The sequence below is a fragment of the Heliorestis acidaminivorans genome (assembly GCF_008933955.1).
GTDB classification, from domain to species: domain Bacteria; phylum Bacillota; class Desulfitobacteriia; order Heliobacteriales; family Heliobacteriaceae; genus Heliorestis; species Heliorestis acidaminivorans.
Map to the genome: position 1 here is coordinate 57,672 of NZ_WBXO01000003.1, position 230,686 is coordinate 288,357.

Annotated in this window: 189 protein-coding genes, 3 pseudogenes, 5 riboswitches and 1 other annotated feature (2 of these 198 only partly in view); of the genes and pseudogenes, 61 read left to right on the forward strand and 131 right to left on the reverse strand. The window is 40.8% G+C overall.

Features of this window, described 5'->3' with window-relative positions; all coding sequences use genetic code 11:
• The 9 genes and pseudogenes from hpt to F9B85_RS14305 all read right to left on the reverse strand — a co-directional run.
• On the reverse strand, positions 1–105 hold the start of the coding sequence (gene hpt, locus F9B85_RS05090; protein WP_151619200.1) for a hypoxanthine phosphoribosyltransferase. Its footprint begins 435 nt before the window's first position; only the first 105 of its 540 coding nucleotides appear in the window; its start codon is at positions 103–105; the stop codon falls past the left edge of the window.
• Between the two features lie 144 nt (positions 106–249).
• Entirely contained in the window at positions 250–978 is a 729-nt protein-coding gene (locus F9B85_RS05095) for a hypothetical protein (RefSeq protein WP_151619202.1), read from the reverse strand.
• A 75-nt stretch (positions 979–1,053) separates the two neighbouring features.
• Positions 1,054–1,548 (reverse strand): MogA/MoaB family molybdenum cofactor biosynthesis protein, encoded by a 495-nt coding sequence (locus F9B85_RS05100; protein WP_151619204.1) that lies wholly within the window; start codon positions 1,546–1,548, stop codon positions 1,054–1,056.
• Between the two features lie 2 nt (positions 1,549–1,550).
• On the reverse strand, positions 1,551–2,057 hold the full coding sequence (locus tag F9B85_RS14560) for an MOSC domain-containing protein (RefSeq protein WP_207707054.1): 507 nt from the start codon (positions 2,055–2,057) through the stop codon (positions 1,551–1,553).
• Positions 2,058–2,081: 24 nt separating this feature from the next.
• A pseudogene (gene moaC, locus F9B85_RS14565) lies at positions 2,082–2,558 on the reverse strand (cyclic pyranopterin monophosphate synthase MoaC); the annotation flags it as partial.
• A gap of 48 nt (positions 2,559–2,606) precedes the next feature.
• Positions 2,607–3,590, reverse strand: coding sequence for a GTP 3',8-cyclase MoaA (moaA, locus tag F9B85_RS05110; RefSeq protein ID WP_151619208.1), 984 nt, complete (start codon positions 3,588–3,590; stop codon positions 2,607–2,609).
• A gap of 25 nt (positions 3,591–3,615) precedes the next feature.
• Positions 3,616–4,839, reverse strand: coding sequence for a molybdopterin-binding protein (locus tag F9B85_RS05115; RefSeq protein ID WP_151619210.1), 1,224 nt, complete (start codon positions 4,837–4,839; stop codon positions 3,616–3,618).
• Positions 4,823–6,136, reverse strand: a complete 1,314-nt coding sequence (locus F9B85_RS05120) for a molybdopterin molybdotransferase MoeA (RefSeq protein ID WP_243138081.1) — start codon at positions 6,134–6,136, stop codon at positions 4,823–4,825. Before F9B85_RS05120 ends, F9B85_RS05115 begins: the two co-directional genes overlap by 17 nt.
• A gap of 15 nt (positions 6,137–6,151) precedes the next feature.
• Positions 6,152–6,328: a hypothetical protein gene (locus F9B85_RS14305; protein WP_170270191.1), complete on the reverse strand. Its 177-nt coding sequence runs from the start codon at positions 6,326–6,328 to the stop codon at positions 6,152–6,154.
• Positions 6,329–6,433: 105 nt separating this feature from the next.
• Positions 6,434–6,577: riboswitch (molybdenum cofactor riboswitch) on the reverse strand.
• Between the two features lie 134 nt (positions 6,578–6,711).
• Between F9B85_RS14305 and F9B85_RS05125 the strand changes: the two genes are divergently transcribed.
• Positions 6,712–7,734: a patatin-like phospholipase family protein gene (locus tag F9B85_RS05125; RefSeq protein ID WP_170270192.1), complete on the forward strand. Its 1,023-nt coding sequence runs from the start codon at positions 6,712–6,714 to the stop codon at positions 7,732–7,734.
• Positions 7,735–7,794: 60 nt separating this feature from the next.
• Here the strand turns inward: F9B85_RS05125 and F9B85_RS05130 are convergent, their stop codons facing one another.
• Positions 7,795–8,370: an ANTAR domain-containing response regulator gene (locus tag F9B85_RS05130; protein WP_151619214.1), complete on the reverse strand. Its 576-nt coding sequence runs from the start codon at positions 8,368–8,370 to the stop codon at positions 7,795–7,797.
• A 248-nt stretch (positions 8,371–8,618) separates the two neighbouring features.
• On the opposite strand from F9B85_RS05130, the gene F9B85_RS05135 reads away from it, so the two are divergent.
• Positions 8,619–9,419 (forward strand): sulfite exporter TauE/SafE family protein, encoded by an 801-nt coding sequence (locus F9B85_RS05135; RefSeq protein ID WP_151619216.1) that lies wholly within the window; start codon positions 8,619–8,621, stop codon positions 9,417–9,419.
• A gap of 41 nt (positions 9,420–9,460) precedes the next feature.
• Here F9B85_RS05135 and pyk read toward each other — a convergent pair whose 3' ends face one another.
• The 12 genes and pseudogenes from pyk to F9B85_RS05195 form a co-directional block, all read right to left on the reverse strand.
• Positions 9,461–11,212, reverse strand: coding sequence for a pyruvate kinase (pyk, locus tag F9B85_RS05140; RefSeq protein WP_151619218.1), 1,752 nt, complete (start codon positions 11,210–11,212; stop codon positions 9,461–9,463).
• A 186-nt stretch (positions 11,213–11,398) separates the two neighbouring features.
• On the reverse strand, positions 11,399–11,611 hold the full coding sequence (locus F9B85_RS05145; RefSeq protein ID WP_151619219.1) for a hypothetical protein: 213 nt from the start codon (positions 11,609–11,611) through the stop codon (positions 11,399–11,401).
• 141 nt (positions 11,612–11,752) lie between these two features.
• A complete protein-coding gene (gene pfkA, locus F9B85_RS05150; RefSeq protein WP_151619221.1) occupies positions 11,753–12,715 on the reverse strand; it encodes a 6-phosphofructokinase in 963 nt (320 codons plus the stop codon).
• 99 nt (positions 12,716–12,814) lie between these two features.
• The gene (gene accA, locus F9B85_RS05155; RefSeq protein WP_151619223.1) at positions 12,815–13,771 is read right to left on the reverse strand and encodes an acetyl-CoA carboxylase carboxyl transferase subunit alpha; all 957 of its coding nucleotides are present in this window, start codon (positions 13,769–13,771) and stop codon (positions 12,815–12,817) included.
• Positions 13,752–14,174: pseudogene (locus F9B85_RS05160) on the reverse strand (acetyl-CoA carboxylase carboxyltransferase subunit beta); the annotation flags it as partial. The gene accA and the pseudogene F9B85_RS05160, both read right to left, overlap by 20 nt.
• A gap of 88 nt (positions 14,175–14,262) precedes the next feature.
• Positions 14,263–14,463, reverse strand: coding sequence for a putative signal transducing protein (locus F9B85_RS05165; protein WP_151619225.1), 201 nt, complete (start codon positions 14,461–14,463; stop codon positions 14,263–14,265).
• A gap of 65 nt (positions 14,464–14,528) precedes the next feature.
• Positions 14,529–14,762, reverse strand: coding sequence for a trp RNA-binding attenuation protein MtrB (gene mtrB / locus F9B85_RS05170; RefSeq protein WP_151619227.1), 234 nt, complete (start codon positions 14,760–14,762; stop codon positions 14,529–14,531).
• A gap of 99 nt (positions 14,763–14,861) precedes the next feature.
• Positions 14,862–18,422 (reverse strand): DNA polymerase III subunit alpha, encoded by a 3,561-nt coding sequence (locus F9B85_RS05175; RefSeq protein ID WP_151619229.1) that lies wholly within the window; start codon positions 18,420–18,422, stop codon positions 14,862–14,864.
• Between the two features lie 28 nt (positions 18,423–18,450).
• A complete protein-coding gene (locus F9B85_RS05180) occupies positions 18,451–19,602 on the reverse strand; it encodes a S8 family peptidase (protein WP_151619231.1) in 1,152 nt (383 codons plus the stop codon).
• Positions 19,603–19,745: 143 nt separating this feature from the next.
• A complete protein-coding gene (locus F9B85_RS05185; protein ID WP_151619233.1) occupies positions 19,746–21,419 on the reverse strand; it encodes an AMP-binding protein in 1,674 nt (557 codons plus the stop codon).
• Between the two features lie 223 nt (positions 21,420–21,642).
• The gene (metX, locus tag F9B85_RS05190) at positions 21,643–22,818 is read right to left on the reverse strand and encodes a homoserine O-acetyltransferase MetX (RefSeq protein ID WP_151619235.1); all 1,176 of its coding nucleotides are present in this window, start codon (positions 22,816–22,818) and stop codon (positions 21,643–21,645) included.
• Between the two features lie 17 nt (positions 22,819–22,835).
• Positions 22,836–24,116: a homocysteine synthase gene (locus F9B85_RS05195; RefSeq protein ID WP_151619236.1), complete on the reverse strand. Its 1,281-nt coding sequence runs from the start codon at positions 24,114–24,116 to the stop codon at positions 22,836–22,838.
• Between the two features lie 83 nt (positions 24,117–24,199).
• Positions 24,200–24,308: riboswitch (SAM riboswitch) on the reverse strand.
• Between the two features lie 211 nt (positions 24,309–24,519).
• On the opposite strand from F9B85_RS05195, the gene F9B85_RS05200 reads away from it, so the two are divergent.
• Positions 24,520–26,880, forward strand: coding sequence for a response regulator (locus F9B85_RS05200; protein WP_151619238.1), 2,361 nt, complete (start codon positions 24,520–24,522; stop codon positions 26,878–26,880).
• A 54-nt stretch (positions 26,881–26,934) separates the two neighbouring features.
• Here the strand turns inward: F9B85_RS05200 and F9B85_RS05205 are convergent, their stop codons facing one another.
• From F9B85_RS05205 to trmL, 5 genes are all read right to left on the reverse strand, one after another.
• On the reverse strand, positions 26,935–28,596 hold the full coding sequence (locus F9B85_RS05205) for a methyl-accepting chemotaxis protein (RefSeq protein ID WP_151619240.1): 1,662 nt from the start codon (positions 28,594–28,596) through the stop codon (positions 26,935–26,937).
• A 246-nt stretch (positions 28,597–28,842) separates the two neighbouring features.
• Complete coding sequence (locus tag F9B85_RS05210; protein WP_151619242.1) at positions 28,843–29,055, reverse strand: 4Fe-4S dicluster-binding protein; 213 nt, start codon at positions 29,053–29,055, stop codon at positions 28,843–28,845.
• Positions 29,056–29,333: 278 nt separating this feature from the next.
• Positions 29,334–30,167, reverse strand: coding sequence for an MTAP family purine nucleoside phosphorylase (locus F9B85_RS05215; protein ID WP_151619244.1), 834 nt, complete (start codon positions 30,165–30,167; stop codon positions 29,334–29,336).
• A gap of 39 nt (positions 30,168–30,206) precedes the next feature.
• The gene (locus F9B85_RS05220) at positions 30,207–31,295 is read right to left on the reverse strand and encodes a 6-phosphofructokinase (RefSeq protein WP_151619246.1); all 1,089 of its coding nucleotides are present in this window, start codon (positions 31,293–31,295) and stop codon (positions 30,207–30,209) included.
• 22 nt (positions 31,296–31,317) lie between these two features.
• Complete coding sequence (gene trmL / locus F9B85_RS05225; RefSeq protein WP_151619248.1) at positions 31,318–31,779, reverse strand: tRNA (uridine(34)/cytosine(34)/5-carboxymethylaminomethyluridine(34)-2'-O)-methyltransferase TrmL; 462 nt, start codon at positions 31,777–31,779, stop codon at positions 31,318–31,320.
• Positions 31,780–31,987: 208 nt separating this feature from the next.
• On the opposite strand from trmL, the gene F9B85_RS05230 reads away from it, so the two are divergent.
• Positions 31,988–33,913: an aconitate hydratase gene (locus tag F9B85_RS05230; RefSeq protein WP_151619250.1), complete on the forward strand. Its 1,926-nt coding sequence runs from the start codon at positions 31,988–31,990 to the stop codon at positions 33,911–33,913.
• Between the two features lie 76 nt (positions 33,914–33,989).
• On the opposite strand, the gene F9B85_RS05235 is transcribed toward F9B85_RS05230, so the two are convergent.
• The 5 genes from F9B85_RS05235 to F9B85_RS05255 form a co-directional block, all read right to left on the reverse strand.
• Entirely contained in the window at positions 33,990–34,271 is a 282-nt protein-coding gene (locus tag F9B85_RS05235; protein ID WP_151619252.1) for a DUF503 domain-containing protein, read from the reverse strand.
• Between the two features lie 63 nt (positions 34,272–34,334).
• Complete coding sequence (locus tag F9B85_RS05240) at positions 34,335–35,372, reverse strand: PRC-barrel domain-containing protein (RefSeq protein WP_170270194.1); 1,038 nt, start codon at positions 35,370–35,372, stop codon at positions 34,335–34,337.
• Between the two features lie 64 nt (positions 35,373–35,436).
• Entirely contained in the window at positions 35,437–36,903 is a 1,467-nt protein-coding gene (locus F9B85_RS05245) for a glycogen synthase (RefSeq protein WP_151619256.1), read from the reverse strand.
• Between the two features lie 142 nt (positions 36,904–37,045).
• A complete protein-coding gene (locus F9B85_RS05250; protein ID WP_151619258.1) occupies positions 37,046–37,708 on the reverse strand; it encodes a potassium channel family protein in 663 nt (220 codons plus the stop codon).
• Between the two features lie 12 nt (positions 37,709–37,720).
• Entirely contained in the window at positions 37,721–38,998 is a 1,278-nt protein-coding gene (locus tag F9B85_RS05255) for a TrkH family potassium uptake protein (RefSeq protein WP_170270195.1), read from the reverse strand.
• Positions 38,999–39,158: 160 nt separating this feature from the next.
• Between F9B85_RS05255 and F9B85_RS05260 the strand changes: the two genes are divergently transcribed.
• Positions 39,159–39,761: a hypothetical protein gene (locus F9B85_RS05260; RefSeq protein WP_151619262.1), complete on the forward strand. Its 603-nt coding sequence runs from the start codon at positions 39,159–39,161 to the stop codon at positions 39,759–39,761.
• On the opposite strand, the gene F9B85_RS05265 is transcribed toward F9B85_RS05260, so the two are convergent.
• The 10 genes from F9B85_RS05265 to F9B85_RS05310 form a co-directional block, all read right to left on the reverse strand.
• Positions 39,751–40,221 (reverse strand): N-acetyltransferase, encoded by a 471-nt coding sequence (locus F9B85_RS05265; RefSeq protein ID WP_151619264.1) that lies wholly within the window; start codon positions 40,219–40,221, stop codon positions 39,751–39,753. The two genes, F9B85_RS05260 and F9B85_RS05265, sit on opposite strands and share 11 nt — an antisense overlap.
• A gap of 14 nt (positions 40,222–40,235) precedes the next feature.
• Complete coding sequence (locus F9B85_RS05270) at positions 40,236–41,066, reverse strand: deoxyribonuclease IV (RefSeq protein WP_151619266.1); 831 nt, start codon at positions 41,064–41,066, stop codon at positions 40,236–40,238.
• Positions 41,067–41,130: 64 nt separating this feature from the next.
• Complete coding sequence (gene thiE / locus F9B85_RS05275) at positions 41,131–41,766, reverse strand: thiamine phosphate synthase (RefSeq protein WP_170270197.1); 636 nt, start codon at positions 41,764–41,766, stop codon at positions 41,131–41,133.
• 29 nt (positions 41,767–41,795) lie between these two features.
• Entirely contained in the window at positions 41,796–42,446 is a 651-nt protein-coding gene (locus F9B85_RS05280; protein ID WP_170270199.1) for a thiamine phosphate synthase, read from the reverse strand.
• A 167-nt stretch (positions 42,447–42,613) separates the two neighbouring features.
• Entirely contained in the window at positions 42,614–44,419 is a 1,806-nt protein-coding gene (pepF, locus tag F9B85_RS05285) for an oligoendopeptidase F (RefSeq protein ID WP_151619272.1), read from the reverse strand.
• Positions 44,420–44,627: 208 nt separating this feature from the next.
• Positions 44,628–46,262 carry a putative manganese-dependent inorganic diphosphatase gene (locus tag F9B85_RS05290; protein ID WP_151619274.1) on the reverse strand — a complete coding sequence of 545 codons (1,635 nt, stop codon included), beginning with the start codon at positions 46,260–46,262 and terminating at the stop codon, positions 44,628–44,630.
• 637 nt (positions 46,263–46,899) lie between these two features.
• Positions 46,900–47,562, reverse strand: a complete 663-nt coding sequence (locus F9B85_RS05295) for an exopolysaccharide biosynthesis protein (RefSeq protein ID WP_151619276.1) — start codon at positions 47,560–47,562, stop codon at positions 46,900–46,902.
• Between the two features lie 80 nt (positions 47,563–47,642).
• Complete coding sequence (locus F9B85_RS05300) at positions 47,643–47,957, reverse strand: hypothetical protein (RefSeq protein ID WP_151619278.1); 315 nt, start codon at positions 47,955–47,957, stop codon at positions 47,643–47,645.
• A 214-nt stretch (positions 47,958–48,171) separates the two neighbouring features.
• Positions 48,172–49,083: a hypothetical protein gene (locus F9B85_RS05305; protein ID WP_151619279.1), complete on the reverse strand. Its 912-nt coding sequence runs from the start codon at positions 49,081–49,083 to the stop codon at positions 48,172–48,174.
• Positions 49,084–49,218: 135 nt separating this feature from the next.
• Positions 49,219–50,382, reverse strand: a complete 1,164-nt coding sequence (locus F9B85_RS05310) for an FprA family A-type flavoprotein (protein WP_207707043.1) — start codon at positions 50,380–50,382, stop codon at positions 49,219–49,221.
• Between the two features lie 375 nt (positions 50,383–50,757).
• Here F9B85_RS05310 and F9B85_RS05315 point away from each other — a divergent pair, with 375 nt between their 5' ends.
• Positions 50,758–52,164 carry a glycosyl hydrolase family 18 protein gene (locus F9B85_RS05315; RefSeq protein ID WP_151619282.1) on the forward strand — a complete coding sequence of 469 codons (1,407 nt, stop codon included), beginning with the start codon at positions 50,758–50,760 and terminating at the stop codon, positions 52,162–52,164.
• A 61-nt stretch (positions 52,165–52,225) separates the two neighbouring features.
• Here F9B85_RS05315 and F9B85_RS05320 read toward each other — a convergent pair whose 3' ends face one another.
• From F9B85_RS05320 to F9B85_RS05330, 3 genes are all read right to left on the reverse strand, one after another.
• Positions 52,226–53,035 (reverse strand): N-acetylmuramoyl-L-alanine amidase family protein, encoded by an 810-nt coding sequence (locus tag F9B85_RS05320; protein ID WP_151619284.1) that lies wholly within the window; start codon positions 53,033–53,035, stop codon positions 52,226–52,228.
• A gap of 152 nt (positions 53,036–53,187) precedes the next feature.
• Positions 53,188–55,737: a hybrid sensor histidine kinase/response regulator gene (locus F9B85_RS05325; RefSeq protein WP_151619286.1), complete on the reverse strand. Its 2,550-nt coding sequence runs from the start codon at positions 55,735–55,737 to the stop codon at positions 53,188–53,190.
• 68 nt (positions 55,738–55,805) lie between these two features.
• Positions 55,806–56,891, reverse strand: coding sequence for a cobalamin B12-binding domain-containing protein (locus F9B85_RS05330; protein ID WP_151619288.1), 1,086 nt, complete (start codon positions 56,889–56,891; stop codon positions 55,806–55,808).
• A gap of 203 nt (positions 56,892–57,094) precedes the next feature.
• Here F9B85_RS05330 and ppx point away from each other — a divergent pair, with 203 nt between their 5' ends.
• Positions 57,095–58,627 carry an exopolyphosphatase gene (ppx, locus tag F9B85_RS05335; protein ID WP_151619290.1) on the forward strand — a complete coding sequence of 511 codons (1,533 nt, stop codon included), beginning with the start codon at positions 57,095–57,097 and terminating at the stop codon, positions 58,625–58,627.
• A gap of 50 nt (positions 58,628–58,677) precedes the next feature.
• Here the strand turns inward: ppx and F9B85_RS05340 are convergent, their stop codons facing one another.
• Positions 58,678–60,801, reverse strand: a complete 2,124-nt coding sequence (locus tag F9B85_RS05340; protein ID WP_151619292.1) for an RNA degradosome polyphosphate kinase — start codon at positions 60,799–60,801, stop codon at positions 58,678–58,680.
• Positions 60,802–61,002: 201 nt separating this feature from the next.
• Between F9B85_RS05340 and F9B85_RS05345 the strand changes: the two genes are divergently transcribed.
• From F9B85_RS05345 to hydF, 4 genes are all read left to right on the forward strand, one after another.
• Positions 61,003–61,965 carry a ketopantoate reductase family protein gene (locus F9B85_RS05345; protein WP_151619294.1) on the forward strand — a complete coding sequence of 321 codons (963 nt, stop codon included), beginning with the start codon at positions 61,003–61,005 and terminating at the stop codon, positions 61,963–61,965.
• A 44-nt stretch (positions 61,966–62,009) separates the two neighbouring features.
• Positions 62,010–63,395, forward strand: a complete 1,386-nt coding sequence (gene hydG, locus F9B85_RS05350; RefSeq protein ID WP_151619296.1) for a [FeFe] hydrogenase H-cluster radical SAM maturase HydG — start codon at positions 62,010–62,012, stop codon at positions 63,393–63,395.
• An 82-nt stretch (positions 63,396–63,477) separates the two neighbouring features.
• Positions 63,478–64,806, forward strand: coding sequence for a [FeFe] hydrogenase H-cluster radical SAM maturase HydE (gene hydE / locus F9B85_RS05355; protein WP_151619298.1), 1,329 nt, complete (start codon positions 63,478–63,480; stop codon positions 64,804–64,806).
• A 62-nt stretch (positions 64,807–64,868) separates the two neighbouring features.
• The gene (gene hydF, locus F9B85_RS05360) at positions 64,869–66,101 is read left to right on the forward strand and encodes a [FeFe] hydrogenase H-cluster maturation GTPase HydF (RefSeq protein WP_151619300.1); all 1,233 of its coding nucleotides are present in this window, start codon (positions 64,869–64,871) and stop codon (positions 66,099–66,101) included.
• 55 nt (positions 66,102–66,156) lie between these two features.
• On the opposite strand, the gene F9B85_RS05365 is transcribed toward hydF, so the two are convergent.
• From F9B85_RS05365 to F9B85_RS05385, 5 genes are all read right to left on the reverse strand, one after another.
• On the reverse strand, positions 66,157–67,854 hold the full coding sequence (locus tag F9B85_RS05365; protein WP_151619302.1) for a methyl-accepting chemotaxis protein: 1,698 nt from the start codon (positions 67,852–67,854) through the stop codon (positions 66,157–66,159).
• Between the two features lie 250 nt (positions 67,855–68,104).
• Positions 68,105–68,746: an HD-GYP domain-containing protein gene (locus tag F9B85_RS05370; protein WP_151619304.1), complete on the reverse strand. Its 642-nt coding sequence runs from the start codon at positions 68,744–68,746 to the stop codon at positions 68,105–68,107.
• Positions 68,747–68,858: 112 nt separating this feature from the next.
• Positions 68,859–69,497 carry a DUF4230 domain-containing protein gene (locus F9B85_RS05375; RefSeq protein WP_151619306.1) on the reverse strand — a complete coding sequence of 213 codons (639 nt, stop codon included), beginning with the start codon at positions 69,495–69,497 and terminating at the stop codon, positions 68,859–68,861.
• 96 nt (positions 69,498–69,593) lie between these two features.
• Entirely contained in the window at positions 69,594–70,412 is an 819-nt protein-coding gene (speD, locus tag F9B85_RS05380; RefSeq protein WP_151619308.1) for an adenosylmethionine decarboxylase, read from the reverse strand.
• Positions 70,413–70,509: 97 nt separating this feature from the next.
• Positions 70,510–71,091: a nitroreductase family protein gene (locus F9B85_RS05385; RefSeq protein ID WP_151619310.1), complete on the reverse strand. Its 582-nt coding sequence runs from the start codon at positions 71,089–71,091 to the stop codon at positions 70,510–70,512.
• 113 nt (positions 71,092–71,204) lie between these two features.
• Between F9B85_RS05385 and F9B85_RS05390 the strand changes: the two genes are divergently transcribed.
• Positions 71,205–73,115, forward strand: coding sequence for an LTA synthase family protein (locus F9B85_RS05390; protein ID WP_151619312.1), 1,911 nt, complete (start codon positions 71,205–71,207; stop codon positions 73,113–73,115).
• A gap of 55 nt (positions 73,116–73,170) precedes the next feature.
• Here F9B85_RS05390 and F9B85_RS05395 read toward each other — a convergent pair whose 3' ends face one another.
• The 5 genes from F9B85_RS05395 to glgP all read right to left on the reverse strand — a co-directional run bounded on the left by F9B85_RS05395 (position 73,171) and on the right by glgP (position 78,483).
• A complete protein-coding gene (locus F9B85_RS05395; protein ID WP_151619314.1) occupies positions 73,171–73,434 on the reverse strand; it encodes a hypothetical protein in 264 nt (87 codons plus the stop codon).
• 124 nt (positions 73,435–73,558) lie between these two features.
• Positions 73,559–74,908 (reverse strand): magnesium transporter, encoded by a 1,350-nt coding sequence (gene mgtE / locus F9B85_RS05400; RefSeq protein WP_151619316.1) that lies wholly within the window; start codon positions 74,906–74,908, stop codon positions 73,559–73,561.
• A 36-nt stretch (positions 74,909–74,944) separates the two neighbouring features.
• Positions 74,945–75,625, reverse strand: coding sequence for a tRNA (guanosine(46)-N7)-methyltransferase TrmB (trmB, locus tag F9B85_RS05405; protein WP_151619318.1), 681 nt, complete (start codon positions 75,623–75,625; stop codon positions 74,945–74,947).
• A 70-nt stretch (positions 75,626–75,695) separates the two neighbouring features.
• On the reverse strand, positions 75,696–76,598 hold the full coding sequence (locus F9B85_RS05410) for an RluA family pseudouridine synthase (RefSeq protein ID WP_170270200.1): 903 nt from the start codon (positions 76,596–76,598) through the stop codon (positions 75,696–75,698).
• 214 nt (positions 76,599–76,812) lie between these two features.
• Positions 76,813–78,483 carry an alpha-glucan family phosphorylase gene (gene glgP, locus F9B85_RS05415; protein WP_279237725.1) on the reverse strand — a complete coding sequence of 557 codons (1,671 nt, stop codon included), beginning with the start codon at positions 78,481–78,483 and terminating at the stop codon, positions 76,813–76,815.
• Positions 78,484–78,772: 289 nt separating this feature from the next.
• Between glgP and F9B85_RS05420 the strand changes: the two genes are divergently transcribed.
• Positions 78,773–79,987, forward strand: coding sequence for an HD domain-containing phosphohydrolase (locus F9B85_RS05420; RefSeq protein WP_151619322.1), 1,215 nt, complete (start codon positions 78,773–78,775; stop codon positions 79,985–79,987).
• Positions 79,988–80,070: 83 nt separating this feature from the next.
• Here F9B85_RS05420 and speD (F9B85_RS05425) read toward each other — a convergent pair whose 3' ends face one another.
• The 8 genes from speD (F9B85_RS05425) to thiC all read right to left on the reverse strand — a co-directional run bounded on the left by speD (F9B85_RS05425) (position 80,071) and on the right by thiC (position 89,413).
• The gene (speD, locus tag F9B85_RS05425) at positions 80,071–80,442 is read right to left on the reverse strand and encodes an adenosylmethionine decarboxylase (protein WP_151619324.1); all 372 of its coding nucleotides are present in this window, start codon (positions 80,440–80,442) and stop codon (positions 80,071–80,073) included.
• Between the two features lie 220 nt (positions 80,443–80,662).
• On the reverse strand, positions 80,663–81,679 hold the full coding sequence (locus F9B85_RS05430; protein WP_243138083.1) for a methyl-accepting chemotaxis protein: 1,017 nt from the start codon (positions 81,677–81,679) through the stop codon (positions 80,663–80,665).
• Between the two features lie 202 nt (positions 81,680–81,881).
• A complete protein-coding gene (locus tag F9B85_RS05435; protein ID WP_151619328.1) occupies positions 81,882–83,633 on the reverse strand; it encodes an NADH-dependent [FeFe] hydrogenase, group A6 in 1,752 nt (583 codons plus the stop codon).
• 19 nt (positions 83,634–83,652) lie between these two features.
• The gene (locus F9B85_RS05440) at positions 83,653–85,479 is read right to left on the reverse strand and encodes an NADH-quinone oxidoreductase subunit NuoF (RefSeq protein WP_151619330.1); all 1,827 of its coding nucleotides are present in this window, start codon (positions 85,477–85,479) and stop codon (positions 83,653–83,655) included.
• On the reverse strand, positions 85,454–85,978 hold the full coding sequence (locus F9B85_RS05445; protein WP_151619332.1) for an NADH-quinone oxidoreductase subunit NuoE family protein: 525 nt from the start codon (positions 85,976–85,978) through the stop codon (positions 85,454–85,456). The genes F9B85_RS05440 and F9B85_RS05445 overlap by 26 nt, the downstream gene beginning before the upstream one ends.
• Before the next feature lie 143 nt (positions 85,979–86,121).
• Positions 86,122–86,946 (reverse strand): bifunctional hydroxymethylpyrimidine kinase/phosphomethylpyrimidine kinase, encoded by an 825-nt coding sequence (gene thiD, locus F9B85_RS05450; protein ID WP_151619334.1) that lies wholly within the window; start codon positions 86,944–86,946, stop codon positions 86,122–86,124.
• A gap of 41 nt (positions 86,947–86,987) precedes the next feature.
• Complete coding sequence (gene thiL, locus F9B85_RS05455) at positions 86,988–88,085, reverse strand: thiamine-phosphate kinase (protein WP_151619336.1); 1,098 nt, start codon at positions 88,083–88,085, stop codon at positions 86,988–86,990.
• Between the two features lie 20 nt (positions 88,086–88,105).
• A complete protein-coding gene (gene thiC, locus F9B85_RS05460) occupies positions 88,106–89,413 on the reverse strand; it encodes a phosphomethylpyrimidine synthase ThiC (RefSeq protein WP_170270202.1) in 1,308 nt (435 codons plus the stop codon).
• Positions 89,414–89,491: 78 nt separating this feature from the next.
• A riboswitch (TPP riboswitch) is annotated at positions 89,492–89,609 on the reverse strand.
• A 181-nt stretch (positions 89,610–89,790) separates the two neighbouring features.
• On the opposite strand from thiC, the gene F9B85_RS05465 reads away from it, so the two are divergent.
• The 5 genes from F9B85_RS05465 (at position 89,791) to F9B85_RS05485 (ending at position 95,583) form a co-directional block, all read left to right on the forward strand.
• Positions 89,791–90,912 carry an HD-GYP domain-containing protein gene (locus F9B85_RS05465; RefSeq protein ID WP_151619338.1) on the forward strand — a complete coding sequence of 374 codons (1,122 nt, stop codon included), beginning with the start codon at positions 89,791–89,793 and terminating at the stop codon, positions 90,910–90,912.
• Positions 90,913–91,005: 93 nt separating this feature from the next.
• A riboswitch (cyclic di-AMP (ydaO/yuaA leader) is annotated at positions 91,006–91,144 on the forward strand.
• 190 nt (positions 91,145–91,334) lie between these two features.
• Positions 91,335–92,618, forward strand: a complete 1,284-nt coding sequence (kamA, locus tag F9B85_RS05470) for a lysine 2,3-aminomutase (protein ID WP_151619340.1) — start codon at positions 91,335–91,337, stop codon at positions 92,616–92,618.
• Positions 92,615–93,475 (forward strand): putative beta-lysine N-acetyltransferase, encoded by an 861-nt coding sequence (ablB, locus tag F9B85_RS05475; protein ID WP_151619342.1) that lies wholly within the window; start codon positions 92,615–92,617, stop codon positions 93,473–93,475. The genes kamA and ablB overlap by 4 nt, the downstream gene beginning before the upstream one ends.
• Positions 93,476–93,563: 88 nt before the next feature.
• A complete protein-coding gene (locus F9B85_RS05480) occupies positions 93,564–94,085 on the forward strand; it encodes a DUF2179 domain-containing protein (protein ID WP_151619344.1) in 522 nt (173 codons plus the stop codon).
• Positions 94,086–94,194: 109 nt separating this feature from the next.
• Positions 94,195–95,583, forward strand: a complete 1,389-nt coding sequence (locus tag F9B85_RS05485) for a TIGR00341 family protein (RefSeq protein WP_170270204.1) — start codon at positions 94,195–94,197, stop codon at positions 95,581–95,583.
• A gap of 59 nt (positions 95,584–95,642) precedes the next feature.
• Here F9B85_RS05485 and F9B85_RS05490 read toward each other — a convergent pair whose 3' ends face one another.
• From F9B85_RS05490 to F9B85_RS05500, 3 genes are all read right to left on the reverse strand, one after another.
• Positions 95,643–97,451 carry a KamA family radical SAM protein gene (locus F9B85_RS05490; RefSeq protein WP_151619348.1) on the reverse strand — a complete coding sequence of 603 codons (1,809 nt, stop codon included), beginning with the start codon at positions 97,449–97,451 and terminating at the stop codon, positions 95,643–95,645.
• Positions 97,452–97,572: 121 nt separating this feature from the next.
• A riboswitch (cyclic di-AMP (ydaO/yuaA leader) is annotated at positions 97,573–97,715 on the reverse strand.
• Between the two features lie 79 nt (positions 97,716–97,794).
• Positions 97,795–98,598, reverse strand: a complete 804-nt coding sequence (locus F9B85_RS05495) for a slipin family protein (protein WP_151619350.1) — start codon at positions 98,596–98,598, stop codon at positions 97,795–97,797.
• A 171-nt stretch (positions 98,599–98,769) separates the two neighbouring features.
• Positions 98,770–99,810, reverse strand: a complete 1,041-nt coding sequence (locus F9B85_RS05500; protein WP_151619352.1) for a GGDEF domain-containing response regulator — start codon at positions 99,808–99,810, stop codon at positions 98,770–98,772.
• Positions 99,811–100,114: 304 nt separating this feature from the next.
• On the opposite strand from F9B85_RS05500, the gene F9B85_RS05505 reads away from it, so the two are divergent.
• Genes F9B85_RS05505 through F9B85_RS14310 form a run of 4 tightly spaced genes read left to right on the forward strand, consistent with a single transcriptional unit; the run spans position 100,115 to position 104,454 of the window.
• A complete protein-coding gene (locus F9B85_RS05505) occupies positions 100,115–101,830 on the forward strand; it encodes a spore germination protein (protein WP_170270205.1) in 1,716 nt (571 codons plus the stop codon).
• The gene (locus F9B85_RS05510) at positions 101,827–102,930 is read left to right on the forward strand and encodes a GerAB/ArcD/ProY family transporter (protein WP_151619356.1); all 1,104 of its coding nucleotides are present in this window, start codon (positions 101,827–101,829) and stop codon (positions 102,928–102,930) included. The genes F9B85_RS05505 and F9B85_RS05510 overlap by 4 nt, the downstream gene beginning before the upstream one ends.
• The gene (locus F9B85_RS05515) at positions 102,927–104,246 is read left to right on the forward strand and encodes a Ger(x)C family spore germination protein (RefSeq protein WP_151619358.1); all 1,320 of its coding nucleotides are present in this window, start codon (positions 102,927–102,929) and stop codon (positions 104,244–104,246) included. The genes F9B85_RS05510 and F9B85_RS05515 overlap by 4 nt, the downstream gene beginning before the upstream one ends.
• Positions 104,247–104,277: 31 nt before the next feature.
• Complete coding sequence (locus tag F9B85_RS14310; protein WP_170270207.1) at positions 104,278–104,454, forward strand: hypothetical protein; 177 nt, start codon at positions 104,278–104,280, stop codon at positions 104,452–104,454.
• 6 nt (positions 104,455–104,460) lie between these two features.
• Here the strand turns inward: F9B85_RS14310 and F9B85_RS05520 are convergent, their stop codons facing one another.
• Positions 104,461–104,760, reverse strand: a complete 300-nt coding sequence (locus F9B85_RS05520; RefSeq protein ID WP_151619360.1) for a PAS domain S-box protein — start codon at positions 104,758–104,760, stop codon at positions 104,461–104,463.
• A 390-nt stretch (positions 104,761–105,150) separates the two neighbouring features.
• Between F9B85_RS05520 and F9B85_RS05525 the strand changes: the two genes are divergently transcribed.
• On the forward strand, positions 105,151–106,335 hold the full coding sequence (locus F9B85_RS05525) for an S-layer homology domain-containing protein (RefSeq protein ID WP_170270209.1): 1,185 nt from the start codon (positions 105,151–105,153) through the stop codon (positions 106,333–106,335).
• Between the two features lie 183 nt (positions 106,336–106,518).
• On the forward strand, positions 106,519–107,427 hold the full coding sequence (locus F9B85_RS05530) for a diaminopimelate dehydrogenase (RefSeq protein WP_151619364.1): 909 nt from the start codon (positions 106,519–106,521) through the stop codon (positions 107,425–107,427).
• A 147-nt stretch (positions 107,428–107,574) separates the two neighbouring features.
• Here the strand turns inward: F9B85_RS05530 and F9B85_RS05535 are convergent, their stop codons facing one another.
• The 4 genes from F9B85_RS05535 to F9B85_RS05550 are packed head-to-tail and all read right to left on the reverse strand — an operon-like array spanning position 107,575 to position 111,347.
• The gene (locus F9B85_RS05535; RefSeq protein ID WP_279237727.1) at positions 107,575–108,639 is read right to left on the reverse strand and encodes a polyamine ABC transporter substrate-binding protein; all 1,065 of its coding nucleotides are present in this window, start codon (positions 108,637–108,639) and stop codon (positions 107,575–107,577) included.
• Positions 108,640–108,682: 43 nt separating this feature from the next.
• Complete coding sequence (locus F9B85_RS05540; RefSeq protein WP_151619366.1) at positions 108,683–109,501, reverse strand: ABC transporter permease; 819 nt, start codon at positions 109,499–109,501, stop codon at positions 108,683–108,685.
• Entirely contained in the window at positions 109,498–110,343 is an 846-nt protein-coding gene (locus F9B85_RS05545) for an ABC transporter permease (RefSeq protein WP_151619368.1), read from the reverse strand. Before F9B85_RS05545 ends, F9B85_RS05540 begins: the two co-directional genes overlap by 4 nt.
• Complete coding sequence (locus F9B85_RS05550; RefSeq protein WP_151619369.1) at positions 110,340–111,347, reverse strand: ABC transporter ATP-binding protein; 1,008 nt, start codon at positions 111,345–111,347, stop codon at positions 110,340–110,342. The genes F9B85_RS05545 and F9B85_RS05550 overlap by 4 nt, the downstream gene beginning before the upstream one ends.
• A 229-nt stretch (positions 111,348–111,576) precedes the next feature.
• Here F9B85_RS05550 and F9B85_RS05555 point away from each other — a divergent pair, with 229 nt between their 5' ends.
• The 7 genes and pseudogenes from F9B85_RS05555 (at position 111,577) to F9B85_RS05580 (ending at position 118,152) form a co-directional block, all read left to right on the forward strand.
• Positions 111,577–111,870 carry a hypothetical protein gene (locus F9B85_RS05555; RefSeq protein ID WP_151619371.1) on the forward strand — a complete coding sequence of 98 codons (294 nt, stop codon included), beginning with the start codon at positions 111,577–111,579 and terminating at the stop codon, positions 111,868–111,870.
• A 149-nt stretch (positions 111,871–112,019) separates the two neighbouring features.
• Positions 112,020–112,490: a TspO/MBR family protein gene (locus F9B85_RS05560; protein WP_151619373.1), complete on the forward strand. Its 471-nt coding sequence runs from the start codon at positions 112,020–112,022 to the stop codon at positions 112,488–112,490.
• 242 nt (positions 112,491–112,732) lie between these two features.
• Complete coding sequence (locus F9B85_RS15105; RefSeq protein WP_243138084.1) at positions 112,733–113,296, forward strand: twin-arginine translocation signal domain-containing protein; 564 nt, start codon at positions 112,733–112,735, stop codon at positions 113,294–113,296.
• A 12-nt stretch (positions 113,297–113,308) separates the two neighbouring features.
• A pseudogene (fdnG, locus tag F9B85_RS05565) lies at positions 113,309–115,714 on the forward strand (formate dehydrogenase-N subunit alpha); the annotation flags it as partial.
• 1 nt (position 115,715) lies between these two features.
• Positions 115,716–116,507 (forward strand): 4Fe-4S dicluster domain-containing protein, encoded by a 792-nt coding sequence (locus F9B85_RS05570; protein ID WP_151619377.1) that lies wholly within the window; start codon positions 115,716–115,718, stop codon positions 116,505–116,507.
• The gene (locus F9B85_RS05575) at positions 116,500–117,165 is read left to right on the forward strand and encodes a formate dehydrogenase subunit gamma (protein ID WP_151619378.1); all 666 of its coding nucleotides are present in this window, start codon (positions 116,500–116,502) and stop codon (positions 117,163–117,165) included. Before F9B85_RS05570 ends, F9B85_RS05575 begins: the two co-directional genes overlap by 8 nt.
• 156 nt (positions 117,166–117,321) lie before the next feature.
• A complete protein-coding gene (locus tag F9B85_RS05580) occupies positions 117,322–118,152 on the forward strand; it encodes a formate dehydrogenase accessory protein FdhE (RefSeq protein WP_151619380.1) in 831 nt (276 codons plus the stop codon).
• Positions 118,153–118,204: 52 nt separating this feature from the next.
• Here the strand turns inward: F9B85_RS05580 and F9B85_RS05585 are convergent, their stop codons facing one another.
• The 6 genes from F9B85_RS05585 to F9B85_RS05610 form a co-directional block, all read right to left on the reverse strand.
• On the reverse strand, positions 118,205–119,413 hold the full coding sequence (locus F9B85_RS05585) for a DL-endopeptidase inhibitor IseA family protein (protein WP_151619382.1): 1,209 nt from the start codon (positions 119,411–119,413) through the stop codon (positions 118,205–118,207).
• Positions 119,414–119,700: 287 nt separating this feature from the next.
• A complete protein-coding gene (locus F9B85_RS05590) occupies positions 119,701–120,813 on the reverse strand; it encodes a metal ABC transporter permease (protein WP_151619384.1) in 1,113 nt (370 codons plus the stop codon).
• Entirely contained in the window at positions 120,806–121,723 is a 918-nt protein-coding gene (locus F9B85_RS05595; protein ID WP_151619386.1) for a metal ABC transporter permease, read from the reverse strand. The genes F9B85_RS05590 and F9B85_RS05595 overlap by 8 nt, the downstream gene beginning before the upstream one ends.
• The gene (locus tag F9B85_RS05600) at positions 121,720–122,469 is read right to left on the reverse strand and encodes a metal ABC transporter ATP-binding protein (RefSeq protein WP_151619388.1); all 750 of its coding nucleotides are present in this window, start codon (positions 122,467–122,469) and stop codon (positions 121,720–121,722) included. Before F9B85_RS05600 ends, F9B85_RS05595 begins: the two co-directional genes overlap by 4 nt.
• A gap of 267 nt (positions 122,470–122,736) precedes the next feature.
• Positions 122,737–123,696, reverse strand: a complete 960-nt coding sequence (locus tag F9B85_RS05605; RefSeq protein WP_243138086.1) for a metal ABC transporter solute-binding protein, Zn/Mn family — start codon at positions 123,694–123,696, stop codon at positions 122,737–122,739.
• A gap of 192 nt (positions 123,697–123,888) precedes the next feature.
• Positions 123,889–125,925, reverse strand: coding sequence for a methyl-accepting chemotaxis protein (locus tag F9B85_RS05610; protein ID WP_151619390.1), 2,037 nt, complete (start codon positions 125,923–125,925; stop codon positions 123,889–123,891).
• 395 nt (positions 125,926–126,320) lie between these two features.
• Here F9B85_RS05610 and F9B85_RS05615 point away from each other — a divergent pair, with 395 nt between their 5' ends.
• Complete coding sequence (locus F9B85_RS05615) at positions 126,321–127,307, forward strand: hypothetical protein (protein ID WP_151619392.1); 987 nt, start codon at positions 126,321–126,323, stop codon at positions 127,305–127,307.
• A 101-nt stretch (positions 127,308–127,408) separates the two neighbouring features.
• On the opposite strand, the gene ftsH is transcribed toward F9B85_RS05615, so the two are convergent.
• Entirely contained in the window at positions 127,409–129,193 is a 1,785-nt protein-coding gene (gene ftsH, locus F9B85_RS05620; protein ID WP_170270211.1) for an ATP-dependent zinc metalloprotease FtsH, read from the reverse strand.
• 66 nt (positions 129,194–129,259) lie between these two features.
• On the opposite strand from ftsH, the gene F9B85_RS05625 reads away from it, so the two are divergent.
• On the forward strand, positions 129,260–130,087 hold the full coding sequence (locus F9B85_RS05625) for an SDR family NAD(P)-dependent oxidoreductase (RefSeq protein ID WP_243138087.1): 828 nt from the start codon (positions 129,260–129,262) through the stop codon (positions 130,085–130,087).
• A gap of 82 nt (positions 130,088–130,169) precedes the next feature.
• Entirely contained in the window at positions 130,170–131,384 is a 1,215-nt protein-coding gene (locus F9B85_RS05630; RefSeq protein ID WP_151619396.1) for an EAL domain-containing protein, read from the forward strand.
• Positions 131,385–131,431: 47 nt separating this feature from the next.
• On the opposite strand, the gene F9B85_RS05635 is transcribed toward F9B85_RS05630, so the two are convergent.
• The 4 genes from F9B85_RS05635 to F9B85_RS05650 all read right to left on the reverse strand — a co-directional run bounded on the left by F9B85_RS05635 (position 131,432) and on the right by F9B85_RS05650 (position 137,810).
• On the reverse strand, positions 131,432–131,848 hold the full coding sequence (locus F9B85_RS05635) for a bacteriohemerythrin (RefSeq protein ID WP_170270212.1): 417 nt from the start codon (positions 131,846–131,848) through the stop codon (positions 131,432–131,434).
• Between the two features lie 58 nt (positions 131,849–131,906).
• Entirely contained in the window at positions 131,907–134,204 is a 2,298-nt protein-coding gene (locus F9B85_RS05640) for a heavy metal translocating P-type ATPase (protein WP_151619400.1), read from the reverse strand.
• 216 nt (positions 134,205–134,420) lie between these two features.
• A complete protein-coding gene (locus F9B85_RS05645) occupies positions 134,421–136,241 on the reverse strand; it encodes a Na/Pi cotransporter family protein (protein ID WP_170270214.1) in 1,821 nt (606 codons plus the stop codon).
• A gap of 309 nt (positions 136,242–136,550) precedes the next feature.
• Positions 136,551–137,810, reverse strand: a complete 1,260-nt coding sequence (locus tag F9B85_RS05650) for a hypothetical protein (RefSeq protein WP_151619405.1) — start codon at positions 137,808–137,810, stop codon at positions 136,551–136,553.
• Positions 137,811–138,144: 334 nt separating this feature from the next.
• Here F9B85_RS05650 and F9B85_RS05655 point away from each other — a divergent pair, with 334 nt between their 5' ends.
• The 5 genes from F9B85_RS05655 to F9B85_RS05675 all read left to right on the forward strand — a co-directional run bounded on the left by F9B85_RS05655 (position 138,145) and on the right by F9B85_RS05675 (position 145,368).
• The gene (locus F9B85_RS05655) at positions 138,145–139,407 is read left to right on the forward strand and encodes a DUF418 domain-containing protein (RefSeq protein WP_151619407.1); all 1,263 of its coding nucleotides are present in this window, start codon (positions 138,145–138,147) and stop codon (positions 139,405–139,407) included.
• A 217-nt stretch (positions 139,408–139,624) separates the two neighbouring features.
• Positions 139,625–141,238 (forward strand): ABC-F family ATP-binding cassette domain-containing protein, encoded by a 1,614-nt coding sequence (locus F9B85_RS05660; RefSeq protein WP_151619409.1) that lies wholly within the window; start codon positions 139,625–139,627, stop codon positions 141,236–141,238.
• 230 nt (positions 141,239–141,468) lie between these two features.
• Positions 141,469–143,133: a glutamine--tRNA ligase/YqeY domain fusion protein gene (locus F9B85_RS05665; protein ID WP_207707045.1), complete on the forward strand. Its 1,665-nt coding sequence runs from the start codon at positions 141,469–141,471 to the stop codon at positions 143,131–143,133.
• A gap of 243 nt (positions 143,134–143,376) precedes the next feature.
• Positions 143,377–143,634, forward strand: coding sequence for a hypothetical protein (locus F9B85_RS05670; RefSeq protein WP_151619413.1), 258 nt, complete (start codon positions 143,377–143,379; stop codon positions 143,632–143,634).
• 192 nt (positions 143,635–143,826) lie between these two features.
• Entirely contained in the window at positions 143,827–145,368 is a 1,542-nt protein-coding gene (locus F9B85_RS05675; RefSeq protein WP_207707046.1) for a DUF92 domain-containing protein, read from the forward strand.
• A gap of 35 nt (positions 145,369–145,403) precedes the next feature.
• On the opposite strand, the gene F9B85_RS05680 is transcribed toward F9B85_RS05675, so the two are convergent.
• The 15 genes from F9B85_RS05680 to aroF all read right to left on the reverse strand — a co-directional run bounded on the left by F9B85_RS05680 (position 145,404) and on the right by aroF (position 160,552).
• Positions 145,404–146,054 (reverse strand): ABC transporter ATP-binding protein, encoded by a 651-nt coding sequence (locus F9B85_RS05680; RefSeq protein ID WP_207707047.1) that lies wholly within the window; start codon positions 146,052–146,054, stop codon positions 145,404–145,406.
• 70 nt (positions 146,055–146,124) lie between these two features.
• The gene (locus tag F9B85_RS05685) at positions 146,125–147,336 is read right to left on the reverse strand and encodes an ABC transporter permease (protein ID WP_151619416.1); all 1,212 of its coding nucleotides are present in this window, start codon (positions 147,334–147,336) and stop codon (positions 146,125–146,127) included.
• Positions 147,337–147,355: 19 nt separating this feature from the next.
• A complete protein-coding gene (locus F9B85_RS05690) occupies positions 147,356–148,630 on the reverse strand; it encodes a 4Fe-4S binding protein (RefSeq protein WP_151619418.1) in 1,275 nt (424 codons plus the stop codon).
• Entirely contained in the window at positions 148,614–148,769 is a 156-nt protein-coding gene (locus F9B85_RS14315; RefSeq protein WP_170270216.1) for a hypothetical protein, read from the reverse strand. The genes F9B85_RS05690 and F9B85_RS14315 overlap by 17 nt, the downstream gene beginning before the upstream one ends.
• Before the next feature lie 69 nt (positions 148,770–148,838).
• The gene (locus F9B85_RS05695) at positions 148,839–149,252 is read right to left on the reverse strand and encodes a c-type cytochrome (RefSeq protein WP_151619420.1); all 414 of its coding nucleotides are present in this window, start codon (positions 149,250–149,252) and stop codon (positions 148,839–148,841) included.
• A 23-nt stretch (positions 149,253–149,275) separates the two neighbouring features.
• On the reverse strand, positions 149,276–149,416 hold the full coding sequence (locus F9B85_RS05700; protein WP_170270218.1) for a cbb3-type cytochrome oxidase assembly protein: 141 nt from the start codon (positions 149,414–149,416) through the stop codon (positions 149,276–149,278).
• Between the two features lie 20 nt (positions 149,417–149,436).
• Positions 149,437–149,967 carry a cbb3-type cytochrome c oxidase subunit II gene (locus F9B85_RS05705; RefSeq protein ID WP_151619423.1) on the reverse strand — a complete coding sequence of 177 codons (531 nt, stop codon included), beginning with the start codon at positions 149,965–149,967 and terminating at the stop codon, positions 149,437–149,439.
• A 29-nt stretch (positions 149,968–149,996) separates the two neighbouring features.
• The gene (locus F9B85_RS05710) at positions 149,997–151,403 is read right to left on the reverse strand and encodes a cbb3-type cytochrome c oxidase subunit I (RefSeq protein ID WP_170270220.1); all 1,407 of its coding nucleotides are present in this window, start codon (positions 151,401–151,403) and stop codon (positions 149,997–149,999) included.
• A 178-nt stretch (positions 151,404–151,581) separates the two neighbouring features.
• A complete protein-coding gene (locus F9B85_RS05715; protein WP_151619425.1) occupies positions 151,582–154,092 on the reverse strand; it encodes a heavy metal translocating P-type ATPase in 2,511 nt (836 codons plus the stop codon).
• Between the two features lie 196 nt (positions 154,093–154,288).
• Entirely contained in the window at positions 154,289–155,452 is a 1,164-nt protein-coding gene (locus F9B85_RS05720) for a glycosyltransferase family 2 protein (protein ID WP_151619426.1), read from the reverse strand.
• Positions 155,440–156,183: a lysophospholipid acyltransferase family protein gene (locus F9B85_RS05725; RefSeq protein ID WP_151619427.1), complete on the reverse strand. Its 744-nt coding sequence runs from the start codon at positions 156,181–156,183 to the stop codon at positions 155,440–155,442. Before F9B85_RS05725 ends, F9B85_RS05720 begins: the two co-directional genes overlap by 13 nt.
• Positions 156,152–156,829: a carotenoid biosynthesis protein gene (locus F9B85_RS05730; RefSeq protein WP_170270222.1), complete on the reverse strand. Its 678-nt coding sequence runs from the start codon at positions 156,827–156,829 to the stop codon at positions 156,152–156,154. Before F9B85_RS05730 ends, F9B85_RS05725 begins: the two co-directional genes overlap by 32 nt.
• Positions 156,830–156,948: 119 nt before the next feature.
• Positions 156,949–158,784, reverse strand: a complete 1,836-nt coding sequence (locus F9B85_RS05735) for a MutS-related protein (RefSeq protein ID WP_151619429.1) — start codon at positions 158,782–158,784, stop codon at positions 156,949–156,951.
• 212 nt (positions 158,785–158,996) lie between these two features.
• Positions 158,997–159,332, reverse strand: coding sequence for a hypothetical protein (locus F9B85_RS05740; protein WP_151619430.1), 336 nt, complete (start codon positions 159,330–159,332; stop codon positions 158,997–158,999).
• 188 nt (positions 159,333–159,520) lie between these two features.
• Positions 159,521–160,552 carry a 3-deoxy-7-phosphoheptulonate synthase gene (gene aroF / locus F9B85_RS05745; protein ID WP_151619431.1) on the reverse strand — a complete coding sequence of 344 codons (1,032 nt, stop codon included), beginning with the start codon at positions 160,550–160,552 and terminating at the stop codon, positions 159,521–159,523.
• 244 nt (positions 160,553–160,796) lie between these two features.
• Positions 160,797–161,075, reverse strand: a binding site (T-box leader).
• 174 nt (positions 161,076–161,249) lie between these two features.
• Here aroF and F9B85_RS05750 point away from each other — a divergent pair.
• The 3 genes from F9B85_RS05750 (at position 161,250) to F9B85_RS05755 (ending at position 165,241) form a co-directional block, all read left to right on the forward strand.
• On the forward strand, positions 161,250–162,734 hold the full coding sequence (locus F9B85_RS05750; RefSeq protein ID WP_151619432.1) for a hypothetical protein: 1,485 nt from the start codon (positions 161,250–161,252) through the stop codon (positions 162,732–162,734).
• Positions 162,735–162,792: 58 nt separating this feature from the next.
• Positions 162,793–162,933: a hypothetical protein gene (locus tag F9B85_RS14320; RefSeq protein WP_170270223.1), complete on the forward strand. Its 141-nt coding sequence runs from the start codon at positions 162,793–162,795 to the stop codon at positions 162,931–162,933.
• 217 nt (positions 162,934–163,150) lie between these two features.
• On the forward strand, positions 163,151–165,241 hold the full coding sequence (locus F9B85_RS05755; protein ID WP_151619433.1) for a methyl-accepting chemotaxis protein: 2,091 nt from the start codon (positions 163,151–163,153) through the stop codon (positions 165,239–165,241).
• Between the two features lie 101 nt (positions 165,242–165,342).
• Here the strand turns inward: F9B85_RS05755 and F9B85_RS05760 are convergent, their stop codons facing one another.
• Positions 165,343–166,185 carry a sirohydrochlorin cobaltochelatase gene (locus tag F9B85_RS05760; RefSeq protein WP_151619434.1) on the reverse strand — a complete coding sequence of 281 codons (843 nt, stop codon included), beginning with the start codon at positions 166,183–166,185 and terminating at the stop codon, positions 165,343–165,345.
• A gap of 82 nt (positions 166,186–166,267) precedes the next feature.
• Complete coding sequence (gene cobI / locus F9B85_RS05765; RefSeq protein ID WP_151619435.1) at positions 166,268–166,969, reverse strand: precorrin-2 C(20)-methyltransferase; 702 nt, start codon at positions 166,967–166,969, stop codon at positions 166,268–166,270.
• Positions 166,970–167,192: 223 nt separating this feature from the next.
• Here cobI and F9B85_RS05770 point away from each other — a divergent pair, with 223 nt between their 5' ends.
• The 3 genes from F9B85_RS05770 (at position 167,193) to F9B85_RS05780 (ending at position 174,659) form a co-directional block, all read left to right on the forward strand.
• On the forward strand, positions 167,193–169,199 hold the full coding sequence (locus F9B85_RS05770; RefSeq protein ID WP_151619436.1) for a methyl-accepting chemotaxis protein: 2,007 nt from the start codon (positions 167,193–167,195) through the stop codon (positions 169,197–169,199).
• Positions 169,200–169,356: 157 nt separating this feature from the next.
• Positions 169,357–171,375 carry an ATP-binding protein gene (locus F9B85_RS05775; RefSeq protein ID WP_170270226.1) on the forward strand — a complete coding sequence of 673 codons (2,019 nt, stop codon included), beginning with the start codon at positions 169,357–169,359 and terminating at the stop codon, positions 171,373–171,375.
• Between the two features lie 32 nt (positions 171,376–171,407).
• Positions 171,408–174,659, forward strand: a complete 3,252-nt coding sequence (locus F9B85_RS05780; RefSeq protein ID WP_151619438.1) for a PAS domain S-box protein — start codon at positions 171,408–171,410, stop codon at positions 174,657–174,659.
• Positions 174,660–174,749: 90 nt separating this feature from the next.
• Here the strand turns inward: F9B85_RS05780 and F9B85_RS05785 are convergent, their stop codons facing one another.
• Positions 174,750–177,326 carry a PAS domain-containing protein gene (locus tag F9B85_RS05785; protein ID WP_151619439.1) on the reverse strand — a complete coding sequence of 859 codons (2,577 nt, stop codon included), beginning with the start codon at positions 177,324–177,326 and terminating at the stop codon, positions 174,750–174,752.
• Positions 177,327–177,693: 367 nt separating this feature from the next.
• Here F9B85_RS05785 and F9B85_RS05790 point away from each other — a divergent pair, with 367 nt between their 5' ends.
• Positions 177,694–178,884 (forward strand): D-alanyl-D-alanine carboxypeptidase family protein, encoded by a 1,191-nt coding sequence (locus F9B85_RS05790; protein WP_151619440.1) that lies wholly within the window; start codon positions 177,694–177,696, stop codon positions 178,882–178,884.
• A 92-nt stretch (positions 178,885–178,976) separates the two neighbouring features.
• Here the strand turns inward: F9B85_RS05790 and F9B85_RS05795 are convergent, their stop codons facing one another.
• The 6 genes from F9B85_RS05795 to F9B85_RS05820 all read right to left on the reverse strand — a co-directional run bounded on the left by F9B85_RS05795 (position 178,977) and on the right by F9B85_RS05820 (position 185,201).
• The gene (locus F9B85_RS05795; RefSeq protein ID WP_151619441.1) at positions 178,977–179,960 is read right to left on the reverse strand and encodes a M14 family metallopeptidase; all 984 of its coding nucleotides are present in this window, start codon (positions 179,958–179,960) and stop codon (positions 178,977–178,979) included.
• Positions 179,953–180,936 carry a M14 family metallopeptidase gene (locus F9B85_RS05800; RefSeq protein ID WP_151619442.1) on the reverse strand — a complete coding sequence of 328 codons (984 nt, stop codon included), beginning with the start codon at positions 180,934–180,936 and terminating at the stop codon, positions 179,953–179,955. Before F9B85_RS05800 ends, F9B85_RS05795 begins: the two co-directional genes overlap by 8 nt.
• A 36-nt stretch (positions 180,937–180,972) precedes the next feature.
• On the reverse strand, positions 180,973–181,845 hold the full coding sequence (locus tag F9B85_RS05805; RefSeq protein ID WP_151619443.1) for a transglutaminase family protein: 873 nt from the start codon (positions 181,843–181,845) through the stop codon (positions 180,973–180,975).
• Positions 181,842–182,756, reverse strand: coding sequence for an alpha-E domain-containing protein (locus tag F9B85_RS05810; RefSeq protein WP_170270228.1), 915 nt, complete (start codon positions 182,754–182,756; stop codon positions 181,842–181,844). Before F9B85_RS05810 ends, F9B85_RS05805 begins: the two co-directional genes overlap by 4 nt.
• Positions 182,729–184,204, reverse strand: a complete 1,476-nt coding sequence (locus F9B85_RS05815; protein WP_243138089.1) for a circularly permuted type 2 ATP-grasp protein — start codon at positions 184,202–184,204, stop codon at positions 182,729–182,731. Before F9B85_RS05815 ends, F9B85_RS05810 begins: the two co-directional genes overlap by 28 nt.
• A 214-nt stretch (positions 184,205–184,418) precedes the next feature.
• A complete protein-coding gene (locus tag F9B85_RS05820; protein WP_151619445.1) occupies positions 184,419–185,201 on the reverse strand; it encodes a copper amine oxidase N-terminal domain-containing protein in 783 nt (260 codons plus the stop codon).
• 178 nt (positions 185,202–185,379) lie between these two features.
• Between F9B85_RS05820 and F9B85_RS05825 the strand changes: the two genes are divergently transcribed.
• Complete coding sequence (locus F9B85_RS05825) at positions 185,380–186,282, forward strand: LysR family transcriptional regulator (protein WP_151619446.1); 903 nt, start codon at positions 185,380–185,382, stop codon at positions 186,280–186,282.
• Between the two features lie 343 nt (positions 186,283–186,625).
• On the forward strand, positions 186,626–187,882 hold the full coding sequence (locus F9B85_RS05830) for an NAD(P)/FAD-dependent oxidoreductase (protein WP_151619447.1): 1,257 nt from the start codon (positions 186,626–186,628) through the stop codon (positions 187,880–187,882).
• A 128-nt stretch (positions 187,883–188,010) separates the two neighbouring features.
• Here the strand turns inward: F9B85_RS05830 and F9B85_RS05835 are convergent, their stop codons facing one another.
• Together F9B85_RS05835 and F9B85_RS05840 are read right to left on the reverse strand one after the other, a co-directional pair.
• Complete coding sequence (locus F9B85_RS05835; RefSeq protein ID WP_151619448.1) at positions 188,011–188,952, reverse strand: AEC family transporter; 942 nt, start codon at positions 188,950–188,952, stop codon at positions 188,011–188,013.
• A 266-nt stretch (positions 188,953–189,218) separates the two neighbouring features.
• The gene (locus F9B85_RS05840; RefSeq protein WP_151619449.1) at positions 189,219–189,416 is read right to left on the reverse strand and encodes a YjfB family protein; all 198 of its coding nucleotides are present in this window, start codon (positions 189,414–189,416) and stop codon (positions 189,219–189,221) included.
• Positions 189,417–189,920: 504 nt separating this feature from the next.
• Here F9B85_RS05840 and F9B85_RS05845 point away from each other — a divergent pair.
• Positions 189,921–190,472 (forward strand): LemA family protein, encoded by a 552-nt coding sequence (locus F9B85_RS05845; RefSeq protein ID WP_151619450.1) that lies wholly within the window; start codon positions 189,921–189,923, stop codon positions 190,470–190,472.
• A 5-nt stretch (positions 190,473–190,477) separates the two neighbouring features.
• A complete protein-coding gene (locus tag F9B85_RS05850) occupies positions 190,478–191,497 on the forward strand; it encodes a DUF3137 domain-containing protein (RefSeq protein WP_207707048.1) in 1,020 nt (339 codons plus the stop codon).
• A gap of 216 nt (positions 191,498–191,713) precedes the next feature.
• On the opposite strand, the gene F9B85_RS14325 is transcribed toward F9B85_RS05850, so the two are convergent.
• Positions 191,714–191,875, reverse strand: coding sequence for a hypothetical protein (locus F9B85_RS14325; protein WP_170270230.1), 162 nt, complete (start codon positions 191,873–191,875; stop codon positions 191,714–191,716).
• A gap of 89 nt (positions 191,876–191,964) precedes the next feature.
• Positions 191,965–193,719, reverse strand: coding sequence for an aldehyde ferredoxin oxidoreductase family protein (locus tag F9B85_RS05855; protein WP_151619451.1), 1,755 nt, complete (start codon positions 193,717–193,719; stop codon positions 191,965–191,967).
• Positions 193,720–193,890: 171 nt separating this feature from the next.
• Between F9B85_RS05855 and F9B85_RS05860 the strand changes: the two genes are divergently transcribed.
• Positions 193,891–194,526 carry a flavodoxin family protein gene (locus F9B85_RS05860; protein WP_151619452.1) on the forward strand — a complete coding sequence of 212 codons (636 nt, stop codon included), beginning with the start codon at positions 193,891–193,893 and terminating at the stop codon, positions 194,524–194,526.
• 78 nt (positions 194,527–194,604) lie between these two features.
• Here the strand turns inward: F9B85_RS05860 and F9B85_RS05865 are convergent, their stop codons facing one another.
• The 8 genes from F9B85_RS05865 to F9B85_RS05900 all read right to left on the reverse strand — a co-directional run bounded on the left by F9B85_RS05865 (position 194,605) and on the right by F9B85_RS05900 (position 201,472).
• On the reverse strand, positions 194,605–194,796 hold the full coding sequence (locus F9B85_RS05865; RefSeq protein ID WP_151619453.1) for a CooT family nickel-binding protein: 192 nt from the start codon (positions 194,794–194,796) through the stop codon (positions 194,605–194,607).
• Positions 194,797–194,798: 2 nt separating this feature from the next.
• Entirely contained in the window at positions 194,799–195,212 is a 414-nt protein-coding gene (locus F9B85_RS05870; protein ID WP_151619454.1) for a DUF3842 family protein, read from the reverse strand.
• A gap of 50 nt (positions 195,213–195,262) precedes the next feature.
• The gene (locus tag F9B85_RS05875; protein WP_151619455.1) at positions 195,263–195,865 is read right to left on the reverse strand and encodes an ABC transporter ATP-binding protein; all 603 of its coding nucleotides are present in this window, start codon (positions 195,863–195,865) and stop codon (positions 195,263–195,265) included.
• Complete coding sequence (locus F9B85_RS05880; protein WP_151619521.1) at positions 195,862–196,902, reverse strand: ABC transporter ATP-binding protein; 1,041 nt, start codon at positions 196,900–196,902, stop codon at positions 195,862–195,864. Before F9B85_RS05880 ends, F9B85_RS05875 begins: the two co-directional genes overlap by 4 nt.
• A 153-nt stretch (positions 196,903–197,055) precedes the next feature.
• Positions 197,056–197,844 (reverse strand): ABC transporter permease, encoded by a 789-nt coding sequence (locus tag F9B85_RS05885; protein ID WP_423245049.1) that lies wholly within the window; start codon positions 197,842–197,844, stop codon positions 197,056–197,058.
• An 89-nt stretch (positions 197,845–197,933) separates the two neighbouring features.
• Complete coding sequence (locus F9B85_RS05890; RefSeq protein ID WP_279237733.1) at positions 197,934–198,917, reverse strand: ABC transporter permease; 984 nt, start codon at positions 198,915–198,917, stop codon at positions 197,934–197,936.
• A 122-nt stretch (positions 198,918–199,039) separates the two neighbouring features.
• Entirely contained in the window at positions 199,040–200,653 is a 1,614-nt protein-coding gene (locus F9B85_RS05895) for an ABC transporter substrate-binding protein (protein WP_207707049.1), read from the reverse strand.
• Between the two features lie 576 nt (positions 200,654–201,229).
• Complete coding sequence (locus F9B85_RS05900; protein WP_151619458.1) at positions 201,230–201,472, reverse strand: AEC family transporter; 243 nt, start codon at positions 201,470–201,472, stop codon at positions 201,230–201,232.
• A 199-nt stretch (positions 201,473–201,671) separates the two neighbouring features.
• On the opposite strand from F9B85_RS05900, the gene F9B85_RS05905 reads away from it, so the two are divergent.
• The gene (locus F9B85_RS05905; RefSeq protein WP_151619459.1) at positions 201,672–202,244 is read left to right on the forward strand and encodes a DUF4825 domain-containing protein; all 573 of its coding nucleotides are present in this window, start codon (positions 201,672–201,674) and stop codon (positions 202,242–202,244) included.
• Between the two features lie 57 nt (positions 202,245–202,301).
• On the opposite strand, the gene F9B85_RS05910 is transcribed toward F9B85_RS05905, so the two are convergent.
• The 4 genes from F9B85_RS05910 to F9B85_RS05925 form a co-directional block, all read right to left on the reverse strand.
• Entirely contained in the window at positions 202,302–204,338 is a 2,037-nt protein-coding gene (locus F9B85_RS05910; protein WP_151619460.1) for a DUF6449 domain-containing protein, read from the reverse strand.
• Positions 204,310–205,212 (reverse strand): ABC transporter ATP-binding protein, encoded by a 903-nt coding sequence (locus tag F9B85_RS05915; RefSeq protein ID WP_151619461.1) that lies wholly within the window; start codon positions 205,210–205,212, stop codon positions 204,310–204,312. Before F9B85_RS05915 ends, F9B85_RS05910 begins: the two co-directional genes overlap by 29 nt.
• Positions 205,205–205,594 carry a GntR family transcriptional regulator gene (locus F9B85_RS05920; RefSeq protein WP_151619462.1) on the reverse strand — a complete coding sequence of 130 codons (390 nt, stop codon included), beginning with the start codon at positions 205,592–205,594 and terminating at the stop codon, positions 205,205–205,207. Before F9B85_RS05920 ends, F9B85_RS05915 begins: the two co-directional genes overlap by 8 nt.
• 184 nt (positions 205,595–205,778) lie before the next feature.
• A complete protein-coding gene (locus F9B85_RS05925; RefSeq protein WP_151619463.1) occupies positions 205,779–206,255 on the reverse strand; it encodes a glutathione peroxidase in 477 nt (158 codons plus the stop codon).
• Positions 206,256–206,618: 363 nt separating this feature from the next.
• Here F9B85_RS05925 and F9B85_RS05930 point away from each other — a divergent pair, with 363 nt between their 5' ends.
• Positions 206,619–208,979, forward strand: coding sequence for an ABC transporter substrate-binding protein (locus tag F9B85_RS05930; RefSeq protein WP_243138095.1), 2,361 nt, complete (start codon positions 206,619–206,621; stop codon positions 208,977–208,979).
• 22 nt (positions 208,980–209,001) lie between these two features.
• On the opposite strand, the gene F9B85_RS14330 is transcribed toward F9B85_RS05930, so the two are convergent.
• Positions 209,002–209,157, reverse strand: a complete 156-nt coding sequence (locus F9B85_RS14330; RefSeq protein WP_170270232.1) for a hypothetical protein — start codon at positions 209,155–209,157, stop codon at positions 209,002–209,004.
• 353 nt (positions 209,158–209,510) lie between these two features.
• Between F9B85_RS14330 and F9B85_RS05935 the strand changes: the two genes are divergently transcribed.
• Together F9B85_RS05935 and F9B85_RS05940 are read left to right on the forward strand one after the other, a co-directional pair.
• Positions 209,511–210,026 (forward strand): NapC/NirT family cytochrome c, encoded by a 516-nt coding sequence (locus tag F9B85_RS05935; protein WP_151619465.1) that lies wholly within the window; start codon positions 209,511–209,513, stop codon positions 210,024–210,026.
• A gap of 6 nt (positions 210,027–210,032) precedes the next feature.
• Positions 210,033–211,364 carry an ammonia-forming cytochrome c nitrite reductase subunit c552 gene (locus F9B85_RS05940; RefSeq protein WP_151619466.1) on the forward strand — a complete coding sequence of 444 codons (1,332 nt, stop codon included), beginning with the start codon at positions 210,033–210,035 and terminating at the stop codon, positions 211,362–211,364.
• A 157-nt stretch (positions 211,365–211,521) separates the two neighbouring features.
• Here F9B85_RS05940 and F9B85_RS05945 read toward each other — a convergent pair whose 3' ends face one another.
• Together F9B85_RS05945 and F9B85_RS05950 are read right to left on the reverse strand one after the other, a co-directional pair.
• Complete coding sequence (locus tag F9B85_RS05945) at positions 211,522–213,630, reverse strand: methyl-accepting chemotaxis protein (protein WP_151619467.1); 2,109 nt, start codon at positions 213,628–213,630, stop codon at positions 211,522–211,524.
• A gap of 299 nt (positions 213,631–213,929) precedes the next feature.
• Positions 213,930–215,531, reverse strand: coding sequence for a methyl-accepting chemotaxis protein (locus tag F9B85_RS05950; RefSeq protein WP_151619468.1), 1,602 nt, complete (start codon positions 215,529–215,531; stop codon positions 213,930–213,932).
• Between the two features lie 242 nt (positions 215,532–215,773).
• Here F9B85_RS05950 and F9B85_RS05955 point away from each other — a divergent pair, with 242 nt between their 5' ends.
• The 4 genes from F9B85_RS05955 to F9B85_RS05970 all read left to right on the forward strand — a co-directional run bounded on the left by F9B85_RS05955 (position 215,774) and on the right by F9B85_RS05970 (position 219,446).
• Positions 215,774–216,592, forward strand: a complete 819-nt coding sequence (locus F9B85_RS05955; RefSeq protein ID WP_151619523.1) for an electron transfer flavoprotein subunit beta/FixA family protein — start codon at positions 215,774–215,776, stop codon at positions 216,590–216,592.
• Between the two features lie 15 nt (positions 216,593–216,607).
• Positions 216,608–217,633 carry an electron transfer flavoprotein subunit alpha/FixB family protein gene (locus F9B85_RS05960; protein ID WP_207707050.1) on the forward strand — a complete coding sequence of 342 codons (1,026 nt, stop codon included), beginning with the start codon at positions 216,608–216,610 and terminating at the stop codon, positions 217,631–217,633.
• Positions 217,630–219,042: an FAD-dependent oxidoreductase gene (locus F9B85_RS05965; RefSeq protein WP_279237730.1), complete on the forward strand. Its 1,413-nt coding sequence runs from the start codon at positions 217,630–217,632 to the stop codon at positions 219,040–219,042. The genes F9B85_RS05960 and F9B85_RS05965 overlap by 4 nt, the downstream gene beginning before the upstream one ends.
• A 122-nt stretch (positions 219,043–219,164) precedes the next feature.
• Positions 219,165–219,446, forward strand: a complete 282-nt coding sequence (locus F9B85_RS05970; protein WP_151619525.1) for a ferredoxin family protein — start codon at positions 219,165–219,167, stop codon at positions 219,444–219,446.
• Positions 219,447–220,068: 622 nt separating this feature from the next.
• Here F9B85_RS05970 and F9B85_RS05975 read toward each other — a convergent pair.
• Together F9B85_RS05975 and F9B85_RS05980 are read right to left on the reverse strand one after the other, a co-directional pair.
• A complete protein-coding gene (locus F9B85_RS05975) occupies positions 220,069–221,169 on the reverse strand; it encodes a response regulator (RefSeq protein ID WP_151619469.1) in 1,101 nt (366 codons plus the stop codon).
• Positions 221,166–225,431 carry a hybrid sensor histidine kinase/response regulator gene (locus F9B85_RS05980; protein WP_151619470.1) on the reverse strand — a complete coding sequence of 1,422 codons (4,266 nt, stop codon included), beginning with the start codon at positions 225,429–225,431 and terminating at the stop codon, positions 221,166–221,168. The genes F9B85_RS05975 and F9B85_RS05980 overlap by 4 nt, the downstream gene beginning before the upstream one ends.
• 378 nt (positions 225,432–225,809) lie before the next feature.
• Here F9B85_RS05980 and F9B85_RS05985 point away from each other — a divergent pair, with 378 nt between their 5' ends.
• Positions 225,810–226,679, forward strand: coding sequence for a phosphate ABC transporter substrate-binding protein (locus F9B85_RS05985; protein WP_151619471.1), 870 nt, complete (start codon positions 225,810–225,812; stop codon positions 226,677–226,679).
• Between the two features lie 18 nt (positions 226,680–226,697).
• On the forward strand, positions 226,698–228,344 hold the full coding sequence (locus F9B85_RS05990) for a methyl-accepting chemotaxis protein (protein ID WP_151619472.1): 1,647 nt from the start codon (positions 226,698–226,700) through the stop codon (positions 228,342–228,344).
• Between the two features lie 272 nt (positions 228,345–228,616).
• Here F9B85_RS05990 and F9B85_RS05995 read toward each other — a convergent pair whose 3' ends face one another.
• The 3 genes in view from F9B85_RS05995 to phnM are tightly spaced (at most 31 nt apart) and all read right to left on the reverse strand, a layout consistent with a single transcriptional unit that may run on beyond the window.
• Positions 228,617–229,426, reverse strand: a complete 810-nt coding sequence (locus F9B85_RS05995) for an inositol monophosphatase family protein (protein ID WP_151619473.1) — start codon at positions 229,424–229,426, stop codon at positions 228,617–228,619.
• Positions 229,420–229,638 carry a phosphonate C-P lyase system PhnL family protein gene (locus tag F9B85_RS06000; protein ID WP_151619474.1) on the reverse strand — a complete coding sequence of 73 codons (219 nt, stop codon included), beginning with the start codon at positions 229,636–229,638 and terminating at the stop codon, positions 229,420–229,422. Before F9B85_RS06000 ends, F9B85_RS05995 begins: the two co-directional genes overlap by 7 nt.
• A gap of 31 nt (positions 229,639–229,669) precedes the next feature.
• Positions 229,670–230,686, reverse strand: partial view of a phosphonate metabolism protein PhnM gene (gene phnM / locus F9B85_RS06005; protein ID WP_151619475.1) — the 3' portion only. The gene runs 174 nt beyond the window's last position; the window shows 1,017 of its 1,191 coding nt (coding positions 175–1,191); the start codon falls outside the window, past its right edge — the gene reads right to left on this strand; the stop codon is at positions 229,670–229,672.

Genomic DNA, 230,686 nt, shown 5'->3' on the forward strand with positions numbered 1-230,686 from the left:
CAGGTCTTTACCTTCATAATCTGCCGAGATCTGAGCACCTAATTCTTTAACTTTCGCTTGCAGTTCTTCTTCAGAAAGAAGGATACGATCAATGACTTGCTCCATGGTAACGCCGCCTTTCACCTTCGTTTCGACTTATCTTTAACATAAATAAGGCCGGCATCATCTACCGGCCGTTAGCAACAAGTCTGCATTCTATGTTAGATTCACCGAGTCTCAAAAAATTATACCAAGGAATGAAAAAAGATGTCAATCCTTCTCGGAATTTGTCGCTTCCTTTTCCTTCATTAGTGTTGGCAGGATTACTTCTATCTTCTGATCATAATCCCAAAACTCAACTGTAAAATGTAGCCGATCTTCCGGTGCATTCCGACTGGTAGCTTCTATGACAGCTTTGTGTACTACTTCTTTCCAGGGATCAACCCAGATGCGGTATTGAAAATCTTTCCACAACGTTGTCAATAATTTATTAGTTACTGTGGCGTTAAGTTCTAAGACAAGGCATTCTATGTCTCGACTTTTTTCTCTACTCACAACAACAGCATCTTGTATATCGCTTACTTCTAGGACAGAAAGGGGACTAATCTCTTTAAGCAGTAAATCTTGTGGTCCAAAGTCAGCTTTTTCAATACTGTACCAGCCTTTTTTCAAAGGATCCCAGAGATAAAACTGAGGGCCTACTAGAAATATCTCTGTCGGTGATTGCAATATGACGCCTTTTAGATGAAAGGTTTCTCCACCAGAGCGTTCTCCTGAAAAACGACTGACTAACTCATCACGACCATCAACACGAATAAAAAATCGACTTTCAAAACGAAAATCTGAGCTTTGTAGTGTTTCTACCATTGCTTTAGTGACTAGTGCTGTTGGATCTTCTGGATTCCAGCGTTGTTGATAGAACCAGTATGCAAGGGCTCCCCCAACAATCAAAGCCAATGTTACTATGGCAATGATTAATTTTACCCACCAGCGCCTCAAAGCATAGCTCCCCCTTCCCTACCTTTCCTTTACAGGAAAGATATTTGTCTGGAAAGGGAACTATGTTACTTTTCACTACTCTGGTCTAGCGCATTCGCTTGCTTTACCTTGTAAAATGGCAAGGCCATGTGGTAGGGCTGATAAAATTATATCGAGGCATTCAGCAACAGCCTTAGGACTGCCTGGTAAATTGACGATTAAAGCAGTACCACGAATTCCAGCGATTCCTCTAGTAAGCATGGCTCTAGGTGTAATCTTTAGCGATTCAGCTCGCATAACTTCAGCAATTCCAGGAACAAGCCGCTCTACTACATCCATTGTAGCTTCTGGCGTTACGTCACGAGGCGCAAAGCCTGTGCCTCCTGTGGTAAAGATGAGGTCAATGCTATCTTCATCAGCCATTTGCCGCATTGTCTCGGCAAGTAAATCTCTTTCATCGGCCACGATCTCGTAACGAACTACCTGACCCTTAATGGTTGCTATTTTCTCTGCGATTACTTGACCGGAGCGGTCTTCTCGCTCCCCTCTACTACCTTTATCAGAAGCTGTGATAATGCCGACTCTTATCATCCTTAGTCCACTCCATCTTCTTTTTCACCAGCGGTGAATAAGACTGTGATTGTATCGCCCACTTGAATAGGTCCACTTTCTATGATTTTGATGAAAATGCCTTCTTTGGGCATGACACAATCTCCAGCTTGATAGTAGATGGCACAACGATTGTGACATTCTTTGCCAATCTGCGTTACTTCACCGATAGCTTGTTCTCCAAGTTGAATGCGGCTACCGAGCGGTAAACTGAGCAAATCAAGACCTTCTGTCGTAATATTTTCAGCAAAATCACCGGGATGAACGTCTAAACCACAGTTACGCATTTTCTCAATACTTTCTATCGCTAGCAAGCTCACTTGACGATGCCAAGGTCCACCATGAGCATCTCCAGCTAAGCCAAAGTCAGCTTCTAATGTGCCTTGGCCGATATTTTTTTTACGTACACCTTTTTTTTCACTACTACAAACAGCTACAATTTTTCCTTGCTTGCTTGCTTTTTCTAGCTTTGTAGCTTTCTCTTTAGCTATGGTCTCTTGGGGCTTAACTATTGCTTCGCCTCGTCGATAATGACCACTCTTACCGCCTTTTTTCTCAAGCAAAGTAATATCACTAATAACCATAGCTTTATCTATGGCTTTGGCCATGTCATAGATAGTCAAAGCGGCTACAGAAACAGCTGTTAAGGCTTCCATCTCTACGCCTGTCTTACCTGTAGTTTTTACCGTTGCTTTAATTTCGATGGCTAAGTTCTCTTCGTCGAAGGTAAAGTCTACTGTTACACTTGTGATCATCAGCGGGTGGCACAGGGGGATTAAGTCGCTCGTTCTTTTGACTGCCATTATTCCAGCAAGACGTGCAACAGAAAGAACATCACCTTTTTCTATCGTACCCTTTTGAATTCTCTCATAAGTTTCCCTAGCCATGGTAATGCGACCTTGGGCAATAGCTTGGCGCTCTGTATCTGCTTTCGGGCTCACATCTACCATATGAGCCCGCCCTTGTTCATCAAAGTGTGTCAAATCTGACAAGATCAAAGCCTCCTCTATAAGTAAAAGCCTAGAGCAATGAAGCAAGAACTAGCCACCGATTTGGGACATGATACGGCCTTGTCCAGCCCAACCTTCATCGCTTAGACAGTGTTGTTCTGGTTTGGACTCAATGGCTTGCCGAAAAAGAAGTTGCAATTTCTTTTCTGTTGCTCCCATACGCAAAGGTGTCTTCAGATCCATTTCTTTCTGTGCATGTAGACAAGGTCGCAATTGCCCTTCTGCTGTTAGACGTAAGCGATTGCAAGTACCACAAAAGTGTTTGGAAATAGCACTGATAAAGCCTACCGTTCCTTGAGCTGATGGTAAAGTATAGTAAGTTGCCGGACCGCAACCTTTAATACCTTCATGGCTTTGAAGTTTTTGGCCACTCTCGATTAGTTTCTCTTTCATCTCATCGATAGAAACGAAGTGTCCCCTGTAGGATGCTTCTCCTTCTCCAATAGGCATGATTTCAATAAAGCGTACATGAATGGGCCAGCGTTTTGTTAAACAAGCAAAGTCGGCAATTTCATCGTCATTAATGCCTCCCATGACGACAACGTTGACTTTTACGGGGTGAAATTGAGCCTCTAAAGCCGCTTCGATGCCAGACCAGACTTCATCAATATGGCCATTGCGTGTAATTTCCTGAAACCGTTGTGGATGCATAGTGTCTAAACTAATGTTAACACGGTCAAGTCCCGCTTTTTTTAAGTCCTCTGCATATTGGGGAAGTAAAATTCCATTAGTCGTTAGGGCTACTTCTTCAATGCCTGGGATAGCTTTAACAGCGGCTACAAAAGATAGTAGATCTTTGCGCACCAAAGGTTCGCCACCGGTAAGGCGTACTCGCCGAATGCCTAGAGAGGCGGCAACTTGGATCAACTTTTCCATTTCTTCGAAAGTCAATATTTCTTCATGACTTAGTAAGGAGACACCTTCTTCTGGCATGCAATAGACACAGCGAAGGTTACAACGATCGGTGACTGATACACGAAGGTAGTGAATATCACGAGCAAAGCGATCAAGCATGAAGGCCACCTCTTTCTAGACTAGCTTATCGCAGTAGAAGTATTTCAACCTTTTCTCCGGCGACAACACCTTCAGAAGATCTAGGGATGCAGAGCAGTCCGTCAGCTCTAACGAGAGACATAATTACACCGGCCCCTCTTTTGATAGGGGAAGCAAGCCATTCCCCGGTTTGTTCATTTTTTTCTAACCTTACACGCACCCATTCTTCTACACCAAGTGTAGAAGGGATTTTGCGTGCCATCTTTGCTTCAAGCTTTTTATCTTCTACTTTTAGATTTCTTATTTTCTCAAGCAAAGGTTTTAAGAACAACCTAGCTGTTAGAGCTGTAGAAACAGGATAACCAGGTAATCCAATAATTGCTTTGTTGGCAATAGAGCCTAAAATAACTGGTTTGCCTGGTTTGATTGCTACACCATGAGTAAGTAATGTGCCCATCTTAGTTACAATTTTTGCTGTATAGTCTTCTCTTCCTGCCGAAGAACCAGCGTTGATGACTACAATATCAGCTTCTTCTATTGCTTTTTCTACTCTTTTCTGCAAGGCTTCTTCGTCATCAGCTGTAATGGGATAGACAATTGCTTCTGCGCCCCATTCTTCTACAAGGCCTTTTAAGATGGTGGAGTTAAATTCAATGAGCTGTCCTGGCTCTGGAACTGTACCGGCTTGCACCAGTTCTGTCCCAGTTGGCAAAATAGCAACTTTCGGTTGACACTCTACTTTGACTTGAGCGATAGCGCCTGCTAAAAGTGCACCTAGATCCCAGGGACGCAGTATCGTGCCTGCTGGAACGATCGGGTCGCCTTGGTTTATATCTTCTCCAATGGAACGGATATGCTGACCTGGAATGGCTGGCGCTCTTATTTCTACTTCTTCGGGAGAAATAACTTGCAGATGCTCAACCATGATCACAGCATCAAAGTCTTGGGGGACTTCATCACCCGTATCAACGATGCGCCCTTCTTTTTCTAGTACTATTTTTATTGGCTTACTGTCTGAAGCACCAAAAGTATTTTCAGATCGCACAGCAATACCATCCATTGCTGAAGCAGGAAAGTGTGGCGAAGCTATAGCCGCTGTCGCTGTTTCCACAAGACGGCGTCCTAAGGCTCTAGAAACAGGAATAATTTCTTCTCTTCTAAAGCTTTCTGCAGGAAAGGCGGCTAAGAATTCTTCCAAAGCTTCTTCCCAAGGACGATTATCGAGATAGATTTTTTCGGCAATGATTTTATGATTACAATCTAAAGACATCGATCCACTCCCCTGTTTGTACCCCTTCTTTTACTAGTGCAATTCTTGCTAATCCTTCTGCTTCTGCAAGAGGACGAATAAGACCAGACTTCCCAAATACAGGAATAGCCCACCATTCACCTTCCCGTTGTTCTAGGCGGACAGGAAAATACTCTTCTCGTCCTGATGTGGAGGCCATATTGCGATCAATTCTTGCCGTAAGCCACTGAAAGGGTTTGTTCGCTTGCAAAGATAATGTGGCGTTTAACAAAGGTGATAAAAGCAAACGAAAAACTACGGCCGCTGAAGTAGGTTGGCCTGGTACTCCAAAAAGTAAGACAGAACCAATGGTCACTGCCAATGTAGGCTTACCTGGTTTCATGTGAAGTCCATGAAACAAAACCTTGCTTTCAGGAAAAGAAGCTAACACTTCTTCTGTCAAATCTCTCGTCCCTACAGAGCTCCCTCCAGAAAGGCATATATAATCACAAATCTCCAAAGCTTCTGCTACCTTTTGGCGCAGTTTGTTAAAATCATCAGCTATGATGCCATAAAAGCGCACTTCAGCTCCCGCTTCTTGAGCCAAAGCGGCTATAGTATAAGAATTTATATCTCTCACGGAAGCACCGGACAGAGCTTTTTCTGGGCTTACTAGCTCATCACCCGTAGCAATTAGGCCCAGCACAGGCTTTTTGTATACGGGAACTTCATGTATACCAACGGCGGCAAGAACTCCAATCGATGTAGAGGTCAAACGATGGCCTTGAGGCAACAAAAGTTGATCGCCTTGAATATCTTCACCACGACGAAGCCTGTTCTCACTAGGAGCAACACCGCGAGTTATTTCAACATACTTTTGAAGGCCCTTAAGCTGTAGACCTTCTTGCACTACTTGATTATCGGGGAGGTTATCAAAAGCTAAATCTTTTTCTGTAAGCAGTTCTGTATATTCAACCATGACAACAGCATCAGCTTCTCGAGGCAACATAGCCCCCGTAGCCACAGCAACAGCCTGACCAGGAGCAAGAGTAAGATTAGTCTCTTCTCCCATCAGAACTTCGCCTACAAGAGGAAAATAAAGAGGCACTTCTTCTGATGCGGCAAAAGTATCAACAGCTCTAACAGCATAGCCATCAACAGTTGAACGATCAAAAGTAGGTACATCAAGAGGAGCTAATACAGGGTTAGCCAAAATACGCCCCACCGCTGAAAGCAGAGGAACTTTCTCCATCTCTCTCTGAGGCTTGGTCATCTCATGTTGAAGAAGCAACTCCCTTGCTTCTTCAACAGTCTTTACTCTAAAAAAACTTTTCATCATATTAACAAATTCCTATTAAAAACAGCCTAACTGGCAAGCACGTATTTTAATCCGCAATTCATCAGCCATGGTACCGACTTCATCATAGGGCACTTGCATTTCTTCAGCTAAAGCTCGAGCTTTTTCACAAGTAATGCTGTTGTTTTGAGCTTCTTCACTTAAACGTTTTTTCAGTTCATCTTTTTTAGTCATCTTAAAGTTGCCTCCTCTTTATAAGTATAGAAACCTTACTCTATTCATTAGTAAAACCACAGAGAAGCAAAAAGACCAGCTCCTAAGGAAGGAGTCGGTCTTTGATTAATGACATTGACTGCTCCTTTCCAAAAAGGGGGGGCTTGGTCGTTTCCCACCAAACCGTTTACCTATCTTTTTCAAGTAGGTCGGCCCTTATGTCCTAGATTGTAATCCGTAGACAAAAAGGGCTCGGAACATAGTTTATTTAGTTTTTTTGTACTTGTACAAACAGATTAATTTGTTATGGTTCTGAAGTCAAGCAGAAAGGACACTTCTTGTGCACTTTTTATCTTGTTTTGCATACTATGGCCTAGCATTGAGAAAAAAAGCAGGTGATCCTGGTGAAGTGGGCTCTAGTACTCAGCGGTGGGGGATCAAAAGGGGTCGCTCATATTGGTGTAATTCGAGCGCTAGAAGAAGCCAATTTACAGCCTTCCTTTGTCATTGGCGTTAGTGCTGGTAGTTTTATTGCTTCTTTGTACGGCACTGGTTATTCTTCTTCTGAAATGCTTTCTATTACTAGAAAGCATCGTAATCATCATTTATTTGATTTTGATTGGCGCTGGGCTTGGCATGCCTTTTTGGGTGTTTTTTACAAAGTATGTGGTAAGCCTTCATTTTTTCTTTGGCCTCGTATCCCTTCTGGAATTTTGCGAGGTCGTCAATTTGAACGCTTATTGGAAAGAATCTGGGAGAAAGAAACTTTAGACTCTACTACACCACCAGTAGTTATTACAGCTACTGACTTAATCTCTGGTTCAGCTCTTTGTTTTACTCCTAAGAATCTAAAGCCTCTTTATCCGCTACCTTACAGACGCTTTATAAACGATGTCCCTATTGCCAGAGCTGTTCGTGCCAGTTGTGGTGTTCCTGGCGTTTTTCAACCACTTTGTTTTGAAGGCATGGCTCTTGTTGATGGTGCAGTGCGCTCAAATCTTCCAGCTGATGTAGCTAGAGCCCTCGGTGCAGAGAAAGTTATCTGCGTCAGTTTACGTAATCCTGACACTCCCTCACATTCCGCTCAAAACTTGATTGAAACGATGCTACGTTCTCTTGATATTCTGGGCTTAGAAACAGATCTGCGTACTATGCAAGAGGGAGCAAACTTAATTCTTGAGCCTTCTGTACAGGAGATTCGAGTTTTTGATTTTAGTCAAATTGATGAAGCTGTACAGGCGGGCTATAAAACTACTATTTCCGCATTACCAGAAATCAGACGTATGCTAGCACCACAAGAGGAAAAGTTATCTTCTGATGCTTCTGAAGTACAAAAAGAGAAAGATCTAAAGAATGTTTATTCGAAAAATGTACAAGAAGAAAAAAAGATGCCATCTAAATTGATTGTAAAGATTAATGGAAAATGAAGATATAAAAACCCCCTGGCTTCTACTCTGTATTCAAAGCAGTTCAAGCCAGGGGGTTGGTTATGCGCCGTAGGCTAATATTATTGCCTGTGCTATTGATTTGATACTCGTTCTTTTGTTCATTGCTTGCTTCTGAATTCTCCGGAATGCTTCAGTCTCACTTAGACCTTGATGAGACATTAAGAGTCCTTTTGCTTTCTCTACTAATTTACGTGTCATTATCGTATCTTTAAGCTTGTTAATCTCTTCTTCAAGCTTGATAATCTCACGAAAGCGACTTACTGCAATGTTTACTATTGGTTCTAGTGTAGCCGCTAGTACAGGTTTGCGTAGATAAGGAATCATCGTTTCATTTTCAGAGCGACCGTATAGCCCCACATAACCAGGTTCAACTAAAAGAATCACGGCACAGAGTTTTTCTTCTTCGATAATTTCAGCTACATGTTCCCCGTCTCGCAGGGTAGAATTATGAGTAATAAAGGCTAGATCTGGTGTTAGTCTGCGCAGAATCTTCAAAGTCTCTAAACTATTACTTGCTTCTCCCACAACTACGTGACCCATGGCGTTTAACATTTTTTTTAACTCTTTCCGTTGTCCAGCGTCACTATCACCAATAATAATTTTTAAACTATGCATACGAATGCTTCGCCCCCATCGTTGTCACCATAGAGATGTCTACTAATTAAGACAGAAACTGATGGATACAACTTAATATCTGGGTATATATAACTGCTATGTAATAATTATGTTTAACTTTTTTTTCTGTCTACGTTTTTTATTGTAACTATCTCTTGCTTATACGTCAAAGGATTCTAAGGAAGTATACATAATTCTTATGATATACTTGCAGTATCAAAGTATTTTTACTATCGCAGGGGGAGAAAATGGATTACCTATTGCTTATTCTCATTGGTCTTTTTGCTGGCGGCCTTGGTTCTCTAGTTGGTGTAGGTGGTGGATTCGTTGTAATTCCTTTTTTACTGCTTTTTTTCGACTATCCTCCTGCATGGGCTGTTGCAACGTCTTTGGCTTTTATCTTTGTAAATTCTCTGTCTAGTTCTATAGTCTATAGTCAGCAAAAACGTATTGATTTCAAAACAGGCATACCTTTTGCTATTAGCACTATTCCAGGTGCTATTGCAGGTGCTTTTATTATTCCTTACTTTGCTGAAAGAACTTTTGATACTGCTTTTGGCCTCTTGCTCATTGCTGTTTCTATTTTTATGCTTATGCGCCCTGAAGGACCTGTTAAAGATCGTACACCCTCTTGGCTTGGTCCAAAAGTAACACGTCAATTTGTTGACGCTCACGGTGTTGAGTATAACTATAGCTTTAGTATTAAGTTTGGCATGTTGTTGAGCTTTGGGGTAGGCTTTATTTCAAGTCTCTTTGGGATTGGCGGGGGAATTATTCATGTGCCTGCTATGACACTTTTGCTAGGAATTCCTCCTCATATTGCTACTGCTACTTCTATGTTTATCTTGACTATTTCCACAGTAGTTGCTTCCTTTGCCCACTTTACGCAAGGGAATGTTCAACTTATGACGGCTCTTTTTCTTGCATTAGGCGCTATTGCAGGTGGACAAGTAGGAGCTCGTTTAGCTCCTAAAATTAAAGGCCCTTTGTTAATGCGTATCTTTGCTGGCCTCATGTTCATATTGGCGCTTCAGTTGTTAACAAAGTAAAAAAGAGCAGAACTGCTTAGTCTGCTCTTTTGTTATAGCATTTATAATACTTGTGCTGTACCTTGGTAAATCAGTCCTCGTTCAGTATCTAAAGTTACTTCCATGCCAGTTTCTAATGCTGTCATTGCTTCTCGCACACCAACGATAACAGGGATATTGTAATGTAGGCCTACTATAGCGGCATGTGAAGTTAGTCCTCCCTCTACAGTAATTATACCTTTACACCTTTCGATAGCTGGAATGTACTCTTTGTCAGTTCCAAAGGCTACGAGGATATCTCCTTTTTCCACTTTTTCCAAATCTTCAGCTGTTCGACAAATAGTTATTTTGCCAGTAGTCGTCATTTTACCAATACCCATACCACGTGCGGCGATTTTACCAGTTATATGAACTTTAACCATGTTAGTAGTACCAGAAACACCAACAGGCACACCTGCTGTAACTACAACGAGATCACCAGATATTATGCGATTTTCCAACTGTGCACATTCAATTGCTTCTGCTAGCATGGCGTCTGTTCCTTTTGTTTCCTTAACGCGCATAGGCTCAACACCCCAGACAATAGCAAGTTGCCTTGTTACAGCATCTTCAGGTGTAGAAGCTATTATATTACATTTAGGTCTATAGCGAGAAACCATGCGCGCTGTTGAACCTGATTTGGTAAGAGTGATGATTGCTTTAGCTGAGAGATCAGAAGCGATCACGCAAGTAGCATGACTGATCGAATCAGTAACATTATTGAAGCTGGCATGATTGCAACGTGATAGTTTTTTATCTTGTAAAAGCGCTTGTTCTGCTCGACTAGCTATACGAGCCATCATTTCAACAGCCTCTACTGGATATTTCCCTGCCGCTGTCTCACCGGAGAGCATGATGGCATCAGTGCCATCAAATATAGCATTAGCCACATCAGTCGCTTCAGCACGAGTAGGTCGGGGATTGCGAATCATAGAGTCAAGCATTTGCGTAGCAGTTATTACAGGTTTGCCGATGTTATTACACTTTTCTATGATCTCTTTTTGTACTACTGGCACTTCTTCAGTAGGTATCTCTACGCCTAGATCACCTCGAGCGATCATGATGCCATCAGCTACTTTCAGTATCTCATCAATGTTTTTTACACCTTCATGGTTTTCAATTTTTGCAATGAGCTGAATTGAAGCACCATGGCGTTCAATAATCCTGCGAATATCTAGTACGTCGTCACTATCGCGAGTAAAGGAAATAGCAATAAAATCAACTTTATTCCTAGCGGCAAATTCTAGGTCAGCTATCTCTTTAGCTGAGATAGCTGGGATGTTAAGCGCTAAGCCTGGTACACTGAGACCTTTACGACTTGATACGATTCCTCCGTCTAAGACAGTACACAAAACACGCTTTTCTTCTACGCGAATAACTTTTAACTCTACATTACCGTCATCAATAAGAATTTTTGTTCCTGTTATAACGTCGCTAGCCAAATCTGCGTAGGAAATCGGCAGAGCCTCTTCTGTACCCTCACTTCCGTCATCAGGGTATAAGCAGAGCATTTTATCTTTTTCTAAATTGATTTTATCTTGGGCAACTTGTCCGATGCGAACTTCAGGGCCTTTCGTATCTAAGAGAATACCTACAGGTACTTTGGTTTCCCAGGCCGCCGCTCTAACTGCTTTTATTGCTTTTTCATGGTCTTCATGGTTACCGTGAGAAAAGTTAAAGCGGGCAACTCTCATCCCAGCGCCTACCATTTTAAGGAGTGTTTCATGTTTCATACTGGCCGGTCCTATGGTACAAACAATTTTGGTGCGCAACAACGTTTTTCTGCCCCCTTTGCTTTTTCCAAGCTATCATTTATTGTTCCTCTTTATACTGTGGAATATTTTCTAAATAAATAATAAGCCCGTAGGCTCTATTGCATATGCATTCAATAGACCTACGGGCTTAGTCTTAGCTTTAATAGTATTTTTGGTTGTTTTTGTCACTTTAACTATTATACTACCTTATCCAACTTTGCTATTACGATAAGTAGGTTGATCTACGAAAATTCTATCCTGACATTGTGGGCAAGCAAATTCATCGTGCCATACAACTGGAATATCAGGATTGACCAACAAATCATGCAAAACCAGTGTTGAACCACAATCGGGACAATTTGCTTCTATGTATACTGGCTTGCCATCTGGTCTCTGTTCATAAGCTGCTAATTCTTTCATTATTGGCCATCACCTCCTTACCAAAGTTACCACTCATAGTGTTTAGTATAACACGGAAAAAGAGGCTTATCTATAAATATAATCTCTACAAATGTTAAAAAAATATTTAATAAAAAAATTATTCTTCATACTAGCAATGACTTAGATTGAGAGCACACCTGAAAGTTTATACAGAGCCATATCTAGTTCATTCGACTTTTTAAATGCTTCTTCTAGATTTTTTTCTGCAAGCTGTCCCTTATGAACAGAGAGCATTACATTTCCTTGTCCTCTTAATATAAGCTCTACAGCACGAGAGCCCATGCGAGAAGCCCAGAGACGGTCAATAGCTGTAGGACTACCTCCACGCTGTATATGTCCTAAGATGGTTACTCTCGTTTCTAAGCCAGTTTTTGCTTCGATAGATTCACCAATCTTAACAGCACTACCTACGCCTTCTGCAACCAATATAATTGAGTGTAATTTGCCTCTTTCGTGTCCTCTAAGCAGACGAGCACAAACATCATCAATGTTAAAAGGCACTTCTGGTACCAATATAGATTCTGCACCACCAGCTAAGCCTGCTTGTAAAGCAATATGACCGGAGCTACGACCCATTACTTCTATCACGTTTGTTCTATCATGAGATGTTGCTGTATCTCGAATCTTATTAATAGCGTCTAATACAGTATTTACTGCTGTATCAAAGCCTATGGTATATTCTGTCCCTGGAATATCATTGTCAATAGTACCAGGAATGCAGACTACCGGAATACCTCTTTCCATCAGTTTCATAGCACCACGAAAAGAACCATCTCCACCGATGACAATAAGGCCTTCTATACCTGCTTGACCGAGCATTTCTGCGCCTTTGTCTTGGTTTGATGATTCCATAAATTCAATGGAACGAGCTGTTCGCAAAATAGTTCCACCGCGATGAATGATGTCACCGACTGAACCAACATCCATAGCAAGGTACTCTCCTGATAACAAGCCTGCATAACCACGCATAATCCCTGTTACCTTGATATCATTATAAATAGAAGTACGTACGACTGCGCGTATACAAGCGTTCATCCCTGGTGCATCGCCACCTGAGGTCAAGATGCCAATTCTTGTAACCATTTTGCAATATCCTCCTGCTAGGTTGTTTCTTAATTATCATGCCCAGCACCAAGATATTTCACCACAGCTCATACATGACAGTAAAAATTCCACAAGTTCTTACAATTCCATCATATTGTGTCCCATATGTCGATATTTCTCATAGCGGTTTCTTAAAAGTTCCTCTTTAGAAAGACTGAGTAGTTTCGTTAATTCTTCTTCTAATGCTTTTTCGAGCTCTTCAGCGGCGCCAGCTGGATCACGATGGGCTCCGCCGGAAGGCTCTGGCACAATACGATCAATGACTTTTAGATCATACAAGCGCTCGGCAGTAATACCCATAGCACTAGCTGCTCTAGGTGCTTGTGTGGAATCTTTGAATAGAATAGACGCTGCTGACTCGGGAGAAGCAACAGAGTAGATAGCATGCTCCATCATCAATAGACGATCTCCCACTCCAAGGGCTAGTGCACCACCACTACCACCTTCTCCAATGACAACTGATATGATTGGAACAGGCAAGTTAGCCATCTCAAAAAGATTACGAGCAATAGCTTCGGCTTGTCCTCTTTCCTCTGCTCCAATACCACAATAAGCGCCAGGTGTATCTATAAAGCAAATGATGGGTCTATTAAATTTCGCAGCCTGCTCCATGAGACGCAGGGCTTTTCTATACCCTTCAGGATGAGGCATACCAAAATTACGATATAGGTTTTCTTTGGTGTCTCTCCCTTTAACATGACCAATCATCGTAACTGGTCGGTCATGAAAAAGTCCAATGCCTCCAAAGATGGCAGGATCATCACCATAGAGGCGATCACCTTTCATCTCAAAGAACTTATCTACAAGTAAACGTATATATTCAACACTATTAGGTCGCTGGGGATGGCGCGCCAACTGAGCTTGTTGCCATGGTGTAAGGTTTTGATAGATATTTTTTTTCAATTCTTTAGCCTTTTCTTCTAGTACAACGATCTCTCCCACTAGGTCAAGATTTTTGTCACGAGTAAAGGCTCTTAACTCTTCGATCTTGGCTTCTAGTTCATATAATGGTTTCTCAAAGTCCAGCGGTGCCATCTTCGCTCCCCCTCTCAATTCCTGCTCTGTGTAAAGCAAGCAGGGTTGCCAATTCTTTGCGCATTTCTGTTCGGTCTATAATTAAGTCGACCATACCATGCTTTTGTAAAAATTCGGCCCTTTGGAAACCTTCAGGTAGTTTCTGACGTATCGTTTGTTCAATGACGCGAGGACCGGTAAAGCCAATTAAGGCACCTGGTTCAGCTATATTAATATCTCCAAGCATAGCAAAGCTAGCAGTGACGCCACCTGTCGTTGGGTCTGTAAGGATCGAAAAGTAAGGTATCCCAGCTTCTGCCAGACTTTTTAAGGCTGAACTAGTCCGAGCCATCTGCATTAAGGACAAGACACCTTCTTGCATTCTGGCACCACCAGAAGCAGAAAAGAGAATCAAGGGACAGCGCTCTTGACACTGGTTACATTTAACCCATAAACCATCCATTTAAACCGCGCCCTTCATTGCTGGAGTAGGAGGCTGTGGTTAATACTATTTAACCACCTAAAGCACCACTGATAATCTCGTGCGCTTCTTCTGCTTCTGATTCTGGAACGAGAATCTCAACTGAACCAGAATCGCCCAAGTGGGGGACACCAACAGGCCGCAACATGACAAGCAGTCCTTCTGTCGTTAAGACATTTTTTAAGTTATCAGCTGTACTACGATTTGGCGCTATATATACTACAGTCCACACCAAGGGTTCACCTCACTTTTATTGACATTCAATTACCGCTTGTCGAAATAAAAATCTATCTTTCCTTAACTTCCCGCTTCGACTTGTCCGTGTTTAGTGTAAAGTATGGCCTTACCTCGAATTTTCATGGCTGATGTATGTTCTGTAAATTGTACAACCATAACTTCGCCTTTATCCAATTTTTCTGAATGATGAAAGCGAGTATCTTTCCCTCTTGTTAAACCTATAATGGTAACTCCATTCTCTAATGCTTTAACAACTAGATAGTCGCCTGTAATAATCTGTTCGTTCTCTTGCAAGGAGAACACACCTTCCCTTATAAATTACCAGATCTTTTTAAGAATAGCATAAGATTGCTTTTCAATGCAAACGAGCTGGAAAATTTCTCATTTCTTTTCCTATGCCCTTTTTTTTGTCCTTTTAATCGTCATCACCTTAGAGCCGACAAAGTTCTCCAGTTCTATTTGTAAATGTGGATTTTCTTGAACCCAATATACTGGGGACAGTTGAAAAGCTCGACTGTCATTAAGAAAAATCAATTGAACAGGTGTAGCACCTTGGTGTTTCTGTAGAATCTCTAAGAGGGCTTCTACTGTTTTTTTCTCTGATGAAGCGAAAGGAACTCGCAAAATCACCACCTTATCGCACTGCTCTGCTTCTACTGCTTTTTGGTAAGTTAAAGAAATTCTATCTTCTGGCTGGAGTAAGGTTAGACGTTCACTAAAGACTTTCTTATTTTCTTCTTCATAATGAATCTTTCCTTCTACGATCACAATTCCTTCATCAATTAATTGACTGCTATAGCTATTATAGGTGCGAGGAAAAACAAGTACTTCAATAGCTCCGGCCCAGTCTTCTAGAGTGAAGTAAGCCATAACTTCACCACGCTTCGTAGTAGTCCGTCGCAGTCCATGAATAATACCACCAAGGGTGACTCGCCTCTGATCCATTTCTCTTTGAATCTGCGCTAATGGCAAGGTTGTTCTATTTTCTATTAGAGGTCGCACTTCTTCTAAAGGGTGACCACTAAAATAAAAGCCTAAAAGCTCTTTCTCCATTGTTAGAAGATCTCGATGGGGAAATTCTGTCACCGACGGTATTGGTACATCGTCGTTATAACTTTTCTGCCCATCTTCACCAGCTTCTTCAGCGCCAAAGTCGAAAAGATTCATTTGACCTGTCGCTAAGTCCCTTTGCCGCATTTCTGCTACTTCCATGCATTTATCAAGAATCATCAACAAAGGTCTTCTGGGGCCGATAGAAGCCATCGCTCCTGCTTTGATTAAACTTTCTAAGACTCTTCTATTTACTTGTTTTCCATCAACACGAATGCAAAAGTCCACTAAACTGCGAAAATGCTTATCCTTCTCTCGAGATAATAATATTGCTTCTATTGCATTTTTGCCTACATTCTTAACAGCAGCTAATCCGAAGCGAATCTTATCTTTCTCACCCTTCTCGCTTACGACAGTAAAATCAACATCAGAGAAATTTACATCAGGAGGCAAGACTTGAATAGACATTTGTCGACAAGCTTCAATGTATTGAGCTACTTTCTCTGAACTATCAGCGGCGTTAGTTAATAAAGCGGCCATAAATTCTAGAGGATAGTTAGCCTTCAAATAAGCAGTCTGATAGGCTATCAAGGCATAAGCGGCTGAGTGGCTTTTGTTAAAGCCATAGCCCGCGAAAAATTCCATAAGGTCAAAGATATGCCCTGCTGTTTCTACAGCAATTCCTCTCTTTTCTGCTCCTTCTATAAACTGACGTCGCAATCCTGCAATTACTTCAGGTTTTTTCTTGCCCATTGCGCGGCGTAACATATCGGCTTCACCTAGTGTAAAGCCTGCTAGTTCACTAGCAATTCGCATTACCTGTTCTTGGTAGAGTATAACACCATAAGTATCTTTCAAGATAGGCTCTAAAGCAGGATGTAGATACTCCACAGCTTTGCGTTTATGCTTTCGGGCAATAAAATCATCGACCATGCCTGATTGTAATGGACCTGGTCGGTAAAGTGCCACAAGGGCTACAATATCTTCAAAATGAGAGGGCTTTAGCTCTTTGAGAATAGCTCGTAAGCCCGCACTTTCTAACTGAAAGACGCCAAAACTATCGGCACGACCAAGCAAGGCATAAGTCTTAGCATCATCTAGTGGAAGCTCTTTTAAGTCAACCTTTTTTCCCCTGCTTTTGGCAATCTTGCGAATAGCATCACCGACTAAAGTAAGGGTCTTTAGGCCGAGGATGTCCACTTTTAAGAGACCTATTTCCTCGACCTGATCTTTAGCGAATTGAGTCGTTACACCTTCGTCAGAACCTCGCTGTACCGGTAAATAATCTACTAGTTTCGTAGGAGCAATTACAACGCCAGCGGCATGCGTTGAAGCATGACGAGGCATGCCTTCTAGAGCTTGAGCTGTCTCAATAAGTTTCTCTACTTCCTCATTCTCTTTAAGCTTTTGTAATTCTGGGCTTACTTTCAAGGCTTTTTCTATAGTCATACCTAGTTCAGCAGGAATGGCTTTGGCAACTTTATCAACTTCTGATAATGGTACGTTTAAGACTCGACCTACATCGCGAATAGCCGCTCGAGCGGCCATAGTTCCGAAAGTGATGATCTGAGCAACTCGTTCACTACCGTACTTCTTAACGACATAGTCAATCACTTCACCACGGCGTTCAAAGTCAAAGTCTATGTCTATGTCAGGCATGGAGACGCGCTCTGGGTTAAGAAATCTCTCAAAAAGCAAGTCATAAGCTAAAGGATCAATATCAGTAATCGCCAGAACGTAAGAAACTAGACTACCTGCGGCAGAGCCTCTACCTGGACCAACAAGAATATCATTTTGACGGGAAAAGTTACAGAAGTCTTGTACGATTAAGAAGTATCCTGCAAAGCCCATACGACAAATAGTCTGTAGTTCAAAAGCAAGTCTCTCTTCATAAGCTTGTTGACCACTAATACCGCGCCTAGCCATTCCTTGTTGACAGAGATAGAGAAGATATTTTTCTGTCTCTTCCCAAGTTACATTAGGCCAGGGCGCTTGGTCTTGTTGTGCTTTCCAATATTCAAAATGCCCATCCTGAGGTATGGGGAAAGGTGGCAAATAATTGACACCAAAAGTAAAGTCTACATGACAAGCTTCAGCAATAGTTAAGGTGTTGTTTAATGCTGAAGGATAATCACCAAAAAGAGCTGCCATCTCTTGAGCACTTTTTAAGTAAAATTCTTCTCCTTGAAAACGCATCCGTTCACTATCCTGAAGTGTTTTGCCCATCTGGACACACATCAGCACGTCTTGAAGATAAGCATCTTTACGGTTTACATAGTGCACATCATTAGTTGCAACTAAACCTAATTCAAAAGCTTGGGCTAGCTTAATTAATTGTCGATTAACTTTTTTCTGTTCCGATAGGCCATGATCTTGTAATTCTATATAAAAATTTTCTTTGCCAAAAATTTGATGATATAATGCTACCCGCTCTTTGGCTTGTTCTTCCTGATCTCGTAAAAGGAGTGAGGGGATCTCACCAGCTAAGCAGGCACTTAAAGCGATGAGACCCTTGCTATACTGAGCTAGTAGTTCATGATCTACTCTTGGCTTATAATAAAACCCTTCTAAATGAGCTTTAGAGACAAGGGCCATCAAGTTACGATAACCTTCTAAGTCTTTCGCTAATAAAACTAGATGATGCTGTTCTCCGTCTTTTTGAACATCTCGATCTTTTCTGTTTCTTGCCGCAACGTAAACCTCACAGCCAATAATTGGTTTGATTCCTCGAGCTATTGCTTTTTTATAAAAATCAATGACACCATACATTACACCATGATCAGTAATGGCTAAGGCTGGCATCCCTAAGTCAATTGCTCTATCGATTAAGCGGGAAATACGGGCGGCACCGTCTAACAAGCTGTATTCTGTGTGTGTGTGTAAATGGACAAAAGGTTGACGCAGGAGAGTTCACCACCAATTCTAAACTCGGTTATATCTTTTTCTTCACTCCCCACGGCTCTTCCTTCTTCTTTTTCTGTCCCCTTCGAAAGCATTGTTCAAATTCTTTAGCCGCTTGAATTGCCTCTTTCTTATCATCAAAGTAGCCAAGCTCCACACTATAGCCTTTTTGAGCTAACCAGCCTATTCTTCTTTTGTGTTCTTTCACCATTACTTTGACTGCTTCGGGCATAATAAATTCTGGAGCTCCATCAAGACCTAGCTGTAAACCTACTTTTAGATCTAGAAGACCAGCACCAACTTGCCTTGGTGGTGCTTTCAAGCTTCGAGTGTTGCGCATAAGATGGGCAAAGATTTCTGATTCCGTCATTTTTCTACCTAATCTATGCTCTTCTAGGGCTGTTAATAAGGCGGCGGCACCTGTAACGTGAGGAGAGGCCATCGACGTTCCTCGCAAAGAAGCGTAACGTCGACCTAACCAACAGCTTAATATATCCACACCTGGTGCAACTAGATCTATAGCATCATTAGAATTCGAAAAAGGTGCAACTTTTTCGTTCATATCTACTGCACCGACACAAACAGCTTCAGGAAAAGCGGCGGGATAGGAGCGTTCTATTGTATTAGGATTGCCATCTCCTTCATTACCAGCGGCACAGACGACCAAAATATCTTTATTTACTACTTTACGCACAATTTCGTGGAACTCTTTGTTGTACTTCGAAGTACCTAGGCTAATGTTTACGATGCGCACTTTTTCACCATTAGGGCCTACCCAGTTTGCAATCCACTCTAAGCCTTTTATAACTGCTTGCACCGTACCTTCGCCTTTTTTGTCAAGTACTTTGCCTACTAGAAGTCTAACATCAGGGGCTACACCTACAAGTCCACTGCTTGATGTTGCCGCAGCTACTATGCCTGCTACATGAGTCCCGTGCCCGTTATCATCTTCATAATCATTAGGGTTGCCACCGGTAAAGTTTTTTCCTCCTATTATTCTCTGGCTTAGGTCAGGATGTTCTCTGGCAATGCCTGAGTCTAATAAAGCTACAACAATGCGATTGCCTTGTGTCCTTGGCCAAATTTCTGGTGCCCCAATAAGTTTAATATTTGGTGGAATACTTGTGGGGCTATTTATATTAACAGAAAGGGTCTTAAAGACAGGTAAACGTAAATTCTGCATGATTTACTCCTTTCTTTGTTAAATTATGACTTTACTATACTCTTCATTGTATTCCACCATTTTCCACTAGGTGTCTTGCTCATCTACTCCTTAAGCAAAAAAAGAAACCTCGTCGCTAGGACAGAGGTTTCTCTAGTAAGGGCTTATGCTGTTTCAATTTTGGCGGCTTCTTCTAAGCCTAATTTTTTGATGTACATTTCTTTAAGTTTGAACTTCTGAATTTTTCCTGATGCTGTCATGGGGTAGCTCTCGACAAAGCAAATGTAACGAGGAATTTTGTAGCGAGAAATCTTGCCACGACAGAATTGAACTATCTCTTCTTCCGTTGCTTCTTCACCATTTTTGAGAATTACGCAAGCCAGCACTTCTTCACCGTACTTAGGATCAGGCACACCTACAACTTGAACGTCTTTAACTTTCGGATTCGTATAAAGGAATTCCTCAATCTCTCGGGGATAAATGTTCTCACCACCCCGAATAATCATATCTTTAGCACGACCTGTAATCTTACAATAGCCATGTTCATCCATGACTGCCAGATCGCCTGTGTGAAGCCATTTTTCTTCATCAATGGCCTCTGCAGTTGCTGATTCATTCTTGTAATAGCCAATCATGGTGCCAAAGCCACGTGCACATAGTTCACCTTGAACACCCTTTGGAACTTCTTCTCCTGTAGCGGGATCAACAATCTTTACTTCAACAGCTGGTAAAGCTTTTCCAACTGTTGAAACTCTTCTCTCTAAACTATCGTAAGGAGTTGTTTGGGTAATAACAGGAGAAAACTCTGTCTGACCATAAGCAATTGTAATCTCTCGGACACCCATTTTTTCTACGACTTTCTTCATCACTTCGATAGGACAGGGTGAACCAGCCATAATACCTGTTCGCAAAGAAGAAAGATCAAATTGGTCAAATTCTGCGTGATCAAGCTCGGCAATAAACATAGTTGGCACACCGTAAAGTACAGTACAGCGCTCTTTTTCTACCGCTTTAAGTACTTCCCCAGGGTTAAAAGTTTCTAAAGGAACCATGGTTGCACCTTTTACGACGCAAGCGAGGGAGCTCATCACACAACCAAAGCAGTGAAAGAGGGGAACAGGAAAACAAAGTCTTTCGTTTTCTCCCCAATTCTGCGCTTCAGCAACTTTTTTGGCGTTATTAACAATATTAAAATGACTTAACATAACACCTTTGGGAAAGCCTGTTGTACCGGAGGTGTACTGCATATTAATAGCTTCATCATAGTGAAGAGACTTTTGCCGCTCTTCAAGAGCCGCGTCAGAAATGCTTTTACCTTTTTCAATTAAGTCATTCCAGCTAAACATGCCGGCTTGTTTGTCATCAGGATTCCTTCCAATGAAGACAATATTTTTGAGCAAAGGAAGACTTGATTTGGTCTTTCCCGCTTCTGTATTTTTAAGATCAGGACATAGCTCATTGATAATCTCTACATAATTATTATCTCTAAATCCTTCGATCATCAACAGTGTGGTGCTATCTGATTGGCGCAATAAGTATTCTAGTTCATAAGTACGATAATTAGTGTTAACTGTTACAAGGACAGCACCAATTTTGGCACTACCAAATTGTACATAGAGCCATTCTGGATAATTAGTAGCCCAAATAGCAATATGTTCTCCTTTTTGAACACCTAAGGCCATCAAACCTTTAGCAACTTCGTTGCACTTTTCTTGAAATTGACGATAGGTAAGTCTAAGATTTCTTTCATCGGTGTAAATAAGTGCTTCTTTTTCAGGGTTTTGAGCTGTTGTCTTGTCTAATAGATCACCAATGGTTATGTTCAATAAATCGGACACTATGAATTCACTCCTCGGCCTTGCTACGACAATGTTTACTTACTTTTATATCTGGCTGGATTTACTGGCGAATTTTGTCTATAAAAAATTTATTATTCTAGATAATAGTGAACAATTCCTTTCTAAGGGTAAAAAAGTTTCAAAAAAGATTATCATAAGTATGAAAAAAGCCTACACAGATATGTGCAGGCTTTTTTCTTGCTCATTATACACCTTGGGCTCTTTATAAACCTTTGGCTTCTGCTAGACTTTGGACAAAGTCTTTTATTATCGGACTCATCTGATCGAATTCAATCAAAAAAGCATCGTGACCATGATGACTTTTGAGTTCTTTATATTCTACTGCTTTTTGCTTTTTCTCCATTATTTTGGTCATTTCGACCATGTAGGAAGGAGGATAGAGCCAGTCAGAGTCAATACCGACAAAAAGCGTTTTAGCTTTTATTCGGCCAAGTGCTTTAGCCAAGCCACCTCGTCCTCGACCAATGTCGTATATATCCATGGCTTTACATAGATAGAGGTAGCTATTAGCATCGAAACGTTTAACTAGTTTTTCACCTTGATAGTGAAGATAGCTTTCTATCTCAAAACGATTGTCATAGCGATAGTAATCATCAGGTCGACTACGAGCCATCCGTCTCCCAAAGCGTAGTCCAAAAAGCTCGTCACTTCTATAAGTAATCATTCCAAGCATGCGAGCAATCGACAGCCCCTGCGCAGGACCAGCCCCTGGATAATAGTTACCCTGATTCCAAGCTGGATCAAGCATAATCGTTTGTCGCATTACTTCGTTGAAGGCAATTCCCATAGCTGTCATGCGACCTGATGTAGCAATAGGTAATACACCGTCAATCTGATCTGGATATGTTACAGCCCATTCAAGAACTTGCATGCCCCCCATAGATCCGCCTATGACACAGAGCAGTCGCTCTATTGCTAAGTAATCTAGCAAGGCTTTTTGTACACGAACCATGTCACGTACAGTAAATACGGGGAAGCTCATCCCATAAGGCTGACCTGTTAGAGGATTAATGCTAGCAGGCCCCGTCGTACCTCGACAACCGCCTAAAACATTAGAGCAAATTATAAAAAAATGATTAGTATCCAGTGGCTTACCAGGACCTATCATATCATCCCACCAGCCTGGATGTTTATCACTTTCATCATATTTGCCTGCCCCATGTTGATCGCCTGTCAAAGCATGGGCAATTAAGATTGCATTCGACCGATCCTTATTCAAGGCACCATAAGTTTCATAGGCTACGGTTATGGGGCCCAATCGGTGTCCTGATTCCAGCACCATTTCCTCAGGAGAGTTGGCAAAAGTAAAGTGTTGAGTTTTTGTGATCAGCTCCCTCGCTGAACGGGCTGTAGAAAACCGAGAGGCCCCTTGATTCATCTATAATCCTCCTGTTATCAAGCTTGCAAAGCCTGATCTAAATCTTCAATTAGATCTTGACCATCTTCTAAGCCAACGGACAATCTAACCAAGTCGGGTGTCACACCTGTATCGCGCTGAGCTTCTTCTGTAAGCTGGCTGTGTGTCGTCGATGCTGGATGAATTACCAGAGACTTAGCATCACCTACGTTAGCAAGGTGAGAGAAAACCTTGAGGCTATCAATAAAGCGCTTACCAGCTTCTAATCCACCTTTGATACCAAAAGTCAAAATAGCTCCAGCCCCTTTAGGCAAGTACTTTTGACAGACATCATAAGATGGATGTTCAGCCACTTCAGGGTAAGAAACCCAGCTTACTTGCTCATGATTCAACAAGAAATCAATGATCTTTCTTGTATTGCTCACATGGCGCTCCATGCGTAGAGACAGAGTTTCAATGCCTTGTAACAACAAGAAAGCATTGAAGGGGCTAATACACATGCCCATATCGCGTAACAATTGCACCCTTGCTTTGATTATATAAGCGGCAGAGCCAATATCTCTACTATAAACAAGACCATGATAACTTGGATCAGCTGTCGTAAAGCCAGGAAAACGATCGTTTTGCGCCCAATCAAATTTCCCTCCATCGACGATGATACCTCCGATAGAAGTACCGTGCCCACCTAAAAATTTTGTTGCTGAATAAACTACAATGTCTGCACCAAATTCTAAGGGGCGACAGAGATAGGGTGTAAGCAAAGTATTATCTACTATAAGAGGTATACCGGCTTCATGAGCCACAGAAGCCACTTTTTCAATATCAAAAATATCGCCTTTGGGATTGCCTATCGTTTCCGCAAAGATAGCTTTTGTGTTTTCATTAATAGCAGCACGGAAATTTTCAGGACAAGTAGGATCTACAAAACGAACAGTAATTCCATACTTAGGTAGGGTGTGAGCAAAAAGATTATAAGTTCCTCCGTAGAGGCTAGTAGATGCTACAATTTCGTCTCCTGTACCTGCAATATTCATAATGGCTGTTGTGATTGCGGCCTGACCTGAAGAAAGGGCTAAGGCACCTACACCACCATCTAGAGCAGTCAGTCGTTGTTCTAAAACATCAATAGTAGGGTTGGTGATTCTAGTATAGATATAACCTGGCTCTTTGAGAGCGAAAAGGTTGGCCGCATGCTCCGTGTCACGAAATAGATAAGATGTTGTTTGATAGATGGGAACGGCTCTCGATAAAGTTTCTGAATCAGCTTTTTGGCCTGCATGTAAAGCTAATGTGTCAAACCGGAATTGTTTTTCATTCATAATTCCTTGGTATCTCCTTCCGCTCTTGTAGATTTTTCATTGGATCAAAAAAGCCCTTCGCAGACGAAGAGCTTTTTTACTATCTCTCATCTGCCAGGACTCTATGTTCCTGAAGGAATTGGCACCATGATCGTAATAGAACTGGTTGCCGGGTTTCATCGGGCCCTTTCCCTCCACCTCTCTTGATGAGCTCCTATTATATTGTGCAAATTTAGTGTTTTTTCTCCACTTTGAAGAATACGAATCCAATTGTAACGCAAATATGATAAAGCGTCAACCCGTTCCAAGTGATAGAAATAGTGGGAGTAAGCTCTGCTTTTTTTCGCATTATAAAGGAAATAAATCATTAATGTAGAAATATGCCTCACAAAGAACTATTGATACGATTGGAGTGCGATGGTTCATGAAAACTACGGAAAATATTGAGGATTTCTCAGAACTATCTGAGTTAGATCGTTTTTTCTTAATCAATCTTGACTTACTATGTATCGCCGATACAGATGGTAATTTCTTGAAGGTTAACAGGGAATGGGAGTCTATCCTAGGATATTCCATAGAGGAATTAGAGAATAGAAAGTTTTTAGATTTCGTCCATCCTGATGATCTCGATGCTACTTTGGATACCTTGTCAAAGCTGGGGGCACAAGAACAAATATTGAATTTTGTCAATCGCTATCGCTGTAGAGATGGTACTTATCGTTATATCGAATGGCGCTCTCAGCCCTATGGAAAATTGATTTATGCTGCCGCAAGAGATATTACTGATCGGATTACGAATCAACAAAAACTTCAAGACTGGCATGATTTAATGCAGTATATCATCAAACATAACCCTAACGCCATTGCTGTGCATGATAAATACTTGCGTTATCTTTATGTAAGTGATCGTTATGTCGAAGATTATGGACTTAAGGGCCAAGATATTATCGGGAAAAACCACTACGATGTTTTCCCTGATATCCCTAATAAGTGGAAAGAGATTCACCGTCGTGCTTTAGCTGGTGAAGTGTTGAGCTCTGAAGAAGATACTTTTGTACGCTTTGATGGAAACATTGATTATACTAGTTGGGAATGTCGCCCCTGGTACGAATCGGAGAAAACAATCGGTGGTATTATTCTTTATACAGAAGTAATAACGAAGCGTAAAGAAGCAGAAAAAAATCTAATAAAGACCAAAGAGCAAGCAGAATCAGCTAATATTGCCAAAAGCCAGTTCCTTGCTAATATGTCTCATGAAATACGAACTCCCATGAATGCCATTCTTGGTTTTCTAGACTTGTTAAAGAATACAGATTTGACAGATGAGCAATTAGAGTACATGGCTTATATCAACACCGCTTCGGAAGGTTTGCTTCATGTCATAAATGATGTATTAAATATATCAAAAATAGAGCTTGGCGTTCTAGAACTCAATGAAGTCGAATTCAACTTACGTTCAACTATTGAGTGCGCTATATTGCCCTATAGTGCAAAAGCACAGGAAAAAGGTCTGGACCTTCACCTGCTTGTGAAGTCCGATATTCCCCAGACTGTTCTGGGAGATCCTTCTCGTCTTCGCCAAGTTTTGTCTAATCTTTTGAATAATGCTATTAAATTTACCGAACAGGGCGATATATACATTGAAGCTGGCTTAAAAAGCCGTGAGCATGATCAGGTAGAAGTATTTTTTACCATACATGATACGGGGATTGGCATGTCTGAAGATGTTTTAAAGCGCATCTTTAATCCTTTTGCTCAAGGAGATGCTTCTTCCACACGCAAGTATGGTGGTACAGGTTTAGGCCTCTCTATCTCCAAAAAAATCGTAGAAAAAATGCAGGGCCAAATTGATGTAGTAAGTAAAGTCAACGAAGGTAGTACTTTCACTTTTACTGTTCGCTTAGAAGAATTAGCTAATAAGAAACCATTAGAAACGCCCTGTTACTCTATCTTACAGGGTAAACGTATCTTCATTGTTGATGATAATAAAGCAAACCGTGATATCTTAAAATTTTATCTCGAAGAAGCCGGTTGCATGGTGCAAGAAGCTAGCAACGCCGCCGATGCTCTTCGTGAATTGATGCGTCGAGACAAAAAGGTCATTCATTTCCATGCTCTTTTGATAGATTATCAAATGCCTGAGATGGACGGTTATGATCTTTCTACAGCCTTGAAAGCTATGCCTTCAACTAGAAACATCCCTCTTGTACTGCTTACTTCAGTTGCTAGTATCGGAGAAGCTCAAAAAGCAAAGAACAATGGCTTTGCTGGCTATCTAACTAAGCCCTATAAACGAAACGAATTATTGGAATGTCTAGCTACAGTTGTTATGAGCAGCGATAAAAATATAAATCAAGAGCTTTTTGTTACTCGCCATAGTACCTTAGAAGCAATTTTCATAAAAAAACCGAGAATCTTACTTGTAGAAGATGACTTAATAAATACAAAATATTTCCTAAACCTCTTAAAAAAGAAAGAGTTGCATTGTGATCTTGCTAAAAACGGTCTAGAAGCAGTGCAAGCCTGCGAAAAAAAGAAGTATGACATAATCTTTATGGACTGCCAGATGCCCTTAATGAACGGTTATGAAGCTACACGAAAAATTCGCCTAAAAGAAGGTGCAGATAGCAACACACCTATCATTGCTATTACGGCCTATGCTATGGATGGTGATGCCCAAAAATGTTATGACGCCGGTATGGATGATTACTTAAGTAAACCTGTAACGTCACAACAAATTGAACAAATGATTGAAAAATATTGTCGTAATCTAGATAGCCTTTAGCAAGCTAGTAAAGGTAGCTCAAACTTAACTGTCTGAGCTACCTTTACTTTTATATTATTTTATTTTAAATCTTCTGATCAGTTGAAGTAACTCACTACTTACGTCACTTGTTCTCTCAGCTGAAGCCGCTACTTCCTCACTAGCGGCCATTTGTTCTTGTAGCACAGAGGCAATCTTTGCAGCGTCACCTGCAATTTCTAAAGCCATCTCATTAGCACTATTTATGTTATTAGTAACTTGATGAGCTTTCTCTTGTAATTGCATTGCTTTTTCTTGATTCGATTCTAAGACCCCTCTTGTTTTCGTTGAAGCTTCATCGAGAGCATGCATGATTTGATTCACTTGATTCATTTTCATGCGCCCTGTCTCCACCGCTTGGTGATTCACGTGCATTGAATGAGCTGACAATTCTACTTGATCATTAATATTTTTTAAGATAGTCATTATAGAATGACTAGATCGCGCCGATTCCTCTGCAAGCTTTCTTACTTCTTCGGCAACAACAGCAAAACCTTTACCATGTTCACCTGCTCTGGCCGCTTCAATGGCCGCATTAAGAGCAAGCATCTGGGTCTGTGCAGATATATTGTTAATGACTTCTGTAATTCTAGTGATTTGAATAGCTTCTTTTTCTAAGTTTTCCATAACAGCTAGGGTTTGTGCTACTGATTGGGTAATCTCTTCCATCTGTATTTTTGCTTCATCTACTCGTTGTAGGCCTGCCTGAGAGGCATCGGCAACTTCTTTTCCTACTAAGATTGCTTCTTCCGCTGAAACTGTCATATCCCTAGCTGTTTGGTTCATGTCGATAGTTAGTTGATTAGCAGACTTTAGTTGAAGCTGTTGATGATCGGTCTGACTTACTAGACCATCAACACTGGTAGAAATTTTCTCTGTGGAGTAAGCTACTTGGCGACTTGATAAAACCAACTGTGTTGAAGTCTCATCAGCAATATGAGCAGAATGGTCTACTGTTTCAATAATGCTTTTCAGACCAATAGAAATTTTGTTCATTTCTAAAGCAATTTGCCCTAGTTCATCGTTGCTATTCTTGTCAACTTTCTTAGTCAGATCTCCCTGATTAATTGCCTTTGTAGCTGCTTTCGTTTTCTCTAGAGATTTTTGAATGTAATTATAGAATGAAAATCCTGTAAACAATGCTGTAATGAGAAAAATGCCCCACGTATAAGCACCTATAAGCAGAAGATCTTGTAACCCTCCTATAACAAGAGTACTCATCATTACTATACCTGCAATAGTTGGTAGGGCTAGCATAGTTAGAAATTTCTGAAAAATGCCTCTCTGTTCAAAAGCCCAACCCACGCGTAGTGTGTAGGCTTTTTTGCTTTGTAACATCACAGGGTGGCTTGCATCAAGTAAAACTTCGCCAGTATTACGGAAATAAACTTGTTCTAGAGGCTGTAGGGAATCGACGCCAGCTTTGCCTACGGGATCTAGAAAAATCATACCTTCCCGTAATCGGTTCGTATGAATTAGGGCTTTCCCTTTTGGATCTACTAGCAATATGTACTCAAAATCTTTAAGTCTATTATCGAAGATATGACGAATATCTACCTCTATATCTTCTACTGCCTTTCCTTGCAGTAAAGATTCCATTTCTCGAGCTAAGGAAGCGGCTAATTCTCGACAAGCGCTGGCTTCCGGTCTCTGTAATAGGCTTTTTTCGTTAACTTTAGCTTCTTTTAATAAGACCACTAAAACCTGCTCCTTATCATTTATTCATTATTTCCTATGTTAAATTACTTATAATAGGACAATTATAGCAGAACAGTTTTTGTTTTTATGTCAAAATATGTCGCCTCAATCAAATTGTCTTTATTACGAGTAAAAGCCTCCATCCTTTTTAGGATGAAGGCTAGATCTAGTAATCAATTTCATTTCTTGTAATATCAGCTTCAGTCATGGCAGTCATCTCTATGTGTTCATAGAACTTTTTTACTTTTACCCTTTTCGTATGGCCGCAACGGGGCAACAGGCGGCACAACAGCCACAACCCGGACAAAGTTGACCGTCAATCTGGAAAACTTTATCCTCTCTGCCATAAGCATCAAGAGCATCCCAAGTACAAATATTGAGGCAAAATTTACAACCGATACAATCCTCTTCAATGCGATAGAAAGAATGCTCTTTACGCTCCTCCGTCATAGTTATCATAATAACCACCCTTTTCTAAAGAAACAGGTTAGTTGCAAGCTTATAAGTTTACTTTTCCTATGCTTCCATTATACCAGAAAAGATGCTTGTTATGAATATATCCATTGTTTCTATAGTGTAATTTCTTGGTTTAAAAGCTTAAGTATCTCTCCTAATTAATATATGACTTATCACCAAGGAGCTCCTTTATTATCTTCCCCAGGGATCAAGAAAAGACGACTCTCTTGCCAAGAGACAGTCGTCTTGTGGGGTTTTCACTTTCTCAAATAATTGCGCACTTACTTACGATCTCTTAATAATGTAGGTTTTCGTAAGTCTTTACAGTTACAAGTGCTCTCTTCTGGAATAGCCTTTAGGGCCATTAGTAATCGTCTTCCTGCTAGAGGTGATTCTTCAAAGAATATATCCTTAAGTTCTTCATGAGTCCAATCAGTCACAATACCCTCAGCATAGTTTACAACTAGCTCTAAACGACCATAGCAAGCTCCTATTTCCCTAGCCAGATAAACTTCTGGAGCTACGCTTTGTCCGATTACATCTCCACCAGCCATGCGAAAGTGCTGTACTTCAGCAGGGCTTTCAAAGTGTCTGCCATCAGTAACAACATAGTTAGAGCGATCAAATACGCGACCCTTGCCTGGCAAATCTTCTGAAGCTTTAATGAGTACTTGTCTTAAGGTAGGACAAAAGGGTTCGCGCATAATACATAAATAACCAGAAGCAATATTAACATCTTTTCGCAGAGAAAAGTCCAGGTAATCATTGGGAATAACTAGATCTCGTGGTCTTAAAAGATGACTTATCGCACCTACGCCACCTTCTGATAAGATAAAGCGCACCCCAGCTTGCTGAAAAACCCAGAATATCTGCCTTGACGCATCAGCTCTCGTCACACCAGGACGCCAACCATGCATCACACAAGTAAGTGTAAGCCTGCCTTCTAGTTCAAAAAGAACGAAAGAAGGGCTATCTCCAAAAGGTGTTGTGAAGCTTTCATAGCTAGCCAGAACTTTTACGCCGGGATAATTAATATCTTCAGGAAACTTTAATGAATTAGTGCTTGACCCCCCGATGATGGCATAGGGAGCTTGCGGGATCTCTTTTGTCGGCAAGTAAGCAACCTCTCTTTCCTAGTGCAAAATATTACTCTATTAATCGCCAAAAGATATTCCAACAGCTTTAGCGGCTTGTACTAGTTGCCCCTGCGGGTTTACTTTCTTCATCTCAATTGCTTCAGTTAGCGGTACAGGTACAATTTTTGGTGTACGAAGAGCCACCATATGACCGAAGTATCCTGCCATGACAGCATCAACTGCTGATGAACCATAACGAGTACTTAAAATGCGATCGGCTGATGTAGGTGAACCACCTCTTTGTACATGTCCTAATACAGTAACGCGCGTCTCCATCTGCGTGCAAAGCTCTAGCTTGTGAGCTATTTCCTGACCAATGCCGCCTAAGCGAATAGGATCGTGACTTTTTTCTACTCTTTGTTGGACAACCATTTCTCCACCTTTTTCGCTAGCACCTTCCGCTATAACAACGATAGAGAACTTTCGACCTCGTTCATTACGCGCCCGAATGTGATCACAAACTTTGCCAAGATCAAAAGGTATTTCAGGTATTAAGATCACATCGGCACCGCCGGCTACGCCAGAATAAAGAGCTATCCAACCAGCATAGCGTCCCATTACTTCAAGGATCATGATGCGGTGATGAGACTCTGCTGTTGTATGAAGTTTATCAATCGCTTCAGTAGCCGTTGTAACGGCTGAATCAAAACCAAAAGTATAGTCAGTAGATGATAAGTCATTATCGATTGTTTTAGGAACACCTACGACTGGCACACCTTTTGCATGAAACTGATGAGCAATATTAAGACTGCCATCACCGCCAATAACGATCAAGCCATCTATGTTATGCTTACGTAAATTCTGAATGCATTGCTCGGACCGATCTTCAAAAGCAAGCTCTCCATCTTTCTCAACTGCATAGCGAAAAGGATTATCCCTGTTCGTCGTGCCTAATATTGTTCCACCCCTATGCACTATACCAGCCACAGATTCTTCATTCAACGGTACCATTACGTCATTGACCAAACCGTGAAAACCATTGATAATTCCAACAACTTCGACGTTATAACGACGAATAGCTGTTTTTACAACAGCCCTGATTACTGCGTTAAGACCGGGACAATCTCCACCACCTGTTAGTACACCAATTCGCTTAATTGCTTTCATGTGAGAACTCCTTTCATTTATCTTAGATCATTGCTGGAAAGTCTTTTTGTCGTAATGCCTCATAGAGCACTACCGAAACGGCATTCGATAAATTTAGAGACCGTGCAGAGGCAACTAAAGGAATACGAATAACATTCTCCTTATGCTCCTCCAACATCCAGTCCGGCAAACCTTTCGTTTCTTTACCAAAAACGAAAAAATCGCCTTCTTCATAAGTAATTTGATGATAACTTTTATTACCTTTAGTACTCAGAAAATACATTTTAGAGCCACCGTGGACTTTCTGAAAAGCTGACCAGCTTTCATGTACACGAACATCAAGAAGATGCCAATAATCTAATCCTGCTCGTTTTAGCTGTTTGTCATCAATTGAAAATCCTAATGGCTCAATTAAATGAAGCACCGATTGTGATCCAGCGCAAAGTCGTGCGATGTTTCCTGTGTTAGGTGGAATCTCTGGTTCAACTAATACAATGTGAAACAAATTCTATTCTCTCCTATATTAAGTGTATTGTTTTTTGCACCGTCGAAGCAGGAAAGTGGTAAATATAACTACCTAAATCCCTTCGACTTTTTCCAGCAAAATCCTTCTGGTCTTTTTTCAGTATATATAAAAATATGAGACTATTCAAATTGACGGTGCTTTAAATATCTGCTACATTGAACAAGTACTAAAATGAGGAGGGACAACCATGGGCAAGAATATCGTGCAAAAGATTTTGGACGCTCATCTGTTAGACGGGGAGCTAATTCCCGGTCAGGAGATCGCTATCAGAATTGATCAAACCTTGACACAAGACGCTACCGGCACCATGTCTTATCTTCAATTCGAAGCCATGGGTGTGCCGCGTGTTAAGACAGAACTATCTGTATCCTATGTAGATCACAATACTTTACAAAGTGGTTTTGAAAACGCTGACGATCACCGTTTTCTTCAAACCGTAGCGGCAAAACATGGCATCTATTTCTCCCGACCTGGCAATGGTATTTGCCACCAAGTACATCTAGAGCGCTTCGGTGTACCTGGTAAGACCATGTTAGGTTCTGATTCTCATACCCCTACCGGTGGTGGTATCGGCATGATTGCCATAGGTGCTGGCGGTCTTGACGTAGCTGTAGCTATGGGTGGCGGACCTTTCTATTTAACATGTCCCAAAGTTGTAGGTGTCAATCTTACTGGTCAACTTTCCCCTATGGTATCTGCTAAGGATGTCATTCTAGAAGTTCTTCGTCGTCTTAGCGTTAAAGGCGGCGTAGGTAAAGTGATTGAGTATAAAGGACCTGGTGTAGCTACTTTATCTGTACCCGAAAGAGCGACCATTACCAACATGGGTGCTGAACTTGGTGCAACTACGTCTATTTTCCCTTCTGACGAAGTAACGAAAGCTTTCTTAAAAGCTCAAAACAGAGAATCTGCCTGGGTGGAACTAGTAGCTGATAGTGATGCTACCTATGAAGAAGAAATTACTATCGATCTTTCTGCTCTAGAACCTATGGTTGCTTGCCCCCATTCTCCTGATGCTGTAAAAACAGTAACAGAAGTAGGACCTATCAAAGTAGACCAAGTCCTCATCGGTTCCTGTACCAACTCTTCCTATTCTGACTTAATGAAGGTAGCCGGTATCTTAAAAGGCAAAACAGTTCATCCTACCGTTAGCCTTGGTATCGCTCCTGGTAGTAAGCAAGTTTTTGAAATGCTCGCTCGTAATGGCGCTTTAGCAGACTTAATCGCTTCTGGAGCTCGTATTCTTGAATCTGCTTGCGGTCCTTGCATTGGTATGGGTCAATCACCTAACTCTGGCGCCGTATCAGTACGTACCTTTAACCGTAACTTCGAAGGACGTAGTGGTACAGCAGATGCCAAAATCTATCTCTCTAGCCCAGAAATTGCGGCGGCAGCAGCTATTACAGGTGTCCTCACTGACCCTCGAGAGCTTGGTGACGCCATTGAAGTAGCTATGCCTGAACAATTCTTAATTGACGATAGCATGGTCTTAGCACCTGCCGAAGAAGGTGCTGACGTTGAAGTATTACGAGGACCAAATATCAAAGCATTACCTATTAACGAAGCTTTAGCTGACACCTTACAAGCTCCTGTTCTGCTCAAAGTAGGCGACAATATTACAACTGACCACATCATGCCTGCAGGATCTAAAATCTTACCTCTTCGCTCTAACATTCCTGCTATATCACAATACGTCTTCTCTGGTGTTGACGCTTCTTTTGCTGATCGAGCCAAAGAAGCAGGTCGTGGTATTATCGTAGGTGGTCAAAACTACGGACAAGGCTCTTCTCGTGAGCACGCCGCTCTTGCTCCTATGTATCTAGGTGTTAAAGCTGTAATCACACAGTCTTTTGCTCGCATTCACAGAGCTAACTTGATTAACTTTGGTATCTTACCTCTAACTTTCGTCAACGAAAGCGATTTAGATAAAATCTCGCAAGGCGACGAATTAGAAATTGTGGATGTAACGACAAAGTTAGGTCAAGAAGAAGCCCTCGAAATCCGTAACGTGACTACCGGCGAGACTTTCTCCGTCCGCCCAGATCTCACAGCACGCCAAATTGCGATTATCAAAGCAGGTGGGTTACTCAACTACACCAGACTTAATGCTTAATACAATCTTGTTTTATAATAAGAAATGCAAAAAAAAGTGCCTCAGGATCATGATCCTGAGGCACTTCTTCACTTACCTATAAGATTTCCGTAGTCACTTCAATGACTTCCACTTCACCAGAATACTCCATTTGTCGAACTGCTTCATCAAGTACTTGTTGGATATGCCTGCGGTTATTACTTACAACAGCCAAACCAATCACTGCAGATTGCCAGAGATCATGTTGATCTACCTCGGATATGGATAGATTGAAACGACTACGCAAACGTTCTACTATACTTTTTACTACACGACGCTTTCCTTTCAAAGAATCTACACCATGAATATGCAATGATACTTCTCGATACCCCACTGTCACTTTTTTTGCCTCCCTTAAAGAAAAGCCATTGGACAAAATTAATCAGTCCAATGGCTTTTTCTTTTATGCTCTCACATGAATAATCATTTCTAAGTATTTACCAGCTTTTTTTACTTTGCTGATTAAGTCCTCCGTAATCACATCACCTGGTTCAGCCAAAACTTGACCTATATTGCTCTCAATGCGCTTAGTTACTTTTTTGCCAATGTAATATTTATGTTGAAGCTCACCAAACAAAGGTCCTACAGGTTCTGCTTCTGTCTCTTGCTTTTGACCAGAAGGTTCTTTACTATCCTGAAAAGATGCTTGGCCATTTCCGTTTAAAAGAGCTGACTCTTCTTCTAAAACTTGCAAAAGAGGTAAGAAGTCACTTTTTTCACTATTTTCTTTCTTCTTATATGCTTGTGCAACTTTAAAGTTGAGCGGTTTGGTAGGTTCTTTAGGTAAGGACTTTTCAGGAAGTAGTGCAACCTTTTCAGGTTGCACTACTTTGCTCTCTATTATCGGAGGACTTGGCACTCTTTCTTCTGTCTCAATCTTCTTCTCTCTAACTATATGATCAGAAGCAGTCTCTTCAGTCAACTCTGCTTTAGGTATTACTTTTTCATCATAAATTGGTAGCTCTTGTACTTGCAGATTTTTGTCCACAAGGAGAATCTGACGGCCCATTTTAACGATCTGCTCAATGCTAATCAGTCTTTCCCCGAGAGCTTTGTCAAGCGGTTCTATAACAATAGCCATAATCTTACCAGCTGAATTAATAAAAAACTCTTTTACCTGTCCAATTAAAACGCCGTTACTGGTTAAGACTCGTGAGCCAATTAAATGAACTTTTTTTTCTATCCACTTAACTAGATCAGGTCTTTCCTGTAGGGATTGTAAAATATTAGCATCTTCGATGATGGCCGCATATTCTCCTATTCCTTGAATGGCGTCAAAATGCAGAATTTTGGCACCATAATACCAATCTTCTGGCTCGATTAATAAACCTTCAATTTCGATCTTCTCCGGGTTGATCAACAGATCGCGAACGAAACCAATCTCTTTTCCATCATCAATACTAATAACAGAAATCCCTGGTAAAGACTTGCTGTTAATCATTGTTTCATCCCCTTGTGTACCCAACAAAAAATGAGACATTTAAGAAGTGCTTAGTAACTTTATTTTACTGACGACCGACTTTTTGCAAAGCTCGACGATAAAAAGCCATATAATCTTTAGCAGAGCGTTCCCAGGAGAAATCAAGAGTCATAACATGGCGCACTAGTTTATTCCAATCTTGCTTGTTTTCATAAAGGCGTAATGACCTATTTACCGCATCAAGAAGCTCTGCCGCTTCATAATTGTGAAAGACAAAACCATTGCCTTTCTCTGCATCTTGATCGTAATCAAAAACTGTATCAGCTAACCCACCTGTAGCCCGCACAATGGGAATAGAGCCATAGCGAAAAGCTATCATCTGACCTAGGCCACAGGGCTCATACCGCGAAGGCATTAAAAAGAAGTCACTAGCTCCATAAACTCGTTGAGCTAAAGACTTATTAAAGCCAATAAAAGCCCGCACTTGTTCAGGGTAATCCTGCTCAAATTGACGAAACATGTTCTCATAGAAAGGATCACCTTCTCCTACAACAACAAGTTGCGCCCCTTTTTGTAAAATATCATGGGCAATATGACCGATCAGATCGAGCCCTTTTTGATCGACAAGGCGAGATACAAGACCTAACAAGGGAGCATTATTAACAGGTAAGCCTAACTCTTTTTGTAGGTCTGCCTTGACCTGCTTCTTGCCTTCTACATATTCTGCTGAAAAATGATGGGACAGATAAGGATCAGTGCCTGGATTGTACTGGTCTGTGTTAATACCGTTGAGAATGCCAAAAAGATGGGCTTCTCGCTTACGCAAAAGTCCATCTAACTGCTCTCCATAAGCTTCTGTCTTAATTTCCTCAGCGTAAGTTGGGCTTACTGTATTTACTAGATCGGCATAGACTATGCCACCTTTGAGGAAGTTGATTTGTCCATAAAACTCCATCTTCTCAGGATCAAATAGCGAATCAGATAAGCCTAAAAAGTCAAGCATAGGCCGACCGAAAATACCTTGATATTTTAGATTGTGTACTGTTAATACTGAGGCAATCGACTTATAACCTTCTTTGTTCTGATATTCTTCTTTTAGCATAGCCGCCGCTGGGCCTGCTTGCCAATCATTGAAATGAAGAACATCAGGATAGAAGTCGATATGCTTTATTAGCTCTAATAAAGCACGACTAAAAAACCCCCAGCGATCACCATCGTCAGCATAACCATAAATATTGTCACGGTAGAAATAGTGATGATTGTCGATAAAAAAAACTGGTACTTCTACAGAATCATTTGGGTCTGATGTTGCCTTGATACTGCTTTGCCGAATAATAGCTGTCTCCATTCTGTTCTGTATAGGAACAGGAAAATCAGTTACGTAGGTACCTTCTGCAATAAACTTATAACTTGGCATAACTATGGCAATGTCCATACCGGCTGAGGCTAGAGCCCGCGGTAGTGAGCCAGCCACATCGGCTAAGCCACCTGTTTTAGCGTAAGGTTCAACTTCCGTAGACACATATAAGACTTTCAATGGCTGAGCAGACAAGATTCCAATCCCACCCTTTCCTTTTTAACCCTTAGAAAACCATATTCGCTAAGTCTGTTCTAATTCCTTCCTTGCCATAGTCAGGCAAGCCCTAGAAGGCACTTCTATAAGCTTTCTAAGTGCCTTACTTTATGATAATAGCTTACCCAAAGTTCTCATTTTCGAAGAGATGCATTTTACTTTTTTGGCCAAAAACAACGATTAGATCGCCTCGACAAAGCACTGTATCAGCCTTAGGTTGAATAGGTTCATCGTTGTGATAAATCATCAAAAAAGAAACTCCAAAGCGATTCGTGGTGTTAAGATCCCTAATTGATTTGCCTTCATAGCCTTTGCCAACTTCCATCTGTTCTACAACAAAGCCTTGTGGCATTTCTAAGATATCAATTTTTGATTCTGTTGAGATCATCTGAGCCAAGCGCAAGCCAATATCTCTTTCTGGGTAGACCACATTCTCGGCACCCATCTTTTCCAAAACACTGCCTCTGCGTTCATTAGAAGCCTTTACAGAAACACGAACGCCTGCTTCTTTGAGAATGTGAGTTGACACAAGAGCTCCTTCAAAGTCAGCTCCTAGTGCTACGACAGCTTCATCAAAGTTTTTCTCTCCTACAATGCGAATGAGCTCTTCATCATCTTCGCCTACATCTAGAACAGCTCCAGAGACGATCATGTCACGAACATGATCAAGTGCCTCTTCGTCAATATCTATAGCGAAAATATCATGGCCTCTCTCATAGAGACCTTGAATAACACCACGACCAAAACGTCCTACTCCAATAACAAGAACAGACTTTTTTTTCACTGATTAAGCCTCCTAGCCGATAAGGATCGACTCTTTCATATAACGAGCTTTTCGAGCTTCTCTGCCTGCCAAAATTGTGATCAATGAAAGCACTCCGACCCGTCCGATAAGCATCAATAAACCAATAATAACTTGACCGAAAGCAGATAACTCTGCCGTTATACCCATAGACAAACCTACAGTAGCCAAAGCTGAAACAACTTCAAAAAGCACTGGCTTAAATGGCAGACCTTCCACCAGCATTACAAAAAAGGTACTGACAAAAACGAGTAAAGCAGCCGTTACAACTACTATAAAAGCCTTTAGTACACTTTCCGTAGCAATTTCTCGTTCAAAAAGCACAACTTCTTTACGACCTCTAACAAAAGCCCAAACAGCAAGAATGATAGTTCCAAAAGTGGTAGTCTTAATACCACCACCAACGGAGCCTGGACTAGCTCCAATAAACATCATCAAGATCATCAGTAAAATAAAGGATTCCGCCCAAATTGTAACTGGCTCTGTCGTAAATCCTGCTGTTCGAGTAATTGCTTGAAAGAGACTATATACCAATTGGTGAACCCAGGGTAGTTCATCTACACCTCGTTCTATAGACGTAACATAGTAGAAAAAAGAACCTACTAAAGCGATAGCAGAAGTAACCCACAGTACGAGTCGACTGTGCAAGCTAAGCCGTTTCCACTTGCGACTTACAAAAAGCTCCTGTAAGACAACAAAGCCCAGACTTCCAATTAAGATTAATACCGTAAAAACAAAAATAATGGCACTGGAATCTTTATATGGTGCTAAGCTCTCACCGGTAAGATCAAAGCCAGCTCCATTAAAAGCACTAACAGCGTGAAAAGTAGTGAAGAAAAGCCCCTCTAGCCAACCATTGTCCCAGATACCAGGTAAGAGCATGGCAAGAGCAATAATTCCTATCAACTCAATGATTAGGGTAAGAATCACTACGTTTTTTACTAACTTGACAACGCCCGAAATGCTAAAATGATTCCTTTCTTGCGCTATAAGGGCACGATGGCCAAGCTGGATTTTCATCCCTAGCGCCGTCAGCACCAGGGTAGCCATCACCATCAGACCGAGTCCTCCGATTTGCATGAGTAGTAGAATCACCGTATGGCCAAAAAGGCTCCAGTAAGTATCGGTAGGAACGACAATTAGACCGGTAACAGTCAAAGCTGAAGTTGCTGTAAACCAAGCTTCTAAGAGCGTCGCTGAACCAGGCTTTACGGTAGCCCAAGGTAGTAAAAGCAAGAAAGTGCCAGTAATGTTTGCCAGTAAATAACTCATTAAAACTAAAGGACCTGGCTTTGTTCTAAAGAACCTCATCGAAGTATGATTCTCCTGTTCTCATAACAAATCTATATCATTCACCATAAAAAGTGTTCCATCATAGTTTATATTAGCCCAAACGGTGCTTTACGTTACAGGAAAGCAAAGGAGGTAAATTATGATGAGCACCAAAGATGCCCTTTACTCTTTTGCAGAGCATATTCAAAAAGAACATCCCTACTATTTAAGAAGACCTCATAGCTTCCCTGAAGAGTGGCATAACTTAAAGTTTACTTTTTTAGGTCATGGTGACTATATGGTTGTTTTTCGCTACCGAGATTTGGCTATTAAAATCCCTAAAAATAGTGATTATCCTTTAGAAAAAGATAAAGAAAGACTATTAGCCCTCAAGCCCTGGACTTCTTACGAAAAATATGTAGCCCATAGTTCCAATTGGATTGCCACCCGTTTTATCCAAGGCGAGCGCCTCGATAAGCTCTGGGAAGAAGATCGTCTGGTGTTAACAGACGAAGCCATACTTCATCTTGAATTTGACTTGCGACACTCCATGATTACAACAGCCTATCTGCCCTGGGATGTAGAGTTTTTTAACCTTATCAAGACACCTCAGGGACAACTAAAACTAATCGACACAGGTGAGTTTCTTAATCGTAAAGAGCTCCCTATTCATGAGCAAAGAGAAGCCTTTCAAGCTTCATTAAGTCGTATTAACAAATCAATTCTACAACTTTCCGAGCATGTAAATCGTTCTATTCCTTAACAGAGCAATCTACATTAAAAAGCATAGCAATCTCATCACAATTAGGGAATTTTGGACATTCGATGCATTCTTTCCACACTTTTTGAGGTAATTCATCTTTGGTAACCTTTAGAAAGCCACAGCGAGCAAAAAAGCCTTCTTGATAGGTAAGTGCAAAAACGCGTGGAATCTTTAAGCTTTTAGCTTCGTCGAGCAATGCTTCAACAAGAGCACGTCCGACGCCTTTTTTTTGCGATTCTTTAGCAATGGCTAGAGCTCTAATCTCAGCAAGATCTTCCCAGAGAATGTGTAAAGAAGCGGTGCCGATAATTTTTCCCTCTTCTTCTACTACCATAATATCGCGCAAACCTTCATACAAGCGAGAACGAGGCCGCGCCAACATTAAGCCTTCACCAGCATAGTAGCTGATTAAGCTGTGAATAGCTTCTACATCAGTCATTTTCGCTTTTCTTAAATTCATGGTTTTTGCCACCTTTATTGATTTGTTACTTTCTTCATCCATTCTATTTCTCGACGATAATCTTCGATTTCACCAGGTGTTTCCAGATTAATGGGCAAACCTTGCAAAGCTGGTGCTTGCAAGACTTTAGCAAGTGCTTCGGCACCAATAAGACCTTGTCCAATCATGGCGTGACGATCTTTGCGTGATCCTAAGGGCTGTAAACTATCATTAAAATGCATAGCTTTCAACCGTTGGAGACCTACGATCTTGTCAAATTCTTGCAAAACCTCTTGAAAATTATCTTTAACATCATAACCAGCACCAAAAAGGTGACAAGTATCTAAGCATATACCAACTACTTCCGGTACTTCTAGACGTTCAATAATAGCCGCTAGATCTTCAAAGCGACCTCCTACTTCCGAGCCTGCTCCAGCCATACCTTCTAGTAAAATCAAAACTTCTTGATCTGCTTTTAAGACATCATTCAGTGCCTTAGCTATTTTCTCAATTCCTACATCTAAACCTTGTCCGACATGACTGCCTGGATGAACGACAATATAAGGTATGCACGCTTGTCTCATCCGTTCAATATCAGCCGCCAAGGTTTGCCGTGCAAAGTTCCAAGTCTCTTCTTTTGGAGCGGCTAAATTAATAGTATAAGGCGCATGAGCCACTATAGGACCAAAGTTATATTCTTCTCGTAATTGTAATGCTTTATCAATATCTTCTTGCTTCAACGCTTTCGCTTGACCGCCCCGAGGATTTCTTGTGAAAAATTGAAAAGTCCTTGCCTCTATAGATATCGCTTCGCGGACAGCATTATGGAATCCTTTTGAGATAGATAAATGGGCACCAAAATACAAATTCTTTTCTCCTTTCTATGTGGAGGCTGATTTTTGTGGAGTTATTAAAAACTTTTAACTAGACTTAAGATAGTAGCTTCTTTAATTCTACGGCATTTTTCTGGGGATCATCTTGTGCAAAGAGAGCGGCTATGGTTGCAACTCCTTGAATGCCAGTAGTTTTCAAGCCTTCTATATTGGTAGCATCAAAACCACCAATGGCAAAGACAGGGATACGAACATGATTACGAATCTCCTGTAAACCCTCATAACCCATAGGTTTATCAGCAAGTTGCTTAGAAAAAGGTGCAAAAACAGGACCAGCACCTACATAATCAGCACCTGCTAGCTCTGCCTTACGGGCCATAGTAGCGTCTCTAACAGTAATACCAATTAACCCTTTTGGCCAGAGCTTTCTAGCTTGAGATAGAGGCAGATCTTCTTGTCCCAGATGAACACCATCAGCTTCTACAGCCATTGCTATATCAAGACGATCATTAATAAATAGCTTCTTCCCTGCCTCACGAGTAACTTCTCTAAGTAGCAAGGCTCTATGATAATAGGTAGCTGAATCTATGTTTTTTTCTCTCAATTGCACTATATCACAGCCACCAGCAAGAGCGCTTTTCACTTTACTTACCAGCTCTTCATTACTTAGAGCTTGTTCTCGTCCCAAGATACCGTATAAAAGTAAGCCGTCACTGAATCCCATTCTGTTCATTTTCTTCATCTCCTTCTGCGGAGTAACTACTAATAACTATCCGAAAAGCTTAGCAAGCTTTTTTTTAAGTCTCTTAAGGTCTTCGCAGGCATTTGAGTAGTCATAGCACTACTCATGATAGCAATAGCCTTAGCTCCATGACGAAGCGTCAAAGCTCCATTGTAGCTGTCGATGCCTCCTATAGCTACTACAGGCCAAGGGGAAGCACTTGTAAAGCGACTTAGTTCCTCCAGACCAAGACCTTTTTTGCCGGCTTTACAGTCAGTTAAGAAGATATTACCAAGCAAAAGGTAATCTAAGGCTTCTCGATCCTGCTCTGAAAGATTGTCAATATCTTCCCAAGTGTGCACAGATAGACCGAGCCATTGTTGTGTTTTCAGTAAAGATCTTACAACAGCAGGCTTTAGAGCACCTTGACCAAGATGAACTCCATCAGCTTGTACAGCTAAAGCTACTTCTACAGAGCTATTAATAATCAATGCTGTATCGCTTTGTTCTGTTATTTTTTTTACTTGTACAGCAAGCTCATAAAGCTCCTGAGGCGGTAGATCTTTTTCTCTTAAAATAAGTGCACTTGGTTTTTCTTGCACTATCTCGGCTATTTTTTCTAAGAAAAAAGGGCCAGCTAGATGACGATTCGTTACAATCCAGAGTGGTTTGGGAAAGTTCTTCTGTTGCACAAAAAACAACTCTCCTAGGCTACTTTCTCTTCGATATACCAATCTTTAAAGGTTTTGTAAAAAAACAAAAATAAAAAGAAAGGTCGGAGCAACAACTGTATAAATAGTCGTGCTCCGCTTTATGCCTATCCTATCAGATTTTTTGTTAAGATGCTATGAAAAAATTTTTACGTCAGCGACTCTAGTTCTTTAAGTAACTGTTCGAAGAGCTGAAGAGACTCTTTAATAGGTTCTGTACTCTCCATATTGACACCAGCAATTTTCAATAAATCCAGAGGATATTGAGAACTTCCACCTGCTAAAAATTCGAGATAACGTTGAACAGCACTATCGCCTTCTTCAAGAATCTGCTTTGTTAAGGCCGTAGCGGCCGCAAAGCCCGTAGCGTACTTGTAGACATAGAAATTATTATAAAAATGAGGTATGCGAGCCCATTCTACATCGATTTCTTCATCAATGATCATATTAGGTCCATAGTAATCTTGGTTTAACTGCTTATAGCTACCTTTTAGATTCTCTGGTGTAAGAGCTTCGCCACTTTCTACTTTATTGTGAATCAGCTTTTCAAATTCAGCAAACATCGTCTGTCGGTAGACAGTCCCTCTAAATTGTTCTAGATAATGATTCAGGAGATAACGCTTTTTCGTCTTATCTTTTTCTTTTTTTAATAGGTAATGGATGAGTAAAGACTCATTAACTGTTGAAGCTACTTCTGCTACGAAGATAGAATAGTGGGCATAGACATAAGGCTGTTTTTGATATGAGTAATAGGAATGGAGTGCATGGCCCATCTCGTGGGCTAGTGTAAAGACATCAGAAAGCTTATCCTGATAATTTAATAGGACATAGGGATGAGTCCCATAAGGACCCCAGGAATAAGCTCCACTCGTTTTTCCTCGATTTTCATAGACGTCGATCCAGCGATTTTGAAAAGCTTCTTCCAAAATTCTTCCATAGTCATTACCGAGTGGCTTTAATCCTTCTTGAACCATTGTGACTGCTTCTTCATAAGGTATTTGCCAGTCAATGCCTTCTACAATAGGCGTGTAAAGGTCATACATGTGAAGTTCTTCAACTTGCAGTTGTTTTTTTCTGTACTCCACATAGCGATAAAAAGTAGGCAAATGTTGCCGTACAGTTTTGATCAAATTATCGTAGACTGTCAGGGGTACTTTGTCACCAAAAAGAGCACTTTCTAGAGCCGATGGATATTTGCGTATCCGTGACATTACTACAGCTCGCTTTACGGCTGTACTCAAAGTAGCTGATATTGTATTTTCTAGGCCACGATAAGTTTTATAAAGTGCTTGAAAAGTATGGCGTCGCAAATCGCGGTCTCTACTTTCCATCAACTGACCATAACGACCATGAGTAATTTGAATCTCCTTACCTTGACTATCTTTTACAACTGGAAAAGTAAGATCAGCGTTGTTCAACATGGTAAAAATTTTACTAGCCGCTCCTGTAACTTCACCTGTTTGCGCTAATAAGGCTTCTTCTTTTTCTGACAGTACATGAGGTTTTTGACGTCTTAGATCGTCTAAAGCAAATCTGTATAGCTCCAGGCCTTCCTCTTTTTGCAGAAAATTTTGTAAGGTTCCGTCAGGAATAGCTAGTATTTCTGGTAATAGAAAAGATGTAGTACTATTTACTTCACTACCTAAGGCAGTAACCCGATCGGTGAGCGCTTGGTAAGTTGTGTTGCTATTATCCTCATCACGGCGCATTCTTGCATAAGTAAATAAACTCTCCATTAACTGTCCAAGATCGTCTTGTAGTTGTAAGGCTTGTAACAAGATGCTACTTTTTTTGCTTAACTGACCTTGTAAAGCTTTTATCTTTTGCACACGTTCTGGTACAGATTGGAAATCTTTCTCCCAGGCCTCATCTGATGAATAAATATCCTCAAGACGCCAACGATACTCTTCTTGCACCCTATTGCGTTGAGGTAATGTATTAGTTTGATCACTCATTCCATAACTTCCCTTCACGTTTACTTGTTTTCTTGAAAATAGTATGTTTGGAAAGGCTAGAAGATATTTGCCTCTTCTAATAGGTGGCTTTAGTACGATGATTGTAAGTAAAAATAGCACTTCATCCTTATTGCAGGTGAAGTGCTATTTTTTATGCTGTCTTTATATGATTACTTTTTGAAATAGCTTCTTGCACTGCAATTCTTAGTTAGGCGCCTAAGAAAGCAGACAAAGGTGGTACGACTTGTTTTTTTCTAGAGAGTACGCCAGGCAGGTAAGCTTCTTGATCTTTTACTGTAACTTTGAAAGCTTTATCTACGATTTCAACATCCTTACCAGCAGTCAACAAGAGAGTACCTTCGTTAATAATATCAGTAAGCATGAGCAATACCATGTCTAGTTTTTTGTCACTGCGAATTGACTCCATTGAATCTAGAAGGTTTGCTTTCAGCTTCTGAGCGCCTTCCATATCCATCGTTTCGACCTGACAGATACCTAGCTTTTTATCACCTAAGTGAAATTCTTTGAAATCCTGGAAGATAATTTCTTCTGGGCTACGACCTTCAAGGGAAGAGCCTGCCGCAAACATTGCTTTTCCGAATTCCATAATGTCAACACCGGCGATTTGGGCTAGTTTTTCTGCAATTACTTTATCTCTTTTGGTGCATGTGGGGCTCTTAAAAAGCACTGTATCCGATAAGATAGCAGCTAACATGATACCGGCTATATCTTGGGGTATCTCTACATCCTGCTCATCATACATAGAGGCAATAATGGTAGATGTGCAGCCTACTGGTTCACCACGGAAGAAGATTGGCTCGCCAGTTTGTACATCTCCCATACGGTGATGATCAATAACTTCTAGGATTTGGGCCTGTTCTAAGCCCATTACGGCTTGGCTTTTCTCGTTATGGTCTACTAGTATGACTTGTTTCCGTTGCATTGTTAGCAAGTGGTATCTAGAAACAACACCTACTAAGCGTTTTTGTTTATTAATAACGGGATAAGATCGATAACGTGTGTCTAGCATGACTTTACGAACGTCATCTACATAATCATCTTCTTGGAAAGCAATGATATCATCTTGATGCATAATCGTGTTGACTGGTGCGCACATGCCCAAGAGGCGTGCGGCACTGTAAGTGTCATGAGGCACTGACAGAATAGGAACGCCTGCAGTTAGAGCCTCTGATTTTACTTTTTCGGTAACAGAAAAACCACCTGTAATGATCAAGCAACCAGCACCAGCCTTGATAGCGGCCAATTGAGCTTCTTCCCGATCTCCAATAACTACAAAGTCACCAGGCTCAATATGCTTCACCATGCTATTAGGATTCATGCCACCAATTACAGCTTTACCTTTTAAAGGTCTTTCTTCATCAGTAGGTGAGATGAAACAACCACCCATGGTATGAACTAAAGCACCTAAGGTAATACCCATTTTATCAAAATCTTTGAACTCTTCTAAGTTCAGATATCTTTCGGCAATATCACCTAAGGTAATCATACCTACGAGGTGATAGTCTTGATCTACAACAGGCAAGGACTTGGTATTTTCTTTGGCCGCTAAAACACCTACATCACGGATAGGAGCATTAGCTAAGACAGCAAAAGGGCTTTCTTGGCCAATCATATCAGTAACACGAGCTTTAACATCTTCAAAGTACGTTGGCTCTTCTACTTGGAAATGATCAAGTACAAATTTGGTTTCCGGTTTCACGTTGCCACAGCGCCCGGCTATGTATGCTTCATTCGTAACTTGACGCTTTAAGTAAGCATAAGCAATAGCTGAACAAATGGAGTCTGTATCTGGATTGCGATGACCAATCACGATGACGGACATATTATTGTGACGCCTCCTCTGATTCCATTTCATACAAATATTCTATCTTTTCTGTAGTATTCTACCCTATTTTTTCTATCAGTTCCAGTCTCGAAAAAAAAAGCTCGAACATTCCTTATATTATCACCATTTCATTTTTTTGCCATATCATTTTATAGAGAGAAAGAGTTAAATCACTTAGAAAGGAGTGATTTTTCCGTGAGCTACGCAGGGCATGGTTTCTTTGGCGGTCTTCGCAACGTGGCTGGGTTAGTAATTGCTCTAATAGTAATTGGAGCTTTCTTCCCTGATCTTTTTGGCTATAGAAGATAAGTTTCCCAAAATGTATCTTCGAGAAAGGGTGAGCAATCTATGAGTGGTGCTTGCGGTGGTTTCTTTGGAAACGATATCGTTGCTTTGGCAATTTTGATTATCATTATTGCTATTCTCGGTTCTTCTAGAACAGGCTATCGCTGTTAGATAGCCTGTAAAAAAAAGGGAGCATCCTTTTTACTGATGCTCCCTTTTTTCCGTTCTTCTTTTTTAGAACGGAAGTCTTGAAGTTGCTGTTTTTTATTGGTAATAGGGTTGTAATGACGCCGTTCGCCAAGGGCTACATGGCACTGGCAAATCGCTCACTATGTCATTACAACCCAGATTATGCCATTAAGCTACCTAAATAATCCTCTATGGTTAATAAGAAAAGAACTTCCATACCTACCGCCCCAAGTAAAGCAACGACGGCAAAATAAATAAGGCTTATAATTATGAGCAAGTATCCGGCTATCAACAAGTAACCATCCCTTTCCAGACTGCCAGCGGCAAGAAAAAGGACAGCATAAGCAGGAATAGTGTTAGATAAGGGTAACGGTAAAGGAGCCATTAACAAGAAGGCACTAAAAATGATTAGAAAAACGTTAAAGCGAATCATCATATCTGCCTCTGTTAAAACAAGAAAACGAGGACGCATGAGCTTTTCAAGTTTAGCTAAAAGCTTAGCGCCAGATTCAAGAATATATTTCAAAGAATCGGAAGCAATCTCTTTATCTGCAAAGCCTTGAGGCAACCATAAAGGTCGGTTTAATATCAAAGCCATCCCAGCTAGTATTATGGCTAAACCAAAAGGAATGCTAGAACCAGGAATAGATAGAGGAATCAGAAAAGGGAGAGTAAGGACCATACAAACAGTCAGTAAGCCCCTCTCTCCTAGTTGATCAATCAATTGTCTTATGGTCATTCCTTGACCCGGTATATTACGGGCGATTGAAAGCAAAAGTTTCGAAAAACTTTGATGTTTTATTCTGCTCTTGTTTGCCAACAATTAAATCTCCACCTGGTGATTACTTGGGACTCACAAGAACCATTTTACTCCTTTTAAGCTTAAAATGAAATTTTTTTCTTTCAATCTTCCCATTTTTCATCTTCATTACTATAATCGTCGTAGCACATTTTTAAGTTTTGTATTTTTAAGGCATCATCGCCTTCTCTATCAAAAAGAATGTGATGAGCTTTTTCACTAAACGCGTAAGCACCAATGATGGACTTATAGATACTATCGGCTAAGATGGGGCCAAACTCTTTAAGAATTGCTTTTTCTAACAATTGCTCAAATGTATCAAGTTGATTAGCTTGATGATTTCTCGACTCTTGTTGTAATTTTTCTAATTGCTTTTTCTTGTAATAATCTAGAGAAACAACTTTATCTTTTTCATTCATGCTCCATACCCCCTCATATCGCATCGAAAAGAAAAAGTAACTGTATAAAATAGTGACGGTAGCATAGGGTTAAAGCTGAAAAAGATCACTGGATTGTACTTGCGTTCATCTTCACTTTATCATATTTTTCCGTAAATTCCAAGATGTTTTTTTTTGCACAAGAAAAGGCCTTTACACAAAAATGCGTAAAGGCCTTTGGAAGATCTAGATCTGCTTAATTTCGCTCCTGACGTAGGCGGCGAATTTCTCGATTAGCACGATTCAGTTTTTCCTCTAAATTATCCTTTTCTTGCCGTTCATAGACTAGTTGATCTCGTAGGTTACTAATAGCTACACGCTTACCACTTAGTTCACTTTCAAGATTTTGAATCTTACGAAAGAGAACTTTTGATCCTGTTTTGATCGTTTCCGGTACTAACATAGTTACAGCTTGTAATCTCATTGCTTCAAATTCTTCAATCAAAGGAATATGTAATAATATATAATTGGTTCGAGTCTTGCCATATTCCTTTTGATATTTTTTCACACTGTTCCAGCTTTTACAGAGGTCGTGTTGCAACGTATTAACCAGAAATTTGTTTGCAGCAACAAAAAAGATTTGATGTTCATCTTGGGGAAGATCTTTTGCAAATTGTAACATAGAAGCTTGCGAAAGACCTTCTAGCTCATCAAAATCAAAGCCAACAGCAGCTAGGCCTATGGCTATTTCATGATTTACCATTTCTTCTAGAACGCCATCCCATTGCTTTTGGCAAAAATGGTAAAAACCATCCCAAAAACGGGTAGATCGATGCTTCCAGTGATCATCTTGCTCTTGCATTAAAGTGGGAAAATCTTTCTTACGGCTTTGTTCGTCATCTTTTTCATCAATTGTTTGGTCAAAAAATTGAAAGCCTTTATTTTGAATCTTCATCAAAAATACAATCTGCTTCCCCACAAATAATTCAAAGTGAGTAGCTAAGGCTTCTTGACCACAACAATGTACAGAAGGGACATAAAGCTCCGTCTCTTTCGCTTGCTTTATAATCTCTTCCATAGTGCTGCCAAGAAATTGAGCAAGATTGACTTTGGCGTTCTTATTACATTCTGAACAAAACCTTGTTGCAATCAAACGAGCCCCCGTCAATTTTATCCCTGCCTTATCGATGAATTGAAAGAATTAATATTTCACCTAATTACTTTCGTCATCAATCATCGATTTACCTTCTAGGCACTGAAAGAATTTTCACGAACTTTGCAGTTCCCTGTCGTTAAGGTAGTTTTACTTTAATTCATTTGCTACTTTTGCAGTAATTGCTTCTAAAATTTCCTGATCAGGAATGTATTGTACTTTACTTTGTTCCAGCATTTCAAAGCCACAGCTTTTTAACCATTCTTCTACCTGACCAATACTTTGTCCACCCCAACCATAAGATCCAAATGCCAATGCTTTTCTCCCTTTTGGAGATAAGCCTTTTAGATAGGTTAAGAAAGCGGCAACAGAAGGCAGTAAGTTATTGTTTAGAGTAGGAGAGCCTACACAAATATACTGGGCATCAATTATTTCTGTCATTACATCTGATATATGGTTTTCCTTTAGAGACATTGTTACTGCTTGGTATCCTTTATTTTCAAAAGCTTTTTGAATAGCAGAAGCAACTTTTTCTGTAGAATCCCACATGGTGTCATAGACAATTACTGCTTTAGGTGCTGTTGTATTCGTTGACCATTGCTTATAAGCTTCTATGATTTCCGCAATGTGAGAGCGCCAAATAATACCGTGGCTTGTAGCAATTATATCTGTTTCTAGCGGTGCTACTGCTTCTAATGCTTTTTGTACTTGACCACCATAAGGTAGCACAATGTTAGCGTAATACTTCTTAGCTTCTTCCATAACAATAGGCATAGAAGCTTCATCATCAAAACGCTCTTCTGAAGCTAAGTGTTGCCCAAAAGCATCGTTAGAGAATAGAATCTTATCTTCTACTAAATAACTAACCATATTATCTGGCCAATGTACCATCTGAGTGAGAACAAAAGCTAAATTGCGCTTTCCGATATTCAGTGTGTCACCTGATTTTACAATTTTGAACTCCCAGTCTTTTTTATAATGAGCTCGTAAGCCTTTTTCTCCATTCGGTGAAGTCACAATCGTGGCATTCGGTGCTACTTCTAACAGTTTGGGAATGCCTCCAGAGTGATCCATTTCTACGTGGTTACAGATAATGTAATCAATTTTGGAAGGATCTATGATTTGAGAGATCCTTTCGATCATTTCATCGTATAAATAATGCTTAACTGTATCAACAAGAGTGATTTTTTCATCAATGATTAAGTAAGCATTATAAGTAGAACCTCTTTGTGTGAGGTATCCATGAAAATCTCTCAAACCACCATCAATGGCACCAACCCAATAGATACCTTCTTTTACTTGCACAGCTTTCAAAACATTGGCCTCCTTACATAATTTGCGAGCCATTAGCTTTCTCTATAAAATCACAACTATTTATTTTACTAAAACCCTAGAAATATTTTGCCTTAAAGTAAATAATTTGTCAATCAGTAATGGTAACTAGTAATCCCTTTTTGCCGCCTTTTCACTAATACTATGAATAATAACTTTTACATCTCTTTGCTTTCTAACTTGCTCAAGGCCGTCTCTTAGATTACTTTCCATTAATTACTATTAATAATTGATAGATTCGGGACCTTGGCCTGATGTATCAATTTTTTCCTTGTGGTAAATTAAAATTAGTCTTACGGCAGGCAAGCGCTATCTATAACTATTCAACATTGCTCTAATCAAGTAAGGAGGACATCGATGAAGAAAAAAGCAACCCTAGTTACACTCATGCTCTTTTTCGTCTCTTTATTGATACCTGTTATGGCCACAGCCGATAGCAACTATGGTACTCGTACGCTAAATCAAGGATCTTCAGGCTCTGATGTAGCACAGTTACAGCAATACCTTTTCGATCTTAAGTACTTAGCACACACACCTACAGGCTTCTACAGCTCTGATACTCGTGATGCTGTAAGAGAATTTCAACGTGCTAACAGCATCAGACCTAACAACGGTTTTGCCAATGTGCAAACACAACAAGCCATACAGCTAGTGTGGACAAGCTCTTTTGGCAATTCTGCACCCTTACCAACAGAGCCTAAACCAGAGCCAACACCAGCACCTGAGCCAACACCGACACCTGAACCAGTACCTGCTCCAGAGCCTGAGCCAACACCAACACCTGAGCCAGTGCCCGCCCCGCAGAGTAATAAGATTATTCTCGGTTACTATACAGTTGATTATCCAGGTGACAAAATATCCTACAATTCTCTAGCTAGCTATGGTGATCACTTTAATGCCATGTCAACTTTTTCATACCGTGTAGATGGACAAGGAAATCTCCATGGAACAGCTCCTACTGATGGCCTTGCTCTTGCTAAGTCCAAAGGTATTCAATCTTATGCTTTGATCCACAACTATGTCTATCCTACAGGCTTTGATATGGATATTGCCTCTAATTTGCTCAGCCGCCCAAGTGCTCGTCAGAATTTGATCAATCAGTTGAAACAAATTCTACCAGCTCACGGCTATGCTGGTGTTAATGTTGACCTTGAGTACATAAGAGCGACAGAACGCCCCAACTATACTCAGTTCATCAAAGAACTAAAAGAAGAACTTGGTCCTCTCGGCTATACAGTTATTGTTTCTGTAACTGGTAAAACTTTTGATGATAAAACTTCTCCCTGGGGTGGTGTTTTTGACTTTCCTGCCCTTGGAAAATACGCTGACTATGTGCAGATCATGACTTACGATGAGCACTGGTTTGGCGGTACTCCTGGTCCTGTAGCTTCCATCGGCTATGTAGAAAGAGCTGTAAATTATGCTGTTTCTACTATTCCCAGCGAGAAGATTCTGCTCGGTATTGCCGCATATGGTTACGACTGGTACGGAAGCAATACAAAAGTAGTTAATTATCACAGCGTACCTAAACTACTAGATCAGTACAATATTACACCTTCTTGGGATAATACTGCAAAATCTCCCTTCTTCCATTACACTGATGAAAGAGGTATTCGTCACGAAGTCTGGTATGAAAATCCTCGTTCTATGGCTTATAAGCTTGCTTTAGTCGACAAACATGATCTTGGCGGTATTGGCATCTGGAGACTAGGTTTTGAAGATCAGAGTTTCTGGGACGAAGTTGATAAGTTCATGAAAAAGTAAAATCTCTTTCATCCCTATTGGCCAGAGCTAAATTGCTCTGGCATTTTTTTATTTCTTTTATTCAAAGTCCTTCATTCATCCCCGGCCTTTCTGAAGGAATATACTTATCTGGCACTTGAGAGAAATATTTGATCAATCCTTTGACAAGGGCCTCGCAAAAAGCTTGTTGAAATTCTTCATTTTGAAAAACCTTCCGATCTTCATTATTAGTTATAAAGCCCATTTCGACAATTACAGCTGGCATTTTAGTATGTTTCAAAACAAAATAATTTCCCTTCATTGGATTATGCTTGTAGATTTCTCCTTTATGAGCATAAGAGCTGTAGAAATAATTTAGTTCTCTTTGCAGATGCTGAGCTAATCGTTCTGTCTCTGAATCTTCCTTGACATGCTTATAATAAAGCAATAAAGCACCGCGAACACGACTGCTTTGAGAAGAGTTCATGTGCAAACTTAAGAATATGTCACCACCAACTTGATTAGCCCAACGAATACGGTTTGTTAGATCTAGAGTGTTTCTTCTCCGATCATTAGGATCGACACCACTTAGATCCCTATCCAGATCTCTAGAAAGCAAGGCTATAGCACCCTGGTTTTGAAGAACTTTCTGTAGTTGCAAAGCCATCTCTAAATTGATGTCTTTCTCTAAGAGAGCATCTCCTTTACTTGCACCACCATCAATCCCTCCATGACCTACGTCGATCAAAATTCTTTTCTCTTGTAAGGGCGAGCTCGCCGCTGGGGGTAAAGACTTATCTTTTGGAGGTTTTAGAGTAGACCACAAAAAGAAATAGAGACTAACAGCTAACAGGAGTACTAGCATCACTAGAGAAACTATTAGTATTTTACGACGCAAAAAAAGCCAGTACACTCCAACCCTCCTTTCGAAGAAACCATGAAAAATATGTTACTCAGTCATGTATACGCAAAAAAGGACAAAAGAAAAACTCACACCTCGAAAAAAAGGTATGAGCGCTTTCTTCTATCTAATAAAAAAATGATTCCTTCAGTTGATTTTTTGCTTTATAATTTCTGAGCTCCCGAAGCAACTTCTTGTAAAGCCCACTGTGCTTTTTGGAAGGCTTTAAGTATTTCTTCAAGAGTCTCATCGAGCCCTTCCTCAATTTTCTGTCTACCCATTTTCTCCATCTTAGCACATTGTTCTGCTAAATAGATAGCACCTAAGCTAGCACTACTTGACTTCATGCTATGGGCTACTTTTTCTAAGACATAGCTATCTTTTTTTGATACAGCCTCACGCAAAGAGTCAAGGCGTGGAAGGGTATCTTCTAGATACATCTGTATGACTTGACCTAAAAATTCAGGTTCACTATCCATAGCTAACTCATTAATCTCTCTCAATGACCGAAGCTCTAGAATTTCATCTACTTTCCAGTCCTTACCGTCACCGTAACCATCCTGACTGCTAGAACTCATCAAGTGTTCTTTCGCCTCCTCTGAAACTCTTTTGTCATCAATAGAACCTTCACTTATTTGGGTATTTTCACTAACTTTATTCTTATCTACTCGCAACCATTGTACCAGAATTCTTCGCAAGTCCTCCATTTTTACTGGCTTACTAATATAATCATCCATGCCACAACGAATACACTGCTCTCGATCACCGGCTAAAGCTCTAGCTGTAACTGCAATTATTGGTGTGTACCTTCCCGTCAACACTTCCATCTGCCGAATCATTTCCGTTGCTTCATAACCATCCATAACTGGCATTTGACAGTCCATAAGTACCATATCGTATTGATTTTTCGCTAAAGCTTCTACTGCTTCTCTCCCATTATTTGCAATATGAACCTTCACACCTAGCTTCTTTAATTGAATCATTGCTAACTTTTGATTTACCTTATTATCTTCGGCAAGTAAAAAGGTTCTTCCTTTTGTTAGTTCACATAAATTTTCTTCTAGATGGTCGCTTATTTTTTCCGCTTGCCCATTTTCGATTTCTTCCAAAACATCTTCTTCATTATGGAGTAAAAAAGGTATGACTACCCAAAAAGTAGCACCCTCTTTTTCTTTACTATAAACACCAATCTGACCGCCCATCATCTCCACTAGACGCTTGGTAATAGCCAGGCCAAGACCAGTGCCACCAAACTTTCTTGTTGTAGAACTATCAGCCTGTGTAAAAGGATTAAATAGTTTCTGTTGAACTTCTTCTGGAATGCCAATGCCCGTATCTATTACTTCAAAGCGAATAGTACTAAAGTATCTATCTTGCCTCTGTAAATATACTCGCAAAGAGATAGCACCTTGAGAAGTAAACTTCATAGCATTGCTCATTAAATTCATGATTATCTGATGAAGTCTTCTCCCATCACCACGTATAACCTTAGGTGCCTGCTTATCGTAGTGGTAATTTAATATAAGTTCTTTCGATTTAGCTTTAGTAGATAAGATATTTACAATATCATCTAGCAATGCTTTCAAATCAAAAGCATAAAGTTCGAGCTCCATTTTCTCAGCTTCTATCTTGGAGAAGTCTAATACATCATTAATAATTGCTAATAACAAGTTGGCAGAGTCTCGAATAATATTGATATACCCTTTCTGCTCCTCCTCTGAATTCAGGTCATTCAAAACTTCTGTCATACCTATAATACCATGAAGAGGTGTTCTAATTTCATGGCTCATAGTTGCTAAAAAGACACTTTTCGCTTGACTGGCTAATTCAGCCGTCTCCTTAGCACTCCTTAATTCTACTTCAGCATTCTTTCGTTCCGTAATATCGCGGGAAACTGCAATAATTTCATGTACTTCCCCTGTGTCGGGGTGGCAGACAGCTTGGTTTGTCGTTTCGAACCATATGTAAGTGCCATCTTTTTTGCGCATACGATATTGAACAGGATACCTCTCAGCGCCTAATTCTTTTGCAATAATTTTTCTACTGTATTCCTCTAAATCTCGAGGATGATAGTACTCATAAACAGAATGACCAAGCATTTCTGCTGGATCATAGCCTAACAAAGCTTTAGAAGCTGGTGAGGCATAAAGAAAAATCCCTTCGGCTGAATGACGCGAAATCAGATCAGAAGAATGCTCAGCTAACAAGTGATATCTTTCTTCACTTGTTTCTAACTTCTTCGCTAACCTTCTTTGTAATGTGATCAATTCATTGTTTAATCTTGTTAATTCATCATAAAGCTCTTTATCCCGTAGAGCTTGCATCGTTGCTTGTAAAGATAGGTTCTTCAAAGCGGAACGTAGTGCTGTTGTTTGCTCGTTGTTGATTTTCATCATTTCGCCATAAAAACGTATAATTCCTGATCGTGACTGACTTCCTACGATTAAAAACCGGCCTTCTGTCGATCCCCCAGCGAAGTAAATCAGTTTTGGCTTATTACTTACATTAACATAAAATTCCCAGTCGAAAACAGCGCCTTGTAAGCGGAGCATAGATAAAAAGTTTTCTGCTTTGTCTACACTTTCATTAGTAACAATATCGCTAAAAGGTTGCCCTTCGGTAATATTTAAGGCCAATTCATCACGAACAATCCGTAACACAATGCCATTAAAATCACAGACCACTGAAATGCCAGCACTTTCTTCTTGAGACATATTGAAGGAAAACCCTCCTTGCTCCTGTCCAGGCGACTTCTATTATAAAAAGCTTTTAACCCCTAGGATCATGAATAACTAGAACAGTTCAAGATTTTTTCGCCCATGATAATCGCTTCATTAGCATCTTTTGCATAGCCATCAGCACCAATTTCTTTCCACAAATCCGGAGCAATATTAAATGGATAACCACCAACCAAGATTTTTACTTTTGCACAATCTTGATCACTTCGCACAGCCTCAATCACCTTAGCTAAAGTGCTGACATGAAAAGTCATCGTTGCCGACAAAGCTAAAAGATGAGCATTCCATTCTTTTATAGCTGAAATGATCCCTGCAATTGGCATATTAGCACCTAAGTAATAAGTGTCCCAACCTTCCATTTCAAAAAAGTCAGCAACCATTCGAATTCCCATTTCATGAAGATCGCCACCTACACAAGTAGCGACCATGCGATATCCTGTTCTTCTTGGATTATTGAATATTTTTGGATAAAACTGTGACATTATTAATTGCGTTGCCGCCGTACAATAGTGTTCCTGCGCTACAGACAAACGATTAATCTGCCAGAGACGTCCAATTTCATACTGCGTTCTTTGGAAAACTTTAAGATAAATATCTTTAATAGTTACTCCTCTTTGGAAAGCCTCTTCGATAAGCATAAGTGCCTTTTCTCGGTCCGCATCTAACAAAGCTTGTAAATAATTACTAGCTAGCTCATTCCACTCCTCATATTCATCTCCATCATCAATAAAAGGATTTAATTGAGCAGGCATGTTGGGAAGTTGACGCTGAGCCAGTTGAATAAAATGTGTAGGAACCGCTTTTGCTTTTTCTGGTAAATATCCCATTAATACAGACAAGATTAAATCTAGGTGAGCTGACAAGTCCTCTGCCGGCACCTTCATTCCTTCTAATAAACTTTTCAACCAAGCAATGTGATCGAGAAAAAGCATAGGTTGATTTGCGCGAATCGCTTCTGATAAGTAAGCCAAATGACTTTCAAAGTCTTCTAATGCTCTTTCTTGGCTTAATTGTCCGAATCTTCTGCTTAATTCGGTGTCTAAGTTATGTTGACGCTTATAAAGCTCCCTTGCCACAGCAGATCGTTGAGCATCGAGGGCTTTGCTTATACTTTTATGGAAATCTTTCATTCCACTCCCTCCTAGCTATCATCTTAAGTCATAGAAATCCATACCTTAAGATTGTTCTCATATGAGCATATTTCCATGAAAATAATCAGAATCCTGCTTACTCTTTCATTGCTTTTTCAATATATCTGCGTTAGAATTTTTTGTATTGAAAGCTAGGTCTTTCAAAGAATAGTGCTTATTAGCAACGAGGATGCGATGCATTTATGGAAAGAGTCGGTATCATCGATTTAGGTTCTAACTCAGTTCGTCTCATGGTTGTTCAGCTCTCTGAGGATGGCTCTTATAAACTTATAGACGAAGCCAAAGAAGGCGTTAGGTTAAGCCAAGGTATGGGCCCGGAGAAGATCCTGAGACCTTTTGCCATCAAAAGAACTATTGATGTGCTACGTCTTTTCCAAAATCTTTGTCAAGCTCATGGTGTAAACAAAATACTCGCTGTTGCTACAGCCGCCGTTCGACAAGCTTTGAACCAGGCAGACTTTCTACTTGAAGTGAAAAATAGTACAGGCCTTGATTTTACAGTTTTATCAGGCTATGAAGAAGCACAAACTGTTTATTATGGTGTTATTAACACTGTTGAAGTAGAAGATGGTTTAATCGTTGATATTGGTGGTGGCTCTACAGAGCTTGTTCTAGTTGAAAATCGACGCATTTCACATGCTATCAGTTTGCCTTTTGGCGCTGTTACATTAACTGAACTATTTCTTAATGCTGATAAACCAACAGAAGAAGAGCTTAAGAAAATGGAAATATATTTGCGACAAAGTTTTAATCAAATCTCCTGGCTACAAACTGAGCCTACCTATCCAGTGATTGGTTTGGGCGGTACTTTTCGTAACTTATCGAAGATAGACCGCAAAAGAAAACAATATAGTTTTGATGTAACTCACAACTATCGCATGACCAATAACGATGTCCAAGAAATTTACCGCTTACTAAAATGTTCTAATCTTGAAAAGCGCAAAAAAATTGTGGGGCTGTCAAAAGACCGCGCTGATATAATTGTAGCTGGTGTGTCTATTGTTAATGAACTTGCCCATTATATGACTATTCAAGAAGTGATAATTTGCGGTTCTGGTCTTCGTGATGGTCTTCTTTATAAGCATTTGTTACGCCATCAAGTCGAACCGATTGTTGAAAATGTACGAGCCCATAGCGTGGACAACTTAATGAAATATTATGATTTGGAAAGCAAGCACAGTCGCCATGTAGCCAAACTGACTTTATCTATGTTTGATCAATTACTACCTATTCATGAATTAGATGAGCAAGCCAGAAAAGTATTAGAAGTTGCTTCCTTGCTTCATGATGTAGGAATTGTTATCAATTTTTACGACCACTACAAACACAGTTTTTATATTATTGCTAATTCAAGAATTAATGGACTAAGCCATCGAGAAATCTTGCTAACAGCTTTTACAGCAGCTTCCCATGCCAAGCAAATCCGAGAGCAATGGATTGACTATAGCGATATTCTCTCCAAGAAAGATTGGGATATGGTAAGAAAACTTTCTATATTGTTACGTATTGCTGAAGCTTTAGAGAGAAGTGAAGCAGCTATTATTAAAGATGTACGTTGTCATCAATATGTAGATGCTATTCATATTTCTGCTATCACAACAGATCCTGCTGACTTAGAGATCTGTCATGCTCACAAAGTAGCTGACGATTTCAAAAGAGTTTTTGGTCATAAATTGATTATTACAACGCAACCTCTTGTTGCTCTAGGACCATAAAGAATGAGACCGGTACTATCGCCGGTCTCATTCTTTATATAATACCACAATTATATAATCCCACAGTCCTGAGCCCAAGCTACTTTTCGAGTAGCATGGTTCATGAAATATTCTTGGCTTTCAAAAGGCTCTTGATTAGGTGTTGCTATTTTTTCGTAAGTTCCATCAGCTTTCATTATCCGAGCTTTCACATTATCAGCTAGCATAATGTCCAAACTTTTCTTTAGCCTATTGCGTAACTTTTCGTCTCTTACTGGAAATAGCAATTCTACACGTCGTTCCAGATTACGATGCATCCAATCAGCACTAGAAAGATAAGCTTCTTCCTTTCCTCCATTTCGGAAATAGAAAATGCGGTGATGTTCCAAAAAACGCCCAACTATACTAATTACTCTAATATTTTCACTAACACCTTCGATAGCAGGACGGAGGCAACATATTCCTCGAACAATAAGATCTATTTTTACCCCAGCACAAGAAGCTTTATAGAGACACTGAATCATTCTTTCGTCATTAAGAGAGTTCATTTTAGCAATAATGTGTCCAGGATTCTCCTCTGTGCTAATCGCAATCTCCCGCTCAATAAGATCTTCTAAATGTTTGCGCATACCTGTTGGAGCAACAGCTAACTGACGCCATCGGGAAGGCATAGAGTAGCCTGTGACTTCATTATAAAAGTCAGTAGCATCAGCCCCAAACTCTTCTGAGGCAGTAAAAAGACCAAAATCTGTGTAAAAACTAGCTGTAATATCGTTATAGTTCCCCGTACCTAGATGAACATAGCGGCGAATGCGCCCTTCTTCTTGCCGCACCACCAATGTTATCTTCGAATGGGTTTTTAGATTTACTAAGCCATAGATAACATGGCAACCTGCTTTTTCTAATTTTTTGGCCCAAGCAATATTTTTTTCTTCATCGAAACGAGCTTTTAATTCCACCAACACAGTCACTTGCTTCCCGTTGCGAACTGCTTCCGCCAAAGCTCGAATAATGGGAGAATCACCACTAACGCGATATAAAGTTTGTTTGATAGCCAGCACCTGAGAATCTTGAGCAGCTTTAGTTACAAAGTCTACGACACAATCAAAAGACTCATAGGGATGATGAACAAGAATATCTTTTTTGGCTATGGCTTCAAAAATATCTTTCTCACCAAGTAAATCTTCTGGTATCTGCGGTTGCATAGCTTTGTAACGAAGATGATCGTATCCTTTAAGATCATAAATATTCATTAATGTTGTTAAGTCAAGAGGTCCTGTAATGAGATAGATATCTTCATCTTCTAATTCCATCTCTTCTTGCAAATATTGCTTCAAAGCGGTACTAACAGTTGACTCAACTTCTAAACGTACCTCTGCACCCCATTTGCGTTTCTGCAACTCTTTCTCTATTGCTAATAAAAGATCTTCTGCCCCTTCTTCATCAACTGATAAGTCAGCGTTTCTAGTAATGCGAAAAGCTACAGCATCAATTATTTTATTGCCTCGAAAAAGAACTTCTAAATTGTTTTTAATAACTTCTTCCAAAGCCAAAAAAGCATAGCCTTCCTCAACAGGAATAGAAATAAAGCGCGGTAAAACAGAAGGCACCTGCACAACTCCAAAAAGCAAACGCTTACAGATGAGCGTTTGTTCCGGCTCTAGCAAAACAGCAATGTTCAGACTTTTGTTAGCCAACAGTGGAAAAGGTCTACTCTGATCAACGGCCATAGGTGTTAATACAGGATAAACTATATGTTCGAAATATTCTTCCACAAAAGCTTTTTGTGATTTATTTAATTGATGATAAGAATAAAAGTATATGCCTTCTTTCTGTAACTCAGGCAATAACTGCATATTCAACTCTTGATATTGATCGTCAACGAGGCGGTGAACTCGTTGGGAAATCAACTGCAACTGTTCGAGAGGTGCTAAGCCAGCAGCATCTTTCTTGCGAAAACCTGCTTCTACTTGATCTTGAAGCCCAGCGACACGCACCATAAAGAATTCATCGAGATTGGAGCTCATAATTGAAAGAAACTTGATCCTTTCTAGCAAAGGGTTAGAACTATTCAAAGCTTCTTCTAAAACTCGATGATTAAACTCAAGCCAACTAAGCTCTCGGTTTATATAATAATCGTGAGAGTTAAAGCTTACCTGTTCTTCACTATACTCCTTAGTCTTCTCTTCTTGCATCTTACTTTGCACTCCTTCACCCCGACCCAAAAAGTAACATAGTAAAAAGTATTTTCGTCTTATTTCTCCAGAATCTTTACTTTTTTTACAAAAACATATTTCGTAGTCTTCCTTTGAAAATCCTGCTTCCTTCATTGCCAGGTGAATGGGCAAATGATAACATAAGGCCATTATAGTTATCTAAAGGGAGTCGGTCTTATTATGAATGTATTAATCTACGGCCTTGGCGCTTTAGGCACCGTCTATGCAACCTTTCTCCAAAACAAAGGTCATAATGTAACCGCTTTTGTGCGCCCTAAAGCCTTACCTACCTTACAAACAGAAGGGTTAAAAGTAACAGGGATTTGGGGAGACCATAAAACGAAAAAATGCACCTTCATAACAGAGCTTTCTGAGCTACAAGATAGTCCCGATCTGGTAATTGTAACAGTAAAAAGTTTTGATACAGAAGAGACAGCTCGACAAATAGAACCCCTGCTTTCCAAAAAAAGCTACGTACTTTTGGCCCAAAATGGTTTTGGTAACTATGAGCAAGCGGTCAAATATATTCCCAGAGATCAGCTAATTCTAGCTCGAGTTATTTTTGGAGCGGAAACTCTTGCCTTGGGTCAATCAAAAGTAACTGTCATAGCTGATGATGTAATCATTGGTTCACCAACAGAGCAAGTTCCATTACATATCCTAGAGGAAATCGCTAAAACTTTTTGTGAAGCTAACATTCCAACAGGTTCATCAAGAGATGTTATGAAATATATCTGGAGTAAAATCATATATAATTCTGCTCTGAACTCTTTAGGTGCTATATTGGAAGTAAATTATGGTACACTAGCTGAATTAGACCATTCTCGCCAAATTATGAATCATATAATTGCAGAAATCTTTTCTTTATTGGATGCGATGGGACAAAAGACACTCTGGCCTGACCAGGAGGCTTACCTGAAAGCCTTTTATGATCAACTCGTACCTATAACAGCATCACATCATCCTTCTATGTTACAAGATATTCAAAGAGGGCGTAGAACAGAAATCGATGCCTTAAACGGAGCAGTCGTTGCTTTGGGCAAAAAATACGCCGTAGCGACGCCAGTTAACGAAGTAATCGCTAAACTAGTAAAAGCAAAAGAAACAAAACTTATGAAAAAACCTAATATGAGAAAACCCTAAATAGATATAGCCAAAGTTTTTGATTTTACAGGAGGGCTCTTTTTATGAATATCCAATTGGCCAAAATCTACGAGGCCCTCGAGAAAGCAAAAAAGCTCGACAAAGTACTTATCCAAGAAATTATTACTAAAGGTAAAGAGAAAAAGGGGCTAACTCTTCAAGAAAGTGCTTATCTACTTAATCTACAAGACCCTGCCTTATTACAGCACTTATATGACACAGCCGCCAAGGTAAAAGAAGAAATTTATGGTAAGCGCATTGTACTTTTTGCGCCTCTCTATACAAGTAATTACTGTATAAACAATTGCTTATACTGTGGCTTTCGCCAGGCCAATGAAAGTTTGCCACGCCGTCGCCTTTCTCTGCCTGAGGTTCAACAGGAAGCTAAGTTTTTAGCCCAAGAAGGCCATCGTAGGCTCTTGCTTGTTACAGGGGAAGCTCTGCCTGATGCTGAAGCAGAAGGGATTGCTTCCATTGTTGAATCTGTCTATAAGGCTGTCGATATTCGTCGCATTAATATAAATTGTGCCCCTCTTTCGGTAGAAGGATTTAGAATCTTAAAAGAAGCACAAATTGGTACTTATCAACTCTTTCAAGAAACGTACCACCCCAGACAATACGAATACCTACACCCTTCTGGTCCTAAGAAAGACTATTCTTATCGCTTGACAGCAATGAACCGTGCTATTGAAGCCGGACTTGACGATGTAGGCTTAGGTGTTCTTTTTGGCCTTTATGACTATTCTTTTGAAGTGCTAGCGCTCCTTGAACATGCCCGACTCCTTGATGAACAATATAAAGTTGGTCCTCATACTATCTCAGTGCCCCGTATAAAAAAAGCACCAGGAATGGCTCTTACAGCGATTCCAGCTCCCGTAGACGATGAGACTTTCAAAAAAATCATAGCTATTCTTCGCTTGGCCGTACCTTATACAGGAATTATTCTTTCCACTCGAGAATCTGCTACCTTACGCACCGACTTACTACATCTTGGCGTTTCTCAGCTTAGTGCTGGCTCATCAACTCAACCAGGTGGTTACGCTCCTCTAAGCAAAGAGTCCTTAGAGACAACAAGCGCTCCTCTTGAAGGTCAATTTTGTCTAGAAGATCATCGACCTCTCCAAGAAGTCCTTTGTTCCATCATGGAAGAAGGCTTTATCCCAAGTTTTTGTACTGCTTGTTATCGCAATGAAAGAACGGGAGAAGCTTTTATGGAACTAGCTAAGTCTGGTATAATTCATAAACTCTGTAGTCCTAATGCTTTACTTACTTTAGAAGAGTACCTAATCGATTACGGCAATGAAAAAAGCCGAAAACTAGGTCAGCAATTGATAAAGCAAGAAATCGAGAAACTACCAGCTTCACAAGCGACGACCTTGAAGAAGAACCTGAGTGAACTACAAAGCGGAAAAAGAGATCTCTTTATCTAACTTTAATAAGTGTAAATAAGTCTAAGATAAGCTTTTGCCTATTATATACAGTAAGGTTTTTCGATTAGAAAGGGGCTTCCTGATGTCTTTACTGAACAAGTACCTTACTGCTACTTCTGACGAACGGTGGCTACTTATATTTCCTTCTATGCAACAAACCTTACAAGCTCAACAACAGATGGAGCAGGCCGGCTTGCAAGGCGATTTTATTCCAACACCTAAAGGTTATGGTCCTGTTTGTACAACAGCAATTGTATTTTCCGGGTTGTTAGCACCAGAAGTAAAAGAACTAATGAGCTTACAGTCCCTTATCCCCACATATTTAGAGCCCTGGCGTCGTCGTCCAGCTGGTCCTGCTTGGCATGAAGCTCTAGAATCAATAAAAACAACAGCATATGGTGATGCACTTTTACGTTGTCGGGATCAACAAGATTGGACTGTAGAAGAAGTCACTTATCTTTTGTCTCCTCCAACAGTAGAGGATGAAGAAGCTCTACGCTTATCTGCTGAGGCACTTCGTCAAGAAACATTAGGCGATGTTGTTGATGTTCGCGGTGCTGTTGAATTTGGCAACATTTGTCGCAAAGATTGTCACTATTGTGGCCTTCGAAAAAGCAACATCCAACTAACACGTTATCGCCTAGATCTAGAAAAAACCATGCAAGCTATTGAAGATATATACAACATGGGTATTCGTACTGTTATCTTGCAATCGGGAGAAGAGCAGGAAAACGAGACAGCTTCCATTATAAAAATGATTGAAGCTATTAAAGAACGTTTCAAGCTACGCATTACTTTAAGCCTAGGCGAACGATCTTTGGCCGATTATAAAGCTTTTCGTCAAGCAGGCGCTAACAATTATTTATTAAGAATTGAAACAACAGATCATGAACTTTTCAGCAAAGTCCATCCTGACGATGATTTAGAAGAACGCATGCAGCACCTACTCTGGCTTCGTGAAGCAGGCTTTTTGCTTGGTACGGGCGGTCTAGTAGGATTGCCTGGACAGAAAGTAGCCTCTCTAGCGCAAGATATTCTTTACTGGCGTCAGCTTGGTGCGAATATGATTGGTATTGGTCCTTTCTTACCGGCGGCAGGTACACCCTTAGCTAATCAACCAGCTGGAGATCTTGCTATTACACTGCGCGTTTACGCTGTTACACGGTTACTTTGTGGCCGTGTCTTTATCCCTTCTACCACAGCTTTAGCTAGCCTCCACCCCGACGGACAACGTCTAGGCTTACAATGGGGGGCTAACTCTATTATGCTTACTCATACGCCTGAAGAAGTTCGCTCTCACTATCATCTCTATAAGAACAAGGCTAAAGTTGACCTTGATTTTGCTTGCCGCTCTATTCTTGAGGCCAAGCGGGAGATACCTGCATACTTGAATTGGCCAACGAGAAAATAAGTTTTCCAACATAGTTAGTTGATTATTAAATAGCTATAGGTTCGGAAGGGAGTTCGTAGATATTGAGTCTTCAAGATACACCTAGAGGTGAACGATTGCATATTGCTTTGTTAGGGCGTCGAAATAGCGGGAAATCTAGCTTGATTAACGCACTATCGAATCAAGAAGCGGCTATTGTTTCACCACAGGCGGGGACAACAACAGATCCGGTCTACCGACCAATGGAAATTCTGCCCCTTGGTCCAGTTGTACTTATTGATACACCTGGTTATGATGACGAAGGTGAGTTAGGAGCTCTCCGAGTAAAAAAAACACGAGAAGTATTTGCCAAAACAGACGTAGCTTTACTAGTCTTAGAAGCTACAACTGGATGGACAGAAGAGGATCGGCAGTGGCTTCAAATCTTGCAATCATCAGCTCTTCCTGTCCTTATAGTGTGGAATAAAATAGATCTACTTTCAACAGAAGAGCAAAAGTTATGTTGCCAAGACTCTAATGACTTGAAAAATATAGAAGTGCCGTCTGTATTCGTCAGCGCTAGAACAGGCCAAGGGCTGACCTCTCTTCTCGACGAGCTGATTAAAGTAGCACAAGAACGAGAAGAAGCACCTCCCATTATCGCAGATCTGATTAACCCTGGAGATGTAGTCATTCTAGTAGTGCCTATTGATGATTCAGCACCTAAAGGACGAATAATCCTACCTCAAGTACAAACTTTACGAGAACTTCTCGATCACCAAGCTATAACTATTGTGGTGCAACCAGAAAATCTAACTGAATCAATAAGCAAAATGGCTTCTCCACCTACTCTAGTCGTTACAGATTCTCAAGCTTTTCATCAGGTGAAGGAACTACTACCACCGCAAATGGCTCTAACCAGCTTTTCCATACTAATGGCTCGTTATAAGGGTGATATTAAGGAGCTTAACGAAGGATTACAGAAAATTGAAAAGCTTGAGCCAGGTCAATCTGTACTTATTGTTGAAGCTTGTACTCATCGTAGACAGCATCAAGATATCGGTACAGTACAGATCCCCAAATTGCTGGAAAAAAAAGCTAGCGGGAAACTAAATTTCCAGTTTGCTTCTGGCCAAACGATGCCGGAGGATCTAAGCTCTTACAACTTAATCGTCCACTGTGGTGCTTGTATGATTAACCGCAAACAAATGCTATCTCGGATTACAAGAGCCAAAGTAGCCGGTGTACCTATCGTGAATTACGGTATTTTATTAGCTCACTTTGCCGGTATACATGCAAGAGCCATAGAACCATTGCGAAAAATATCTTTTCAATAAAAAAAAGGACCTCACTACGAGTAACGCTACTTGTCGTGAGGTCCTTTCTAATTACCTAATATCTAAACTGAGCCATCATATCCTTTAGCTTCTCACCTTGCTCAGATAGCATAGCCGCCATAGCAGACAGTTGTTCTATGCTTGCTGTTAGTTCTTCCGATGAAGCAGAAACTTCTTCTGTCCCTGCTGAAGCTTCCTCTGTAATAGCTGAAATATTTTGCATATCTTTGTTTAATCCATCTACAGAGTTCATGATTTCATTAGACTTTAGGGTCATTAACGAGATCTCTTTAAGCATGCCTGTCATAGCTATTTTAATCTCTTCAAAGAGAGCTTTCGTTTCCTCTACGGAGTGCGACTGCTCTTGTACAATAGACTCTACTTCACTAACCTGAGTTACTGCCACAGTAATACTAGAAGTAATACCATCTATTAATGTAATAATCTCTCCCGTAGATTGTGATGATTCTTCTGCTAACTTTCTGACCTCATCAGCTACAACTGCAAAGCCCCGTCCACTTTCACCTGCTCGAGCGGCTTCAATGGCCGCATTAAAAGCTAGTAGGGTAGTTTGAGTCGCAATTCCCGATATGGTCTGTACAATCTTTTGAATTGACTTAGAACGATCATCTAGGTCACCAATAGCTTTCGCTACAGTAATAGAAATCGCCCGGTTACGATCCATCATTTCTCTCTGTAGATCTATTTTTTCTTGACCTAAGACAATAGCATTTTCAACTTTCTTAGCTTCTATAGAAGCATTATCTACTACTACCTCTGTATTTGAAGCTAAAGCTTGAATCTGACCTAGAACAGATACAGAATTATTCACAGCTGTGGCAACTTCCTGATTTCCTTTTGCTATTTCTCCAATAGTAATAGCAACTTGTTCTGTAGCCTTACTACTTTCATCACTATTCATTGCCAATTCCTGTGATTTTTCTGATACATCCTGAGCCGTTGCGGCTACATCTGCAACAATAGAACGGAGCTTAGAGATTAGCTTATTTACAGCTTCCGCCAACTGACCCACTTCGTCTTTGCTGTTAATAGATACTTTTTGCGTTAAATCGCCACCCTGTTCTGCTATCTCATTAATCTTTTCGTACAAAGCATTGAGCGGAATGACTACTGAACGACTAACTACAATAGCAATTAGCACACCAAGTACAATACTTAGTAGCGAAAGCATCCAAGCGGCTGTAATTGTTTGCTGTCCATCTCTTACAGACTCGCTATGAAGAATTTCACCACGGCTAATATTAACTTCAATAAGTCTAAAAACAGCAGATTTTGCTTCTTCAAAAGCCTTGCCACCAGAAAGAGCACCAGCTCTGGCTGAGTCTATATTGTTATTCTCAACTAGAGTCAAGTTCTTTTCCACAACTATTTTATAATCTTCCCAAGCTTTGTGCCAAACTACCAAACCAGCTTGTTCCTCTTCAATTAAATAAGTTTCTTCATACTTGCCGATCAATTGTTCAATTTCTTTAATATTATCTCGTACTTCTACTACTGCACTTTTTCGATTGCTTTCTTCTGAATCCACGACCATCTCTAGAACATTTGTTCTTATTTCAAATAATTTTTCTTCCACCCTGGTAAGGTCAACAATGGGAATAAAGCGATCGTTGTAAAATTCATGGTTTCTTTCTAACATATTTTGAGAAGATAGATAAGAAAAAGCTCCGAGTACCGATGTAAAGAGGATTAAAATACTAAATGCAATAAGCAACCTTGTTCTGAATTTCAATATCTTTTCCTTCCTTTCAACAAGAGTAAGTCAAGCATCATAGCAAGACAAGTTACATCCAACCTTGTAAATTAGCACCTATGTTAAGATATTTCTATAATTCTTTTAAGTGCCTTTTCGACGTATTTCGACACCTTGTGATGTTTTTCCTTCTTCTTTTGCTTCTCATGTTAATAAGCTGTTATTTTTGCATAAGATTTCTAAAATAGAAAAACCTTTTTCTTCGCTGTCTCTTGCGAAGAAAAAGGTTTTAGGCGCTTATTGTTCTTTGCATTGTCTTTTTATTGTGTTGTAGAGTACCTCTAGATAGTCTCAAATACTCTTGCCATTGCTCGAATATTTCTTGGTCATAATGCTCTTTATGCTCATCCATGTGCGTCATAACTTGAAAGGCATTTCGCATAGGCTGACCTGGTCTAACTTCTTGAAGTGCTAAATAATCGCTAACAATTGATATAATCTTGGCAAGTACTGAAATCTCAGTACCTTTTAGCTTATTAGGATAACCAGTTCCATCAGGTCTTTCATGATGCTGTACTACAGCTTCAATGATCAGGGGAGGAAAAACAGCCCCTTCCATAAGAATGTTTTGACTGTGTACAGGATGGGCATCCATTTGAATATATTCAAGAATGGTAATTCCTTGTTCTTTAGACCAAAGCTCTTTGTCTACACGTAACTTCCCTATATCGTGAAGAAGTGCTGCCGTTGTACCTAAAATAATCTCTTGTGGAGACCATTCTAGATAACGCAAAAAAGCTTGTGTTACTTTACCTACTTGTAAACTATGGTAATAGGTTGGTGCATGATGAGCATGAAGAGCCGCTAATAATTGATGTGTCTGTTCTACAATTGCTTTATATTGCCTATCAGTAATTAAAACCTTACTCATGCTACCACCTCCATAAATAATTTATATTTCCTTCTTTTGTCTTCATCTTATGCTATTATTGACGAAAATAAAATAAGACCCTGGTCATGACTTTTCATAGGACCAAGGTCTCTTATGCTTGAGCAATTTTCACCGTTGCAATTTCTTTTTCTTCTAATAGCTTTTCTATCTCTAATTTAGCCTTTTCTGCAGCTTCCTCTAATAGCCCATTTTCCTGCACTTCTTGAACGAGAGCAGTTAAGGCTTCTGCTTCTAGTTTTCTAATTTCTTCTCTGTTCAGAGGTTTTATAAACTTGCGCACATAAGGTTCTTGCTGATAGAGAACTTCCCAGGAGTCTACGTTAATAAATTGATAGAGGACTTCTGGTTGGGGCAATTGTAGAATTAGTTCTCCTTGAGGTTGTTCTATTAGCTCAATTTTGTCAGCATCAATTCCAATAAGCACTGTTCCCTGCCCTACAGCTATGTACTTGATCGAAGTCCTGGGCACTGGTTCGGACCCAAGACTCGTCAAAGTGCCTACTAGGCCAAAGTCATGCCAGCGCAAAGGATCGTCGATAGCAATGGTAATTGAAGCATTGTGTTCTAAGGTAACGAGTTTGGCCACTTCCCGAATCTCATTAAGGTACATAACAATCTTACTTTTTTCTGGATCTTTTTGCTTATATAGTTGGTTCAAGGAAAGGATTAATAAGATCGCGATAATAAGCACCAACAGACCTGGAATAGCTTTCGTTGCTAAACGTATCAATGCTCTTCCCTCCTTGCTTAGCCAAACCCACGCTGAATACAGTTTGTCTACTGGAAGAGTTATGCCTGTTCACCTTACTTTATGAGAAGCAAAGTTTTAGACTTTGGGGATATTGCGTCCATAAAAAATTTCATACATTTCTTTTTTGAGACGCTGTTTAATTTTCTTTTTCTCACCTGGTAAAAGTTCTTTTTTGGCAGTACCAAATAGATAATTGTCCAAATCAAATTCTTTCAAGATCATTTTAGTATGGAAAATATTTTCTTGATATACATTCACGTCGATCATCTGGTAAAGGTTACGCGTATCGCTCTCAATATAGTTTTGAATGGAGTTAATTTTATGGTCAATGAAGTATTTTTTACCTGTCACATCACGCGTAAAGCCTCTCACGCGGTAGTCGGTAATTACAATATCAGGATTAAATGAGTTGAGTAGGTAGTTTAAGGCTTTCAAAGGTGAAATATGACCACAAGTAGAAACATCTATATCAGCCCGAAAAGTACTAATTCCTTTATCAGGATGGCTTTCCGGATATGTGTGTACTGTAATATGACTTTTATCTAGGTGGCAGACAACAGAATCAGGAGTGCAGTTATCTTCTTCTGGAGACTCTCCTTCTTGAGAACAATCTTCAGGAACTAGTCCCTCAGATATCAACATTGTGACACTTGCTCCTTGAGGATCATAATCTTGCTTAGCAATATTTAGAATATTAGCACCAATGATGTTAGAAACTTCTGTTAGAATGCTTGTTAGACGCTCAGCATTATATTCTTCATCGATATACTCAATGTAAGATTTTCTGTGCTCTGGCGTTTTAGCATAACAGATGTCGTACATGTTAAAACTCAATGTTTTGGTTAGGTTGTTAAATCCATATAGCTTCAATTTTTTAAAAGGTTTTACTTCCATTGTCTTCGCCTGCCTCTTAGCTTTCAATGTAATGATACTACTTTACGTCATGTGACAAAAAGTTGCAATATCTAATCTGTTAAGTCAATTTTTGCACTTATAAAATGATATCTTTTAGATTACGTTTGGGCACATGATGCACCTTCTGATCGTCACGCCAGTACTTTATATCGCCTTGCAATGGTTCGATAACTATTTCTTCAATAGGTTTCCCTAGGGCAATAACAAGTAAGATCTCATATTGTTCTGGAATTGCTAGAGCTTCAGCTAACTTATCTCTTTGTAATGCCCCAATAATACATCCACCTAGTCCTTTTTCAACAGCACCTAAAAGGATTGATTGAACAGCTATACCATGATCGCAATCTAGGGGCACTGGAAAAGGCTTGGGCGTAACTTGCCTATCTCTAAGTACGATAACATAAGCAGAAGGTCTTTCTCCTTCCACAGGACCTATCCATTCTTTTAGATATCCTGCCCAGGCTAGATGAGGAAAAATCAGTTCGTTTTTTTCTTGATTAGAGGATATGATATACTTCAAGGGCTGTAAATTAGCGGCTGAAGGCGATAAACGGGCTAAATCAATTAACTCTTTCAAAGTCTCTCTTTCGATAACATGATTTTCTTGAAAACGTCGATAGCTTCGATTAGCGTTGATTAATGCTTTGATATGGCTCATACAGGAAAACTCCTTTTATTATAAAAATAGTTACCTTCTATTGGCAAAGTGCTTTTCTTCAGCTATGCTTTCTTTAGTTACTTGAAATTAAGGTAGGTGGCTTGGTAAAACCAATGATGAAAAATATATTTGCTCCTAACCGTTCTTTGTGGGCAATTCCCATAATGTTTTTGCTTTGGTTGCTCCTTCCTTTTCTACTACTTTTGGCAGTAGAATTCATCCATAGAGGTTCTATAGGGGAACTATTTTCTTGGCTTACAAGTAGTCGTCAAATTATACTTCTGAACTACTTAATTGCTCTTTCATTTTCTACCCTTGTCATAGCTATTGTAGGTTCTTTTTATCTTAGCTTATCCCTTGCTACTTTGCTATTACTTCTTTTTGCTCTCATTAACTTATATAAACTTCAGTTTCTCGGCGATCCTTTCTTCCCTTGGGACTTACTCTTCTATCAACAAGTAATCAAGCTATTTCCTGTTTTGGCCAAGGAGACAGGTTTCTCTGATTTGCTCTTAATTGGCCTGGTCGTGTTAGCTATCTTCCTATTGCGCAAATTTTTGCCAGCTGCAAAAGTCAATCTCTGGTTTCGTATTACTGGCGCTGTCCTTTCCATTCTATTGATTTACTCTATCGCCTTTTATAAATCATCACCTAACATTGAGTCCATGATTCGAGAAGATATGAAAATTCATGAGCATGTCTGGATGCAGAGCTTGAACTATGAGATTAATGGATCTTTGTTAGCTTTCGTGATGAATATCGAAAGTGCTGTTGTTACGTCTCCTTCAGGGTATCATTCACAAGCAATTGAGACCATTGCTACCGATCTTGAAGAAAAAGTAGCTTCTGCAAAAAATCGAACAGTAGCTCCCGTAGCATGGCCTGAAGCTTGGCCTAAAAAGAAGCCTAATATTATAGTAATTATGAATGAAGCTTTCTGGGATCCAACAAGGTTAGAAAATGTAAGCTTTAGTGCTGATCCCATGCCTTTTTTCCGTTCTTTGCAAGAGCATTATAGCACAGGCACGTTGCTTTCACCTGTTTTTGGTGGTAATACCTCTAATGTAGAGTTTGAAGTGCTTACTGGTTTTTCTATGAATTATCTACCGCCTGGTTCTGTGCCTTATCAACAGCATATCAAAAGATCTACACCATCGATGGCTAGTCTACTAAAAGCAGAAGGCTATCACACTATAGGAGTCCATCCTTATTCGAGATGGTTTTGGAATCGCGAAGAAGTTTATGGTCATTTAGGCTTTGACCATTTTTATAGCATCGAAGCTTTTGAAGGCTCTTACTATCGCGGACCTTATGTAGCTGACGAAGAAGTATCACGCTTTATTATTGAACAAACGGAAAGTCATGAAGAACCTGTATTCGTCTACGCCGTAACGATGCAAAACCATGGTCCCTATGAAGCCAATCGTTATGAAGAGAATGAAGTTAAGGTTAGCGGTGACCTTGCCCCTGCTTCTATAGCTAGTCTTGAAACTTTTACTCAAGGAGTTGTAGATGTCGATCGCTCACTGCAGTTACTCGTAGAACATTATGAGCAATCACCAGAGCCTACCTTAATCTTACTCTTTGGCGATCATCTGCCTTTCTTAGGAGCTAATCATTCTATCTATCGAGAAGCAGGCTTTATTGAAAGACAAGAAAAAGATTGGTCTTTGGAAGAGTATGCTCGGATGAGAGAAGTCCCTTTTCTACTTTGGAGCAATTATGAACAAGAAAGATTTACCCTTCAAGGCTTGAGCACATCTTTTTTGCCCCCTTATATCTTCCGTATGGCTAATATTGAACTACCACTCTATTACTATTTCTTAGATAACTTTCAAGCTCATTTCCCTGGTTATATTGCTTCTTTGGTTATAGATCATGAAAGTAATTTATTAAGCCAAGTGCCTGAAGAACTTCAGCATCTAGAAGAGCAGTTCTGGCTCCTGCAGTATGATCTCATGTTTGGACGTCAATACGGCCTAGAGTTTCTCCGAATGCCTGTAGCTACGGGGAGTGATGGATAGGAAAAGACCCTGGTCCTTACCGACCAAGGTCTTTTCCTTTTGAGAATTTTTTTGATTAAGGGCAAGGAAAAGCAATGAGTCTACGAATACTTCGTACAGGAATGCGAATAGTTATGAAAACTCGACCAACTCGACTAAAAACTTTTAGTGCAACATAGCCTTTTTTTACTTCTACAAGACATCCTACAAAAGTACGAAACCTCGTTTGTAGAACAACAACTTTACCAAGCAAGGCTCTTGCTCTCTTGCGATATTGCAGTGGTGATACAATTGATTTAGGGCGAACTCTTTTCTTTCTGACTGGTAATTTTTTATCCATCTAAAAGCACCTCCTTTACCAACCATTAGTTCAGTATATACTTTTTTCCATAAAAAGGTTTTTGGGCAATAAAAAAGCAGTGAGTCTTGATATGACTCACTGCTTTTTGCTTATGCTAAGCTCTCTAGCCCATATGGCCGAGTACAACTGTAGCAATGGAAAAGTAAATAAGGAGACCTACAGCATCGATGATGGAAGTTATAAGTGGACCACTAGCTACTGCTGGGTCAAATCGTAATCTCAACAGCAAGAAGGGCAAAAGCGTGCCAATAATATTTGCTGCAACCACAAGTGTAATCATGGTAAGTCCTACAACAATACCGATCTCAAAGCCACCACGGAAGTAACCAAGAATCATACTTCCCAGTGCCATCGTGAGACCAATAGCTATACCTACTTTCATCTCTTTGCTGATTGTTTTAACCCATTGATCCATTTTTATATCGCCAGTAGCGATAGCACGAACCATAAGTGTAGCTGACTGAGCTCCTGCATTACCTCCGCTATCAATAAGCAAAGGAATAAAAAAAGCTAAAGCGATTGCGGCAGAAAGCATATCTTCATAAGCGGCAATTACACCAGAAGAAGCCAAGTTTACGACGACTAGCGTCATCAACCATCCTACCCTTTTGCGATATAGAGACCAAACTGATGCTTCTCGGTAACTAGTTTTTAAAGGAGTCACAGCAGCACCTTTGTGAAAGTCCTCGGTGGCTTCTTTTTGTGCCACGTCAAAGACATCATCAATGGTGACCATACCGATGAGAACTCCGTCAGTATCAACTACAGGTAAAGCAAAAAGATCATACTTCTGCATAACAAAAACAGCTTGCTCTCGATCTTCAAAAGCATTAAGGCTGACAAAGCTATCATCCATGATCTGCTGTACCTTATCATTCGAACGGGCTAAGATAAATTTTTGTAGTTCTAAAGCATCAAGAAGCTTCCAAGAATCATCGGTAACATAAATTACGTTGATTGTCTCGCTTCTTTTCCCTTTATTGCGTATATGATCTAGAGCCTCGCTAACAGACCACTCTGGCCGCACAGCTACATAGTCGGGCGTCATCAAACGACCTACTGACTCTTCTGGATAACCTAACAATTGTCGTGTTTCATGTAAATCTTCAGCACTTAGTAAGTTCAATAAGTGCTGTGTTACTTGGCCAGGTAGTTCTTCAAAAAGGGTTGTCCGATCGTCAGGCGTAAGGGACGCAAGAAGATGACGAGTCTCTTCATCTGTTAAGTCTTTTAAGAGACCTTTGCGATGTTCCGATTCCATATAAGAAAAGACATCGCCGGAAATACGTCGGGGCAACATGCGAAAAACAAGGACACGATCGGCTTTTTCTAGTTCTAGCAAAAGATCGGCCACTTCCGGCAAAGGCCACTCCGCTAGCTCTTCTCGCAGTGCTAACCAGCTTTTTTGGTGAACAAGTTCTTCAATTGTTTTCTTGCGCTCTTCATCGATCATCCACAATCCTCCAGCAAGCAGTCTGAAACTATTGTACTATGTCCACTGAGCGACACAGCGATGGATCGGTTGACCTTGGCTACTAAACTTTTTTTCGTATTCGGTCATAACGCGGGCTGATAGATCGAACTCTTCTATTTCTTTTTCCTGATGAAGATCAAAAGTAACTTCTCGTAACTTGAAGCCATTAGCTTGAAATTCTTCAAGAGAAAATTCAAAAAGACCTCGATTGTCTGTTTTCAAATGAATTTCACTGTTCTTTTTCAATATCACTTTGTAAATATCTAAGAACTTAGTATAAGTTAATCTTCTCTTGCTATGTCTTGCTTTGGGCCAAGGATCGGAGAAATTAAGGTAGATGCGATCGACCTCTCCAGGAACAAAAAATTCCGCCAATCTTTCGATATTTGACCAGATAAGCGTAAGATTCGGTGCTTCCCAGTCCTCTGCCTTTGCTAAGGCTTGTAAGAGTACTTCTTCTCGTAATTCTACACCGAGCCAATATTTCTCGGGACAAGATTGAGCCATAGTGTTAATAAAGTTACCTTTGCCAACACCGAGTTCTAGGTGTACTTCTTTTTCTTGCTCTGACCCTTGTCCTGTTTTTTCAGCAAAATATTCTCGCCAGCGGCCTTTATATTCTGTAGGGTCGAGAACAAGCCATTGGGGATATTGTAGGAGTTTTTCTCTAGCACCTGGAATGCGCCGTAACCGCATCTGAAACCGTTCCTTTCTATCGCTGTTATAGAGCTTTCAAAGTTATAAAGCTTATAATATTTTGTATTAACTATAGTGGAGGTGGAAGTAAGGCTTGCATATCTTCCGGCAGGTCTATTTGCACTTCTATAGGCTCTTTCGTCCGTGGCTGTAGCCAGCGTAGTGCTTTAGCGTGAAGAGCCTGTCGATTTAGACGCATGCTCTGTCCACCGTAGAGGCTATCACCTAGCACAGGTATACCTAAATGACTGAAGTGTACACGTATTTGATGTGTTCGACCAGTCTCTAAATGTACTTCTACTAGACTCAGATCTTTAGATAGTACTTGTAAGACTTTATAATGGGTGACAGCTCTTTCACCTTCTTCTGAAACTTTACGTCGCAAGGGATGACGAGGATCTCTTCCAATAGCTAACTCTATAGTACCTGCTTCTGCTGGTGGTGTACCCAGTAAAATCGTTTGATAGGAGCGCTTTACCTTTCCCTCTTGAAGTTGTTGATCTAAGGCATGATGTGCATAGGCACTTTTGGTAAAGAGCACTAGTCCCGAAGTATCTTTATCTAGACGATGAAGAGGCCTTACTTTGGCCTTTAAGCCTATCTTTTCAAAATAGTAGGCTACCCCATGGGCTAAGGTAGGGCGAAAAGCAGATCTTTGCTCTGGCGGATGTACTTCGATGCCCGAAGGTTTGTTGAGGAGAATAACGTCCTTATCTTCAAAAGCAATATCTAAAGCCATTTCTACCGGTGCTAAATGACCTTCTTCTTCTAAGTGTAGAAGAATTTTTAATACGTCACCAGCACTTACTCTTGTGCCAAGATATGCTTTCTTTTCGTTTAGAGTAAAAGCATCGTTGCGAGCCGCTTTTTGTCTCATTCGTCTCGATAAACCCAGGCTATGTCGCATAATGGATTCTATTTTTCTGCCTTCTTCCTCAGGCTTGATTGGATAGGTTAACCAATCTTTGGTCACAATCAATGCTTCCTCCATTTCTTTGCCTATACAAAGTGTACCTATAAATGATCATACTGGCAAGCAGAAAGGTTTTTAAGGACTATCTTTACAAGTAATCCTACTATGATAAGCTTAGCTTTTCCCGGCTAGAAGAAGATAAAGCAAAAAAAGAAGAACCTTCCGTGATGGAAGGATCTTCTTTTTTTGTTTGCTCTTATTACTTAGAATCTGCTTAAACGGTCTGCTGAGCTAATAAGTTACGAGCATTGTTAACTGTTGGCGTATACATAAGGTCAAAATACTCACGACACATACGATGGGCAGAGAACTGCCAACGAGACATGTCGATGCTGAGAATCATCATTTCTACCCAACGTTTGCGATCGTTATAGTAGGTCGGTACTACTTCTTGCAGAAGAACTCTATACAAGGATTGCATATCCCATTCGTCCTGCTCTTTTTCCGATAAGCTTTCTCCTGGATGAAAGTCAAGCAACCAGCCATTAATGCCGCTTTGAACTCCTTCGCCAACCCAACCGTCTTCAACGCTAAGATTAAGAACACCATTCATGGCCGCTTTCATTCCTGATGTACCAGAAGCTTCTTGGGGGCGTCTAGGATTATTGAGCCAGATATCACAACCTTGTACGAGCAAGGTCGCAATGTCTATATTATAGTTCTCAATAAAGACAACGCTGTTAGGATAAAGCTTTTCGAACTTGACGAGACGGGCAATCAATTCTTTACCCATGCCATCATTAGGGTGAGCTTTCGAGGAAAAGACGATTTGAATACGACCTGTAGCCAGATAAGGTTCAATAATAGAAGCATTACGGAAGATTAAATCGCCTCTTTTGTACTCGGCGGCTCGACGAGCAAAGCCTAGGAGTAAGGCATCTTCCCGTAACTTTACCTTTTTCTTTTGCTCAATATATTGAATTAGTTTTCTTTTGTTATCCATGTGAATAGACCAGAGATCTGCTCTCCGTTCGAAGGCCACTTTGACTCTGGGGTCTTGCCATGTTCCGGAATGAACGCCGTTGGTAATGGAAAAAATCAAAGGTATTGATTCTAAATGGCCCCACATTCGCTGTGCAGTCCGACCATGAAGTTTGGAAACTCCATTTGCCATAAAGGAAAGTCTCAAACCAGCTACTGTCATGCTGAAAGGATCGCCACCAAGATCACGCATTTGATCATAGTGCAACCCATTGTAGGCCTCCATATGTTGTAATAGCGAGTGATCATGAACTTCATTACCAGCGGCAACAGGAGTATGAGTAGTAAAGACAACTTGGTGCCTAGTTTCATTCCAGGCACGTTCGAAGGACAGCCCTAAGTTCATCTTTTCGCGAATTAACTCAACACCAGCAAAAACTGCATGACCTTCGTTAAAGTGATAAACATCGGCTTCCACACCCAAGGCACGAAGAGCTCTTACCCCGCCAATGCCTAGGATCATTTCGGCGGCAATTCGATCTTGCTTGCCACCCCCGTAGAGCCTTCTAGTCATCCATGCATGGGGACTGCCTGGATATCCAGCATCGAGTAAGTACAGTGGAGAATTACCTAAATGATTACATAGCCATACTTTACAGACTACATCTTCTCCACGTACACGGACCGTTACAGTCACGCCTGTATCCTCAAGCTCATCAAAGTCATACTCTGCAAAGGTGTCATAAGGCTGACTGTTTTGGTCAATGTACTGATTAGTGTACCCTTGTCGCCAAAGGATACCAATAGCCACAACAGGTCGCCCCAAATCGCGGGCCGCTTTAAGGTAATCACCGGCTAGGATACCCAAACCTCCAGAATAAATGGGCAGTGAAGTTGATAGCCCGTATTCCATACAAAAGTAGGCTACCTGGGGGAGTCCGGGTCCTATGCTGTAGTTGAACAAGGATCCACACCTCTTTCTGAGATCTTTGTCTAAACAATATAATAGCGAAAGTGGTAACAAATATCTAGTTGTAAAGAGAATTTTTTTGCAAATTTTTGCTTTTTTATCCTTACAATCATACTTTTTATTATCCAGTATTTACTTTATCACTATTTTATGAATATCTATGATAAGAACAATTGCTTTTTTCTACTAGAGTAGCTATAATTCATTTTTATCTTTTTTGACAACAATTAATAGAGCTATGGTAAAATACTACTAAGCATTAAAGGGGAGGTAACAGTAAGCTGTGAGTACTCTATTATCCATCGATGTTAGCCGTCTTCTGTCTGCTCTCTCCATGTCTTTAGATTTTACAACTAAAGGCTTAACTAATCACCATCGTCGTGTTGCTTATATCGCTTTATCCCTCGGTAAGACTATGCAACTTTCTCCAGAGAAAATGCACACCTTATTTTGTGCTTCTACGCTTCACGATATTGGTGCGATCACTTTCGCTGATAAACACACCTTAGCAAGCATGGAAATAAATTCGCCGGAAATTCACTGTGAGAAAGGCTACCAGTTTCTGAACAAAGTACCTCAGTTTAGCGATCTGGCGTTGATCATCCGTTATCATCATCACCAGTTTCAGAAGCCTGAACCACCTATAGACAAAGATCTACTTCAACTTAGCTACCTTATTCATCTTGCCGATCGCCTAGAAATACTTTTGACACCTGCTTACATTTTATCGCAACGTTCTTCCGCACTCGAACGTATTTGTAGCCTTTTTGGTACATATTTTCCACCAGAGTATAAAGAACCGTTGCTAGAGATAGCGTCAAAAGATAGTTTCTGGCTGGACTTAGATTCAATATATTTAGATAAGCTTATTGAGGATATGTTATATTCTGAAATGCATATGGAAGTTGCACCTAAAGAGATCAGAGAAATCGCCTCTTTATTTGCCACCATTATTGACAGCAAAAGTCGTTTTACCCATCGCCATTCCCGCCTCGTATCTACGACAGCTACTAAGCTAGCTACTTTGGCTGGCTTTTCCTCTTGTGATGCTGTCAAAATAGAGGTAGCTGGTTTACTTCATGATCTTGGCAAGCTTAGCATTTCTGAAGCTATTTTAGAGAAGAATGGATCTTTATCTCCAGAAGAATATGATCTTATCAAGCAACATACCTACCATACTTATCACATCTTAAATCATATTCCAGGTTTTTCTGATATTGCTGAATGGGCCGCTTATCATCACGAGCGACTAGATGGTCGTGGTTATCCTTTCTGTATTGATAAAACTTCTTTGAGCACAGGAAGTAGAATTGTGGCTGTTGCTGATATATTCTCCGCTTTAGCTGAAGATCGCCCTTATCGATTAGGTATGAAAAAAGAAAAAATTACTGAAATTCTTTTTTCTTCAGTGAAAAATAACAGCTTAGATAAAGATTTGACTTATTTATTGCTTGAGCGTTATCATGATTTCGAAGAATTGAAAAGTAAATTATGCTAGTAGCGATATCTAATGAAAGTATGTAAGAGGAAAAAAAGCAGCCTAGTGCTATAACACTAGGCTGCTTTTGTGCTTCTTTATGATTACCTTAAGATTTCGATAGGTCCGTCACCACGTTTAAGAACTTTCAGCGACGTTTTCCTGGGATCTAGAACTTTTACTAGATGCCCAATAGCTACTTGTGGATCTACAGTATCACCACAAGTATAACAGTCTAGAGCGGCAAAGCCTTTCTCCGGATAAGTATGAATGGAGATATGGCTTTCTGAAAGGAGTACTAATACAGTAGCTCCCTGAGGGTTGAACTGTTTTTTTTGTGAAGACAATACAGTTGCCCCTGCAATTTCAGCCGCTTCGATCATTTTAGCTTCCAAAAAGTCTGCATCGTTAAGCATAGAAAAGTCTACGCCCCAAGTATCAACTGCTACATGTCGCCCGAAAGTGGAGTATTCCATCTTACGGCCCCCTTCCCAGCAAATTTGAATGCCGGGACCTACGTGATTCATCCGGGGGTGGGTCAGACCTATCATATAATTAAACAGGTCCTCTTCCGTGATATTCATATAAAACCCGTTTTGGATGAACCCTGGTTCCCACAATGAGTATATTTATATCAAAAATAATAGTAAAGATCAATAGTAATGTGAAAAAGGCTGAATATTCACATCTATTGTACTATTGTCGATTGTCTAGTAATTCTGTAACAATAACAGACCAACTCTTACCCTTGTAAGCATTATAACCACGGGTATGAGCATATCCAATCATCTGCATGCGACCTGTATCATCATTTTCTATGGTATAACCATAATGTTCGCCAGCAATAGCCTTTTGTACAGCTTGCAATTGTTTTAGATCTCTTGTCAATATACCATTACGATCTCGTGAGGCAATAACCATACCTTGACTATTGACGACAAAAATATCTCCTGTACTGCCGATTCGCGCCTTGTCTAATATGTCATAAATATACTCCCAGTTAAAGCGTGTTGTAAAAACACCTAAAATTTTACCTTGATCATCTCGAATAGGACAAGAGTAGGCTACGGTATAACCTTTTAATGATTCTGAGTAATAAAGATCAGTTACATAAACATCTTTGGTACGCATCGTTTCTTGAAACCATTTTCTTTTTGACATGTCCTGTCCAACCATATCTTGATGAATTCCTGCCGATACTACAATCCCCTGGTCATTAAGGACAAAAAGATCATAATAAACTTCATAGACATCAATAATTTTTCGAAGCAAGACTTTCGTCAGTGAAAGATCGTAACATTCGTCTTGTAAGCATTTTTTGATCTTATCAAAAGTAGCCCAAGCTTGCACATCACAGTTACGTTCAAAAAGGTTACGGTCGATCTTATCAATAGTATCGTAAGCTACATCAGCTGTTCGGACAGCAATAACTTCGTTTGCTTTTCCTTGAATGTTTTCAATGAGCTCATGACTTACTTTTGTGGAAGAGAAGCTTTGATCGGCCAATTTTTTGATCTCATCGGCTACGACTCGGAATCCTCGACCTGCTTCACCAGCTCGAGCCGCTTCAATTGCAGAGTTCAGAGCCAAGAGGTTAGTTTTCTTGGTAATCTGATCAATTGTTTTGACTACTTGTCCCATCTGGCCATTTGCTTTTTTTAGTTCTTTCAGTAGCAAGGAAACATCAACTAAGTCTTCCCTATTCTCACTCATCTTTTGCACCATCCTTACTGTGATCATCACTGTAAAAATTTTTTAGAAAAAGAACTTCTATGTGTAGAAGCTGTAATATGTAGTTACTTGAAGTATGCCACATCTACAAGAAACTGTGAATAGTTTCTATAAGAAAGAAAAAACGTTATTTCTTAATCAGAAAGGTAATTTTCTCAGAAAAAGAAATAACGTTCTTTTTATTTTATTCTTTTGGTGTTAAAGGTCGCTTCATATAGGCAGTATGAAGTAGCTCATGAGCTTTCTTGCTATTTGGCTTTTCAAAAAATTTGTTGTAGAGCTCTTTTATTGTGGGATTTTCATGAGACTTACGCCAAGTGCTTCCCTTGTCTGCTTTGTATAATGCTTTTAGTCGTTCAATGGGGAAGTCTGTTTTTTCTTTTTCAATTCTTTCTTTACAGATTGGCTGTCCGCCCCCTCCAATACAACCTCCGGGGCAAGCCATAACTTCAATAAAGTGATATTGTTTTTCACCTTTTACGATTTGCTCAAGAAGCTTTTTGGCCTGACCTATGCCATTAGCCACAGCAAGCCTAAAGCGCTGTTCACCTATTTGTACTGTACTTTCTTTGATGCCTTCAAGGCCTCTGACTTCTTCATATTCGAACTTTTCTACTGTCGAACCAGTAAGTAAATCTGCAACAGTTCGTAAAGCTGATTCTGCTACACCGCCAGTAACTCCGAAAATCATAGCCGCTCCCGTTGACTCTCCAAAAGGTTCATCAAAGTCTTCTTCCGTCAAATTAGGAAAATCAATTCCCGCCTGACGGATCATCTGGCCTAATTCCCTAGTTGTTAATACTACATCTACATCTTGAAAGCCTGAAGCTCTCATCTCAGGGCGTTGACATTCAAACTTTTTGGCTGTACAAGGCATAATTGATACAACGAAAATCTTAGCTGGGTCAATGTTAGCTATTTGAGCATAATAAGTTTTTAAGAGAGCACCCATCATTTGTTGTGGAGATTTGCAAGTAGAAAGATGGGAAAGCAATTGAGGGTAATGATGTTCTACATATTTTACCCAAGCTGGACTACAAGAGGTTATCAATGGAAAAGGGCCACCTTGGTTTACACGCTCCATTAATTCATGGCTTTCTTCAACAATAGTCAAGTCTGCAGACAGGTTAGTATCAAAGATGCGATCAAAGGCTAGTTGACGAAGTGCCGCCACCATTTTACCTGTTACATTTCTTCCTTCTCCCAAGCCAAATTCTTCACCTAAGGCGACTCGAACTGCCGGTGCTGTTTGCACTAGCACATGTAAGTCTGGATCGGCTAAAGCTTTCCATACTTTATCTCTTTCATCTTTTTCTTGCAAAGCGGCAACAGGACAAGCGTGAATACACTGACCACAAAAGATGCAAGCAACCTCATTTAAGCTTTTTCCGAATACAGGCTCAATAGTCGTTTGAAAGCCCCGTTCTGTTGCTTGAATAACTCCTACGCTTTGAACTTGATGACAAAGGGCAACACAACGTCGACAGAGTATGCACTTGCTACCATCTCGCAGGAGAGCTGGCGATTGTTGATCGACCGGTCGCTCTGGTAATTCTCCAGGAAAGCTAATCTCACGAACTCCAATTTCCATAGCTAGAGTTTGTAATTCACAGTGACTGTTACGAACACAAAGGGTACATTCACGATTATGGTTAGAGAGAATAAGTTCTAACACTGTACGGCGCGTTGTACGAACTAGGGGGCTATTAGTTTTAATTTCCATCCCTTCTTCAACAGGCAGAACACAAGAGGCTTGCAAGGAACGAGCCCCTTTGACTTCAACTAGACACATGCGACAAGCGCCAATAGCGTTAATATCTTTTAAGTAACACAAAGTAGGAATTTTGATCTTTAGTTTTCTGGCAGCTTCTAATACAGTACTATCCGCTGAAACAGTTACCTGACGGCCGTCGATAGTCAAGTTTACTTTATTCATAGAAAGACCCTCTTCTTCCTTATTCTCTTGACTTTTTTTGAATAGCCTTCACAGGACATTTGCTCATACAGAGGCCGCATTTTGTACATTTTTCTCTGTCTATGACATGTTGTTCTTTTATCTTACCTGTAATAGCTCGAACAGGACAGGTACGAGCACATAGTCCACATTTGCGGCATTTATCATCAATTATGGTAAATTCTAAGAAAGCTTTGCAGACGCCAGCTGGACATTTGCGCTCTATGATGTGAGCCTCATATTCTGAACGAAAATAACGAATTGTACTTAAGACAGGATTAGGTGCAGTCTGACCTAATCCGCAAAGAGAGGCCGCTGTTATAGTTTTGGCCAGTTGCTCTAATTTCTCAAGATCTCCTACCTGACCTTCATTGTTAGTGATTTTGGCTAACAACTCTAACATTCTTTTTGTACCAATGCGACAAGGTGGACATTTGCCACAAGATTCTTCTACCGTAAACTCTAAGAAAAAACGAGCTACATCAACCATACAAGTCTCTTCATCCATTACAATAAGTCCACCAGAGCCCATCATGGAACCTAGCTCTATCAAAGTCTCATATTCAATGGGACTATCAATATAATCTGCTGGTATACAACCGCCTGAAGGTCCTCCTGTTTGAGCGGCTTTAAACTTTTTGCCCTTAGGTATGCCACCACCTATTTTATAAATTACATCGCCCAATCTTGTTCCCATGGGAATTTCTATTAACCCAGTATTGTTGATTTTTCCACCTAAGGCAAAAACTTTTGTTCCTTTGCTTTTCGCTGTACCTATGGAGGAATACCATTCTGCACCGTTGTTGAGGATCATGGGGACATTAGCAAAAGTCTCTACATTATTTAGCAACGTTGGCTTGTTGAAAAGACCCTTTAGGGCAGGAAAAGGCGGCCTTGGTCGCGGCTCTCCTCTTTTCCCTTCAATAGATGCCATTAGTGCTGTCTCTTCTCCACAGACAAAAGCACCGGCTCCAAGGCGAATTTCTAGATCGAAGGAAAAGTTCTTGCCAAGAATATTTTTTCCTAATAAGCCCAACTTTCGAGCTTGCTCAATAGCTAGTTCTAATCTTTTTACAGCAAGAGGATATTCAGCTCGAACATAGATAAAACCACAGGTTGCCTCAATGGCATAACCGGCAATAGACATGGCTTCAATGATTTTGTGAGGATCACCTTCTAAGATACTGCGATCCATGAAAGCACCAGGATCACCTTCATCAGCATTACAAAGCACATATTTCTGATCTGCTTCTGCACGTGCTGTATACTCCCATTTCAGACCCGTAAGAAAGCCACCGCCGCCTCTTCCACGTAAGCCTGATGCTTTTATTTCTGCTATGACTTCTTCTGGCTTCATATCTAAAGCTTTAATCTCAGCCCGATAGCCTCCTAGGGCGATATATTCTTCTATAGATTCGGGATTAATAATTCCGCTATTACTTAATGCAATAGGCATTTGATAAGTCATGTCTTTCTCATAAGCATAATCAAGAACGGGCTTCCCTGCAAAAAGATGAAGAGCAATAATTTTCTTAATCTTTTCTGCTGTTACTTGTACGTAAGTTACTTTTTCTTTCCCTGGTACGTAGATATCTACAATAGGTTCATAATGGCAAAGACCATTACAGCCTGTAGGTGCTACGATAACATTGTTTAAACCATAGCGTGTAATTTCTTTTCTCAAAGTTTCATAGACTTTTTGAGCACCTGCTGCTATACCGCAAGTGGCCATAGTAACGACAATGCGAATACCCTGGCGTGAATCATCAAGGTTGGCCCTTTGGAGCGTCTGCTCGCGCAATTTAGCTATTTGTTGAGCTGTTGCCATCCTCTTCATCCTTCCATGCCATTTCCATGTATTTATGCACAATGCCGTCAATTTGTTCTACCGATACTTGACTATAGACTTCATTATTCACTGTTAGTACAGGAGCAAGGCCGCAAGCACCTATACAACGTGTTGCTTCTAAGGTGAATAAACCATCTTCTGTTGTTTCACCTACTTTGATATGCAATAATTCAGCTAGCTTGTCCACGATGGCTTGAGCGCCTTTCACATAACAAGCAGTGCCAAGACAAACATGAATAGAATATGTTCCTTTCGCTTCTAAAGTAAATGCTGAATAGAAAGTTGCCACGCCGTAGACATCGGCCATAGGAACTTCTAGGGCTTCAGCAATAAAGCTTTGTACATGAATAGGCAAATGACCAAAAAGCTCTTGGGCTTCGTGCATTACAGGAATTAGAGCACCGGCTGTTCCTTTTTTTTCTGCTATGATTTCCCGAAGCTTATCAAACTTTTTGTTTTGACATGAGCAAATGCTCATTGATGAAGCCTCCTTTTTGTAAGATTGAAAGATTTGTAAGGACTGAGAAAGTGAGAAAAGAAAAAAGTGACCTTCTCTCCCTTTATATATGCACTAAGGGATGAAAAGGCCACTTTTTTGAAGTCTCATACAATATTTTCTTGTTACTGTAAGCTTTGTTGACAAACTACCGGCCGACCTTTGCCAACATAAATAGCATTAGCAATTGATTGGCGCACCCATTTTATAGCACGAGCTGTGCTTTCAGGTACTGAATAGGATAAGGCAAGATAAGAGGCCAGCGCTGATGCTAATGTACAACCCGTACCATGGGGATCTTGTGCTGGAACACGCTCACCTGGAAAATCATAGATCTGTTCAGAAGAGTAGAGTATATCGACTATCTCTCCTCTGTCTTGTTGAAAATGTCCACCTTTTATCAAGACCCACTGTACGCCACAGTCTAAAAGTAAGCGAGCTGCTTTTTCCATATCCTCAGTACTTTTGATTTGCATACCTGTGAAAGCTTCCGCTTCAGGAACATTAGGTGTTAATACTGTCGTATAAGGTAACAGCTCTTCACGAAAAGCTTTCAATCCGCCTTTATCTAATAGGCTTACACCTGTTCCTGAGTGCAGTACTGGATCAACGACTAGCACTGCTTCCTTTTCTACTGCTTGATAGTCTCGCCAGATTTTTGCCAGACCCTGTAAAATTAAAGGGCTTTGTAACATACCTGTCTTAATAACTTGTGGACGCAGATCGTAGAGTACTTCGGTGATTTGGGTAAGCACCCAGTTAGAATCTAAAGTATAAATATCCTGAACACCTTCGCTAGTTTGCCTTGTTAGTGCTGTTACTGCTGCCGCTCCATAGACACCTAGTTGAGCCATCACTTTCAAGTCAGCTTGCAAGCCTGCTCCTCCACTAGGGTCTGACCCTGCGATGGAAAGCACTTTGGGGAGTTCAGGTACGACTTTATTAATCATTAGACACTTTCTAACTCCATAGCCATTCAGATTGTCGCAATTTACTCAGTCCTAGATAAACCAGAAAAATGATTATATCCTCTAGCTTCAAGAGGGTAGCTTTTCTTCTCTTTATTCGAACTATTATAGATTCGAATACCTTCTGATGAATTTCTTAATTCACCGATAAAGGAAATGGCTGTACCTGTCTCGTTATGAATTAACTCTTGCAGGGACTCTGCCTTTTCTCTTGCTATCGTAAAGAGTAGTTCGAAATCTTCTCCACCCGATAATGCCCAGTCAAGAGCAGATTGGTCTATGGAATGAGCTAAACTTTGTGCCTCTTCGCTAATAGGTAGGGCTGATAGATCTATAAGAGCGCCACATTGTGATTGTCGACAGAGATGATGAATTTCACTACTTAATCCATCGCTTATGTCTAACATGGCTTTAACAGCGTCCTGCTGAACTAGTATTGATGCTTCCATAACTCTTGGTGTTGGTTCTAGATGTCGTTGCAATAGATAGCTTTCCCCTGCTCCTTTTAGCTGTGAACTCGATAATAACAAGTGAAGACCTGCCGCGGAATCTCCTAATGAGCCCGTTACAGCGATTAAGTCACCCTCTTCTCCACCACTGCGCCGTACTGGTTCTTTTATTGCTAGTCCTAATAAGGTCACATTAATAACCCATTTATCAGACTGTACTGTATCGCCACCAGCTAAAGTAATGCCATAGCAACCAGCTATCTCTCCCATAGCATAATACAAAGCTCTTACATCTTCTACAGAAGCCTTTCTAGGTACAGCAATGGACAAAAAAGCCCAGCTAGGAACCCCTCCCATAGCCGCAATGTCGCTTATGTTGACAGCTAGGGCTTTACGACCGAGGGAAGAAATTCGTTCTGACGACCATAGAAAGTGTACGCCTTCTACAAGCATATCGGTAGTAGTTAATAAAGGCCGCTGGGGAGGAATATCGAGGATAGCTCCATCATCACCAACAGCAAGACGGGGTGGGAAAGGACCTATTACTTTCGAGCCAAGAAGTTGGCAAAGTCGCTCATATTGATCGGCTCTCGTAGAAGCACCTTCTGCCCAAGCTTCTACGAGTTGATCAATTAGGCCAAACTCCCCAACAGCATCTATGGGTGTTGACACTTTGCTTTACGCACTCCTATCTAGCAAGTTCCCATGGGACGGCCAAGGTATTCGCTAACTATCTTCATAGAACAATAAGGTCCACACATGGAACAACCTTCTTTACTGCGCGTATGGGGATGCTTATCAAAAGTTGTTGGATCCATGGCTAAGTTGCGTTGTTCTTCCCAATCTAGTGATTTTCTCGCTCTCGCCATAGCTCGATCCCAATCAGCCGCTCCTGCGACGCCCTTAGCAATATCGGCGGCATGACCAGCAATTCTTGAAGCCATAATGCCTTGACGAACAGCATCTTCATCAGGCAAGCCCAGGTGTTCAGCTGGTGTTACGTAACAAAGGAAGTCGGCACCAGCGGCGGCGGCAATAGCTCCTCCGATAGCTGATGTAATATGATCATAACCAGGAGCAACATCGGTTACTAAAGGACCTAAGACATAGAAGGGAGCATCTTGGCAAAGTCGTTTTTGTAATTTTATGTTCATTTCAACTTGATCGAGAGGTACATGACCAGGTCCTTCTACAATTACTTGAACTTCTGCGGCACGACAACGTTCCACCAGTTCACCTAGTAAAATTAATTCCTGAATCTGACCGCGGTCAGTAGCATCAGCCAGACAACCTGGTCTTAAAGCGTCTCCAAGACTGAGCGTAATATCGTATTGACGAGCAATCTCTAAGATTTCATCAAAACGTGTAAAGAAAGGATTCTCTTTTTCGTGATGTAACATCCAACCAGTCAAAAAAGAGCCGCCTCGAGAAACAACATCAGTAATTCTGCTATGATTACGAAGCCTTTCTAAAGCTTCTAGCGTTAGTCCACAGTGAATCGTCATAAAATCAACGCCGTCTTCAGCTTGTGCTTTTACAGCTTTAATAATATCTTCTTCTGTCATAGAGATAAAAGAACCATTCTTCTCTTGTGCTTCCACTGTTGCTTGATAAATAGGTACAGTGCCGAAAGCAATAGGGCAACCATCGATTAAAGCTCTACGTACACCATCAATGTCAGGACCAGTGCTCAAATCCATAACAGCATCGGCACCGCATTCTATGGTAATTGCTAATTTGCTTTTTTCGTAATTAATTCCAGAAGTACCTTTTGACGTTCCTATGTTGGCATTAACTTTGGTCTTTAATCCTCTTCCCACACCACAATATTTTTCTCGAGGCCGAAGATTATTTGCTGGAATCACTACTCTACCAGCAGCAATTTCAGCCCTTAAGACTTCTGGCTCCCACTTTTCTTCTTTTGCTACCTGCACCATCTCTGCTGTTACTTCACCTTGAATTGCTCGCATCATTTGTGTTCCCGGCTGAATTGTACGCATAATCAATCCTCCTGGTTTTTTTACCCCTAGCAGACATAAAAATCCCTCCTTAGTAATCACAAGGAGGGATAGAAAATAGATCTGCTCTATCCGCTTTCCTCCGCTGGTATTACTCCAGATCAGGTCCAAAGGGTCGGAGTAATTAGCGCTTACTCCCTCTCAGCCCGAACATCATCGGGCTCCCCTAGCGGTCATATATGACTGAATGGGTTATAAGTTTTTCACAAAAACAATTGTATCCTTTTTTTTTAGAAAAGTCACGCAAAAGCTTTTTTTTGTTTTTTTACAATTTTTGCCCAAAACCTTTTCTAAGCAGGATTTTGACAACATAAAGAGAAATGTTATAACAAGTAAAATATAGGGGAGGGCTATTTTTTTTGAGAAAAATATCAATTGAACAACTAACACCTGGCATGATTTTAGCCCGTAGCCTATACAGCTCTGATGGGAAGACTTTGCTTGGTGCAGGTATTACTGTATCTGCCCCTTTTATTAAACGTTTACAAAAAATTGGCATACCAGCTGTTTTTATTAAAGACCAACTTATAGATGATCTTCCCCTTCCTCAAGTGATTAGTGAAGAAGTGCGGAATGCAACGATAAAAACGGTACGAGATATTTTTCAACGTGTTCAACTAGCTGGCGAAAACAAAATCAATGCTAAAGAAGTAAAGAAAGCAGTTTCTAGATTATTAGATGAAGTTATCTCTAATCGTCATATTTTAATTCATATGAGCGATATTCGTTCACACGACGATTATACTTTTGGTCATTCTGTTAATGTAGCCGTTCTGTCTATTATGACAGGCCTAGCTATGGGCTATAATGAATTACAGCTTCGAGATCTAGCTTGTGGTGCTCTCTTGCATGATCTCGGGAAAATGCTTGTTCCTCTTGAAATTCTTAATAAACCAGGTGCCTTAACAGATGATGAGTTTAGGGAAATTCAAAAGCATAGCAATTATGGATTTGAGTTGATTCGCAACCAACGTGAAGAGTTCTCTAGCCTAAGCGCTCATGTGGCTTTTCAACATCACGAGCGCTTTGATGGTTCTGGCTATCCTCGAGGCCTAAAAGGTGAAGGAATTCATGAGTATGCGCGCATTGTTGCTATTGCCGATATGTACGACGCCCTCGTTGCCGATCGAGTTTATCGCAAAGCTTTTTTGCCTTATCAAGCTCATGAAATGATTCTGGCCGCCACAACCCATCATCTAGACCCAACTATTGCACAATCTTTCTTGCAAAATATCGCTATATACCCAATTGGCTCAGTTGTACAATTGAGTTCTCTAGAGATTGGTATCGTCGTAGATGTAAACAAGCTTTTTCAGACTCGCCCTGTGGTACGCTTAATTGCCTCTACAGAAGGTCAACCTTTAACAGATTGTGTAGAAATTGATTTAACAAGACATCCAACTTTATTTATTAATAAGATACTTACAGAAAATGAGACTAATCAACTGTTATACTGCACCAGAGAAGAACAATGTAACTAGAGCCTAGCATTTACCTAGTAGGAGAACCATAAGGTTCTCCTTACTATTTTACAGGCTATATTATATGTGTTATCCTAAAATAGGAAAATAAAATATTATCCAGCGCTGAGTTTCACCGTTGTGGAAGCGGAGGACCCAATATTTTTGGGGTGAATCCAGTCCTTTGACTGGTAGGGTCTGCTCTTTGACCCGAATCCGACAGCTAACTTCGCAAGCGCCATAAAAGGGCATTTCCCCCAGTCTAGCACTATCTTTTTGCAGGGCACTGAGAGAGCCTATTCGCACCATTTCGTCCCATTTTTTTACTTTTATGGCACCTCTTTGTCTGATTGTGAATTTATTGTGTTTCTTAGCTCTCGCTGGTATTTACGGCGAGAGCTTTTTTGTTAGTGCTAGTCCCAACGAATTCTAGGAGGATGAGAATGACTGAATCGCGAAAACGATATTGGCCTGACGTAACTGATGAGCAATGGAATGATTGGCGATGGCAAATGGCCAACCGCATTACAACACTCGATGAACTACAAGAAAAAATGGCTCTCACAGAGGAGCAAGCTCATAGCATTCAACAGAGCTTGGCGAGCTTCCGTATGGCCATAACACCTTATTACTTTTCACTTATCGATCAAGAAGATCCCAACTGCCCTATTGGCCTCCAATCCATTCCTTCTGCCTTAGAACTAGAATCTTCACCAGCTGACCAAGATGATCCTCTTCATGAAGATGGTGACTCTCCTGTGCCTGGATTGACTCATCGCTACCCTGATCGAGTCCTCTTATTAACAACAGACCAATGCGCTATGTACTGCCGCCATTGTACAAGAAGACGCTTTGCAGGAACGAAAGATAAGCAAAGAAGTAAAAAAGAGCTCAACCAAGCTCTTAATTATATCCGAAGTTCTCCTGAAGTACGCGATGTGCTCATCTCTGGTGGTGATGGACTCTGTATTAGCGATGAAATGTTAGAGTACTTACTTTCTGCTTTACGCAAGATTCCTCATGTTGAGATTATTCGCATTGGCACAAGAGCACCTGTAGTAATGCCTCAAAGAATTACAGCGGAACTTATTGAAATCATTCAAAAATACCACCCTGTCTGGGTGAACACTCACTTTAACCATCCTAAAGAGATTACGGCAGAATCAGAGCAAGCTATTGCTAGGTTGGCCAATTCCGGTGTGCCTCTTGGTAACCAGGCTGTTCTATTAAAAGGTGTTAATGACTGTCCTGTGACGATCAAAGAGCTAATGCACAAATTAGTAAAAATGCGCATTCGTCCCTATTACCTCTATCAATGTGACCTCTCTCGCGGAATTGAACATTTTCGAACATCTGTAAGTAAAGGAATCCAAATTATCGAAACCTTGCGTGGTCATACTTCGGGATTAGCTATTCCAACTTTTGTCGTCGACGCACCAGGTGGTGGCGGTAAAATACCTGTTCAACCTACTTATCTTATCTCACAATCGGACGATCAAGTAGTTTTGCGTAATTACGAAGGCTTAATCACAGTCTATCAAGAACCTCGTGATAAACAAAGCGCCTGCGAAATCTGTGAAAAGACTTGTAATTCCAAAAAAGCAAGTCGTGCTGGCTTAGCTAAGCTTTTCCGAGGGGAAAAGGTTTGCCTTGTACCGCAAGATAATCAGCGAGATCGAAGACGAGCAGGCAACTACTACCAAAACGCGGTGGTGGAAAGTCGATGATTTCAAAAAAAAGCAGGCTGACGAAAGAATGTACTTTTGATTCTACTTCTATTTCTCCACAAGTAGATCAGCTTAATCGTCGCCTCATCATCACCTCAATCCCTTCTCCCCTACCTCCTACTTTTGCTTCCTCTATAATAGAAGTAGCAAAAAAAGAAAAGCTCGAAAAAATCTGGCTTTGGGCACCTATTCGCGAGCTAGCTCCTTTGCTAGAGCAAGGCTTTCTACTAGAAGGTATCATAGAAGGCGAAAAAAAAGAGAAAACAATGGCTACTATGGCTTATTATATAGTTCCTCAGCGAGGCATCTCCCGAAAAACAGAAGAAGAAAAGGCCTTATTGCATGCAATAGCTGAAAAACCTATCAAAAAATTAGATCCACTCCCGTCCTCTTATGATCTGCGTTTTTTACAAAGTCGAGATAGCTTTGCCATCTCCAAGCTACTAAGAGAAGTCTTTGAGACCTATCCAAGTCCTGTTGATAATCCAGCATATATTCAAGAGCTCATGACTAAAGGTTGTTTATTTGCTGGCGCTTTTTATGAAGATAAACTGGTAAGCCTTGTAGCAGGCTATCCGGAAAAAGAATGGATGCGTTGTGAGATTACCGATTGTGCAACCCATCAGGATCATCGAGGTCTAGCCTTTACTGAGCGCCTAATACCACTAGTAGAAAAAGCTATGCTCAAGAAAGGTGACTATCGTTTCTATACCTTAGCACGGGCTACATCATATGGAGTCAATAGGGTATTCTATAAGTTAGGCTACCGCTATCAGGGTAGGTTGATTAACAACTGCGATATAGCTGGTTCCTATGAAGATATGAACCTCTGGGTAAAATACAATATTAACTACTAGACAGGCACACCTATTTTTGTCACGAAAACCTGCCTTCATAGGCAGGTTTCCTTCTTCCTTTTAATAAAGAAAGAAAGGAGCAAGCAAAGTGACCGCACTACTATTTGGCTATTTTGTTGTATTTATGGCTCGAGTAATTGATGTAACTATGATGACCCTTCGTGTCCTCATGGTTATGAGAGGCAAAAAATTATGGGCTGCTACTTTTGGCTTTTTCGAAGTATTAATCTACATCATCGCCTTAAAGCTTGTCTTCGATACACTCGATGATCCTGTCAGTCTCATTGTCTACTCCCTTGGTTTTGCCGCCGGTAATGTTGTAGGTAGTTGGCTAGAAGAGAAGCTGGCTATCGGTTACTTGACCATGCAAGTTATAACTTTCCGCGATGCTTGGAACTTTTCTGATCGCTTACGAGAACAAGGCTTCGGTGTCAGCCTTTTCCCTTGCCAAGGACGAGAAGGATGTCACCAACTTCTGAACATTGTTTTTGAAAGAAAGCGCTTCCGAGAGCTAGAGAAAAAAGTAAACGAATGGGATCCTAAAGCTTTTGTTACTGTTACAGACACGAGGCCCATACGAGGTGGTACTTTCCGAGCTACCCGTAAATAAGGCATTAGTTCTGTCAGCTTTTATAAAAACAATTTTTTTCTCTTTGTCTCACTCCTATCCTTTGCTATACTTAAAACAAAGGATTTTTTTTGAGATATTGAGGTGTATCGTGCAAAAAATTGTTGCCAAGATTTCTGAAGAACAAAAACAAAATGTATACAATGATTTAAGTGAAGCAGGACAAGCTAATGGCTACTTTTATCTAATGGTCAGTCTATCTGGTATTGTAGCCACTCTTGGTTTGCTTACCAATAGTGCCGCTGTCATTATTGGAGCCATGTTAATTGCACCACTGATGAATCCGATCATCTCAGGCTCACTGGCTATTACATTAGGTGACACACAACTTTTGAGAAGAGCCTCATTCGCAGAGCTCACAGGACTTACTCTAGCTATTGTCTTAGCTACTTTCATTACTTTGCTATCTCCCACAAGAGAACTTACACCAGAAATTCTAGCACGTATTGAACCTACTCTTTTTGACTTGCTTATCGCACTAGCTTCCGGTGCTGCCGGCGCCTATACGATTACATATCACCCCAAATCGTCGGCCTTACCAGGTGTAGCTATTGCCACAGCTTTAATGCCACCGCTATGTGTTGTAGGTATAGGACTAGCTACATATGAATACAGCGTTGTTATGGGCGGCTTTCTTCTTTTCTTAGCTAACTTAATTGCCATTAGTCTTGCTAGTTCTATCGTTTTCTTGCTGGCTGGTTTTACTTCTAAGTTCAGCGGAGAAAAACAAGAAGTTCTTAATGTTCGTCAGCGTTTTACCATCTCTATTGCCTTACTCGTGATTATCTCCATCCCTTTAATCACCATCATGGCCAGAGCTATTGATCGCAATCAAACAGACAAGCTTATTTATCAATCTTTGACTGACAACTTACAGATCATTCCTCGAACAGAACTAGTGTCATATAATTATCAGAAAGAATCATCAGGGATGAATATTTATGCTGTAGTTCGCTCTCCAGAGCACTTTACACCAAACCAACTTCGCGAGATAGAAAACCTCCTTGAACATAAGCTAAAAGCTCCCGTCTCCTTGCAAATGCAGATGGTTCGTGTTGCAGAAGTCGATCGTCACTCTTTGGTAGATTCTTCAATAGAGGAAAGAGTAGTTCCCGCGATGGCTCTATCAACAGAAACAGAAAGTTCTTCTCTTACTCTGAATAATCCAGAAAAACTTATCGAAGATATCCTCATCGAAAAAAGTCGTGTCTCTCCTGATTTTGAGTGGAAAACTTTCTCCTTTTCTTACTATCGAGATACATCTACCTATAGAGTAACGATCCATTTAGAGCCTGAGGCTATCATTGATAGTTCTTTGACAAACCTTCTAACTAATCTAATTGAAGATCGCTTAAAAAGAAAAGTCACTTTATCTATCATTCAACCTGTAGTAAAAGAAAGCTCCGAAGTGGATGAAGAACAAAGGGGAGAAGAGGACGCTATAGATTCTTCAGATGCTGATTCTGACAAAAAGATATAAGAACAAAAAGCTAAAACAAAAAGGAGAAGGCCTGAGTAGGCCTTCTCCTTTTTGTTTTATTAATAGTAGTACCAGATAGAGCGGTACTCTTCAATTAATTCCCCTCTTCTCTCCATTTCCTGTAGGAAACTGAAGATGGGTACATCACTATGCAAGAAAGGTTCACTTTCTAGGTTGCTGTGATCCCAAGGGAAAAATTCATAAATCCTACTTCCCTCTTCATCGATCATAATCACTTCATGATCTTGACCAGCGCGGAGATAGTTCTTGCCTAAACGTGGTATATTAAAAACTGCTTCATCAGAGCGATCGAGACCTGGGTTGAGGCGAGCTTCCTCTGATTGCTCCTGCAAAAGTCGAGCAATAGGAACTCGATAGTCTTTAGTTTCTTCTTTGCCCTTAGCATTAAAAGTGTAGTAAGGGTCCACACCCATAAGACGCAACCTTTTACGCAGTGCTACCATTTCAAATCGTCGAGCATTATCCATGGTGTAAACACCCTGATTATAAACTGGAATTCCTCTATGTCTTAATCTTTGAATAGCAAGCATAGCTTCTGGCGTAGTCTCATAGGAATGTTCAAAATGAGTCATTACAGCCACTTCACGCTTTCCAGGAATAGAATATTTAGCTAGCAAGTCAGCAAATTCTTCTGTAAAGCGCATGGGCAATACAACGGGCATGCGACTGCCAATACGAATTCTACGTACATGTTCTAGCTTGCTAACTTCTTCTAGAATTGTAGCAAAAACATGATCATTCATAACAGCAGGGTCGCCACCAGTGATTAAGATCTCTTCTACTTCAGGATGCTCTCTGAACCAGCGCAAAGCTTTATCTAGCTTGTTGCGAGAAGCTTGAGCTTTCTCCGAAAGAACATCGTCAATCTCCCAGTTGCGCTGACAATAGACACAGATTTGTGCGCAAGTGTTGTAAGGCTTTAAGATAGCAATCATAGGATAACGACGAGTAATCAACTTTTCTGGAGACGTATCTCGCTCTCCCATGAAATCAAAAGTCTTAGTGGGATCTTGTCGACCAGCAATAATCTCTTTGACGTACTCTAAGGGGGGCAATACTTGCGCTCTAATGGCATGGTCACGACGACGATGGGAAGCAAAGTCCATTAAAGATACATAATAAGGTGTTATTCCAAAGGGAATTTGATGTTCTTTAGCTAGTACAATAGCCTCTTGCTCATCCTCTGTAAGATCAACAAGTTGTGACAAAGTCTCTACATCTCTAATAACATTGCGGCATTGCCATTGCCAATCTTGCCAATCCTTTTCTGTAGCTCCGAAATAATCAATAATTCTTTGACGGTTTTCTGCTCGCTCCTGTAAAACAGAAGTTTCAAAACCATGGGGATACTTTCGAGCTGACTGCAAGGCCTGGCGAGCCATCTGCGAAAGTCTTTCATCTTGAGAAGCCACCTCGCCTTGTTGCACAGCACCATAAAGCTTGGTTTGCCCTTTCATAGCCGTAAAAAGATGACTCATCTCTTCAATAAAAGCTAGCGATACTGGTCGATTTGTTTTTTGAGCTATTTTGTATAAAGTCTTAAGGGCACTTTTTTGAGTAACATCTTCATTTCTTTTAGCAAAAATATTTTTTAATACGTGCAAAGCCTTACGGCCTACTTGTCGCTCCATAGGATTGAGATAAATCTTGCTATGCAAGCTTTTCCGCTCAAAGTCGTGTAGATAATTATAAACCCGCTCTCGAGCTTCTTCTAAGGTTCGGCTTTTCGAAAGAAGCTCTAAAAGTATAGGATTGGCTTCCCAAAAAGTAGCCACCGCTTTTTCAACCTGCTCAGACAAGGTACTTTCAGGTAAATTCCATTGGGGAATTGGGTGTTCAAAACCCATGAACCTCACTCCTTCCAATGTCTAAAAATAGAAAAGCCCTCGACAAAGATGCGTCGAGAGCTTAAAAGGCGTAAGAAAGAAAAGCTTGTATTCTATTCAAAAAATACAAACTCATATGCGCCCGTTCGCACCATCCACGCTTACGAAGTTAGCTGACGGATTCGGATGAATGGTTCACCCTACCGGTTCTTCCCCGGATTCACCCCAATTATTGGTTCCCCCGCTTCCTTATCATAAAGATAAGAAACTCAGCGTTCAAAAGGGCACTATTCGTTTTTAACATCATGATTATAGCATAAAAAAGGCATCTTGTATACAAAATTTCTCTTCTTACTTGATCCGCCTATTTGTTTTCCCCTTCTGGTATATTATTTTTCTTATCTCCACGGTACATCTGAAGAATTTCAATAGGAATAGGGAAAATGAGAGTACTGTTTTTGTCACTTGCTACTTCCGAAAGAGTTTGCAATGTTCTCAACATCAAACCAGCAGGATCACGACTAATTACGGTAGCTGCATCTAACAGTTTCTGAGAAGCTTGAAATTCCCCTTCGGCGGCAATAACTTTAGCTCTTCTTTCCCGCTCTGCTTCCGCTTGCTTAGCCATAGCACGGCGCATACCTTCAGGTAAGTCTACGTTTTTGATTTCTACACCAGTAACTTTAATTCCCCAGGCATCGGTCTGCTTATCTAACTGTTCTTGTAGCAAGGAATTTAATTTGTCGCGCTGAGAGAGCATATCATCAAGCTCATGAGCGCCTAGAACCGATCTTAATAAAGTTTGTGCTAACAAGGTCGTAGCATGTCGATAGTTTTGAACATTTAAGATAGCCGCCTTGGGATCGGAAACAGAAAAGTAAACAACAGCATCAATTGAAACAGGTACGTTATCTTTGGTGATTAGATCTTGCCTTGGCACATCAATAGTGGCTGTCCTTAGATCAATAGGAATAGTTTGATCAATGCCAAAAGGCAGTACAAAGTTTAAGCCTGGATCAAGTACTTTAACGAACTTTCCAAATCGTAACAAGATAGAACGCTCATATTGCCCCACAATTCGAGACATAGAGAAAAGTAAAAAAGCAATGAGAATAAACCAAAAGCCTACGGAAAGCAGATTGAAAAAACCATCCATATCATTGATCATCCTTTCTTCATTCTTATATTTTCCTTTTTATTAGACTTCATTCCCATTATTGGAAAGAATAATAAAAACAAAAAAATTCTGACTTTCTATGTTGTCAGAATTTACTTTATTGATGTCTTCTTATATTTTCTTTTTCCTTTAATTAAGCTTCTATTACTCATACATTTAGCTTCACGAAGATTTTGGAATTCTTTGGTAACACTTCATCTCTTCGTAAGACATAACCTGGTTGCGCCCCTGTCCTTTGGCCATATATAAAGCTTTATCGGCGTAATCAATCAGTTTCATAGCACTGTCGATTTCGACATCTTCACTTGGTACGGTTGTAGCAAGGCCAATACTGACCGTAACATGATCACTAATGGAGGACATGCGATGAGGAATCATAAGTTGCTCAATCTGATGACGAGCTTCTTCCGCTAGAGTAAGAGCTTTATCGCCTGCTGTATCAGGCAAGATAACAGCAAACTCCTCACCACCGTAACGACATACTAGGCTTCCTGTAACCTTGAAAAAGCTCTGAAATGCTGAGGCAACTTCTTGCAAACAACTATCGCCGCTTTGATGTCCATAAGTATCATTAAAATCTTTGAAAAAGTCTAAATCAATCATAAGTAGAGACAGCTCAAGCTCATCTTCACTACAGCGATTCCACATAAGTTTGAGATATTTATCGAAGTATCTTCGGTTAGCTATACCGGTGAGAGCATCGTAAGAGGAAAGCTGTTCTAAATTCTGAACGGCTTCTTCTAGTTTTCGAGTTACTTCTAAGAGCTTTTTCTCACGAGCCTGTCGACTGTCCATCTCACTTTTCATTGATAATACAGATCGAACACGACCGATTAAGTCTACTTTCCGAATAGGCTTAGTAATATAGTCGATCGACTCTTGATGAAAAGCTTCATCTATTTCATCCATATCAGTAATTCCGGTCATCATAATCACAGGCGTATTTTTGAATTTTTTGTGGCTTTTAATTTTCTTGTAATCAGCTAGGGCATCGGAGCCTTTTACTTCGCCAACTGATAAAGCTAAATCCATTAGAACAAGATCGATCTTATCGCCTACTTTATCTCCTCTAACATTACAATTACATAAATCAACAGCTTCTTCAAGCGTTGATGTCGTTATGACTTTGTAGCCAGATAGATGCAAAATAGATTGTAGCATTGCCTGTACTTCTCGGTCTCCGTCGATAATCAAAATTTTCATCTTTCCTCGGCTTCTGCGACAATATCTATCTGCAGAATAGCCTTCCCCCCCTTCTGCTTATCGAATCTCAAGTTTCAATATTTTTATAACAAGTGGCTGTTCCGTCTTCTTAAGCTCAATTCTTATTACTAATAGTTCTCTCTCTTTGTTCAAATTCCTCTTTTCTCTTGTTAGAAATGATAGAAGCATGAGAATCTACAAACTTGTTATGTATGGTATATATTTCATGGTCCACAAAAGCTATGACCGCTGAAAAATAGTAAAGACTATCTATACTGTATTTATTATGAGGGGAGTAGCTGTTGTGAGCCTTTTGAATTGGAAGAAAAGTCTACAAAATTTTAAGAAACTCTTTGTTGTGGACTCCTCTACACAAGGTAAGACTTTTTCTCTCAGTTCTAGTCGTCAGCCTTATCAGAGGAAAGTAACTCTCACGAGAAAATACAATCCTAAAAACAAAGAGAAAAGGGATATTCCTGTTGCAACTAAAGATATTCAGAAGGCTATAGCTTCTCTCTTTCATGCCAATAAAAATCCCGATTTTGTCAATCGTGTTCTTAAAACCTCATATGGGCAAATTTCAATCTTTTATTATCAAAGTATGATTGATGCACAGCAAGTACAAGATGCGGTGATTGAACCGCTCGTTAGTTTGAATGCGGAGCAAGAACAATTGTCTTGGGAGAACTTAAAAGATCTACTTACTTACAGTCATGTCACAAAAGAAGTTACGACTTTAGAAGACAGCGCTGTTCAAATCAGTGCAGGGAGAGTTTTCGTCCATGTTGAAGGTTTTGCTATTGCTCTCGCTGTCAAAGCAGGCACTCGAGAAAGCCGTGCCGTAGAATCACCAAAAACAGAAACAGTCATCCGCGGTGCTAATGACTCCTTCGTAGAAGAAATAAGAACTAATCTCTATTTACTACGCATGCGCTTGTCGATTCCTGAGTTTATTGCTGAGCCTATTGAACAACCGCACCGCTCACAAGAACGTCTTTATATGCTTTATATTGAAGGGGTCACCTCTCCAAAGCTGGTAAAGGAAATGCGTAGAAGACTTCAAGCAATCAATGTCGATGCCCTCCATAGCATCGGGAATCTAGAGCATTACGTTCAGGGAAGGCCTTTATCAGTCTTTTCGCAAGGAATTACTACGGAAAGACCTGACCGAACGATTAGTCATCTCTTAGAAGGCTCTGTGGCAGTAATGATGAAAGGAAGCCCCAATGCCTTGCTGATGCCTGTTACTTTATGGTCTCAGCTTCATAGTCCCGAAGACTATTACTTTCGTTGGCCCATCGGTACTTTTGCTAGGGTTATTCGTCTCATTGCATTAATTGTGGCCATTTTCTTGCCTAGTCTCTATATAGCGGTCGTGAATTTTCATCCTGAAATGATTCGAACAGAGCTCATGCTTTCTATTGCTTCGGCGCGAGAACGAGTCCCCTTTCCAACCTTTTTAGAAATCCTATTCCTAGAGCTGGCTTTTGAGTTTATTCGTGAATCAGCTTTACGCATTCCCAATATGATTGGACCAACTATCGGCATTGTGGGAGCTATAATTATTGGACAGGCTGTCGTTGAAGCCGGTATTGTTTCGCCTATAGTCATTGTTATTTTAGCTATTACTGTACTGGCCGGTTTTTCTATACCTTACTATACGCTGACTTATAGCGTCCGGATTTTGCGGCTTATTTTTGTTTTTTTTGCTAGTACCTTTGGTTTTTTTGGTATCGTTGTAGGACTTCTGCTACTAGCCCACCATCTCGTCTCACTAAAGTCTCTTGGTGTGCCTTTTCTCTCACCTGTAAGTCCACTTCGTCCAGGTAATCAAGATGTGATCATTCGCCCTCTACCTTATCTCCAAGAATTACGCCCTACCTTTATGGGTGTTTTAAATAAACAAAAAGAAGCTCTCCTGCAGAGGCCCTGGGATGTAAATACGCCGTCGGAAATTCATTTGTTGAAAAGCTATACAAGATCAAAGAAGCCTGCTCTAAGGAAAAAGAAAAAGCAATGAAGATACGCAAAAAAGACGGCGTTATCGGTAGCTTTGAAGCTTTTTGCCTCTGCAATTACTTGATCTATACAAAAATGTTCTTGGCCATGCCACGTCACCTGATTGAAGAAGCAGGCCCTATCGCCTGGGCTGTACCTATTCTTGTACTGATTTTTTCTCTACTCTTTTTCTATATCCTAACTAACCTACTCCAAAGATTCGAAGACTTATCATTCTTAGAAATCATCGGGGAACTGTGGGGTTCCTCCATGCAATGGATTATTGGTGTTCTTTTTGCCTTTTTATTTCTAGTCATTACAGCCTATCAGCTTCGCATTATTGGTGAGTTTCTCTTAAGTACACTCTTGCCTCAGACGCCGCTATCAGCTGTACTTTTTATTATGGTCGCTACCTTTGTCTATCTGGCCTACTTTGGCATTGAGAATCTAGCCCGTCTGGCAGGGTTACTTTTTCCTTGGCTCCTCGTTGCTTTTGTCGTTACCTTTTTGTTAGCTGTGGGAAGAGGTGAATTCTACAACTTTTCCCCTTGGCTCGGATACGGTGAGTGGAGACTCTTCGTTTCTACTGTCAATCATATTGGAATTTATAAAGAGATTCTTTTGCTGGCTTTTATAGCACCACTTTTTCGCAAACACCAAACGCTTCGACGCACGGGCTTTACTTCTCTTATCTTTGTCGCTTTTTTCTTCTTCTTTGCTATGGCCATTTATATTTATGTTTTCCCTGTTCACACAGGCTCGGAGTTAGGATTTCCCCTTTTCCAGTTGACTCGCTTGGTCTACTATGGCGCTTTTTTACAGCGCATCGATCCGCTTTTTATGTTCGTTTGGGCTTCTATATCCATTGTTGGTATGGCAACTGGTCTTTACGTTAGTGCTCTCTCGCTGGCCCAAGGCGCTAAAGCTTCTGACTATCGACCTTTTCTATTTCCGCTAGCCGTCATTCTGCTGGCTATTGCTTTTTACCATGAATCTAGCATGGAAGCTGTTAAAAACTATCGATTATTCCCTGCCTATATAGCGATTCCCTTTTTTGGCATTCCCATATTGGCCTGGCTCTGGGCCTTGCTCTTTCACCGTCAAAGGAGGCAAAGGCAATGAAGATAAAGTCCTCATCTCTACCTAAAGCTATTTTTCTCTCCTTGCTTTTGCTTCTTACTCTATTGAATACAGGCTGTTGGGATCGGCGAGAGCTAGAATCGCTTGCTTTTGTCTTAACGCTAGGCATTGACCAGAGCGCTATCGATAATCAATATGATTTCACTTTCCGCATTGCTGTGCCAGGTAATCTGGACCCTCGTGGTGGTAAAGGTACAAGTGCTGAAGAAATGCCAGATACGAGTAAAGTTGTTACGGTAACAGCTCGCTCTCTTCCTGAAGCTATCTCCTTGCTGAGAACAAGCATTGAGCGAAGTCTCGACTTCCGCCATCTTCGGGTTGTTATTTTTGGTGAAGAATTGGCCTACAAGGAAGGCCTTCTTTTCCACATTGATCATCTAGAAAGAGATCCTCATTTCCGTCGCACTATTTATGTATGGATTAACAAATTTGGCACAGCTAGAGACGTTTTTTTGATTAACATGCCTGTGTTAGAAGCTTTTGTAACACGCTATATTGAAGGTACTAACGAAAGCATTCGTGAGACAGGTTATGCTCGACCCATTATTTTGCATGACCTTGTGGCTGAAACGGAAGAGCATCATGTTGATACGGTGATTCCTTTGATTTGCATCAACCCTATCATAGAAGAAGAGAAAAAAGATGGCAAGATAGTGCCCATGCCAACAGAAAAGTACAGGGAATCAGTTAAAGATATTATTGGTGGAGAACAGATGGAGCATATCAACCGTTCCGGTGGCAACCCATTAGAAATAATTGGCCTTGCTGTAATCCAAGAAGGCAAAATGATTGAGCAAATATCTGGCTGGGAGTCACGTGTTTACAGTCTTTTACGAGACAGCTATCGTTATGGCACTTGGACTTTTGAAGATCCTGAAGTAGAAAATAAAACTTTTGCTGTTGAACTATATCGTTCCCGTCCACCTCGAGTGGAGATAGATTGGCAGAAAGAAGACCCCGTAACAATTGATATTACTTTTTTCTTAGAAGGCAATGTACGAGATATTCAATCTTTAGAAAAGTACATTTCGCCAGAAACCTATCCACTCTTAGAAGGAGTAGTAACAAAGGTAATTGCCGAACAAACTATAGAATTGATAAGTAAAATGCAAGAGCTAGAAACAGATCCCTTCTATTTGGCTCGCTTTATTCGCACTCAAATGCTCTATAAGCAGGAATATATTGCTTTAGATTGGAAGAAGCGCTTTGCTCAGGCTGAAGTGAATGTCACCGTTGACTTTAACTTGCGTCGCCCTGGTCTTGTCATTCAACCGATGGTAATTCCTGAACAGGAGTAGTACAAAGACCCAAGAAAAGAGAGAAAGTACAATGAATTTAGGGCAGTTGATCTTATTGTTAACTATAATTACCATAGTACTTTACACAATTAATTATGGCCGCCAACAATGGCGCAAAGGCCTAAAGCTAGCGGCCCTAACAACTTATCTACTTGCTATTGTGGCTTTTGCTTTTCCTATTTTTCTTATATTCTTTCTGCGCAGTTAATTTAACTTATACTTTACCATCTTTTCTCATGTGTAATGTTTTTATGTTTTGTTTTTTTTCTAAGTCAATTAGCTTCTGAAAGTAACCGAGACAGCTTTTTCTTTTGCTTGGTTCTTTGAGGACACAGTAATTTTGTCCACAGATTTCTTCAGCTTGATAGCCATATATTTTCTCGGCACCTTTATTCCAGCTAGTTATGATTGATTCTTTGTTTACAATAATGATAGCATCTTTCGAATTATCTATAATAGATTCTAATTTACGTAGTCTTGCTTCCATGTAGATTAAAGATTTATCTTCATTCATAATTAAATCACCTACTAGGTAATAAAGTATCTATTTCTTACTTATATTCGAAAAAAGCTTTTTTAGCAAGTATCATTAATTATTTTAATCCACCCTTTACCAAAGCATTATAAAACAAAGAACCTTGACGCTAGATTGACCCACAGTGATTTATTCCACAATAAACACTGTGGGTATGTTTTTTTCGCTTTTGGCATTCCTATATCGCATATGTTATATTGTTTCCACATGATTTCTTTCTTTTCTTAAGTTTATCTTGCTTTTTTATTTGTTTTATTATTTGCAATGATACCTTTTATGAAAAGAAGAGAAGTCATTTTTCATGTCCGCTGTTTCCTTACTCATCTATCATCTATATTTCTAAAATTTCAAAAGGGGGATCTTACTTTGATGCAAAAAATGCGTACCTACTTGTCACCACTGCTTGTCTTTGCAATGCTTTTTACCTTCTTACCTCTAGCAGTGGCTGAAGAAAGTACTACAAACAACACAGCGGCGGCTACGGAACAATGGGAAGCTCTACTTCAGGAACATGTTGATGCTGAAGGGCTTCTTAATGAACTGTTAACCTCTCCTGAGCTGATTCAACTAGCTGGTAGAGCCGCTCTTGGAGCTGACTTTTCACTACAATTGCAAGCTGAATTGATTCAAGATGAAGTATCTTACGGCACGGCTACATTGATGGTTGCCGAAAACCAACAAGATCTGCTTGCTTTAATGGCAGGTTATGCACAATTGCAAAATGGTGCTGATGTTGTCGATGTTATCGCTAATCTTGACGTCGAAGACCTTTTTGCACGTCTGCAAGTTGAAGGGCAAGATGTAGATGCATTGACCTTAGAAGAGCTTGAGAAGCTCTACGAAGACTTTGTTGTGCCTTTTGATGTAGAAAATGCTCTAGCTACTTCTGCTTATCAAGTTCATCTTACTTTAATGGATGTAACAAATACTGATTCTCCGCAAACCGTTTTGGCTAAAATTCTACATTTTGGTGAAGAAGCGGTAGAAGAAGTAGTTGTACCAACAGGTCTTACTGATATCGAAGGTCACTGGGCCAATGCTTATATTCTTGATGCTGTTGAAAAAGGCTTAATCTTTGGCTACGAAGACAAGACCTTTAAGCCAGACCAAGAAATTACTCGTGTAGAATTCTTTGTCCTAGCAGCTCGTGCTTTTGCACTAACAACAGAAGAAGTGAACCTTCCTTTTGTTGATGCTGATCTCGTTTACGAAGACTACAAAGGTGCTGTCTCTGCCGCAGTTGCTACTGGTATTCTAGAAGGTTACGAAAATGCTGATGGCACTTTCTCTTTAATGCCTGAACAAAAAATTACTCGTGACGAAATGGCCGCTTTTGTGGTTAAAGCTCTCGAATTAGAATTAGTTGAAACTGAACTTGCTTTTGCTGATGCTGGTGACGTAGCTACTTGGGCTGTACCTTATATCGCTACAGCTACAGAAAATGGTCTTGTAAAAGGTCAAGAAGAAAACCGCTATGTACCTCAAGGTGTAACAACACGTGCTCAAGCGGCTGTTCTTTTCCTCAACGTTCTTGATTACCTAAATCAAGAGTAAGGAATATGAATTAAAAGCTTAGTAAAAATAGTAGAAAGCCCTGCCTGTCCTAAGTGACAAGCAGGGCTTTCTATTCCTCTTTCTGCTTATGTAGGTTCGCTTTTTTCTTTGCAACCTGATACAATATACAAGCATGGGTTTGGGAATCGAAAAATGCAATAATCTGTCTAGGAGAGTGAAAAGGTGGAAAAGAAACTCAGAGTCGCCATTGTAGGTTATGGCAATATCGGTAAGTATTCCTTGCAAGCTATTGAAACTGCACCTGATATGGAGTTGGCTGGTGTCGTCCGTAGAGCCAGTTCCATGAACAAAGCAATGCCAAAAGAATTGACGGGCGTCCCTGTCGTTACTTCCATCAAAGAGTTAGGTCACGTTGACGTAGCTATCTTAGCAACACCAACTCGTTCTGTTCCTGAACAAGCCAAAGAAATTCTTGCCCTTGGCATTAATACCGTAGATAGTTACGATATTCATGGCGCCCTCGTTGATCTTCGTCGAGATCTTAATGAGGTGGCACAGAAACATAACTCTGTCGCTATCATCTCTGCCGGTTGGGATCCTGGAACAGATTCCATGATTCGTAGCATCTTCGAATTCATGGCTCCTAAAGGGCTTAGTTACACTAACTTCGGACCTGGTATGAGTATGGGGCACTCCGTTGCCGCTAAATCCATCGAGGGTGTCCGTGATGCTCTATCTATGACTATCCCTTTAGGCACTAGCGTTCACCGTCGCATGGTCTATGTTGAGCTGGAAGAAGGCGCAGACTTCAAAGCTGTTGAAGAAGCTATTCTTAAGGATGACTATTTTAACAAAGATGAGTCCCATGTAATCGCAGTACCCAAAGTAAGTGACCTCGTCGATATGGGTCATGGTGTACTTATGGAAAGAAAAGGCGTATCAGGCTCAAGCCATAACCAAATCTTAAAGTTTGAGATGCGTATCAATAATCCTGCTTTAACAGCGCAAGTATTAATCGCCTCTGCTAGAGCAACTTTCAAGCAAAAGCCAGGTGCTTATACGATGATTGAAGTCCCCATCATTGACTACATCTATGGCGATAGGGAAACATTGATTCGTCAACTAGTATAGTCATTAAGGTCTTGCTGAAGAAGTTCTTCTTTAAGCAAGTGCGTACAATTTCTACTGAGTGACGATTAGTTAGGCATAGCTCAGGTAAAGAAAAAAGGTCGAAACCCAAGCAATATTGTGGGTTTCGACCTTTTTTCATATTCTATTCTAGCGACCTACTTTTAATTCTGTCCAGAAACGATCGTAGACGGTAAGGACATCGCCTACGTCTTCTAGCCACTCTGTATTCTTCATCTCTTCATCACTTAAGAAGATCATAGGATTGCTCAGATATTCTTCACTATGTAAAGGGTGAGCTTGCTTATTAGGATTGCTATAACCGATATATTCGTAGTTTTGCACACTTACTTCTGGCTCAAGAATGAAATTAATGAACTTTTCAGCTAGTTCCTTATTCTTAGCACCCTTGGGAATGGCAAAAGTATCAGCCCAAATAGTAGATCCTTCTTTGGGTACAACAAATTCAAGATCAGGGTTTTCTTCATAGATAAAAGCGGCGTCACCAGACCAAACCGTACCAATCCATGCTTCTTCAGCAATGAACTTTTGCTTAATCGTATCAGTATCGAAAGCTAATACATTAGGAACTAAAGTTTTAAGCTCTTCCACAGCTTCTTGTATTTCTGTTTCTGATATAGTGCTGTTGGAATAGCCATTTTTCTTAAGAGCCATGCCAATCACTTCACGAGAATCATTAAGTAAAACAACACGCCCTGCATAAGCAGGATTCCATAAATCTTGCCAACTATTAATCTCATCAGTTACATACTTAGGATTGTAAGCAATGCCTGTAACACCCCAAGTATACACAATAGAATACTTATCTTCAGGATCGTAAGATGGTCTTTGGAAGGTCGTCACCATATTATTCAGATTAGGAATGTTCTCTTTGTTAATCTCCTCCAGCAAGTCCAACTTAATCATGGTAGCAACCATATAGTCAGAAGGCTGAATCAGATCGTACTGAGCACCACCAGCTTGAATCTTAGCTAACAACTCTTCGTTACTAGCAAAGATATCATAATTAACTCTTACGTCATACTTTTGTTCGAAGTCGGCAATAACATCTTCACAGAAGTTATCAGCCCAACTATAAATGTTGAGAACCTGACGACTAGAGCTATCTCCACCTGCACAGCCTGTTAGAATGGATAAAGCGAAGAATGCCATGAGAACTAGAGCTACCATTTTACTTTGCTTACCTTGGAACAATTAGGACTCCCCCTTTTTAATGTGTAGTTTGGAACAGCTTTTTCTAAAAAGGCATCTGCCGTTGCGTCTTCTTATCGCCCATGCGATTTCGAAAACGCTCCGGCAAGATGACTAAGGCTACGGTGACTAGGAAGATGAAAAGTATAAGTATTGTAGACAAAGCGTTGATCTCTGGTGAAACGCCTCGTTTGACCATACCGTAAATGTACAGTGGTAATGTCGTTGAGTTAGGCCCTGCTACGAAGAAGCTGATCACAAAGTCGTCGATAGATAAAGTGAAAGCCATCAGTGCTCCCGCCATGACGCCAGGGGAGATCATGGGGAAAGTGACATAGCGAAAAGTTTGCCATGGTGTAGCTCCGAGGTCTTGGGCCGCTTCTTCCATTTCTCGGCCTAAACCCTCTAAGCGGGCTAGGACAATAATAATGACAAAGGATATGCAGAAGCTAATATGAGCGATGATCACTGTAAGCTTGCCCAGTGGAATAGCCAGTTGACTGAAAAGCACGAGTAGTGAAAGACCCATGACAATCTCGGGTATCAAGATGGGCAAATAAACTAAACTATGAATAGCACCTTTCCAACGAAACTTATAGCGATGAAGGGCTAAAGCCGTCATAGTACCCAAGATTGTGGACACTACCATAGCTATTAAACCTATAGTAAGGCTGTTATAAAGAGCTTCTAAGACATAGCGGTTTTGAAAAACAGAGATGTACCAATCTAGGGTAAAGCCTGACCATTGGGCGTTAATTCTTGAAGCGTTAAAAGAGTACAGAACTAGCACAACAATGGGTATGTAGAGAAAGGCGAGTACAACCATAGCGTAAGCAAAGAGTAGGCGATGGCGCAATGATTTCATCGCGAATCCTCCTTTCCTTGCTGAGCTTGTAAGGCTTTGTAATAGAGAAAGATAAGGATAAGTGAGAGAATTGCTAGCATGATAGAAAGGGCTGAGCCAAAAGGCCAATCACGAGCTGATAAGAATTGATTCTGAATTAGGTTGCCAATCAAAGCTGATTTAGCTCCACCCATAATGTCAGGAATAACAAACATCCCCAAAGAGGAAACAAAGACGAGGATCGAACCAGCTATAATACCTGGTAAGGTTTGTGGCAACGTTACATAGAAAAATGTCTTGATAGGTGTTGCACCTAGATCGTAGGCCGCTTCAATCATGCGCCGATCGAGTTGTTCCAGAGATACATAGATAGGTAAGATCATAAAAGGTAAATGACCATAGACCATGCCTAGTAAGACGGCGCCGAAGTTATAGAGCAAGTTAAGCGGTTGTTCTATAAGGCCAAGATCTAATAAGAAAGTATTGACCATTCCTTGAGAGCGCAAGATAATCACCCAGGCATAGGAGCGGATGAGAAAGTTAATCCAAAAAGGAACCATGACGAGGAGCAACATCAAAGTCTGCCAGTTACGTTGTAACCGTGCTATCTGGTAGGCAATAGGATAGCCCAGTAGAAAGCAAATAATGGTGGTAAGCAAGGCCATGAAAAGGGTATCGCCTAGAATCTGTAAGTAAAGAGGTTCAAAAAAGCGTATGTAGTTATCAACTGTAAACTGATAAATTATCTGTCCATAGGTCCCACGTTGTAAAAAAGACATGAAAAGGACAATTACAAGTGGTGCTAAAAAGAAAAATAAGAGCCAAGCTATGGCCGGATAAGCTAACATGCGCCCTCTGCTCATGATTCCACCTTCACAGCATCAGGACCTTCCCAACCAACAAGAATTTCTTCCCCTGGTCGCCAACGACGTTTATCGTCAAAATATTGATAAGCCATCAGAACAGGTAGATCGAAGTCTTTTTCTCTTAAGCGCACAAAAACTTTATCTATGGTGCCTTGAAAAACTACATTTTCTACTACACCAGCGTACAGCCGATAAGTTGACGTCTTCTCTAATGCTATAGCAGGATCATGAAGGTTTACTTTCTCTGGTCTTAGGGCATAACAATAATCGCCCTGACAGAGGATATTATTTTCCCCAATAAAGGTAGCAACAAAGCGTGTTTTGGGCTCATGGTAAATCTCATGAGCTGTGCCCATCTGTTCTAGATGACCTTTATTCATGACAGCGATGCGATCAGACATAGTGATCGCTTCTTCTTGATCATGGGTAACATAAAGAAATGTAAGACCTAGATCTTTTTGCAGTTTCTTGAGCTCTAGCTGTAAATGCTTACGCAGTTGGTAGTCCAAAGCTCCTAAAGGCTCATCAAGTAACAATACTTTAGGGTTGTTCACAATGGCTCTTGCTATAGCCACGCGTTGTTGTTGCCCACCAGATAACTCTTTAGGCTGACGATAGCGATATTCTGTAAGCTCTGTTAAAGCCATAACTTCTTCGGCTCGCTTTTGCTGTTCATGGAGAGGAACTTTTTTCATCTTTAAGCCAAAACATATGTTTTCTTCCACGTTCATGTGGGGAAAAAGAGCATATTGTTGAAAAACCATATTTACGTCTCGTTTATATGGTGGTAATTTGCTTACAGGACTTCCTGCTAGTAAGATTTCACCGCGCGTAGGAATTTCTAGGCCAGCAATCATACGCATTAAGGTGGTCTTGCCACAACCACTAGGACCTAAGAGAGTAAAAAATTCTCCTTCATTTATTGTTAATGAAAAGGGTGGAATAACGAGCTGGCCGTTAAATTCCTTTTCAACATTTTGTAGTTCAATCATTGCTTTCATTGCAGGTCCCTACTTTATCTAATAATCTATCGACCTTTTATTTTTCGCAATATACAAGTCAATGTCCTGCAAAGATTGTATTTTTTCCGAATAATTTCGAAGTATTTGTATGATCATGGTCTCTAATTTTCATTGGCATATAATTCCAAGTATAAAAACCTCTCTTTTTACGAACTTTAAGGGTGTAACAAATAATATTTCAACTACTTACAGGAGGGTACTTTAAAAAATGCCACAAAATCAACAACAGAATCAACAACAGCTCCAACAAGCTATTCAACAAGCTCAGCAAGCTGTTCAACAAGCCCAACAAAGTAACAATCCTCAGCAAATGCAACAAGCCCAAACTCAACTTCAGCAAGCTCAAACTCAATTACAACAAACTCAAAATCAAATGGGCAATCAAGCCACAGCTCAAGAACAGCAACAACTTCAACAAGCTCAGCAACAGCTCCAGCAAGCTCAACAAACAGTTCAGCAGGCTCAACAAACTCAACAACAACAAAATAACAACTTGCAGTAATTTTGCCAGCCTCTATCCCTAAAAGGCCAGGAGTTAAAAGAATAACTCCTGGCCTTTTACTAAAAATAATAGTCATTCAGCTCTTATCTTCTATTTAATAGCTCCTATTGTAGCTTTATCTATGTAGTCTTCATAAAGGAGGAGCTCTAGTGTCTTCACCCTTGGCAGGTTTTTGGGCTTTTCTAGCTACCTATGTAGCTTACTTCTTACCTAGCATTCTCTTTCCTATGGATAGTCGTTGGTTAGCATCGCTTCAAAAACCAACTTGGTCACCACCTGGTGCTATTGTTGGATTGGCATGGATGATCGTTTATGGCATGATTGCTTTGTCAGTTGCTCTTTTGCATACCAAAGTAGGTTGGCGTAATCTTGGTTGGCTCTGGAAGGGTTCTTTTATTGTTAACTTACTTCTTGTCTTCATTTATTTTGCTGGTCAAACAGTGAGCAAAAACCTCTTTCTTTCTTTTTTGAACACTGCATTAATAGCAGGTACAGCTTTTTTGTTAGTTTTTTTTGCTTGGCCTTATTACAGAGTCTCTGCTCTTCTCTTTCTCCCCTATGCCCTCTGGTCATCTTTTGCTACCTATCTTGCTTGGGCCATCTACCGACTCAACGCATAGTTGATTATCGGGCGATGGCCTTTCCTCATCTTTGCAATTCTTGTTTTTTCTTTCAAATTCGACAAAAACTTTGCTTTAAACCGTGCATACTATTGACACTTTTCAACCACAAGTCTACAGTAAGGGTAAGTAAAAACTATATAGAAAAGAAGGTAAGTTTTTGACAGTAGATTGTGCTTTTGAATCGTTCGGGTCTCAAAGTAGCGCAATCTTCTGATTTTTCAGGGAGGGAGAAAAAGCATATGTCCGGATTAAGTCGCAGACGTTTTCTGCAATTATCAGGCGCTACTGCCGCTATGGCGACAAGCTTAGGTTTTTCGCTCGATAGCTTAGAAGCTAGTACGCCTCAACTTCGCATTGCTAATGCCAAAGAAACGACTTCTATCTGCTGTTTCTGTTCCGGTGGTTGCGGCATCATTTGTCACACCGTCAATGGAGAACTAGTTAACGTAGAAGGCGATCCTGATAACCCCGTTAACAGAGGTTCTAACTGCTCCAAAGGTGCCGCTACTTTCCAAACTGCGAAAAACGATGAGCGAGTTACTAAAGTTCTTTATCGTGCTCCCGGTTCAGCAGAATGGGAAGAAAAGTCTTGGGACTGGGCTTTTGAACGTATTGGAGAGTTAACAGCTAAGGCTAGGGACGCTTCCATTGTACATAGGAACGACGATGGTGTCATTGTTAACCGCACAGAAGCAATTGCCAGTCTTGGTTCTTCTATTCTTAATAACGAAGATCTCTACTTAGTCAGTAAGTTGATGCGCGGTCTTGGTGTCGTCAACATTGAGCACCAAGCCCGAATATGACATAGCGCTACGGTCGCCGGTCTGGGGGCCACATTCGGAAGAGGTGCTATGACTAATCACTGGATTGACTTTAAGAACACAGATTGTGCTCTAATCATCGGTAGTAATGCCGCTGAAAACCATCCTGTCTCTTTTACTTGGTTGATGGAAGCTAAAGTAAAAAGAGGAGCTAAAATCATCCACGTAGATCCCCGCTTTACCCGTACTTCTGCTAGATCTGATCTTTATGCACCGATGCGCAGTGGTACTGATATTCCTTTCTTTGGCGGACTTTTTAACTATATCTTCGAAACAGGTCGTTATCATCACGATTATGTACTTCACTATACTAATGCTGCTCATATTGTCCATGATGATTATGACTTCCAAGAAGGCCTCTTCACTGGTTACGATGAAGAAAAGAGGACTTACGCTGATAGATCTTCTTGGGCTTACAAGACAGACGCTGAAGGTAAGCCACTAAAAGACATGACTCTGCAAGATCCCCGTTGTGTCTTCCAGATGATGAAGAAGCATTATGAACGTTACGATATAGATACGGTCTGCTCTATAACAGGTATGCCTAAAGAGAAGTTCTTACAGGTTGCTGAGATGTTCACCGAAACAGCTAGCCCTGATAAAACAGGAACTATCCTTTACGCCATGGGACAGACGCAACATACCGTAGGATCGCAAAATACTCGTGCCCTTTCTATGCTTCAATTACTCCTTGGTAACGTAGGCCGCCCTGGCGGTGGTGTTAACGCTTTGCGCGGTCACTCCAACGTACAAGGTTCTACTGATATGGCCTGTCTCTTCCATATTATTCCCGGCTATATGCCTGCGCCGAACGATGGCGATCATGTTGACCTAGCCGCTTACAACGCTACCACACCTAAAGGCGGTTTTTGGACTAATCGACCTAAGTTTATCGCTAGTCTCTTAAAAGCATGGTGGGGTGACCAAGCGAACCTTGATAACGATCTAGGCTATCATTACCTTCCCAAGCAGAAAAAAGGTGCAAACCACTCTCATATTGCCCTTTTTGAAGACATGATGGCTGGCAAAATCAAAGGTCTTTTTAACTGGGGACAAAACCCTGTTGTTTCAGGACCGAATACGAATCATGAAGCTAAAGCTCTAGAAGAGCTCGAGTGGATGGTTCAGCTTGATCCTTTCGAAAACGAAACAGCCGCTTTCTGGAAGCGTCCAGGTGTAAATCCTAGCGATGTGAAAACTGAAGTCTTCCTGCTACCAGTGACAACGTTCTTAGAAAAAGAAGGTTCTGTTACTCATAGTGGACGTCTAATTCAATATCGTTGGAAAGCGATCGAAGGTCCTGGTCAAACAAAACAAGAATCTTGGATTATCGATCATATTGCCAGATCTATTAAGTCTCACTATGAAGGAAGCAATAAGCCTGAAGATGAACCGATTAAGTATCTTACCTGGGATTACGGTTCTTCTGATGATTTATCTATCTTTGTCGATGCTGTTGCACGGGAGATTAACGGCAAAGACTTAAGAACAGGCAAACAACTGCCAGGCTTCGGTGCTTTACAAGATGATGGTACGACAGCCTGTGGTAACTGGATCTACAGCGGTATGTACACAGAAGAAGGTAACCATGCCAAGCGACGGGAAAAAGAAGATCCTTCTGGCCTCGGCCTTTACCTCAAGTGGGGCTATGCTTGGCCACTTAACCGACGGATTATCTATAACCGCGCTAACTGTGACCCTTCTGGTAAACCCTGGTCAGAAGACAAAAGAACGATCTGGTGGGATGAAACTCAGGAGCGCTGGGTTGGCTATGATGTACCTGACTTTGCACCAACGCGTTCACCACAAGATCCTGGTGGTACTGATCCCTTCATCATGCTTCCTGAAGGACAAGCTCGCTTCTTCGGTGTTAATTCTATGAACGAAGGTCCTTTCCCTGAGCATTATGAGCCTTACGAAAGCCCTGTAGAGAATATACTTTCCAAAGTACAGTATAACCCTGCTATTCGTATCTGGGAAAGTAACAAACGAGGAGAAGCTTCTGAGTTTCCTATCGTCTGCTCCACCTGGCGTGTCTGCGAACACTGGCATACAGGAGCTATATCACGTAACCTGCCTTGGTTGGCAGAGTTAATGCCAGCTCTCTTCGTTGAGATGAGCCCCACTCTAGCTAGAGAACGTGGTATCTCACATGGTGAAATTGTAGAAATTACTTCCGCTCGCGGTGCTATTAAAGCTGTTGCTATGGTAACTGAGCGTATACAGAAACTTGATGTTCAAGGTAAGACGATAGAACAAGTTGGTCTCACTTGGCACTTTGGCTATCAAGGTCTTGTCAAAGGTGACATCACCAATATCCTTACGCCTCATGTAGGCGATGCCAACACGACTATACCAGAATACAAAGCATTTCTGGTTGACGTAAGGAAGGTGAAGTAAGATGGCAAGAATGGCACGTTTTTTTGATGCGACTAAGTGTATAGCCTGTCGTGGCTGTCAAGTAGCTTGTAAACAATGGAACCAACTACCTGGCGAGATAGGTTCTTTTACAGGAACTTATCAGTCCCATAATGACCTTTCTACCAATCGCTGGACCATGATTCGTTACTACGAACATAAAGATAGCCAAGGCGAAATGAAGTGGGACTTTATCAAACAATGCTGTCTCCACTGCGGCGACCCTTCTTGTGTCAAAGCTTGTCCCAATGATGCTCTCCGTAAAACGGATAACGGTACTGTTGTGACAATTCGCGATAACTGTGTTGGCTGTGGTTATTGTGCCACTTATTGTCCCTTTAACATCCCTAAAGTGGATAAAAGAGCTAGTAAGATGTTCAAATGTACATCCTGCACTGGTCGTATTCGTAATAATATGGAGCCTGCTTGCGCCAAGACATGCGTAACTAAGGCCATCGTTTTCGGATCACGAGATGATCTTGTTGAGCTGGCCAAAGCTCGTTTGCAAGAAGTAAAAGGTGAGCACCCCCAGGCTAACCTTTATGGGATTGATGAACTTGACGGTCTTGGCATGATTTATCTTTTACCGGATCGTCCATCGAAATTCAACTTGCCTGAGAATCCACAAGTTCCTTTGTCTCTTACCTTGTTAAAAAATATTGCTCAACCAGCGGGCTCTCTGGCTCTTGCTGGAACAGTCGTAGGTCTTGCTGGTGCAGCTCTGATCAGTTGGCGCAATGAGCGGATGAAAGGGGGCGACAAGAAGAATGACTAAGCAGAAAGGTCAAATGGTAGAGAAGTTTCCTCTTGATCAACGTGTTGTACACTGGATTGGCTCGATTAGCTTTCTCCTTTGTGCACTGACCGGTCTTTTGCTTTTTAGCCCTTTCTTTGACTTCTTGGCCCCACTTTTTGGCGGCAAAATTGTTGCCGGTCGCATTCACCGAATTGCCGGTGTTGTCTTTGCCATTACTCCTATCATCGCCTTGATCTGGAACTTCAAGAACCTTCGTGAATTCCTTCATGACATTACTCGCTTTGACAAAGACGATATTGAGTTCCTGAAGGGCTTTGTTCCATATATCCTGAACAGTCCGGGATATAAATACCCACCACAAGGAAAATATAATGGTGGCGAGAAACTGCAAGCCTTTGCCCAGGTTTTTTTAGGCGTTGCCATTATCGTCACTGGATTTATTCTCTGGTTCGACGGCTTTTTTGGACAGACGCTATTACAGCTTTCTGTGCCCATTCACGGGATTGCCGGCATCGTGACGATGCTCCTGGCGCTTGGACATATTTTCTTTGCCGCCATCAATCCGCGCAGTAATGCAGCTCTTACTGGAATGACCAACGGTAAAGTACCCGTTGAGAAAATTAAAGTCTCTAACGCCAAATGGTACGAACAGTTAAAGCGAGAGAAGAAGATTTAACTACATCGGGAGGAGCATTCCTCCCTTTCTTTTTTCACATTGGCTTTTTAAGAAAAGTGATCAAATTAGTAATAGAAAGAGCTTGTTCTTTTTGCTACAATAATAAAGTCAAAGTAAGAACGATATAGTTTGTAGAAGGGAGGCTGTTCGAAAACGATGGCGTTAATAGAAGCACCACCTGTTGATATGATTTTGTTTTTCCAGAAAGTACGGAAAGCACAGCAAGCGTGGGCTCAAGAGCTTTCTATACCTTTAAGTGATGAGCAAAAGAAGCAAGTTCTGTCTTTATTAAGCAAAAAAGAACATGTTTGGTCTCATGAGCTCTTCCCTTTTGACCCTACTAAACTTCGAATCTACGGTGAAGAAATTCTGGAGCTTCTACAATCCATGTTGGATAGAGATGGTACATCAACAGAAAACCAAGAAACACTCTTTTCCTTAGGCCAACTGTTGCAAGGTGATGGGGCCGATGAATTCTATCGTCTTCTTGCAGAAGGTGATTTTGAAGCTTTAGAAAAGAAAGGCTCTGCACTGTCCATTGACCAACCCTTGCTTCATTATCTAATCCGAGCCATGTTAAAGCCCTATCTGCTTGCTTCTGCAAAGGCACTAGGAGATATTTTCTCAACACAAGAATGGAATGAACCTATCTGCCCTCATTGTGGCTCTGAGCCTAGCATGGGTCGCTTGTCCACAGAAGAGCATGGCAAGCGCTACCTCTTCTGTTCTACTTGCGAAACAGAATGGCCTTTCCGGCGTGTTGTTTGCCCTTTCTGTGCCAATGAAGATCAGTACACTTTGCCTATTTATTATGTAGAAGAGGAAAGGCATTATCGTATTGAAGGCTGTGATCAATGCAAACGCTACTTAAAGACTGTCGATGAGCGTCATTATCCCAAGAAGGAATCTCTCGACTTATACGAAGAAGACGTTGCTACAGTACAACTAGACCTTGTAGCTCGTGAAAAAGGTTTGACGCAAAAGTAGAGGAATAAAAAAGACCGAATTGACAACATAATCAATTCGGTCTTTTTCACTTTTACATAAAGCTATCGACTGTTTCTATGGTCTTCCACGTTCCATCTTGATCTTGTACTATCACGCAACGCCATGTCTCACTGTCATCTGGTGAAGTATCGTGAGGGATAAAAATTTCGTAGACTCGCTTTTTTTCTCCTTCATCTATAAGCTGTAAGGTTAGTTTTTCCCAATTAAGCATAGAGCCACCATCAGCATTAGGCTGAGCCATCCTTCCTTCATGCTCGATAATAGCCATGTTCTGTAAGCTTTGTTCAATAGCGGTAGCTGTAAAGATTGGACTTAAGTAAGCTAATAATCCCTGACGCGTTGCAATATCTCCCTGGAGGTAGCGATAGTCCATTCCTTCATAAGTAAAGTTTTCGAAATCTCCTGTTACTGCACCGCCACGAGCAAGGTAAAGATATTTCTTATGTGCTTCAAGTAGTAGATTACGGACTTCTTCATCTGTTGGCATGTTAGTTGCTCTTTCTAAGAGACCCCATCTAGGATCTAAATGTTCAGCAACTTGTTGATAAGGGATGGCCAGCTTTAAAGGTCCATAGGCATGAGGAGTGTAGGCATAAGTCTGATAATAGATGATCAGGTGTGCTGGCCCTAGATAGTACTCTTGCGCTTCCTCTAAACCAGCAAAATCAGCTAGCAATGTAAGATTACGTGCTTTGATTTGTGCTTCCATCAAAGGATCTAAAAGTGCTTTTAGATCTGTCTTTTCAGTAAATAGTTCAGGCAGATAAACGATCTTGCCCTCCTTTACGTCGACAGTGATGGCGCTCAAATAATTATTCGGATGAGCCGCTCCTTCAAAGTAAGAACCTTGAGGCATGGCGATGCTTAAAAGCCCACTCTGATTATAAGCAACTTCAAAGTCGCCGTAGAAAGACATTTTTTCTCCATCTAATTCTAATTCTGTAGCTTCTTTTAAGGTTTTTTCACGATAGCTAAAGGCTTCATTTTTTAGGATCTTGTTGATTCTTTCTTCAAGGGCTTGATCTGAGAAACCTGTTACTTGAGGATAGGTAAGATCACTTTGAGGCAAGTCAGCTTTGACTTCTTGAACTGTTATTGAGCCACTTTGTAGAATTTCACTTTTTTCTTCTTCTAGCGGTCCTGGACTTTCTTCGTTACTATTGCAAGCTGTAACAAGAAAGGTCGTGAATAAGATGAGTAATATAGATAAAAATCTTCTCAGTCCACTTTTTGGTATCATTGCTCTTCCTCCTACTAAATTGTTACCCTAGGAGAGTGTATATTCTTTTCATAATCTATTTTTCCAATTGTAAAACTATGAAAAGATAAAATTATGAAAAATTTTCTCTCCTTTGCATAATACTTAATTAGTTTGTGCTTGATCTTTTATTCTGCAAAGTAAGAAAAAAACCTCTACAGATAAATAAAAAAATCCACTCTATGGCATAGAGCCAAAGAAGTGGACCTGCAAAAATACTGCGTTTTCAAGAAAACTGGCTTTTTGAGAGAAGGGGACTCAAAAAGCACTTAAAAACCCTGTCCTTCTCGAGCTAAGTTACGCCCTTCTTCTGTTAATTGTACATACTGATCTCGCTTGGCAATTAAGCCCTGCTTAAGAGCTCGCTCCATAACAGAAGTAAAATAAGTAGAAGACCAGCGTAAGTGCTGTCGAAGTTCTTGGATAGCATAAGCATTACCTACAACAGGTGATAATTTTTCTCGATGCCAGAGGTGGATAGCCAAGGTTACAAGGGCAAAATTCCAGCGCTGTTCTACTCGTCTCTTGGCTACCGATAATAAACCTCTGCCTGGAGCAAATAGAAAAGCTATAGCAAAAATAAGGCCTGCTACTGTAGCCATCGATCCAGCGATGGAAGCATCAAGGTAATGAGCCATAGCATAACCACCAAGCGCACTGGCAACACCAAGAAGAGCGCTTAGTCCGATCATAATATGCAAGCGATCTGTAAGTAGGTAGGCTGTAGCTGGTGGAGCAATCATTAAGGCTACTACCAATATAGATCCTACAGCATCAAAAGCACCAACGGCTGTTATAGATACTAAAGACATTAAGGCATAATGAACAACAACAGGACTAATACCTAATACAGCTGCCAATTGGGGATCGAAAGTAACAATTTTCAGTTCTTTAAAGAAGATAGTAATAAAAAAGATGTTGACCATTAGTATAGCTCCCATGATATACAAAGCTTTCGGCCCAAGATCAACACCCTGATATATAAAGCGATCAAAAGGTGCAAAAGCAAGCTCACCAAGCAAAACAGCATCTGTATCTAAGTGAATGTTAGCGGCATGTCGCGAGATTAAAATGACGGCAATACTAAAAAGTAAGGGAAAAACAATTCCAATAGCAGCATCTTCATAGACTAGCCGAGTCTGATGTAACATTTCGACGAGAAATACTGTTATTAAGCCCATAACAGCGGCTCCAATAATTAAAGCAGGTGAAGCAAGGTCGCGAGTTAAGAAAAATGCTAGCACAATGCCAAGTAAGACGGAGTGACTGATGGCATCGCTCATCATGGCCATACTTCGTAAGACGAGGAAAACTCCAACGATAGCGCAAGCAACGGCAACGACAGAAGCTATTAACATAATCTCTACTTGAGGGCTAAACATCTTTCTTCCCTCCTAAGGCCCGAAAACGCTGGCGCAGTAGATAATCACGACCTCTCTGCCAGATAACACCTCTCCTTGGTGCAAAAAGAATAGATAGCACTACAAGAAAGCTAACAGCTACGACTATGGCTGGACCGGCAGGCATACGTGAAATGGTACTGCTAGCGACAGTACCGCTGACACCAGCTAAAGCGCCAAAAAAAGCGGCCAAAAGAACCATAATAGCAAGGTTATCAGTCCATTGCCTTGCCGCAACAGCAGGTGCAATTAACATAGCACTCATAAGCACTACACCAACTGTTTGTAAACCGATGACAATTGCTAGGACGAGTAAAGTTGTTAAGACAAAATCTATAAGTGCCATAGGGTAGCCCATGGTAGTGCCAAAATCACGATCAAAACTTAGTAGCTTAAACTCTTTCCAGAACAAGAAAAGTAAAAACAGCGCAACTAAACCCAGACCCGCCATAATCAAGACATCTTTCTCTACGATAGCGGCGGCCTGACCAAAGAGATATTTTTCCAACCCAGCTTGATTAGCATTAGGTTGTTTTTGAATATAAGTAAGCAATACTAGGCCAAAACCAAAAAATACGGAAAGAATTATCCCTAAAGCACTGTCATACTTTACTCTAGTTAAGCCTGCAATATTGGTTACTAACCAGGTAGCAATAGCTCCAGCTATTGCGGCTCCTGAAAGTAAGACGAGAGCTGATTTATTCCCCGTTAATAAAAAAGCTAGCGCAATACCTGGTAAAGCGGCATGGGAAATAGCATCTCCTAGAAGACTTTGGCGACGCAAAACGGCAAAAGAGCCTAAAGCACCGCTTACTATACCTAAAGCGCCAGCTCCTAAAGCAACTGTTCGCAAGGTATGATCAAAAAAAAGATTATTAAATAATTCAATCATGGCAAGGCCCTCGCAGTCGCTTTCAGTTGCATGAACCTGCCACCATAAGCTTTCTCTAAGTTAGCTTCTGTGAAAACCTCTTCCATAGGACCATTAGCTACAAGGCGCGTATTCAAAAGTGTAACCCAATCAAAATACTCAGGTACTGTCTGTAAATCGTGGTGAACTACAATAACAGTCTTACCGGCAGAACGAAGATCTTTCAGTAGTCGCAAGATCGCTTTTTCAGTCATTGCATCTACACCTTGAAAAGGTTCATCCATAAAATAGATTTCTGCTTGCTGAACGAGAGCTCGAGCCAGAAATACCCTCTGTTGTTGTCCGCCTGAAAGTTGGCTAATCTGTCGATGAGCATAATCTTGCATCGCAACCATCTCTAAAGCTTCCATAGCTAACTTTTTTTCTTTTTTACCCGGTCTTTTGAGCCATCCTAAAGTACCGTACAAACCCATAGTAACAACATCAAGTACGCTTGTGGGAAAGTCCCAATCTACTGTTCCCCTTTGCGGTACATAGGCTACTTGCTTACGCTGTTCTTTATAAGGTCGCCCATAGATTCGAACAGAACCTGCCACAGTAGGTATAAGACCGAGAATAGATTTGATAAGCGTTGTTTTACCTGCCCCATTAGGTCCAATTACAGCTAGTAATACTGCTGGTGGTACTGTTAAGTCGATATCCCAGAGGACAGGCTTTTCTTTATAAGCCACCGTTAAATCGCTTACATCCAAAGCATTTGTTGGCATCTATCAGTCACCTCTACTCTGCTCCCCTGCCTTTTGTTGCCTATCACAGCGATAACTTTGGTGCGCAAATTTTCCCCCTTCTGACAAGCATCCGTAAACAGCGATTCAAAGAAAATATATGTCGTTACTAACAGAAGGGGAACAGCTCAAAAATTACCAACTACTAAAGGGCAAGAAAAAAACCTACCCTAAATTTTTAGGGCAGGATAAATAGACGTTATAATTATAGAGACAGAAAGTGCACATAGAAAATTTTTATAAATAATACTACTCTGACAATAAGCCCCCTACAATCGTATCTACATTATGCCGAACCATGCCCAAGTAAGTACCTTCTTCTGTACCTGCATCACCCATGGCATCAGAAAAGAGCTCTCCACCAATGGCAACGTCAAATCCTCTAGCTTGCACAGCTTTTTGAAGTGCTTCTATGCTTCTTGGGGGTACAGAAGATTCAATATAGATGGCTGGAATTTTGCGCTCCGCAATGATGTCGGCTAACTCTTGCATGTCGGCTATACCTGCTTCTGTAGTTGTGCTAAGGCCTTGCAAACCTAGAACTTCGAAATCATAAGCTCGACCAAAATAGCCAAATGCATCGTGAGCAGTTATAAGTACTCGCTTTTCTTGCGGGATTTTGGCTAATTCTGTTTTAATGTATCCTTGTAGATCATCAAGCTTTTCTAGATATTTTTCTGTATTGGCTTGGTAAGTTGACTCATTTTTGCTGTCTACAGAGCTCAAGGCATCACGAACGTAAAGAGCCGCTTCTTTCCAAAGCTCTATATCGAACCAGATGTGAGGATCATACAATTTACCTTCATCTTCAGTAGGTAAAAGAATTGATTTATCAATAGCTTCTGTAATAGCCACTGTCTTAACTTGAGTACCTTGAAATTCTTCAAAAATATCAGCCATTTTACCTTCTAGATGAAGGCCGTTGTAGATAATTACATCAGCTTGTCGCATACGGTTAACATCACCAGCACTAGCTTTGTAGAGGTGAGGATCAATACCTGCTCCCATCAAACCGTCCACATGAACAGCGTCACCACCAATCTCTTTAACGAGATCGGTAATCATTGTCGTCGTAGTGACAATATTTAGCCTTTCTTTATCTCCCCCTATCCCTGGTGGAGCTGTTCCTTGCCCATTTTGTGTACATCCTGCTACAAACATAAACAGCAGTAGCAAAGGTACGATGAAAAGTCTTTTCCGCAATAACACAACTCTGCCTCCTTTGGTTTAAGCTAAAATAACAGTCATGAAAAGATTATGATTAAAAAGCTTTTTTGTGTTAGTAAAGTTTATCCAATATATCAGGTAACACTTTGTATTACTCCTGATAGTTGCGCAAATAGTAAAGAGTCATGAGCAGTATTAAAAGTAAAACTGCCATGACTCTTTTTGTATTACAGACTATTTCTGTTGTGGAGGTTTATCCATTTTGAAGAACTTAACCGCATCGCGCAATTGACCAGCTAAAGCTCGAATTTCTTCACTGGCTTTGGCTAACATTTCCATAGAAGCGGCAGCCTCTTCGCTAGCGGCGGCCACATTCGTGGCGCTGTTCGATGTTCTTTCAATAACTGAAGCTACTTGATTAATTAGCTTCACAATCTTTTCCGAACTTGCTACTTCTTCGTTAGTTATATCACCGATGCGCTCTACTTCTTCAACAGCTTTTTGAATGGCTTTTAAGATTTGTTCTAAGACTTCACCAGAGTCTTGCACAGCGAGAACACCACGTTCTACGTCTTGACGGCTTGACTGGGTTGCTAGGACAGCTTTTTCCGTCTGTTCTTGCACTTTTTCTAGTAAGGCAGTTACTTCCTCAGCACCGCGCGTAGACTGTTCGGCCAGTTTGCGCACTTCACCAGCAACAACTGCAAAACCTCGTCCTTGTTCGCCTGCCCTGGCCGCTTCGATGGCCGCATTTAGGGCTAGTAGATTTGTCTGTTCGGCTATGCCTGTAATTGTCGCTGTAATCATGCCGATCTGCTGTGTATATTCATTCAAGTTAGCAATAATGCTTTCTAGCTCCTGTGATCTTTTTTGAATATTGTTCATACCTATAGCAGTTTCTGTAACAGTCTTTTTTCCCTTCTCAGCTTGCGAAAGGGTAAGTTGACTTTTTTCTTCTACTACAACGGCAGCTTCACGAGCCATTTGAATCAATGCAGAAAGCTCTATAAGAACTTGGGAAACTTCAACGACAGAACGGTTGCCCAGGTCTGCGTCTTGGGCTAGCAACTCCATATTTTGACTCATTTCCCCAATCGCCGTATTAACTGTTGATGTCGTAGCAACCATTTCTTCCGAAGAAGCGGCTAAGTCATCAGAAGATTTACGTACTGTACCTACAACTTGACCTTGCCTGATCATCATGGCGTTAAATGCTTTTACAAGGCCGGCTCTCTCATCTAGTGCCTTCGTTTCTGCTCGTGAGGTCAGTCGCCCTGCCGCACCATGAGCCATAGCGGCACGGAGATCACGCAAACTATGGGCCAGATCTTTGGAAAAAAGTGTAGCGGCTATGCCTGATAGACCAACAAGCACAATAGTGGAAAAGGCAATTAACATGACCATGTTCTGAAAACGAGCCATAAATTCGTTCTCATCCATGGTGCTTACTACTACAATCGGGACGCCCTCAAGAGATCTGTAGAGGGCTGTTTTTTTTGTGCCTTGCTCCGAATAGGTAATCGTACCCATCTTCTCTTCAACTAAAGCTGGTATTTGCTCCAGTCCATTGCTTTGTTGCGATAGATCATAAGACAAAACCATTTCTTGAACAGGGTGAGCTAGCACCATGCCATCATTGTCTGCAATAAAGCTATAGCCACTTTTTCCTATAGACCTCTCGAGAATAGGCTCAACTATTTGCTGAAATTCCACAGCCATAGCAACAGCGCCGATGGATCGACTTTCTTCAAAAGGTGAAAATACAGGTACAGCTACTACTACAATGGGACGAGCACTGACGGGAGATTCCATGACACGAGAAGTATGAGAGCGCCCACTTAATGCAGGTCCAAAGAAGTCATAATGACTCATACTTAGTCCAACACTACTTCCGTCTAGGGAGTCTGCCACAACCTGGCCATTCCGTCCTACGACAAAAATGTTTTCGTAGAGACCTTCTTCTGCTTCAAATAGATTTCGCAGATAGGCTGATAGGGACGGGTTATGTACAGCTTCTCCCTGCAGGGCTCTAACAAGGGTTGCTTTAATATTTTCTTCATGACTAATTATAAGTCCCTTATTACGACTTTCTTCAAACATTGTTTCTAGTAAGCGCACCTGACCTTCTAAGTTCTCGAACATCCGCTCTTCCTGGTTAGTAATCATTTCAGCACGAACTTGCCAGAACATCAAAAGCATAGACAATGTCACAGGTACGATAGTAATGATCAAAGAGAAAGTAACCATTTTTTTTAGTAAGCTTTTTTGCACCTTCGAGCCCCCTTTTTCCCTTCCCCTATTTTCAAAAACTTTTATGTTTACTTTATAAATAATAGCCTTATTTAGGAAAGAGATATTGATAGGTATTTTCGATATCTCTTGCTTTTTCCCTTCTTTTACATCTATGTAATGAACAGAATGAATCTGATTATTTTTATACCTAAAGATACAAAGAAAAGATTATCTTTAAACGTACATTCACAACCTATAGGGGGTATGGAAGTATACCCCTTTATGATAATGAGAGTTTTCTCATGCAAACCCTTATTCCGCAGGGCTTTCTAGCTAGTGAAAAAGAATAGTTTCGTTATCTATTTACTCTAACCCCCTATAGGTATATAATTCTCATTAGATTTGGGGTTTGAAATTGAAGGAGGCGCATTGTTATGTTCGGAATGATTAAAAAGGCTAAGTTCTTATTACCCTTGGCGGCTTTATCTGTTGCTCTATTGAGCTATGATGGAGCTACAGCAGAAGCTTATCCAGGTTCTGGTCAGAGTCGCTGGAGTGAAGAAACAATTAACTTGGTAGAACCTACGAACGAGAGTACGACCATCTTGACAGGAAGAGGTGCTCTAGTTAATCCACTTGGTGATATAGAAGCCTACCTTGGAAAGAATGCTACTTTCGGTTCTTCCTGCTTAAGCTGTCACGGAGGTGAAGGTGGAGCTCAATCACCGGAACAACCTTACCACAACGAAATTACATATGAAGTTATTCGTACCAAAGATGGCGCTAATATGGTTCAGCCCGATGGTTCTATCGTGATCGAAGTTCATCCTGACGGCAGTATTACAAACTACAAGTTAATAGTTGGCTTATCTAAGGATGCCTATGATGGTGGTTATCAAGATGCTCGCGCTTTAGCAGGATGGCATTTCTCTATGCCCGAAGGAATTCGCATGGATCTGCCTTATTGCATGCACATATTAGGACCTGGTTTAAGTAAAATCTACGAAGAAGACTCTAATAAAGTATTTAGTGATATTAAGGTTTCTGCAGACTCCAACTTCCAAGAAGGAATGGGTATTTTACAGTTACTCGCGGGAACACAAAATGCCGATCCTATGAAATCTAAGGTTTATGGAACTGTAGTCGTTCATTATAAATATAGTGATGATGTTCCTGTTGACCTACCAATGGCTTCTTACAACGGTCCTGAAAGCGGTGCTCTGCAATTGGCTAATACTGCCGGAACTTCTGGTGGTGCAGGCATAACTGGCTCTATCGCTTCAGCTAACAGCACTGATTCTGGTTCTGGCCCAGTAGCTTTTTACTTACTAATCGCAGCCGCAGCAGCTGGTGCTCTTGTCTTCTTTGGAATTTCTAGAAAGCCTAAGCAAGAAGATGAAAGTAAAACCCAAGGCGCTTAGTCTTGGTTAAGTAATAAATAAAAAAAGAAACACTGTCCATCCCTTTCTAGGGATTGTGACAGTGTTTCTTTTTTGTTGTTTTATGGTTTTCTAGGTATTTATCAAGAACCTATAATCAGTTCTTCTAATTCCTTGGCATCGAGCGTTTCTTTTTCTAACAAGGCTGTTACAATCCGTTCTGTAGCTTCCTGTTCTTTTTTGATAATATTTTTCGCTTGTTGATAACAGTCGCTTAATATTGCTTCAACTTCTTTATCTATATGGGTTAGCTTAGTTTCTGAAACTTGTTGTTGTGTTCTGCTCATAGGCACATAAGGAGAAAAGGAAATAGGACCGAGGCTGTTAGACATACCCCAGAGGGTAACCATTTTATTCGCTAGTGTAGTCGCTCGTTCTAGATCATTAGCCGCACCGTTGGTAACCTCACCGGTAAAAATTTCTTCAGCACTTCGTCCTGCCAGTAAGACGACAATTTCGTCAATAACTTGCTGACGTGTCATCAATAGGCGATCTCTTTTCGGCACAATCATCGTATAGCCACCAGCTAGACCGCGCGGTATAATGGAGACTTTTTGAATATGATGCAAGCTCTTCAATCGGTCGTAAGCGGCTACTGCATGACCTGCTTCATGAATACTGATAAGCCTTTTCTCGTCTTCTGAGTAACGCCTTGATTTTTTCTCTGGTCCTGCCACAATGCGTTCGATTGCTTCTTGCACTTCTGACATGGTAATACTTTTTTGATTTTTTCTTGCCGCTAAAATAGCCGCTTCATTCAGCAAATTAGCTAGATCAGCACCGGAAAAGCCTGGTGTGCTTTGCGCAATCGTCTTATAGTCTAAATTCTCCAGCTTTTTGTTACGACCGTGAATGGCAATTATATCTTCGCGACCTTTTAGATCAGGTAAACCCACAACTATTTGACGGTCAAATCTTCCTGGTCTTAATAATGCTTCATCTAATACATCTAGTCTGTTTGTAGCTGCCATGATAATAACAGTTTCTGAAGATTTAAAGCCATCCATCTCTACGAGCAGTTGATTAAGCGTAGAGTCTTGTACACTGTTATCTATACCTCGACCTCGCTTTTTACCCATGGCATCTATTTCATCAATAAAAATGATGCAAGGAGCATTTTTGCGAGCTTCTTCAAACATCGTTCGTACCCGCAAAGCACCTAAGCCTACGTAAAGCTCATCAAACTCTGAGCCTGCTATGCTATAAAAAGGTACACCTGCTTCACCTGCTACTGCTTTGGCAATCAATGTTTTTCCTGTTCCAGGCGGACCTGATAAGATTACACCTCTTGGAATTGTTGCACCAGTCTGCAGAAATTTTTCTGGTGTTTTTAGAAAAGCTACAATTTCTTCTACTTCAGTAGCTACTTCGTCTATACCGGCAACGTCACTGAAGAGAACAGGCTTGTCTACTTTAGGAGCTTCTCGTCGTGCTTTATTAATTCCAAAGCGATTCATTTGCTTGAATAAATAATAGCCAATAAAAGCTAGTGCACCTATAAGGAGGAAGCTTATTAGCATAGAGATGTAGTCATTGATGCTCTTTTGGACGAGAGGTCCTTCGTGTTGGTATTCTATTTCTTTTTCTATAATCAGAGCTAGTAACAATTGATTGTCAGGACTGCCATTAGCGTAAAAAGTTTCTCCTTCATCATTTTCAGCAATAATGCGTGTCATGCCAGGCATTTGACGCATCGTTACTTTGGTGATTTCGCCGTCTTCGATCTTTTGATAGACTGTGGTAAAAGGAATTAGTTTTTCTTGAAATTCTTTTTCTTCTTTTTGAGACTCATAATATTGCCAACCCAAAACAGTTCCCACTATCACCATAGATAGGAGCATGATCCTGAGTAACTTCTGCTTTTTCAAAATAGTTCTTCCCCTTTCGACTGCACCTCTCATTATAGACTCTTTTCAGGGAGAGGCAAAGAGAAAGTGAAAATCACTAGACAGAGAAAGCAAGAAAAAGTTGCTTATCTTATTGAAAAAGGAGCAAGACCAATGATTTTTAATAATAAGGTTGTAATAATAACTGGTGCTGGTCAAGGCATTGGAGAAGCTATAGCTATGGCTTATGCCAGAAAAGGTGCCTCTGTTGTTATAGCAGAAAAAGAAATAACTACAGGAGAAAAGGTAGCTCAAGCTATTCTAGCTCTGCAAGATTCTGAGTCTATCATGACTACTGTTCACTTTATCCAAACAGATGTAAGATCGCCTTCAGCGATTGTTCATTTGATGGAGAAAACTTATGAACTTTACGGCCGGATCGACATCTTAATTAATAATGCCGCTATCTCCTTCTGGAAATCTCCATATGAGTTATCAGTTGAAGAGTGGGATGAAGTTATGGAGACGAACTTGCGCGGTTACTTCCTCTGTGCAAGGGAAGCTGGCAAATATATGAAAAAAACAGGTGGAGGCTCGATCGTTAATATAGCTTCTACTCGTGCCCTTATGTCAGAGCCGAACTCCGAGGCTTATGGCGCTTCTAAAGGAGCTATCTTAGCTTTAACTCATGCTCTGGCTTTATCTTTTGCTTCTGATCATATCACTGTAAATGCTATAAATCCGGGGTGGATTGAAACAAAAAGTTATGATACACTGCTTAAGCAAGATCATTTACAGCATCCTTCCCAAAGAGTTGGCAAACCAGAAGATATTGCAAGAGCTTGTCTTTTTCTAACGCAACAAGAAAATGATTTTATAACTGCTACTAACCTGGTTATCGACGGTGGCATGACTCGTAAAATGATTTATATATAAGTTTTATTTGGTCACTTGAGTCACTTACTTACTGAATAATAACATGACATCTAAGTGTTTCTAGAAAGGGGCAGGCTTCTTTATGAGTCAAGGTAAAAGTACTGCAATCCCTGATCCTTCTCTCGTACTACCACATTATCAACCAATTATTTCGATGGATTCACAACTGATTGTTGCTTATGAAGTATTAGGTCGAATTATGACTCCTGAAGGAATCCGAAGCCTCGGTCCTTTCTTTCAAGATCCTAATGTTTCTATGGATGATGCCCTTTCTATTGATCGAATTATTCGTCAAAAAGCATTATCAATGTTAAGTAACTCTATTGAGAAAAAGAAAGGACTTTTTTTCAACATTAAACCAGCTTGGATATACATGTATCGAAAAAGTCCAGATCAGATGCCGACATTACAATTTCTTCGCCAACATAAGATTGATCCATCTAGAGTTACCATTGAGATAACGGAAGATTGTTTTTATGAAGATATTGAAGAATTAGCTCGTGTTACTCGCTTTTATCGAGAAGCGGGCTGTAAAATTGCTATTGACGATGTGGGCAGCGGATTTATCAATTTTGATCGTATAGCCTATATTAAGCCAAATATATTGAAACTTGATTTAGAGCTGGTAAAAAAATGTGCCAAAGAACAATTTTTTTACGAAATCCTTACTTCCTTTGCCGTAATGGCTGAAAAGATCGGCGCATTTTTGCTTTTTGAAGGCATTGAAACGGAAGAAGATGTGCAATTAGCTCTTTCTCTTGGTGCTCGCTACATGCAAGGATACTATTTTGCCAAACCTCAAAATAAAATATTACCAGATGATACTTTTGAACCTACGCTGAATATGCAGATTCAGCGCTTTGTTGATCAAAAGCTTTGGCAACAACACGCTTTTCACCATGAAGAAGAGTACTTCCAAAGATCATTGTCTTCTATAATACCTCCTTGGTCTAGCACTAGTCATAATCTAGCCGAACAATGTGATTTCTTTATTCAATCTTTTCTGAAGTTACTGCCCAAAGATGTTATTCGAGTTTACTTATGTGATGAACGTGGTTTGCAGTACTCATCGAACTTTATGCGCAATAACGAAGCGTGGTGCAAGAAAGAACGCTTTCAAGGTTACAATTGGGCTTGGCGTCCTTACTTTCTTAATAACATTGTTAAGGTCGCTTATCGGAAAAAAGGAAAGCTTTCTACATACTACACTGATGCTCATTGCGGTGAGAAAATGCGTACTTACATTCACCCTGTTAGTAATGGATTTTATTTGTGCTTGGATATCTCCGATAGATAGAGAAAAGCAGTTAGGACTTATGGATGAAGTCCTAACTGCTTTTTTGCTTAGTCACTGTTCTTTTCGCGTATAGCAAGAGCTAACTTTTTATCATAATTATGAATGTGATTGACAAGCCACTCGACCAGCAGAAGTTGTAGTTCTGTTACTAACTCTTTTCTAACTTCTTCTGAAATATCTTCTGTCATAAAGCGACGATAGAGATCACTTACTTTCAGAACAAAATAGTTGTGAGATTCCCTATGCTCGGGGAATTTATCATACATGTACAAAATCATGTAGCTTTCTTCGTCTCCAAAGTGTTCAATTACATAAGTAATCAAATACTCAAAGGTACTGCCAATTTTAGCAGGATCATTAATATCAACAGCTGAAAAAACTTCGTTCACTCGAGTAAAAAGTTCTTTATGTTGACTGTCTATAAAGTCCAAACCAGAAGCTAATTCATCAGTCCACCACAGCATATCAAGATGCGCCTCCTTCATTGCCCTTACTGCCTTTTCTTCATCTCCTATTATTGTATTACTCTTTCGGTGAAAATCCAAGTAAACGGAGGCTATTTAATGTGACAATAATAGAAGCACCCATATCAGCTAAAATTGCTAACCAGAGTGTGAGCCAGCCTGGAAATACAGCAAGGAGAGCAATTACTTTGATTCCAATAGAGAAGGCTATGTTTTGTCGTATAATCGATAAGGTTTTGCGGCTCAATTGAATGGCATAAGGAAGTTTCGTTAAGTCATCAGACATTAGTGCAATATCAGCTGTTTCCAGAGCAGTGTCAGTACCAGCACCGCCCATAGCAATACCTACATTGGCCCGCGCCAGAGCAGGTGCATCGTTGATGCCGTCACCAACCATGGCTACTTTACCTTGCTTCTCGATCACTTTTTCTAATACTTCTACTTTTTGATGAGGCAATAGTTCTGCGTAAAACTCGTCAACTGCAGTTTGCTGGGCAATTGCTTTCGCTGTGGCTTGATTGTCGCCTGTGAGCATAACTGTTTTGGTAATGCCTACTTTTTTCAGTTCCATGATAGTACTTTTACTGGTTTCCCTTACTTCATCAGCAAGGGCGATGATGGCAAGTAACTCTTTTTCATTACCTAACAGAATAGCTGTTTTGCCTTCTGCCTGAAGCTTATTAATCTGCTTATCTATTTGCTTATACTTGTCTATAGAGGCTTTTAGGGCCATTTCTTTTGAATTCGCTATATCTACAGTGTTTGCACTATTTGCTATGTCTACTGTAGATACTATATTTTCTTTAGTTGCTATATTTACTGTAGCTGCTATCTCCTTAAAAAAAGTCAGCTCTTCAAAAAGTCGCTTACTACCAATATAGATTTTTTCGCCTTTAATAATTCCCTGAGCGCCTTTTCCCGGGAAGGCTTGAAAGTTTTCTGCCCTTTCTAAGATTAAGCCCTTCCTTTTAGCTGCTTTCACAATTGCTTTAGCTAGTGGATGCTCTGAGCGGGCTTCTAGTGAGCCAGCTAGTTGGAAGATCTCTTTTTCATCTTGCTTAGCTACATTACCAAAAAGACCACCTAAGGGAATTACATCAGTTACAACTGGTTCTCCCTTGGTCAATGTTCCTGTTTTATCAAAAGCGATAGCTTTAAGAGCACCTGCTTCTTCTAAGTAGACGCCACCTTTGATCAAGACACCTTGCCTTGCCGCCTTACTGATGGCGCTAACCACAGCAACTGGTGTCGATACAATAAGGGCGCAGGGACAAGCAACGACAAGCAAGGCTAGTGCTCGGTAAATCCAAGGTCCCCATTCTTGAGCCATAAAAAGCGGTGGAATTAAGGCAATCAGTACAGCAAGAGCCATCACAATAGGCGTATAGATGGCGGCAAAACGTTCTACAAAAGCTTGGGACGGTGCTTTCTTCGCTTGCGCTTCTTCTACGAGATGAATGATTTTGGAAATGGTGCTGTCTTGCACCGCTTTCGTTACTTTTACTTCTAGAGCACCATGACTGTTAATTGTTCCGGCAAAAACTTCATCGCCAGGACCTTTTTCTGCAGGTACAGACTCACCTGTAATAGAAGCTTCTTCGATAGCAGACTCACCCTGAAGAATAAGACCGTCCATGGCAATTTTCTGCCCTGGGCCAATAAGCATGATGTCGCCGACGCGAATTTCTTCTACAGGGATTTCCATCTCTACTTTCTGTGAACAACCGCGACGAACAAGGGCTACTTTGGGCGACAAATCCATAAGTTCTCTTATAGAGCGTCGAGCTCTATCCATCGTCCATCCTTCTAGCATTTCAGAGAGGGAGAACAAAAAAGCTACTGTGGCCGCTTCTTCCCATTGTCCAATAGCTATAGCACCAAAGACAGCAATCGTCATTAAGACACTCATATTAAAACGTAAGCGCGGCAAAGCTCTTGATGCTTTGATAAAGTTACCCCAACCACCGAAGAAGACAGCCAGTAAAAAAGCGGTCATGGTGAGTAAGTCTGAACTATGAAACCATTCAGCGAGAAAGCCTGTAGCAAGAAAAAAACCTGATAAGATCATGCGAATCATTCGCCAGTCGATTTCTTTTGTTGGTGAGCCTTCTTTTGACTCTGTAAGATTATCTAGAAAATCGATCTTATAATTTTCCTCAGCGCCAACTTTTTGAATAGCATCTAAATCTACAAAGCCATCAACAGTGAGGCGACCGGTAAGTGCATTTAATTTGGCACTCTCCACACCTGGCAAAGCCTGTACGTGCTGTTCGAACTTTAGTGCACAATCCATACAAGTAATACCATTAACTTGTAAGACTTGCCCACCTACTTTTACTGCCTTTGAAGTTGCCATTAGGCTACCCTTCTTCCTTTGACGTCACTATAACAGATGCATTGCCAAATACACACGCATGAATGTTTGTTCATGTATAGTCTATGATTGCTTTTCATTATTGTCAATATGATTACAACTTTTTCAATAAGAGGGGGTAACCCGAAAGAAGCTCATTGATGCTTAGAAAACATCAATGAGCTTCTTTTTAATCATATTTTTGTCAAGTAAAGCAGACTAATTAGACATCGTCTCCCTTATCCCTTCTCCATAAACACCAGCAGTTCGTAAAGCTACTTCTTCTCCTTCTTTGTCAATTAGATGATAAAGCAAGCGCCAGAGGTGATAAGTCATACGGTCGATCCACTTTAAGGTGTTGATTTCGGACAGACCTCTTTCGGGATCACTTTCACCGAGAGCTGTAGCTTCTAAGATAAGGGCTCGATCAGTCCTTCGCTGATCAGCAATAGAGAGAGAAAGTTTTTCTATAGTACGCAGTTGCTCTAAAGCTTCTTGTTCTTTCCGCTGTCTTTTCTTTTCTTTTTTGCTTTTGCGCGATTCTCTTGACCCAATATTTTTTTCCGGCGCCTCACAGGGCTCTATTTCTTTTAGTTCTGAGCCTAATCCTTCTTGTTCAGCTTCTGCTTTCTTTGTTAGTGGTCTATCGCATTGACGATAATTTTTATTATCTAGTATTTTTGCTGTCTTCGCCATCGCTAAGACTACTTCAGAAAGCTTCTTCTCAAGTCTTTCGTAGCTATGAATCGATTGGACGTATTCTTTTTCTTTTATGGCTTCTATAAATCGATCAATGTGATCAATAGCATGTAATGTGGCTAGATGACGTCTTACATCTATAGTAGAAGCGTCATTCATATGCAACGATCCAATGAAGGCTCTAGTTTCATGTAAAGCTAATTCGGCTTCTTCGATTACAGCTTTCATAGCTGAACTATCTTGGTCTACGTCTTTATTTTTATCTAACATATCTGACGTTGCTTTCATCAGTAAAGCTGTTGTATCTAGTAAGGTTCTTCGCACTGCTTCAACAGCAACTGGAACAACTTCTGTAAGGGCCGGATCAAGGTGCTTTGTTAAGACAGGACCTTTTTCTGGTAACATTCGTTCAATCATGTGGGAAAAGGGATGGATAAAAGGTGCGATTAGCAATAAACCTAGCATGTTGAAAAAGGTGTGAAATGCGGCAATAGCAATAGCTGGATCAGTTCCACCAAAACGCACGCTTTCAGTAATCACTTTGATAAATAATGGAAGGATCATTAGAGCAACAAGACCCGTAATGAGATTGAATAAGATATGAGCTAAGGCTGTTCGCTTAACCGCTATAGATCCGCCGATGGAAGCAAGAGCCGCTTTCACCGTAGTTCCCACGTTCTGACCAATAACTAGTGCGGCGGCTTGATCGAGGACTATAGCATTAGTATGAAGTGCCGCTAGGGTTGTAGCAACAGCAGCACTAGATGATTGCATCAGAACAGTCATCACAGAGCCAACGACGATTAATAGCAAAAGATTGAAAAAGCTATCGCCTTGAAAGGCGCTTAGATCAATTTGCTCCGCTACGCCTGCCATGCCTTGCTGGAGAAAGTCAATGCCTACAAAGATAAGGCCAAAGCCAGCGAGAAAGATACCCCAAGCACTCATTTTTCCTTTACCTAAGAGCTTAAGTAAAGCACCAAGGGCTACAAAAGGCATGGCCAAAGCGGCAATGTTCAGCTTGAGACCTAAGGTTGAAACTATCCAGGCTGTACTAGTTGTACCTACGTTAGAGCCAATAATTACACCGACAGCTTGGGAAAAGCTAAGTAAGCCTGCACTAACAAAGCCAATCGTCATCAATGTTGTAGCACTTGAAGACTGAATGAGCGCTGTAATTCCAGCACCTGATAAAATCGATGTGAAAGTTCCACCTGTAAAGCGACTTAAGAGTCTTCTCAGAGCATCACCGGCTAGCTTTTTTAGACCGTCTGTCATAAGAAGCATGCCTAGTAAAAAAAGTCCTATACCGCCAAGCGTTGTAGATAGCAATAGATTCACCTACTTTGCTCTGTTTTAACTTTTTATGATCTGTAAATTTAGAAATATTGAAAGAGTTCAAGTATACTTATATATGCAACTATAGAGCTGTTTGTGTTCTTTTAAACTGTTCTGTTCCCTTGCGCCTTTTTCCTTTTTCCTATCTTGCTTTTTTTCTTTCAAAAAAAAGGCAAGCCCAGCGGTAGAGGTTTATTACTATTTAAATAGGATAAATAATTGAACTAACCAGACATAATAATTAAAACCTGCACTTTATATGAGGTGCAGGTTTTTTGCGTGCACCTCATTAAAGTGCAGGTTTCTTCTTTTTTATAAATTGTCTAGATTAGTTAACAAGCTTTTCTGAACCTGATAATTCTTTTTAAAATTACCGTAACTATTTTGAATACGCCTGTTTAAGGCTTTTGCTTCATCATATCTTTGTTCACTATAATAATAATCGCCGTATAAGAAAAGACTACCTGCTCTTTCCATGAGTTCACAATAGTAGACAGCATCAGTTAGTAGACTATGCAGTTGGTTTTTCATACTTTCTAAGCCAGTAGGTGCTGGGATTAGGTTCAATTCATCACGAATAGAGCGGCGCATTCTTTTGGCATCATCAATAACAGCGTAATAATCAAACCAGCTTGAATCGCCTTGATAGAGTAGATTGAGAGCATGTTGTAAGTCTGTTTTTGCACCTTCCCAGCGTTGTTGAATGGCGTCCATGCGTTCAAAAAAAGCTTTATTTTTCTCCAGTTTTTCTAATTTCTCACGATAGATGCGCCGTTCTTCTTCTACGTACAGAGATAGTTGATTCGTTAAGCTAACAAGATCACTGCGATAAAGTACTTCCATTTGATCTACTTGAGCCAGAGAAAAAAGCTCCTTTGACTCTGACAAGGTAGCATTAATGCGAACTAAAACAGCATCTGTTTCCTGATTCAAAGGATTTTGTATTACCAAAAGTATGTCTTGATAAATGTTTTTTTGCAAGTTCAGCAGTTCTGTTATGTTAGTATGAAGCATTTTGTATCTTTCTGGTGCCGTTAGTTCTTTAGTCTTATGCTGTAACTCTCTTGCATTATTTACTTCTTTCTCTAAAATTGCAGAAAAATCTGCATTGGGAATTGCCATAGTACCATCTTTTAAGTTATCTTGCAAAGTTGCTGTAAATTTATTATGAACAGTCGCAAGCTCAGTGACGATAGCTTCTATGTCATTCATATATTGAGCTTCCCTGTTTTTTTCATTGTTATAATTGATGAGTAAAAAAATTGTAACTACCGCTATAACTAGGCCTACTGCCAATAGAGGTAAAAAGGCTTTATTCGCGAAAGGGTCTTTCTTTTCCTTATGCTCATTTTGTTCCTCTTGATTAGGGCTTTCTGTAGAGTCTACTTTTTCTGAATTAGAAATACCTTTGCCTTCTTCAGATTGCTCAGCTATATTCTCTTCTTGTCTCTTTTCTTCCTCCACTGATTCAGTTGACTCTTCTCCTTCCTGTCCTTTGGTACAAAAAGGACAATGTTCGCTTCCTGTGAATTCGGCACTGCAAAAAGGACAAACTTTCGTATCTATTGTCATATAGCCCCCCTTCCAAAAAACAAGCGACAAGAAGCTACATTACAAAAACTGCTCAGTCTAACAGTATTTGCAAAAACGCTTTCCTAGAAGGGGGCTACAGACTAGAAAAATGTGGTATAAAAGGACGAGTTGTCAAGTATTTTTATTTTTTTGAGTTACACATTAAAGAGGTATGTTATAGTTTTCTGCTACCCTTACAGGACTTACAACCTCCGGTGTCAAACCTGTTATTAAGGGAAGTGTTTTCATGATGATCCATGGCTTTTCCTGACAGGAAGGTTTCTAAACCATCTATATTTGTTATAGTATATGTGAAATAAATAGCAGAAAGGAAGTGTCTTATCTTTTGGCAACATCGTTACAGCCGACAGCCAAAAAAGAACGAATTATTGAATTAGATATATTGCGTGGTCTTGCTCTTTTGGGCATCCTAATTGTCAATATGGCTTACTTTAACTCACCTATTATGTATAGTCAGTTAATTGGTATGGAACTTTGGGAAGGACCAATCGATCGTGTTATGGAAAGATTGATCTTTTTCTTTGGTGAAGGTAAGTTCTATACTATGTTCTCTTTTCTTTTTGGCCTCGGTTTTATCATCTTTATAGAACGAGCTAAAGAAAAAGTGACTAGACCTAGACTTTTATTTCTTCGTCGTCTTGCCTCCTTACTAGTCTTTGGCTTAATTCATGCTTTTTTCTTCTGGTATGGTGATATATTAACCATCTATGGCCTTGTCGGCTTATTACTTTTATTCTTTGTCTACCGACAGCCTAGAACTTTGCTTATCTGGACAGGAATTATGGTATTTCTCTATTTTATCTTGATCGCTTTCCAAGCTCTTGGGGCCTGGGTTAATGCTCATCATATGGATTATTCCGTAGCAGAACAGGAAGCTCTTTTTACAGCTCAGATCGGAGCTATGATTGAACAGTCTTATCTAGCTTATGGGCAAGGAACTTGGAGCGAGGTGATGGCACAACGAGTAGCAGATAATTTATTTATGTACTCCTATATTGTTTTTGCTGTTCCTATCATCTTACCTATGTTTTTACTAGGTGCTTATGTAGGGAAAAAAGGTTGGCATCGTAATCTTTCCGATACTTTACCTCTTCTACGGAAAATCTGGCTATTTTGTCTACTCACTGGTCTACCGCTGACAGCTATCAAAACTTACGCTTATTTTCAACCAGAACTGACGACTTACTCCTTTTATTATACTTTCTACATGGTCGGAATGATCTTAGGAGATCCCTTGATGAGCTTTTTTTACATGACTTCTATGGTACTTCTAGTTCAAAAACCACTCTGGCGTCAACGTTTTGATTTTCTTCGTCCCCTTGGTCAGATGGCTTTGACTAACTATCTTATGCAGACCCTTTTCGCTACCACTATTTTCTACAGCTATGGATTAGGTCTTTATGGGCAAGTCGGTCCCGCCTTGAGCTTCCTTATTGCCCTGCTAATTTTTTCATTGCAAGTACTATTTAGTCGCTACTGGCTTAGTCGCTATCCCTACGGACCTATGGAGCGCCTATGGCGCACTATGACCTATGGAAAGCTTAAACAGAAAGTATCTTCTTCAAGTCATCTGTGAGTGTCAACCTTATTTAGTAGCATCTTTTTACATTCATAGTTTGCACCCTTTGTCAATATGGTTTATACTATAACTATCTGTGAATTTCTTTCTCGTTGCTCTTTCGATAAAGCAACATGCGGTAACATGAACTCCCCAGTTTTTGTTTCTGGGGAGTTTTTCGCGAGCCCGCTGAAGATAGATTTTTAAGAAAATATAAAAGGTAGGTTTTTTGATCATGATCGCCACGCAAAATCTAACCCTTCGTTTTGGTAAGAGAGCTCTTTTTGAAGATGTGAACATTAAGTTCACGCCTGGCAACTGCTACGGCCTTATTGGTGCTAATGGTGCTGGTAAGTCTACTTTTCTAAAAATCCTTTCCGGTGAAGTCGATCAATCAAGCGGTGAAGTGATCAAGACACCAGGCGAGCGCATGGCTGTGCTTAAGCAGAACCATTATGAGTTTGACGATTTCGAAGTTATCAAAACGGTTATCATGGGTCACAGTCGCCTCTATGAAGTAATGGAGCAAAAAGATGCTCTCTACGCGAAGCCCGACTTCTCCGAAGAAGACGGTATGCTAGTAGCTGAATTAGAAGGTGAATTCGCTGAGTTAAACGGCTGGGACGCTGAGTCAGAAGCGGCAGGCCTTCTAACAGGCTTAGGTATCTCCCATGAATTGCATGACAAAAAAATGCATGAGCTAGAAGGCAATATGAAAGTACGAGTCTTGCTAGCGCAAGCTCTTTTTGGTAATCCTCATATCTTACTTCTCGACGAGCCTACGAACCATTTAGACCTTGATTCTATCAACTGGTTGGAAAACTTCCTTGCTGACTTCAAAGGGACTGTTATTGTTGTATCTCACGATCGTCACTTCCTTAACCAAGTCTGTACTCATATTGCTGATATTGATTTTGGCAAGATTCAGCTTTATGTAGGTAACTATGACTTCTGGTATGAGTCTAGTCAGTTGGCTATACAGTTGCAACGTAACGCCAATAAGAAGAAGGAAGAAAAGATTAAAGAATTAGAGCAGTTTATTCGTCGCTTTAGCGCTAACGCTTCTAAGTCTAAGCAAGCTACGTCACGGAAAAAGTTGCTGGATAAGATTACAATTGACGATATTAAGCCGTCGAACCGTAAGTACCCTTACGTAGCCTTTAAGTCTGATCGTGAAGCTGGTAAAGATATTCTTACTATCACAGACTTGAATAAGACAATTGAAGGCGAAAAAGTGCTTAATAACATTTCTTTCACGATTAACAAAGGTGACAAAATTGCTTTTGTTGGTTCTAATGGTCATGCCAAGACAGCATTGTTTCAAATCCTAATGGGTGAGATGGAGCCTGATAGCGGTACCTTTAAGTGGGGCACTACAACAAGTCAAGCTTACTTCCCCAAAGACAACAGTTCTTACTTCAAAAATGTAGATCTCAATTTGATTGACTGGTTGCGTCAGTACTCTAAAGATCAGGAAGAAAGCTTCGTCCGCGGTTTCTTAGGTCGTATGCTTTTCTCTGGAGAAGAGTCACTGAAAAAAGTTTCCGTCCTCTCTGGTGGTGAAAAAGTCCGATGCATGCTTTCTCGCATGATGCTTAGCGGAGCTAACGTGCTTATTCTTGATGAGCCTACAAACCACTTGGACTTAGAGTCTATTACGGCTCTTAACAATGGTTTGATTAGCTTTGATGGTACTATGCTTTTTGTCTCACAAGATCATCAGTTTACCCAGACTATTGCTAACCGCATCATTGAGATTACAGAAGATGGCATCATGGACCGGGCGATGACTTTTGATGAGTATCTGGAGTTTAAAGCTTCCTTAAAGTCCGAAGAAGCGGCTGGATAGGTTTACTGTTTACTTTCTCTAAAGATCACGACCCCTCTAGCAAGTTAATGCTTGAGGGGTCTTTTTTAGCTTTTTGTTTGTCATAGTCAACGTCTGGGTAGATTATTAAATGTTCCTTTATACGGGAAAAGCCTAAGTTGTTGAATTATTCTGCTGTTGTCGGTTATTATGAAAGGTAAAGAATATTAGAAGCTTTTTGCAAGCTCTAGATTCCTGTTATAGAAAGGTGAATGAGATTGGAAACCAAAGGGACATCGTCGAATTTTATTAAGAACATTATCGTGGAAGATTTACGGACTGGTAAAGTCGATGAAGTAATTACACGTTTTCCTCCCGAACCGAATGGTTACCTTCATATTGGACATGCCAAGTCAATATGCCTAAATTTCGATCTAGCCGATGATTTTAGCGGAAAGACAAATCTCCGTTTTGATGATACTAATCCGCTCAAAGAAGATGTAGAGTTCGTAAACTCTATCAAAGAAGATGTAACCTGGTTAGGTTACCAGTGGGATGGAATATTTTTCGCTTCTGATTACTTTGAAGAGATGTACAATCGTGCCCTTCTTTTGATCAAAAAAGGAAAAGCTTACGTCTGCGATCTTTCGCCGGAAGAGATGCGGGCTATGCGAGGAACTTTGACTGAGCCTGGTAAAGAGAGTCCTTATCGCAACCGTTCTATTGAAGAGAATCTTCATCTTTTTGAGAGCATGCGTAAGGGTGAGTTCAAAGACGGAGAAAAAGTTTTACGCGCCAAAATTGACATGGCTTCACCGAACATAAATATGCGCGATCCTGTTCTCTATCGAATTGCTCACGCTACTCATCATAACACGGGTGATCAATGGTGTATTTATCCTATGTACGATTACGCTCATCCGCTAGGTGATGCTATTGAAGGCGTTACTCATTCCATCTGTACGCTGGAATTTGAAGATCACCGACCTCTTTATGATTGGGTGATTCGCGAATGTGAGATGGAAGCAAAGCCTCATCAGTATGAGTTTGCCAGGCTAAATCTGACGCAAACTGTGATGAGTAAACGTAAGCTTAAGCAATTAGTGGACGAGCAAATCGTTGATGGTTGGGATGATCCTCGTATGCCCACCATTTCAGGTTTGCGCCGCCGTGGTTTTACAGCCGAAGCAATACGCAATTTTGCACGTGAGATTGGTGTAGCTAAAAGTAACAGCACCGTAGATGTAAAGATGTTGGAACACTTTATTCGCGAAGATTTGAAGATGAAAGCTCCTCGAACTATGGCTGTACTTCGCCCTTTGAAAGTGGTTATTACCAACTACCCAGAAGGTCAAGTAGAAATGTTAGAGGCTGAGAACAACCCCGAGAATCTAGAAATGGGTATGCGTCAGATTCCTTTTTCTCGGGAGATCTATATTGAGCAAGATGACTTTATGGAAGATCCGCCGAAGAAATACTTTCGCCTCTTCCCAGGCAACGAAGTACGTTTGAAGCACGCCTACTTTATCCGCTGTGAAGAAGTCATTAAAGATGAGCAAGGTAATGTAATAGAGCTACGTTGTACTTATGATCCAGAAACGAAAAGCGGCAGTGGATTTACAGGTCGTAAGGTAAAAGGAACGATTCATTGGGTGGAAGCTTCCCAGGCTTTGCAAGCAGACTTTCGTCTTTATGAGCCTCTTCTTCTGGAGAAGGAAGGTGAAGAGAGCACTTCTTTCTTAGAGCAAATAAATCCTAAGTCTTTAGAAGTTGTCTCTGGCTTGGTGGAACAGAATATGCAAGATAGCAAGGCTCATGATAAGTTTCAATTCTTCCGCCATGGATATTTTAACGTTGATCCAAAAGACTCTACAGAAGAGCGTCTCGTCTTTAACCATATTGTATCTTTGAAGAGTTCTTTCGTTATTGGTAAGTAGAGGTTCCTATTAACAAAATCTTAACATTTTCTTTCTAGCTCCATAATATATTCTGTAGTACAATAAATCTAATAAGATATTAGAGCAACGAAGCTCTGCAGTGGAATTAACGAAGCTGTATGAGCATGCCCTAGTCCTTCACTAATCCATAGTGAAGGACTTTTTTAATTAATAATTGCAGTAATTAATAAGCTTTTTTAGGTCTATTCTATGGCAAGGGATAAAGAGGAAGGGGAATGTTTCATGTTTCGCGGAGTTAATAGAAGTTGTGCCAACTGTAATAACAGTTGCCATTGCCCTTGGAACATGGGCGGTGTTTCATCTGATATCTCTTTTTGTGATGATTGGGAAGATAGTAGAAAGTACTGGACTGAAGTACTTAACTATTCCGAAGCAAAGATTGATGAGCTAGAAAAAAGCGCTAATCCTTCTAGTCAACGTTACTTGCTTTTTTGGAAGGGTGTAAAAGATACAACTTATCAAGTACTAGATGGGTTCTAAGAATAGTAATATAGACAATTTCTAAGACATTATCGACAAGCTGAAAGGGCCTTGAGTCTATGACTTAGGCCCTTTTTTTGTCATATATTGCTATTTGTATTTAAAGAACAATAATGCCTTTCTTTGTGATAAGATTGTTGCATACTTCTCTTTAATAAATATTAAATCACCGCAGAGAGTGAGGCTTAACTTATGAGCCAACATGATTTGCTTGGCCTTTTTGCTTCCTACGCCTATGTATTGGGTTTACTTATTCTTGCTACATTAATTCAAAAGTGGCGAGGTTATCCTTCTGAATTTACTCGTAAAATAATACATATCGGTGCAGGTATGTGGATCGTTGGTGCTGTTACATATTTTGATAATTGGCTAATTGGCATCATTCCTATTGCGACTTTTATTGTTCTTAACTATATTAGCTACCGCTATGGCCTTGTGAAAGCTATGGACCTTTCTGGTGATAGTCCTGGCACCGTCTACTTTGCTCTTTCCATTACCTTGCTGTTGCTTATATTCTGGCCGCAAGATCAAGCTTATATCGCTGTGGCCGCTGTGATGGCCATGACTTGGGGCGATGCTTTTGCAGCTATCTTAGGACGAGCCTATGGCAAAAAAGCATATTTCATTGGTGGCCATCGTCGCACAATGGAAGGTTCTGCTGTTATGTTTCTGCTTAGCTTTTTCGTAATCTCCTTAACGTTGATAGTCATGGAAAATCCTTTGCAGATCACTACGATTTTGCTCTTGGCTTTCTTGGCAGGATTAGTGGCTACTATTTTGGAAGCTTTTTCACTGAAAGGTTTTGATAATATCGCTGTACCTTTGGGAACGGCCTTTACGCTTTGGTTTTTTATTAATACTTTTAATCATTCTTTTTCCTTTCCCTGGCCCACAGTCTTACTCGGTCTCCTTCTCAGTACAGCTATTGCCCTTCTTGCCTATCAACGTCGGTCTCTTTCTCTAAGTGGTGTTATGGGAGCCATTCTTGTAGGTACTTTGATTTTCGGTTTTGGCGGCTTGCTCTGGGGTCTTACACTAATTGCCTTTTTTATCTATGGATCTGTTCTTTCTAAATTCCGAGAAGATCAGAAGAATAAAGTAGCCGCTGATAAGTTCGATAAAGGTAGTCGACGCGACTTTGGACAGGCGCTAGCTAATGGAGGCTTTGGTGCTGTAATCGCTGTACTTTACTACTATTATCCCTCTGAGTTATGGCTTTTTGCCGCTTTTATCGGTACTATGGCTACAGTTAACGCTGATACTTGGGCTACTGAAATTGGGGTGCTCAGCAAAAAACCTCCTCGTTTGATTACGACAGGAAAAGTAGTCACTCCCGGCACTAGCGGAGGTGTCACACCACTAGGTACGACAGCTGTCTTACTAGGTGGACTAGTTATTGGTCTCACAGTTTGGCTTTTCACTGGTGTCGCTCATGTGTTGGAACAAGGAACTATTACTGTTATTAGTCATCTCTGGAGCAATAGCTGGATTCTATTAGCTGGTATTGTTGGTGGCCTCAGCGGTTCTATGGCTGACAGTTACCTCGGTGCTACTGTACAAGCTATCTATATTAATGCTGAAACAGGGCTAGAAACAGAAAAAAAGACTACTCGAAGTGGAAGAAGGAATCACTTCCATCGTGGATGGCCTTTCATGACTAATGATCTGGTCAATTTTATAAGCTCTATCTTCGGAGCTCTCATTGCGGCCGCTTTCGTCTATCCTTTTATGTAAAAAAGATGCGTCTTAATTAAGGCGCATCTTTTTACTTATAGCTTAACTTCACGACGAGCACGCCGAGCCACAAGAGCATCATGAGTAGCTAAGACGAGGGTTAGTCCTTCTGTTTCATTCAATGTTTCTAGAAGGTCAATCAGTCGCTCACCTGTTCCTTGATCTAGAGCACCAGTCGGTTCGTCTGCTAAAAGTATTTGAGGTCTATTGATTAAGGCTCTTGCTACGGCCACTCGACGTTGTTCTCCACCAGAAAGCGTAAAAGGCAAATCCTTTTCTCGTCCTGCTAAGCCTACTTGCTCTAAAAGCTTAATTGCTCGACTCCCATCTTCTCTACTGCGACCTTTTCCTTGAGAAAAGGTCAAAGGTAGTAATATGTTTTCTAGTAAAGTCAAAGTTGGCAAGAGGGCAGGAAATTGAAAAACAAAGCCAATCTTTTGAGCACGTAAATCTGCTAACTCCGCTTCATTGATGCCTCTAATTAACTGACCATCAAGCCAAACCTCGCCAGAAGTAGGTTGCAACAAAGCGCCTAGTATACAGAGTAAGGTTGTTTTACCACAACCTGATGGTCCTGTTACTGCAACAAATTCTCCTGCCTCAATTTGCAAGTCTAAGCGATCAAGCACATGGCGACGTCGCTCTTTTTTTCCATAAATCTGACTAACTTGACGCACTTCAAGCACCGCCAGCCCTCCTTCCGTGCAGATTGTTGAAACTGTCCTCTACAGTAGAAAAAACAGTAGGAAAAGCTTTTTACTCTCCATCTCGCACAGTCTGATAAGGATCACGGCGCATGCTCCACCACACAGGAGCTATCATAGCAGATAAAGTAACGAATATAGCTAACACTATAACTGCTACACTGACTATAATTCCATCACCATACCAAGGAAACTTAATCGGTATAGGCATCAGGTTTTGTAGCACATGACGCATGTCAACCCACAGAACTAGAATTGCCAACAAGCCAATAAGACTGCCTAGTAAAGAAGCCCAGAAAGCTTCCCATAGAAAAAGAACTATGATACGCCCTTTCGTTGCCCCCATAGCTTGCATATAACCAATCTCACGTCTTCGTTCATGTACAATAGCTGAAAAAATTGCTAACACTTGTATAACAGTCATAAGTAATACTAATATTGCACCACCGTAGAGCAACATTTTTATAGGACCTAATTGGTTTTCTACATAATAAGCTAATTTGTTACCCATAAAAACGTCTACGCCTGCTAGGTTTGCTTTAATAGCCAAAGCTACTTCTTCATGGGTAAAACCTGGAGAAATTTTTACCATAACTACGGAGATCTCTTCAGCACCAACATTAACTTTGGGATGACTTTCTGCTAGACGACGAGCATCATCAATCGTCATAAAGATACTTTTATCAACGCCTAAATTGGTACGATGTAACAAGTGCCTAATGCGAAAATCCTCTCCTAGTAAGCGTACAGATTCAGACCAATGGGGCTGATAAGCCATACCGTAAGCATCCCAAGAGCCTATGTAAGAGCCAATAATCACCTGTCCCCGCTCTAAAGGTCGATCTTCTAACAAAAAAGCACCAATCGTAAAGTCTAGGTCTGGGTCTACAGCAATAATGGGAAAGTCTCCGTAGACATTACAACATTCGCCAGAATATGTTTTTAGATATAGTTGTGGCGCTACTTGGCTAACTCCTTCTGTGTGAGCTACTTGCTCTACCACATTAGCACTCATACGCGCCTCCGTGGGAATACCACTTAAGAGCAAGTTTTCTACAGATCCTTCTAGTCCTTCTGGAACTACTATTAAGTCAGCACCCATTCTACTAGCTCCAGCATCAAGACTGCGTTCAATAGAGTGTAGGTAATAGTAGGCACTAAACAAAGTAGCTGTCATTAAAGCAACCGATAAGATAAGTAAAGTCGCTCGCAATTTATTTCGTTGTAAGTTGCGCCAGGCCACACGCTGTAAAGAAAGTATCATAACTAACCTCCAGGGGAATCTATCTCTTCAAATCAGAGCGTTCCATAGCAGGCATAACAAACCATACTTGCGTTTCTTTGAGCAATCTCTTTCTCTTCTCTTCACCTTCTAAGTTATTAATTTGTACTAATAGTGGAGTACGTGAATAATCATCGACACCGTCCTGAGGAATTGCTACTGTTAACCGTAAAGATTCATCAGCAAAAGGTGCTAGTACGATGGGGTTAATGCTAAAACGACCGTAGTCGCCTACTTCACCTTTTGCTTCTAACCAAAGGGTAAGAGGCTGAGACTGATTGTTGCGTAAGTAAACTTGAAAGTTGTTTACTCCATGACCTGGTACAGAGCTAACAGCACCATCCCATTTTGCTGGTACGACAGACATTTGCACTGCTGGTCTATCTAGAAGAGCATAGGCCAAGAAAGTCATCATGATCAGCCCTCCGCAAAAAGCGGCGAAGGCAGGCCGATCGTCAAAGATTTTCCGTATAGCCAAAATGCTAACAGTACCTTTCTCAGAATCATCTTCATTGCTAGCAAAACTCAAAGCCCCTTTTTCCTGACTCTTTCCCTGTTCAGAAGTCCTTAGCATCTCTTTACAGGCGATAACACAATCACCACAGGCCACACAGCGTCCTTGATAATCTTGGCGAGGGTCAAGCTGGAGATAACAGACTTGACAACAGACTTCGCAATTATCACACTTAGAAGCCTGAAAAGATAGACGCAACGATGCTTCCGAACTAAACATCCTCTGCATCAATCCATAAGGACAGGCCGTACGGCAAAACCCATAGCCCAAAAAAGTTAAATCGACGATAGCTAGCAAGGTAAGGCCTAAGAAGATAAGTACTGGTGCTGTAAGCTGAAACTGCCCTAGATTCTCTAATAGTAGACGCCAATCAAAAAGATAGGCTGTTACGGTTAACCCTACCAAGAGAGAAAAAAAGATTATCTTAAAGATAGAGATCCCTGCTATCGACTTCGATCTGGCAGGGGTAGATCTAGCTGGCTTTACCTTGATCCCTTCTAAGAAACTGTTGCGAGGGCAAAACCAACTGCAAAGCACTGGTCCTAGGGAGCGAACTAGAGCGGCTATAAAAAAAAGGACCGCCAAAAGCGCTATCGTTACCAGATAAATATCTTGAAACCATAACTTTTGACCAAATACAATGAAGCCTTTGCCGTGTAGATCGAGACGAAAGATATCTAGAAAAGGTAGGAGAAGCAAGATTAGTAATCCTACAAGCTGAGAAAATCGGCGCCAATAATTAGGACTAGGAGGATGATTCATCTTGCTCTCCCCTTTCTTCTTCCGTACCTGTTAACATATCTTCAGGATCTGAAAGGGCAATCTTGGCCATAATATAGAAGGTTACAAGAATAGTAAAAACGTATAAATGATCAAAGATCAATTCTGCATTTATATTCATAACCACCCCTCCAAGAGTTGCTAAGCAGAGCAATCTTCTGCTTAGCTATCTTTTGACTGAAGAAAGCTCTTACTTTTTATCAGCTAGATGGAGGGCTATATCTTCTTGCTCTTCTATACTTAAACTTTGAAAAACTTGCTCCATAGTAGTAGCAGAAAGTTCATTGCGACTTCCTGGATCATTCAAGAATAACCTTAACTCTTCGCCACTCATCCGCAACCCGACATCGTCTAAACTAGGTCCAAAAACACCACCCCGACCTTCAACAATATGGCAGGCAGAACAACGTTGTCCTAGTAGAGTTGTAACGTCTAAGCGAATTACATCTGGTCTACTGTAAGAAAGCGTCGGAGGAGCGAAAAAGACATAGTAAAAGGACCAGAGGATAATTGCTCCGTAGACGAAAAGAAGAGGTTTGGGTACCGGATTATGACCAACAGCAATTTTTTTAGAATCTTCTTTGCGCTCTTGTTCTTCCGTCATCAAGAAATCCTCCTTCCCCTAGCTCAGTCATCTTTTAACATGCGATACTTAATGCCTTCCACATCGTCGAACTGACCATCTTCTTTGGCCCACCATAAAATAGCAAGGGAAGCGCAAATGGTCGAAAATATTAACAGCACCAACATCCAAGCTCCTGGTGTCATTCCTATCACCTTCCCTTGCATTAATAACGATACTGTGGATCTACCACATCGTCAGGGTTTTCAATATATTTTAGGCTAACCATATAAGCCGCAAGAGCTTCTAGTTCTTCTTCTGTTAGCCAGTTATAAGAGGGCATAATAGAACCTTCCACCACTCCTTGAGGATCGATGAGGTGTTGAATATGCCAACCCTTATCGGGGATTCGATCGCCTACCCAAAGCAAATCGGGACCGATACGAGCCGAACCATGCAAGTGAGGGGCATCATAATAAGAATCACCAGCGCGCAGTACAGGCCCTAATCTTTCATCAGCTAAAACAGGTCGAACCCACTGGCTATGACAATATTGACAACCATACTGCATATATAGAGCCCTGCCTCGCGCCTCCGGTGAATCGGGTTGATCTAAAATCAATTCCTTTCGATACTCTGCTGTTGGTGTTGGTCTCATTAAACCTTGATCCATAAAAGGCAAAAGTACTGTTGCTACAAAACCAACTGCAAAAAAGAAAAGAGAAAGGACAATCAGCTTTGTTGTATTCCGTTCCATTCGGTCACCTCCATCAACAAGGGGTAAACTTAGGATTGCACCATAACTTTCTGATCACTTTGTTCAAGAGGAATCTTAGCTTGACTTGTGCGAACGGTCATTACCATATTCCATAGAAAAACAACCATAGAAGCCATCATCATAGCGCCACCAAGGATGCGCAGTAACATATATGGTCGAATTGCTTCTACAACAGCCATAAAGTCTTTTCCATCTATCCAGGCAAAGCCTTGCATGACTCCAGCAGTCCAAAGACTTAAACCCATGACCAGAAAGCCTAACGTACCCAGCCAGTAAGTCCAGTTAGCCAAGCTCCAACTATAGAGGCTTTGGCCTGTAAGGCGAGGAATAATATAGTACATAGCGGCCATACCGATAAATGTAAAAGTAGCAAAAGGCGCCATATGCGCATGGCCTACTGTCCAGTGTGTAAACTTAAGTACGGCTGAAACGGACATAAATGATTGAAAAGGTCCTTGTAAGCAAGCGGCCAGATAAAAAATACCTGCTGTGATCAGATACTTAACAATGACATTATCACGAATGAGGTTCATTTGATTTTTGATTGTGCCAAATACGTTAGCTATGACGGTCCAAACGGGAATGATCATCAATAGAGAAGGGACAATTCCAGCTTTTTGTAGCCAGGGAGGAATTGGTCCGTTAGCTAAGTGATGAGGACCGTTCCATACGTAGAAGATAGCAATAGTCCAAAAACCTATGAGCGATAGCTTGTGGCTATAGATAGGTAAGCCTGTCACCTTTGGCAATAGATAATAAACCATAGCTACGCCCATCGTAGTAAACCATAAACCTAAAATGTTATGGCCTAAAAACCAGTTCATATTCAACTGATGTACACCAGGTACATGAATCATTTCCACAGGCACATTGCCCACTAAGTAGACAAGAGGAAGCCAGACCATAGAGCCAAGAAAATACCAAACAGAAACATAGAACTGTCGCTCCTGCCGCTGGGCCACAGTCATAAAAGCATTTAAGATTACCAAGCTAACCATGACGACTATGTAAAGATCGAGAGGCCAAATCAATTCTGCATATTCCACACCTGATGTGATACCCATAAATAAAGTTCCGGCACCAATAGTCATGCCGATGTTCCACATCCAGACGGTAACATTACCTAGTCGCTCACTCCAAAGCGTGGTATTTAACAATCTTGGCAACATGTAATACATAGCTCCCACTTGCACCATGCTAAGCCAACCGAGTAAGACGCCGTTGGTGTGTACTGTCCGCATTGGTCCAAAAGATAAATAAGGACTCTGGTTCAAAAAATCTGGCCAGACCAATTTAATGGCCAAGAATAAACCAAGTAAAGAAGGAACAATTAGCCAGATTAAAGATGACAACATCATATACTTTGCGGCACTATCTTTTTCTGTACTTAGTAAAGATAAGGAATTTGTAGACAAGAATAACCACCTCCTCATGCATGAATATGTTATTCGTCGCAACTTGCACAAAACCTCTTTTTTACTATACAAAGAGAGTGCAGAAAAAGAAAAGACAAAAAAAACCACCTGCAAAAAAGCTAGGTGGCTTTTATTTCTTAACGTCCATAACTTAATAGGTCAATAATTAAAGTATCTATCACACTTCCGTGGGTTTGAAAAAGCGAAGGCGCAAGGTGTTTAACACTACAGAAACAGAGCTAAAAGCCATGGCCGCCGCCGCTAACATGGGATTGAGGATAAGGCCAAAGAAAGGATAGAGAATTCCTGCGGCTACAGGAATCAAAGCGATGTTGTAAGCAAAGGCCCAGAACAGATTCTGCCAGATCATAGACATAGTTGCTTTCGATAATTCAATGGCTGACGGAACGCCCTGTAAGTCACCAGATATTAAAGTAATATCAGAGGCTTCAATAGCTACATCTGTTCCAGTGCCTATAGCAATACCTACGTTAGCCTGAGCTAAGGCCGGTGCATCATTGATCCCATCGCCGACCATGGCCACTACCTTGCCTGCTTCCTGTAACCTTTGCACTTCTTCTGCTTTATGCTCTGGTAGAACTTCAGCACGAACTCTACTAATGCCAACTTGGCGCGCAATCGCTTGTGCAGTCTTTTCATGATCACCTGTTAACATGATCACTTCTAAACCTAAAGCTTGTAACCTTTGAATTGCTTTTTGGGAATTACTTTTGATTGTGTCTGCTACTGCCACGATGCCAGCTAGTGTTCCATCAACTGCCACATACATGGGTGTCTTGCCTGCTTCTGCTAGACTATCAGCCTGTATCACATAAGCTTCAAATTCCCTTACTTGCTTCTGTCGCATTAGCTTTAAGTTACCAATGAGAATTTCTCTACCCTCGACAATACCTGTCAAACCATGACCAGGTATGGCTTGGAAATCTTTTGCTTCGAACAAAGGCAGATTACGATTTTTTGCTCCTTGTACAATAGCTTCTCCTAGTGGATGTTCAGAAGCCTTTTCCACAGAAGCAATCCACGATAGTACTTCTTCTTCCTTAAATCCTGCTGTAACAATTAAGTCAGTCAGCGAGGGTTTCCCTACTGTAATCGTTCCCGTCTTATCAAGCACAATAGTATCTAAACGACGAGCACTTTCTAAGGCTTCAGCACCACGAATAAGCATACCATTTTCTGCACCTTTGCCAATACCAACCATGATAGCCGTAGGTGTTGCTAGGCCTAGAGCACAGGGACAAGCAATAATTAAGACAGCAATAAAAATAGTTAAAGCAAAAATAAATGCCGGCTCAGGGCCAAAGAACCACCAGAAAAAGCTACTAAGTATAGCAATAGTGATCACAGCAGGTACAAAATAGGCCGCCACAAGATCTACTGTATTTTGAATAGGAGCTTTCGACCCTTGAGCATCTTCCACCATTTTGATAATTTGAGCCAACATAGAATCTTTGCCTACACGAGTAGCTTTGTACTTGAAGCTTCCCGTTTTGTTGATAGTTGCCCCGATGACTTCGTCCTTTTCTCTTTTCTCTACAGGAATGCTTTCTCCCGTGAGCATCGATTCATCAACAGTAGAATGGCCACTAACAATAACACCATCAACAGGAATTTTCTCACCTGGGCGAACAATGATGATATCACCAGGCAAGACTTCATCAATGGGCATATCTACTTCAACATCATCACGCCATACACGAGCTGTTTTGGCCTGCATGCCTAGCATTTTTTTGATGGCCTCTGAGGTCTTGCCTTTGGCCCTCATCTCTAATAATCGCCCTAAGAGAATAAGCGTGGTAATTACAGTAGCCACATCATAATAAAGCTGATAAGGAAAACCTATACCTGTTAAAAAGCCCGGAAAAAGGGTCATAGCGGCGCTATAGCCCCAAGCAGTCGTTGTACCGATTACCACCAACACATTCATGTCACTAGTACCATGGGACAAGGCTTTGTATGCGCCTTGATAAAAACGCCAACCTGATAAAAACTGTACCGGTGTTGTTAAGACAAGTAAAGTTAATGGTAATGTAAGAAAGCGAGGAACCCATTCGCCCCAACCAGGCATCATGTGGGGCAAGCTACCAATTAACACAATAATCGTTAAGATAGCGCCGCGCGTAAAATCTTTGAGTAGACGATTAATTTCTTGTTCTTTTTGCTCAACAGCTCGTTCTTCAGCATCTTCTCGCTCTTCGATAATCATTTCGTAACCGAGATCGCTTAATTTCCTTTTGATCTGTCCTAAACTTACAGTAGAGCTATCGTATTCAATAGTCGCTTTCTCAGTAGCTAAATTTACCTGAACTTGCAAAATTCCTTCTACTTTGGCCAGTCCTTTTTCCACTCTTCTTACACAGGAGGCGCAGGTCATACCGTTAATTGAAACAATGACTTTTTCAACTTTGTCTTGTTCTGCTTCAAAGCCAAGGCGCTGAATACGATCTATGATTTCTTTAGGAGTAATATCTTTGGAGTAATAATGAATCACTGCTTTCTCAGCAGGTAAATTCACTACAACAGCTTCAATGCCTGCTTGTTTTTTCAGGACTCTTTCTATGCGACCAACGCAAGCGGCGCAAGTCATACCTGAAATTTTGAGAGCTAATAAGTCCTTGGGAGGGTCTTTTGAAAGTTCTTTTGCATATTTTGCTTCTATTTCTTTCATGAAAGAAAACCTCGTTTCTATATTAAGCTCTGTGCAAAAGCACCCTAAAGCTTATTGTATAGCTTTTCCCGCTTTATTATGGGCAAAAGAAAAGACAAATCAGTCAGTTTGATAGTAATTCTCGAGTATACTTACCAGTTCCTTCTTCTTTCTTGAGGTTTTTTTCACAAAGCAACAGCCATAGCTAATCCATTTTTCAGGAGTAACTTCGACCTTTCCAGATATAGCCACTTCCCCAGTAAGCAGACCGCGTAGAATCCCATCCGATAAGGATGATAATAAGTATACTTAGAGGCAAAAACAAAGATAGCCAGATAGGTTGCCTACTTTTTCTGTCGATTACTACTTTAAGTAACAGGCCCATAAGCCAAGCAAGCAATGCTAAAGGCCAGAAAGTGCCCGTTAAAAGCAGTGAAAAAAAGAAAAAAACTGGCGGCACTAGATAAAGAAAAGTGTAGTAGAGAGTGATGAGCAAAAGCAAAAATATATTTCTACCTATTCCTGCAAAAGTGTTTTTCTTGAAACCATTCCAAACTTCAGTGCCATTTTGGTACATGCGCATCTCCACATCATCATGAATAGCCGCTAGGGTAAGCTTATGGCCAACTCTCTTGACGGCTCGCGCCATCTCCATATCATCTAATAGATGCTCTTTAAAAGCCTCATGTCCTCCAAAAGCTTGATAAGTCTGACGATGAACAAAGAGAAAAGCACCATGAGCCGCTGAAAAAAGTGGATTCGGAGAAGCACTAACCCAGCGTAGTGGCAGATGACAAAGCAGGGTAAACATCATCATAGGTAGGACTATCTTTTCCATCCAAGTGCCCGTAATCTGATAAGGTATGCCCGTGATTAAGCCCTGCCCCTGAGACTCTGCCACCTGCAGAGTTCGAGCAAGGCCTCCTGGTTTCAGCCGCGTATCAGCATCAAAAAAAAGCCACCAGCTTCCTCGCGCTTCTTGCGCAAGTTGGTGACAAGCATAAGACTTTCCCAGCCAATCTTCAGGCTTTTCTTTGCCCTGAATTAGACGAATAGAGTGATTTTGATGAGACCAGGCTTTTACCTTCTCCCCTGTTCCATCAGTAGAATTATCATCAAGAACAAGTACCTCTACATTCATAGAAGTATTACAATTGTTAACAATACTCTCAATACAAGCATCAATATTATGGGCTTCGTTGCGCGCAGGGATCAGTATGGATATAAGAGGCCTCTCTTCATCTCTTGAGACTTTCGTTACCTTTGACTTTCTACCTTGGTCAGCTAGCTCTTGAAGAGAACATAAGTACCTTTGATTCCATAGTACAAAAATAAATTGTAAGATAAGCACCACTAATATCAACCCGATTAATGCTTCCATGGCTTCACCATCTTCAAAAAACTATCAAAACGCTCATTTGTAGAAGGACTTGCTTTCATAATCACAGAAAAACCAGGCAAAGCTTTTGTGCCGTGAAGCGCAACACTTTGGCGATGTTCATCTAACTGACTTTCTAGTATAACTTCTAAGAAACGTCCTATGTCTTTACGATTCATAGTAGACCAGTCCTGCTTAACAGGAGCTCCAAAGAATATTGAAGCTTCTGTTTTTTGATGTTGACACAAACTATAATACAACGTAACTGGAAGAACAGGCACATCGATACATTGCCTCAGCATATGGCCTATACCAGATTGAAAATGCAAAGGTCTTTTTTCCAAAGGATAGATATCTCCCTGTGGAAAAATCCACACAGAAGCACCTTTTTCCAGTAAGCGAACTGCATATGCTAGGGATTTTAAAATTTCTCGAGGCTCTTTTTTGTTGATAGAAAAGGCACCTAATCGTCGAAAAAAGCGATATTTGCTCATCTGTGCCTCATCCATCATAAGATAATGATCGCCCCTAGAACAGCTTTCTGTAACGTGATAGACCAGCAAGCCATCCCACCAACTGCTATGATTCATCATATATACCATAGGCCCTTGCACAGTTGATGGATCTACTTCCCCTCGCATATAGATTGCGTGGAAGTGGCGACGGAGAAGGTAATTAAGATTGTATTGATAAAAAATGCGATTAAACCATGGATTTTTGGAAGACTCGATCAAAGCGCGCCCTCCCCTCAGCTAAGGCCATTATAAAAAGAGCCAATAGAAACAAGGGAAGCATTTCTTCCCGCAAAGCCAAAAGCCCAAACATAAGCACAACCATCTGGTAAAGACGAAGTGCCTTCAGGCGAATCTCATTATTAATCTTTTTGAGCGGAAAGATAAAGGAAAGAACCATAGCGATAAGAAACCAAGCCAAAAAATTCTGTAATGGAACACCATAGAAAAATCCAGGATCATGCCAGGTCCAAAAGCCTCGAGCATAAGCTACAGGATCTAAAACAAGGTCAAAAGCAAGAGCCCAAAAACCCACCTCTAGAGCTCGAGAAAATAGCGTGGACGCTCTAGATATTAAAACGGCACAGACCACGACACCAACCCAGGCAAAGGCAACCGACAATGGAACAGTGCCCCAGGCTAAGCCTAACAAAGGAGTATATGTATAGTCACCAAAGAGTAAGCCCGTTTTGGTGCCGAACCATTCCAGAGCGAAGGTTGTCAAAGCGATAAAAGCCGCTTTAAGCCATAGCAAAGCTGGCACTTCCTCAATTTGCTTATAAAGAGCCAGTGCATAAAGAGCAAAAAAGATATTAAATAAGCCATTAGAAAAGTGCAATATGGTAGGTACAGACCCTACAAAAAACAAAAGAAAAACTCCTACAACATACCAAAACCAAAAAACTATTGCAATCATAATAACATACACATCTTTCTTTTTACCCAGTCTATAGCCAGCTTGTTCATAGCTACTATCTTTTGTTCCGTCTATTCCAGCCCCACCATTTTCATTAGGGCAATGGCGTTAGTTGTCGTAGACACGCCTGATCGCAATCTATAATCAAAATGGATCTTTTCATCGATAATACGATCGGTAAAATGGTAGTTCTTAATTAAACCTTTCTTTTCTTCCTCTAAAGCACTTAGTTCTAGATCATGAGTTGTGACGAGCCCTATCGTATTACCCTTACATAGCCGGGAGATAACCATCTTAGCTCCAGCAATACGATCTTTGGAGTTAGTGCCTCGGAAGATCTCATCGATCATGTAGACAAGTGGTTTGTCTGCTTTGGAGGCATCTACAATAGCCTTAATCCGCTTAAGCTCAGCATAAAAAGTGGAAGTATGATTCTCTAGATCGTCATGAATGCGCATACTCGTATAGATCTGAGCTCTCGAACAACGCAAGGACTGAGCACAAGCAGGAGCACCAACATAAGCGAGTACCAAATTAATACCAATAGTACGCAAAAAAGTACTTTTGCCAGACATGTTAGAACCTGTAATAATCCAGCTCTGATTATTTTCCAAAGTTGCATCATTACAGATACGGCTATCATTACTGATCAGTGGATGTCCTAACCTCTTGCCATCAATGAGCAAAGCATCTTCTGAGTCAAGCACTTCTGGAAAAGCCCAATCTGGATGATCGTGCGCTAGAATAGCCAAACTGGCAAGCACTTCGAATTCTGTTACAGCATTGAGCCAGTCATGCAAGGCCTTTCCATTTTCTTCTTTCCACTTCTCTAGACGCTTAAGCACATGGAGATCCCAAAAGAGTAGATTATTCAATATAAAATGAAGTACAGTAGAGTGACGGAAATAAGACCATTCCACAATAGCAGAAAGAGACTTTAACTGTTTCGAAGCGCCTCCTTGGTGAAGCTGAATCGACTCTGCCATCTTCTTTAATAAATCTGTGCGAAAAGTCTGATTCTCTAGCAACTTCAGCAAAGATGCATAGCGTTCTAGTTCCGCTACAGCCCCATCAGTTACATCATAAGCACTTTTTACCCCTTTAGCAGTTAGTGCCACATAAATAATCTGCAAAAGCAACAATAAGGTCGGTACGACAGACGAGATAAACTGATAATTAGCTAAGACGAAAGTAGTAATGGTAAGCACTGGAAGCAGAATGATAAGCAACCTTTGCAACTTACCTAGTGATAAACGAGGGCTCTCCACCCAACCTATGATCTTTTGTGGGTCTTCCTTTTCTCGCCCTTTATCCATGCCTACAGCCTGAAAATGTTGACGCCATTCTAGCAGAGAAGCTAGTTCTTGCACAGCTTGCTGTCGAGATAGTAGTTCAGAACCTGCTAAAGGCTTTACTTCTTTTCCATCTTGCTTGCCTGCTAAAAGCATAGCAAGCCTGTTCTGACCAGGCAGAGTTGTTGTTACATTGATATGTTGAAAAAGCGAAGCGCGTCCAAAAATATTAAGATCACTAGTATAAGGATGGTCTTCATCAATATAAGCACTACCATCTTCAACAAAGTTGAACCAGCGATTCTCTAGGCGTGCTAGCGAATCCTCGTTAATCTGTTCCATCTTATTGAAAAAAAGCGCCTTTTTTTCTGTATCTCGATGTACTTTTACAAGAGCTACAAAAGCGAACGTAAAGGCCACAGCAACTACAACGACCATGTTTAGATTATAAAAATAGCCGTAGCCAAAAAGCCCTAAAGCGATCAAAGCAGTAATCATACGCAAGGTAGCTAAGCGATTAGATTTCTCTTTCGCCTCTTTGTACTTAATATGAAAAGAATCTCTTCTTTTTTGATAGACATGGGCGATATCTTTCGACATAATCGATTCAGTCACTCTCTCTTCCTAAAAAAACAGCAATCTTCTTGAGTTCTAGCTTTTGCTATATAGCTTTCCTTTTCTAATTATACGAGCTATCCTCTACTTTTCCCTTCTTTTTCCCTTTTCAAAGCCCCATTTGCACTAAAAAAGACGTCAACACCTTTATGGGCTGTTGACGTCTTTAGAGAATCTATGCATTTTTCAAATGTTCTTGCTACTATGAAACTCTAATGTAAGGGAAAAAGAAAGCCTTTAAACTGAGGACTATACATAAGGTGAATTGTAGAACCTTGAACATAGCCTTCACAGAAGATGGATGTAATTAATTTACCTTGATCAGCGGTCAGGGAAAGTTGCAGATCTACAAACTTATCGATGAGGTCCTGTAATCCTTGATCAGATAGTGCCTCTTCCTCTGATTCATCGACCTTCACGATAATTCCAGGCGTTTCTGGCTTAAGATTGCCTAAAGCATTCTGGAGCATCTCCTGGTCATGAGCATCAAAATGTTTAATAGCCTCTAAAACTTGGCTCATTCTCGTTTCGTGTAAATAATTCATCATATTGGCTAGCTTCCTTTTCTTTAAATTTAGGGGAAAAATCCAGCCATCTTCTGTTCGAAAACGAGACGTAATCACTTCATTCATTATAACAGGTCAATAAAGCTTCGATAAGTCCTATAAAAAAATTATTGATCCAGCAGATACAATTACTGCTAAGTCTACAAGCTTTCTATAACCCTTCTACAAGCCTAAAGTAATCCATTGCTAAGCTTGCGATCGACGGCATTAGCTACACGCTTTAACTCTTCCATAAGTGCCGTAAATTGTTGAGGATCAAGAGACTGCGGACCATCACAAAGAGCTTTGCAAGGCTCAGGGTGTACTTCAATAATGAGGCCATCGACACCGGACGCAATAGCGCCTTTGGACATAGAGCCTACGAGCTTCGCACTACCTGTTGCATGGCTAGGATCTACAATAATCGGTAAATGTGATAGATCTTTAATCACAGGAATAGCACTTAGATCAAGCGTATTCCTTGTGTAAGTCTCAAAAGTCCGAATTCCTCTTTCACAAAGAATAACCTGATCATTACCTTCAGACATAATATATTCTGCCGCCATTAACCACTCTTCAATAGTTGCCGACAAGCCACGCTTTAAAATCACGGGTTTGCGAACTTTACCAACGGCTTTTAAGAGACGAAAGTTCTGCATATTACGTGTGCCGATTTGTACCATATCAACATAGTCACAAGCAAGTTCTAGACTAGGCTCATCAATCACTTCCGTAACCGTAGCCAGACCATATTCATTACCTGCTTGCTTAAGAATCTCTAAGCCTTTTTCCTCCATACCCTGGAAAGCATAAGGTGATGTTCTGGGCTTGTAAGCACCACCGCGCAAGACCTGACCACCAGCCGCTTTTATATATTTGGCCGCCTTCATTACTTGCTCTAAACTTTCCACAGCGCAAGGACCAGCAATAATAGCAAGGTGGTCACCGCCGAAAATAGCTTCCTTAACCCGTACTACAGTAGGCTCATCCCTGGCTTCTCTACTGACAAGCTTAAAAGGCTTCATAATAGGAACAACTTTCTCCACGGCAGGCATGATCTCCAAGCCAAGAGAAGCTATAACTTCTCGCTCGTCTCCTACAGCTCCAATAACGATCCGATTAACACCTCGGATTAAATGTCCTGCTAGACCTGCTTCTTTTAACCTTTTCTCTACAGCAAGAATCTCCTCTTCTGCCGCATCTAACTTCATAACAACAATCATCTTACTATCCCTCCATCTAAAAAGTTGCCAAAAAAACTTATAATTATCAAAAAAGCTCACTATCATTCCTCAAAAGGGACGAAAGTGAGCTTTCCGCGGTACCACCCTATTTGCCTCGTCCTTCTTCATTTATAAAGAAAAAGAGCAAGAGGCCACTTACAAAGTACGGGAATCTATCTTCCTTGATAGCTCTTCGATCTTCTCTAAGATTGTATGGATAGCAATAAAAAAAGCTCTTCCTCCCTACAGGGACGAAAAGCTTCGTTGCTTACCGCGTTACCACCCTAGTTAATCCATTTAAGGATTCACCTCGATCAAAGAGTACAGGACAAAGAAAAAATTCCGATACTCCCTTCCCTGTAACGTTGGAAGAAGACGGTCAAACCTACTTACCATGCTCTGGTTTCAGTTGACAGCTCTAGAGTGAACTTCAGTAAGTCATGCCACGAAAGCGCTCTCAATCTATGACGCTTCCTCCCTGTAAAGCTGTTTCTTACTTACTTTTCTCTGTCATCGCAATTACCATATTGACTTTAAAAACAATCTAGCATAGTCAAAAGCAAAAATCAAGAAAAAATCACCATCTTTTGCAGGGAATTATCGATCTAATCATGAAATTATTTATTATGTCCCTAAAAGAACGAGCATTTTTTACAGACCCTGTCGTAAAAGTGCAAAGAAAAACTGGAGGTGCTATATGTTGGAAAGGACTAATTCAGAAGGAAAAGTTCTGCTTAAGAGTTTGGTCCGACTACAAGGAGAGGATTTACGGTTACTATATACCTTATTCAACGAAGTGACCGTTTGGACCGCTCTTAGAAACCGTGTCTTCGATAAAATTAACTTTATCTCCAAAACAGAAGATGAGAACCATCACTTTGAGACCTTACAAGAAAAAGCAGGAGACTTTGTTGTTGAGCCCGATGAAGAACTACAACTCCGTCTATTGCTTGAAATAGCCAAAACCTTAAAAATAAAAAAAGTTCACTGTGCTAACGAAGCAGACCTTATAGAACTTACGGAGCATATCACAGATGCTGTAATTCAATTGCTTCAAGAGCAAGACCTTGACTTTACGGGCAGTACTATTGAAAAACTAGCACAATGGCAATTACAGAAATTAGCTCAGTCATGCCAAGACTGTACTAGCGAAGGTCTTGATGATACAGCTCAAGCAGAGCCAAAAGCATTGCCTGCATCGTCTGAATTACTAGAAAGCACCCTTACAAGCGAAGCATCAACAGCAACCGCAATGGCAACTGAAGTTGCCGTAACTGCAATAGACAACTCTTTTGCACAGAACACTGAAAATGCACAGCTAGAGAAGGAGCTTACGGAGATCAAGTCTGCTTTAGCGCGTATTGCAAAGCCATCCTTCTTGCTTAAACTCTTTGGTGGCAGTACATCGTGGCTTAGCTTTTCACAAAGTAACCTTTTCCGCGAAAAACTCCTACCTCTGTTAATTACACTAATCATTCTACCAGAACTAAAAAAGCCCTCCGAAGAAAGTAACGTTCACTTAATTACTTTACGTTGGAACCAACTCCATAGTGATTACCAAAAACTATCTGAAACCATGCAGTCCATCAAAAAGAGCCAGAAACAGCTAGAAGAACAAGTAGATCTCACCAAAGCCGCATTGACAAATCTACAAGAAAAACTAGCCTTAAATGAGAAAAAAGAGACCATTACTCGTGCTAGCCTTTTAGAAAAGGTCAAGGATAGTCAAATGTTTGTTCGCGATGGCGCTGTAAAAGACAGCGATCTTTACAAGGGCACTAAGGAAGATGAGCAAGTTAATCTTCTTGCCTTACAATATCTTTATAAGCTAGGCGAAGTAGTGCTAGCAGAAGAAAAGGCAAATAATGAACCACCTAAATTGCTAAAAAAAATAAAAAACTGGCACGCTGGACAAGGACAGAAAAAAGAACTGACCGCTTTAGAAGAACAACTAATCCCAGCTTTATTGAACAGTACTGTCACTTTTGCCAACGAGGAAAGAACGATTATTCATGAGTGTCAAAGCAAACAACAAAACTTGCGTGAAAAAATGGAGCAGAATCTAGCCAAGACAGAATCATTGCTACAAAGCATCAGAGTAGATATGAAGCATCAAGAAAAACTAGAACGTGAATTGAAAGAACTAGAATTAAACTATTACGGACTAGCTGGACTAGCTTAAAAAGCACTAGGTTAGAAGCAGAACCTCTAGGCTATACTAAGCTTGGAGGTGATATTCAGTGTCCGATGAGCTTTTGCAAAACCTTGGTGAAGACTCTGGAGCTTTGCCACCTGAACAACAAGATCCCAACAACAAGGAAAACCCCTATCGTGAGCCAGGTAGAACACCAAAGGAAGTCAAAAATAACCCTCCTTTTTAATTCCATCACTTAAAAACCACCATGACATAATGTTCATGGTGGTTTTATTTTTCATTACTTAAATAGGCTTCAAAAAAGGACTTTTTTTACCTTGGTAGAAGATATGAATAAGTGTAAAAAATATTTTGCATAGATTTACATATATGTATCTAGATAGAACGTGGTTTAGAATATAGATCCTCTTTCTATTTTCCTCTATATAGAAAGGAGCTTGCTAATGGATTGGTTGCGAAATCTAAAAATAGGTCGCAAAATTATCGTAATCCTTGTACTTATGGCCTTTTCCATCACCCTCATTACTGGAACAGGATTCTACTTCATGAAAAACATGAACGATCGTGCTGAAGAAATGTATGACGACCGCACCTTACCAATTCTATGGCTTAACGCTAGTCGTGGCTATGCGCGCTTAATTGAAGCCCGCACCTTAGAATTAATGATTACTGACGATCCCCTGCGCCAACAAAACATTGTTACTGAGATTCATCAAAGACTTGAGCAACTTAATGCAGACATGGTTAAGTATGAATCAACATATCTTGTTGCTTATGAAGCAGAAAGAGTAGAGCCACTCCGACTGGCTATGGAAGAGTATGAAAAAGAGCTCGGCAGAACGCTTGAACTAGCTTTAAACGGACAAAAAGAAGAAGCTTATCAACATTACCTCCAATCAACAATAGTTCCAGCTCAAGTAGCAAATGAAATACGCCGTGAGCTTGCTGACTACAACGCACAAATAGCCCAAGAGCTTCATTATGCTATTGAAAGTGAGTATGTCACAGCGTCATCATTAATGGTTTTTGTTGGTCTGACAGCACTTATTATCACCTTCCTACTAGGCATCGCTATTTCACGGATGATTACCCGACCTTTACAAGAAATTCAAAAAATGATGGCTCTTGCTGGTGATGGTGATCTTACTGTCCATGGCAAAATTGATTCTCGCGATGAAACAGGCGAAATGATGGCTATCTTCAATAAGATGATCCAACAACAAGCTGAGATTGTTGACAAAGTGCGTAAAGCGTCTATTGAACTTTCTGCAGGCTCTCAACAAACTGCGGCATCAACAGAACAAGTAACAACAGCAAGCCAAGAAGTAGCTTTCTCAGTGCAAAAAATGGCAGGTGAAGCAGAACAGGGTAATCAATCGATTATCGATGTCTCTAAAGTTCTCATCGAGCTCTCTTCCTTAATACAAATGGCCAAAAACCAAGCTATTACAGCAGAAGAACATTCTCAAGTAACCTTAGAAGCGGCCTTACAAGGCCGAGAGACAGTAACAGAGACAATCAACCGCATGGAAACTATAAAAAACCAAACTGTAGAAACAGAAGAACGGATGACGACACTGACTCAGTATTCTCATCAAATTGGTGTTATTACAGATACCATTACCAACATTGCTAGTCAAACTAACTTACTAGCCTTAAATGCCGCCATTGAAGCGGCCCGTGCAGGCGAGTCGGGCAAAGGATTTGCCGTCGTTGCCGAAGAAGTGCGCAAACTTGCTGAACAATCGAACGAAGGAGCTGAAGAAGTAGCGGCCCTCGTAAGAAAAATAGCTACCACTACAGCTAAAGCTATGGATGCAACACGCCAAAGCCGCCAAGATGCTGAACAAGGCGTCCTTATCGTCGGTCAAGCTGGACAATCGTTAGGACACATTGTCAAAGCTGTTGATGGCACTGAAAAAGCAATTAGCGATATTGTTACTTTAACGGAAGAAGAAGTAGCCAGCTCTAAAAAAATAGTAGCCTTAATCAATTCAGTAGCTACAATTATTGAAACAACGGCCATAGAAGCTGAGCAAGTGGCGGCATCGACAGAAGAAACGACAGCCTCCCTGCAAACTGTTGCCGCTAGTACAGAAGAAGCAAGCGCTATGGCTATCGAGTTACAGTCTTTGATGGAAGTATTTAATGTAAAAATCAGAGCTCTAGAAGAAATGACAAGCCAAGAAGTATTACAAATCGCTAAGTCTGATCATCTGCTCTGGAAAGTACGCATTAAAAACCTTCTTTCTGGCCAAGGAAATGTAGGGCCGAAGGAATTAACATCTCATCAACATTGCCGCTTAGGAAAATGGTACTTTAGCGACAAAAATCCTTTCAAAAATGATAGCGACTTTATTGCTATGGACAGACCTCATCAACAAGTACATGAAGCGGCTCGCAAAGCTGTAGAAGCCCATAATGGAGGCAGAAAAGCAGAAGCAGAAAGTCACTTAAAAGAACTAGAAAAGAGCTCAACGCAAGTCTTAATCTACCTAGATCGCTTAATCAAAAAAGCTAATCGAATGAGTTAATCTTATTTGCTATCAAAAATTTTTAGATGACCACAAAAATGCTCTTGCAGTTCAAGAAAACTGCAAGAGCATTTTTTGCTTAACACCATTTTCATAGCTTTTTACACACAAGGTGAGTCCAAATGCCTGATTGCTTCTTCAAGTCTTTGTAAGTAAATTTTTTGTACAGCTTCATTCTCTCCTAGGCCGCGCATATAGACTTGTACATCTATCCCTACTGCTTCTAGTTGTGACTTAGCTGAATCTTCTTCCGAACCAGCCATATCATTGTGAGCATGGTCGCCTGCAACTAACATAAACGGCATAAGTGTAACTTGTTGAATATCTTTTTCTCTCAACTCTTCTACTACATCTTCAATAGCAGGAGCGCCTTCTACGGTATAGAAGAATAAATTTTTCATGCCCCTTTGCTCGGCTTTATATTGCAAGACCAAGTAGAAAGCATGAGTTGGATGAGGCGAGCCATGTCCCATAAGCACAACTGCTTCATTATCTTCTATAGATTGGGGCAATTGTTCCTGTAAGGCCTTCAGCAAGGTCGTGAAATCGTCGGACATACCTTCTTGACCCATAGAGTACAAAAGTGGATAAGCTAGTTCAATTTTTTGAAAAGCATTGTTATCTCGAAACCGCTCAACTTCTGCTTGAACTTCTTCGTATTCAATCCCAGGAATAACGTGAAGAGATTGCACAGCTACAGTAGTGTAGCCCTCATCTTGCAAACGCTGTAGAGCTTCTGCTACCCTGTCTACATGCAAATTATCGCGCTCTTTCAGTTTTTTGATAATTTTTCCCGATGTAAAAGCACGACGAACTTCCCAATCTGGATATTGTGAGCGCACTTTATCTTCAATAGCTTCAATAGTCAACTTACGTGTTTCTTCATAAGACGTTCCAAAGGATACGACAAGAATAGCTTTCTTCTCCTGCTTGATAACTTCCATAGATTCATTTCCTTTCATCATATCTTTTCAAGATTATGTACAGCCTCTTTGCACTAAGTTGTTCTTACCTAGCAATGCCCTACTATTTATTGCGGCGGGCTAAGATCAGAGAAAGATAATTGACAGGCTTAGAACGAATTTCATCAAGGTTATGTACAATTCTTTCTCCATCTAAGCCACAACGACTAATTAGGGTAGCTTGTTCTTTTAAGCCATGCTTTTCTAGGCGTTCGATAATTTGGTCTTTCTCTTTATAGACTTTCATTAATACTAAATTGTCAGAGTGAGCAAAAAGAGCATCTAAGTCATCGCTTTCGGAAATAGCAGGTATAATTGTCAAAGTCTCTTTCCCCTCTGCTAGCGGTTGCCCTGTTCTAGCCGCGGCGGCACAAAAAGAAGGAATGCCAGGAATAATCTCAGTCTGATATCTTTTGCACTGCAAAAGCTTATGCAAATAAATATAAGTGCTATATAGCATAGGATCACCTAGTGTAATAAAAGCGACAGACTTGCCTTTATCGAGAGCTTCCGTAATTATACTAATACTTTCTTGCCACGCTGTAGTAAGCTTTTCTTCTTCGTAAGTCATAGGGAAAAGTAGTGTATGTATTTCAACCTTAGAATTGAGGTACTCCTTGGCAATAGTAAGTGCTAAGCTAGCTCGGTCATTACGGCTTTTTGGGGCAATAACTACCTCGACTTGATTGAGTATCCGCGTTGCTTTGTGTGTTAGAAGTTCTGGATCTCCTGGTCCTACTCCAATTCCATAGAAGATAGCAGACATGATTCTATCTCCGCCCTCTCTTTTTATAAGTTTTTCTAGGGATAACGAGTACCTAGATAACGATACCCCATGTATTGTAGCATAGAAGGGCTTTTTTTGAAGATGATATGTTATTACAAATGTGATCATGCTAGTTATATTTATGGTATAATTGTGTTCAAAAACAGAATTATACAAAAATCGACATTTAGCTTCAGGAATATAGCAAGGAGTGACTATAGCTATGCTACCAAGGAGTATTAAGGGTAAGTTTATACTTTTCTTTCTTCTTGTGATTATCCTCGTTTCTTCAAGCATTGGTACTGTGTCCTACATATATGCCAAAGACGCTATTTTGAATGAAATTGAAGATGCCATAGCTACCATGGCTGAAGAAGGTGGTAAACTTGTTAGCAGTCAAATTGGTCAGCAGTTTGCTTTCCTAGAAGCAGTAGCGACACAAGACATCGTTGTAGATAACAGACCTTGGGCAGAAAAAGTTTCTATCTTAGAAGCGGAAGCGCAACGAATGGGTTATCAAAGCTTATATATCTCTGATAGAACAGGAAAAGCTCGACAAGTCAGTGATGATGAGACTTTTGCCGATGTTAGTGACCGTCTCTATTTCCAAAGATCTCTTTCAGGAGAAAATGCCGCTTCTGATGTACTGATTAGCCGAGTAACTGGTGAACCCATAGTAGTTTTTTCTGTACCCATTCTTCGAAATGGCCAGGTTCAAGGGGTCTTATTCGGTACTCGTGATGGTACAGAATTAAGTGCCATCACCAACAACGTTTCCATTGGCCGCGGTGGTTACGCTTACATTGTTAACAGTGAAGGAACTTTTCAGGCTCACCCTAATACATCACTCGTTTTAGATGCTTACAATCCTTTGTTAGAAGCTCAAAAGCAACCTGATCTCAGGCAACTTGCTGAAGTAATAGAAAATCGTATGATCAAAGGAGAACGTGGTGTAGCTTACTACTTTTTTAACGAAGCCGATCGCATCGTTGGCTTTGCTCCTATTGAAGCAACACCTTGGTCTTTAGCAGTTGCTTCCACAACAGCAGAGTACTTAGCAGGTCTTCAACAACTGATCAACATTATTATTGTAGCTACTTCTCTTGTAATTCTTGTAGGTTCTGCTATTGCCTACGGCCTAGGAAACAGTTTTGCTAAACCTATTGTCAAGGTTACAGAGCAAGCAGAAGAAATTGCCAAGCTAAACTTAACAAAAGATGTTCCTGCTGATTTTTTACAACGACAAGATGAAGTCGGAAAGCTAGCTCAGTCCTTTCAGTTAATCATGAACAATTTACGTGCTATGATCAAGGAGCTTTCTCAAGCATCACAACAAATGGCGGCCACATCAGAAGAGATGACAGCTACTTCAGAGCAATCTGCTAGCGCCGCTGATGAAATAGCTCGAGCTGTAGAAGATGTAGCTGATGGTGCTACGAAGCAAGCCCAAGAAACTAATAAAGGTACGCAAAAATCTAAAGAGCTTTCCTCGATCATTGAACAAAATCAGGCTTACCTAGAAGATGTAAATCAGGCCACAGATAAAGTAATAAAACTGAAAGAAGAAGGCTCTTCTACTCTTCAAAAATTACTGAGCAAAACATCAGAGAGTGCTCAAGCAACAACGCAAGTCTATCGTGCTATTCAAACTAACCATAAAAACGCTCAAAAAATTGCCGCTTCTAGCAAAATGATTCAAAGCATTGCAGGACAAACAAATCTTCTAGCTCTCAATGCCGCTATCGAGTCGGCTCGAGCAGGCGAAGCCGGTCGTGGCTTTGCTGTAGTAGCCGTTGAAGTTCGTAAGCTAGCAGAACAATCCACTCAGTTTTCTCAAGAAATTGAAAGTGTCTTACAAGAATTGCAGTCAGAATCACAGAAGTCAGCCGAAATCATGGAGTCTTTATCTCATCTAGTCGAAGAACAAAGCCAACAAGTTACCATAACAGAACAAACTTTTATGGAAATTGCCTCAGCTATAGAAATCACTAAAGGCCGTATCGAAGCGCTCAATCACTCTGGTCTAGCCATGGAAGAGAAAAAAGAAGAAATAATGGCCGTTATTCGCAAGTTAGCTGATATTGCTAGTGAGAATGCCGCCGCCGCGGAAGAAGCTTCTGCCGCTACAGAAGAACAATCAGCATCTATGCATGAAATCGCTAATGCTAGTGAGTCCTTAGCTCAATTAGCCCAAGATTTACAAGAAATTGTTCGACGTTTTAATATCTAAGTCCAACAAGCCTCCTGAGTTAAGTATAAACTTACACAGGAGGCTTTCTTTTAACTATGCGAATGCTTCAAAGTTTAGTAAAATGTTCTTAAAGAGATAGATGGATAGTTTTTTATTTCTTATTGATTTAGATTGGAGATTGGAGGAGGAAGGGATTGTGAAAGTTGTAATTATAGACGACGATCCCGGTGCTCGAGAACGATTGGCTTTACTCTTAAGTACTCTGCCTGCTGTTGAAGTCGTCGGAAAACTTGACTGTTTAGAAAAGCAACTAGAGTACATTGAAAAGATAAAGCCTGATGCTATATATCTAGATGTTGAATTAGAACAAGAAGATGGAATTGAAACGGCACATGCTTATCTGAAAAGAAAAGATATTGAATTTATCGTTATGACCAGCTACCCAGATAATGCTATTCGTGCTTATGAGATAAGACCTTTAGACTTTTTACTGAAGCCATTTAATGAAGAATCTGTCCTTCGCAGTATTTCTCGTCTCTCTAAGCGGCTTAAAGAGAAAGAACAATTGAAGCAAGTTCAAAAAAGTGACCGTCTCTTCAGTAAAATAGCTCATGATATTTTAGAAGGCCTAGCTATAGAAGAAGTTCTTAATTATGCCTGTCAAGAAACTGTAGATATTTATGGTTTACCTTTAGCTTGGATCGGTAGTGCCAAACTTAATGGAGACTTTTCTATCGATGCTTCTGCTGGCTCTGCCTTAGAATGTCTTGATACCAAGGATATAACTTGGAATGAAATCAAAGAACACTGCCAGCCATTGAATCAGCCTGAATGGCATCAAGTTGCTGGGAAGTGTTATTATACTGCGCCAAGCTTTCATATGAATGAACTTTTCACAGAACAGACTAAAGGCATTCGTCATTGCATTCTCATTCCCTTAAAACGGGAAGAGCAGATATTGGGCTTAATGGCTCTCTATGCCAAATATCTAGACTTTCTACAGTTGAGCCGCTTGAACGATTTTAAGCATTTTGTCAGACAATTATCCTTAGCCCTGAGTGCCGCTTTACGGCAAAGAGAAATTCGTATGTTAACAACTGCTGTGCAAGCTTCAGCTAATGCAGTATTAATAACAGACAGTAAAGGTGAGATTTATTGGTGTAACCATGCTTTCACAAAACTGACAGGCTACAGTTTACAAGAAGTTACCGGTAAGAAATCCGATATGTTTCGCTCTCATTCACATGAGGAGAATTTTTACGAGCAAATGTGGGATTCCATATCTTCTGGAAAGATATGGAAAGGCGAAGTCGTAAATCGTCATAAAAGTGGCCATTACTATACAGAAGAAATGACTATAACACCAATTATTAATGGCCATGACCAAGTTTGTTCTTTTATTGCCATAAAAGAAGATATCTCTATCCGTAAAGAAACGGAAAAAGCATTGCAACATGCTAAAGCTAAGGCTGAGAAAGCCGATCTGCTCAAAAGCGATTTTCTCTCCGTTATTAGTCATGAATTGAGAACACCTATGAATGGGGTTCTTGGTATGGGTGAGCTACTGTTAGATACAGCCTTAGACGAAGAACAACAATATTTAGCCAACACTTTAATGGATTCAGCTCATAAACAACTCAAATTAATTGAAGCGATGCTTACTTTTAGTGACATTTCCAAGAACGAAGTAAGCAAAGAAGATACAATCTTTTCTCTGCAAGAGTTAATTATATCTATTACAGAAAAGTTTCGTCCCTTAGCAGAGGAAAAAAACTTAATATTTTCACACCACCTATACGTAACAGGCGACTATATGCTTCAAGGTGCCCATCGACATCTGCAACAAATATTAGATTGTTTGCTCGAAAATGCTATTAAGTTTACCCATAAAGGAACAGTCTCTGTAGAAGCAACAATGCAAAAGGAGACAGCCCAAGATATCTGGATATGTTTTTCCGTTATTGATAGTGGTATTGGTTTTTCACCGGAAGTAAAAGAAAGACTTTTTCTTCCCTTTACACCTGGAGATAGCTCAAGCACAAGGAGCTTTGGTGGGTTGGGACTTGGCTTAGCTATCAGCAAAAAACTAGTTGACTTCATGGACGGTGATTTGGACATAAAAAGCAAAGAAGGAGAAGGAACAATCGTCTCTATAACACTTCCTTTTCAAAAAGCTTCATACCAGATACTTGAATCGTTGGCACCAACAAATTAGTAATGATCTGTCCATAAGGTGGTGTAAATATATTGTGCCAAAAGCATGCTACCTTAGATGAATTACCTGTCCTTCTCTGGCAAACTGATCATGACGGTTATTATAACTTTTTCAATCATGCATGGCTAACATTTAGAGGGCGCACTTTAGACCAAGAAAAAGGTATTGGTTGGTTACAAGGTGTCCATCCCGAAGATTTGCAGGACTGTTTATCAACTTATGTTACATCCTTTCGAGAGCGACAACCTTTCAAGCGAGAATATCGCCTTAAAGGTTCTGATAATCAGTACCATTGGTTTCTAGATACAGCCATGCCTCGCTACAATAGTGAAGGACTTTTTTTGGGCTATGTAGGTACTTCCATAGACATAAGCAATCGTAAAGTTATAGAAAAAGAGCTAGTCTGCACTAGAGAGCAACTCAAAAATATTTTTTCCGGTCTCTCCCACGTCTACTGGTCATTAAACCTAGTGAACTTTGAAATGTTGCAGATATCCCCGGTCTGTCAAAAGCTTTTTGGCTATTCTGCAGAACAATTTTATGAAAACCCCTTAGTATGGTTCGAGTTAGTTCATCCAGAAGATCAGTGGCTTGTTCAAAACTTTGATCAAGAACTAGAGAAAGATAAAGTCTGGCAGAAAGAATATCGTATCATTCATAGTGACGGCTCTTTACGATGGATTCAGACAAGAATTGTTCCCTTTTTTGGAAAGAAAGAACATGCTGTCCGTGTTGATGGCTTACATCGCGATATAACAGAGGAAAAGAAAGCTCAAGAAGAACTATATAATCAAGAGCAATTATTTCAAGCTGTTGCCGAAGCTTCTCGCTGTCTACTAGAATCGGGTGTCAACATAGAAGCTATTAATGACGCCTTGGCCATTTTAGGTAAAGCAACAGGCGTAGATCGAGTCTACATTTTCAAGAACGATCGGCAACCCAAAACAGAAGAAGAACTGGTCAGCCAAGTTTTTGAGTGGAGTTGCGATCCAACCCATAGTCAGCTAGATAACGAAGATTTACAATCTTTTGCCTATGTTAGGGAAGGTTTTGAAAGGTGGCACGAAGCTTTATCGGTAGGCGATATCATAGCTGGAGCTATCTCTGATTTTCCCCTTAGCGAAAGAGCTATCTTAGAATCACAAAACATCGTTTCTCTTATTGTAGTTCCTATCTTAATTGACGGATTTTACTGGGGTTTTCTTGGCTTTGATGACTGTAAAAAAAGACGTGACTGGACTCCGCCTGAAGTGTCAGCACTACGCACCTTATCGGCAGGTATTGGCGGTGCTCTAAAACATCATAAGAAATCAGAAGAGCACCATATGCTCTTAGATAATATTGAGACACAAATCTGGTATTTAACAGAGCAAGATCGATATGGCTTAGCTAATAAGGCACATGCTTCTTTCTTAGGCCGAGAAAAGGAAGAGCTTGTGAACCGTAGCCTCTATGAATTAATGACTTCAGAAGAAGTGGATGTTTCTATAAATAGTAATCGTCACGTTTTTGAAGAAAAAAAGAGCCTTCAGTCAGAAGAATGGATAACGAATAAGATAGGTAATAAACGTTTACTTCTCATTAATAGAATTCCTAAGCTAGACAATCAGGCAAAAGTTGAATATGTGATTTGTACTGCCCAAGACATTACCGAGCAAAAACAGGCTGAGCTAGCCCTACAAAGCGCAAAGGAAAGTGCTGAAGCTGGTAATCGCGCCAAAAGTGACTTCCTAGCTATGATGAGCCACGAAATTAGAACACCTCTCAACGCTATTACAAATATGATTGAAATGCTCTTAAAAACCGAGCTCAATGAACAACAAAAACAGCAAGTTAGAATTGCTCACATCTCTAGTGAACTGCTGTTAAGTGTGCTCAATGATATTCTAGACTTGTCCAAAATCGAAGCTGGTAAAATAACCTTATGTCACGAAGTTTTCAATTTGCATGAATTACTAGAAGAGATGATCGCCTTAGTACGCCCCAAAGCACAGAAAAAAGGATTATCTTTATATCTCATAAATAACTTGAACCATGAAAATTATTTTTTTGGAGATCCTTTACGACTACGTCAAATACTCTTAAATCTCATAAGCAATGCTGTAAAGTTTACTCTTCAGGGCGAAGTGGTCTTGAAAGTAAAGCCTCTTAAATCAACCAAATCGGCTGTTCATTTTCTGTTTGAAGTTCAAGATACAGGGATCGGGATCGCAGATAATGTACAACAAGACATCTTCAAACCTTTTTCACAAGGTGAGCGTGCAACAAGCCGTAAGTTTGGTGGAACTGGCTTGGGATTAACCATCTGCAAAAACCTTGTGCAGAAGATGAATGGTCGAATAGGCGTAGAAAGCGAAAAAGGGCAAGGTTCTCTCTTCTGGTTTGAGATACCCTTAATAAAAGCTGAATCTACAGATATTGATGCTTATTATATTGATGATCTTTGCCAACAAGATAACTTAAGTCTAAAACAAATTGACTATAGCAAATCTATTCTTGTCGTAGAAGACAACAAGGTTAATCAGGAAGTATTATTATTACAACTAGAAGAACTAGGATTGTTAAATATTACGATCGTTAGTAACGGTGTGGAAGCACTAAAACTTTTGAAAAAAGAAGATTTTTCTTTAATCCTTATGGATTGCGAAATGCCCGAGCTTGATGGATTTGAAACTACAAAGTTAATTCGTAAGATAGAAGAAAGCGAAGGACGAAAGAAAATCCCGATTATAGCCATGACAGCCTACGCTTTACAGGGCGATAAACAGCGCTGTTTAGAAGTAGGTATGGATGACTACATGAGTAAACCTCTTCGTTCTGAACTATTATACTGTACTCTACAACAATGGATACCGCAACTTGCTATACCTGACCAAGCAAATAAAGATATGGTAATTTCCAAAGAGTCTGCTCTTTCAACAATACGAATGGATCGCTCAGCCTTAGAGAAGTATCGCAAGTATCAAAAACCTGATGAACCTGATCTTGTAGTTAAATTAATAAAGATCTATTTAGATATGGCTGATCAGAAGTTAAAGGAATTAAAAGAAGCATTAGAACTTGAAAATCTTCAAGCTGTAGTTCGAAGATCACATCTACTTAAATCAAGCAGTGCAGATGTTGGTGCTTTCCTTTTAGCAAGTTACTTTGCAGAGCTCGAGAAAATGGGTCGTGCTGGTATTATAGAAGGCATGGTTGAGAAGCTTCAGATTCTCGAAGCAGAATATGTAGAAGTTCGTCAAGAACTAGAAAAGTGGATGGTAACGATTGAAGAGAACTTTTGAAGAGAACTTTTAATAAAGTTAATAGCTAAAGACGATTAAAAGAAGAGCACCTTCTCTGAGCACAGAGAGGGTGCTCTTCTTTCCTTATAATTAATTGCTTTTTCTGTGTCTTTCAATCAACGCAATCACCTGTTCGGCGACAATTGGCTTACTTAAATATTCATCCATCCCCGCGGCAAGACATTTCTCGGCATCGCCTTTCATCGCATGGGCTGTTAAGGCAATAATTAAGGTATGCTTATTATCTACCTCTATTACTCTCTCTCTTGCTCTAATCACACGAGTTGCTTCATAACCATCCATCACTGGCATCTGACAATCCATAAAAACAATATCGTAAGCTTGTGCTTCACAAGCTACTGTAGCTTGCAAGCCATTTTCAGCAATATCACAACTATAACCTTTCTTCTGTAAAATCTTCGTAAAAAGCAATCGATTGACAGGATTATCTTCAACTAGTAGAATTTTTGGCTTGCCCACAGTGGGAGTAGCTACTTCATGTTGAGATTTTTGCTCCTCTTGCTGAGAGTTCTCCTCTTTTTGCGGTGCTTCTATTTGCTTCTCTTCTTTTGATGAGGCTATTGAAGAAGATTCCTCCTGAGTTCCATCCTCGCCTTCCTTGTGAGCAATAGTAAAAAAGAAAGTAGAACCTTTACCTTCTTCGCTTTCTACCCAGATCCTGCCCCCCATGCGGTTAACTAGTTTTTTGCAAATAGATAATCCTAGGCCCGTACCGCCGTATTTTCTAGTTGTCGAAGCATCAGCCTGGCTAAAAGGCTGAAATAGATTTTTCATGGCTTCTTTGGAGATACCGATGCCACTATCACGAACAGAAAACAATAGCTCTTCCGTAGCATCTTGGTTCCTAAGCCTCTTTACTTCTACCAAAACTTCTCCCTGATCTGTAAATTTTACTGCGTTGTTGACGAGATTAGAGAGAACTTGTTGTAATCTGGTAGGATCACCTTTGATAACTTCTGGAACATCTAAATCGATAAGCATATGGACGTTAAGATTTTTTTCTTTTGCTTTTAAGGTTGATGGCACTAAGGCTGATTTCGCTATCTTAGATACATCAAAAGTTACTTCTTCTAGTTCTAGCTTATCGGCTTCAATCTTGGAAAGGTCTAAGATATCGTTGACTAGTGTCACTAAGATATCAGCAGAGACTTTTATCTGATCGATATAAGACTTTTGTTCCTCATTTAACGCTGAGCCTTCTAAAAGATCTAAAAACCCACATATTCCATTCATAGGTGTGCGAATTTCATGGGACATATTAGCCAGAAAATTGCTCTTAGCAATATTAGCTTTTTGTGCTTCCACCGTTAATTGATTGGCCTTTTCGATGGCCACTTGTAGTTGCTTGTTAGCTAACTCTCGCTCTTCTTCTGCTTTTTTTTGCTCTGTTATATCAATAATGACGCCATCTATCCATAATAAAGTCCTATTAGAATCAAAAAAAGGCTGACCTGATTCAGAAACCCAGATTATGTCACCATTTTTGCAAATTAAGCGATAGGTCACTTCATATGATCTGTTCCGAGCCACAGCTTCTTGTATAATCTTATAAACCATTTCACGATCTTCTGGACAGATAATGTTATCGAAGATTTTTCCTTTATGTATAAAGTCAGAAAAGTGATAACCTGTAAGTCGTTCAATACCTTCACTTAAGAAAAGCATCTCATAATGTTTATCTAATTTACATTGAAAAACAATGCCTGGAATATTCGTAACAAGATTTCTATACTTACTCTCACTCTCTTGACGTGCTTTTTCTTGCTTTTGTCTTGTTAAAACTAGCCCTAGTTGCCCTGTATAAATCTCCACATAACTTTGATTCTTAAAAGTTACACCAACAGGCATGAATAAGGTGAAGTCCCCAATCATGACGTCGTCTTTTTCAATTTTTACTACAACTAACTCTCCAAATTGAAAAATCTTCTCTAACATTAAGGCAACAGAGCTCGGTATGACATTCCCCATAAGCTCTTGTAGAGAAGAAAAGCGAGTCGTCATGTTAGAGCCCATTTTTCTTTTTCGAAAAGCATTGTGAACCCATTTTTTGCCTACAACTTCAAAACCAAGTAAAGAAGTAAGCTTAGATATATGGTTGTGCAACCCCGAAAAAGCCATAGTAGTAAATTCATTACCGGAATCATTATAAAGGTTAAAACAAGCGTATTTTGCACCTGAGATTTGTAAAAGATCATCGGTAATCTTTTGATAATCAGTCTGTTCTGGTGATAGTTGCAAGAAATCTTCTGTTAAGGTAACAATCTTTTCGAGAGTTTTTCTTTCGGCAATTCTTTCTGTAACATCTCGTGCTGAGATATAGATTAATTTTTGGTGAGGACGAAATCGCCACTCCATAGTTCGATAAGTACCATCATTACAACGATAGCGATTATCAAAAGTTAATAAATGGTCCTGAATAACAAGCTGACTAAATAACTTCAATGAGTCTCCAATATCATCAGGATGAACAAAGTCAAGAAAATGCCGTTGAATAACTTCTTGTGCTGGATAGCCTAAATCACGTTCCCAAGCTTGATTCACATGAATAATGCGACCATCTCTATCTGTTACGCATAACAAATCAAGACTGACTGATAAGATTTGTTCTACATTCAACAACGCTTTGCTCTTTTCATGCGTTTTCATTTCCTATCACCTTACTTCTGAGGTGTTACTTTTTATAAGACTATCTCTATTAAATTGTTCGACAGCTATGGCTTAGAACCTTCCAAGGTTTTTCCATATCGCTAAATTCTTTCTTGCAAACAACCATACTATTTTCTAGAGTTAGAAGTCGACATTTTTAACTTTTAGCTAAAAATTTTTTTTACATAGTACCTATTTCTCTCTAATTTGAGGAAGGCTCTCTTTTAGTAACAATGTTGCTACAAGAGAGCCTTCCTCAAATATCTTTTTTTGGTATTTTATTGATTTGAAGAGAAGGGATCTGTTACTTCGAAAGCGAACAGTCTATTGGTTACCATATTTTTACAATTTCTATTGAGGTGATCATATGGATCCATCTGTTTTAACCCGAAAAGCTTTTACTTTTCTACTCTCCCAACTTTTATTGCTAAGTATCTGCTTAACATCTTTTTTATCGCCAGCCCAAGGCTCTTCAAAACCTACTATGGCAACGGATGTTTTTCTCTTGATGGAATACTCAACAGGACAAGTACTCTATAGTTCGAGAGAACACGACCGAGTTCCACCTGCTTCCTTAACAAAGCTAATGTCAGTTTACACCCTTTATAAGATAATGGAGCAAAATTCTTACAGTTGGCAAAAACCGATCCCTATAACGACAGCAGTTAAGAGATCTTATGGTGCAACAGCTAACTTGTCTGTAGGTGAGGTCCTTCCCTTGCGCGATCTTTATTATGCTATGCTCTTACCTTCTGCTAACGACGCTTCTGTAGCTTTGGCAGAAGCATTAGCTGGCTCAGAAGATGCTTTTGCTAAGCAAATGACTATAAACGCACAAGCACTGGGGATGGAAAACAGTTCTTTTCTTAATGCCTCTGGCCTTCCTATCCGAGAAGCTGGATTGTCCCATCAACATTATATGTCTGCTTACGATACAGCTTTGCTGAGTAGGCAATTGCTTCACGAATATCCTCAGATTCTTACTGTAACAAGTATGAAGACAGCTCCCTTTCGCGATGGCGCACGTAGACTGAATAATACTAATCGTCTTTTAGAAGCTTATGCGGGACTAGACGGGTTGAAAACAGGCTTTACCAGCGCCGCCGGCTATTGCTTTGTAGGTACAGCAGAACGACAAGGTCTGCGTCTTATCGCTGTAGTCATGGGTACTAAATCTGTGCAAGAGCGGGAAAGAGCAACACAGAGGCTTCTAGACTATGGCTTTCAAAATTATTATATAGCTAACCTCTGGGATATCTTTACAGAAGAAGATCTTTTCTATGAACAAGGTAGTCCCTCACCTTTGCCTGTAAAAATTGATAAAACAGTTTTTTTCGTTGCAAAAAAGGGAGAAGAGCATAACTATAAACCTCATATTGAATGGCAATTCCCCTCATCTTTGCCTATCCTAGAAAATCAACAGCTTGGTTACTTATCGATTAGTTACGAAGGCGCTAAAATAGTTGACAATATACCAGTTCTATCTAAAGAAGAGTTAAAGAATCCCTTCTTACCTCCATTTTTTCCTCATCTTGTGCCTACATTCTATGGTCTGTGAAATGGTCAATCTACTAAAAAGCTAAAGAAATAAAAAGAGACCAGCACTTGATTTACGCTCAACTAGTGCTGGTCTCTTTTATTTTATAAACTCTACTGTTCAGGATACCAAATATCTGTCCTGTTACCAGGATTCTCATCAGAAGAAAATATACGAGCCAAGAGTTCTTTTTCATAGACCATGGGGTAGGTACGTAAACCTGCTAACAATCCTGAAGCTGGCGCCCTGACTTCTTCCTCTAAAGCACCTGTTAAGACGTTATAGATATGTCCTAACAAATCTCCTTGACGCTGTTCTGTTCCCACAATAGCGCAGGGACGGAAAATACCTGCCGCTTGAGAGAGAACCAGGTTGGTATTGGTAGCTCCAAAAAGAGGTATGGGCTTAGGGGTTTCTAAGGGTGGTCCTTCTAATATTTTCGTAGCAACCATAAAGTCAATTAAGCCTTGACAGACCTGCTGGACAATTGGTTCTTCAATCTGCCGTGCTACACCTAACATAAGTATATAAGGAGAGACAGCAGTCTCTTTCCAGTGGTAAGAAAGCTGTGTTTTGTAAATCGGTGTTAACTCTCGATGAAGTAAATATGGACAGCCCAGATAAGGGGCTAGCTTCAACTCATGATCATCAGGATAAAAAGTGCGCACATGAGGAATTTCATAAAATTGCTCATTGGAGCTGTGTATATCGATAGCATAGTCCGAATCTTTTGTAGCTTGAAAGATCCCATCGGCAATGCGCTGTGTTGTTTCTCCTTGATCATAACCTGGAAACATCCTGTTAATATCGGTGTTATCAAAAGGCCAGTTACGACCAGCAAAATTAACACCTGGTACATTGACTACAGGAATTATACGTACAGTTCCGCGCAACTTATAATTAGGCTCTTTCCCTTGCACCACTTCTTCTAAAAAAGCAGACAAGCAAGTGAGGAGATAAATGCCATTGAGCTCGTCACCATGAATTCCTGATACTAGCGAGATTAGAGGTCCTTCACCGTGGCCGCGAAACTCATTTTTGTAGATAACCATAGGCTCACGAAAAGGTATGTTAAGTTCTACTATTGGCTCAAGCATCTTCTTCACCTCCTGTTGTTGTCTTTGTTGGGTAAGTCAAGCGAGCCAGCAAAGAACCTTCATAAACAACAGGATGCTGTCGAAGTGTAAAGACTAATCCTTCTACAGGTGCTTCGATCACTTGCAGATCTTTTCCACTGAGCGGATCAACAATTCTTCCTATTCTTTCTTTTTCACGGACATAACGACCAAATATAGCTGGTTCAGGTACAAAAAGACCTGAAGCTTTGGCATTAAAATACCATACTTCATTGTCTTGCATAATACGTGGCTCATTTATAGTAGGCAATTCTTCGGCAGGTATATCTAATATACCAAAGCGATGTAGTAAACGCAGTAGGCCTTTTAGCAATTGTTCTGAATAGCCTATTGTCAATCTTTGACCGATACCCATTTCTACAACTAGGGTTGGTATTGCCATCTCATTCAAATTAGTAGCTAAAGTAGTCTCTAAAATGGTAGAAGAACCATGAACCCAAACAATATCAACATTAGAATTTTGAGCTAAGGGAAGTAACGTGGAGGCGTAGGTGTCTTGCATTCTAATCTGCGGCATTTCCAGAAGAAAACGGTTGCTGGCATGAATATCAACAACAAAGTCGGCTCCTTTGAGATCTTCTAGCAGAGCATAAGCCGCTTGCAATGGTACGTGACCATCACGATTGCCTGGAAACTGCCGATTCAGATCTACATTAAAAAAAGGCCAAGCACGGTTTAGACTACCAAGTCCTAATGAGTTAATTGAAGGGTAGAAATCTACCTGCCCTTGAAGAGCTTCTGGATTTTTCTTCAACAAGTTTTTTAAGTAGCCGTTTAATAAGTAACAAGTATATAAACCTTCAAATTCATCGCCATGAATTCCAGCTACAATGGCTGCACGTTTACTACCATCTTTTTTCTGATTGCCCAGAACCTCTTTACGAATACTAAATTGGTCATAGGCAGGCATGCGTATGGTGATAATTTTCTGTTCCAATGCTACCACCCTATCCTTTTCTACCACTTTACTACATTAAAGAATCTGTACATCAACAGTTACTTGCATACTTTGCTTAGCCCTGCCTCTAAAAATCCCTTTTACGGGAACAACATCATGATAATCTCGACCATGAGCAATTTTTACGTAATGATCATTGACAAGGCAATTGTTTGTTGGATCTATGCCCTGCCAGTCCCTACCTGGAAGCCAAACTTCTACCCAGGCATGGGAAGCACCACCGCCTCGTAAGATACCGTCACAGGGAATGTAGCCACTTACATAACGCGCAGGTATTGCTCGATAACGCAATAAGGCCAACAAAAGATGAGAGAAGTCTTGGCAGACACCCATTTTCTTCGTTAAAATTTCCCGCACAGAAGAACATACCTGCGTTACTTTTTCCTGATAGCTATAGTTTTCATAGAGATATCTTGCCATCCTGACAACTTCAGGCCAGCCTTGAGCAGGTAAGTCGAATTGCTGAGCAAGGGCCTGCACTTCCGGCAAAAAGAGACAACTAGGTGTCTCCATAAGCCATTCAGCAAAGTTCTGTTTATAATCTTCGGGCCATTGTTCTTGGCTTACAGAGCTAATTGTTTTACTAATGCTAAGTGAAGCTAAGTTAGATTCTGTATTTATCATTTGTCTTTCTACAATAGACCTTGTTTCTATAATCAACTGATCGTGAGGTTCTTCAAACCACAATGTATGAACAATATTGCCAAATGCATCTTGATGTTGCTGGATCGCTCCTAATGGTTCAGTCTTTAATTGAAAAGAATATAAGCGCTGGTCAAAGCCGTAATGGTGACAATTCATAGGTGATAATCGAACTTCACTGACTCCCTCTATCACTTTGCTGGAATATCCATAGAGAGTACGGTGGTAAATCGCGAGAGTGGTCACGCACTATCTCGACTATGAAAAAGAATTTTATTCACGGCGAAGCCAACTTTGTTATTTTCTCTTAAAAAAGACTGTAAGAAAAAATGTACACCTTGTCTTTCGATTTCATCTATGGTGTTAAAGCGTAAATATTGATCCAACTGTTCTAGCAACTTAATGGGTTCTGCGATTGGCAAGCCATTCTTAAAAGCTTTCTGAGCAGCCTCTAAAGCTTGAGCAATGGAAAAACGTAAAGAACGAGGGAAGTCAGGTTGATGGATGAGGAAATCAATCACTTCCCGTGGCCCCATCCGACCACACCATTCCCTTTGATAAGCTTCATAAGCGCTTACAGAAAGCAAAACTCGAAGCCATAAATTTTCTTTTTCTTTATAGGGATGAGCGTTAGCGGCGTCGATAATGCGCGCCGTTTTATCAGCTCTTTCAAGATAACGGCCTAATTGTAAGAAAGACCAGCCTTTTCCCTGTGGCAAGATAGCTTCAATCATGCCTTGAAAGAGAAAGGAACGTTTTTTCACAAGATGTAAAAATTCAAGTGGCGCCTTCCCTGTAAGCTTTTCCGCACATGAGCGCACTACAAGATAAAAAGCATTAACTACTTCATAAATTTCGTTAGGAAGAGTTTCTCGGACTACTAGCGCATTTTCCCTGGCTTGACGCAAACATTGATATATTGAGTTGGGATTCTTATCAGAAAAAGAAAGAAAGTCAAAAGCTGACAAAGCATCTATTTGGTCATAGTGCTGGCGAAAGAGTGCTACATCACCTGTAACAGCAATAAGCGATTCCCAGTAAGCTTCTTTTTCCTCCGTTGATTCTGCGTAATAGACTTCAAGCATTCTTGCATTATTTTCTGCCCGTTCAATCATGCGGGCCAACCAAATCAAGCTGTCGGCTTGACGGTTGAGCATAATTGACACTCCCTTTCTCCACGATGGCTTCGTAGAATCCATGTATCTTTACTGCCCCCACCTTGTGAGGAATTAACAACCAAAGATCCTTCGCGCAAGGCCACACGTGTCAATCCACCTGGAATAACTTTCTTCCCACCAATAACAAAAGGTCTAAGATCAATATGGCGATTAGCAAAAAGACCATCTATAAAAGAGGGATGTTGTGACAATTGAATTGTCGGTTGAGCAATATAGTCTAGAGGAGATTTCCGAAGGATTTTGCGAAAAGCCTCTAACTCTTGTTCTGATGCTTTCGGACCTATAAGCATACCGTAACCACCAGCACCGGTCGTTTTCTTGACGACCATTTTTTCTAAGTTATTAATAACAAAGTCCTGCTCTTCCCTGTTCTTCAAAAGGTAGGTCGGTACATTATCTAACAAAGGCTTCTCACCTAGATAGTATTCAATCATAGCTGGCACAAAGGAAAAAATAGCTTTATCATCAGCTACACCAGTGCCAGGTGCATTAACTATTGCTACATTGCCAGCTCGGTAAGCGCTGATCAGTCCAGGTACACCAAGCATCGAATCGGGGCGGAAAACAAGAGGATCAAGAAAAGCATCGTCAAGACGGCGATATATAACATCTACTTGACGTAACCCTTCCACACCGCGCATAAAAACCCGATTATCTAAGGTCATCAGGTCCTGTCCTTCAACTAGGTCAATACCTAACTGTTGGGCTAAAAAGACGTGATCGTAATAAGCGGAATTATAACGACCTGGTGTTAGAAGTACGACTGTGGGCTTAGAAGTTCTTCTTGGCGCTAGTGACTGCAAGTATCTAGCAAGATAACTTAAAGAAGGCATAATCGGTTCAATAATATGCTGTTGGCATATTTCTGGAAATAACTGCGTCATCATTTTACGATTCTCATAAACATAGCTAATTCCAGAAGGTACACGTAAGTTATCTTCTAAAACGAAATACTTACCCTGATCATCACGAATTACATCGATTCCAGCTAGGGGGATGTATTCATTCATAGGAACGTTTAACCCAACCATGGCCCAACAAAAATCAGGGTGACTTACAACCAATTCTCTTGGTATGACTTGATCGCGAAGAATTTCCTGTTCATGATATATATCCCGGAGGAAAGCATTGAGAGCACGGACCCGCTGGCGTAATCCTTCATCTAAGATATTCCACTCTTCTTCCGGAATCACACGAGGTAGAATATCAAAGGGTAAGGTTCTTTCCATACTAGTTGACTCATGGTAAACCGTAAAAGTAACGCCTAAATTGATAAAAAGATGCTCCGCTTTTCTTTGTAGATTAGCCAGCATCATAGGTGAAAGGTTGCTAAAGTAATCATAAAGATTTTCATAGCAGGGACGGACACCATAAGCCTCATCAAACATTTCATTAAAGAATCTTTTCTCGCGATCTAAGGAAAACACAGAACCATACACCTCCGAAAAATTGACAAAAAAAAAGAAGCTACACCTTGTAGCTCTGAAGGATTCAAAATGCACTTCTTTGCCCACAATTGACTAAATCTATTATAGCGCATTTCTCATATTTTAGGAATATATGGTTTTGATAAAAATAGCAGGTTATTTAATTTAATCCATTCTAGCGCTGTCTAAAAATGTTTTTATGCTTTGATTGCTCCTAATTGCCGTAAGGTACAATGAGTTCTACCACTTTTCCATTCTCAAAAGTGAACTCTAGGGCGTTTAGATCACCACTTTGCGGAGTGAAAGGTCCCCAGTAGCTTAACGTTCCACTTTGACTGCGATCAAGTGAATTATGCCGTGGAATACCGTAAGCCTTTCTTACTTCTTCTACGGTAGAACCGATGCCAATATTACGATTAGTTTTGCCATAGCTGTTTAAGCTTTGGTAACAAGGATTGGGGTATAAATAGTCTTCACAGAAATAATAACTGTAGTTATGGTGATCACTGTAGATCGAAATCCATTCTTCATCAGGCACCATGTTGTAGAAAGTAATAAAGATTTCTGCAGGGTAGCCATAATCAACAGCACGTTGACTGAAGTAGACATTGTGATTCGTTGCTTCCGAGACGAATCGCACAGGTACATAAGTTTTATTCTGAATTAGTTTGGCCGGACTATCGAGACTTATGGGCTTCCCATTTACAATCGCTTCATTACTATCGATGACCAGACTGACGGTGACGTTGCCTTTTTTCATTACAATTTTCTTCTCTGCGGCATGCCACTCGGTACGGTAACCCATTTTTTCTGCAATGTCTCGTAAGGGTAGCATGGCACGGTCGTTAACTAATAGAGCTTTCATTTTGTCTCCATAGGAAGCGTAGCCATCAGGATCTATATCCACAATCACTTCTGGCTCTAAAGCTTGGGCGCTACTAAGTGCGGTGAGAAGAAATATGAAGGTTAAGAGTATAGATTTTTTGACTCTTTTCAAACCTCTCTCCTCCTCATATTGACGGGTTCTTCTCTCAATTTATGAAGAACTAAGTTTGTACTATGTCATAACTATCCTTAATTCGTTAAAAATTAATCCGGCCTTAGCTAGAACTGCTATACTAGAAGTACAGGCTTTTAGACTCAATTATAGTCACAGCAAATTAAGGAGAGTTTCTATGAATATCAACATGGAATTATATAGAACTTTTTACTGCGTGGCCAAAGTAGGTAGTATATCGAAAGCAGCTGATCTACTCTTCGTTACTCAACCAGCTGTAAGTCGTGCTATTCAACAGCTAGAAGAGAAGTTAGGTATGGTGCTCTTTTTCAGAACACCGAAGGGAGTTCGCCTGACCAAAGATGGAGAGCTTCTCTATCCTTATGTAGAACAAGCTTTTAACTTCATCTCTTTAGGGGAACGTACTTTGTTGGAAGTGAAAGAACTACATAGTGGAGAAATATCCATTGGCGCAGGTGATACGGTTTGTAAACATTATCTACCGGGACATTTGAAAGATTTTAAGCGTACTTACCCTGGTATTGGTATTCATGTAACTAACCAAAGCACTCAATCTGTTATTAACATGCTAAAAAAAGGTTCTATTGATATGGGTTTTGTCCATCTTCCTGTGGTAGACGAGCAACTGATGGTATATAAAATCATGGAAATACAAGATTGCTTTGTTGTTGGTGAAAAGTATAAAGAACTAGCCATGAAGCCTCGTACTGCTCAAGAGATTGCAAAGTATCCTTTAATCCTTTTGGAAAAAGGGGGCAGTTCTAGAACTTATATCGAAAAGATGTTTTCTAAATATGATTTAACTGTAAAGCCTGCTTTTGAACTTAGCGACTTCGAATTGAACATACAGTTTGCATTGATTGACTTTGGTGTAGCCGCCGTAATTAAAAATTTTATAGTTGAAGAATTAGAAAATCAGTCTTTATATGAAGTAAAACTTATTGATCCTATACCACCACGTTATATCGGTCTTGTCCATCTCAAAACTGTTCCTTTGCCAGCGGCGGCCAAAAAGTTCTTGTCTTTCTTGCTTGAGAAACCATCTTCAGATGATCAATAATCTCTGTCTGACAAATAATCCCTGTATGACAATGTTCTCTGTATGATAAATAATCTCTATCTACTTATTATCGCAAGGTTTGTGTAACTTGTGTATAACTCTCACGCATACCCCATATGTTAATTATTCATTTTATCTATACCCCGATTACCTTTATAATGACAATATAAATGAAAACGCTCATATTCACAGCTTATCTGAGTGCATCTCTCACTCTATCCCTTAGGGGAACTGTGTTAGCTTATTTTTTATCAAACCTCATTTTTACCCCCCTATTTTTTACCCCCCTATTTTTTTTACCCCTTATGTGAAATTCTTAATTAATTGATAGGAGAGGCATTCAATGACTCAGCAAAAACCTCGTGTTGTCGTTTTAGGTTCGGGTTATGCAGGTATTTTGACAGTAGCTAGACTGCAGAAGCTTCTCCGCAAGGAAGAAGCAGAAATCTTACTAGTTAATAAACATGATTACCACTACTTAACTACATGGTTACATGAAGTCGCCGCCGGAACTTGCGACGAAAACCGTATAACTATCCCCATTGGAAGTGTCATTGACACAGATCGTGTCAATTTTATTAAAGACACAGTTGTGGAAGTACAGAAAGAAAATCAACGTGTCTTACTAGCCCACGGTGAAGCACTAAGTTACGATTATCTTGTTGTAGCTCTTGGCTACGAGCCTGCTACTTTTGGTATCCCTGGTATTCTAGAGCACTCCCTAACGATTCGCAGTATGAACAGTGCTCGTGACATTCGCAGTAAAATCGAAAGCCGCTTTGCTGACTTTGCCAAGAACCATAAAGGTTCTCAAGAGAAGTTAACCTTCCTAGTTGGTGGCGCTGGCTTTACAGGTATTGAGTTTGTAGCAGAATTGGCAGAACGATTCCCTCTTCTCTGTGAAGAACATGGTATTGATCCTAAGCAAGTTCAGATAATTAACGTTGAAGGTGCTCCTAGGATTTTAGCGAACTTCGATCCCTCCCTTGCTGATTATGCTAAGGCTTCCTTAGAACGCATGGGGGTACAATTCCGACTTTCTACTCGTATCAAAGCAGTTGATCCTGATGGTGTCACTTTATTATCTGAGCAAGGTGAGGAACGCATCGCACCAGCTACTGTAATCTGGACTGGTGGTATTCAAGGCAATACGGTTGTATGTGATAGTGCTTTTGAAGCTTCTTATGGAAGAATTCCTGCTGAAGAAGATTTGCGAGTCAAGGCTTATGAGAACGTTTTTGTCATCGGCGATTGTTCTTCTTTCGTTGATAAACGTACAGGACGCCCTTACCCTCCTACAGCGCAAATTGCAATTTTGCAATCCCAAACTTGTGCCAATAATATTGTAAATCTTCTTCGAGGTGGAAAAAAATTAGAAGCTTTTGAGCCTTTCTTAAAAGGTGCTGTAGCCTCCCTTGGTAAGCATGATGCAGTTGGTGTCGTCTTTGGAGTTAAAGTACGCGGTAAGCTCGCTGTAATGATGAAAAGCTTGATCGATCTTCGCTATCTCTATATTTTAGGTGGCATCAAGCTCATTCTCGCTAAGTCCAGCACTTCCTGTGCTTTGCAGACAGCTTACTCACAGTCTGATAGTAAATGATGAGATAATTATATTGATATAGATAAAAACAAACTCCCTTATCGCACCTATCTTTGCGGTAAGGGAGTTTTGGCACTCTACTAGTTTTTGCACTCTGCTAGGCATCTCTTCGATGGTTGCAATGATGGTTACATTAAGGTAGTAAGCAGAGCTACTGCGGGAATGGTAACTAAACTAAGTAATGTAGTAAGAAAAATCGCCTCTGTAGCATACTCACTATCTGATTCATAAGTAGAAGCTATCATAACGAGCGTTGTCATCGTTGGTAATCCTACAATCAATGTTAAGATAAAGCGCGGAATTTCTGGCAAGAAAAAACCTGTCAGAAAAAAGATGAGCAGTGGCATCAGTAGCATTTTTACTGCCGCTAAAGCAAAAAGGCTCGGTGTTTTGAAGATGTTACCAACAGATGTATAAGCTAATATTCCTCCAATATAGATTAATGTTAGCGATTTACTTGTATTGCCAATTTCCGCAACTGTTCTTGTCAGCAAGTCTGGCAAGGATATTTGCATTATCATAATCACAAAAGCAATGACCAGGGTAATTGTCAGCGGATTGATCATATTTCTAGCGGAGCTAAGGAAATTAGCCTTTTCATGATGGCGACTGCATAGGTAAACGCCTAATGTCCACAAAAGTGCCATATCTATGACTGTATATAAGGCGATGCTAACCTGCGCAATAGGCTCTGTATATAGCCCATGAATAAGAGGAATGCCAATAAAGCCCATGTTGCCAAAAGCGGAAAGAGCTATAAAAAGGTTAGCTCTCTTTCCTTCTAACTTAAATAGCTTACTTAAAAGGTAACCAACGAGTAGCAAGAGGGCAAAAGAAAAAAGTACTGCCAAGGCAAATTGATAACCTAGGAGCAAATCTTGTGCCGTCATTCCGCTTCCTGTAATAATCGTGAAGATTAAGGCAGGAAGTATAATGTTAACAACAAGCTTGGCTAAGTGACCTAAGCCTTCTTTGGTAAGAACTTTTGCTTTAGCAGCAATAAATCCAACGGCCATGAGCAAGGAGAAGATCATGATTTGTTGGACGATAATTTCGATATGCTCGCTCATTAATAAGCACCTGTTTTTATTTAAAATTCGGGGACACAGGACACAGAGGGACGGTTCTTTTGTGCACTTTTTGTGTGCTATTATCGATAAGTCCACACCTAGCGTTACCTGCTAACGCCTAAGACTCGCTTTCAGATGATTGGCTGGACCTTGCCTAGTGAGGTATCATCTCACCTATCATACTTGCATCTCTCTGCGTGGCGCACAGACTATCCCCTTGTGTTAACAGATCTCCTAGGTTAAAAAAAGACCCTTTTGCAGGATCTTTACAGCTTTACATCAATATGAGATCCAAGTTCAGGTTGGATCGATAGTTCCATTGTCTTCTTATTACTGTCTATCATCTTTTCTAAATCTACAGACTGTACTTTTGACATATCCATGGCCATTTTCAGCACAGACATGGAAGCTTGCTGACGAACTTGCGACTGATTCATAAGAATGGATAGGGCGGCGATATCCATAGGAGATCACGTCCTTTCCCTTTTTATTAGGTCTTTACTCAACCTTTACTTATAGATTACTTCAGTTGTTACAGTCTTCTACACTTTTACAGCGATCTCCTTCAAAGAAAAGAACTAACTTCAAAAGAGATACAAGCTTGTAGTGCACGCAATTCAATTAATTATTCTTTTTTATCTTCTTACTTCTTTTCTCCCTCTTGTGTCCCTGTCCATAGTATGATTCTCTTTAGATGAACATATTTTATCGTAATCAGCTACGGATAATCGATATTTACTAACCAGAAGTAGTTAGCAACGTAGTCAGAAACCTAGTCAGCGAGTGAAAACTTATTAACCCTTAAGCAGTAAGTTAATCAGCAAGTAAAACATATGAGAGCACAAAGGGAACGTCCTAGTCCAGTGAAAAAGTGGTACTTTTTGAAAAAATGATGTTTTCTGGAGTGCACAGAACCACCGTCCCCTTGTGTTCCTTGTGTTCTGTGTTCCAAGAAGGGTGGTCAAGTTATGTCGTATGCAATAATAAGCTTATTGTTAATCTTAGCCTATGTTGTTTTTTCCTATAATCACTTTATAAAAAAGCGCAATAAACTAAAAGAAGCTTATGCAACTATGGATGTAATGTTAAAGAAAAGGTACGATTTAATCCCCAATCTTGTAAAAACAGTCAATCAATATATGATTCACGAAAAGACTTTACTTGAAGAAATCACCAAACTAAGACAAGAAGCTATGGTCTGTTCAGGCAAAATACGAGAAGCAAAAGAAGATGCCCTATCAGAGCGGCTTAGCACCTTGATTGCCCGTTTTGAAAGCTATCCTGAACTAAAAGCTAGCGATAATATGTTGCATCTCCAAAGAACATTAGTAAAAACAGAAGAATACATTGGAGCTAGTCGAAGAAACTACAATTCTACTGTGCGTCTATACAACACAGCAATTCAAGTTTTTCCTGCTAATATGCTAGCTTCTCTCTTTGGATTCACAAAAGCAGGCTATTTTGAAGCTTTAGAAGAGGAAAAGAACAATGTAGAACTTTCTTTCAGAAAGGACGAGTGATTTAGATGTTCTTTTTCAAATCTCTTATCAGTAGGCAAAAAGAAGGCCACTTATATGATTGGATAAGCCCTTTTGAACTGAGCGTTCAAATAAAGCAGGCCATAGAAGAGATAGTTTCAGGCAAAACTGATGAAAGCTTTCGTATTAAAGACAAGATAGAAGCGATTAAAAAGCAAAATAAACTAATTTTTGCAGTCATAGCCTTGCTTTCTCTATTGCCTTTGCTTTATAGCTTAGAATTAATCATAGTTACTTTCATAATTCTAATTGCCGCTTTTTTCGGCCTGAAATGGCGTTTTACCAAAGTTCTTACAAGCTATCAAAAAACAGCAATGGACCAAATTGTGAAAGTCATTAGTGACCACACAGATAACAATATTTATTTTAACTTGGAAAAAGGGATTCTCAAAGAAGAGTTTAAGGTCAATCCCTTAATGCCGCGCTCCGATAGCTACGAGCCATCGTGGCATGTAAAAGTAGTTAACAAAGAAACTCATCAAACAGACATAGAAGCATGTAAATTGTTAACCTATTATACTTATCAAGATGAAAATGAATCAAAAAGAGTAACAACTTTTCTAGGTATTTTCTTGAAAATAAAGTTCCCCAAAGAATTCCAAGAAGATATCTACATCACCACAGAAACATGGCGTAGAGGCGCTGGTGGTTTTTTAGGTTTTGGAAGCAAAGCTGATAGAATCGTTCTAGAATCGCCACTCTTTGAAAAAAAGTTTAATGTTTTTGGCAATGACCCTGTAGAAGCACGTTATATCCTGACTCTTGATTTTATGGAAAAGCTTTTAGAAAAGTTGAAAGACATACGATGTTATTTAACTTTTCATAAGGGTTACCTTTATGTGGCACTCGATAAGTTTACAATTGAAGAAATACTTCCCCAAGTTGGCGATAAAGAGAGCTATCTAGTAGCTACCCATAACATAATTGCTTACATGAAAGCCGTTGAATATTTTGCAAAAGCTTTGTCCATTCGTGAAAATAAGTTTACTAAAGATCTGATTCTGTAAACCTCCACTTTATACTTTGATCAATCCCTCCAGCCTACATTTGTGGTTTTGTCTTAAAAGCTCGAAGCTACAAAGGCCTATCTTATACTGGTTTTATGGGCTAGTGATGATTGGAATTCTATAGTTGCAAGATTATAGCTTTTAACCTGAAAAAGACGACTGACCAAAAAAGCCATCTCATTTTAAAAATGAGATGGCTTTTTTGAATTAGCTCTCCTACAAATCCTTATCCGACACAAACTCCTCTGTCTGCTCTAATTGCTTTCGTATCCCCCGCGTATCTTTCACCATGCGCTCTAACTCTTCTTTTTGTGTGCGTATATTCAACCCTTGTCCTAAAGCTTCTTGAATTTGATTCATAGAATTATCTCTCTTCATATAATCACCTCATTCAACGGTCTAATGAAAAATGAAAAACTAATCAATAGCTATCACTCTAGCTTTTTATAGCTATTTGTTACTTCCCTTTAGTGATACATATTAAACTGCTCGTTCATTTCATCCATCTCTTCAGTCTTCACATCAAAGACTGTGTTATGAGGTGGTAGTGGTTCTGTTCGGAAGAACTCAGGTAAACGGTCATGGGCTGATGTGAATCCAACGCGCTTGTTGAATTCCCTCTCTGCCCGCATGACTTCTCTTCCTAACTCAAGGATATCATCCATACTGTGGTTGTTACCTGTCTTGGCATTCCAGATATCAACTACAGTAGGCCATCCTTCAGGATTGTCGAGCAAGGCAAAAGCGACGAAAATGCACAATCCAAAGGAATCAAGAGCTGCAGTGGCAACTTGTAAATCTGCCGATAGTTTTACTTGCCCCTCTGGCTTTAAAGGATCTACATAGCCACCTGCTTTTAAGAGATTGTGCGTGACGCTGTAACCTGCTGTGTGGTCCGCACCCATAGTTGTCATGGCATAAGTGACTCCGATACCTTTAATTGCTCTAGGGTCGTATGCTGGCAAGTGCTGTCCTTTTACAGTTGCCACTCTAGTGACTCCATAGGTCTTGCCTACGCTGTCAGCACCTTGTCCAATAATATGACCTAAAGGCGTGCCTTGCCCCACTTCTTCTAGCAACTTAATGGCACCTGATCCATCGCCAAAAGGAATAATACCTGCTTCCATGGCTACACCTAGGGCGCCTCCTGCTTCAATCGTATCTAGACCCAAATCGTTACAGATGCGATTAAGCCTCGCAATGATATCGAGATCATCGATCATCAAGTTAGGACCTAAAGCCCAGGCTGTTTCATATTCAATGGGGGAGCAAAGGGCTTCTCCTTTTTCATCGGGGTAAATGTTGGAACAACGAATAACGCAACCAGGATGACAATTATGAGTAGGTGTTCCTACGCCGCCTCTTGAGAGAGCTCTAGCTGCTAGTTCTTCCCCACTCACTTTATCAGCGCCCTCAAATGTTCCAAAGCGGAAGTTTTTTGTCGGTAAAGCTCCAGCTTCGTTAACTAAGTTCATTAATACGTTAGTACCGTATTTTGGCAGACCTTCGCCACTGATGGGATTTTCGCGAAGGATTTTGACAAACTTTTTCGACCCTTCACTAAACTTCTCTTTCTCTTCTATGGGAGCATGGAAAATTTTACTCGTATCGAAGATGATAGCTTTTAATTTTTTTGAACCCATGAGCGCACCAAGACCACCTCGTCCAGCAAAGCGACCTGGACCGCCTTCAGGGTCGTTACACGATATACCTGCGTTACGCATCAGCCGTTCTCCGGCAGGTCCGATGCAAAGGACATAGATTTTTTCATGATAACGTTCTCTAATACGTCCGTTAAACTCATAAGTCCCTAACCCAGCTAAATCGCCGGCAGGTTCCAGTCTTGCGCCTTCATCAGATAGGTAGAGAAGATACTGTTCATTACCTTCAGGTATGTCTTCTACAATAATCGCTTTATAGCCCAGACTAGCCAATTGATGAGCAATCGGTGTACCAGCATTAGCTTCTTTGATGCCGTTAGTTAGTGGGCTTTTACCACCTATGGATAGGCGACCAGAGTTAGGGCATTTTGTACCTGACAAGATACCAGCGGCAATAACTAGTTTGTTTTGCTTGCCTAAGGGGTGGCACGTTGGTTCTACTTCGTCAAGGATAATTCTTGATGTGATGCCCCGTCCTCCCGTACTTTTGTATGGTTCAGGTACGGGTTCCTCAGTAATCTTTTGTTCTGCCATATTGACTCGTAAGATTTTTTCTTCCATATATACACCTTCCCACTGCGTATTGCAGTAGTAGGTTTTGCTTCGCCGTAAAAAATATGTATAGTAAGCCTTCAAACTTAACCTTGCTCGATTTGTTGAATTGTTAAAAGTGAGATACAATAACTTCAAGCAGTGTAAAGTAAATCTGAACAGGAAGGAAGAAGGGTCATTATGAGAGTAGTTGCTTTTAACGGAAGTCCTAAAAAAGAGGGCAACACCTATCATGCCATTAAGCTCGTAGCAGAAGAGCTCGAAAAAGAAGGTATCGATGTTGAGATTGTTCATGTTGGCGATAAGGCAGTAAGAGGTTGCCTGGCCTGTCATGGTTGTGCCAAAAATAGAGATGAAAAATGTGTAACCCCAGGAGATCAAGTTAACGAGTGGATTGCGAAGATGAAAGAGGCAGACGGCATTATCTTTGGCTCACCTGTTCATTTTTCATCTGTAGGTGCAACTCTGAAAGCTTTTTTGGACAGAGCTTGCTTTGTTGCTTCCGTTAATGAATCGATGCTACGTCATAAAGTAGCTGCTTCTGTCGTAGCGGTAAGACGCTCCGGTGGTGTTACGACTTTTGATCAATTGAACTATTATATTACTTATTCGGAAATGGTTATGGCTACGTCAAACTATTGGAATGTGATTCACGGCGCGAGGCCAGGAGAAGTCCTTCAGGATGAAGAAGGCGTGCAAATCATGCGTCTCCTAGGAAAAAACATGGCTTGGCTGTTGAAGTTAATTGAAAAAGGCGAAGGCGTTGTAGAACGACCTGAGAAAGAACGTAAGACGCTTATGAATTTCATCAGGTAAGTTAAGGTTAAGGGGAAGGTTAAGGGGGACGGTTCTGCTGTGTTCTTACAAGAACACAGCAGAACCGTCCCCCTTGCGCTACTTCTCTTCCAATACAATCCTATGACCTACCAGAGCCATCTCTTTGATCTTCGCTTTTACGATCTTACGTTGACTATAGATATTTTCCAAAAAGATACCCTCTTCTGTGGGAACAACTTTGTCTACCGATTCTAAAAGCAATGTTTCCTTTCCTTCCTTATCTATTATATAAACATTAGCTTCACACATAATTAATCACCTCTTTGAGCTTTTACGATTTCGATAGCGTCATCTATATAATGAGGAAGAGGCTTCTTTTCAACGGCAGTAACTAATATGTTACATCTGTTCAGTGGAATTAATATCTTTTGAGCAGGGCTATCAGCGATCGCGTTAGCCATCTGTGGCGTCAGTTCGCCTAGAAAGGAATTAGCACAGATGATGCCAATTGGTCCTACGATAATGTCTACTTTTTTAACGTTATAGCTAATGGCATTTTCTCCTGTCGCACCTTCATTAGCACCTGCTTTGAGCATTAATGAAGTTGCTAAAGAGTTCGTTCCTAGGGCAATAATCTCAATTTTATTATTAAAAGCTTTGCGAAATTTCTCAACAACAGCTTTGCCTATGCCCCCGCCTTGTCCATCTATCACTGCGATTCGCATATTCATCCTCCAATCACGAGCCAACGCATCTATTATAACAAATTACCAGCTCAATGATTGGTTCTTGTAAAATCTATTATTCGATGACAGAGGCGCTCCAGCAAAGGGCCATCGTGACTAATGACGAGCACAGCCATGTTATTTTTTTCAGCTCTTTCTAAGACAGCATGCCATAACTGAGCTTGTGTGATTGCATCAAGCATCGTTGTCATCTCATCGGCAATGAGAAAGCGAGTAGCAGGACTTAGAGCGCGAGCTACGCAAAATCTTTGCAGTTCTCCTCCTGAAAGTTCGTTCGGCCACCTCTTTAACCAAGCCTTTTCTATGCCTAGCGATTCTAGTAGTTCTTCATCAGGAGTCCATCCTTCATTAAGCGTTTTCTCTAACTGCCACCGAGGATTTACTGCTTTTTCAGGATGCTGAAAAACAAGTTGCACAGGGTTAAAGCCTTTGCGCGGAAGATCCTTGCCTTGCAATCTAACGCTCCCCTTGTACGGCAGGACATAGCCGGCTAGAATCCGTGCTAGCGTCGATTTTCCAATACCACTAGGGCCTGATAAACCGACTACTTCACCAGACTTTAATTCCAGATCATAATCTTCTAAGATCCAGGGCCCTTTTCCATAACGAAAAAAAAATATTTTTAGCTTCAAGTCGCAAAATGGCACCTCACCTTTCCCGATCGAAGCTCACGCATTACGGGAGCTTCTTGAGAACAAGAGCTGTTGTTAGTACTGCTACTTTTGCTACTTAGGGAGCATCGAGGTTGAAAAAGACAGCCCGGGGGAGGTTCTGAAGGGGAGGGCTGGCGACCTAGAATGGGGAGAAAACCATTTTGGGGAAGGGCCATCCAGAGCGCTTTCGTATAGGGATGACGCAACTTATCACCGTGATCAGTAAATTCACTTGCCCAAGCTATCTCCACAATAGTGCCTGCATAAAAAACGGCAATGCGATCAGCAACTTCCAGAGCTGTAGCAATATCGTGGGTAATCAGCATAATGGCAGTACCTTCATCAGCTAATTCTCTTAAATGTCCTAAAGCTTCCTTGACTACCTCATGATGAAGTCCCGGTGTAGGTTCGTCGGCAATGATCAGCTTAGGCCCACCTACGACAGCAGATGCAACAAGAACCCTTCGTGCCATGCCCCCAGAGATTTGAAAGGGATAATAATTTTCCACATCGTAGTCGAGTTCATAGCGGTCGAAGATTTTTCTTTGTTTTTCTCTGCCTTTGTCCTTGGCTCTATCTTTGACTCTACCTTTTTCTCTGTCTCTGTCTCTGTCTTTTTCCTTCTCCCCGCCTTTGCCTTTTGCTATGCCCTTTTCACTTCCGACCTGCGAGGAAGTGCGTACTTGTTGGCCTATTTGCATCAGTGGATCGAGGAAATTGACAGACTGGGGTATAAAAGCGATCTCTTTGCCGCGCAATTCTTTTTGCCTTTTGGCGGTCAATTCCTGACCTCCGTAATAGAGCCTCCCAGAAAGAGAAGCGTTTTTGGGTAAAATTCCTAAGATAGCATGGGCAAGCAAGCTTTTTCCGGAACCGCTTGAGCCGACGACAGCCAGAATTTCTCCTTCCTGAATCGAAAGACTTAGGTCGGAGATCACCTGGATGTTTTTTTGTTTTAAACCTCTTTGATATTGAGTAAAGGAAAGAGAAAGATTATTTACTTCCAGCAAAAACAACAACCACCTTACAGATAGCTAGTTAGGTATGCTCTATTAATGCACTATTAGAGAGTTGTGGCATGGCACTAAAGCTAGTTGTAACATGGCCTATTAGCTAGTTCCATTGGTATTATGCTAATCACGAGAATTATGCTGATCATGAGCATTATACTAATCATGAGCATTATGAGGATCAATAAGCAGGCGCAGATTATCACCGAGCATATCAAAAGCTCTCACAATGATGAGCAGACATAGACCAGGGAAAAAAGCTAACCACCATAGACCAGTAGCTAGATACTTCATTGATTCGGACAGGATAATGCCAATAGCAGGTTGATGGGGAGATAAACCAAAACCTAAAAAAGTTATAGCCGCTTCGTGGAGAATAGCATGAGGAAAAAGCAGTACAAAACCTACCAATAGCTGAGGTATTAAATGAGGCAGAATATGATGAGTAGCAATCCACCAGGGACCTTTGCCCATCTGCCGTGAAACTAAGACAAATTCAGCTGATCGCAGTTGCATCACCTCAGCCCGAATAACCCGTGCTAAGCTAGGCCAATGAGTTACGGCAACTCCGATGATTACGCCTTTAACACCTCCACCAAGGGTAAAGGAAATAAGAATCAAAGCAACCAGATGAGGTACTCCAAGAAAAAGGTCAATAAACCAAGATATGATGCTGTCTACAACCTTACCCATGAGAGCGGCCGTAAGGCCCAGCAGCAAAGCTACTAATACGCTAGCACAAGAAGCGATCAAGCCAATAAATATGCTTAAAGACAAGCCTTTCATAGTGCGCGCAAACATATCGCGACCAAGCCAATCAGTGCCGAAAGGATTCATAAAAGATGGCGGCAAGTTCTTAGCGTCAAAATTAGTAGCCAATCGCTCATCGCCAATAAAAAGGCTCATTAAAATAATACCTGTAAAAAAGAAAAGAGCGGAAAATATCATCAAAAGAGTACCTTTTCTTCGATTGATGGTCAGCAAATGAGAAAGCCCTTTTACCTTATTCGTAATCCTTAATGCCTTTGTTTCACTCATCATGCTACCTCTTTTATTCTTGGATCAACAATTCGGTAAATGATATCAGCTATCAAATTCCCGGTAAATACAAAAAGAGCGCTAAAGAGCACAATGCCGAGCAAAAGAGGTAAATCGCCTCGCAGGCCTGCTTGAACAGTAGCCTGTCCTAAGCCAGGATAAGAAAAAACTTGCTCTGCTAGAATAGAACCAGCAAAAAGCTCACTAAAAGAAGCAAATTGTATAGTAATAGCAGGGAGAGCAATATTGCGAATTCCATGACGCCAGAGGAGCGTAAAGCCGTACTCGCCTTTGGCCCGTGCATAAAGAACATAGTCACTTTCAAGAACGTCAATCAGTTTTTGTCTTGTATGTAAGGCAATATTAGCCACGCCGACGATGCTTAAAGTAAGGGCTGGAAGGATAATGTGGCTAATACGATCATAGAAAGTTACCTCTTCAGCTAACACACCAGCAGGAACACCTAAGCCAATCGGAAACCATCCCAACCAGACAGAAAAAAGCATAAGCAGTAGGAGGCCCAGCCAGAAAGTTGGAGTAGACGCTAAAGTTAGGCTGTACCATTTGATCAGTTTATCTATCCAGCTTCCTCGATGCATCGCCGCCGTTACACCCATGATGAAACCGAAAAAGCCTGAGAGAAGCCAGGCAATTCCCATTAGAGCTAGAGAAGCTTGAAATCGTTCTTTAATAACATCGGACACAGGACTACGATAAATCATAGACGTACCTAAGTCACCTTGTAGCACCGACTTGCCCCAATGCAAAAATTGCTCCCAAGGAGGCTTATCAAGTCCCCAATGTTCAGCAATTTTTTCCCTTTGTTCGGGGCTTACTTGCATCATATCAGCGCCCACATAAGCTTGCACTGGATCAATAGGAGAGTGACTAACGAGGAAAAAAGCGAGGAAGCATAAGGCTACCATTAGAGATAGCATTCGCAAGATTTTTAAGAAAAGAAACTTAAGTAGACTACCTTCTATGACAGCTCAACTCCTACTCGTTCTCAAACTACCTAATTCTTATCCACTTAGTACTCACAAATCGTTCTCAACTAGCTAACTGTCAAACTTCCTAATTCTCAAATTACCTAGTTCTCATCCACTTAGTTCTCCCAGCGCCATGCTTCGATATTATCAGTAAGAGGCCAACCGTGACCGTGCGGTTGGATTTTTTGTTGGCCCATGTAGAGATTCTCTTTTACCAGATACAAATGATTGTGGTTAACAAGCCATGCCCAGGGCGCATCGCCTTTGGCACTGAATCCTGTGCTTCCATCCCATTGAGCTTTCTGCCAGTATTGATTGGCAGTCTCTTCATCCTTCGCTGTTAGAGCTTTATCTAAGTATTTATCGACAAGGTCATTAGCGTAATAGCCTGTATTGTACCAACTTACTCCTCTATATTTGCTGTGATAGAGGTGATACATTTCTAGCGGATCATGGCTTCCCCAGCCAAATACAACAGCATTGCTATGCATCTGTTTTTTGATTTCATCCCAGCTTTTTCCCTCTACATTAACTTTGATGCCAATCTGCTTTAGTTGGTCGGCAACAGCAATAGCCAGGGACTGACGAGTATTATCACTAGCAGAATAGATTAAGGTAAATTCGGCTTTTAAAGAACCTTTCTCAACAATGCCGTCTCCATCTCTATCTTCCCATTGCCCATCAGCAAGAATTTTTTTTGCTTCTTCTAGATTGCCATCTTGAATGACTGTGTCGGGATTCCACCAGGGCATTTTGTCACTTACAGAATAGGCTGGTGAACCGTAACCGTTCAAAATGCCCTCTACTAGAGCCTCGCGGTCGATAGCCACATTGATAGCTTTTCGAATAGCTAGGTCTGAAGTAACAGCATTGCCAATGGGATGGCCTTCTTCTGTTTTATTTCCTTCCATTGTATAAGGGAACATAATGCCGCGGTTATCGACACTTTCTAGTGCCAGCAGGCGCATACCAGGGACTTGCTGATTAGCAAAGGCCGGAACGATTGCTGCTACATCAACTTGTCCAGCCCTAGCGGCGGCAAAAGCAGTTTCTTCACTTAAGTATAAAAAGGTAAGCTTTTCAAAATAAGGCTTCGCGCCGTAGTACTCAGGGTTTGCTTCCACAATAAGTTGCTGTCCTTTATCCCATTGCACAAACTTAAAAGGCCCAGAGCCGATAGGATTTTGCCCATAATCACTGCTGTAGGAATCTTTGGGGACGATACCTAAAGTTACAAGAAGATTGACAAAAGTAGATTGTGGTTTTTTTAGAGTGAACTGTACGGTGTAATCATCTAAAGCTTCTACCCTGTCCATGACTGTTAGATCAACGACGGAACTGCTTTCTTGAGCAGTTTGATAGGTAAAAACAACATCATGGGCTGTTAGTGACGTACTGTCTGAGAATTTTACATCATCGCGGATTGTGACAGTCCAGACAAGGCCATCATCGCTGACGGAGTATTCTGTGGCTAGATCTTTTACGATTTCCATATCATTGTTGCGTTTTAACAAAGTGCTTTGAAAAAGCGGAGAACCATATCTTCCCCAACCTGTTGTAGGATCAAATCCTTCATCAGGCTCACTGCCTATGGCTAGAATTAGTTCTTTTTTATTTTCGGTAGCCATGGTCGTGATTTTTTTTGAATTGTCGTTAGAACAGCCTGTTAAGAGCAAAGTAGTCAGAGCAATTGCCAGAATGGTTATGTAGGATAAGCTTTTTTTTAACACAGCTAATGGAATCCTCCCTGTTAAATTACTCAATAAAAAAAACCATGAACAAAGCTATTTCATATAGCTTCCCTTCATGGTTTGTTTTTATATAATATTCAATTATATATAATTGACCTGCTGATAATTGGTTTCTTACATCATTGTCTCTTACATTAAAGCAAAGCCTTCTTGGCTTTATTATATACATAAATATATCATCATCTAGAGTGCTCGTCAATCGGGGACACGGAGGGACGGTTCTTCTGTGTTCTTTCCTGTTCTCTCTCTGTGTTCAATTTTCAACACTTTTTCAGCGGTTCACTGTTGTTCGTCTCCACTGGCACTTACCTGACGAAGTCTTGCTTCGCCTTTTGCCGTAACGCTCACTACCATGGCTTTTGACCACAGCAGTAGCTTACGGTGGTTTGAAGCCGTCACCTATATGGCGGCTTTGAGGGGCCTTCCCTCATCTTCGGTTAAGCAAGCTCAGTGTTGCTTTGGTAGCACTGAGCTTCGTGACACACAAACGTCCCCTTGGCAGGCACCTTAAGCGTGGCGCACAAACGTCCCCTTGTGCATGAATGACAGGACTGCTCAGAGAAGGCCTAACTGCGTAAGCACATAATACCAAATCGCCAAACTAAATATAGAAAGTGGAATGCCTATTCCAATCATCATGGTAGCCAAATTACTTTTTATCTTATAGCTAGCAACTATAATTGCCGCTGTAATCATGGGCGCCATAGCCGCTTCTAGTATAGAAACAGTAATTTCAATGCCTGTTTTGCCTGCTAAAACGTACCATACTAGTAAAGTCAACAAGGGAGCTAATATCAATTTGTACAGCAACCCTAAAGAGAGAAAAGGCAAGTAAATATGTTGTTTTGGCGATCATAATTTCTTTACTCTTCCCCTATGATCAGCCTATTGCTAGAGACTCAATTATGACGTAATATAGATGAAAAATAAAGCTCCAAAAAGTGCTACCACTACTGGAGTCTTTGTGCGAACGTAGTAACATAGCAGGAGAAATAGCATGAAAAAAGAAAAAGAAAAAGAAATAGAAACGGAACGGCAGACACTTCAAAAAGGACAAGCTAAAACAAAAATAACATTATTAACGGTACTAGTAACGCTTATGGCTTTCTTACTTGTAGCTTGCGGTATTCATCAAGAACAAAATGATCACCAAGGCACTTTAGAATACGAAAAAATCTATCAACAAAAAACCTCCTATATAGGCGATGCAAGCAAAGTAGGCAACTTAACGAACTTGCTTCATTACAGTGAATACAAAAAAGGCATTGCCTTGCAGACCGCCCAAGAGCCTTATGGCGTAACTGTAAACTACAACATGCCAGAAGAGTTTTTGCAACAGGGCACTGTTACGATGACCGATAAAATGTTTCAAAATGGAGCTTTGATTTTTTGCCTGATTGATAATGTCGATGTAGCTACCTTTGTTTTTGATAATGGCCAAGAAACAGAGAGCTTCTCTTTTGCTAGAGAGGACTTTGACATTTTTTTTGAAAAAGACATCAGAACTTACGGATCTTCCTGGGAAGTTTTCAGCAACGATTTTGTTGCCTTACTAGAGCAAGAAGGATGATGTGCACAGATGCACAGAGGATGCACAGAGGGACGGTTCTTCTGTGTTGCTTCTGTGTTACCAAGCCGACAATAAAGGGACATTTTCTTGCTTCAGATAGCCGCTCAGTATCTCTCCATCGTTCTTATTATAAAAGATAATTCGATAGTTCTCATCCTGACTTACCGCATACAGAGGTCGCCCAAGCAGTTGTTGCAGACATGCCTCCAGCTCATCTGGTTTCGTAACCTCTACCCCTGGAAGTAGCTTCGGATCTACCCATTCTTTTTCTGCTTCCGTTTTGACGATTCTAGCATAAGCGATATCTTCCGGTAGAATGCGGGCATCTTGCCAGTACCCTTTCTCTTGGAGCCACTGTTCTAGTTCTTTGTAATGTTTTTTCCAGTTCAGATGCATGATTTCATAAGATTGTTTGCCATCACTACGATAAGATTGATCGACTCCATACCGATAGGTCATCTCTGGAGAAGCTTCTTCAACGAGACGCCAGAGTTCAATACGAGCCCATGGCATATTGTCATCTCTCATTTGCTCATAAGATTCATCTTCCGTTTCCTGGCGCAGGATTGTTATGATCTCTTGAATATGAGCCCGATCAGTAATCACTGCTTTTTTTGAGATACCCTGAGGTTCGAAGACAATCCTTTCAACATCATTAGCATCTACGTTGAAAATAGCAAATTGCATATGTTTGTATTCAATCGATTCAAAAATAGGCTTTTTGTATTGGTCATAGGACGCTTCCGGAAGGGCATAGGACCGGTAGATAGTTTGTCCATTTTTTAGTTGATAGGCAAAGGTCAAGCTGTAATAAGATTGTGCATTCTCATTATATGTTTTATTTTGTATGATCGCTTCATGGAGCTGTAGGACTTTTTCAATGTTTTCTTTTTCCGTAATGGCAGTTGCTGCTTCTTCCATAGCATACTCTCTCCATCTAAGATAGGTGTAATATCCACCTTCTCCAATATAGAGTTGCTCTACCTGCTCCACAGGTGGAAGTTGCCGCTCATATCCGAAGACATCTGCTTCAAATCCAGCAAGTAGACCAGCCATGATCAATAGATAGATCAGATAATTTTTTAGACTTGCCAAAACCTTGAAGGATTTTTGCAGGATAATCTCTGCAAGGAGGTATCCGAACAAGGAGCCCACTATGTAACCGAAAATCGCCCAGAGAAAATCATTTTGAATTTCCCAAAAATACAAACCGCTCAGAAGCATAGTGCAAAAAGTAACACCGTATTTGAAGATGGGCTTTAGAAAGTCAAAAGCGATGGCTTGAGTTGCTGCTTCTGACTTTCTTTTTTTGTACGCTACAATAGCGAGCCCAAATAGAAGTACTATGCTGAAAAGATAGGCCATAATTTCTGAGGACTGCAACATTTTTTCATCAAAGCCTAACTGAAACAGACGGATGATTGGTGTAAAATACTCCAATTTATTGCCGTCTTCCATATAGTATTGCCCTTGAAATCCATAAAGCAAGCGCTCTACATTGGACAGAACCAATACAGTCAGGCCTACAGGTAGAAATAAAGTGATATAAGTAAGTATCCCCTGCGCGACAGAAGTGCCTGTAACCATTCCCACAAAAAGAGCAAAAAGAAAAAGGGTCATACTAATTAGGATAGTGGTACCAGCCCACTGCGCAATATCGCTTAAAGCATAGTAGGCTTGGAGATTAAAGGCGACCATCATGACCCATGAAAGCAGTCCAGTTAGGAGTACCGGCAGAAGTAACAGCAAGGTTCCAGCTACAACATGACTGCTGCAAAGAGTCACTCTTGTTAAGGGTAAAGCGTGAACCATATCGACAGAACGCTTTTCTTGAAGATAGCGCAATAAAAAGATCGCCGTTAGAACGGGTATGGCAAGGATAAAGAATTCTTGCAGTTCTCCTTGAAAATAAAAAAGTGGCTTAAAAGGATTTGAGATATAACTTGTACGTTCTTCTAGCTTATTGACATTCATGATGATCTGCAAAGGAAGAACGAACAACAGTAAAAGTGTGTAGGAAATTCCGATCCAGTTATAACGTTTCAAATCGTTAAGTATGATACCTTTATTCGGCAATAAGCTCTTCGACAGCATAGCCCAAACCTCCCATCTCGTAAATAAAAATCTCATCTAAAGTCAACGGGAGCAGATCGAGGATTAAGGGTTGAAACTGTTGGAAGTGCTGTAAAACATCGTGCTGAGCGCCCCTTACAACGAAAAGACTAACGCTTCCCCGTTTTTCATGATAGAGAATCGATTTATGCTCCCTAATGGCTTCGGGGAGATCTCCCTTGAAGGCAATTTGTACTTTGTGGATCTCTCTTTTCAGGTCATCGAGTTCTCTTTGCAGGAACAAATCTCCCTTATGTAGGATGCCGATATGGTCACATAGATCCTCTAGTTCTCTGAGGTTATGAGAGGAGATTAGTACCGTAAGCTCCCGATCAGCAACATCGTCAATAATTAGCTTTTTGACTTTTTTGCGCATTACAGGATCGAGGCCGTCTAGTGGTTCGTCTAGAATTAATATTTCTGGCATCGTTGAGAGGGCCAGCCAGAAAGCCACTTGCCTCTGCATACCCTTGGAGAGGCTGGTTACTTTTTTCGTTCTGTCGATTTGGAAGATAGAGGAAAAACCCTGATAGCGTTTCTCATTCCAAGTGGGATAAATCCTTCTGTAGTACTGGGCCATATCTTCAATGCTATGTTGTGCGAAAAAGTAGAGCGCATCGGGAATGAATTGAATCTTTTCTTTCACATTGACATTTTCAAATACCCCTGCTCCATCTATGCGCACTTCACCCTGATCTTGTTGATAAATGCCAGCTAATATTTTTAACAAAGTGGTTTTGCCAGCTCCGTTAGAGCCTACAATGCCGTAGACAGAGCCTTTCTCAACCTTCAAGGATGCTTTTTTTAGCGCTTCTAGCGTTCCAAAAGACTTGCTAACACTAATTGCTTCAATCATTGCTATCTCCTTCCCTGAGATTTGTCGCTACCTCTATAACCCACTGGCAGATCTCTTCTTGGGTTAGACCTAGATAAATCGCCTCAACTGTAATCTTTTGAAGCTCTTTTTTTAACGCTTCTTGCTTTTCGCGATTGACCTGGTCTGTTAAAGGCGCGACAAAGCTCCCTTTTCCCTTCACTGAATAAATAAAGCCCTGTCGTTCTAGCTCTTTATAGGCTTTCTGAATGGTGTTGGGATTGACCGTTAATTGACTAGCTAATGTCCGAACTGAAGGCAGTTGTTCATCGGGAGCTAATACTTCCCGAATGATTAATTCTTTGAAGTTATTTACCAACTGTTCAAAAATAGGTAAGCCACTGCGCAGATCTAGTTCAATCATATTCCCCCACCTTCGCGTTAACCGTACTAGTACATGTAATACAGTTAGAGTGTAACAGCTTTTGTAATACACTGCAATAGGAAGCGCTAACAGATTTTTTGTATTAAATAAAAAGTATCCCTCATCACTTCCTTAGAAGGATAAGGGATACTAAGTGCCTATCTAGGCTCAAGCGTCGAGAAGATTACAACAAGGCCTGAATCTTTGCTTCAATTTGCTCAGGCGTTACAGTCGGAGCAAATCGTTCTACAATTTTACCATTCCGATCAATCAAGAATTTGGTAAAGTTCCACTTGATAGCTGTTGATCCTAGAAGGCCCGGCTTATTTTGTGTTAAGTACTGATACAAAGGATGAGCCTCGGGACCGTTTACATCGATTTTGGCATATAGTGGGAAAGTGACTCCGAAGTTCAGTTCACAGAAGCTCATAATTTCATCATTGCTTGCAGGCTCCTGGTTCATAAATTGGTTGCTTGGAAAGCCTAAAATCACAAAACCTTGATCTTTGTAAAGTTCATAAAGCCTTTGCAAGCCCTTATATTGAGGTGTAAAACCACAGTTACTAGCTGTATTCACAATAAGTATTACTTTTCCTTTATATTCAGCCAAAGACTCTTCTTCACCTGTAATTTTATTAACCGTGAAATCATAGATAGACATATTCTACACTTCCTTTCCCTACATAAAATAGTCTATCCCATTATATCATTTTGCATAAATTACCACAGCAAGTGAAAGTTCTTTTTTTGAAATATTTATGTGTTACTTCTTATTGTAAAGTTAAAAGGGATAACCAGCTATTCGTCGAAAAAGAATTATTATACAACTACTCCTCGTAATGGTAATTTAATTAAGGGAGGTAGTTTATGTACAAAAAAACTCTACCACTATACTGCTGAATGCACTACTTTTACTGCTACTCTCGCCGGCAATTTTTTCTGCAACTTCAGAATAAATAGAGGGGGATTCGTTATGAGTCTATTCAAAAAACCGTTATTCGTAAGGTTGTTCGCACTCCTTACCATGGCCGTCCTGCTTCTAACCCTTACGGGCTGCCAAAACCGCCCCCCTAGTGATGCCCCGGCGCCCCAGAATACCGGAACAGTGACTGTCGGTGCGCTACTACCGCTTACGGGCTCATGGGAAACTCACGGCCAGAGCGCCGCGTCGGCCTTAGAAGCGGCCCAAGATGTAATCCGCTCCCACTGGGCCGACGAGCAATTGAACATAACCGTAACCACGCTAGATACCGCCAGTGATCCTGCTACGGCTCTCACCCAACTCGAGGCGTTGCACCAGCAGGGCATTCGTATCGTGATCGGGCCCATGAGCAGCGCCGAAGCCGCCCACGTCCGCGATTTTGCCGATCAGAACGATATACTGCTGATCAGCCCATCGGCCACCGCCTCCCAGTTGTCCCAGAACGATAACCTACTCAAGCTTTCGCCCACAGACAAACACCAGTCCGATGCCCTGATCCGGCTGATGAAAAAAGACGCTATCCGACAATTGGCTGTTTTGCACATTGATGACATCTACGGCCATAGCTTTTACAGTGAGCTGACCCAGGCCGTTGGCGATGCCGGCATTACGTTGTTGCCTGGCCTTTCACTGGCTCCGGCGTCTCCAGACTACCCCGGTGCCCTTACCCAATTGGAAAAGCAATTAGCCGACCAGCCCATTACCTCCACGGCAGTACTGCTTATCGAAAGCGACCAAAGAGCTAAAGCCCTGATCCAGACCATACCGTCCGACAGCCCTGTTCGACAAGTCAAATGGTACGCCGGCGACGCCATCATCGGTTCCGAAGGCTTTTTAGCGGACGCACAAGTGGCCAGTTTCGCTGCTACCACCTCCCTCGAAGGCTTTACATTGGCACTGGACGGCGATCTCTTTGACGCCAGCCTGCCACTGACCCAGAGAATCATCGCCGACCGCCATCAAGGACCAATTTCTCCCTACGCCCTGACCACGTGGGACGCCCTTTGGCTTATCGCCCATACGCACCAGTTGGCTACAGGTGCTGACACAGCAACTTTTAAAGCGGCACTACTTGAAGAATCGCACCGTTTTGGTAATGCCTTCAGCTTTCTCAATCCTCTTGACGAAAACGGCGATACCGTACCAGCCCGTTACGCGCGGTTCCGGGCATCAGAAAAACCAAGTGGCGGCTATCAGTGGCAACTTACCGGTGCCTATGTTCGCTCGGCCCACTTTGATCCTTTTGTAACGGACATTCAAAAATCCTACACCACCGAAACTGGTACCGCTGTCATAGGGGCTTTGCTCCCACTCACCGGCCAGTCTTCGGAAATGGGCCTAGAGGCCCGTCAGGTGCTGGATTTGGCCGCTAGTGTGGCCAACAAATATTTGACTGTTCGGGCACCAGGTCTGACCTTTTCGCTAGAAATCCGTGACACGGCCGGCGATCCCCAGCAGGCACTACAAGTCCTCACCGAGCTTCATGAACGCGGCATCAACGCCTTCGTCGGTCCTTACAGCAGTGCTGAACTGAAAGCCGTAGAATCCTTTGCTACCGAAAATGGTATCACACTGATCAGCCCAGCCGCCACCGCCCCATCACTAGCCGCCAAGAACCGGATTATGCGTTTGGCCGTTAACGACACCATGCAGGTCAACGCACTAATTAGCCTGCTTACGGAACAAGGCCTGACCGAAGTAATCGTTCTACATCGCGACGACATCTACGGCCGGGAACTGGCCCAGACATTTGCAGCTTCTTTTGAAGGCCGCACCAACCTGCTGGCATACGACCCCAGTGCCGTTAATACCGCCGAAATTGTTGCATCTGCCAGCCAGCTTATTTCTGGAGATGCCAGCAAAACAGCGGTCTTGGCCGCTTCATTTGAAGAAATCAGTGATATCCTGCAAGCTGTCCCCGATGAAAACCCCTTGCTGGATCTTAGATGGTTTGGCACTGACGGCACCGCCCGGTTGAGTACATTGATCAATAACCAAGACATTGCCACCAAAGGGGCCCAAATTCGCTTTACTGCCTCTTCCTTCACCCATCACGGCGATGCTTTTGCAGCCATTCACCCCTCACTAACCGCCAACATCCCCGAACGCAAAAAACCGCTCACCGATTACGGCATCAACACCTACGATGCTTACTGGTTCCTAGCCGCTACGTTGGCGGAAACTGGTCCCCAGGCTACGGCTGATCAGATCTGGTCCACCCTCACACGCTCACCTTACTTTATCGGAACTGGGGGACCCTTCACCGTCGATGAAAACAGTGACCGCACCATTGGCTCCTTCCACTTCCATTCCATCGTAGAAAAAGACGGCGGCTATCAATGGAAACTGACTGCCTGGTACCAAAACACCTACCAGAAGCAAGGTGTGTTGGAAACCTATTAGCCTGACCAATTCGGCTTGTTCATCACCCTTGGCGATTCTTCTCTCTACTTCTTGCAGACTTTTGGTGCCTAGATAAGGGCTTTAACAAACCACCACGAGCTACAACAGCATCTAAGGTAGACAAAGAGACTTGTGCCTTGCTAATCCGATCTAATATCAATTGCAACCGATAGGGCAATTGGTCTATGACCTCTGGCTTGGGTACGCTTTCTGAACAGGTTGTAAAAGTTCACGCCAACTAACAAGTGAGTAGACTTATCTTAAAAAAAAGAGAGCACAGTAGTGAATCTACTGATGCTCTCTTCTGCTTTTTATAAGGTCAAAGCCCCTGTTTTAGCTACCCTAAAAAATAACTTCCTCCGGTTTGCATCTTTTTTAAATGGCTCTGTTCTAAAAACAAAACAACTTTTTTATCATTTTTTAACAATTCCGTAGTTCATGGCGATGCAAGCGGGCGGCTTCTCTGTGTCATATCTACTAAATCGTGGATAAAAAGAAGCCTAAGCTCAAAAACTGAGACAGGGTGAGTCAATGAATTGGGAAAAAATATGGAAAAAAGAATGGAAAATGACCTGGTGGAAAGGTGCTATCATGGGTTTGTTTGTCCTCATTGCCATCGGTTTTGTGATCGGTCGACAGCCTTTAAAAGGTCTAGTCTATGCGCTCGATGCACCGGAACTTTGTGTTAGCTGTCATGTTATGGAGCCCCATTATGAATCATGGTACCACTCGTCCCATCGAGATGTACTTTGTAACGATTGTCATACACCTCATAATTTTGTTGGAAAATGGGTTACCAAAGCACGAGCTGGTATTGTCGATACCTGGGTTTATTATGTAGGCCCTATGCCAGCGCAGTTTCGAGCCAAACCTCATACCCAACAAATTTTGCATGATAATTGTGTACGTTGTCATAACCATCTTATTGGTCGCATTGGTGACACTTTGCATGGTGAAGGAGCTTTTTGTTTTTCCTGTCACCGCCATGTGCCCCATGGTATACAAACGGGTCTAGGACCCAATCCTCTGGAATTAGATTGGAGGTAACTTTATATGGTCAGTAGAAAATATATTCTTCTTCTTTGGTCTGTTCTTTTTCTCTTCTTTATTGTCTATTTGTCGGGATGTACCCTCTTGCAAAATCGTCAAGCGGAAAGAGCGCCTGTGGAGCTTAGTGAATTTGAAGCCGATCCCGCTGTCTGGGGCCGCCTTTATCCTGATCATTATGACTCTTATCTGCAGAATTACATGATTTCTCGTACCGAATATGGTGGTTCTGATATGTATTCCAAGCTTGAACGGGAGCCTTTACTGCGTATTATCTTTAATGGTTTTGGCTTTTCAAAAGAGTATAACGAAGATCGTGGCCATATTTACTCCCTAGAAGATATTAAGCTGATTGATCCAGCTCGTAAAAGTGTGGGCACTTGCATCACATGTAAAACTTCGGATTTCAAGCGGATTTATCATGACCACGGTGAAAATTATTACACCATGGCCATAACAGACTTGTTAGACCAATCTCAGCATCCTGTTTCTTGCTTAGATTGTCACCATCCTGAAACGAATGAACTGGTGATTACGCGCCCCGCTTTAATTGAAGCTTTTGAGCGTCAAGGCCGTGATATTACAAAAGCTACGCGCAATGAAATGCGAAGCCTCGTTTGTGCTCAATGCCATGTGGAATATTATTTTGAACCAGAGACGAAAAAGCTTGTTTTCCCTTGGGATCAAGGTGTCAAAGCCGATGAAATCTATGCTTATTTTGAAGAAATTGGTTTTTCCGATTGGGTCCACCCTGATTCACAAACACCGGTTTTGAAAGCACAGCATCCTGATTGGGAGCTCAATCAAGGCAGTGTTCATCAACAAAATGGTGTCTCTTGTTCCGATTGTCATATGCCTTATGTTCGTGTAGGCGCCATGAAAATTTCTTCTCATTGGTGGACAAGTCCTTTGCATAATCTTCAAGAATCTTGTGGCACTTGCCATCGCCAATCGGAAGATTATCTCAAAGAACGTATTCTGTATACACAGCGCCGTGTTTATGATCAAATGATGAAGGCTCAACAATCTGTGACCGGTGCTATTCAATCGATTGCACAAGCGATGGATCAAGCAAATGTAGACGAGAGCAAACTGAACGAAGCTCGTGCTTTGCATCGCGAAGCACAGTGGTATGTAGATTTTATTTCTTCAGAAAACTCCATGGGCTTTCACAATCCTCAGGAAGCATTACGAATTCTAGCTGATAGCCAGCGTCTAGCTGGAGAAGCCAGAGTAAAGGCTCTAGAGTCTTTAACAGGCCAATCTCTTCCCGAGTTGTTAGAGCCTGAGAACCCTGGTTTTTATACAACACAAGAAGATCGCAATCCACCGCAGTAGCCAGGGGGACGTTTCGCTTGCCTGTTCATAAGATCAAGACAATCGCCTAAGAAAAGCACCTACTGAAATCCCCCAGTAGGTGCTTTTCTTATAAATTCTATTTTCATCTTTGATGATTTTTCGCGGTGTTGGACCCTGGCTGCCCTCAGGCTATTTCTTACAATTTAAATTTCTTCACCAGACGATCAAGCTCTTCGGCCATTTGAGCTTGATTGACAGCTGTATTGGTTACGTCATTTATGGCTTCGCTCGTATGCTCGGCGCCTCGGGCGATTTCGGTAGTGCCTCTATTGGCTTGATTTACCATTTCTGTTACTTGTACCATTGCGTTTGATACTTCTGTTGTTGATGCTAAGACTTCTTTCGTTAGCTTTGATGTTTCTGTCACAATTTGCTGAAATGCCTGAGCATCTTGCTGGTACTGAGCGCCTACTTCGACGAAAGATTCGTAATCTCTTTTCACTTGTGTATTGAGAAAACTCATTACTTCTTGACTGCTTTCGACGAGCGATTCGATAGAAAGCTGTACTTTTCTCGTTACTTTTTGGATGTTTTGTACCGAGTCGGCTGAATGATTGGCCAATTTACGGACTTCATCAGCAACGACTGCAAAGCCTCGGCCTTGCTCGCCAGCATGAGATGCTTCTATGGCTGCATTCAAGGCCAAAAGGTTTGTTTGTGCCGATATATCAGCAATCGAATCGGCTAGATGAGCTATTTCTGTTACAATCTTTGCTTCTTTAATAGCCTGGTTCATTTTGCTGTTAATACTCTCATAGATATTGCCAGCTTGTTGGTACGATGTACCGGCTTTTGTTACCAAATCGTTGGCTCTGGCATTGACTTCTTGCGCTTTCGAACAAGAGACTGTCGCTTCTTGATAGAGCTGTGTTAAAGCAGTTACTGTTTCTTCGCTAGAAGCACTGATTTCTTCTGCTGAAGCTGAAAGAGTCTCCATGCTTGCAGAGATTTCTTCAGAAGAAGCGGATACTTCTTCCATATTGGCAGAAACCGTTTGAGTAGTGGCCGATAACTCTTGTCCTGACGCAGACAATTCTTCGGCTACTTGGGCAATCCTTACGATGGCTTCCTTCATATTCTTTGTCATTGTTTCGACAGCTACGGCGATTTGGCCTACTTCATCACTTCTTGCCAAATCTTTTTCCGCCATCTTCGTTCTAAAGTCTCCCTGGGCTACATTCTCTAATCCTGTTAATGCATTGCGAAGAGGTGTCGCGATAAAGTGAGCCACCCAGTAGACGATAGCGCTCATAATTAGAATGCCTGCAAGACCGAATCCAATCTGCCAGAACAGCAAATCATTGGCTTTGGTATAGATTTCTTTCAAGGGAACCATAGCGCCTACCGCCCAGGGCGTTGTACTGTTACCAATATAAAAAGGAACCGATGCTGTGACAATTTGCTCCCCAAGCAAATTAGAATATAATTCTGTAAGAATCGGCTCTTTCTTTCTTAGGGCATCGAGGACAGGGCTGTGTTTTCCACCATCAAGTTCAGCAATGTTGGTCCCCACGAAAGAAGTGTCTCGAAAGGTTACAAAAGTGCCCTCGTTGGTTATTAGATGTACTGAGCCACTGTCAAAGATTTTTACAGCTTCATGCTTTTCGATAAAGGTATGTAGAGCGACGTCGATCCCAACAACTCCAACAAATCGATTGTCTAGCAAAACGGGCACGACAAGAGAAACAAGTGTAACCTCTTGGCCATCTACCAGGTAGGTATAAGGCTCCATAATTGTTTCTTCTCTCGTCGCTTTGGGGATAAGATAGTAATCACCATAGCCAGGTATTTCATAGTTGTCACAAGGTTGTAAAACAATGCGATTTCCGCTTTTTACCCAGTAGGGAATAAAGCGACCTGTCTCGTCATGACCTGGTGCATTGATATAGGCTTGATCGTTTCCGTCGAAAGCGTTCGGTTCCCAGAGTGTCCAGACACCTAAGTATTCCTCATTTTTTTCTACTAAGTTTCTCATAATTTGATGAGCTGTCTCTCGATCGGTCTGTCCTTTTTGTTGAAGCACTGCCATAGCTTCAGCGAGCGCTCTTGCTTCTGCCATGGGCTTGTCCAAAAAGTTTTTTGCTTCTGCTGCCTGCTCTTGAGCCAAAAGCAAAACTTCGTTATCGGAGAGTTCTTGTACTATCTGGCGAGTCATAAAAGCGCCACTCAGGATTGCGATTGTTAGAACAACAACAAGCGTTGATACAATAAATAAAAGCAATCGATCTTTAATGTTTAGCCTCATACTTTTCCACGCTCTTTTCTTCTCCTTTTACTTTTCATGCTAGAGCTTGCCATGTTAAGATAGTAACATCATTCTTTAAAATTTGTAAGATGCTTTTGTCATATATTAAATTTTTTTATGCTTATGATACCTTTTTGTTTTAAATTCACCGATAAAGGGTACCTCTCCTCGACAGGGCTTCGTCTCTTCGGTTGCGTGGTCTATTGTACGTAGCAAACATTAAAACCACCTCTCCCAGTGAAAAAAACTGGATGAGGTGGTTTTGTATTCTTCTGAGGTCGCTAAGTGCTTGGGTCCTATTATTGCTTAAATTGCTTCATGCTAAGATTCATTTTGTCTGCCAAGATAGCGAGAGTATTGCTAGTCTCTGCAATTTGATCCATTGCCGCAGTTTGTTCTTCAACGGAAGCCAAGACTTCTTCCGTACTGGCAGCACTCTCTTCTGCAATTGCGGAAAGACTTTGAACCATAATAATGATGTTCTTATTTTTATTAGCTAGTTCATTGGTCGATTGACTGATACTCTCTATGTATTTCTTAATTGCATCAATTGCTTCTGCAATACCTGTGAATTTGGTTTCTGTAAAAGATACACTCTCCGACTGTACTTTCACGACCTCATCCATTTCACCTATTTTTTTGACTGCTGCATCCATTTTTATCGATAATAAATTGGTGATCTTTTCAATTTCAGAAGTGAAGCGATTTGAGTCTTCTGCTAACTTGCGTATTTCCTCTGCGACTACGGCAAATCCTCTTCCATGCTCACCAGCTCTTGCTGCTTCAATCGCTGCGTTTAATGCCAAGAGATTCGTTTGATCTGAGATCTGTTTAATCATGAAGCTAGCGTTAACAATGGCCTTAGCACTTTCATTTACCTCTACAATGGTATCATGAACCTCTTTCGCTGTTCTACCATTCTGAATGGTTTTTTCGATTAACTCTGAAAGAATGGTCGTTCCTTCGTTTTTAAGGCTGTTTACTTTTTCTACAGCAATGCCAAGCTCTCCTACCATTTTTTGATCCTTCGTAACCAACTGACCTAAGAAATTCATTTCATCTAAGCCTTTTTGAATTTCTAAGGCTTGGTTACTCGCCCCCTGCGCAATCTCTTCAACAGTTTTGGCAATTTGCATTGCTGAAGAAGATGACTCATTACTGATGGTGCTTAAAGCGGCAGAAGAATCGGCAAGTTTGTTGGAAGTTACTATTAATTCATCCATTAAGCTCTTAATATCATAGATCACCTTTTGGAAGGCTCTAGAAAGACCTCCTACTTCATCTTTCCGGTTTATAAATTTTTCAGGTATATTTTCAGAAACGTCTAAATTCTCTATGATATGAATCAATTGCTTCAGTGGGTTTGAAATTCTTATTGAACTCATAAACCAAATAAGAAGTAGCAATAGTATGTTCATTGTCATCAGAGAAACTTGTATCGACTTAAGGGTTGTGACCTTTCTTTCCGAGAAAGCTTCCGCTGTTGCTACAGCTACATTCGTCGTCGCAAAATAGGTTTCACTTTCCTGAATTAGCTCCTCATAGTTTCCATTTTTACGAGCCAACTCAATTGTATTTTTTAGTGATAGCCATTCATGTTGCACTTTCGTCATTTCACGAATAAAGCTTTCGTCAGTGGCTTTCGGTAAACCAAGGGCTTCGTCACCATTGATAAGACCATTGATTAATGTATCTAAGCGATGTACTAAATCATCATTGGGCTGATTCGCCAGCTCAAGCTTTACTAGTCTCTGTGTTGCTCCTCGGACAATGCCTGCAGAGTTAATTACTGAGCCATCTTGTTGCATTTTATCGAGCTGATAAAAAACAACGACAGTACTTGTAATTGAAAAAATAAGTAAGAATATTACAATAATGCGTAGGGTTGTACTTATTTTCATATATCATCCCCCTATAAGGCCTATATGTCCTAATTATAGCAGAAAGTACTGTACTAAGCCCAATTTTCGCAATCTTTTAATGGCCATCATTATTTGAAATGAGATACTTTTTGATAAATTTTTCCTTCCGTCGATTTCTTGGACAAGCCCCTGCCTTTATTCATAAGGTCAAGACAATCGCCTTTTACATGATTTCTTTTCTAAGGTGGAAGATTATGAACATCATGGAGGGGGCGTTCGTTATAAATATAGCTGTTTGCTTAAAACAAGTTCCTGACACAAGCGAAGTGCGACTGGACCCCAAGACGAATACGTTAAAACGGGAAGGCATCCCTTCTATTATAAATCCTTACGATGCTCATGCTCTTGAAGAAGCGTTGACCCTTCGCGATCAAGTGGGCGGTCAAGTTATTGTTCTGTCCATGGGACCTCCACAGGCAGTGCAATCCTTAAAGAAAGCGATTTCCTATGGTGCAGACCGTGCCATCTTATTGACCGATCGTGTTTTTGCTGGCAGTGACACTCTTGCCACTAGCTACATCCTGACAGGCGCTTTGCAGAAATTGATGCAAGAAGAGCCTATTGACCTTATTCTCTGTGGCAAACAAGCCATTGATGGTGATACAGCACAAGTGGGGCCTGGTATTGCCAGTCGACTTGGTTGGCCCCTTTTGACCTACGTATCGAAAGTAGAAAAAATATCACCGCAAGCTCGGGAGATTATGGTCCATCGCAAATTAGAAGAAGGTCGCGAAGTACTTCGCGCTTCCTTGCCGGCTCTCCTTACCGTGGTAAAAGAAATTAATGAAATCCGCTATGCGCCTTTGCCCGATCTTATTCGAGGAGCCACCTATGCAGTGGAGATTTGGAACAATGAAGATCTCCATCTTGACCCGACGCAGTTAGGCCTAAAAGGCTCTCCTACCTGGGTAAGCAAAACAGGCACGCCTCCTTTGCGGGAAAAAGGCGAGATGCTAGGCAAAGACCAAGCCAGCTCTGCTCAAATTGCTTCCCTCTTAGCAGAACGATTGATACCAGACATTGTCGTCCCCAATCGGTAGAAAGGAGGAAAAGCCTTGGCTGAGCATCCTTTGGGCATCTGGGTCTATATTGAGCAAGAAAAAGGCCAGGTCGCGCCTGTCTCCTGGGAGCTAATGGGAGAAGGACGCAGACTGGCCGACAAGCTAGGAACATCTCTTTCCGGCGTCGTTCTAGGCCACCAAATCGATAAGGTCATCAACCGTGTCTTTGCCTACGGAGCTGACTCTGTCTATGCCATCGATGATCCCCTCTTAGAGCCATACCGCAATCAAACGCACAGCCACGGTCTTGTTCAATTATGCAGAGATCATCAACCAGAAATCTTATTAATGGGAGCAACAACGACAGGTCGCGATCTTTCGGGTTCTGTCGCAACGCAGCTAGCTACCGGATTAACAGCTGACTGCACAGAACTTGATATTGATGTAGAAAAGAGAAAGCTTTTACAAACGAGACCGGCATTTGGCGGCAATATTTTGGCCACCATTCTATGTCGTGACCGTTGGCCGCAAATGGCTACGGTACGTCCGCGCGTCTTTCCAGAGCCAGAAGCTCAAAAAGCTCCATCGAGCACAGTAGTTCGTGGGAAACTTTCCTTGCAACCAAAAGACGTGACCGTTGAAGTGATAAAAAGAATCAACGAAGAACGCAAAGAAGGCTACCTCGATGGAACCGATATAATCGTTGCTGGTGGAAGAGGTTTAGGAACAAAAGAAAACTTTCAACTTGTCCATAACCTGGCGCAAGCTTTAGGCGGCATGGCTGGTGCCAGTCGCCCTGCTGTAGAATCTGGTTGGATTTCTTATTCCCATCAAGTAGGACAAACAGGCTATAGCGTACGACCGAAGCTCTATATTGCCGCCGGTATCTCTGGCGCTATACAACACCTTGTAGGAATGCAAAATGCTGAAATTATTGTTGCTATCAACAAAGACCCTGATGCCCCGATTTTTCGTGTCGCGACCTATGGCATCATCGCCGATGCTGCAGAGTTCCTTCCCATCTTTACAGAGGAAGTAAAAAAGCGCATGGAAGGAAAGGCAGTGACCGCAAAAGCATGAGCCAGAAAAATAAAAAAAAGCAAGACATAGCTCTAGCGAAAGAAAGCAGTCCAAGCAAAGATAAAGCTATGAAAGATAAAAAGCTTGAGCGATGGGCCTCTATACCTCATGAATTCGAAGCAATCGTCGTCGGTGGCGGTCCCGCTGGCTTATCTGCGGCCTATACATTGGCCAAAGGCGGTGTAAAAACCTTACTCATAGAGCGCGGTGACTTTCCAGGCAGCAAAAATGTCATGGGAGGCGTACTCTACAGTTACCCTACGGCCCAAGTCTTTCCTGATTTTTGGAAAAAAGCACCCTTAGAGCGCCCCATCATTGAGCAGCGCGCTTATCTCTTAGCCGAAGATTCGGCAATCACAGCAGGCTTTAAAGACAATCGTTTTTTTGAAGAACCTTATAACAACTTCACCGTTTTTCGAGGTCGCTTTGATAAATGGATGGCTGGTGAAGCCATGGAAGCAGGTGCCTTACTTGTATCTGAGACAGTCGTCACCGACCTGCTTTATGAAGGAGAAGGCACTGGGAAAAAAGTTGTCGGTGTGATAACCAATCGAGAGGAAGGCACTGTCCGCGGCCACGTCGTCTTGCTCTGCGAAGGTGCCAACAGCATATTGGCTCAAAGAGCTGGACTGCAAGAAGACCTGTCCCCTGGCGATCTAGCTTGTGCTGTCAAAGAAGTGATCAAATTGCCCAAAGGCGCCATCGAAGAACGATTTAATGTGGAAAAAGGCCAGGGCGTAACGATTGAGTTACTTGGTGAAGCCACCTTAGGCATGTTCGGTATGGGTTGGATCTACACCAACAAAGACACCCTTTCCGTTGGTGTAGGTGTCATGATTAACGAACTCTCCCGCCGCGGCCTAAACCCCAACACAGTTTTAGAAAAAATGAAAAACCATCCTGCCCTACGCCCTTTGCTCGTAGAAGGTGAAACAGTAGAGTATTTGGCCAAAATCATACCCGAAGGTGGCTATAAGCAGGTTCCAAAGCTCTACAGCAATGGCGTTCTTGTCTGTGGAGACACAGCCATGCTCGTCAATGGCGTTCATCGAGAAGGATCGAACCTAGCCATGACGTCAGGAAAAATGGCCGCAGAAACAGTCATCGAAGCAAAAGCCAAAGGAGACTTCTCAGCAGAGGCATTAAAAAGATACAAAGAACGTCTCGAAGACAGCTTCGTGTTAAAAGATCTGAAAAAGTATCAAAATGTGTCAGGCCTTATGCAGACCAATCCTCATTTCTTTACAGTCTATCCAAATATGGCTCGTCAAGCTGCGCAGGAGCTATTTACTGTTAATAACGTTCCGAAGAAAGAAAAACAGAAAAAAATCATCAGAGATATACGGAAAAAAAGAAGTTTAACGCAGATAGCTGGTGATCTCTATCGTATCTGGCGTACTTTTGGATAGTGCTTTATGATAGCGCTTTTCAATAGCACTTTTGCATAACACGGTTCGGTGAAAAACTCGTAAATAGAATTTGACAACTCCAGAACTCTACAGCTCTGTAAGTCGAGGCGGTGAAGTTTATGATGACGCTAGAAGATAAGCTCTTTCTCGTTCGCTTCCAACCAGATGATCGCAGTCACATACACATTAACAGCAACGACCTATGTCAAAAGGAATGTCCCGATAAGCCTTGTACCTTCATTTGCCCTGCCATGGTTTATGCGTGGAATAAAGAAACAGCCTCAATCAACGTAGGCTACGAAGGTTGCCTAGAATGTGGCACTTGCCGCTATGGCTGTCCTCGCGACAACATCCACTGGGTCAACCCCCGGGGAGGCTTTGGTGTGATGTATAAGTTTGGCTGAGTTTAACCATAACCTAACCTTCCTCCCCAGGAGGCCAAGGGGACGTTTCGTTTGCCATGCTTTTTCACTAAAAACAAAAGCTCCTGAATCGGCTTGGTATGCTGATTCAGGAGCTTTCCCTTTGTGTTTAAGTCATATTAATACTTATCTTATTTCATTTTGCTTGTCTGGGTACTTCACAAAAGTCTTGTACATGATGAAAAGATAAGACCCCAAAAAAGCTATCCAAACTAGGGGCAAATAGGCCAAGAAAAATTGGTTAAGATAGACTCCCAAAAGTATGCCTATTGAAAAAAGACATACTTTCAACAAGGAAAAGTCAACCATGTTGTAATGCTTCGTAGCACCAAAAGCTTTGTCCATCCAGTTTTTCATTACTACACCTCATTAAGATTAACTTGCCACAAAATTAATGGGCAAAACCGTTTGGTATAGTATTCGAAAAAAATGTTATGTAAGCGACGACAAGTCCCTTGGTATAGAAGCGAATTTTCCTTCTAATTGTTATGTAACCATAGACAAAGATCAGGCATCATGAGCCCCCCTTAATTGGTTGCTTTGATAGCAAGTTGCTGAACTTTTTTAAAAAAGACCCTGCTCAATCATCTCTACTTCTTCCTCCTCAGCCTTCCTCCCCATCCCGAAACACTTCAGAAATCTCTTTAAACTTATTCTCTATGCGCAGGAAGGACTCCACAACAGCTGGATCAAAATGCTTACCCGATTCATTAATGATAATAGCGTGGGCTACATCGTGGGGCATTGGATTTTTATAGACTCGTTTGCTAATTAAGGCGTCATAGACGTCCGCTAGAGCCATGAGTCTAGCTGGAAACGGTATCTCTTCTCCGGCAAGGCCTTCAGGGTAGCCGCTTCCATCCCATTTTTCATGATGGGACAGAGCAATTTCCTTGGCACAACGTAAAAAAGTCTCCCGCTGTCCCATTAACAGCTCTGCTCGCACAATTGCATCTCTACCTAAGGTTGTATGAGTCTTCATTAATTCAAATTCTTCATCGGTCAACCGTCCTGGCTTGAGCAAAATATGATCTGGAATGCCTACTTTACCAATATCGTGAAGAGGTGCCGATTGTATAAGCAGTTGAATCTTCTCTGGCGTAAGATAATCTTGAAAGCGTTCATGTTCTTGAAGATCAAGGGCTAGTTCTTGTATATACTGCTGTGTACGACGAAGATGATTGCCTGTCTCATTATCCCGCGTTTCCGCTAGCGACGCCATGGCTACAATGGATACTTTTTGAGTCAAGGTGATTTCTTCCATGCGCCTGATCACTTCTGTTTCTAGATAGGAGTTTTTATCTTTAAGAAAATCTCTTGCCTCTTTCAAGGTCAGATGTGTCTTAATGCGAGAAAAAAGAATTGGTGGACTAATCGGTTTGACAATATAATCTACAGCGCCTAAGGTCAATCCTTTTTGTTCATCTTCCACTTTGCTCAACGCTGTTAGAAAAATCACCGGAATATCAGCAAGAATGGGATCTTCTTTAAGTCGCTTACATGTCTCATAGCCATCCATTTTAGGCATCAGAATATCGAGTAATATAAGATCAGGTGGTGCCGCTTTGGCAACATGTAAGGCCATTTCTCCGTTAGTGGCAATTTTTACTTTGTATGTATCTTTTAGCAAGCCACTCACAAGAGATAAGTTATCAGGCGTGTCATCGACAACGAGAATTACCTTCTTTTCTCCATCTCTATTCATGATTCTCTATCTCCCACATCAAGGTCACTGAGGATGCTCAGCGCCTTATCAAACTCAAAGTTTTTGATGGCTTTTTCCAATTGAACAATAGCGTCAACTTTGCAATGTTGTAGCAAGCCTTCACGTTGAGAATCGAAAAAATCAATAGCTTCACTGTCGTATTCAGACAAGAAAGTTTTTAGTTTGGCTAATTGAGGTGCTACCTTGGCGTAATCTATTTGTGCTTTAGGCGCAGATTCCTCCCGTAGTTGGCTCTGAATTCCCTCAATGACCTGCTCTAGTTGCTGGGAAAATTGATGGAGCAGTTCTTGAAAATCTTCTGGCAAGGGAGCTTCTTTTTCAGACTTTCGCAAGCTTTCTTCAATGGCGGCAGAGGCTTTGCTTACTTCATAGGCTCCAAGATTAGCCGCCACTCCTTTGACAGTGTGGGCAATTCTTGTTGCAAGTGCCTTGTCATTCTCGCGAAGAGCTTCTCTTAATATCGCTGGCGCCTCTTTTTGGTTTTCTGCAAACTGCCTTAATAACTTTTTATACAATGAACCATTGCCTACTAATCGCTTCAAGCCCTCTTCAGCATCAATTCCTCTGATGGATTGAAGGTCACTGTCGATAGGCTCTGTCCCCCTACTAAAAGGCCTTGTAGGTAGAAACTCCTTCCCTATGCCTTTATGGGGATTAAACTTTGCCAAGGTCGTGAAAAGCACCTGTGGATCGATCGGTTTAAGCACATGACCTTTCATTCCCACGGCAAAGCACCGGTCTCGTTCTCGTTCCATAGCCCAGGCTGTTAAGGCTATAAGTGGCAAATCGGGATAGGCTTTGTTAATGATCTGCGCCGCCTCGAAACCATCCATTTCTGGCATTTCTAGATCTAGAAGCACTAGGTCGTAGAAATTATTCTCATCAGTAGAAAAAATCTTATCTACCGCTTCTTTACCCGTAGCTACTACGTCTACAGAGATGCCCTGACCTTGTAGCAGTTCAACAGCAATTTGCTGATTTACTTCATTATCTTCTGCTAACAGCACCTGTAGACCTGCTAAATTGTAATCCACTTCTCTGATCAAAAAACTGTTAAGCATACTTCCTTTTGCTGGTGCGAAGATCTCTACAATTTTATCAATCAGCATAGATTGACCAATTGGCTTGATCAAAAGGCCTTCTAAGGACAGCTCCTCAGTTTTTTGCCGCAGTTCCTCTCGATCAAAAGCGCTGATCATTACTATGGCAGGCATTGATGCTGAATCATAACTTTCTTTGATCAGTCGGGCTACCTCTAAGCCATTGATACCTGGCATCTGCCAGTCCAAAAAAATAAGTCCAAAAGGATCTATCTGTTGCTCTCGTTGCAAAATAGCTAGTGCTTCTTCCCCACTTACTGCCGCATCAACACGAAAGCCTGCTGATTGGAGATATTCAATTAATATTTCTTGAGCCATGGGATTGTCATCGACAACAAGCATGCGCATATTATTCAACACTTCAGGAATGATCGTACGTTCTTGCTGTTGCACTTCCGATAATTCAAACCAGACGTTAAAAGTAAAGCGACTTCCCACACCAAGTTTGCTTTCAACGCCTATCGTTCCATCCATCATCTCCACCAACCGCTTGCTAATAGAAAGACCTAAGCCAGTGCCTCCATGTTTTCGCGTTGTAGAACCATCGGCTTGCGTAAAAGGTTGAAACAACTTGTCTGCCACTTCTGGTGAAAGACCAATTCCCGTATCGCTAACGTTAAACTGAAGTTGTACCTTGTTGTTTTTGCGCTCTAACAATTGTACATCGACAGAAACAAGACCTTCTGAGGTAAATTTCAGAGCATTATTAACCAAATTGGTTAGCACCTGTCCAAGACGCAAGGGATCACCAACGAGATTTCTCGGTAAATCGGCAGGAATATGGTACAAGAATTCCAAACCTTTTTCACTAGCTTTGCTACAATTAAAGTCGACAACAGTTTGCATTACATCGTCTAAGAAAAAGTCAATTTGCTCCATCGAAAGATTATCTGATTCGATTTTGGAAAAGTCGAGAATATCGTTAATAATTTGCAACAAGGCTGTTCCAGCGTTATATATCTTCCCTACATAATCGCGCTGTTTGGCCGTCAGCTCTGTTTTTAAGGTGAGGTAAGCCATTCCAATGATGGCATTCATAGGCGTACGTATTTCATGACTCATATTAGCAAGGAACATGGACTTAGCTTCTGTCGCTTCTTCTGCTTCCCGTCTCGCTTGTCTGAGTTCTTCTTCCTTTTGTCTTAATTCGCTTACATCGACAATAATGCCAGTAAGACCGCCAGGACTGCCGTCGGAGAGGCGAAAACCAGAGATCCAGAAGAGAACATCATGCAATTTTCCATCGCTAAAGGGCAACTGTAAAGAATCATGAAAAACAGTACCTTCTCGAATGACCCGCTCAACTTGCTGTTCATAATGGTCTCGATACTCTTTGGGGAAAAAATCCATATCGAAAGTAGTTTTGCCAATCAGTTCAACGCCTTTGACACCCAAAGCCGCCTCATAGGCTTTGTTGCACCCCAAAAACTTACCGTCACTATCTCTGTAGAATATAGGGTTGGGAATATCGTCAATCAATTTTTCTATAAAGGCGAGCTGATCCAATAGATCTTTTTGCGCTTTTTTCAGATCAGAAATATCCTCTTGAATAGCAACAAAGTGAGTTATCTCTCCCTTTTCATCGGTAAGCGGCGCGATAACTAGATTTTCCCAGTATAGTTCGCCATTCTTTTTCTTGTTGATAAGCTCACCGCGCCATTCTTGTCCTGCTTTGATATTTGTCCAAAGTTCTTTAAAAAGGCTCTGTGGTGTTAGATCAGACTTTAAGATACGAGGATTGGCACCAATTGCTTCTTCTTGTGAATAGCCTGTGATTTTGCAAAAGTTAGGATTGACATATTCTATGGTGCCATCCTTATCTGTAATCACAATGGTTACAGGATTCTGTTCTATGGCTTGGGAAAGTTTATGTAGTTCAAAAGTTCGAGCACGAACTGTATCTTCCAGGTTTTCAGTGGCCTCACGAATCATTCGGCGCATTTCTTCCTGCGCATCTGCTAGACGATTGATCTCTTCCCACTCCGTCTTTTTGAATGGAGTAGGTGAAAAATCCAAATTACCAATACGTTCACTTTGCTCTAACAACTGACGCAAGGGCTTGCTAATTCTTTTGGAAATTTCATTGGACAACAAAAAAGATAAGCCAATCACAGTAACCATAAGCAAGGTCATGGCTAAGAGCCAGCGTTCTCGCTCATGGGCAAATTGACTTTCTGGTACAAAAGTAGCAACAAAAAAATTATGCTTCCCGAGAGTAATTGGTGTAAATAAGGCAAGCCAAACTTCACCGTTACTACTGTAGCGAATCAGTTCATTAGCTTTCCACTCTCCCTTTGACCAACTAGAATAGCCAGCTAAGAGAGAGTCATCGCCTAATTCTGCAACGGTATGAACAACGAGGCTTTGATCCATCGGCTGTGGCAATGAGTCAAAGCTTGGTAACCCGATTACCTTTCCTTCCCGATCGAGAACAGCAACATAACCTCGCTCCCCAATCGTGGTAGAAGAAGTTAGGCGCGACAAATCTCGCAAAGATACATCAATTCCCAAGACATATTGAGTGCCTTTTTGATCCTTAAAAGGCAAAGAGGCTGTTATGCCAGGTTCTTCTTTGGTAAAGAAAATATAAGGATCAGTCCAGAATACTTCCTCTTCCCCTATTGACATGGCACCGATAAACCAGGGTCTGGTGCGACAATCATAATCACTGGTGATTTGCTTCTCTTCAAAAAGCTTTCCTTCATCATCCCAGTACAGCCATGTGGCTGTTCCAGGGTAACGTTCAGGAAAAGTCAATCTACTGCGCCAACCGCTAACATCTTGAAATAGGATACGTTCTTGAGAATCTTCTCTCGCTAAAAAGAGAGCCGATAAAGCCTCATTGTGTCGTAGGGCAGGCATAAAAAGTTCTGTAAAGGTATTAAGATCATCTTCTGCTAAAAACCCGTAGAGCGTATAATCTCGAGCTGTAAAAAGCTGACGTTCTGCAGAGGAAAAAAACTCATCGACTTTATCCTGAATCTCCGTTGAAGATTGCCGTATTTCACTATCGGCCACTCGTTCCATAGCAGGATTGATAATGAATTCAAGAACAGCATAGGAAAATAATATAATAATGAAGAACATCGTCATAGCAATGCGAAAAAATAGACCTCGCCGGATTTTTTGCGGTCCTATCATTACAATCCTATCCTTTCGCCAAGAAAAGAGCTTATGAAGCAGTAAGATATAGCAAAAATAGTTATACTTACTTATTCGTTGAATAATTTACTTGTCCTTTTCTTGATGCTAGAGCAATGCGAAATAATAAGGTTGTTGATCATGACCTAATCGATAAGCCCAACGAATCAAGAGTTCGTTGGGGCTTATTTAATGGAGTACTAATTAATGAAGCGCATAAACATAAGCATTATGCATTGTGCCACCTATCAATTAAGTTATGGACTTTGGCCTCAGAAAAAATGTTTTTCTAGTACTAAAAAGGATTTGCCTTATACATGCAGAAGTGGCTATACATTATAAAAAGTTTTCACAATAAAGAAAAGAAAGGAGACAACCATGGTATCAAAGAGATATAGGAAGCCCTACGGAGTTTTGCTTTTGCTCGCTTTCATCATAGGAAGCACCTTAGCAACTTTCACGATTGCCCAGTCCGCACAAGCAATGGCAGCGCTCCGAGTTACGGGAGCCACAACCCTACAGCCTGTAGCTGAAGAATTAGCAGAGATCTATAAAGACCGCTACGGAGGGGAAGTACATATTGAAGGTGGCGGCAGTGGAACTGGCATTAACAACGTTGTACAAGGGCAAGCCCAGCTAGGTGCTGTTTCTCGGGCTCTAAGAGACAGTGAAAAGGCCCTAGTTCAATACAAAACAGTGGGCTATGATGCCCTCGTTTTTATCGTTAATGAACAAAACCCCATCGAAGCCATCGACAAGGATCTTGTGGTGAAAATCTTTCAAGGCCACATTAAGAACTGGAACGAAGTAACTGCTTGGAATCAGCCTGTTACACTTGTTTCCAAAGAACAAGGAAGAGCAACCTTAGATCTATTTGAAGAATATAGCCAATTGGCCCATCAAGAGAAAAAAGAAGCCACAGGCCAGAGAATTGCCAAGGAAGCTTTTGAAATTGGTTCAAACCTAGAAGGCGCAACCCTAACCGGTGGCATTCCTGGAGCCATCGGCTATGTTTCTTTAGGGACAGCTCAATCGCTTCTAGATCGAGGCATGCCTATAAAAATATTGGCTCTAGACGGTGTTGCCGCGGAACAAAGGACTGTTCAAAATGGGACCTATCCGATCATTCGCGATCTCCTATTCGTCTATAAGGACCAAAGTAATACCATCAATCAATATCTTGATCTTTATGATGAAGAAAGTGGCCAACAGATTATGCAGAGCCATGGCTTTGTACCTGCCAATTAGATTTGAAGGAGCTTACATATGGTATCGAAGAAAAGCACTTCCCTTCGCGTAAAAATCATGGCACCCATTGCCGTGGTTGGAATCTTAATCTTAATGCTTTTAAGCAGTAACCTTGTTTTTACCAAAACCTATGTTGCCAAGATCATGGAAACGCGGCAAACGCTAAATCAACTAAATAACTCTATTATGAATGTGCAAAGTGCAACGCAGACCGGAATTATTACGGAAGATGAGCAATATGCCATTGAAACAGCGAAAGAATCTTTACAGGCTTTTGCCTTGCTTGACCGGCTAGATGGCTTAGAAGAAGAGCTTGCCTGGGAATTACGTGAAAGCTACACCTACTTTTACGGGACCTTGGTTTCTACCAACTCCCTTTTCTTGGAAAACAGGCTTCAAGAGGCACAAGAACGACTGCAGGAAGCGGAAGCTGTCGTTCAACAAATGCAAAGTGAAATGAATCAGAATCTACGCTTACAAATGGAAAAGTATGAGAGAGCAGTTAGTATTCAAAGCGGATTGTTGATTCTAACCCTACTCGCTACCATCGTAGGCTTTTCCTATCTTGGATTCATCGTTTTACCAGCCATGATTAAGCCGTTACGTAATCTAGCAGAACAGATGGGAGATTTTGCACAAGGCCAAGGGGACTTGCGTAAGCGTATGGAAGTGACCAGTAACGATGAAATCGGCCTCTTAGCCCAGCGTTTTAATGATTTTCTAGACAACCAAAGTAAAATGATCGATTCCTTAAAAAATATCGGCCACACTATAGGTAGATCAAGTCAAGATTTATCAAGAATTATGGATGAATCGTCCAAAGCGATGGAGCAAGTCGGCCATACGGTAACTGATGTAGCTCATGCCGTTGATCGGACTGCTGAGTCATCCCAGGATATTGAAGGCTCAACGAAAACACTGCTGTCCCAATCGTTACAAATCAACCGCTTTAGCCAATCTGCTACAGAGCAAAGCCGTCAAGCCGAGCAAAGGGCCAATGAAGGCGCCCAAGTTTTAGAGGAAGCTTTAGCATCTGCTAGTCAGGTATCTCAAACAGCGCAAAATGCAGCCCATACCTTGCAAGCCTTAGACAATGCCTCTACTCGAATATCTGAAGTCGTAACGATGATCGCCTCTATCTCTGAGCAAATTAACCTGCTAGCCTTAAATGCTGCTATAGAAGCATCGCGAGCCGGCGAACAAGGTCGTGGCTTTGCTGTAGTGGCCGATGAAGTGCGTAAGCTCGCTGAAGAGAGCGCACAGTCAACAGCTGAAATTACTAAGCTGATTCGAGAAGTTACCAGCCGAGCCCAAGAAGCTGTACAAGTGATGGCTGAATCAGATAGAACAGTAAATCAAGTCGTAAACAAAACAGAAAAAGCAGGCCAAAGCTTTAGAGGCATTCAAAAAGATGTCTCTCAATTGGCAACGCAAATGGTGGAGATTGATGATGCTTTACAGAAGCAGACTCAAGCAGTAGAAAAAATCCAAACCTCTCTTGCTGTTATTACGGAAGGAAGTGTCGAAACAGCCGCTTCAGCTCAAGAAATGAGCGCTAGTGTGGAAGAGCAAATCGCGACCATTGAAAGCATCGGTCACTCTGCCCAGGAGCTGGCCTTATCTGTAGAAAAGCTAAACAGCCTGGTCCAGCAATTTAAGACCTAAGAGTGCCAGTTCTTTAGGAACACAGGGGGACGGTTCCGCTGTGTCATCTCTGTGTCCTAGAAGTAGCGAGGAACACCCTACAACCCCTATCGGGATCCTGGAAAAGGAATGAAGCTTTTTAAGAGTCGCCCATAGAGCAAAAAACCGTTAAGAGTGAAAGGCTCTTAACGGTTTTTTGTTTAACTTATCAATTTGAAAAGTACTCCGTCACCCGTCTTCGATAGTCCGTAGACACACCAATACCAAGTGCTTAAAGAACAATGTACAATTGCCTATGTTACTGCAACTTTCGGTAGGCAAAAATATCTCTCACAAACTTGTTGATATATTGCTTGAGAAGAAGAGGCCATAAAGGTTATGGGCGTTCCAGTTAAATCTACCTTTTCTGCAAAAGGGTTGCCATAATAGCCACCAACTTCTGTTAAGACAATTGTAGCCGCTGAAAAGTCCCAGGATTTTAGCTTGGCCGATATATAGATGTCTATATTGCCTAGAGCGATCTGACAAATAGACAGTGATGCAGAACCACTACAGCGGTGTCCTCTTATTTCTTTGGCTAGATCAAAGAGTTTAATATGTTCTTTATAATAAAAGCTTTCAATGCTATTTAGGCTTATATCGGCGATAGCGTTTCTTAATAGCGGTGGCTTGCGTGGAGGAATTCTACAATCGTTCACAAAACTACCTCGACCACTTATGGCCCAATAGATGTGGTCTTTCATAACATCATAGACTATACCTAAGCAAGGTTGGCTATTATAATAAAGAGCCACAGAAATAGCAAAGTTATTTTGAAAGTTAATAAAGTTTGTTGTTCCATCAATAGGGTCAATGATCCATACATAGCCTTTCAAATCATCTTTTTCTTCTTTTTCCTCGCTAATAATACCATGATCGGGATAATTATTCTTGATATGATGGATAAGGTATTCTTCGATTTTGACATCGAATTCCGTTAATAGCTCTCTATGGTCATTTTCTTTATAGGTACATATTATTTCCTGTTGTATTGCTTTTTTCAACTCTTGACCAGCACATCTTACGATTTCTTTGGCAAATACTACAATCTTACTATCTAGCATATGATTTTACCTGCCTGCATATTGAAAGTTTTATCGCATAATCCTTCCATGAATTCTAAGTCATGAAAAATACCTACCATGGAAGTACCTTCTTCTTTCAGTTTCTCTATAAGTGTTTTTACGCTAATCTGACTACATGCTTTAATCCTTTTATCTAAATTGTGCAGTGTAAAATATTTTGAGAGATTTTCTACCCTGATAATTTCTTCCATAGTCCCACCTTTTCTTATGTATTTGTATTTTTTACATTGCTATTTTCTTTTGCAAGTAATTGAGTTGGGAAACAAAGTTGCCATCAACGAATACATAATTGATTGTGGGATAGTCACTTTCTACTTTTCCAATCACAATAATATCGGCTTTTTTTCCTTCCGCTAGCGATCCTGTTTCATGATCGATTCCTAATGCTTTGGCAGGGTTGATGGTAACTAATCGAAGCATGGAAGGCAAATCTTTATTGTATTTGTGATGTAGTAAGAATAGAGCATGTAATAGTGATGCAGGGTAGTAATCGCTACAAAGAATGTCTATACAGCCTTCTTCGATAGCCTCAATGGCTGATAAATTGCCAGAATGAGAGCCCTTTAGTAATACATTAGGTGCACCGGCTACTGTGTGCATCTTTTTTTCTTTAGCTTTTTTGGCCACTTCTAAGGTAATAGGGAATTCTGAGATGCTTGTGCCCATTTTTTGTACCAAATCAAGCTTTTCTAGACTATCGTCGTCATGAGAAGCTAGGGCGACTTGATGCTCTATTGCTGTTTGTGCTATATACATCATCGTTTCTAGATCAAGTTTTTGTGCTCTTTGTAAATCGAGAATATGCTGTTCAATTTCTTCATCACTATAATTTTTGTAACCTCGTACTGTTTCTCTATAGAGTTCCAAATCTCTGTATTGTCCTTGTCCTGGCGTGTGATCCATAAAAGAGAGTAAGTGAATTTTTCTTTTACGAATATATTCAAGTAAATAATTAACGTCATCAACATTGTCTAGTTCATAGCGGGCGTGAAAACGATGCCGTATTAAGCGATTGCTATCTTCTGTTTTTTCGATAAGGTCGATTAGTTTTTTTACATTTTCAGAGCTTCGAATGGCTTTTGGTGAAAAGATGGATTCTTTATAAAGGGAAAGAGAGTGGTACATAGTAGTAATTCCCTGGTTGACTAATTGTTTTTCTACTTCTCGAATGGCCATTCGAAAATCTAAGACACTGCTTGGCCTTGGTGATGCCATGTGTTCTATGTAATCGGAGTGAAT

Excerpts from the sequence above, each read along its gene's own strand:
- F9B85_RS05840 (WP_151619449.1), bottom strand. The coding sequence starts at position 189,416 with ATGGATATCGCCGCCCTATCCATTCTTATGAATCAGTCGCAAGTTCGT.
- F9B85_RS14315 (WP_170270216.1), bottom strand. The coding sequence starts at position 148,769 with ATGAATATAAATGCAGAATTGATCTTTGATCATTTATACGTTTTTACT.
- F9B85_RS05965 (WP_279237730.1), top strand. The coding sequence starts at position 217,630 with ATGAGCCAGAAAAATAAAAAAAAGCAAGACATAGCTCTAGCGAAAGAA.
- F9B85_RS05650 (WP_151619405.1), bottom strand. The coding sequence starts at position 137,810 with ATGACAATAGATACGAAAGTTTGTCCTTTTTGCAGTGCCGAATTCACA.
- F9B85_RS05550 (WP_151619369.1), bottom strand. The coding sequence starts at position 111,347 with ATGAAAGCAATGATTGAACTACAAAATGTTGAAAAGGAATTTAACGGC.
- F9B85_RS05910 (WP_151619460.1), bottom strand. The coding sequence starts at position 204,338 with ATGCTGTCGAAGAGCTTATTGCCGAATAAAGGTATCATACTTAACGAT.
- F9B85_RS05595 (WP_151619386.1), bottom strand. The coding sequence starts at position 121,723 with ATGATTGAATTATTTAATAATCTTTTTTTTGATCATACCTTGCGAACA.
- F9B85_RS05740 (WP_151619430.1), bottom strand. The coding sequence starts at position 159,332 with ATGATGAATTATTTACACGAAACGAGAATGAGCCAAGTTTTAGAGGCT.
- F9B85_RS05555 (WP_151619371.1), top strand. The coding sequence starts at position 111,577 with ATGCCACAAAATCAACAACAGAATCAACAACAGCTCCAACAAGCTATT.
- F9B85_RS05135 (WP_151619216.1), top strand. The coding sequence starts at position 8,619 with ATGGATTACCTATTGCTTATTCTCATTGGTCTTTTTGCTGGCGGCCTT.
- F9B85_RS05490 (WP_151619348.1), bottom strand. The coding sequence starts at position 97,451 with ATGGGTTTTGAACACCCAATTCCCCAATGGAATTTACCTGAAAGTACC.
- F9B85_RS05520 (WP_151619360.1), bottom strand. The coding sequence starts at position 104,760 with ATGAATGAAGATAAATCTTTAATCTACATGGAAGCAAGACTACGTAAA.
- F9B85_RS05385 (WP_151619310.1), bottom strand. The coding sequence starts at position 71,091 with ATGAGCCATATCAAAGCATTAATCAACGCTAATCGAAGCTATCGACGT.
- F9B85_RS05885 (WP_423245049.1), bottom strand. The coding sequence starts at position 197,844 with ATGATATTTTCCGCTCTTTTCTTTTTTACAGGTATTATTTTAATGAGC.
- cobI (WP_151619435.1), bottom strand. The coding sequence starts at position 166,969 with ATGTCTGCTATCTTCTATGGAATTGGAGTAGGACCAGGAGATCCAGAA.
- F9B85_RS05200 (WP_151619238.1), top strand. The coding sequence starts at position 24,520 with ATGAAAACTACGGAAAATATTGAGGATTTCTCAGAACTATCTGAGTTA.
- F9B85_RS05920 (WP_151619462.1), bottom strand. The coding sequence starts at position 205,594 with ATGATTGAACTAGATCTGCGCAGTGGCTTACCTATTTTTGAACAGTTG.
- F9B85_RS05675 (WP_207707046.1), top strand. The coding sequence starts at position 143,827 with ATGAGCCAACATGATTTGCTTGGCCTTTTTGCTTCCTACGCCTATGTA.
- kamA (WP_151619340.1), top strand. The coding sequence starts at position 91,335 with ATGACTGAATCGCGAAAACGATATTGGCCTGACGTAACTGATGAGCAA.
- F9B85_RS05755 (WP_151619433.1), top strand. The coding sequence starts at position 163,151 with ATGGATTGGTTGCGAAATCTAAAAATAGGTCGCAAAATTATCGTAATC.
- F9B85_RS14305 (WP_170270191.1), bottom strand. The coding sequence starts at position 6,328 with ATGACTAAAAAAGATGAACTGAAAAAACGTTTAAGTGAAGAAGCTCAA.
- F9B85_RS05265 (WP_151619264.1), bottom strand. The coding sequence starts at position 40,221 with ATGAATTTAAGAAAAGCGAAAATGACTGATGTAGAAGCTATTCACAGC.
- F9B85_RS05990 (WP_151619472.1), top strand. The coding sequence starts at position 226,698 with ATGGTATCGAAGAAAAGCACTTCCCTTCGCGTAAAAATCATGGCACCC.
- hydE (WP_151619298.1), top strand. The coding sequence starts at position 63,478 with ATGTCTTTACTGAACAAGTACCTTACTGCTACTTCTGACGAACGGTGG.
- F9B85_RS05340 (WP_151619292.1), bottom strand. The coding sequence starts at position 60,801 with ATGCAAGAAGAGAAGACTAAGGAGTATAGTGAAGAACAGGTAAGCTTT.
- F9B85_RS05640 (WP_151619400.1), bottom strand. The coding sequence starts at position 134,204 with ATGGCAACTTCAAAGGCAGTAAAAGTAGGTGGGCAAGTCTTACAAGTT.
- F9B85_RS05760 (WP_151619434.1), bottom strand. The coding sequence starts at position 166,185 with ATGGAAGTTATCAAGCAGGAGAAGAAAGCTATTCTTGTCGTATCCTTT.
- F9B85_RS05950 (WP_151619468.1), bottom strand. The coding sequence starts at position 215,531 with ATGAAAATAAGTACAACCCTACGCATTATTGTAATATTCTTACTTATT.
- F9B85_RS05580 (WP_151619380.1), top strand. The coding sequence starts at position 117,322 with ATGGCGTTAATAGAAGCACCACCTGTTGATATGATTTTGTTTTTCCAG.
- F9B85_RS05670 (WP_151619413.1), top strand. The coding sequence starts at position 143,377 with ATGTTTCGCGGAGTTAATAGAAGTTGTGCCAACTGTAATAACAGTTGC.
- F9B85_RS05690 (WP_151619418.1), bottom strand. The coding sequence starts at position 148,630 with ATGAATCATCCTCCTAGTCCTAATTATTGGCGCCGATTTTCTCAGCTT.
- F9B85_RS05515 (WP_151619358.1), top strand. The coding sequence starts at position 102,927 with ATGAAGATAAAGTCCTCATCTCTACCTAAAGCTATTTTTCTCTCCTTG.
- thiD (WP_151619334.1), bottom strand. The coding sequence starts at position 86,946 with ATGATTAATAAAGTCGTACCTGAACTCCCCAAAGTGCTTTCCATCGCA.
- F9B85_RS05115 (WP_151619210.1), bottom strand. The coding sequence starts at position 4,839 with ATGTCTTTAGATTGTAATCATAAAATCATTGCCGAAAAAATCTATCTC.
- F9B85_RS05860 (WP_151619452.1), top strand. The coding sequence starts at position 193,891 with ATGAGAGTAGTTGCTTTTAACGGAAGTCCTAAAAAAGAGGGCAACACC.
- F9B85_RS05240 (WP_170270194.1), bottom strand. The coding sequence starts at position 35,372 with ATGATTAACAGCAAGTCTTTACCAGGGATTTCTGTTATTAGTATTGAT.
- F9B85_RS05145 (WP_151619219.1), bottom strand. The coding sequence starts at position 11,611 with ATGAAAGAATTAGCAGCTTATGAACAGAGACCAGATGGCAAGCCAGTA.
- F9B85_RS05495 (WP_151619350.1), bottom strand. The coding sequence starts at position 98,598 with ATGATCAATGATATGGATGGTTTTTTCAATCTGCTTTCCGTAGGCTTT.
- F9B85_RS05940 (WP_151619466.1), top strand. The coding sequence starts at position 210,033 with ATGGTCAGTAGAAAATATATTCTTCTTCTTTGGTCTGTTCTTTTTCTC.
- F9B85_RS05980 (WP_151619470.1), bottom strand. The coding sequence starts at position 225,431 with ATGATAGGACCGCAAAAAATCCGGCGAGGTCTATTTTTTCGCATTGCT.
- F9B85_RS05785 (WP_151619439.1), bottom strand. The coding sequence starts at position 177,326 with ATGAAAACGCATGAAAAGAGCAAAGCGTTGTTGAATGTAGAACAAATC.
- F9B85_RS05575 (WP_151619378.1), top strand. The coding sequence starts at position 116,500 with ATGACTAAGCAGAAAGGTCAAATGGTAGAGAAGTTTCCTCTTGATCAA.
- F9B85_RS05630 (WP_151619396.1), top strand. The coding sequence starts at position 130,170 with ATGAGTCAAGGTAAAAGTACTGCAATCCCTGATCCTTCTCTCGTACTA.
- pfkA (WP_151619221.1), bottom strand. The coding sequence starts at position 12,715 with ATGGTTACAAGAATTGGCATCTTGACCTCAGGTGGCGATGCACCAGGG.
- F9B85_RS05715 (WP_151619425.1), bottom strand. The coding sequence starts at position 154,092 with ATGAAAGAAATAGAAGCAAAATATGCAAAAGAACTTTCAAAAGACCCT.
- F9B85_RS05705 (WP_151619423.1), bottom strand. The coding sequence starts at position 149,967 with ATGGAACGGAATACAACAAAGCTGATTGTCCTTTCTCTTTTCTTTTTT.
- F9B85_RS05590 (WP_151619384.1), bottom strand. The coding sequence starts at position 120,813 with ATGTTTAGCCCTCAAGTAGAGATTATGTTAATAGCTTCTGTCGTTGCC.
- moaA (WP_151619208.1), bottom strand. The coding sequence starts at position 3,590 with ATGCTTGATCGCTTTGCTCGTGATATTCACTACCTTCGTGTATCAGTC.
- F9B85_RS05695 (WP_151619420.1), bottom strand. The coding sequence starts at position 149,252 with ATGACGGAAGAACAAGAGCGCAAAGAAGATTCTAAAAAAATTGCTGTT.
- F9B85_RS05975 (WP_151619469.1), bottom strand. The coding sequence starts at position 221,169 with ATGAATAGAGATGGAGAAAAGAAGGTAATTCTCGTTGTCGATGACACG.
- thiE (WP_170270197.1), bottom strand. The coding sequence starts at position 41,766 with ATGAACAGAATGGGATTCAGTGACGGCTTACTTTTATACGGTATCTTG.
- F9B85_RS05600 (WP_151619388.1), bottom strand. The coding sequence starts at position 122,469 with ATGCCAACAAATGCTTTGGATGTAAGCGATTTAACGGTGGCTTATAAA.
- F9B85_RS06000 (WP_151619474.1), bottom strand. The coding sequence starts at position 229,638 with ATGGAAGAAATTATCAGGGTAGAAAATCTCTCAAAATATTTTACACTG.
- F9B85_RS05835 (WP_151619448.1), bottom strand. The coding sequence starts at position 188,952 with ATGAGCGAGCATATCGAAATTATCGTCCAACAAATCATGATCTTCTCC.
- aroF (WP_151619431.1), bottom strand. The coding sequence starts at position 160,552 with ATGATTGTTGTTATGAAGTTAGATGCGGCAGAAGAGGAGATTCTTGCT.
- F9B85_RS14310 (WP_170270207.1), top strand. The coding sequence starts at position 104,278 with ATGAATTTAGGGCAGTTGATCTTATTGTTAACTATAATTACCATAGTA.
- mgtE (WP_151619316.1), bottom strand. The coding sequence starts at position 74,908 with ATGATCGATGAAGAGCGCAAGAAAACAATTGAAGAACTTGTTCACCAA.
- F9B85_RS05525 (WP_170270209.1), top strand. The coding sequence starts at position 105,151 with ATGCAAAAAATGCGTACCTACTTGTCACCACTGCTTGTCTTTGCAATG.
- F9B85_RS05850 (WP_207707048.1), top strand. The coding sequence starts at position 190,478 with ATGTTCTTTTTCAAATCTCTTATCAGTAGGCAAAAAGAAGGCCACTTA.
- accA (WP_151619223.1), bottom strand. The coding sequence starts at position 13,771 with ATGGCACCGCTGGACTTTGAGAAACCATTATATGAACTAGAAGCCAAG.
- F9B85_RS05500 (WP_151619352.1), bottom strand. The coding sequence starts at position 99,810 with ATGAAAATTTTGATTATCGACGGAGACCGAGAAGTACAGGCAATGCTA.
- F9B85_RS05395 (WP_151619314.1), bottom strand. The coding sequence starts at position 73,434 with ATGGATAAAAAATTACCAGTCAGAAAGAAAAGAGTTCGCCCTAAATCA.
- F9B85_RS05795 (WP_151619441.1), bottom strand. The coding sequence starts at position 179,960 with ATGCTTGAGCCAATAGTAGAACTTAACATACCTTTTCGTGAGCCTATG.
- F9B85_RS05825 (WP_151619446.1), top strand. The coding sequence starts at position 185,380 with ATGAATATCAACATGGAATTATATAGAACTTTTTACTGCGTGGCCAAA.
- F9B85_RS05100 (WP_151619204.1), bottom strand. The coding sequence starts at position 1,548 with ATGATAAGAGTCGGCATTATCACAGCTTCTGATAAAGGTAGTAGAGGG.
- ablB (WP_151619342.1), top strand. The coding sequence starts at position 92,615 with ATGATTTCAAAAAAAAGCAGGCTGACGAAAGAATGTACTTTTGATTCT.
- F9B85_RS05290 (WP_151619274.1), bottom strand. The coding sequence starts at position 46,262 with ATGTCCGTCATCGTGATTGGTCATCGCAATCCAGATACAGACTCCATT.
- F9B85_RS05255 (WP_170270195.1), bottom strand. The coding sequence starts at position 38,998 with ATGAGTTATTTACTGGCAAACATTACTGGCACTTTCTTGCTTTTACTA.
- F9B85_RS05445 (WP_151619332.1), bottom strand. The coding sequence starts at position 85,978 with ATGAGCATTTGCTCATGTCAAAACAAAAAGTTTGATAAGCTTCGGGAA.
- thiC (WP_170270202.1), bottom strand. The coding sequence starts at position 89,413 with ATGCGTACAATTCAGCCGGGAACACAAATGATGCGAGCAATTCAAGGT.
- F9B85_RS05325 (WP_151619286.1), bottom strand. The coding sequence starts at position 55,737 with ATGTCTCAAGAAGAAAGTGCTGGCATTTCAGTGGTCTGTGATTTTAAT.
- F9B85_RS05945 (WP_151619467.1), bottom strand. The coding sequence starts at position 213,630 with ATGAGGCTAAACATTAAAGATCGATTGCTTTTATTTATTGTATCAACG.
- F9B85_RS05685 (WP_151619416.1), bottom strand. The coding sequence starts at position 147,336 with ATGATACTTTCTTTACAGCGTGTGGCCTGGCGCAACTTACAACGAAAT.
- F9B85_RS05300 (WP_151619278.1), bottom strand. The coding sequence starts at position 47,957 with ATGAATGAAAAAGATAAAGTTGTTTCTCTAGATTATTACAAGAAAAAG.
- F9B85_RS05635 (WP_170270212.1), bottom strand. The coding sequence starts at position 131,848 with ATGCTGTGGTGGACTGATGAATTAGCTTCTGGTTTGGACTTTATAGAC.
- pepF (WP_151619272.1), bottom strand. The coding sequence starts at position 44,419 with ATGAGTGATCAAACTAATACATTACCTCAACGCAATAGGGTGCAAGAA.
- F9B85_RS05995 (WP_151619473.1), bottom strand. The coding sequence starts at position 229,426 with ATGCTAGATAGTAAGATTGTAGTATTTGCCAAAGAAATCGTAAGATGT.
- F9B85_RS05430 (WP_243138083.1), bottom strand. The coding sequence starts at position 81,679 with ATGAGTGAGAATAGGGAAGACTTAGTTGATGTTTCCTTGCTACTGAAA.
- F9B85_RS15105 (WP_243138084.1), top strand. The coding sequence starts at position 112,733 with ATGTCCGGATTAAGTCGCAGACGTTTTCTGCAATTATCAGGCGCTACT.
- F9B85_RS05700 (WP_170270218.1), bottom strand. The coding sequence starts at position 149,416 with ATGACACCAGGAGCTTGGATGTTGGTGCTGTTAATATTTTCGACCATT.
- F9B85_RS05585 (WP_151619382.1), bottom strand. The coding sequence starts at position 119,413 with ATGATACCAAAAAGTGGACTGAGAAGATTTTTATCTATATTACTCATC.
- F9B85_RS05210 (WP_151619242.1), bottom strand. The coding sequence starts at position 29,055 with ATGATAACTATGACGGAGGAGCGTAAAGAGCATTCTTTCTATCGCATT.
- F9B85_RS05665 (WP_207707045.1), top strand. The coding sequence starts at position 141,469 with ATGAGATTGGAAACCAAAGGGACATCGTCGAATTTTATTAAGAACATT.
- F9B85_RS05750 (WP_151619432.1), top strand. The coding sequence starts at position 161,250 with ATGTTGGAAAGGACTAATTCAGAAGGAAAAGTTCTGCTTAAGAGTTTG.
- F9B85_RS05390 (WP_151619312.1), top strand. The coding sequence starts at position 71,205 with ATGATGAAAAATATATTTGCTCCTAACCGTTCTTTGTGGGCAATTCCC.
- F9B85_RS05660 (WP_151619409.1), top strand. The coding sequence starts at position 139,625 with ATGATCGCCACGCAAAATCTAACCCTTCGTTTTGGTAAGAGAGCTCTT.
- F9B85_RS05180 (WP_151619231.1), bottom strand. The coding sequence starts at position 19,602 with ATGCAGAATTTACGTTTACCTGTCTTTAAGACCCTTTCTGTTAATATA.
- F9B85_RS05925 (WP_151619463.1), bottom strand. The coding sequence starts at position 206,255 with ATGTCTATCTATGATTTCACGGTTAATAAAATTACAGGTGAAGAAGAG.
- F9B85_RS05220 (WP_151619246.1), bottom strand. The coding sequence starts at position 31,295 with ATGAAAGCAATTAAGCGAATTGGTGTACTAACAGGTGGTGGAGATTGT.
- F9B85_RS05130 (WP_151619214.1), bottom strand. The coding sequence starts at position 8,370 with ATGCATAGTTTAAAAATTATTATTGGTGATAGTGACGCTGGACAACGG.
- F9B85_RS05810 (WP_170270228.1), bottom strand. The coding sequence starts at position 182,756 with ATGCTCAACCGTCAAGCCGACAGCTTGATTTGGTTGGCCCGCATGATT.
- F9B85_RS05440 (WP_151619330.1), bottom strand. The coding sequence starts at position 85,479 with ATGGCAACAGCTCAACAAATAGCTAAATTGCGCGAGCAGACGCTCCAA.
- F9B85_RS05970 (WP_151619525.1), top strand. The coding sequence starts at position 219,165 with ATGACGCTAGAAGATAAGCTCTTTCTCGTTCGCTTCCAACCAGATGAT.
- hydG (WP_151619296.1), top strand. The coding sequence starts at position 62,010 with ATGAATATCCAATTGGCCAAAATCTACGAGGCCCTCGAGAAAGCAAAA.
- ppx (WP_151619290.1), top strand. The coding sequence starts at position 57,095 with ATGGAAAGAGTCGGTATCATCGATTTAGGTTCTAACTCAGTTCGTCTC.
- F9B85_RS05790 (WP_151619440.1), top strand. The coding sequence starts at position 177,694 with ATGGATCCATCTGTTTTAACCCGAAAAGCTTTTACTTTTCTACTCTCC.
- speD (WP_151619308.1), bottom strand. The coding sequence starts at position 70,412 with ATGGAAGTAAAACCTTTTAAAAAATTGAAGCTATATGGATTTAACAAC.
- F9B85_RS05120 (WP_243138081.1), bottom strand. The coding sequence starts at position 6,136 with ATGATGAAAAGTTTTTTTAGAGTAAAGACTGTTGAAGAAGCAAGGGAG.
- F9B85_RS05985 (WP_151619471.1), top strand. The coding sequence starts at position 225,810 with ATGGTATCAAAGAGATATAGGAAGCCCTACGGAGTTTTGCTTTTGCTC.
- F9B85_RS05615 (WP_151619392.1), top strand. The coding sequence starts at position 126,321 with ATGTTCGGAATGATTAAAAAGGCTAAGTTCTTATTACCCTTGGCGGCT.
- F9B85_RS05230 (WP_151619250.1), top strand. The coding sequence starts at position 31,988 with ATGGGCAAGAATATCGTGCAAAAGATTTTGGACGCTCATCTGTTAGAC.
- F9B85_RS05260 (WP_151619262.1), top strand. The coding sequence starts at position 39,159 with ATGATGAGCACCAAAGATGCCCTTTACTCTTTTGCAGAGCATATTCAA.
- F9B85_RS05845 (WP_151619450.1), top strand. The coding sequence starts at position 189,921 with ATGTCGTATGCAATAATAAGCTTATTGTTAATCTTAGCCTATGTTGTT.
- F9B85_RS05570 (WP_151619377.1), top strand. The coding sequence starts at position 115,716 with ATGGCAAGAATGGCACGTTTTTTTGATGCGACTAAGTGTATAGCCTGT.
- F9B85_RS05930 (WP_243138095.1), top strand. The coding sequence starts at position 206,619 with ATGGCCGTCCTGCTTCTAACCCTTACGGGCTGCCAAAACCGCCCCCCT.
- F9B85_RS14325 (WP_170270230.1), bottom strand. The coding sequence starts at position 191,875 with ATGAAGAGAGATAATTCTATGAATCAAATTCAAGAAGCTTTAGGACAA.
- F9B85_RS05855 (WP_151619451.1), bottom strand. The coding sequence starts at position 193,719 with ATGGAAGAAAAAATCTTACGAGTCAATATGGCAGAACAAAAGATTACT.
- F9B85_RS05330 (WP_151619288.1), bottom strand. The coding sequence starts at position 56,891 with ATGAAAGATTTCCATAAAAGTATAAGCAAAGCCCTCGATGCTCAACGA.
- F9B85_RS05545 (WP_151619368.1), bottom strand. The coding sequence starts at position 110,343 with ATGAGCAGAGGGCGCATGTTAGCTTATCCGGCCATAGCTTGGCTCTTA.
- F9B85_RS05435 (WP_151619328.1), bottom strand. The coding sequence starts at position 83,633 with ATGAATAAAGTAAACTTGACTATCGACGGCCGTCAGGTAACTGTTTCA.
- F9B85_RS05870 (WP_151619454.1), bottom strand. The coding sequence starts at position 195,212 with ATGCGAATCGCAGTGATAGATGGACAAGGCGGGGGCATAGGCAAAGCT.
- F9B85_RS05935 (WP_151619465.1), top strand. The coding sequence starts at position 209,511 with ATGAATTGGGAAAAAATATGGAAAAAAGAATGGAAAATGACCTGGTGG.
- F9B85_RS05370 (WP_151619304.1), bottom strand. The coding sequence starts at position 68,746 with ATGAGTAAGGTTTTAATTACTGATAGGCAATATAAAGCAATTGTAGAA.
- F9B85_RS05770 (WP_151619436.1), top strand. The coding sequence starts at position 167,193 with ATGCTACCAAGGAGTATTAAGGGTAAGTTTATACTTTTCTTTCTTCTT.
- F9B85_RS05195 (WP_151619236.1), bottom strand. The coding sequence starts at position 24,116 with ATGAATGAAAAACAATTCCGGTTTGACACATTAGCTTTACATGCAGGC.
- F9B85_RS05905 (WP_151619459.1), top strand. The coding sequence starts at position 201,672 with ATGAAAAAAGAAAAAGAAAAAGAAATAGAAACGGAACGGCAGACACTT.
- F9B85_RS05865 (WP_151619453.1), bottom strand. The coding sequence starts at position 194,796 with ATGTGTGAAGCTAATGTTTATATAATAGATAAGGAAGGAAAGGAAACA.
- F9B85_RS05720 (WP_151619426.1), bottom strand. The coding sequence starts at position 155,452 with ATGGAAGCATTAATCGGGTTGATATTAGTGGTGCTTATCTTACAATTT.
- F9B85_RS05345 (WP_151619294.1), top strand. The coding sequence starts at position 61,003 with ATGAATGTATTAATCTACGGCCTTGGCGCTTTAGGCACCGTCTATGCA.
- F9B85_RS05510 (WP_151619356.1), top strand. The coding sequence starts at position 101,827 with ATGAAGATACGCAAAAAAGACGGCGTTATCGGTAGCTTTGAAGCTTTT.
- F9B85_RS05830 (WP_151619447.1), top strand. The coding sequence starts at position 186,626 with ATGACTCAGCAAAAACCTCGTGTTGTCGTTTTAGGTTCGGGTTATGCA.
- metX (WP_151619235.1), bottom strand. The coding sequence starts at position 22,818 with ATGAATCAAGGGGCCTCTCGGTTTTCTACAGCCCGTTCAGCGAGGGAG.
- F9B85_RS05315 (WP_151619282.1), top strand. The coding sequence starts at position 50,758 with ATGAAGAAAAAAGCAACCCTAGTTACACTCATGCTCTTTTTCGTCTCT.
- F9B85_RS05540 (WP_151619366.1), bottom strand. The coding sequence starts at position 109,501 with ATGAAATCATTGCGCCATCGCCTACTCTTTGCTTACGCTATGGTTGTA.
- F9B85_RS05915 (WP_151619461.1), bottom strand. The coding sequence starts at position 205,212 with ATGATTGAAGCAATTAGTGTTAGCAAGTCTTTTGGAACGCTAGAAGCG.
- trmB (WP_151619318.1), bottom strand. The coding sequence starts at position 75,625 with ATGCGGTTACGGCGCATTCCAGGTGCTAGAGAAAAACTCCTACAATAT.
- speD (WP_151619324.1), bottom strand. The coding sequence starts at position 80,442 with ATGGAATACTCCACTTTCGGGCGACATGTAGCAGTTGATACTTGGGGC.